The organism is Aminobacter sp. 01T433 (assembly GCF_056398585.1).
In genome coordinates, this window is sequence record NZ_JBFTPR010000012.1 from 1 (window position 1) to 174,186 (window position 174,186).

The window sequence follows — 174,186 nt, forward strand, 5'->3', positions numbered from 1 at the left end:
AAGGGCTGGGGAATTGAGCGAACGCAGCATGGACATGATGTTGGGGCGCATGGAGGGTCAGCTTGAAGCGATCCTTGATCGTATGGACCGCGCCGACGAAAGCAGGGCAGGCGTTCACCGTCGGCTCGACGAGTTCACACATCGCCTGACCCGCGTCGAGTCTGATGTGATCGCGGTAAAGCATAGCCAGACAAGCATGCAGGCGGTGACAGACGATGTGGTCAACCTTCGCACCCAAGCCCAAGGGGCGGGCACTGCGGGGCGGGTGCTGCTCAGGGCAGGGGTTGCCATCATTAGCGCGGCGGGATGGCTGCTTGGGCTCTACACTTGGCTGACAGGCCGACCGCCGCCCTGACCATTCGTAGCTTCCCCGACCCGAGCCGGCGGCCTCCGGCAATGAAAGGAGCAACCATGATCCATCTGCGACACATCCCGCCTGATACGGTCATCACTGCTCGAACCTATGTCAGGCCGTGGCCTGGCTGAACGCTCCCATATCCTCAGAACACAACCGCCCCGCTGCCGAAAGGTGGCGGGGCTTTTTCTGCGTTTATGGCCCAAGGATCTCGGTCACGGTCGCATGACGAAGCTTGTCCTCGCCGCGCAGGTGCTTGGCCATGACGCGCAAGACCGGCTGTACCGGCACGGCTCCTTTGTTGCCGGCCCCGATTGAGGCGGCCCATTTCCCTGTGTGCAGATATTCCAGCGCCTGCCAGAGTTCGTCCCGTTGCTTCCCGCCGATTGCGGGGATTGCCCGCCCGACGTAGTGCAGATCACCGTCGGCAAGCAGCAGTGACGGCGCCGCGCCTTTCTTGCGCTCGTAGCCGATCACCACGAATTCGCCTGTGGTGTAGGTTTTGATCTTCAGCCAGTCCTTGCTGTCGCCGCCGCGGTAAATGCTGGCGCGCCTCTTGGACACGATGCCTTCGAGGTTCATCCGTTCGGCCGCGGCGAATAGCTCAGCACCGGTGCCGCTGAACTCTTCGCTGAATTGGATTGAGATGTCCGGCCGGTGAGGGCCAATCAGTTCTTGCAGCCTGGCACGCCGGTCGTCGCAGTGCTCGCGGCGCAAATCCTTCCCATCAAGCCCCAGCAGGTCGAACGCATAGAAGACAAGGCTCGCGCTTTCCCATCGAATCGCGCTGGCAAGTTTCTTGAAATCGGTCCGGCCGGTCTCGTCCTGCACCACCATCTCGCCGTCTAGGATGGCATCGCGTTTGATGAGGTCGCGCGCAGCGGCCAGCACCGATGCGTATTTCGGGGACCAGTCATGGCCGTTGCGGGTGAAGGCTAACGCTTCCCCACCGGCAAGGTGGATCTGGGTTCGGTAGCCGTCGTATTTGATCTCATGCGACCACGCATCGCCCTCAGGCGGCTTGTCGACGAGCGTCGGGATGCACGGCGGGATGAAGGGGCTTGTCACCCTATTTTTGGACAGGCTGTGCGGCCATCACCCTATCGAGCCTTTGGCGCGATCGCCCGTAGATCTTAATCAAGGCCCGCGCCTGGCCGGTGGAGAGCCCATATTTCTCCGCAAGGGTCGCTATCGTGTAGCGATCATCGGCGGTCGCGTTCAAATAGTCGATTAAGTCCAACTGCCGTGAGTCATGCTGTTGGGTCATGACGTTCTCCCAGAAATCGACGCGAAGAAACGCGCGAGGGCGGGGAATCGATCCATTGAATGAACTTGGCCGGCGCCTCCCGGCTGAGTCTTCCAAAGCTGCGCCGGCCTGCGGACAGATTTCCGCCGCATCCAAGATTACCAGCCAGCTTTTGCGGGCTCAAGCGCCCCGTGCCAAGCGGATGTCGTCGTCGGTCTTATCGTTCATCCGCAGTGCTGTGAGATGGTTGTCGGTTAGTTCGTAGATGGCTGCTGCGATCTCTTCCGGCCCCCATCCTGCCGTCGCCATGTTCTCCCAGACCTCTCGGAACGCTTGGTCAGCCGCTTCCTGGCAATCGATGCTGCGGTCGGGATATTTCTCTTGGCGCCTGGGGGACTTTGCCATTCCTGCCTCGCTGACTTGATCGAGGCCATAAGCTTTTGAGCAGGCAAAGGTTGCTCATCGAGGTAGCTTCCCGGCGATATAGATGCTATTGAGTTCGCGATTGCCGCATTTCTTGCAGACCGTGAAACGGGTAGCAAAGCGCAAGAATCGCTGTTGGCAGCGTCGCTCCAGCTTGGCGCGGTCAATCGGCCCTTTATGGCTGCAGCACCCGCACCGCACCCCGAGTATCCACCATTCGGCGATGTCCTCGAAGGTGACTTCCCAATAGGCCTTGTTCCCCACAACGGCCGAGACTTCCATTTCCATAGCGTGCTCCTGAGAGAACGCCCCAATGGCGGAGGGATTTATTCCTGTTGGGTGGGCTGGTCAATTGACAGAATGGCCTTGCTGTTCTTATTCCGTTCGCATGGCGTATTGGACGGTTCAGCAATTGATCGACGAAGGCATGACGCTGCATGCGTACTGCCACAACCCGCGTTGCCATCATAACAAGCGAATCGATCTCAACGTCCTGCTCGACAAACTCGGCCCCGATGCGCCGGCAATGGCTGACGATCTCGCTCCCAAGATGCGCTGTGAGAAATGTAAGGGGAAAGCCGTTGGCTTGATCTACGCGCCGGACAAGACAACCGGGGACGTCAATCCGTTCGCGAGAAACTCGAATGGTCGCCGAGGTTGATTCTCTCGGGAACGTTCTGCGAACACCGTCCACGGATTTTCCACGGGTCGGCCTGCCATGTTCTGCGCTTGTTCGCCAGAGTGTGCCGAATGCCAGCGATGGCGCAGCCGCTATGTTGGATAAATTATCAGGGAATTTCAGATAGTTAGATGGTGGGCGATGCAGGGATTGAACCTGCGACCCCACCCGTGTGAAGGGTGTGCTCTCCCGCTGAGCTAATCGCCCGTCCGAGGCCTCAAGGGCCGAACGTTCGGGCGATATAGGGGAGGGTCGGGAGTCGTGTCAAGGCGACTTTATCGACTTGCTGCGTCAATCAGCTTTTGTGCCATGCCAAGCGTCAGTTCGTCATAGTGCGAGATGATCATCGAAGGCTCGAATTCACGCACGTGTCGCTCGGTGTAGCCGAAGTCGACGGCGACCACAGGAATTCCTGCTGCCTTGGCAGTATCGATGTCGGTTACCGAATCGCCGACCATCACCGCGCGCGACACGTCGCCGCCTGCCTTGGCGATGGTTTCAGTCAGATGCCTGGGGTCGGGCTTGCGGATGCCGAAGGTTTCGGGGCCGGTGATGGCAGCGAAGCGGTCGGACAGCCCAAGTGCCGCGATCAGGCCCATGGCGAGGTTTTCGTATTTGTTGGTGCATACGGCGAGCAGGTAGCCTGCCGAAGCGAAGCGCTCCATGGCTGCAACCACGCCAGGGTAAGGCAGCGAGCGGCCCGGAATATTGGCGGTATAGTGGTCGAGGAAAATGTCATGTAGGCGGTCGTGCTCGGCAGCGGCCAACTGCTTTTGCTGCGAGGTATAGGCGCGCTCGATCATCACCCGTCCACCTTGCCCGACAAAGCGACGGAAGGCGGTGTCGTCGACTTCGGCGAGGCCACCGGCGACAAGCGTATGGTTCAGGCTGTCGAGCAGGTCGGGAGCGGTATCGACAAGGGTTCCGTCTAGGTCGAAAACGATGATCGGTTTGGACATATGGCTCCGCTTTCACAGGTTCGTGCGTCGCACAGGCGATAGCCCCGTGCCTGCCATGGCGCAAGCGGAGGTCATAAAACCTTTGACCCAACGGGCAAAAATGCTAGGAGCCAAGCCTGATATTCGAGGATTTTGCGAACAATCATGGATGCCAAGGCTTTGAAAATCGAGGCGGCACGCGCCGCCTTGGGTTATGTCGAGAGCGGAATGCGCCTCGGCATCGGGACCGGTTCGACCGCCGAGGAGTTCGTCAGGTTGCTCGCGGTTAAGGTTGCCGCCGGCATGCAGGTCATCGGCGTGCCGACGTCGGAGCGCACAGCAGCGCTTTGCCGCGAACTGTCGGTTCCGCTGTCGACGCTCGACGAGACGCCCGAACTCGACCTGACCATCGACGGTGCCGATGAGATCGATCCGGCGCTTACTCTCGTCAAGGGCGGTGGCGGCGCGCTGCTGCGCGAAAAGATCGTGGCTGCCGCCTCGGAACGCATGGTCGTCATTGCCGACGAGACCAAGCTGGTCGACACGCTTGGCCGTTTCCCGCTGCCGATCGAGGTCAATCCGTTCGGCCTCAAGGCCACCGAAATCGCCATCGCCAAGGCGGCTGCGAAGCTTGGTCTTTCGGGGCCGCTCGTGCTGCGTAAAGTCGGGGGCGAGACCTTCGTAACCGACGGTGGACATTTCATTATCGATGCATCTTTTGGCCGCATTCCCGATACAAGAGCGCTTTCTGATGCCCTGCACGCCATTCCCGGCGTGGTGGAGCACGGTCTCTTTCTGGGTCTGGCCACCGTTGCCGTCATCGCCGGCTCGGATGGTGTCAGAACCGTCCATCCGACCCGCTAAACAGGAGTTCTATTCATCATGATTTTGACAAACCGGCTTCGCCGCTTCTCCGTCATGGTGGCGGCTTCGGCATTCGCGGCCGTCGCATTCTCGGCCCAGGCCCAGGAGATCGGCGAATCCCACATCAAGGCAGCGCACGCAGCGATTGCTGCGATCCACGCGACCGACAGCTTTGATGCGATCCTGCCGCAGGCAGCCGCTGCCCTCAAGCAGCAGCTGATCCAGCAGAACCCCGACATGCAGGAAGTGATCACCAATACCGTCGATGAAAAGACGTTGGCCATGGCCTCGCGCCGCGCCGACCTTGAGCGTGAGTCGGCGCTTGCCTATGCCAAGGCGTTTTCCGAGCAGAACCTCACCGATATTGCTGCCTTCTACAATTCCGAAGCCGGCAAGAAGCTGATCGAAAATGGCCCGATCGCCTCGCGTGAATTGGTCAAGGCCGCAGAGATCTGGCAGAACGGTATCGCGCGTGACCTGTCCGAGCAGGTTGGCGAGCAGCTGAAGGCCGTCATGGGCACCGCAGCCCCGGCTGTAACCGAAGGCGCTGCCCCTGCTGAAGGCGCTGCACCGGCCGCACCCAAGAACTGATCAGCCGCGACCAACGGTCACGATCCAGGAGCCCGGCATTTGCCGGGCTTTTCTTTTGCCGCTGCTGCCACTACCTGTGACCCAACCACACTGCATCCATGGTGATGCGCAGTTTCAAAGACTTAGAGCGACCTTTGCGCGCCATCGCACGTGCGCTGCTGCTCTAACCGCAGGAAGGATATCATGGCCCAGTACGACTACGATCTCTTCGTCATCGGCGGCGGCTCGGGCGGGGTGCGTGCAGCACGCGTTGCTGCGGCCTTGGGCAAACGCGTTGCATTGGCCGAAGAGTTCCGTTTCGGCGGCACCTGTGTCATCCGCGGTTGCGTGCCCAAGAAGCTCTATGTCTACGCCTCGCAGTTTCCCGAGCATTTCGAGGATGCTGCCGGCTATGGCTGGACCGTTGGCGAAGCCAAGTTCGACTGGGGCACGTTGGTCGCCAACAAGGAGCGCGAGATTTCGCGGCTTGAGGCGATCTACAAGCGCAATGTCGAAGGCTCTGGCGGCGAAACGATCCAGTCGCGCGCCGTTCTCGTCGACAGCCACACCATCCGGATCGAGGCCGAAAACCGCACGGTGACCGCCGACCAGATCCTGATCGCCACTGGTGGACGGGCCGCTGCGCACCCGGCACTGCCGGGGCATGAACACTGCATCTATTCCAACGAGGTCTTCGACCTTCCTGTCCTGCCCAAGGCGATCATGATCGAAGGCGGCGGCTACATCGCCGTCGAGTTCGCCAACATCTTCCACGGGCTCGGCGTCGAGACGACGCTGGTCTATCGCGGCAAGGAAATCCTAAGCCGCTTCGACATGGACCTCAGGCGCACCTTGCATGAGACGATGGAGCAGAAGGGCATCAAGATCCTGCTGCACTCGGTTTCGCAAGAAGTGGTCAAGCGCAGCGACGGTCGGCTCGATGTCAAGCTCAGCTCGGACCAGTCGTTGACTGTCGACCAGGTGCTTTTGGCCATCGGTCGTACGCCCAACACCGAAAACCTCGGCCTTGAAGCCGCCGGCGTGGCGATGGACAAGCAGGGCGCGATCGTTGTCGATCGTCTGTCGCGGACCAACGTCGAGAATATCTGGGCCGTCGGCGACGTCACCAACCGCGTTCAGCTGACCCCGGTCGCCATCCATGAGGCGATGTGCTTCGTTGAGACGGCATTCAGGAACAATCCGACCGAGCCTGATCACGATTGCGTGGCGACCGCCGTGTTTTCGCAGCCCGAGATCGGCACCGTAGGCCTGTCCGAAGACGATGCGGCCAAGCGCTTCAGGCATCTCGAAATCTACCGCACCAGCTTCCGCCCGATGCGCCACACGCTTTCGGGACGCCAGGAAAAGATGCTGATGAAGCTGGTCGTCGACGGCGACACGCGGCTTGTGCTTGGCGCCCATGTGCTTGGCCCCGACGCCGGCGAAATGGCGCAGTTGCTGGGCATCACGCTCAAGGCCGGGCTGACCAAGGACGACTTCGATCGTACCATGGCGGTGCACCCCACGGCTGCGGAAGAACTGGTGACGATGTACAAGCCCAGCTACATCGTGAGGGACGGAGTGCGCGTCGACGACTGACGTTGCCGCCGCTTGGAACCTTCCGTAGGGAAACGTTCGATCTCGGGCGTGTTCCGGGGTAGATTAGGGGCTCCTCATCGTGTAAAGAGCCGCGTTCCCGCAATGGCGGGCTATGGCGCGGGTGAGGTGCCCGTTAGCGAACTTTTTAGGTGCGAACATGACGAAATGGTCCCCGAATTCCTGGAGAAGCATGCCGATCCAGCAGGTCCCGTCTTATCCGGACTTTGCGGCGCTCGCAGAAACGGAAGCCCGTCTCGCAACCTTTCCCCCCTTGGTTTTTGCAGGTGAGGCGCGCAAGCTGAAGAAGCAGCTTGCTGCCGTTGCCAATGGCGAAGCCTTCCTGCTCCAGGGCGGCGACTGCGCTGAAAGCTTTGCCGAGCACGGCGCCGATAACATCCGCGACTTCTTCCGCGTCTTCCTGCAGATGTCGGTGGTGCTGACCTTCGCTGGCGCACAGCCGGTGGTGAAGGTCGGTCGTATCGCCGGTCAGTTCGCCAAGCCGCGTTCGTCCGACAACGAGACCAAGGGCGACATGACGCTGCCGAGCTATCGCGGCGACATCATCAACGGCCCGGCCTTCGACGAGAAGTCGCGCGTGCCTGATCCTGCACGCCAGGAGATGGCCTACCGGCAGTCGGCCGCAACGCTGAATCTTCTGCGCGCTTTCGCTCAGGGCGGCTATGCCAGCCTCGAGAACGTGCATCAGTGGATGCTCGGCTTCGTGTCGAACAGCCCGCAGGGCGAGCGCTATGAGGCTCTGGCCAATCGCATCACCGAGACGATGGATTTCATGCGCGCGGTGGGCATCACGTCCGAGACCAACTACGCGCTGCGCGAGACCGATTTCTACACCAGCCATGAGGCGCTGCTGCTCGGCTACGAGCAGGCGCTGACCCGCGTCGACTCGACCTCGGGCGACTGGTACGCGACCTCCGGCCACATGATCTGGATCGGCGACCGTACGCGCCAGCCCGATCATGCCCATGTCGAGTACTGCCGTGGCGTGAAGAACCCGCTTGGTCTCAAATGCGGCCCGTCGCTGACCCCGGACAGCCTGTTGAAGCTGATCGACCTGCTCAACCCGGAAAACGAGGCTGGCCGCCTGACCCTGATCGCGCGCTTCGGCCACGACAAGGTTGGCGATCATCTGCCGAAGCTGATCCGTGCCGTCGAGAAGGAAGGCCGCAAGGTTGTGTGGTCGTGCGACCCGATGCACGGCAACACGATCACCGCAGCCGGCTACAAGACGCGGCCCTTCGACCGCATCCTGAGTGAAGTGCAGAGCTTCTTCGACATCCACCGCTCCGAGGGCACGCACCCGGGCGGCATCCATGTCGAGATGACCGGCAACAATGTGACGGAATGCACCGGCGGCGCCCGCGCCATCTTGGCGGAAGAGCTGCAAGATCGCTATCACACCCATTGCGACCCGCGTCTCAACGCCGACCAGGCGATCGAGCTCGCTTTCCTGGTTTCGGAACTGCTCCGCAAGAGCGCGCCGACGCCGGTGAAGAAGGCCGTCAACGGCTGATACGCAAACTGGGTTCAATGAATCAGAAGGCGCCGGTATCGACCGGCGCCTTTTTCCGCTGCCAGCGCATGTGCTGAAGGCGGGGATCGGTGGCGAAGGATGTCCGGTCAAAGCCGATGCGGATTTCGGGAAACTCGCAGATGGCCTGGACGCCGGACTGGCCGAGGCGAATGCGCCAGGTCTGGCGCTCCACCGGTGCGGGTTTTGCAAAGACCCGGCAGGTGAGCAATGCGACGTTGGCACCGCCGGCGGGGTCGCGCACTGAGCGGTAGCGGATTGCCTCGCAGCCGGCCTCGCGGGCCGTATCGGCCAGTTGCTGGCAGGCGGCATAGTCGGTCGGATGCGTCCAGGCTGCCGCGTCCTGCGCAAGTGGCGGCACGGTCAGGTCGGCGGCACGAGGCGTTTTGATGGCTGCTGAAAACGCGGTGTATTCGGCGGCGTCGCTCGGCCAGGCCGTATCGGGCGACTCTGAAAAGAACAGCAGCCGGTAAAAGGCCATTTCCGAAACCGCGGTTTCTACCTTCTCTGCCGCATAATAGACGCCGAGTGTCTTGCCGGCGCGGCGGAAACGCGAACCGCTGGGATAGTTCGAGCCGTAGCGGAACGGCGTCGCCAGGAGATAATGCAGGTGCCGGCATTCGAGCGGGATGAGCGGCTTGGTCGCTTCGATCAGTTCTTCGAGCGCTGCTTGCTCATCGAGGTCATCGACAAGCTTCAAGGTGGAGACACGGTGTTGTGCCTCGACCAGCCGCCAGCAGCGGCCGTCGAGGGAGCGCGCCTCAGATGAGAGCGCGGCGGGCGTCCAGATAGGCAATGACATCGACAAGCCCGGCTATGGTCACGATTTTTTCGAGCGGCACAGCATCGAGTGCCGTATTTTCGTTGCGCAGCCATTCACGGGCTATCGGTTCGTCGCCGCCAACAATGGCGTCGAGCGAGCGGAACAGGCGGACAAACAGCACCGCGAGCTCAAACGGTTTGCTGCCGGCGTCCAGCGCAAACTCCTGCTTGCGCATGCGCGACACTGTGGCTTCGGACACGCCGATGATGGAGGAAAGCACCTTGGCGGTGATGCCGAGCAGGTCGGCGGCGCGCAAGGTCGCTTTGGTGATGACTGTGCCGGGTGCTGTGGCCGTCTCTGATCCTGGATGACTTCGCATCGAACTCTCCATTTCTCTGGCAAATATAGTCCAGAAACATTCCTATGGAAAGAGATGGGCGTGACGAGGGCGAGCCTCGCTTCAATCCTTCTTGTAAAGCATCCAGCTCTTGCCCTGGCGTTCGGCGATCGTCGAGTAGCGGGTGACGCGGTTGCGGCCGATCAGCTTGGAGCGGTAGAGCGCGCGGTCAGCCTTGGCATAGAGGTCTTCCGCACTCTCGGCGTCGGATGCCATGCACACGCCCATCGAAACCGTCACCTGGCCGCAATTCACGCCCGGCTGAATTTCTTTGAGTTGTGTCTGCGCAACCAGCAGGCGAACGCGGTCGGCGATCTCGTAGGTGGCTTCCTCGGTGGTGCCCTCGACGATCAGCGCGAACTCCTCGCCGCCGGTGCGGGCCACGAACATGTCGCGATGAACGCTGGACTGGAAGATGCTGGCGATGATGCGCAGGATCTTGTCGCCGACCGGATGGCCGTGCCGGTCGTTGATGTCCTTGAAGCGGTCGATATCTGCCAGGATCAGGGCACTGAACAGGATGCCCTTGTTGTCGTTGTAGATCTTGGCGATCCGCCGGTCGAAAGCACGGCGATTCCAGATGTGGGTGAGGGGATCGGTGTCGGCGAGCTTCTTGTACTCTTCGAGCTTCGATTTGACGCTTTCGAGTTCGCTTGACTTGTCACTGAGCGTGCTGGCGACTTGCTTGCCGTGGTCGATGGTGGACGCGGTTGCCACCGACATCACGCCAACGATCTTCTGCAGCAGTTCCTGTGACATGGCGGTGCGGCTGTTCAGCCCGCTCGATGTCTCGTCGAGCACCTTGCCATAGCGCTCCAGATGGGTGCGCTCGTTGCGTAGCAGGCTTGCCACGCCTTCGAGTTCGCGGGCAAGCACTTCACGTGCGTGCTCGACGATTCCCTGGCCGTGATTCTGAGCGAAGAACTTCTGGCCAACCAGGTCGAGCTGCTCCTGGGTGGGGCGATTTCCGAGGGCTATGACCTCGAGGCTGAGCGCCGGGTTCGTTCCGGTGAGCGCCTCGTAGAAGATCTCGTAATTGCGCGGCAACCCAATCACGCCCATCTGGCCCATGGTTGCCACGACAGTGCTCGCAATATCGTTGCCTCGGTCTGTCGGGGCGGCTGCGGAATGCATTATTGTCCCGTTTCAGTTGGCCAAACGGCCGGCGGCGCGCCGGCGTGAAGCTAGCGGGCAGCCGGTCGGGGGCGCGAGCGGCGTGAAAGAGAAAGTTTGCAATGGCGCAGGTCCCCTCTGCGCACCTCGCTTGCATTGATATCTAATTTAGGCTGGCTAAGGTTTCCTTAATTTGCAGCGCTGTGACGGTCATTTTTCTACCACAGGGTGTATTTTCGCCGTGCCAGCCGTAGCATGGCATGGGCCAGAACGCCGAATGTCGCAAATCCTCGAGCAAAATGTCTTGATATGGGCCAGCTTAAGTCCAGTCGGTCGAGGAGAGGGCTATGGACAACACACATCAGGGATCGTGTCTGTGCGGCAGCGTGCGGTTCACAACGACAGCACCGCTGCGCGGGGTGGTCTACTGCCACTGTACGCAATGCCGCAAGCAGAGCGGGCATTATTATGCGGCAACCAGCGTTGCCGATGGCCAGCTCGAGGTTCAAGGCAGCGAAAACATCACTTGGTACTCAGCGTCTGAGTTTGCCCGGCGCGGCTTTTGCAACCGCTGCGGCTCGTTGCTGTTCTGGAAGGCACATGGGCAACCCGACATCTCGATCATGGCGGGCCTGTTCGACGATCCCAGAGGGCTTGCCGGATCATGCCACATCTTCGTTGGACAGAAGGGCAGCTACTACGAGATCAACGATGGTTTGCCGCAATATGAGCGGTCGACTCCCGACATCGCCGTCGCAGACGGGTGAACGTCCTGCTTATGTCTGTTCACGATTGGTGAACGCTTCGTCGTGTGGCTGCAATCTGCACGAAACAATCAACGAGGCGTATATTCCAGGCAAGGAGAAAGAACATGAGCTCGTTGCCCACCCTTTTCATTTCGCATGGCGGCCCCGATATCGTTTTGGCCGAGACGCCGGCGCGCCACTATCTCGAAACTGTCTCGCAGCTGATGCCGAAGCCCAAGGCCATCGTCATCGTATCTGCGCATTTCGAGACCGACGGCGTTGCGGTCGTCACTGATCCCAAGCCCGGCATGATCTATGATTTCGGTGGCTTTGCTCCGGAACTGTACAAAATGGTTTATCCGGCGTCAGGAGAACCTGCGCTCGCGGCCAGGGTTTTCGGCATGCTCGAAGCTGCCGGCCTCAAGCCGCATACCTATGAAAAGCGTGGTTACGACCATGGCAGCTGGACGCCGATGAAGTTGGCGTTTCCCGATGCCGACATTCCGATCGTCCAGGTGTCGATCGACCCCAATCGCGACGCCGCATGGCATTTTGCCATCGGCAAGGCATTGGCGCCGCTGCGCGACGAAGGCGTGCTGTTGATCGGCTCAGGCCATATCACGCACAATCTGCGGGCTTATTTCAGCAGGTTGCGGCATGGAGCGGAACCTGATCCGGCGCTTGCCGGAAAGGTTCATGCGTTCACCGACTGGTTCGCCGACAAGCTTGGCTTAGGCGATACTGCAGAACTGCTGGATTGGCGGGCCAAGGCGCCGTTCCCTGGAGACAACCATCCGACCGACGAGCACCTGATGCCGATCTTCTTTGCCTATGGTGCGGCGGGCGAGGGCGCCAAGGGCCGCCGCGTGCACGATTCGGTCGATCACGGCTTCTTTGCCAACGATTCCTATCTGTTCGACTGACCGCCAAGCCGCTACATGATGCCCTTTCGAAGATTTGAAAGGGCATTCCATGGAGCGGCTGGTCAAGGCTTTCCAGAATTCGGTGCGCGCGTTCTCGCGGCTCATCCGCACCGAAGCGGCATTCCAGCAGGAGATCATGCTGCTGATCGCAGCATTGCCGATCGGCTGGTTCGTCGCCGGCACCTGGAGCGGTTATGCGCTGCTGATCGGTTCGATCCTGTTTTTGATCACCGTCGAAGTGCTCAACACCGGCATCGAGGCGGCATGCGATGCCGTCAGCCGCGAATTCAACATCGACATCCAGCTCGCCAAGGACTGCGGCTCGCTGGCGGTGCTGATCTCGATTGTCATCGTTCTCGGCTTCTGGGGCTTCGCCATTGTCGAACGCGCCCTTGGTCTTCCGATCTGACGAGTGCGTCCCCATATGTCAGTCACCAAAGGAGACCTACATGGCTGACATGGCCAACACTCATCATCTTGAAGCGCGCCACGGTCTGCCGGAAGATCTGCGCTGGCTGGTCGAGCAATATCCGCGCGAAGACTGGCGCGCCCACGATAATGTGCACGGCATGGCGTCGATGTGGCTGCAGCGCCATGACATGTTCCGAGAACTCGGCGCGACACTGACTGGTGGTATTGGCGATTATCGCGAGGGCAGGCTCGACGCGCCTGAGTTCGCGCGCTGGTTCGCGCCGCGACTCAACTTCTTCCTCGGTAATCTCGACGGCCACCACAATGTCGAGGACCAGCATTATTTCCCGGCCTTCGCCAATGCCGAGAAGCGGTTGAAACGCGGTTTCGATATCCTCGATGCCGACCATCACCTCATTCATGATGCGCTGGAGCGCAACGCTGAGACGGCAAACGCCTTTCTCCGTGCACTGCAAGTAAGCGAAGACAAGCAGCGCTTTGCCGCTGACGCCTATGCCGATGAGAACGCTCGGCTGGTCGCCATGCTGTCCCGCCACCTCGACGACGAGGAAGACCTGATCATTCCGCTCATTCTCGATCGGGGAGACCGCGCGCTCGGCGTCGGCTGATACCTATTCGCGCGGCTCTTTCTTGGCGACATGATGGGCGAGAAGCCATCCGGCGATCGCTACCGCCAGGCCGATGCCCAGACCTATCAGCAAGCGATGGTGACCCTTCAGCGTGTCGCCGATGATATGCTCGGCGCCGAGGCCGAAGACATAGCCAAGGCTCACGAACAATGCTGCCCAGACCAGCGCCGATAGCGCGTTGAGGGCGAGAAAGAGCATGACCGGAATGCCCGACAGGCCGGCGGCGATGCCACCGGCGATGCGCATGCCATAGATGTAACGGTTCGCCAGCACGAAGAGATTGGGGTGGGCCTGGACCATTCTGTAGGCATGGCTGAAGCCGGGCCGGCGCCTGAGCAGGCGCACCCATTTATGGCCGGAAAACCGCCGGCCAAGGACAAAGAACAGCGTGTCGCCCAAAAAGGCGCCGGCGGACGCAACGGTCAATACTTGCCACGGCGCGAATATCTGCTGGTGGGCGAAAAACCCGCCGAGGATCGCCACGCTTTCGCCTTCGGCCATGCAGCCGATGAATACGGCAAGAAGCCCGAAGCGCTCAACGAGGTAGTGGACAGTGTCCATCATTGGGCGCGCGCATCATCAGCGATGGGAGCCATGCGTCGCATCGGCTCGGCGCGTTCGCGAACCTTTTCGCGAAACAGGATGATCTCCTGGAAACGTATTTCGTCGCGGTTTTTGTGCAGCGCCATGATCCTGGTCTCGGCCTTGAGGTTTACCGCATCATCATGCGCACCGTCGATGCGGTCACGCCTGGCCTTCCGGTTTCGCGAAGGGACATCTTCCACTCCGCAATGAAGGCGCAAGCTTGGCAGCCGCATATCCATATACGAAGATGACGGATATCGCATCGCGACGCGGCGAGGAGGGAAGATCGATGGCGGATTTTGCGAAGATCAGGGCGCGTGCGGCCGAGCGCAAGGGCGGCGACGCCGTGCTGATGTCGCTGCTCGGCCCTGCGTCCGATAATGCAAAACTCGCCAAGGTCACCGACGACCGAATTCTCTCCACCATGGCTGAACGGGTCTTTGCGGCAGGTTTTGTCTGGCGCGTGATCGAACAGAAATGGCCGGGTTTCGAAGAAGCGTTCCTCGGCTTCGAGCCGAAGCGCCTGCTGTTCCAGCCTGACGACTTCTGGCACGACCTTGCCTCCGACAAACGCATCGTGCGCAATCCGCAAAAAATCAGGTCAGTGCGCGACAACGCGGCTTTCGTCGAGCGTGTATCAAACGAGCATGGCGGCTTCGGAAAATTCCTGGCCGCCTGGCCCGCCGACGATCAGGTCGGCCTCACAGCCTATCTTGGCAAGCACGGCAGCCGGCTTGGCGGCAATACCGGGCAATATCTGTTGCGCTGGCTCGGCTGGGATACGTTCATCATGTCGCAGGACATGATTTTGGCACTGCGCGACGCCGGGCTGGACATTGGTGCAAGCGCTACCTCCAAGAAGGATCTCGCCAAGGTACAGGGCCAGATTAACGAGTGGGCAAAGGCAACCAAGCTGCCGCGGGCGCATATCTCGCGCATCCTGTCGATGTCGATTGGTGTCAATCGCTCGGCCGACGAGCTGCGCTCCTACATGGACGAATGATGGTCCAATCGAACGGCATTGCCCGACACAGATACGCAGGCTAAATCGCTGACATGACGAAAAAAACTACTCCCGATGTCCTCCGCATCGCTGTCGCCCAGCTCAACCCGACAGTTGGCGATATCTCAGGCAACCTTGCCAAGGCGCGCGAGGCGAGGTCGGACGCGGCGCGTCAAGGTGCCGATCTGGTCTTGTTCACCGAACTCTTCCTGGCCGGCTATCCGCCGGAGGATTTGGTGCTCAAGCCGGCCTTCCTTGCGGCCTGTGAGCGTGCGGCAGACGATTTTGCCAAGGACACGGCCGACAATGGTCCCGGCGTCATCATCGGGGTGCCGCTCAAGCGCAAGAGCGGGGTGCATAACGCGATCATCGTCGCCGATGGCGGCAAGGTGATTGCCGAGCGTTTCAAGGTCGACCTGCCCAACTATGGCGAGTTCGATGAAAAGCGCGTCTTCCAGCCGGGGCCCGATTTGCCTGGACCGGTCAATTTCCGAGGTGTGCGCCTCGGCATCCCGATCTGCGAAGACATCTGGGGCGAACTTGGCGTCTGCGAAACACTGGCGGAAAGTGGCGCCGAGATCCTGCTCGTGCCCAACGGCTCGCCCTACTACCGCGCCAAGATGGATGTCCGGCACCAGGTGGCGATCCGCCAGGTCATCGAAAGCGGCCTGCCGCTGCTCTATGCCAATCAGCTCGGCGGCCAGGACGAACTGGTCTTCGACGGCGCCTCGTTCGCAATCAACGCCGACCACTCGCTGGCTTTCCAGATGAGCCAGTTCGAAGAGGCGGTGGCGGTCACGACATGGAAGAGAAACCGCGACGCCGCAGGCGCGCAAGATGGTACAGGCGAAGGCTGGACCTGTGTCGAAGGCCCGATGTCGAAGATCCCCGAGCGGGAAGAGGCCGACTACCGCGCCTGCATGCTGGGCCTGCGCGACTACGTCAACAAGAACGGCTTCAAGAATGTCGTGCTAGGCCTCTCCGGAGGCATCGATTCGGCGATTTGCGCAGCCCTTGCCGTCGATGCGCTGGGCGAAGAGCGGCTCAGGGCAATCATGATGCCTTATCGCTACACCTCGGGCGACTCGCTGAAGGACGCGGAAGACTGTGCCCGCGCGCTCGGCTGCCGCTACGATATCGTGCCGATCCATGAGCCGGTCGATGGCTTCTCGCACGCGCTGACGCAGCTGTTCGAGGGTACCGAAGAGGGCATCACCGAAGAGAACCTGCAGAGCCGCGCGCGCGGCACGATCTTGATGGCCGTGTCCAACAAGTTCGGTTCGATGGTGGTGACCACCGGCAACAAGAGCGAGATGTCGGTGGGCTATGCCACGCTTTATGGCGACATGAACGGCGGCTTCAACCCGATCAAGGATCTCTACAAGATGCAGGTCTATGCGCTGTCGCGCTGGCGCAATACGCACGTGCCACCCGGCGCGCTCGGCCCTTCGGGCATCGTGATCCCACAGAACATCATCGACAAGGCGCCGTCGGCGGAACTCAGGCCCAACCAGACCGACCAGGATTCGCTGCCGCCCTATCCGGCGCTCGACGATATCCTGGAATGCCTGGTCGAAAACGAAATGGGCGTCGACGAGATCGTGGCGCGTGGCCATGACCGTGACACTGTCCACCGCATCGAGCATCTGCTCTACATCGCCGAATACAAGCGGCGGCAGGCGGCACCGGGCGTGAAGATCACCAAGAAGAATTTCGGTCGCGACCGGCGCTATCCGATCACAAACAGATTCAGGGATCGCGGGTAAGGCTCTGAACCAACATCGTGCGGTAGAGTCCGCCGAAAGGAACGGCCTATGACTGCGGTCGAGATCAGCTTTGACTTGTCGCGTATCGATTTCGGCAAGACGTCAGAAGTTATCAAGGCGAGCTATTGGGGAGCGCAGCGGAACGACGCGCTCAACCGCCGCGCCTTTGAAAACTCGCTCTGCGTCGGCGCTTATCTTGACGGCCAACAGGTCGGTTTCGCGCGGGTCGTCACCGACTATGCCTGCTTTGCCTATGTGTGCGACGTCGTCGTCTGGCCGGAACATCGCGGGCTGGGCATTGGCAAGAAGCTGATTCAGGCACTGCTCGATCACCCCGAACTTGCGACTGTCACAGGCTGGAGCTTGCGCACCAGCGACGCGCATACCTTGTACAACAAGTTCGGCTTCGAGGTTTCGAGCGACGGCATGTACATGCGCCTGGCGCGGCAGCCCGCCACCCGCGAATAGAGCGCATGTCGTACATAGCCTTTGTCCGCGACAACCCGCGCTGGCTCGCCGGCGGGTTTTTGCTCACCTTCTTTTCGACCTTCGGCATGACATCGTTCATCGCGCTGTCGGCCGGCGACATCCGCCGCGACTACGGGCTGTCGCATGGCGAATTCGGCACGCTTTACATGTTCGCGACACTCGCCAGTGCGCTGAGCCTGCCGCGGCTTGGCCAGATCGTCGACCGCTACAGCGTGCAGAAGGTGGTGCTGTTCGTCGTTCCGATGATGGCGCTTGCAAGCGCGTCGATGGCGCTGTCCCAGCACCTCGTCCTGCTGTTTGTGACCATCTATCTCCTGCGCCTGTTTGGCCAAGGCATGATGGTGCATGCCGCCTATACCGCTACAGCGCGCTGGTTTTCGGCCCAAAGGGGGCGGGCGCTTTCAACCGTCATTCTTGGCCACAACGCTGGCGATGCGATCATCCCGATGGGCTTTGTGCTGCTCGCCACCTCCGTTGGCTGGCGCGACAGCTGGCTTCTGGCGGCCGTGGCTCTGGCGTTGATCGCGGTGCCGGCAATCGCCTTGCTGGTTGCTGCTGACAGGAAGCCGCGCTCGTCGGATCCTGTGACGCGTCGGATCGATGCGCGCGACTGGACGCGTGCCGAAGTGGTCCGCGATCCGATCTTCTACCTGTTGCTGCTCGGCGTCATGGTGCCAGGATTGATCGTGACGACCCTGTTTTTCCATCAGGTCTATCTGGTGGAACTGCGGGGCTGGTCGCTCGAAGTCTTTGCTTCGTCCTTTGTGGTGACGGCGGTGGTCAATGCCGTCTTCACGCTGATCGTCGGCCAGCTGATCGACCGATTTTCAGGCGTATCGCTGCTGCCATTCGTATTGCTGCCCTTGGGCTTCGCCTGCTTGTTGCTGGGCCTGGTCGACGAGCAGTGGGGAGCCTTCGGCTTCATGGCGCTGCTCGGCGTTTCGAATGGTCTGTCGACGACGCTGTTCGGTGTGGTCTGGCCCGAAGTCTATGGCCTCAAGCACCTTGGCTCGATCAGGGCGCTGATCGTCGCCGCCGGGGTGTTTGCCTCTGCAATCGGACCGGGCCTGACCGGGTTCCTGATCGACGGTGGAGTTAGCTATCCCGGCCAGATCGTGGCCATGGGGCTTTACTGCTTTGCCGTTTCATTTGTCCTGCTGCTGGCTTCGCGCCGGGTGCGCGCGCGAAGCCAGGTCTCGGCGGTACCGGTCGAGGCTTGATGGGAACCAGCTATTTTGCCGAAAAGCCTTCGACGGTCCTGCGGCGGTCATAGACGTGGTCGACCAGTCCCCACTCCTTGGCTTCGTTTGCGGTGAAGAAGAAATCGCGGTCGAGCACGCGTGTCACTTCCTCCTCCGTCCGCCCGCAATGCTCGGCGTAAAGGCGCGTCATTCGGCGCTTGAGCTTGATGATGTCCTCGGCATGGCGCTCGATGTCGGAAGCCTGGCCGCGAAAGCCGCCTAGTGGCTGGTGCAGGACGACGCTTGCATTGGGCAGAGCGATGCGTCTGCCCGGCTCGCCGGCTGCAAGCAGGAAGGAAGCCATGGACCCCGCCGTGCCCATGCACAGCGTGGAAACCGGGCTGCTGATGAAGCGCATGGTGTCGTAGATGGCAAAGCCGCTCGTCACCATGCCGCCGGGCGAGTTGATGTAGAACGAGATTTCGCGGTTCGGGTTTTCGGATTCCAGAAACAGAAATTGCGCGCAGATGAGCGATGCCGAGTTGTCGTCGACCTCGCCATTGAGGAAGACAATCCGCTCACGCAAAAGCCGGGAAAATATGTCGAATGAGCGTTCGCCGCGTGGCGACTGCTCCACCACCATAGGGACGAGTTGCATCGTGTCGCGCATGCGCGAAATCCTTTCCATCATTGATGTGTTTTGGGCTTAGGCGGCGCGACTCATCAGCGGTGGGCTGTTCGAATTTGCCGGAGCCATAACGGTTCGCGCCGCTTCAACACTGTGGGTCAGGCGAAACGAAGTTCCACCATCGGGGTTCGGCGACAGGTCGAAGGTGACGAAGCTTTCGGGTTCGCTCGTTGCTGCGTCGCTCCAGGCATAACGGACGCGCGAATAGGGCAGGGCCTCGACGATACGATAGGCCGGGCCATCCTCATCAAAGCCATCAATTTCGAGTGCTGGCACATCCAGCCAAGTCGCTACCAGCTCCGGCACGGTCAGCGCCCGCCAGACCTTTTCCGGAGTTGCCTCCAGCTCGCATTCGACGACGATGTCTTCGTCGCTTTTGTCCTGCCTGTGAGCGTCCATCATTGGTCCTTCTCCTTGAGCAGCGTCTTCAGCCTCTCGACTCGCTCCGGCCAGAAGGCGCGGTAGCGTGTCAGCCAGTCGAACAGCGGCCGCAATCCGTCGGGATTGACGGAGTAGTTCACATGCCTGCCGGCACGCTCCTCATTGACCAGGCCGGCGCCGCGCAGCACGGCAATGTGCTGCGAAACTGCAGGCTGGGAAATCTCCAGGCCTTCCCGCAGCTCGGTCGCATTCTTGGCGCCTGCCAGAAGACGGTCCAGAACGGCGCGGCGGGTCGGATCGGATAGGGCACGGAAAACATCGAATTCGTTCATGGCAGTGAGATAAGCATGGACTTATCTGTTGCGCAAGAGGCCTCGTTTCGCGTGTCGTTTCTGGCACAACAGGCTTCGGTCCAGAGCGGGGCTTGGCTAAGCAAAAATGCTCGGTTATAAGCAAACTCTTCGCGGCCACTAGCAGGGAGGTCTGAATGCCAGAATATGACATGTCCTCCCGACGTTCGACCCGGGGTCTCTGACCCGGCGAACAGCTTCCGGCGTTCTGTATTTCTGACGCCCCCGTACCGCGACTTCCTGGTTCAACACGAATTATTCGTCGCGCCTTTGAACATCTATTTCTAGGGACGGCGTCGGTTACGGCGCCTCAATGGCATCATGGCTCGTTTTGGTATCGATCTGCGCGGCGGTGCTTTCCGCAGCGTTTTGGGGTTCACTTTCAAGCACTGGCGGCACCAGCCGGTGCGGGTCGTCTTCATCTCGGCGACCGTGCTCATTTCGACGATGGCCGACGTCTTGACGCCGCTCTTTGCGGGCCGGCTGATTGACGCTGTGGCAAGTGGTGCGGCGACAAACGAGGTGGCCTGGAACGCCGCCCTGTCGGCGTTCGTCACGCTGCTCGCATTGGCGACCGGTTCGCTGGTGTTTCGCCACATCACCTTCATCGCCATCATCGACCTGACATTGAAGATGATGTCCGACATCGCCCAGAACGCGTTCCGTCGCGTTCAGCGCTTTTCGACCGACTGGCACGCCAACAGCTTTGCCGGATCGACGGTGCGCAAGGTGACGCGCGGCATGTGGGCGCTCGACCTGCTCAATGACACCCTTTTGCTGGCGCTGCTGCCGTCCATCGCGATGCTGGTTGGCTCGACAATCCTGCTCGGTTGGCACTGGCCGATGATGGGTCTGATCATCGCAGCCGGCTTGATCATCTTCATCGTCCAGACGGTGGTGATGTCGCTTGGTTTTGTCGCGCCGGCCGCAAGCCTCGCCAACCGTTGGGACACGCGCCTTGGCGGTTCCTTGGCCGATGCCGTCAGCTGCAATCAGGTGGTCAAGGCCTTTGGCGCCGAAGAACGCGAGGAAAGCCGGCTCGCCAAGGTGATCGCCAAGTGGCGCAACCGCACGGCGCGCACCTGGGCGCGCGGTACCATCAACGGCACAGCGCAAAACGTCACTCTGGTTCTGCTGCGGGCAGCGATCATCGGCTTTGCCTTGATGCTGTGGGCAGGCGGGAAGGCAACTGCGGGCGACATCGCCTTCGTCTTGACCTCGTTCTTCCTGCTGCAGGGCTATCTGCGCGATGTCGGCATGCACATCCGCAACCTGCAGCGCTCGGTCAACGACATGGAAGAGCTTGTCGACATTCAGGGGCAGCCGCTCGGCGTTGCCGATCGTCCTGGCGCCAAGCCGATCCAGATCCGCGATGGCGGCATCGAGTTCGACAATGTGACGTTCCACTATGGCACGCACGCGCTGCCGCTCTACCGGGACTTCTCGGTGTCGATCAAGCCGGGCGAGCGCGTCGGTCTTGTCGGGCACTCCGGTTCGGGCAAGACGACCTTCGTCAAGCTGATCGAACGGCTCTACGATGTCGGCGGCGGCCGGATTACGATCGACGGGCAGGACATCGCCAAGGCGACACAATCGTCTTTGCGTTCGCAGATCGCGATCGTCCAGCAGGAGCCCATCCTGTTCCACCGTTCGTTGGCCGAAAACATCGCCTATGCCCGGCCGGGCGCGACGCAGGCCGAGATCGAGCACGCGGCAAAGCTCGCCAGTGCGCATGATTTCATCCAGCGCCTGCCCAAGGGCTACGGCACGCTGGTCGGCGAACGCGGCGTCAAGCTGTCGGGCGGCGAGCGCCAGCGTGTTGCGATTGCCCGCGCCTTCCTGGCCGATGCGCCGATCCTGATCCTCGATGAGGCAACGTCGAGCCTTGATTCGGAATCGGAGGTGCTGATCCAGGAGGCCATGGAACGGCTGATGGTTGGGCGCACGACGCTGGTCATCGCGCATCGGCTGTCGACGGTGCGTTCGCTCGACCGGCTGCTGGTCTTCGATCGCGGCGAGATCGTCGAGGAAGGCCGCCACGAAGCGCTGGTCCGGCGCGACGGCGGCATCTACCGCCGCCTGTTCGAACGCCAGGCGCTCGAGCTTACCAAAGGGCTTGTCTGAGCAGTTATGGGCCGCGAGAAATCGCGGCCCATTCGTCATTTTCGGGCAGCTGCGGCCTCTTTGGTCGGCTCCATTCAAGCTGAGCTTGCGTTGTTTCTGAAAGGCGGGTCGGGGGGCGCCGACTTGTCAACAAACGAGCCTTCCGCTACGCCCCAATCATGACAGTTAAAGTTCGCTTCGCTCCTTCGCCCACCGGCCGCATCCACATCGGCAATGCGCGCACGGCTCTGTTCAATTGGCTGTTCGCCCTCAAGCACAAGGGGCGCTTCGTTCAGCGGTTCGATGACACCGATGCTGATCGTTCGCGTCAGGAATTCGCCGACTCGATTTTGTACGACCTGCATTGGCTTGGCATCTTCCCGGACCAGACCGAATACCAGTCGCGCCGCTTTGCCAGCTATGATGCTGCGGTCGACAAGCTCAGGGCGGCTGGCGTGCTCTATCCGTGTTACGAAACGCCGGAGGAGCTTGACCTGCGCCGCAAGGTTCGCCGCACCCGCGGCCTGCCGCCGGTCTATGGCCGCGAGGCGTTGAAGCTGACCAATGAGGAGCGTGCTGCCTATGTGCAGGACGGCCGCAAGGCGCATTGGCGGTTCCTGCTACCGAACTTCAAGTCCGACCCGTTCGAAACCGAACGTACCGAGGTCCACTGGAACGATCTGGTTCGCGGCGAAGAGACCGTCGACCTGGCGTCGCTGTCCGACCCGGTCCTGGTGCGCGAGGATGGCACCTATCTCTACACGCTGCCGTCTGTTGTGGACGACATCGAGATGGAGATCAGCCATGTCATTCGCGGTGACGATCACGTCACCAATACCGGCGTGCAGATAGCACTTTTCCGCGCCCTCGGGGCCGAGCCGCCGGTGTTCGGCCACCACAACCTGCTGACGACCGCTTCAGGCGAAGGCCTGTCCAAGCGCAGCGGCGCGTTGTCGATCGAAAGCTTGCGTGAAAGCGGCATCGAGCCGATGTCGGTCGCCTCGCTTGCCGTACTCGTCGGCACGTCCGAGAATGTCACGGCTGTCGCCAATCTTGTCGACCTCGCCGAAAAGTTCGATCCGGCGGCGACCTCCAAGTCGGCCTCCAAATTCGACCCCGACGAGCTTGTGGTGCTCAACCGCGCGCTTCTGCACCACATGCCGTTTGCCGAAGTGCGCGATCGGCTGCTGTTGCTGGGCGTCAGCGGCGAGCATGCTGAGGCGTTCTGGATGGCGGTGCGCGGCAATCTCGACCGGCTGTCGGACGCCGCATCCTGGTGGCGCATCCTGCGCGAGGGACCGCAGCCGGCGGCTGAGCTCACCGACGAGGATCGTGAATTCGTTGGCCAGGCGCTTGATCTTCTGCCGGAAGAGCCATGGGACGCCAATGTCTGGAAGGACTGGACGTCTGCGGTGAAAAAAGCGACAGGCCGCAAGGGCAAGGCGCTGTTCATGCCGCTGAGGCTTGCGCTCACCGGGCTGGAGTCGGGCCCGGAGCTCGCAGACCTGTTGCCGCTTGTGGGTCGGGAAGGAACGTTGGCCCGACGGCCCTGACCTTGCGGTCGGGATCGGGTGCGGGACGAGGCGCGATTGTCGCGGGCGCCTGCTCCACTGGCTTCGCCTGTGGGGCGCTCGGAACCGGGCGTCCTTCGCCGGCGATGACGGAAAAACTCCTGTTTTGGCTGACATTGCAGCCGCATGCCGGCACGCGCGGCAGATCGACTCGCTTGAAGCGGTAAGCCGTGGGCAGGTTTTTGTAGGGCTGGCCGGAACGGGCGGAAACCATGCTCTCCTGCGGCTGCCCCTCATTGAGGTGATAGAAAAGCTCGATCTCGGTTCCCGGGCAACTCGCTTCGCAGTTCTTCTCATCGCGCTGGAAGTCTGACAGGGCCGCAGCGTTCGACATCGGAAAGAAATAGCCGTCGCAGGTTCGCACACATAGCGTGCGGTAGTCACCAGTGGCTTGCTCCTGGCTCCTGCCGATCACGATGTGCTGCGGATAGCTCTCGGTGGGGCTCAGGTTTTGCGCGCTGCCGCCACGGATGATCGCCTCACGGATACGGTCTTCGAGCGGTTCCGTGCTGGCGGCAGCGTCCTCTTGCTCGTCGCCTTGGTCGTTGCAGCCCGCCAATTGCATCGCGTCTAGAATGCGAATGCGCTCGCGCCGCGCATTTTTGACCGGCCGCGTCGGCTGTCGGTCGAGTTTGCCGAGATTGTCCTCCATCTCGGCAATCTTGGCGTTGAGCGCGGCGCATTCGGCGATCATGTCACCCGCGATGGCGCGGCCGCAGCCGAAATCCGAGGCCTTTATGCGGGCAAGGTCGATCTCGTCTTGCTGGGTGTTGGCGGCGACCGCGAATTCGTCCGACTCCGCGAAGCTGCCAGCGGGTGAGGGCAGGCGTGCAAGTTCCGCCTCCAGCTGGAGACATTGCGGCGAGGCGGCAAGCGAGGTTGCGGTTGCGAGCAACGAAATGGCGATCGCACCCAGCCAAGCGGAGCCGAACCGCCTCACTTTGCTGCTGCCGCGCCCAAACATTTCGCCACCCTCGCAGAGTAGACTCAACCCTAGCGTCGACGAGGTTAACCGTTTCCCTGGAAGCGGCTAACCTCGGTTTGAGGATCAGTTAGTCGCGTGCGCGCGCTGCGACGCCTCGACGACCGCGAGCGCTGTCATGTTGACGATGCCGCGCGAAGTGACGGACGGCGTCAGGATGTGAGCTGGCTGGGCGGTGCCGAGCAGGATCGGGCCGACATGCAGCGCATCCATCATCGTCTTGACCGTGGTCAGCGCGATGTTGGCAGCGTCGAGATTGGGGAAGACCAGCAGATTGGCTTCGCCCTTCAGCGTCGAGTGCGGGTAGACGCGCTGGCGCAGCACCTCAGACAGTGCTGAATCGCCATGCATCTCGCCGTCACTGGCCAACTCAGGGGCAATGCGCTTCAAGATGGCAGCTGCCTCGCGCATCTTTTGGGCGCTCGAGGAATCGCGCGAGCCGAAATTCGAGTGCGACAAGAGCGCAGCCTTGGGCTCGATGCCGAAGCGGCGGATTTCGTCGGCGGCCAGCATCGTCATCTCGGCGATCTCTTCGGCCGTCGGGTCGACGGTCACGTAGGTGTCGGTGAAAAACAGCACGCCGCGCTGCGAGATCAGCATGGAAAGTGCCGAAAGGTCACGATCCTTGACGCCGTCGCGCGCGCCTACGATCAGCGTAACGTTGCGGAGGTGGCGCTCGAAACGGCCCTCCAGCCCGCAGATCATCGCGTCCGCGTCGCCGCGCTTGAGGGCGATGGCGGCGATCACCGTGTTGTTGGTGCGCACCATCGTACGTGCTGCCTCGGGCGTGATCCCCTGACGGCCGCCGAGGTCGATCAGATGGTCGACATAGTGGCGATAGCGCGGATCGTCCTCGGGATTGATGACCTCGAAATCGGTGCCGGGACGGATACGCAGGCCGTAGCGCTTGAGCCGCACCTCGATGACGTGCGGACGACCGATCAGGATCGGCTTGGCCAGCCCTTCCTCCAGCACCACCTGGGCAGCGCGCAGCACGCGCTCGTCTTCGCCGTCGGCGTAGATGACGCGCTTGGACGTCGCCTGCTTGGCGTTGGAGAAGATCGGCTTCATCACGAGGCCGGAGCGGAAGACGAAGCGGCTGAGCTTTTCGATATAGGCGGTGAAGTCGGTGATGGGGCGGGTCGCCACGCCGGTTTCGCAGGCGGCCTTGGCGACAGCCGGTGCGATCCGCAGGATCAGCCTTGGGTCGAAGGGCGAGGGAATGAGGAAATCGGGGCCGAAGGTCGGTGTTTCGCCGGAATAGGCGCGCGCGGCGACATCGGACGGTTCTTCCCGCGCCAGTGCTGCAATCGCGCGCACGGCAGCCATCTTCATTTCTTCATTGATGGCGCGCGCGCCGCAGTCGAGTGCGCCACGGAAGATGTAGGGGAAGCACAGCACGTTGTTGACCTGGTTCGGGAAATCCGAACGGCCGGTGCAGATCATCGCGTCGGGTCGGGCGGCGCGCGCCTCTTCCGGCATGATCTCGGGCTTGGGATTGGCCAGCGCCAGGATCAGCGGCTTTTCAGCCATCTGGCTGAGCAATTCCGGCTTCAAGACGCCGGCGGCGGACAGGCCGAGAAATACGTCCGTGCCACCGATGACATCGGCCAGGACACGGGCATTGGTATCCTTGACATAGGGATCCTTCCAGCGGTCCATTTCTTCGGTGCGGCCCTTGTGGGCGACGCCGAAGCGGTCGGTGACCCAGATGTTTTCCACCTTGGCGCCGAGCGATACCAGAAGGTTGAGGCAAGCAAGTGCTGCGGCACCCGCGCCCGACGTCACGATCTTGATGTCTTCGATGTTTTTGCCGGCGAGCTCCAGGCCGTTCAGCACCGCGGCTGCGACGATGATCGCCGTGCCGTGCTGATCGTCGTGGAAGACCGGTATGCGCATCTTCGCCTTGAGCTGCTCCTCGACGTCGAAGCACTCCGGTGCCTTGATGTCTTCGAGGTTGATGCCGCCAAAGGTCGGCTCCAGAGCCGAGATGGTGTTGACCATCTGGTCGATTTCGGGCGCGTCGATCTCGATGTCGAAGACGTCGATGCCGGCGAACTTCTTGAACAGGACCGCCTTGCCTTCCATCACCGGCTTGGATGCCAACGGTCCGATATTGCCAAGGCCAAGCACGGCGGTGCCATTGGAGATGACCGCGACGAGATTGGCGCGGCCCGTGTAGTCGGCGGCGGTTTCGGGATCGTCCTTGATGGCGAGGCAGGGTGCTGCCACGCCGGGAGAATAGGCCAGCGCCAGGTCGCGCTGGTTGCCAAGCGGCTTGGTCGCCTGGATTTCTAGCTTACCGGGAACCGGGTACTTGTGGAAAAAGAGCGCGGCCTGATCGAGATCGGAGGATGCTTCCTTCTTCTTGTTGTCCCCGGTCATTTTTCGCTCCTTACAGATTCCGCTTCAAAGGCCGTTATTAGCACGACCATGGCATTTTTCGAGGTGTCAACGTCCAGACGGCCGTTGAATCACTTTCAAGCTCCGGAATGGCAATCATTCCAGCTGCTTGACGCTATTGGCTGAGGTGTCGATCCAGCTCTTGTGGTGCTCAGAACGAGCTGACGTAGAGCCCGCCATCGACCGGGATGTTCTGACCGGTCATGTATCCGGCATGAACCGAGCACAAGAAGGCGCAGATCTGGCCGAATTCTTCCGGCGTGCCAAGCCGCCCAGCGGGAATTTCAGCACTCAGCCTGGCGCGTCGTGCAGCCCCTTGAGCCGGGTCCTCGATGCTGCCCGGCTCGTGCGGTCCGCGCAAACGGTCGGTGTCGAGCTTGCCCGGCAGCATATTGTTGATGGTGACGTTGCGGTCGGCGACCGTGCGGGCCACGCCGGCCAGGAAGGCAGTGAGGCCGGCACGGGCGCCCGACGACAGGTCGAGACCGGGGATCGGCGTGTAGACCGACAGCGAGGTGATGTTGACGATGCGCCCAAAACCGCGCTCAGCCATGCCGTCGATCACCGCTTTGACCAGCTCGATGGGGGTGACCATGTTGTTGGTCACGCCTTCGAGGATCTTGGCGCGGTCGAGTTCGCGGAAATCGCGATAGGGCGGGCCGCCATTGTTGTTGACCAGGATGTCGGGAGACGGGCAGGCGGCGAGCAGCGCCTTCTGTACCTCTGGATCGGACACGTCGCCGGCGATTTCCGTCACCTTCACGCCGAATCGCTGGCGGATTTCCGTTGCTGTGCGGCTGAGCGCGCCGGCGTCGCGGCCATTGAGGAAAAGCTCGCAGCCAGCTTCGGCCAGTGCGATGGCGCAACCCTTGCCGAGGCCGCGGCTCGACGCGCACACGATTGCCTTCTTCCCGCTGATGCCGAGATCCATGATGTTCGTCTCCTGTCGGTGATGACCCACCCTATGTCCAAGGGTCGACTGCCGCAACCGTCATACGCCTGTTGCAGGAATCTGGGCATAGCCACCGCGACAGCAACGGGTGGAATGCCATGTCCGGCACCAGCACACGCAGATTCCGAACGCTTTTCATCTCCGACGTCCATCTGGGCTCGAAAGCGGCGAAGGCTGAATATCTGATCGACTTCCTGCGCCACCACGAAGCCGAAAGCATCTATCTCGTCGGCGACATCGTCGATGGCTGGCGTCTGCGCCGTTCCTGGCACTGGCCGCAGGCACACAACGATGTCGTGCAGAAATTGCTGCGTCAGGCCCGCAAGGGCACTGCAATCACCTATATCGCCGGCAATCACGATGAGTTCGCCCGCATGTTCCAAGGCGTACATTTCGGCGGCATCGTCGTTGCCGACCGGGCCATCCACGAAGCCGCCGATGGCAAACGGTTCCTGGTCATCCATGGCGATCAGTTCGACGCCGTGGTGCAGAATGCGCGTTGGCTCGCCTATCTCGGTGATTTTGCCTATGACGCAGCCATGGGCCTCAACCGCCTGGTAGCGCGCTTCCGCCGCACCTTCGGCATGCCCTATTGGTCGTTTTCGTGCTGGGCCAAGGTCAAGGTCAAGAAAGCGGTCAACTTCATCGGCGCCTTCCAGGATGTGCTGACCGATGAGGCGCGGCGCTCGGAGGTCGACGGCGTCATTTGCGGCCACATCCACCACCCCGCGATCGAGAAATTCGGCGGCATCGACTATATCAACACCGGCGACTGGGTCGAAAACTGCACGGCGGTGGCCGAAAACTTCGATGGCACCTTCGTCATCCTGCGCTGGCCGCATGTCCTGGCCGGCAAGCTCGTCAACGAACCCTTCGTTCCAATGGTCATCGACCAGCGTGTCGATAAGGCCGCCTGAGCGGAAAGCAGCCATGTGTGATTCGACCGATGTCTCGCGCCATAGGCGCGAAGGGCCAGGCCATGCGGCAATCGATGCGCGCTGCGCAATGCAGCCGGTGTACAAGCGGGCGCTGCGTCTTGGCGTGCACCAGCGGCCCGCCGACGCGCCAACAACGCTTGGCAGACACAGCATCAGGCGCGTGGTCCAACCTTTGCTCCGTTCGACAGACCCGGCGGCTTTCGTGCGGCTGGCACCCATGGTAATGGGTCAGGCAAATCGGTGAGGCTTGTATGGTTCGGGTCGCGCCCGGACCCGCATATCTGCCATGAAGCTTCCCCCACTCACGCCAGAACAGCAGATCAAGCCGCAGCGCTTCGAACTGCGTATCTCACTGCTTTTCGCGGCACTTTTTGTGCCGATGGGCGTGCACCTGCCGTATTTCCCGCTGTGGCTCGAAGCCAAGGGGTTCGACCCCGAGCAGATCGCCATCGTTTTGTCGGCGCCGATGTTCCTACGCGTCATCACCACGCCGCTGATCGCCGCTATGGCCGATCGCGCCAAGGACCGTGCCAACGTCTTCATCTTCCTCGCCGCTTCGGCCTTGCTGCTGTCGCTTGGCTATTTCCTCGAGCCGACCTACCTCGTCGTGCTTGCCGTTTCGCTGGCGCTTTCGGTGGTGTGGACACCGCATTCGCCGATCGCCGATTCGCTGGCGCTCTCCGGTGTCCGCCGCTTTGGGTCGGATTATGCGGCGATGCGGATCTGGGGCTCCATCGCCTTTCTTGCCGGCAGTCTTGGTGCGGGCTTCATCCTGTCGCTGACAGGGGCTGACGCTGTGCCGGCAATCATCTCCATCGGTCTGCTTGGCTGCTTCGTGATGTCGTTTATCACGCCGCGCCTCGGTCGGCCCAGGCTTGCCTCGCCGCTTTCGGCCACCGATATGCAGCAGGCCGCACCCAAGCTTTTCAACCGCTATTTCCTGCTGATGGCCGGCGGCACCGGCGTCATCATCGGCAGCCACGGCTTTCTCTACGGTTTCGTGTCGATCTACTGGAAATCGCTCGGCATCAACGAAACCGTGGTCGGCCTGCTCTGGAGCTGGGGCGTGGTCACCGAGATCGTGATGTTCATGTTCTTCACGCGCCTGTTCGGCGCCAAATCCACGGCCTCGGTACTCATTTTGGCCGGCATCGGCGCGATCGTGCGCTGGGTCGCCTATCCGCTGATCTGGCCGCTCGGGCTCGGCGTCCCCGGCTTCTTCGCCGTGCAAAGCCTGCATTCGGTATCGACAGCGCTGGTGCTGATCGGCGTGCAGAAGCTGATTGCCGAGTCGGTGCCCGAAGAGCGCACCGGAGCGGCTCAAGGCGTCGCCTACTTCGCCAATGGCATGTCGATGGCGATCGTGACGCTGCTTTCGGGCCCGCTCTACCAGCGGTTCGGCGTCGACGGCTTTTATTTCATGGCCGTCGTTGCTGCCTGCGCGATCGTGCTTGTGGTTCTGGCGTCCCGCTCAGCCCCAAAGCTCGGGCAGGGGCGGCGACACCATTGAACCTTCGTAGATAAGCCCTGGCGAACGGTCGCGCGCCAGAAGCAGCGGGCCGTCGAGGTCGACGAACTCGGCGTCCTGGGCAAGCAGCACAGCAGGCGCCATGGCGAGCGACGTGCCCACCATGCAGCCGACCATCACCTTGAAGCCAAGGGCGCGGGCCTGATCGCGCAGTTCGAGCGCGGCCGTCAGCCCGCCCGATTTGTCGAGCTTGATGTTGACCGCATCGTAGAGGCCTTTGAGCTCGCCGAGATCGTCCGCGATATGAACACTCTCGTCGGCGCAGATCGGAACCGGATGCGGAATGCGGCCAAGGATCTGGTCGGCGCCGGCTGGCAGCGGCTGTTCGATGAGCGCGATGCCGAGTTCGGCTGCCGCGGCAAGGTTTGCGACGATATTGGCATCAGTCCAGCCTTCATTGGCGTCCAAGATGATGCGGCTGTTGGGGGCCGCTTCAGTGACGGCGCGGATACGGGCGATGTCATTGTCGCCACCGATCTTGACCTTGAGCAATGGTCGCGAGGCGTTGGCGCGTGCTTGTGCCGCCATCGCCTCCGGCTCGCCCAGCGATAGCGTATAGGCCGTCTCAAGCGGACGCGGTGATGCAAGGCCGAGCCGCGATACGACTGACATGCCGCTTGTCTTGGCCTCCAGGTCCCACAGCGCGCAGTCGACGGCGTTGCAGGCTGCACCCGCCGGCATCAGCGTCAGCAGATCGGCGCGAGTGGCACCATTTTCTATCGCGCGGCGCGCCTTTTCGATCTGCTCCCGCACGCTCTCCAAGGTTTCGCCATAGCGCTTGTAGGGTACGCATTCGCCACGCCCGATGAAATCTGATTCGGCTATCGTGCATGTGAGGACTTCGGCTTCGGTCTTGGAACCACGCGAGATGGTGAACGTTCCGGCGATGGGAAAGCGCTCATCTACGACCGAAAGGACACGCGACATGAAAATCTGCTCCGTTCAACTGCTTGGCGTGGTTGCGAAAATCGACATGCCGCAGCCGACGCGTTAAGTAGTGTGCCATGTTCACCATCGGCAAACGGGAAGCAAGCGGCGGGGCAGCCGACGGCCGAGATCACCGACCGCAGGTAGCTGTGGCGGAGCGCGAAGGCGTGCTTGCTTGCGTGTTCACCGGCATCTGGACCACCCGCACGGTTGCCTTCGTCGATGCTGAAATGCGCAAGATCGAGGCGCGCAAGGGCTTTGCGAAGCTCGCGCTCGACCTTTCCGGCATAGAGAAGATGGACACCGCCGGTGCCTGGGTCATCGACCGACTTGTCTGTGCCAATGAGAAAAAGGGTGTTGAGGTCCAGATGGAGGGCCGCAGCGATGTCGCCAAGATCCTTCTCGGTGCCGTTAGCGACGCCGTGCGGCGGGACGGCGAATCGGCCGGGGCAGGCGCACCCAATGTCGTCATCCGCTTGCTCGAGGCCATGGGTCGCCGCGTCTATGAGATGCGCGACGATTTCCTCGCCTCGATGAACATTCTTGGCGCGACCATCCGCGGCGCCCAGATGAAGCTAGGGCGCGGCCATGCCGTCAATCCGGCCGCCATCTTCAACCAGATCGATCGTATGGGCGTCGGCGCCATTCCGGTGGTCGTGCTGATGTCGGCCATCGTCGGCGGCATCGTTGCCCAGCAAGGCGCCTACCAGCTCAGCTATTTCGGCGCGGACATCTTTGTCGTCGACCTCGTCGGCGTTCTGGTGCTGCGCGAACTCGGCGTGCTGATGACGGCAATCATGATCGCAGGCCGCTCTGGCAGCGCGATCACCGCCGAGATTGGCTCGATGAAGATGCGCGAAGAAGTCGACGCGCTGACCGTGATTGGTCTCAACCCGATCGGCGTGCTTGTCTTCCCGCGATTGGTAGCCTTGGTGATCGCGTTGCCATGCCTCACCATCATCGCCAATTTCGCGGCGCTTGGCGGCGGCATGTTGGCGGCATGGCTCTATTCGGACATCCCGCCCGCCGCCTTCATCGACCGCCTGCGCCTGGCAATCGACCTCAGCACCATCTCCGCCGGTCTGATCAAGGCACCGTTCATGGCGTTGATCATCGGTACCATCGCCTCGGTCGAGGGCATGAAGGTTGGCGGTAGCGCGGAATCGCTTGGCCGCCATGTCACTGCATCGGTGGTCAAGTCCATCTTCGTCGTCATCATTCTCGATGGCCTGTTTGCCATGTTCTACGCAGCGATCAGTTTCTGACATGGCAAGCCGCGCAAAGACCATTCAGGTAGCAAGCCAAATCCCGGACGCCCCGGGCGAGGTGTTGCTTTCTGTGCGTGACCTGACGGTCGCCTTCGAGGACAAAGTCATCCTCGACAAGCTCGATCTCGATATCAAACGTGGCGAGATCCTCGGCTTCGTAGGTGCTTCAGGTTCCGGCAAGTCCGTGCTGTTGCGTACGATCCTTGGGCTGATCCGCAAAAGATCCGGCACGATCAAGCTGTTCGGGGTCGATCTTGAGACGGCAAGCGAGGAAGAGCGACTCAGGATCGACATGCGCCTCGGCATGTTGTTCCAGCACGGTGCGCTGTTTTCGGCGCTGACGGTGTTGGAAAACATTCAGGTGCCGATGCGCGAATATCTCGATCTGCCGAGAAAGCTCATGGACGAACTCGCCATGCTCAAGGTCGAGTTGGTGGGGCTGCCGCCGGATGCGGCGCGCAAATTCCCCTCCGAACTTTCCGGCGGCATGATCAAGCGCGCAGCCCTTGCGCGCGCGCTGGCTCTCGATCCCGACATCGTCTTCCTCGACGAGCCGACATCGGGTCTCGATCCGATCGGGGCGGCCGAGTTCGATGAACTGGTCGGGAAGATGCGCGATACGATGGGGCTGACCGTCTACATGGTCACGCACGACCTCGACAGCCTGTTTTCGGTCTGCGACCGGGTTGCCGTGCTCGGCAACAAGAAGGTTCTGATCGAAGGCACGATCAACGACATGCTCACGAGCGAAGAACCGTGGGTAAGATCCTATTTCCGCGGAAAGCGGGCACGGCAGCTTGATCTTGCGGCCAGGGCATAGAATGGAATGATGTGATGGAGACCAGGGCCAACTACGTCATCGTCGGCATCTTCACGCTGTTTTCGATCCTGGCTGCCTTTGCTTTCGTCTACTGGACGGCGGCAATCGGCGATCGCGGTGAAACGGTAACGTTGCGCGTGCGCATTCCTGGCTCCGCATCGGGATTGGCCAGGGGCAGCTTCGTGCTGTTCAACGGCGTCAAGGTCGGCGACGTCCGCCGCGTCTATCTCGACGTCACCAACCCCCAGGTGGCCATTGCCGACACCGAGATCGACAAGATGACGCCGATCACCCGGTCGACCCAGGCCGATATCGGCCTTGCCGGCCTGACGGGCCAGGCCAACATCGAGCTCAAGGGCGCCAACGTCAAGGAACCCAATCTGCTCGACCAGGCCGAGGCGGAAGGCAAGATCGCCGAGATCGTCGCCAATCCGTCCGCCGTCACCAACCTGCTGCAGACCGCACAAGACATCTTCAAGCGCGCCGATACCGTCCTGACCAACCTCGAAGGCTTTACCAACGACGTCCGTGGCCCACTGACTGAAACGGTCAACAATGCCCAGAAATTCTCCGAGTCGCTGGCGCGCAATGCCGATGGGGTCGACAAGTTCCTGGCGAGCGTGAGCGCGCTGTCCGAGGAGCTGTCAGGTGTTTCTGGCAAGCTCGACGGCACGATCACCGCTGCCGAAGGGCTACTCAAATCCGTCGATCCCGAGAAGGTGAAAAACATCGTTGCCAGTGTCGACACCTTCACCAGGAACCTCAGCGCCCAAAGCGACCAACTCGATGGCATCGTCAAGGGCGTCGACACTGCCGTCGCTTCGATCAACGATTTCGCCCAGAACACCCAGAAGACGCTGACCAAGGTCAACGGCGTGCTTGAAGGCGTCGACGCCGCAAGTGTGCGTGCATCGCTCGATAATATTCGACAGGCCAGTGAAAACGCCAACAAGGTCGCCGCCGACGTGGCCAAGGTCACCGGCAAGTTCGGCAACCGCTCCGAAGACATCGACCAGATGATCTCGGACGCCAAGCAACTGACTTCGCGCCTGAACCAGGCATCAGTGCGCGTCGACGGCGTGCTCGCAAAGGTCGACACGCTGCTCGGCTCGGGTGAGGCGAATGGGGTGATGTCCGATGCCAGCGCGACTTTGAAATCGTTCAAGCAGGTTGCCGATACGCTGAATTCACGGCTCTCAACGATCATGGATGGCCTGTCCCGCTTCTCCGGTCAGGGTCTCCGCGATGTCGAGTCGCTGGTGCAGGACTCCAGGCGTTCGATCAGCCGTATCGAACAGGCGGTCTCTGATCTGGAGCGCAATCCCCAACGCATCATCACAGGCGGCGAAGGCAGCGTGCGCGAGTTCGACGGACGGGTGCGTCGTTGACATCGCTGGCATGCCACAGCATGACAGTGCCTGAGGGTGGTTCGCGCAAAGCGCGGTTTGAGTCTTGTTCGGGGACAGCACGTGAAGGCTGCTAGATCAACATTGCTGCTCACCGCAGCCGCGTTTGCGCTGTCTGGCTGTGCCTCGTTGTTCGTTGCAACGCCTCCGCCGCTCGACACCTACGAACTTACCGCGCCTGCGGTGACTGGGCGCGGTGGCTCGAGCCATCGCCAGATCCTTATCGCCGAACCCTCCGCGCTCAAGTCGCTCGATGGTCAGAGCATCGTCATCACGCCTTCGCCCGGTTCCATCCAGTTCCTCAAGGGCGCGCAGTGGTCGGATCGGCTGCCACGCATCGTGCAGGCGCGGCTTGCGGAGACATTCCAGCGCGCCGGCGGCTTCATCGGCGTAGGCAAGCCCGGCGAGGGCCTTGCGATCGACTACCAGGTGATCGCCGAGTTGCGGAGCTTTGAGATCAAGGTCGACGGTGGCGAACGCGCCGAAGTCGAACTGTTTGTCAGGCTCCTCAACGATCGCAACGGCCAGGTGCGCGCCTCGCGTGTCTTCACCGCTAGTGCGCCGGTTTCAGGTGCCGGCAACGATGCCTATGTGGCTGCCCTCGACCGTGCCTTCGGCCAGGCTGCTTCCGAAATCGTCAAGTGGACTGAAGGGCTGATATAAGAAGGCAGTGGGGGAATAGGGCAGTAAGGCAGTCAGTGCCGACTCCGCTCCCATTGAACCGACCGTTGCCTGCTTGATCGCATTCCCGTTCTTGGCGGCGGCCTGGAAGACCCGCCAGTAGGGCGTGTCGCGAGACACCCCACCATTCCAAAACATGAGCAGATAGCAAAAGGGCAGCAGGTAACGAACCTACTGCCCTATTGCCGTATTGCCTTACTGCCCTGCGGGCTGATGCCTTACTTCAGGCGACCCGCCGCATGTGCCAGCATGGTGTAGACCTTGCCCGTATCCGAGGTCAGGTAGGTCTTGGTCATGATGTTGTCGCGGTCGTTGCGCGAGACGTCCTTGAGCAGCTTCTCGAAATCGTCGCAATAGCGGTCGACGGCAGTGCGGAACTCGCCATCGGACTGATACTTGCGGCGGATCTCGTCGAAGGTCTGCTGGCCCTTCAGCGTGTAGAGGCGGCGGGTGAACACATCGCGCTCGCCGCGACGGTAGCGATCCCAAAGCTCGATCGAGGCGTCATGATCGATGGCGCGGGCGATATCGACCGACAGCGAGTTGAGCGACTCGACCACATGCATGGGTGAACGCTGTGCCGGCACGGCGACAGGTTGGCCTGCTGGACGCCCCGACTGTTCCTCACGCGATGCACCGGTCAACAGGTCGCGGACCCATCCACCTTGCTGGCCGCGGCTGGCCGGTTCACGCGCCGGCTGCTGCAGCGGCTGGGCGGGAGCGGGGCGATCAATATCCAGCGTGCCACGCAGGGCCGTGCCACCGAGCGGTGCTGGCGGCTCGCGACGCTCGGGCTGCGGGGCAGGACGGCGCGCCGGCTGCGGCTGCGGGTTGCGCAGCGAGGCATCGGAGACATCGACGGTGCGGCCGGACTTGGCAACGATCGCTGACAGCTCCTTGAGCGCATTGATCTGCTCGGAAACGGCACGGCGGATGGCCGTGGTCGATTCCTTGGCCTCTGCCGGCATGTCGAGCACGCCCTTCTTGAGCTCGGCGCGCGTGCTTTCGAGCTCGCTCTTGATGGAGCCAGCGGTGCGGCGCATGTCCTCGGTGGCGTCGGCGAAGCGCTTGGTCGCGGTTTCGACCACATCGGCGATGGCAATGCGAATCTTGTCTGCCGATTCCATGGTCTTGCCTTCGGCGTTTTCCAGCGTCTGGCCGACAAGGCGCTCGAACGACTGCATGACGCGTTCAAGGTCTTCCGACTTCTTGACCAGGCCGACTGCGAGGTCTTCGAGCGACGACTGGCGCTCGAGCGTGTGCTCGAGGTTGCTCTGCGCCGAAGACAGCAGGTTGGACGCGTTCGACAGCAGGCGGCTGTGCTCGTCGAACTTGGTGGCGATAGAGGCCACTTCGCGCAGCGTGGTCGACGACAGGTCGGTCAGGCGATTGGTGTTGGTATCCACCAGTCGCGCAGCGCTGGAGAAGGTCTGTGCGGCCTTTTCCGTGGTTGCGGCGAAGTTCGAGGTGCTGCCGGTCAGACGATCGTCGACATTGGCGAGGTTCGCCGCGGCCTGATCGATCAGGTTGCCGAGCTGCGAGCTGGATGCCGTCATGCGGCCGATGAGATCGGCCACGCTATCGGCAAGCGTCGAGCGAGCGCCTTCGACAGCAGACAGGGTCTCGGCGGTGCGGTTGGCAAGCGCCTCGACAAGGACTGCGTTTTCGGCGCGCAGCTTTTCGGTGGCACGCGCGGTGACCTCTTCCATGCTGCGGTGCAGGTCGTTGCCGCTTTCGGCGAAACGATCGACCAGCGGACGGGCGGTCTCGTCGAGGATCTTGGCGATCTCGTTCGAACGCTCAACCAGCATGGCATTGAGTTCACGCGTGTTGGTGCCGATCGCGCGAGCGGCCTCGTTGGTGCTCTGGCCGATATGCTGGCCGACCGCCGTGAAGGTCTCGGCGACCACATTGGCGCGGGCGACGAGCTGTGCTTCAGCCTGGGCAACCTGCTCGTTGAGCTTCTGGCCCATTGTTTCCGCGCCGTAGGCGAGGCGGGCTTCGGCACTGGTCAGGTGCTCGCCGATGCGGGCCGCAACACCTTCGGCGCCGGATGCGAGGCGTTCATCGACATTGGCCAGCGTCTCTTCGATGGCGCGAGCGCGGGCATCGAGATCGGCTGAGGTACGATGGGCGCGGGCAACGACGCGCTGTTCGGTTTCGGTGAAGGCGTTGGCGATCAACGCCGCATGCTCGCCGATGCCCGAGGTGCTCTCGGCGATGCGGGCGGCAAGCTGCTGTCCGGCTTCGTCGAATGCCTGGCCGATCTCCGAAGCGCGTCCAAGCAGCGACTGCGACGTGTTGTCGACGCGAGCGGCAATGTTGTTGTCGGCTTCATCAAAGGCGCGGCTGATCTCGCTGGCGCGGCCGAGCAGCGAGTCCGCCGTCTTGTCGACGCGAGCGGCTATCCGGCTGTCAGCTTCCTCAAAGGCACGGCTGATCTCGCCAGCACGGTTAAGCAACGAATCGGCAGTCTGGTCGACGCGAGCGGCGATTCGGCTGTCGGCTTCCTCGAAGGTCCGGCCGATTTCGGCGGCACGGCCGGCAAGCGCGTCTGCCGTTTGCGTGGCGCGGGCGGCGAGCCGTTCGTCAGCCTGTTCGAAGTTGCGCACGATTTCTCCTGCACGGCTGCCAAGCGTTGCCGAGCTGTCGGCGACACGGGCAGCGATACGCTCGTCGGCTGCGTCGAAGATGCGGCTGAGTTCGCCGGCACGGTTGCCAAGCGAATCCGCGCCTTCTGCGATGCGCGAGGCGAGCTTTTCGTCGGCTGTGTCGAAGATGCGACCGAGTTCGGCGGCACGGGCAGTAAGCGCGTCGGCGGATTCGCCGATGCGCATGCCGAGCCGTTCGTCGGCGCTGTCGAAGTTGCGCAGGATGTCGCCGGCGCGGGCCGACAGCGCATCCGCCGTTTCGATGGCACGCGCGATCAGCGAACGGTCTGCTGAATCGAAGGTGCGGGCGATTTCGCCTGCCTTGGCCGACAGCGTGTCGGCGGTTTCTTCGGCACGTGCCAGGAGTGCGTTCGAGGTTTCATCGGCGCGCGCGGCAAGTCGGCGGTCAGCGTCTTCGAAAGTACGGGCGATGTCTTCAGTACGCGCGAGCAGGGCGGTCGAGGTCTGCTCGGCACGCTCGGCGATGCGGCGGTCGGCGTCGGTGAAGGCGCGGCCCGCTTCTTCGTTGAGCGCTGCGGTCACTTCCATGACCTTTTCGCGCAGGGCGCCAGCCACGAAGACCGCGCTCTTTTCGAGCACGCCACGGACATTGTCGACGCCAAGCGAGAGGGCGCGTTCCATGGAGCTGGTGCGCTCTTCGATCACGCCGGTCTGGCGACGGAAGGTCTCCTCGATCTTTTCGATGTCGCCAGCGATCGCATCGGAAATGTCGACGCGGCGTGCTGCGATCTGGTCGATATGGCCAGCGATGGCCAGGTCGATATCGCGGCGCGCATCGCCGAGTTTGCCGAGGTCTTCATCAAGCGCGCGGGCCATGGCGTTGCGGCCGTCTGCGAGTTTGCCGACATGGCCAGCGACGATGTCGTCGATGCTGGCACGGCTGTCGTTCAGCATGGCAAGGTCGGCTTCGAGCGCCTTGGTCAGCGTATCGCGGCCGGCGGCCAGCTTGTCGACCTGGCCGAGCATCATGCCATCGATCCTGGCGAGATCGGCTTCCAGTGCGCGGCGAAGGATGTCGCGGCCTTCCGCCAGCTTCTCGACCTGACCGGCAACGAGGCCGTCAATGCCCGAGCGGCTTTCGGCCAGCTTGGCGAGATCGTCTTCGAGTGCCATGGACAAGGTGCCACGCTCGGCGACGAGGCGCTCGGCATGGCTTGAAACCAGGCCCTTGACGCTGTCGAGATCCGCTTCGAGCGAACGGGCGAGCATCGCACGGTCTTCGGCAAGCTTCTCCGACTGCGAGGCAACTGTGTTGCGGATGGCGTTGAGGTCAGCTTCGAGCGCGCGCTTGAGAATGTCGCGGCCCTCGGCCAACTTCTCGACCTGTCCGGCAACGAGGCCGTCGATGCCCGAGCGGCTTTCGGCCAGCTTGGCAAGGTCGTCTTCGAGTGCCCTGGAGAGCGCGCCGCGTTCTGCAGCGAGCCGCTCGGCATGGCCCGACACCAGGCCCCTGACATTATCGAGGTCGGTTTCGAGCGAACGTGAAAGCATTGCGCGGTCCTCGGCGAGCTTCTCGGACTGCGAGGTGATCGTGCTGTGGATCGCGTTGAGATCTGTTTCGAGCGCGCGCTTGAGGATGTCGCGGCCTTCGGCAAGCTTTTCGACCTGGCCAGCGACCAGGCCGTCTATGCCGGAGCGGCTCTCTGCCAATTTGGCGAGATCAGACTCCAGCGTCTGGGAGAGCAGGACACGCTCGTCAGCGAGCTTGCCGGCGTGGTCCTCGATGAGGCCATGGACCGCCGCGATGTCCATCTGGAGGTTGTTGGAAAGGCCGGCGCGATCGGCTGCCATCTTCGACGAATGACCGTCGACAAGCGCCTTGATGCCGTCGAGGTCGCTCTCGAGCGCTTTGGACAGGCCAGCGCGGTCAGCGGCGATCTTGGACGAATGATCGTCGACCAGCGTCTTGATGCCGGCGAGGTCGGTCTCAAGCGCGTTGGCGAGGATGGCGCGGCCTTCGGCGATCCTTTCGACCTGACCGGCGACGAGGCCGTCGATGCTGCTGCGGCTGTCGGCGAGTTTGTTGAGGTCGGCTTCAAGTGCGCGCGAAAGAATGTTGCGGCCTTCAGCTAGCTTTCCGACATGGCCAGCGACCATTTCGTCAATATTCGTACGGGCTTGCACCAGTTTCTCGGAGTCTTCGACGAGCGCCTGTGCCAGCTGTTCGCGGCCCTGCGCCAGCTGCCTGAACTGGCTGCTGAGGGTGTCGTCGATAACCTGACGCGACTGGTCCAGCTTGCGCATGTCGTCGTCGAGGGCCTGGGTGATCAGGCTGCGGCCTTCGGCGAGCTTCTGCACCTGGAAGCCGACGGCGGCCTCGATGCTGGCGCGACCCTCGGCGAACTTGCTGAGGTCGTCCCTGAGTGCTGCGGCCATGCGGTCGCGCGCTTCGGACAGCTTGCGGGTGTGGTCTTCGACCGCCTGCTCGATACCGACACGCGCATCAGAGAGGCGCTGGATGTCGCCGTCGAAGGAACTCGACACCGAGTGCCGAGCAGCTTCCATGCGGCCGGCGAAATCGCTGGCGCGAGTTTCGAGCATGGTCGAGGTCGAGGTGATGATATCGGCGAGGTCGGTGCCGATCTGGGCCTTGCCCTGGTCGATCACCGCAGTCAGCGAGTCGCGTCCCTGGACGAAGGTCGAAGCGATCTCGCGAGCACGTTCGACCAGCGTCTCATTGATCTGGCGGGCGCGCGCTTCGAGCGCCGCATTGAGCTTGGCAGTGCCAGTGTCGAGTGCCTCGGCGCGCGTCTGGAATTCGCCGATCAGCGCCTGGCCACGCTCGGCCAATGTACGTTCGATGCCGTGCAAATTGGCTTCAAACTCGGAGTTGAGCGTCTTGGCAGCGCCACCGAGGAGGGAAACCATGCCCGAGGTACGGTCGTCGAGCAGGTCAGTCAGCGAACGGGTCGCCTCGTCAGTGCTCTGGGTAAGCTTGGCGATGCGCGTGTCGAGCAGGCTGGCGAAGGCCTCGCCCGAGGTCGACAGGCGGTCGCCGAGCGTCTCCATGCGGTTGTCGATGGCTTCAAACAGGCCCATGCCGCCTTCGTTGATGCGGTCGATGAGCGTGTCGCCGGAGTTGGTGATCGTCATCGACAGCTTGGTCGAGGCGTTCAGGATGCTATCGCGGATGATGTCGCTTGCCGAGCCGAGCTCGTCACGCAACGTCTCATGTGCGCCGGAAATCGATGCCCGGACACGTTCGGCATGCGAGACCACGGCTTCGCGTTCGTTGCCGAGACCGTCGACCAGCGAGCGGATACGCGCGGCGTTTTCCGAATAGGAACGCTCGATCTGGTTGACTTCGGAGTGAACCAGCGTTTCGAGTTCGACAGCACGGGCGAGCGTGCGCTCGATGCCTTCGCCCATGGCAGCCACTTCGCGGCGCACGGCCTGGCCGACCATCATGACGCGATCCTGCGCCATGTTCTCCGGCTCGGCGAGACGGAAGGCGACTTCGGTCATCGACTGGGCGGCAATACGCATTTCCTGGGCGCGGCGGATCATCGCAGCAAAAGCCCAGAACAGGGCGATCGGAACGATGGTGGCGACGACAAGCATCAGCAGGCCTGGGCGTGCCAGCGCGTCGTCTACCGAGCGGATGGTCCAGATGCTGGGCGTGACGATGCGGTCGGCAAGCGCGACAGCGCCCGCGACCCAGGCAACGGACACCACCCCGACCATCCAGTAGATGGTGCTGGAGGCGCGGCGGTTGAGGCCGTGCAGCAGCGACTTGTAATCCTTCTGGCGGTCGTCATTGGCCGGCTTGAAGCCTTCGGGCTGCAATGGCTTGGTCTCGACGGGGCGCAATTGGGCAGCGGGCTCGGCAACAGGGCGCGCGGCTACAGGTGCTGGCGGGGCCTTGGGCGCCGCGGGCTTCTGCTTGTCGCTTTCGCGCGCCAGTTCCTCAGCTGCCTGGGAAATCTGCGCTTCGAGATCGTCCATCGACGCAGCCATGTCGAGGCCGCCTTCGCCGCCGCTCAAATCGAAGTCGAGCGCCTCCTCGAGCTCCTTGGCTACGTCGAGATCGAAGTTTTTTGTCGGAGTGGATTTCTTCGCCATGCCTACGCTACCCTGTACTAAAGACGCGGAATCTCTGGACTTTCTGTCCTATTTTTGACCGCGTCCGAGGCTCAATATGGACCGCCCGTATCGTAGTGACACAATCGGGTAAAGAAAACATGCATTCGCCCCGATACGTAAAAGTTTAAATATAAGGTTAACACTGGCGTGATTGTCGGCCCCAACTCCGCAGGCTTTCGGGCTTTGTCGGGTTAACGGGTTATCCACATGGTCGCCCTAGGTTACCAACCCATGGGGGAGTGGCGAGGCAAGGGTGAATGGTAACGCGCGAAACCGGTTCCGTGGCTTTCGGGATGCCGGGAGGAGAATCTTCGGCCGCAGCACATGCCCGCCCGATCGACCTCGAACATCTGGCTCGGCAGACGATTGGTGATCGCGATGTCGAGCGCGAGGTGCTCGACATGTTCGTTCATCAGGCCTTTTCAGTTCGCGATGCGATCGTCACGGCGGACCTGGCAGAGCGCCTCAGGCTTTGCCACGCCCTCAAAGGGGCCGCGCGGGGCGTCGGTGCATTCCCGATTGCGGACTGTGTCGCCAAGATCGAGACGCATCCAGATGATGCCGGGTTGATAAGGCGGCTTGCCCGTTTGATCGACGAAGTGCGCGATTTCATCTCGGCGATCAGCCGCTAGATCGCAAACCCGACATCAGGCGACGCTTTCGCGCGGCAGTTGACTTGCTCGGTGGAGTGATTATCTGCCGGGTGACTTTTCTTAGGAACGAGCATGACCAAGCTGACCTACATCGCCCATGACGGCACGCGTTTCGAAGTCGAAGCCGAAAATGGTTCGACCGTGATGGAAAACGCCATCCGCAATGCGGTGCCTGGCATCGAGGCAGAGTGCGGTGGTGCCTGCGCCTGCGCGACGTGCCATGTCTATGTCGACGAAGCGTGGAGCGCGATCGTCGGCGAGCCAGAGGCGATGGAAGAAGACATGCTCGACTTCGCCTATGAGGTGCGCCCGAATTCGCGCCTGTCGTGCCAGATCAAGGTCAAGGACGAGCTCGACGGCCTCGTCGTCACCGTTCCGGAACGCCAGGGCTAAGCCTATCTGATCTGCGCCGCGCTTGGCATGGCGCACCATGTCATGCACATTCTCCATATGCATGCGTGAGCGGCGAGGCGGCTTTGAGCGACATCACCACTAGCGACGTCCTGATCATCGGTGCCGGCCCGATCGGCCTGTTTGCCGTGTTCGAACTTGGTCTGTTCGACATGCGCTGCCATCTGATCGACATTCTCGACCGGCCTGGTGGGCAGTGCGCCGAGCTTTATCCGGAAAAGCCGATCTACGACATTCCAGGCTATCCTTCGATCGGCGCGCAAGAGCTGGTCTACAAGCTTCTGCAGCAGATCGCTCCCTTCAAGCCGGATTTCACCTTCAACCGCATGGTCACGGCACTGGAGCGGCTGGAAGACGGCGGTTTCCGCGTTACCACCGATGAAAATGAGGTTTTCGAGGCCAAGGTGGTGGTGATTGCGGCTGGCGGCGGCTCGTTCCAGCCCAAGCGCCCGCCGATCCCCGGGATCGAGGCCTTTGAGAAATCAAGCGTTCGCTATGCAGTCCGGCGCATGGAAGAATTGCGCGGCCATGATGTGGTGGTGGTTGGCGGCGGGGATTCCGCTTTGGACTGGACGCTCAACCTGCAACCCATCGCGCGGCGTGTCACGCTTGTCCATCGCAGGCCGGAGTTCCGGGCAGCACCAGACAGCGTCAACAAGATGCATGCGCTTCGTGATGCCGGCGCCATCGATCTGGTGATCGGGCAAGTGTCGGCGCTTTCAGGCGAGGACGGTGAGCTTCGCGCAATCACGGTCAAGGGTGCGGAAGGCGATGTCGAGGTTTCGTGCACGCGGCTGTTGCCGTTCTTCGGGCTGACGATGAAGCTCGGACCGGTGGCCGACTGGGGCCTCAATCTTCACGAGAACCAGATTCCGGTCGATACGGAAAAATTCGAGACATCGGCGCCGGGTATCTTCGCCATCGGCGACATCAATTGGTATCCGGGCAAGCTGAAGCTGATCCTGTCGGGCTTTCACGAAGCGGCCCTGATGGCCCAGGCGGCCAAGCACATCATCAGCCCCAAGGAGCGCATCGTTTTCCAGTACACGACGTCGTCGACCAGCCTGCACAAGAAGCTCGGCGTTCCCGACTAAAGGGAGCCGCTGGTCAGCTTCTGATCTTGCCGGCGTCGATCCGCTCCAGGCGATAGCGCAGCAGCCGGATGATGCGGCTCTCAAAATTGATGCCTTCGATGCGGTCGAACTCTTCTTGCGCGCGATCATGGTCGGTGAGAATCCGGTTGCTCGTCGCTTTCGCCTTGGCAGCCGCGATGTCGCACGACTTCTGCTTGCCGATCGCCTTCAGCGCGTTTTCGAGCTCGCGGGCATGATTCTTGGCAATCACCACGTGGCTTTCCTCGTGGCGCTTGATGTCGGCCGATAGCGTGTTCCAGATCAACTTGACGTCCTGGGGCGTCTTGCCGCTCTGGCGCCAGCGCGGCAAGATCACCTTGGCCTTGACGGTGACCTGGGCCGACACGATCGCACAGCCACCTTTGACCTCGGCATAACCGATGCGGCTGGTGAACTCCATTTGCGTCGCGCCTGGATGCCGGCCGCCGGTGCTCTTGACCTCTGGGCCGCGTGTCATCAGCTGATGTTCGATCTCGTCGAGCGTCTTACCGGTGATGGTGAAATAGCTGTAGGATTTCGAAACGGTTGCCGCCTGGGCGGGCAGGCAGATGCCTCCGGCAAGCAAGGCAGCGAGGAAGAGATGCTTCATTGTGTTGCCTCTTGGCCGACCTTGCGTTAGGGGCGATGGCGGCGCATGGAAAATGCATTGTGCCGCAGAAATGACCGTGCAGCGAGTTGACGCTGCAAGCGTTGATATTTCGTGACGTGGTCTGTCCTCTGGAATTCTTTTGTGGCGACGGCATGACCGACAAACGATGGCAATTGGCGCATGGGCGCCATATCGACCTCGCCGACAGGGCGCTTGTGATGGGCATCCTCAACGTCACGCCTGACAGTTTTTCCGATGGTGGCGCGTTCATTGCGCCCGAGCTCGCGCTTGAGCAGGCCCGCCGCATGGTTGCCGAAGGTGCCGTGATCGTCGATGTCGGCGGTGAATCGACACGGCCAGGAGCCGCACCCGTTTCCGCCACTGAAGAGCAGGATCGCGTGCTGCCGATTATCGCAGCACTTGCCAAGTCGAGCGATGCTCTGATTTCGGTCGATACCTATCGCGAGGAGACGGCGCGGCTTGCCATTGGCGCCGGGGCGCATATCGTCAACGACGTCTGGGGCCTGCAACGCGAACCCGGTATCGCCAAGGTTGCCGCCGAAACCGGGGCAGGGCTCGTCATCATGCACACCGGCCGCGATCGCGATAAACTGCCCGACGTGATCGACGACCAGTTTCTTTTCCTGCGCCGCTCGCTTGAGATCGCCGCCGAAGCTGGCGTGAGCGACGCGCAGATCATGCTCGATCCGGGTTTTGGCTTCGCCAAGGATGCGGATGAAAATCTCGACCTCATGGCGCGGTTCTCTGAGCTTTCCGAGCTCGGTTATCCGCTGCTCGCTGGAACGTCGCGCAAGCGCTTCGTGGGCCACGTCACCGGGCGTGACGCTGCCGAGCGTGATGCCGGGACGGCGGCGACGAGCGTCATACTCCGCATGCAGGGCGCGCATATATTTCGCGTCCATAATGTCGCAATCAACGTGGACGCGCTGGCATTCGCCGATGCTATGCTGGCGCGCCAGACCAACCTGCCGGGACGCTGACCCAGATGTACCTTATCCGTATGAAAAACTGCGCCTTCTTTGCCCGGCACGGCGTGCTTGACGAGGAAGAAACGCTCGGCCAGCGATTTTACGTCGATGCCGAGCTGACGGTCGATCCGACGCGTCCTTTGGAGGACGACTCGATAGTTAGCACTGTCGATTACGGTGTTGCCTTCGAAGTCATCGAAAGGATCATCACCGGGGAACGGCGCTTTCTGATCGAAGCATTGGCGCAGGAATGCGGCCGGGCACTCGCGCAGCGCTTCCCACAGATCAAAAAGGCAGAGATCACCGTTCGCAAGCCCAATGCACCGGTGCGCGGGGTCCTGGATTACGTAGAGGTGACCGTTGTCTGGCCTGAGTGAGGAGCGAGCCTTTCTCAGCCTCGGCGGCAATCTTGGTGATCCGACGAAATCGATGGCTGCGGCACTGCATCTGCTCGACGCCAGCGGCAGCACGCGTGTGGTTGCGGTCTCCTCGCTTCACCGTACGCCGCCATGGGGCAAGGTCGATCAGCCCGATTTCCTGAATGTCACCGCGGAGGTCGCGACCTCGCTGGCGCCGCTCGAGCTGCTGGATTTGTGCCTTGAGGTCGAACGCAGGCTCAAGCGCGTACGCGTCGAGCGCTGGGGGCCGCGTCTCATCGACATTGACGTGCTGTTGCTCGGCAACAGCAATGTCAGCGATGTCGGGCTGGAAATCCCGCACCCGCGCATGCTCGACCGAGCGTTCGTGATGGTGCCTTTGGCCGAAATCGCACCAGATCTGATGCTTGCGGGCAAGTCGGCGACCGAATGGGCCGCAGCGCTTGATAGCGCCGGTATCGAAAGGCTCGATTCCGGCCGCGACTGGTGGCGCAACCTGGGCGAATATTAAAGCCCGAGAGCCGCGGCGATCTTCGGCGCGGCTTCCGCCCAATCATCTGCAATGACGATGCCGTCCGGCATGGGGGGCAGCAGCAGCCGCATCTCGCGATAAGACATCAGGTTGAATAGATGCGCGTCGACAACCGCATCACGCACCGAAACGAGGTTGTGCGGAATGTCGTCGACAAAGGCGACCTGACGGCCGCTTTCACCCCTCAACTGGCTGAGTGCCGGTCCCTTCGCCGCTTCCGTGGTCAAGAGCGGATAGGGGAAGCCAAGCTCGTCGAGATGCAGCCGCCTGACGTCGCGATGGCGATGCGGCATCGCCGTCAGCATCACGACCTCGGCATGGCCAGCCAGCTCGGCCACGGCCTCGGCGGCACCCATTGCCGCTGTCTGCCATTCGCGCTGGGCGTGGAAAAAGCCGTCGAGCAGGGCAGATACCGCGGCTTGTTCAAGCGGAACCTGGGTCTTTTGGTCGACGATGTTGCCGGTCAGACGGAATGACTTTGCCAGGAATACCAGTCCCTGCGCGTCGAGGAAACGCATGAAGGGAACCATGAACTCCAGCAACACCTCGTCAACGTCGAGCACCAGTAGCGGGCGTGTGTCGCGGGCAAGCTCGGCGATCTGGCGTGCGGTTTCTGGGTCCTCGCTCATGCCGAACGCTCGTGATCGTCGTCGCCAAGTGGAAGCGCGCGCGCGGCGCTGCTGACGTCGCCCGGCGCAATTCCGGTTTCTTGCGAAAACCGCAGCAGCGTCGGCTCATGGGCGAGGATGAACTGCAGGACGCCGGCGAGGAAGCCGGGTTCTTGCGCCGCACGGCGGATATGCTGGGCTTCGATGCCGGTGATGGCCAGGAAACGCGGCAGAAGCTCGGGGTCGGATGCGACGAAAGCCAGGGCCTGAATGGCCAGAGCCTGAGCGTTCTCTTGCGACTGCTGGTTCTTTTGCATCGGATTTCCGCTTTGTTCCACCTGCCTCGGGAGTAGCCGCTAGCGGCTCTCGCGGCAACGGATAAAGCAGCTGCGCAACGATCCGTGATTTGGCAGGGGCGTTTTACGTTTCGTAATGTTCTTGAGTTAACGTCGGATTCGGGGTTGGTGTGCGCGTCGGGTGCGCATGATGATTGCCGCCGAGACGCGGTGTGCAATCGAGGCGGAATGCTATGGCTAAGAAAGTGATGATCGTCGAGGACAACGAGCTCAATATGAAGCTCTTTCGCGACCTCATCGAAGCAAGCGGCTATGAGACCGTGCGCACGCGCAACGGCTTGGAGGCGCTTGACCTTGCCCGTACGCACAGGCCCGACCTCATCTTGATGGACATCCAGCTGCCGGAGGTTTCGGGTCTGGAAGTCACCAAATGGCTGAAGGAGGACGACGACCTCCACACGATCCCGGTTATCGCTGTCACCGCTTTTGCCATGAAAGGCGACGAGGAGCGGATCAGGCAGGGTGGTTGCGAAGCCTACATTTCCAAGCCGATCTCGGTGCCGCGCTTCATCGAGACGATCAAATCCTATCTGGGCGATGCCTGATGTGCTCGCCGTCTCGCTCGAGGTACTAGCATGACCGCGCGCATCCTCGTCGTTGACGACATTCCGGCCAATGTGAAGCTGCTCGAAGTCAGGCTGCTTGCCGAATATTTCGAGGTGCTGACCGCCTTCAACGGTCCCGACGCCATTGCCGCCTGCGAGGACGGCAAGGTCGATGTCGTCCTGCTCGACGTGATGATGCCCGGCATGGACGGCTTTGAGGTTTGCCGCCGCCTGAAGGCCGATCCAGCCACAGCTCACATTCCCGTCGTGATGGTCACGGCACTCGACCATGTCACCGATCGTGTGCGCGGGCTCGATGTCGGTGCGGACGATTTCCTCACCAAGCCGGTCAACGACCTGCAGCTGATCACGCGGGTGAAAAGCCTGGTCCGCCTCAAGGTTCTGACCGATGAGCTGCGCCTGCGCGCCTCGACCACCCACAGCATCGGCGTGGATGAGCTTCTGGCTCGGCGCGACCTGCTGCAAGGCGCTCTGCCGAAGGTGTTGTTGATCGACGAGATGACGTCGTCAGCGGCTCACATCTGCGCGCTGCTCGATGGTGCAGCCGAGGCGCATATCGCCGGCGATCCGCAATCCGGGATCTTTAACGCAGCCGAAGGCACCTATGAGTGCGTTATCGTGTCGACCGGGTTTTCGGAGTTCGATCCGTTGCGGCTGTGCTCGCAGCTGCGCTCGCTCGACCGCACGCGCTCGCTGCCGATCGTGCTGCTGGTCAACAAGGGCGAGGATGAGCTCATCATTCGCGGCCTCGAACTCGGCATCAACGACTATCTGGTGCGTCCGCTCGATCGGCAGGAATTGATTGCACGGCTGCGCACCCAGGTGCGCCGCAAGCGCTACAACGAAGAGCTCAGGCAGAGCGTCAGCCAGACCATCGAAATGGCGGTGACGGACGGCCTGACGGGGCTGCACAACCGGCGTTATCTCGACAGCCACCTGCCGCGCCTTGTCGAGCGCGCTGCCGCGCGTCGCAGGCCGCTGTCGCTCATGATCACCGATCTCGACCGCTTCAAGCGGATCAACGATACCTTTGGTCATGACGGCGGCGACGAGGTGCTGCGCGAATTCGCGCGGCGCCTGAAGAAAAGCGTTCGCGGCATTGATCTGGCTTGCAGATTTGGCGGCGAAGAGTTCGTCATTGTAATGCCGGACACTGAGGCAGCCCTTGCCGAAATGGTTGCCGAGCGCATCCGCGCGGAGGTCGCAAAGACGCCTTTTGGCATCGGCGGTGCCGAGATGGGGGTGTCGGTGACGGTCAGCGTCGGCGTGTCGTCGCTCTGGCCAGAAGGCGATACGGTCTCCGGGCTGATGAAGCGCGCGGACCTCGCGCTCTACGATGCCAAGACACGTGGTCGCAACCGTGTGGTTGCGCGCGCTGCCTGACCGTGAGTCGCGTTGTGCTACTCCATGAGGTTAAGCTAAATTATTTACCTTAACCCAAGTGACTGGGTAGCCGTGGTTAAGAAAGTGTTGATCTTCAAGCAATCTTGGGCGACTGTGGAGCGGAGAAGAAGGACGGGCGTCGGCACGAGGAGCACAGGCCGGAAAGCCCAATTGATACCCCATGATGCTCAGGTCCGCCGCATCTCCTGGGTCCGTGGGGTCGGCCGGCCGGCACTGGCACATAGTGGCCTCCTCGTACCGCTGCCAGACGCCGACCGGCCCCCTTATCTCTCTTTAAACCAAATCAATTTCCTGCCGTAGTTTCACCAGCTTGAGACATCCGGAGGATTCGGATTAGCTGGGTTCATGCGTCTTTTAGCGACACTTCTGTTTCTGCTGTTTTCTCCAGCCGCCTTCGCGCAGGAATGCGTTGTGTTGCTGCACGGCCTGTCCCGCAGCGACACGTCCTTTCTCCTGATGGAAGAGACATTGGGCGCCTTCGACTATGCCGTCGTCAACGACACCTATCCTTCGACCGAAGCCCCGATCGACAAGCTTATCGCTTACGTCGATGCATCTGTGGCGAAATGCGGGAAGGCCAGTAAAGTCAATTTCGTGACCCATTCGATGGGCGGCATACTGGTGCGGGCCTGGCTGATGCGGAACCGCCCCGAAAATCTTGGCCGCGTCGTCATGCTCGGGCCGCCTAATCACGGCTCCGAAGTGGTGGATACGTTCGGGAGCCTCAGGCTCTTCGAAATGGTCAACGGTCCAGCAGGGGTCCAGCTCGGTACCGGGCCCGACAGTCTTCCCAACAAGCTTGATGCTGCCGACTATGAGCTTGGCATCATCGCCGGCGACCGCTCGATCAATCCGATCCTGTCGGGCATGTTCAAAGGCCCGAATGACGGCAAGGTTTCGGTCGCAAGCACCAGGCTTGAGGGCATGCAAGACCACATCGTCCTGCCAACAACGCACACCTTCATGATGAACAATCCGCTGGTGATCGCGCAGACGCTGAACTTCCTCCGCCATGGACGGTTCGATCACGACCTGACGCTTCGTGAATTGTTGCGTCGCGTGTTTGGAAACTGAACCCGTTGGTGCTGCCCATCCGCAGCACTGAGGCCGCGTAACACGTCCGGATGGGCCTTTGTTCACGAAGGGCTCAAGGAGAAATCATGCTTCGCTATGTTGCCATCTTTGCCTTGATTGCCGCGGTGGCCACCGTTGCGATGTCGTTTTACCAGCCGCCCATGCGCCTGATGCCGGCACCGGCTGTGTTCGTTGATGGCCAGTCGAACGCCTTTTCAGCCAACTCGTCTTTGACGCCCGATCCCCGGATCGAGCTGTTTTATGCCACCAATCGGCTGCCGGTCGGTCCCCGCGACAGCCGCCTTTATGCAGTCGTGCCCGGTCGCGACCTTCATACTGGGGTGGCTACGGTGCGCATTGGTGAGGAGGGCACGACCTGGGACAAGATCTACGCGTGGTCCACCGGCGCCAGCGAGGATCGGCGGCCATTCCTGCATCTTGAAAACATGAATGAGCAAGCCACGATCGAAGATGTCGATCCGTTGTCGCCTGAAGCCAAGGCATGGTTCGCGCAGATCAACGAAGCGCTCAAGAACAGCCGCGACAAGGATATCATCGTCTACGTGCACGGTGCCAACACGACGGTCGAGCGCGCTGCCGGCCAAGCTGCACAGCTTCACCATTTCACCGGGCGCAATTCGGTGGTGGTGCTGTTTGTCTGGCCCACGGCCGAGAATTTCCTGCGCTATTCCAGGGACATGGTAACCGCCTTTGGCGCTGCACCGCATCTGGCAAAGCTGGTCGAGCTGTTGTCGCAAAATACCGACGCCAGGAATGTCAACGTCTTCACCTATAGCGCCGGTGCCACCGTGGGCAGCGATGCCCTGGCGATCGTTGGTCGCGATGCGCAGCAGCCGGGAGTGCAAGCCACGCGGCTCGGCGAAGTCTATCACGCCGCACCGGATGCCGATTTCCGCGGGTTCGTCGACGATATGCGCGACTATGCCGGCATGGCCGAGCGGGTGACGGTGGCGGTCAATCTGAATGACAGCGCGCTCAGGCTGTCGCAGGTGATCAACCGTGCCTCGCGGGCCGGTCGGCCGGATATGAGGGAACTGGATCCCGAAGCGTCGCGCTGGCTGCTGGGCGCAACCAAATCATATGGTCTCGAACTGCTGCGGGTGCGGCCCGAAAACATACCCGGCCTGTCGAACCGTTCGCATACGTTCTGGTACGACGATCCGTGGGTGAGCAGCGACGTGCTGATCACCTTGCTCTTCCACCTGCCAGCCAGCGAACGCGGATTGGGCGCCGGCGAAGCGCCTGCCGGGTCCCACTATTGGACGTTCACGCCGGACTATCCCGACCAACTGGCAAAGGTGATGGCGCGGCTGCGGCAGCAAGGTCAGGTGCCGGCAGCCACCACGGCTCCTTAAGGGCGAGTCGCAACGCGTTCGGTGCCGCCGGCCAAAAGAATCAAGGCAAACAAAAACGCCGCCCGATGGGCGGATTTGACCTAAACAAATTCAATAGTTTAGTTTCTTGAAGTAGCCAAGATCAATGAGTTAGATTGACCGTATCACCCATTCTATCCATAGTAACAACCAATGCCGTTATGAAACGGGTTATGGTAGGGATGATCTGCCACGGTTATGATAAACAAGCTTACTGACGCAAAAGTTCGGGCACTGTCCAAGGCCGGAATCTATGGCGACGGCGCCGGTCTATGGCTCCGCGTACATCCTGGAGGCACCAAGTCGTGGGTGTTCGTCTATATCAGGAATCGGGTCCGGCGAGAACTGGGCCTTGGTGGCGTTGCGGGTATCGCTCCAGTGTCCCTTGCCGCTGCGCGTCGGAAGGCAAACGATCTGCGTCAGGCTCTGGCGGACGGCCTCGACCCGTATGCTGAACGAGCGGCGCGGAAATCGCATGCAGCCACGTTCGGCGAGGTTGCTGCTCGATATCTCGATGAGGCGGGCGATTGGTCCGTGAAGACAGAGAAGGAATGGCGACTCCATTTGTTCGATCACGCCGGTAAGCTCAGCAAGGTGGCGATCGATGCGGTCAACACCGAACTAATTGAGGATGTGCTGCGGCCCATATGGGCGAAGCGGCCATCCACTGGTCAGCGCGTGCGAGGGAAGATCGAGTCGGTACTGGACTACGCCACCGCAAAGCGCCTCCGAAGCGGCGAGAACCCGGCGCGGTGGTCGGGTCACCTTGAGCACGTCCTGACCGCCGCCGGTCGCGTTACCGGCGCGAACCACGCAGCGCTGGCGTACAAGGCGGTTCCTGCCTTCCTCTCCGAGCTTGGCGATACGACTGATGAGCAATGCCTCAAGTTTATTGTTCTCACAGCTGTCCGGACGAGTGAGGCGCGGGAGGCTGTCTGGTCGGAGATCGACATCGCTGCAGCCACCTGGACAATACCAGGCGAGCGCACGAAGACAGGCAGGGAGCTTGTCGTGCCGCTCGCGCTGCAGGTGGTCAACCTTCTGAATGCGAGGGATTCCCTGTCCAAATTTGTATTCGAAGGCGCACGCAAAGACCGACCGCTCGGCAATGCTGCCATGCGAATTGCCCTTACCGCAAAAAGGCCGGGGTCGACTGTTCACGGATTCAGAAGTGCTTTTTCCGATTGGGCAGGGGAGGAGACGCAGTACCCACGGGAGATCATCGAGTGGTCGCTAGGGCATCAGGTCGGCAATGCCGTCGAACGTGCATATCGGCGAGGGGACGCGTTGCAAAAACGTAGGGAATTGATGACTGATTGGGCCAACCACTGCGGTGGTAAAAAATAACTATACGGCAACCTTGACCATACCGCCCGAGGCGCCTTTTATGTATCAGGTGCGCGAATGCACTTTTGGGCCTGAGGCCAAAGCAGCGGGTTACCCCGCCGGGTAGTTGCCCCGAGACGGCAACGGCGCTTGAGCGTCAGTCAACCCCAGCGCCCGGCTTAAATGCCGGATTCTTCACCCGACAATCAACCTATTCGAACTGCGTCCGGATTTCGTCCGGCGCCGAGGAGAACACCATGATTCCCGGCAACGACAATCAGCCACGGCTGGTTTCGCTGAACGATGCCTGTGGCATGACTAGTATGTCGCGCTCGATGCTCAACAAATACCGCGCCGAGGGACGCTTCCCTGTTGCGGTTCTGCTTGGCGACCGCCGCGTGGCGTTCGTGCGCCAAGAGGTTCAAGCGTGGATCGAGCAGCGCATTGCACGGAGGGCAGCAGCATGAGCATCACTCTCTCAATGACAATCAAAGCAACCCGCGCCGCCTAGCATCCTGCAGGTTCAGCAGGTCGACCAAGTCGTCGGCCTGCTTCTCCTCAAGCCAAACCTGGTCCATGCCGTTCACCTTTGCGGGCTTGCCGGTGAAGATATCGAACACGGTCCAGGTACCCTTGAAGGGGCCGCCGTACTCTTTGCGCAGATCGTACCGCGCCTCGCTTGCGGGCAGTGCCATGTGCCACCTCCATAGGAGTAGCAATGAACAGTCATACCACCAATTCAGCCGCCACCTACTACAATTCTCCCTCGACCCTCGTAGCGAGGGCAGCATGACATTCAAACCAACTTTCAACTTCAAAGTGTATCGCGTCTCGGCCGTCGATATTACCGAAGGCGCCGATGAACTGGTGCGGATCACTGTGTCGGCAACCCGCGTCAAGCGGCCCGGAAAGGTGGAAACCTTCGACTTTCTCAATGGGAACGAACGTCGCTCGAGTACGTCTGATCGATTTCAAAGGTTGCTAGCGGTGCTCGGCGTCCGCTTCAATATTGAGAACACTGGCGAAATGGTTGGACGCTATTTTGCCGTTAGGGACGGCGGGGGCATCCCCGACCACTTTGCTACGCTCGAATACGTTTCGGCCTGTCTGCAGGCCGACCGTGAAAGACATTTTCGCGTGCAAGAATATTTGGCCGAATGCGCGGCAGAAGAAGCTGCTGACATGGCAGCTTAGGTAGCAAAATGCACATCCTCAACATTCGGCCGGCGCCGCCTGGCGCCGGCGGGCGGACTGTTGCGTTTTTCGATGCACAAGTTTCGCAAGATATTCGCCTAACAAACCTTCGCCTGGTGCAAAGCGACCGCGGCTGGCGCGTTCATTCCCCTATGGCGTTCGGGTGCAACACGGCAACCTTCGCCCCCGAACTCGTGCGCCATCTTACAGACGCTGCCCTTTCTGCTCTCGGAGATAATCCCCGCCATGGAAGTAACAACTAAGCAGGCCGCCAGACTTTTGGGTGGTGAAATGGCCGGACGCAACCATGTCCTTTGTCCTGGCCCAGGTCACAGCCGCAAGGACCGTTCCTTGAGCGTCACCTTTACCGGCAACGGTTTCCTCGCACACAGTTTCGCCGGCGACGATTTCAGAGCATGCCGCGACCACGTCAAGGCCATGCTCGGCCTTGCCGATGAGCGGCGCCCGATACCGTTCAACGACAACCTGCCTTCTGTCGACGTTGCCGCGCTGGCAGATGAGCGCGTGCGGATCCTTCGCGGAATGCGGATCTGGTCGGAGGCCATTCCGATCGCCGGCACTCTCGCCGAGAAGTATTTGGTGTCGCGCGGCCTTGCCTATGTCGGTGAAGCTCTTCGCTTTCACCCGTCCTGTCCGTTTAGACAGGAGCGTCACCCAGCAATGGTCGCCTTAATGACAGACGCCGCAACTGGCGAGCATAGAGGTGTCCACCGGACGGCTCTGCTGCCTGATGGTAGCGGTAAGGCCGAACCCGGCAAGATGATGCTCGGTGCCGCAAAGGGTGCTGTCGTGCGCCTGACGCCGGATGAGGATGTATCCGCGGCGCTTGCGCTAGCTGAAGGCATCGAGACCGCTTTGGCCACTGGTTTTCAACCTATTTGGGCGTGCATGACAGCTGGGAACGTTCGCGATTTCCCAGTGCTGTCCGGGGTCGATCACCTATCTATCTGGGCTGATGCAGATGTGGCTGGCGTCGACGCAGCAAACGCGGCTGGCGAACGCTGGCATGCTGCCGGGCGTGAGGTCGTCATCACCACTCCCAATGCTCCGGGATTTGATTTCGCGGATCGGATAGCCGCGTAATGGCCAAGCTGAACATTACCAAAAGCGAGCCAGGTGAGCCGTTTAAGCCAGCGTCGGTTCCTTCTGCTGCGAATGACAACAAACCCGCACCATGGCCAGGAATTGTCTCAAGCGGTGACCTTATAGCCAGCTTCACGCCGCCGGATTATGCCATCGACGGCATAGTGCAGACGGGCTTCCTCTATTCGCTGACGGCCCCGACTGGGACAGGAAAAACGGCAATCCTGTTGAAGTTGGCGTCACTGGCTGCAAGGGGGAAGCCCCTTGGCGAGCGTGAGGTGAGGAAAGGTCGCGTTGTCTACTTCGCTGGCGAAAACCCCGCCGACGTGACGATGCGTTGGATCGCGGAGGCGTACCATACCGGCTTCGATGGTACGACGATCGATGTTCATTTCGTACCGGGTACGTTCGATATCTCTGGGCTGTTCAAGGAAGTTGATACTGCAGTTGAACGGCTCGGCGGCGTTGATTTGATCATTGTTGACACGTCCGCCGCCTATTTCCTTGGGGCAGACGAGAACGCCAACGCTGAGATGGGAAAGCACGCCCGAGTCCTCCGGAGCCTAACAACTCTGCCCGGGTCGCCTTGCGTGCTTGTCGCCTGTCACCCAACCAAAAATGCGGCGCAGGACAATCTTTTGCCACGCGGTGGAGGCGCGTTCATCGCTGAGGTCGACGGCAATCTCGTTGCGTTTCGGGTCGGGGACACCTCCGTCAAGCTGCATTGGCAGGGCAAACACCGCGGCCCAGATTTTGAGCCTGTGATGTTCGACCTGTCGACCGTGACCGCTCCGGCATTGCGCGACAGCAGGGGGCGGGACATCCCGACTGTAATAGCGACGGTCATTTCCTCGGGAGAGGTTGGAAAAAGGAGGGCAGCAGAAAGAAGGGATGAAGATGACCTGCTCGTTGAGATTGATCTCAATGGCAAGCGGTCGCTTTCCGATTTTGCCGACGCACTTAACTGGATGGGAGAGGACGGAAAACCCAACAAGCGTCGCGCGGCAGGCGCGAGCGAAAAGCTCAAAAGGACGAAGCTCGTCGAGTATGTGGAACGAGTCGGCTGGAAGCTGACCAGACATGGCATCGAGGCGGTATCTGAGGTCAGGGCAGACCGTCACAGGGAGCATCAGGCAGCCTCAACGGCTGCGGGATTTGTCGCAAAGAATCGGCCGTGGGGAGGTTAAATCCAGCGTCTGCGAGCCGTCCCGACCGCCGTCCCAGATGCGGGACGATAGGCTTCAGCAACGCGCTCAAAAAACCGCCCGTCCCAGAAATCGTCCCGGTCGTCCCGTGTCACCCTTCAAAAGGCAAAAATATTAACAAAATCAATGCGTACGGATGGGACGGCTTTAGTGCAAAAACAGTTTTGGTGTGGGGGGACTTTAGTCCCCACCACTGTCGTCCGTCCCGGTCATATTCCTTAGTACGGGACGGCGGGACGGTACGGATTTCCAATGGCCAGTTTAGGAGAGCGATATGAGCCTCGCCCCCCGCGCATGCGCAGCTTTGTAGCGAGTATTCAGATCTAAAGTGTCCGCCGAATGCCCGAAATCTTGTCCCTCGCGAGAGCAACGTAGGCAAGCCATTTAAGCTGGTTTGACTGTTTTTTCCTACGTCTTGACTCAATAATAGTTGCAATTACAGAGGACGGTGGAAGTAGATCTAGAGTGAGGCCTTTAAAAATTTCTATCGATAATTCTTTCAAGTTCGGAGCTGATACTGCCTTCCGCAACGAAGATTCGGTGAATTCGCGAACACGTGCTGATACATCGCGCTCTATCTCGCGAACTTCTTGATTGTCGAGTCGACTGTCCACATCGGTCAGCCATCGACGGAAGTTGATTAAAAGATCATCATTGCGAAGGTCCTCGACGACAGGATGGTATGGGCCGCGAGCACCGATTATGTCGTAGATACTAGTAACGCATATTACCTTTTCGGCTATTTCCAGCCGCCGTCTTGATTGTTTTTCTTCGGTACGGTCTGTTTCGCCGATAGGAGCTGTGAGCATGGCGTCGGTCATCCCGTTAAGGGCTATCTCTAGATCTAAATGTTCGAAGCGCTCAAGGGTAGCCAAGTCAAATGCCAAATTGTGAGGAGCCAGGCTTGCTGTAGTAGAAGCCCCAAACAGTGATTTCTCTGTACTGTGATAATCAACAGTTCCGACCCTCGGGTGGTATTCCTTAAGGCCGTCCAACCAATCTCGATCGAAAACATCTCCTAGTCCGTGACCCGTATTGTGGAATTGGTGTCCTCTGGCTTCAATAGACGCTGTTATTTCATCGTCAATCCATTCCGGATTGTCGGGGTGATTCAAGAATTTGACGTAGGGTAGTTTTCTCATCCGGCGAGGACATACGGTCGCATTTGCAAAGTATATCTCATCGTAGAATAGGAGTAGTCCCATTGATCCGTATAGGATGGGCTCGGGGGTAGTTGGGTTCCCCCTCTTGTCAGTTTTCGCCGACGAGTAATCGTATGCAATCGGACTGCTTAGTCCAACATAGGCTCTCTTCAAGATTGTCGCACTCCTCCGCTAGCGAATTGAAGTTGTATACATCAATGACAAGTACTTGCGCTACGATGTCGAGGCCTAGACATGTTGCCGAACGCGATACAGCGCGGCGAGGTTGTGAGGGCAAAAGCCAAGACGAAAAAACCGCAAAATGGCTGGACGTGCCGACAGGTCTTTTCGCCGCCGGAATGGGTGAATTCCGAGCCGGAATGAAGAGGGCCGGCTGATGTTTCCAGTTGCGAATGATTCGCAACACCGTTCCCAAGACGCTCTGGGAACGGGTTTCGTTCCCACGGGAATGGAAAACTCAACAAAAACAAAGACATAACGTTCCCGTTCCCAGCGTTCCCAAGAAGTCTGGGAACGGGGTAAGCCATTGAAATCGTTGCCGTTCCGACGTTCCCAACATTTACCCTCTTACAGAGGGGAAGGCGCTGGGAACGCCATCCCCCGAACACGTAGTACCAGATGAGGGACATCAACATGACCATATGGTCGGCCACAGAACTGCGGATCACGTACGCGCAGGCTGAATTCATGTTCATCGGCCGCGCAGCGCACTGGTCGCAACCAATGGCGCAACGCACCGAAGACAGCCTATGCCGTCGAAAGATGCTTGGCTGGCGTCTGAACGCCGGGAAATGGGGGTTGTGCCCGACGGCGAAAGGAAAGGCAGCACTCAAGCAGTGGGAGGAGAAGCGTGCCCACAACGATAATTCCAAGAAGGAAGTTGAAGAAGCGGAAGATGGCAACACTTTATTTTCGAAGGTTCCTTGTCGGAAGTAGGTCTGCCGCCTTTTATGTCATGAGCGCGGCACTGTCCGCCAATAACAAGCCGCAAAGGCAAACCATCGGCCATTGGCCGGCACCAGGTCCACGGGAACTCTGCACCCTATGACATCTGCAAAAACCGCTTCGGCGGACGGTCGCTCCGCGGCCAATGAGAACAACCCTATCCGCCTCCTACGGAAGAACATCGCCACCGGCATTCCCGAGCACCACCCACGCCTGAAACCTGGACATTCCTACAGGACGACCACCAGATTTCAGCGAGACACTGCTGGCTGCTTCCTGCGAGAAGTTAACAGACAGCAGCAGGCCGCTGCTGACGTGATGGTCGAGGTAGCACCCAACCGATTTTTGAATGAAGCAAGCACGCGAACGCTCGGCTTCATAGGTGGTCATCGGTCCCATGCGCGTGCTGCGGACGCGAAGATCGAGAGTTATCTCGTCCCGAGTCCGCACGAGAAAGACGAGCCTTTCGACAAGTCGACCACGCCAGAAGAGCGTGCGGCAGGTCGCGAGCGGGCAAGGCAGAAAGCAGAGGAAGAACGAAAGGCAATTCGACGAATGGCTAGACGTATCAAGAAACGGCAGGACATCGGCGACCCTGATTGCAGACCGAGCGAGAATGAGGATTTCCCGCTTTTAGCTGTCCTTCGCCGTGACAGGCGCGACGATCTGATTGTGGCAGTGCTGGCCTATCGTCAACTGGTCGCCCTGTGCGAGTCCGAACCGCTCAAGGGGCAGGCTTATGGGGATGGCAGTGCAAACGGCATGGCGGTTGAGCGGCGCAGCGTCCTGCGTGATGGCGTGAAAGAAGTCGACGCTGCTGCTGCCAATGGCTTCGAGGGGAAGTCGGTTCCAGGCGGCGAGATCAAATATCGGTCGGAGATCAAGAGAAGCAAAGGAACTTACGACACCCCGGCCAAGCGTGCCCTCCCGGCAAGTGTGGCAAATGATGGCGATCCTATCGTCGGGCGGACACAAAGCCTGCATACCAAGCTCAGCGCAGACACACTGGCCGACTATATCGACAAGAAGCCCGTGCTGACCAAAATCAGGGCGGCTCTTGGCGGGTTGCAGGATCCGCTGGAAGACGCTGTGCTTGGTGGCAGGACGATGCAGAGGATTGGCGAGGATGAAGGCTTTAGCGGCTCTGCTGCGGCATCAGCAGGCAAGGCACTCGTTTATCGCGGGCTCGTCATTCTCGAGGGGTTCCTTGGGTCACAAAAATACAAGCCTGCAAATGATAACTATTTGATTGAAAACAGGAAAATCGCGTGAATTGGAGTAATCCCGTCCCAAGTTCGTAAGGGTGGGAAGGACTATTCAATGACAGGCCCGCGCAAGCGGGCCTTTTTCTTGAGACCATGCGTCTCCCCGGTCTACGGCCGGGTAACTATCGCCCCTTGCGCGTCCCTCCACGCTGCGTCGGGTGATTAGCGGCGACCTCCTGGCCTCGGCTGGTTGAGGTCGCCGCATCTAGGAACTAGCGTTTGATGGCGCGAGCAATGGCTATGAGAATGCAAGCGCCAATGAAGCCGGCAATTAAGTAGCCTAGCCAGCCACCAAGGCCGATGCCTACAAGGCCGAGTAGAAAGTTGGCCAGTACCGCCCCGACGATGCCGAGAACGATATTCATGAGGAGACCCATATTGCTCTTCATGAACATCTCTGCGAGCCAACCCGCGATGCCGCCAACAATGATAGCGGCGATCCAACCTACCTGTGCGTCTTCCATTTGTACCCTCGTGTGGCGGTAATTCGCCTGGGCAGAAATGCACGCACTGCTCGATTTGTTCCTTGAGAAACCGGTACCCTTCCACGACGTTGAGCCCTGAGGCCTATGATTGCCAAAACCGAGCTCGCTTCATTCGGTAGCCAGGCTGTTCGCTGCCTCCCGTCTTTTCAACGTTCGTCGGATTGTCGCGCGGTGGGTTCTGTTTGTCCGAGTGGCTAACCTTTTCGTTAGTTTCATCGACAGGCGCTGTGTTCCGACGTTTGGCTCTATCATTCGGGTCGCGATAGTTTCGCGCCGGCTTGCGTTCGCTAATTCCATCTTCGTTCTGCATGTTGATCTCCTACCGCTACAGAGACAACACTGCGGTACAGCGTAAGGTTCCAACGACCATGGCACGTCAGCCAGACCACCGTTCAGCCGAAGCTGCCACCTACCGTAGATTATATAAGACTGCCCGCTGGCAGCGTATTCGCGAATACCAGCTTGCAATGCAGCCCCTTTGCGAGCGCTGCTTGATGATGGAGGTCGTGGAGCCGGCGACCGTGGTGCACCATGCAGAAGGCGGCCATAAGGGCGACGAGGAAAAATTCTGGTCTGGCCCGTTTGAGTCTCTGTGCAAGCCGCACCACGACAGCGATGGGAAGCGTGAGGATCTCGGTCAGACCGTGATCCGTTTCGGGGCCGACGGCTACCCCATCTAGCCACGCAACATTGTTGCGTGAAACATCAATGTTTCACAGGGGGGCTGGGTCGGATCCTTTCGATCGCCTCCATGCCCGGACCGTGAGGGCAGCATCGCGCGCGCATCCGCAATTCAAATGTTGGGGTTAAGGCGCTGCGCCGGGCCACATGATGCCCGCAACCAGGGCCAGGTTCAGCAGGACAATTAGCGATGAACAGTAGATCGCAGCTTTGCTGATGTCGGTCATGCTCGACTCCCTTGTGGGGTGAGCGAGCCAGTATCCGGCGGCAAATATAAATAAGAGATTACTAATTTAAGGATTTCCCCATGGCTAGGCCGAGAAATCCCCTCGGCAAGGCCAAGGTCGAGGGGCGAGACAAGAAGGATCCGCAGCGGTTCAAGGCAAGGAAAGAGCCCAAGGACAGCGTTCCACTGGGTTCGCCGCCGAAGTGGTTGAATGACACGGACACGAGCAAGGCCAAGTCCGCTTGGCTGCTGTTTCAGAAGGAAATTCCTTGGCTGAACAGTTCGCACCGGATGTTGGTTGCTCTAGCCGCGAACATTCAGGGCCGCCTGATGGCCAATCAGGACGTCGGTGTTCAGAGCATGAACCTCCTCCGCCAATGTCTGGGCCAGATGGGCGCCACGCCGGCTGATGCCAGCAAAATTACGGTGCCAGATGATGAGGACGACAAAGACGACCTCCTCGACGGCTGAGGTCGCGCTTGGGCGTGTCAGTGCATACGCGCAAGCGGTACTGGACGGCGTAGAAATTGCCGGACCTCATGTGCGGAACGCTTGCCGTCGGCATTTTGCCGACCTGGAGCGCGGGCTCGAGCGTGGACTGTGCTGGGACGACGACGCCGCGAACCGCGTATTTCGGTTCTTTGAGGAGCGGCTTCGCCTCAGCGAAGGTCAGTTTGACGGCAAGCCTTTCAAGCTCCATCCGTCACAGGCATTCAAGCTCGGTTCTATCTTCGGGTGGAAGAACGCGCACGGTACGCGCCGATTTCGCACGGTCTACATCGAGGAAGGCAAGGGCAACGGTAAATCGCCGTTCGCCGGCGGCGTTGGGCTTTATGGACTAATCGCAGACAAAGAATCCGGCGCGCAGATCTATGCGGCTGCAGCCAAGAAAGACCAGGCCCAGATCCTGTTTCAGGATGCCTGCAAGATGGTGCGTCAGGCTCCGGCTCTAAACGCTCGGCTGAAGTTCAGCGGCGGCTTGGGCAAGGAGTTCAACGTTGCTCACCACCGGTCGGGTTCGTTCTTTCGGCCGATCTCGAAAGAGGCCGGCAAGACCGGTTCCGGGCCGCGTCCGCACTTCGCGCTATGCGACGAGGTGCATGAGCATCCTGACCGCAGCATCATGGAAATGCTGCAGCGCGGCTTCAAGTTTCGTCAGAATCCGCTGCTTTTGATGATTACGAACAGCGGTTCGGATCGAAACAGCGTTTGCTGGGAAGAGCGGGAGCGAGCGGTCAAGGTTTTGGCCGGCACTCAGACGCCAGACGAAGAATTCACCTTCGTTGGCGAGACATGGGAGGGCAGCGACAGCGTCTTTGCCTACGTCTGCGCTCTGGACAAGGGCGACGATCCGATGACGGATCCGTCGTGCTGGGCAAAGGCAAACCCGCTGCTCGGTACGATCCTGACGCATGACTATCTTGCCGGCGTTGTTGCCGAGGCGCGCGACGTACCGGGCAAACTCAACAACGTCCTTCGCCTGCACTTTTGTGTTTGGACGGACGCCGACAAGGCGTGGATGCCACGCGCCACCGTCGACAAGGTGATGTCCGAATGGGACTTGCCCGAAGACGGGCCGCTTTATCTCGGCGTCGACCTGTCAGGCACCAAGGACATGACAGTCGTTGCCTGCGTCCAGCCTACGGGCTTCAAGACGGTTACGCGCGAGGATGGCGAAACAGCCGATCTGCCGACATATGACGCGTGGATTGAAGCATGGACGCCTGGCGACACGCTTGCAGCCCGCGTTACGGCCGACAAGCAGCCCTATGACGTGTGGGTGCGCGAAGGCCATCTAAACGCGCCTGAGGGGCCTCGCATCCGCTTCGATATCGTCGCGGCGCGGGTGGCTGAACTGGATCGCCTCTACGACATCCAGTCGATCGCCTACGACAACTATGCCTATGCCGCGTTCAAAGACGAACTCGACATCTTCGGCGTGACTGCCGAGCAGCTTCCGCACCCTCAAGGCGGCAAGGTGAGGGCGAGGCCGTCCGAAGAGAAGATCGAGGCGGCGAAGGCTGCCGGCGAGAAGCCCCCGTTGGGGCTGTGGATGCCTGGCTCAGTAACCGAGCTCGAAAACCTCATCATCGACGGCCGCATAAGGCTCCGGTCCAATCCGGCGCTGATGACTGCGCTGATGGGTTCGACGTTTAACCACCCGCCAGATCCACACGGCAATCGCTGGTTCGTCAAAACGCGAGCCTCTGTTCGCATCGACGCGGCTGTTGCCCTGGCAATGGCGATTGGTGCTGCGGCTGACAAGCCGACGCAGACGACGCCGACATCCCCATGGGACGACCCAGAATTTAGCCTGACGAAAATTGGAGCCAAGAATGTGGCCATTTAGCCGGGCTGAACCGGAGCAAACTGCCGAAAACCGAGCGGCAACGATCGAAAACCCCACGATTCCGGTGAGCGCCGAGAATTTCTTGTCGTTCTTCGGAGTCAACGGCGCGAACCTACCAAGCGTCACCATTGATAAGGCGCTGACGGTTCCCGCCGTGTGGGCGGCGGTCGCTTTCATGTCTCGGACACTGGCGGCAATCCCGCGACACGCATACCGCGACACCAAAGAGGGCGCGAAGCGGGCAGGCGGCAAGCTTGAAACCGTTGTGAACATTGCACCCAACGACGCAACGGGCTCGTTCAAATTCTGGCAGCACTTTTGGCAACAGGTCTTCACCGGTGGCCGCGGCCTGGCCTGGATCGAACGAACGCCCCAAGGCATTGACGCGCTATGGGCGCTTGACCCGAAGAAGACGTCGGTCAAGCGCACAGGCGGTCGAGTGACCTACCATTCGGAAGGCAAGACCTACCCGGCTACCGACGTGATCGACATCCCGTTCATGCTGCAGTCGGACGGATTGAGCCACTACGGCCCGATCAATATGGCGACGAAGGCTATTCAGCTTGCCCTCGCTATGAACGACTACGGCAGCAACTTCTTCGCGGGCGGTGGTGTTCCGCCGCTAGCACTGGTTGGCCCGTTGCCTGCCGGCCCTGACGCCATGAAGCGTGCGCTGGCTGACGTTACCGCGGCGATCGACAACGCCAAGGCTACCGGCAAGCCGATTACGCCGATCCCTGGTGGCTATGAGTTGAAGCCTGTCGGTTTCGACCCGTCCAAAGGCCAGATGATTGAGGCGCGGCGCTTTCAGGTCGAGGAAATCTCGCGCACCTACCAACTGCCGCCGGTGTTTCTGCAGGACTTATCGCGAGCCACGTTCAGCAACGCCGAGCAACAGGATCTGCACCTCGTAAAGCACCTCATCGGCCAATGGGCGAAGGCGCTGGAGGACGAATTGAACCTGAAGCTGTTTGGGCGGGGCGGGACGAACCGCTACATCGAGCACAATCTCGACGGTCTCATGCGGGGCGACTTCAAGAGCCGCATCGACGGTATCGCGCGCGCCATTCAGGCCGGCTTCCTGACTCCGAACGAGGGGCGAGGGCTGGAGAACCGCGGCAACCACAAGAACGCGGCGGCTGACGAACTGTTCATGCAGGGAGCTACGGTGGTGCTGGGAAGCCAGCCCACCGAGACCAAGCCCCAACCAGCGAACGACAACATTCCCGACGATGATGAGGCTGACGCCGCATGACGACTAACGTAGAAAAGCGCGCATCCGGCCTTGGTGTCGAGGTGCGCGCAGACAGCGACAAGCGAACGCTTGTTGGCTACGCCGCGAAGTTCGACCGATTGGCGGACATCGGCGGTTACTTCCAAGAGAAGATTGCTCCCGGCGCATTCGCCGATGCAATCACAGGCGACATCCGTGCCTTGGTCGACCACGACCCTGGCCGCGTGATCGGCCGCAGCAAGTCCGGCACGCTTCGCCTAGCGGAGGACGGTACCGGGCTTCGTGTCGAAATCGACGTGCCTGACACGAGCGACGGCAACGACCTGTGGGTCTTGGTCGAGCGCGGTGACATCAGCGGCATGAGCTTCGGCTTCCGCGTCACCAAGGAGACTTGGGACGAAACCGGCGAGACCCCAGTCCGAACCATTCACAAGCTTGAACTCCACGAAGTTTCGGCGGTTGCCTGGCCGGCATACGAAGACACCACGATCGGCCTGCGCTCGCTCGAGGCGGCTCGGGATGGTGCTGGCAAAGACGCCGAAAAGCGCGCCGCAGATGCTGCCGCTGCCGCAAGGCGGGTAGCCGAGAAGCGCGCCGCAATGGAACAGCGAATTCGGGGCATCCGGCAGGACGCCACGTAGTCAGCCTCAACGGCTGTAGTCACCCGGCGCTGCCGGAGGGCCGGACCCAGTCCTGCCATCACACCCCACGGCCGCCAATGCGCGGCCTTTTTCATATCCGGAGATACCATGTCCCTTAATGACCTGAACGAAAAGCGCGGCTCGCTTGTCGCGCAGGCGCGTGAAGCGCTGAATGAAATCACCAAGAACACCGATGAGGCCCGTGCCGCCGAGCTTGACGCTCGCCACGACACGATCATGGTCGAGTTCGACAAGGTCGAGAAGCTGATCGAGCGCGAGCAGCGTCTGGCGGATGCCGAAAAGCGCCTTGCCGATCGCGCTGATGAAGAGCGCAGGCGCCAGCGTCCGACCGGCGCCGACACCGATGTCCGCGGCCAGGACGAAGGCGAAAAGCTGGAATATCGCGAGGTATTCTACAAGTTCCTCGCTGGCGGCGCTGACCCCTCGTTTCTGGAGCCCGAAGAGCGCTCTATTTTGCGGGCAGGCGTAGAGAAGAAGGTCGAATTCCGCACCCAGACGACCGGCAGCCCTGCGGCCGGCGGCTATACCGTTCCAGTCGAGCTTGCCACCTTCATCGTTCGGTCGATGAAGGACTGGGGCCCGATGTACGATGAAGACATCGCCACCATCATCCCGACTGCCAGTGGCAACGTCATCAACATCCCGACGACCGATGATACGTCCAAGACTGGCGGCAAGCACACCGAAGGAGCTGCGCTCGCTGATGATGGCTCTCAGGATGCCGTCTTCGGTAACAGGGAACTGTCGGCCTATGTCTACGACACCGAGTTCGTGAAGTTCTCGATGGAGCTCGCGCAGGACAGCGTCTTCAGCATGGAGTCATTGCTTGGCAGCCTGCTCGGCGAGCGCCTTGGTCGTATTGCCAACCGCGAATTGACGATCGGCGATGGTACTGGCGACCCCAACGGTGTTGTCACGGCCTCTTCGCTCGGCAAGACGACCGTCGCGGCCGCCGCTATCACGGGCGACGAAATCATCGACCTTCTGCACTCGGTCAACGCGGCTTACCGTCGTTCGCCGAAGGCGCGGTTCATGTTTGCAGACACCACGCTCGCGGCCATCCGTAAGCTGAAGGACGGCGACGGTAACTACCTGTGGTCGATGGGCGACGTGCAAAAGAGCGAGCCCGGTACGCTGCTCGGATATCGCTATTCGATCAACGATGACATGGACACTCTCGCTGCTGCCAAGAAGGTCATGCTGTTCGGAGATTTCTCGAAGTACTTCGTCCGCAAGGTCGGCTCGCCGGTCATCGGTGTGCTTCGTGAACGTTTTTGGCCGGATCTTGGTATTGCGGGGCTGATCCGCTTCGACGGTGAGCTTGGTGACACTGCGGCCATCAAGCACCTTGTGATGGCTGCTGCCTAATCTTGGATGGCGGGCTTCGGCCCGCCTCCCTCCAAGGAGAGATCATGAATATCAAGATGTTGATTGGCCTATCGGGTAACGAATACTCGCTCGCGCCGGGCGATGAGCGCGATTTTCCGCAGGAAGAAGCTATCCGGCTAATCGACGCCGGTTATGCCGTTCCTGCAGCCGAAGAGCGAATTGAACGCGCGGTAGCCACGCCCGTCATCGAGAAGCGGAAGAAGGGCAAACCTGATGTGGTATCCACCGAAGGTGACGACAGCGCCGTCGGCGGAGCCGATTTCGCTGGTGGAGGCGAAGAGGCATCTTAACGTCTTCCATGAAGATGACGATGCCCTGATCGGTAGTTTGATTTCTGTCGCCCGAGATCATGTCGAAAAGTACTGCGGTGCGCGTTTTGCGTCGCAGGCGATCGAGGCTCAGGCGACTTGCTGGGCAGACATGTCGAAGTTGCCGATTACGCCGGTGACGGACGCCGACATCGAGTTTGTCGATACGGCGGGCGTCGCAACGGCCTTGCCGGATACCGTTTTCGAACTTCGCGGCGACGGCCTCGTACTCAAATATGGGCAGCAATGGCCGGCCATACAGCCAGGGTCGCTCATCACGGTTACGGCCATCGTAGGGTTCACAGAATGCCCGCCTGCTGTGAAGCACGCCATGCTCTTGCGCGTTGAGGATTTCTACGAGCACCGCGGTAGCGAGCCGGATAGCGAATGGTCTGGCTTTGATAGCCTGCTCTCGAATTACAGGTTTTACGCGTAATGCCCTGGCTTCGCTTCATCGCCGACCTGGACTGGAAACCTACGCCAGGCACCACGACCGCATATCTGGCTGGGATGGTTCAGAACGTCACTCGCGACTGTGCCGATAAGGCGATAGCCGCGGGGAAGGGTGTTCGGTTGCGCAAGGCGAGCAAGAATAGCGAGCTTACGGTAGTAGACGAACCTACTTCGCTTTCCGAGCCTTAGGAGCAGCCTTTGTTGGTGTGGCCGGCTTTGCTACGGCCCCACGCTTGCGCCCAAGACCAGCAGCAAGTGCTAACTGAGAGCGGGCTGCAGCGTAGGCCGGTGCAACCATGGGGTAGTCCGACGGCAAGTTCCACTTGGCGCGGTATTCGTCAGGCGTCATGTTGTAGTGGACGCCAAGGTGGCGCTTGAGCGACTTGAACTTTTTGCCGTCTTCCAGGCAGATTAGGTAGTCGTCTGTAATAGACTTCTTAATAGATACTGCTGGTGCTTTCTTTTCTTCTGGCACGGCCTGCGGAGATTTCAAACTCGTCAACGACGCATGAATGCTAGCAATCAAGTCCGGCAATTCAGTGGCCGGAACCGGGTTTTTCGAGACATATGACGAAACAACGTCTGCTGTCAGTTCGATCAACGAATGCCGATTATCATTCGCTGCAAATTCAAGTTCGGACATAAGTCTCTCCATTGTCTGGCCCTGTGCAGTTGCTATTGTACACCAACTTCTAACACAAGAGTAATTGTTGATGGCAAAAAGATCTGGCGCCGGTAGCCTGAGCGAGCGTGTGAGATTTTCCAAACGTGAAGAAGTCGACGACGGATTCGGCAACGTTCAGGGCGCCTGGGTAGATCAGTTCACCGAGCCGGCACGACTACAGCCGCGCCTTGGTTCTGAGCCGGTAATCGCCGCTAGGCTCACAGGAATCCAGCCTTTCACGCTCACGGTGCGTAGTTCGACCCGTACTCGCGAGGTGACGTCGGCCTGGCGGGTGGTGAACGCCCGTAGCGGCGCAACCTACAACATCAAGGCAATCACCAATCCCGACGAGCGGAATCAGTGGCTTGATATGCTGATTATTCAAGGTGAGCCAACGTGACGCGGATCCTTGGCTTGGCCAAGTTGCAACGCAAGCTGCAGCGCATGCCGGAAGTCGCCAAGGCGCGAATCCAAACTGCAATGGAGCAGGGCGCAAACGAAATCGTCGACATGATGAAATCGCTGGCGCCGGTAGACGACGGCGACCTTCGCGATAGCATCGGTTGGACGTGGGGAAAGAAGCCGAAATACGCGCAGGCGTTGGCTACGGTGAAGTCTAGCCTGGCCGGCGACCTGACGCTCACAATCTACGCCGGCAACAGCAAGGTCCGCTATGCCCACCTGGTTGAATTCGCCACGCGAGCGCACCAGAACGGCGGCCAGTTCGCAGGCACGATGCACCCCGGCACATCGGCGCAGCCGTTCTTCTTTGTGTCGTGGCGGGCTCTACAGCGCCGCACCAAATCCCGCATCACCCGCGCCATCAACAAGGCCGCCAAAGACGTGGCCGCCGGGAAGTAGCCTATGGATCCAGTTTTGGAGCTTCAGGGCGTCATCGTGGCGCGCCTGCGATCGTTCGCGGCTGTAACCGCGCAGGTCGGCCAGAAATCGTACGACCAGCCGCCGCTCGACCAGAACGGCAAGGTGCCGGCCACGACTTTCCCATACATCAGCATCGGCCCCTCGAACTACGAGACCGAAGATGCGGATTGCATCGACGGTGGCGAGGTCATGATTCAGATCGACGCTTGGTCGGTAGAACCTGGGCAACCTCAGGTGCGGAGGATGGCTGACGCCATTCGCCAAGCGTTTCGCGGATACGAGTTTTCGCTGACGGAAAACGCTCTGGTCACCTTCGACCACTGGCGCACCGACTACATCGTCGACGGCACGCTCAAGCATGCGTCCGTGCGCTTCACGGCAATCGTCGAGCAACCCTAATCACAACATCGGCCGGATATTGGCCAAGGAGACAACATGGTAGCTGCTACCACAATCAAGGGCGGCAAGGTCAAGGTTCTCCTTGGCAATGACGCAACCCCTATCGTCTATACCGCGCCGTGCGGCTTCACGTCGAAGTCCATCACCCTCAGCAAGGCGCTGAACGAAGTTCAGATTCCCGACTGCACGGACCCTGACAAGGTCGATTGGCTGGGCCGCGACGCGGTTTCGCTGTCGATGGGCATCAGCGGCGAGGGCGTTCTGGCGGCGGAAAGCGTCGAGACTTGGCTGGACGCCTACGAAGACGTCAACTCGGTACCCGTTAAGGTCGAGTGGGAATTCCCAGCCAAGACCATCACCTACACTGGCCGTATGCATGTCGAGACGGTCGAATCTGCTGCGCCTAACGGCCAGCGCGCGACTATCTCCGTGAGCATGCAGTCGGATGGCGAAATGGTGCGGGCGGTTACCCCGTAATGAGCCGGGACGCATCCGTTGAACTCACCTGGGCGGACGACAACTACGTTTTCCGCCTAGGTTGGGGAGAGCTCGAAAAGCTGCAGGAGGCAACGGAGAGCGGCCCGTGGGTGGTTCTCTACCGCCTCCAGAACAAGCTGTGCAACGTGGGCGAGATTGCCCACGTTTTGCGCCTTGGCTTGGTTGGCGGCGGCCTGGTGCCGGTGAAAGCGCTGACCCTCGTCCGCGAGTATGTCGAAAAGCGCCCGCCGGCTGAAAACCTGCTCCACGCGATCGGCGTTTTGCAGGTCGCGCTTCACGGTGCCCCGGAGGAGAAACTGGGGGAAAGCGACGCGGCAAATCAAAAGGAGAGCGCCTAGACCCGCTGCCCAACGGTAGGGTCAGGTTTGCCGCGGTCTACGGAAACTGTGCTGCGATGGGGTTCACGCCTCAAGAGGCGCGGGCCATGTCTGTTTGGCAATATATGGCGGCGTTGGAAGGCTTCACTGAGGCTAACTCGCCCGACGATGGCGGCCTTTCCGAGAAGGAAAAGGACGAACTCTGGGATTGGTTGGGGGAAGGCTAGCGGGCCTCTACAGGCCGCTAGGCTCTTTCCGCGCACCCGCTTCTGAGAACCCTTCAAACTCCCTCCCAACGATCATCATTGGGAGGGACGCGAGTGAAAGAAATCCTCCGACAGTCATAGCGATGATCGACGGCCATGGGTCGGAGTACAGGTATGTTCCGAACTGAATATTTCGGGCCATCGAACTGATCCAAAACCAGTATCCGACGGCGCTAACCAGCGGCCCGACAAAAAGCAGCAGGACTCCGGCCGCACCTGTAGCCGTGAAACGCTGTTCAATCTTCATTACCTGCACTCCACGGTGACAAATGGCGACAGATCTGGAACGACTTGTCGTTCAACTTTCGGCTGACTTCAAGTCTTTCGAAAAAGGGCTTGCTCGAGCACAAGGTGTTTCCAATCGCCAGTTTAACGCGATCGAAGCGCGAGCTCGGAAGCTAAACACCAATCTAGACAGCATCGGCCGGCAGGCTGCGAACAGCCTTATCGCCCCACTTTCCGGCATTGGCGCCGCTTTGGGCGTGCGCGAGATAGCTCGCTACGCTGACACTTGGACCGAAGCTGGAAACAAGATTCGTGCTGCGGCGCAGATAGCGGGTGTTTCGACGCGTTCGCTTGACGTCCTCAAGGACAGTGCGAACGCTGCCCGAGCCGATTTCTCCACTTACGTTGATCTATACGCCAAGCTCATCCGGTCGGCCTCGGGCGTCGCAAAATCCGAACTGGAAATTGCCACGGCAACGGATGTGGTCACCAGGGCCTTCAAGGCGGGCGGGGCCAGCACGCAAGAGCAAATCGCCGGCATTATGCAGCTTAGCCAGGCCCTTGGGTCCGGTGTGCTTCAGGGTGACGAATTGCGCTCGCTGCGCGAGAACGCCCCTCTGCTGGCGAAAGCGATTGCCGACGAGTTCAAGACCACTATCGCTGGTCTCAAGGATCTTGGCGCCGAAGGGAAACTCACAAGCGAGCGAGTATTCAAAGCCATTCTGGCAGCCCAGAAGCCTATCGGTGCGGCTTTCGCGGTGACCAACGCGACTATTCAGGACGCAGTAACGCGGATCAACAACGAGTTCACGGCCTATATCGGCAACGCGGATGCATCGGCGGGCGCAAGCCGCAAGCTGGTTGAGGCGCTACAGTATCTGGCAGACAACTTTGGCGCCGTCTCCGATACCGTTTTGCAGTTCGCAACAGTGCTGATTTCAGCCCTTGCAGGTCGCGCGATTCTTGGCGTGGTTGCCGGCCTTGGCAATGCTGTCGTAGCGCTTGGTGCGTTCTTGACGGCGTTGCGAGCTGGAACACTAGTCGCGACCGGGTTTACGGCCGCCCTTGGACCAATTGGCCTTCTGGCTGGTGCTGCGGCAGCGGCGATTTATCTGCTGAACGATAGCCAAGCGGAAGCCAAAGGTGCTGCCGGTTCGTTCCAGAGGGCAATTGCAGACAACGAGTCTGCGCTTCGCAATACAACTGATGCCACCTACGCGCAGGTTGACGCGTTGCGGCAACTGATCGCGATGCAGGCGCAGGCTGCTCGGGCTGCGGCAACGCAAGCGGACGCCGACTACATGGTGGCAAACGCCCGCCGCGTGGCATTCCGCAAAACGGCAGGCTTTGAGTTCGAGCCATTCAAGTATGCGACGGAGGCCGCCGACATCAAAGCGGTGCAATTGGCCGACACCGCAACGGCCCTCGAAAAGCAGCTTGCCGAAATAGAGGGGAAACTCAAAACCAAACCATCCGGCTTCGGCGGCGGCTCCGGCACCGCCCCTGACAAGGACGGCAAGTCCAGGTCGCATAAAAAGACCGCCCAAAACCGCCTCGACGAAGATATCCAGGCAATTCGCGATCGCACCGCGGCACTGTTGCAGGAACAGGAGCTCGTCGGCAAATCCTTCTATGAGCAGGAAAGGCGCCGTGTTGCGCTCGACCTCGAGCAGTCGGCTCTAAAAGAGCTTCGGGAGGAGGCGCGCAAGAAGGGCGTCACCGACCTTGAGAGCATCACGCTTTCGAATGCTCAAGTTGCGGCAATTGACGCTGCATCCGAGGCTTACGCCCGCCAGGCCGATGCCTTACGACGGGTTGAGGAGACGCAGGAGCGTATCGAGCAGGCGGCAAGCGACGCCTACGAGGCGTTCAAGTCTGGCGCAATGGATGCCATTCTTGGTGCGGACAGCCTGCAGGATGCGCTTTCGGGCGTGCTCAAGCGGCTCGCCGAAATCGCCATCAGCAATGCATTCGACGGCCTGCTCAAGCCAGCCTCTGGCGGCTCGTCGGGCGGTGCATTTGGCGGTGCGTTTAGCGCGATCGGGAAGCTTCTAGGCTTCGCTGATGGTGGCTTCACAGGCGACGGCGGCAAGTTTGAGCCCGCGGGTACGGTTCACAAAGGCGAGTACGTCCTCAGCAAGGCTGCGGTCCAAAAGGCCGGCGTTGCCAACCTGGATGCGATGCATCGAAACCTAAAGAGTGGATATGCCTCCGGCGGATACGTCGGTGCGCCGGTTCTTCCTCGCATCCAGGCGCCCGCCAACCAGAACTCGGGTCCAGCCATCACTTACGCGCCGACAAACCACTTCCAAGGCACGTCAGAAGAGCTTGCGGCGTTCCGTCAGGAAGCTGCGCGGGACAGGGCGCAGTTTTCGGCGCGGGTCGTAGCAACGGTGCGCAAGGCACAGTCCACAAGGCAGATTTGATGGCAATTACCTACCCGCTGGACCTTCTTGCCGGCTTCCCCGGCTGGTCGACTGAGTTCGACCAGTTGTCCCGCGACGAGTTCTCGCGAACCGCAAACGGCCGCACAATCCCGAAGAACCTTGGCTCGCCGCTTTGGCGGGCCTCCTATCAGTCGCGCAGTCTGAAGCCGAACGAGCTTGACGAGTGGCGGGCGCGGCTTGCCAGCTTGGAGAACGGCCAGAAGACTTTCAAAGCCTACCCGACTTCACGCTGCCGCCCGATCTTGCATCCGGGTTCGGCGGCGCTGCCGGTGGGCTCGCTGTTTTCGATCGATGCGAACCGGAAGGCCATTCGCATCACCGGTTTGACTGGTGTATCGCTGAGCGTTGGCGACATGATTCAGATCGGCACCAAAGACTTGCATCAAGTCATGGAGCCTGTGACCGGCCCTCTGACAGCCCTATTCGAGGTTCGGCCGCATATCTGGCCCGGAGTTGCCATGGGCGCGGCCGTAACGATCCACAAGCCGGCATGCCTGATGACCATCGCGCCTGGCAGCGTGAGCAGCCCGGCAGACATTGCCACGGGCCGTGGCGTCATCAGCTTTCAGGCTGTCGAGGCGCGGTAGGTCAGTTCTGCTGAACCGAAATGCCGTTTTCATTCAGCTTGATTTCGACTCCTTGGGGCTTGTTTTGTTCGCGCAGAACATAAGCGCCAAGGACGATCACTGCGACTACCAATGCGCCGATTATCAGATAAAGGCGGTTCTGCTGCATTCTGATTCCTCGTCGAAACGTTGACCCGCCTTAGCACATACCATCCGGCCAGTGCGGGGCTTTTCGAAGGTTTCCAATTCCCATGCGCAATATCTCAGCCGCCAACCTGGCGGCCCTACAGGCGCGCGCCTTGGTTGCCCGCGACTTCCTATGGATCGTTGCCCGCAACCGCGTGACGGGCGGCCCTGTGACCGACGGCATGTGGTCTGACGTCGGCAATGTGACGGCGTCGGTCATTCATCCCGATACCGGGCTTGAGGTGACGCGCGACTGGTTCGGTTCAGGCACGCTGGTAGCGATCGACGACATCCCACTCGTATCGAACCTCACCGTGCAGAACGTCAACCTCCGGCTCAGCCAGGTCGACGACCATGTCGAACGGCTTGTGCGCGACTATGATTGCAAACAGGCGAGGGTGGAGGTTTACCGCGGCCTGTTTGACCCGGATTCGCGCCAAATGGTTGCGCCGGCCGAGTGCCGGTTTGTCGGGTTCGTCGACACCATCGAAATCAAGACCCCGAGCGAAAACGAGGAAGGCAGCGTCACGCTGACGTGCGCCAGCCATACGCAGGAGATGACGCGAGCCAATCCCGATACGCGCTCGCACGAGACGCAGAAGCTCCGCAGCGCGGCGGATACGTTCTTCAAGGACAGCGCGACGGTCGATAGCTGGGAAATCTTCTGGGGTTCGGTCAAGGGCCAAGTGCCAACCCAGAAAAAGGAACGCAAGAAGTTTTTGGGTATCTTCTGATGGTGCGCCCCGCCAATGAGGGCGACCGGCTTGCCGTTGTTCGCCTGCTCAAGGAAAGCCACGCGGCTGCCTGTTTCACCTTCCCATTCCAAGCGGCCTACGCCGAGCGCCTGTTCAAGCAGCATATGGCCGACGGCCTCGTACTAGTTCTAGGCGAGCCCGCACAAGGCGTGCTCATGGCACGTGCTTTCGAGCATCCGTTCGGCGCCGGTCTCTGGGCCAAGGAAACGGTTTGGTACATCGCGCCAACGGCGCGCGGCCGCTCCGCTCTCCGCATGCTCGACGCCTACGAGGCTTGGGCGCGCGAACAGGGCTGCGTCACCATAGGCATGGCTTCGCTGGCCACCAATGACGTCTCCGGTTTGTACGAGCGGCGCGGATATGCGCCCGTCGAGACGCACTTCCTGAAAGCGCTTTAGGCGCCCGGCCTGCGGCTTCGGCCTGCGACCAAAACCAAGGCACATCATGGCAATTTTCTCGGCGATCGCTTCGGCGGTCGGCGCCGTTGCGTCGTTCATTGGCGGCCTTGGCGCAATTGGCTCGTTCGTCCTCAAGACGGCGGTCGGCATTGGCCTCAACCTTCTTGCCCAGTCGATAGCCGGCAAGCCCAAAGACCCAACCTTTTCCATCAACGGTTCATTACAGGCGGGCGGTGATCTTCCGCGCTCGTTCATTCTGGGCAGGACGGCAACGGCCGGCTCGCTCGTTTGGGCGAATACCTGGGGCAATGTCGACGACACCCCAAATGCGTTTCTGACACAGGTTATCGCGCTTGCGGATCTGCCTATCGCCAGCCTCGATGAGGTCTGGGTGAACGGCGAGCGCTGCACGCTTGGCGCCGACACTGGCTACGGCCGGAACGTCAACGAGTATCACGACAGCCTGTGGGTCAAGTTCTACGACGGCACGCAAACGACCGCCGACCCGTTCCTTGTTTCGACCGCCTCCAATGGCCAACGCCAGTGGGAAAGCACGCGGGTCGGACTTGGCGTCGCCTACGCCATCGTGACGGCGAAGGTCACGAAGAACCTCTTCTCTGGCATTCCGTCCTTCAAATTCGTCGTCAGCGGCACCCGACTTTATGACCCGTCGCGCGATTCCAGCGTTGGTGGTTCGGGCTCGCACCGTTGGAGCACCCCAAACACTTGGGGCGGCGATGGCGATCATCTGCCAGCCGTGCAGGCCTACAACCTGCTTCGCGGCCTGACCTTCGGCAATAAGTGGTTCTATGGCCTGCAGGGCCTGGCCGCGGCTCGCTTGCCGGCTGCGAACTGGATTGCCCAGATCAACAAGTGCCGCGCGACCATCGGTGGCGCGTCCGGCCCTGAGCCTACCTATCGCTCGGCCGGCGAAATCCAGATCGAAGCGCCGCTGGCGTCCGCGCTCGAGGCAATCCTGACATCGTGCCAGGGTCGCATTTCCGAGATTGGCGGCGTCTATTCGATCTATCTCGGCGCACCTGACCTGCCGACGTTCTCGTTCACCGACGGGGATATCCTGTCGACCGAAGAGCAGTCGTTCACGCCGTTCTTCGGGCTCGCCGACACCATCAACGGTATCTCGGCAACCTATCCGTCGCCGGCTGATGGCTGGGCAGCCAAGACCGCACCGCCGCTCTACCGTTCGGATTTGGAGGCGCTTCACGGCAACCGCCGGCTTATGGCCGACGTGCCGTTGGACTTCGTGCCATACGCCGAGCAGGTGCAGCGGCTCATGCTGTCAGCCCTGCAGGAAGGCCAGCGAGCTCGCCGGCACACATTGGTCCTGCCGCCTGAGTTCTGGCCGTATGCGGTGCCTGGCGGCGTCCTGTCGTGGACGTCGGAACGCAATGGCTACATCGCCAAGCTGTTCCGCATCGACGGCGTCGCCGATCGCGCCAGCCTCGACGTGATGATCGACATCACAGAAGTTGATCCATCCGACTACGACTGGGACAGCGGCGACTTCCAAGAGCCGGTCGACGGTGCGGTTGGCCCGATCCGTCCACAGCCACAGCCAATCATTGACTGGTTCGCCGAACCGTCGACCATCAAAGACGACGCCGGCCTGGACCGGCGCCCGGCAATCCTGCTGACGTGGGATAATACCGCAGGGCGGCTTGTCGACGTCGTCGGCATCGAGTTCCAAGTGCGGTTGGCGGCAGATCTGTCGACTGTCTATGGCGGTCGCACCGATCAGCCGGAGACAGGCTCGCTCAAGATCAGCCAAGGCTTGTTGCCCGACACCTTTTATGGGGTTCGCGGTCGCTACCTGCCTGGCGGGGACCGGCCAACGCTTTGGTCGGACTGGCTGCCGGTTCGAACGCCGAACATTCGCATTGCCGATGTCGAAGTCGGGCTCGCTGCCCTGCGCGACGATGTCTACAAGCGCCTGCTTCAGCTTGCGCAGGAGTCGGACGAGTTTCGCGCGCGCCTCGAGCAACTGGCGCTGGCGGCTTCCGACGCGGCTGGCGTGATCGTCGACGAGAACTCGGTCTCTGTTCGGTTCCGCAGCGCCACGGCTGGTGCGCTTACCGGCATCAGCGCCTCGATTGAAGAAATCGACGGGGCGATTGAGGCACTTGCGACAGCCTACACAGCAGTATCGGCCAGCGTTGGCAACCTTGCCGCGGATGGTCTCTGGCGCATGCAGGCCCAAGCCGGCAGCGGTGGCAACGTCCAGGCAAGCGTTGTCCTGCAGGTGCGCGCGACCACGGGCAGCGGGTGGATCACCGCCGGCACGCTCTGGGAGGTTGGCTCCGTTGGCGGCGTCCCGTTCTCACGCATCGTGCTGTTTGCCGACCAGCTTGTCCTGACCAACGGCACCGGCACGGCGCTGCCTTTTGTCTACGACGCGGGCGGCCTGCGGCTTGCCGTGGCCAACATTGGCACAGTCACAGCCGGCACGATCCGAAGCCCAGACGGCAAGTTCGTCATCACCCTTTCTACAGGTTCAATCGAGTGGTTTGACTGAATGTCGCGAGGCTTCCTCAAGGACATCGGCGGCACCAAGCGTATGCGCTTTGTGAAGCCGGGCTATGACGCCAACAACCTCAATGTGCCGCCCAATGCCGTCATCTTCGACAGCGAGGATGCCGGCGGGCTGTTCATCTATCGATCGGGCTCTTGGTCGGGCGCAATTCCGGGTGGCGGCGGGGCCTACATCGCCACCTGGCCGAGCTTGGGCTACACGCCGTTGGGGGTTGTCCAGAACGGGACGCCGGGAAGCACCAATCCGGCCTTTCTCCACGTCTACCCGAGCGCGTCCTTGCCTAGATTCACGGTCTATCCGGGTGGGCTTTGGCTGGCTAACGGACACGTAGGCACGGCGCCCGACGCCACCGTCTTCAATGTCGTCTACCAGATCTACAGGTTGCGCGTGCAATGAAGCGGGGCATCATCAGGCTATCCGGTGCCGGGCCGATCTTTCGGGTGTCGAAGCCCGGCGTCGATGTCGATTTTGCGGCCTCGAATGAGTTCGTCGCACACGAGAGCTTCATTTTCTCGCAGCCCTTCGCCTTCGGATATGTCGGCTGTCCCTATGCGGGTTTTGTCGGCACGGGCGTTCGCGATCAGACGGCATCCGTGGCGGTGCCAAACATCGGTGTCACACCAACCATCCATGTGTTCGCCGATTCCCATGAGAGCAAGATTTCGTTCCCTTACCAACTGTCCGAAGGCAGCGGGAACACGGCCAATGGATACAACACCATCCAAAACACCATCACCGCCACCTATTCGCCGGGCCTGCTTTCGGTGCGGTTCGTCAAAAACAGCAGTTCGCGTTTTTCGCTCAACGGTTGCTACTACATGCTGACGAGGAACGCCGATGCCTAGGATGCGGATAAACAAAAACGGCATCAAGATCGCGCGCCCTGGGCACGACGTCGACACTGCTGCTGAGAAGGACATGTTTTTCTCGTCGACCGGCGTAGCAGCCCGCGTGTACCAAACCAACCTTGTGACGGTGAGCGATTATTCGGGTTTGGCAAGCGACCGCTACCTGCGGGCGCGGGTGAACTTCTCAAAGGGCTTCACGCGACCTCCGGCGGTCTTTGCTGCTGGCCTACGCGTTGACGGCGGCGCCGATGTTACCCCGGTGGTCTACTTGGTTATCGGCACGTCATACGCCCGCGTCCACCCGCACTATTCCTTGGAAATCGATACGACCGGTTTCTGGATATACGTGCCGAAAAGCATACCCGAAAACATCCCCGTCAATGTCCCCACCACCTGGCGGTACTGGGTCTTGGACAACGTCCTCGACACCTAGCGGCGTCGCTATCCCCTTCAGCCTCATAAGGGCCAATCATGACATCTTCGGTTTATTTGACCGGCACGGTTTCCGTGTCGAATGGCTCGCCTATTGTGGCGGGCACAGACACGGCGTGGGACGTCGCGCTGGTTACGGGCGGCATGTTCAGCTTTGCTGGCATGTCGGTGCCGATCGCCAGCGTGGAGAGCGACACGTCGCTGACACTTGCCTACGGTTGGCCGGGCACAACGGCCGGCGGCACCTACGCCATCGCGCGCGAGACTTCAGAAGCCGTTCGTGCGGCATGGATCAACGACCGGCTGGCGCAGATACTGACCAAGCTGTCGCTCGCAGGCATCCATCCCGATGGAGCAGGCACGCTTGCCGAGCGGGATGCGTTGTCGCCGGTTCCGGCTGCCGGTTATCTCTGGCTGCGCGTCGAAATCGGCTATGGCCTCGATATCTACAGGCGCACGGCAAGCGGCTGGGATGGGCCATTTGGCCTCACTGGCCCGGAAGGTCCGGCAGGGACTTTGCGGTGGATTGAGGCGGGTTGGTCGCTTGGCGCCAATTTCGAATACAACGACGGCCTGACCCGCAACGGCACGTCGTACCGCTGCTTTGTGGCGCACACCGCAGGCGCTGCCACGGAGCCGGGCGTTGGCGCCAATTGGCAAACTGTCTGGAAGGTCACGGCGGCCAAGGGCGACAGCATCACCTTCCGTGGCGCATACAGCGGCCCGACCGCCTATATTCGAAGTGACGTTGTGCGGGATGGCGGATCAAGCTGGGTGGCGCTTCAGGCGACCACTGGCAATGCTCCGCCGACCTTACCCGCGACTGCCAACGCCTTCTGGGAGCTTATGGCCGTGAAAGGCCAGGACGGAACCGGTACAGGCGATGTGGTCGGGCCGGCTGGCGCCGTATCTGATCGCATTGCAGTCTTCAACAGCACAACGGGCAAGCTTATCAAAGATGGCGGCAAAACAGTTGCTGAAGTTCTTGCCCGCGCCAACCACACCGGCTCGCAAGCCATCTCTACCGTCACCAGCCTTCAGGCCGCACTCGACCGTACCGTCGAAGAGCATATCGGGACCGATATCATCACCTCAGCGGTCGCATCTATCGATCGGACAGGATTGAGCGCTTACCGCACGATCATTGTGAGGGGGTGGATTGCGCCATTCAACAATAATGTGAATGTCTGGCTTCGCACAAGTTCCAACAACGGCACGTCGTATGATTCTGCTGCAGGAACATACCCTTGGCAACTTGTTTATAGCGCGGGCACTGCAGCGGGCGGGTTGGGCGATGCCAATGCTTCCAAGGTTGAGATTATCAACGGCGTCGGCAACGGCGTGGCACAGAAATCGGTGTTTTCGCTAACTATCACGGATTTCAATCAAACCGACTATTTCAACCTCGTTGGCGCTTCGTCGGTTCGTCAGGAATCCAGCAATCTCGTTGCTGGTCAGCTTTTCTCGCAAGGCGGTCTATTGCTCCCACGCAATGCCATCCGACTGTTCTGCTCGGTCGGAAACATCGCCAAAGCACACATCGTTTGGACGGGGATAAGGGGGTGACCATGCAGAAGTTCGTAGACGGCGAGTTGGTAGACATGACCGCCGATGAAATAGCTGCGAGGCTGGCAGAGGAACAGGCAGAAGCGGAGCGGGGTCCGGTCGTGCCAACTAGTGTTTCGCCCGCGCAGGCCGAGATTGCGCTGTATCGCTACGACGACGGAGTGTTGCTCGGCCAGGTGAATGCTTTGATCGACGCATACCCCTATGAGCCTGTCCGCATCTGGTGGCGCAAGGCAACGCGCATCGATCGAGACCACCCATACCTGCAGGCCATCGCCCTTGAGCTTTGGCTTTCCGAAGAGACAGTGGATTCGCTGTTCGTGGTTGCTGATGCGATATAGCCGTTAAGCAGACAGATTCGCCGCACCCGCTAAGGTCGGCCAACGCATAGTGAGTGTGTAGTTGTGGCCGGCGATCAGGCGGCGATTGACGCTGACATCGGCACCGGCTGGCCAACCAGTTAGCCAACGGACAGACTAGAGCTTAGCCTGTCGCCGTTGCCTGATGCACGCAGCCTGTAGGGCCCGGAGGTCGTCCAGTGCATCTTGTCTTACAAAGTTGGGCGAGCCGCTCGGTTCCTCGCGTACGGTCTCTGCCAATATCGACAAAGTGCGGTGCAACTGGCGAACAGCTTCCGCAATTTCCTCGTTGGCCGCGGTCGAACCTGTGGCACGCAACAGCAGCCGTTTGACGTCGACGATCGGAAACGGGGCGCCAGCATGCGCGATAAGGGTCGCGATCTCACCGAACGGGTCCCGCTTCTGGTTCATGCCTTGCGTCGTCTCAATACCCAAGCTGCCAGAGAATAGCGGTCGCCGTCCCAAATGCTACGGCGACAAAAAACCAATCGGCCCAGGTCATTTAATACCTCGCTACAGGCCGACCAACCACAATATGGCGCTGGCCACGGCGACGAGCGCCACGACGAAAACAGTGTCTTCGATAGTCATCTGCTAGCCGCGGGTAGGGTGGCTTTCTCCGTAGGCCAGTGCCCGCGCCTCCTTGGCGCCCATAACTCAATAGGGCGGGCACGGGTTCCATGGACAGGTTGGCCGACAAACGACCGAAGCTGTCACTACGGCAGCAGCAGGATTGCCAACATGAAATTTGGGGGGCTAGCCAGAAGGAGCGAGATTGCAACAGCAGCCATCACGGCGGCAGCAACATAGAAATCAAAGCTGTTTTCGGATTCCTGGGGTCGGCGCGGTTCAATCGGCGTCGGCATGATTGGGCTCCTGGAGGCTACCTCTCAATCAATTCCCGAAATCAAAGACCGTTCCATTATCCGTCACCAATGAGCGCAAGCGAGGCGTGCCAGGTCACTCTCAGATCCCAAATATTAGGGTGAAGGCGATCAAGGCGACACCTACGCACGCCCCGACTACTCCGATGATGAAGACGTCTTCATAGGTCATTTCCGTTTTCGCGGCGGCTTCCAAATACGCCGAATGTCCGCGCCTCCTTGGCGGATTCAACTCAATAGGGCCGGCACCGGTTCCATCCGTTCGCACCCCTTCCAAAGAGACCCAATATGAACAAGACAACGTTCTTCGCGTATGCGAGGCGCGCGCCTTTTGGCGGCCGCCTTGATACCAAGCAGATCGCCGGCCTCGAGGCTGTACTGGCAGAGGCGGTGCGCCGCAGGACGCCTGACCAGCATCTGGCCTACATGCTGGCCACGGCGTTCCACGAGACCGGCGGCAAGATGCAGCCGCTTCGCGAAAACCTGAACTATACGAGCGCGGCCCAGATCAAAAAGACCTGGCCGACGCGCTTTCCAACCCTCAAGTCCGCACAGCCGTTTGTCCGCAACCCGCGCGCTTTGGCCAACAAGGTCTATGGCGGGCGCATGGGGAACACCGGCCCCGACGACGGGTGGACTTACCGTGGCGACGGCCTACCGCAGCTAACCGGCAAGGAGAACTTCACGAAGTTCGACGTGAAGCCGGGCATGGATCTCGCGACGGCGGTGCGTGTCATGTTCGACGGCATGACCACAGGCGGGTTCACAGGCAAGCGCCTGGCTGACTACTTCGGCAGCGGCAAGGAAGACGCTGAAGGTGCGCGCGCGATCGTCAATGGCAAGGACAAAGCCAGCCTGATCGTAATCTACTACCGGAACTTCCTCGACAGCCTGACTGCTGCGCGTGACGTCAAAACCAGTGTCGCGCCCGAAGCAGCCCAGCCCGACGACAAGCCGGTCGCCGAGAGCAAGTCGCTCTGGACCATCCTAACCGGCCTTCTGTCGGGCGGTGGTCTTGCGGCGTTCACAGGCGGGCCGTGGGGCTTCGCAGCGCTGGCGCTGGTCCTCGTCGCGGCAGGCGTCGGCATTTGGCTGGTGGCGTCGGGCAGGGTGGAGATCAAGCGTCTGAAAGAGGCGACGGCATGATTGCTCTTTGGACCGCAGCCCGCTCACGCATAGCGGGCTGGCTCGCCGCTATAGGCTTGGCCGCCATGGTTATTGGCGCCGCCTACACCAAAGGCCGGCAGGACGCGGCTACGCGCCAGACCGAAGACCGGCTCAAATCAATTCAGAAAGCTAGACATGTCGAAGATGAAGTGGGTCGCCTCGATCCTGCTGCTGTCGACGCTCGCCTTCGCAGGTGGATGCGTGACTAACTATTGCGACGTTGCGCGGCCAGTGCGCCCGAGCGTCGAGGATCGCCTGACCGAAGGCACGAAGAGCCAGATTTTGGCCGAGAACACCAAGCTGGAAACGCTGTGTGGGGTGCGACCGTGAGCGGGCGGTTGTGGCTGGCCGTGCTGTGGCTAGGAGTTGCGGCGAGGGGGCTTGTCGGATGATCATCACGGAAAGCATGGTTGGCTTTGTGCTGCTAATCATCGGCGCCATCTTCGGTGCGTTCTGGCGCATCTGGGGGCTCATTCGGGAAGCGTCGGGCAAGGGCGAGCAAGCCCAGATCGACCTTGCCGCGCACAAGCTCCACGTCGCAGAGACCTACGTCAGCAAACAGGGCCACCGCGAAGCGACCGACCAAGTGATGGAAGCCATTGGCGCGGTGAAAACCGCAGTCGAAGGCACCAACCTACGGATCGATCGTATGTGGGAGAGCCACGGCAAGCCGGCGCCAAGGGCGAGGCAGTAGTTGCTAAAATTGTAGCATCGGTCGCAACCGCCAGTTTCATTTTGCCTGCCATTTCTGGGGGCATGTCTGAATACCAAGGCAACTGGCGCGGTGCGCGGCAACACAACTTCGAAGAAGAGGTTCGCCGCAAGAGAGCCGCACAACGCACTCGCCGGTGGCGCGAGCGGGTGGCGCGTGTCAAGCGCGCGATGTGGTGGCCTGTCGTTGTCACCGCCCTGGCGGCTCTTATCGCTCTGCTTGCATGGAAGCCGCTGCAACGGGTCCGCATCGACACGGCCTCTGATGCCGTTAGGCACCTCGCTTCTTCACCGAATTGTGCAGCGGCTCGCGCAGTTGGACTCGCGCCCGCTAGGCGTGGTCAGCCAGGCTACTGGCCATCTCACGATGCGGATAACGACGGCATCGCGTGCGAGCCGTATAGGCGTTGGTAGAGCCAGCGGCTGCCGTCCTTGCGTCTGCCACTCGGTCATCATGTGCTTTTAGCGCTCGCTAACGAAACGTTGGGCAGGATACCTTACCCCGCCACCTTTAGGGTGACGGGGGTTTTTTGTTTTTGTGCGAACCCGATTTTACCGGATGGGAGACACCGCCGAAACTTCGGACGGCTTTTCATCGGGTATCAGACGCAGGCTTTTAGGGGACACCAGAAGCACCGCGATAAGTCCGATAGCGACGGCCAGGGCGATAACGTACGGAGTTTTCGTCATCCGCCTTAAATGGGTGCTGGGCGCGCGGCGGTCAATAAAACGTTGTGTAGGGACGGGAGTTCTCTGTTTAAGGGAACCCAAATGAGCACTCATCGTTAGGTCACGCGGATTCCATCATGCCGCAAATGATGGAACTAAAAGTCCGTGGGCGCCGGCCATCCCCTCAATGGCTGTCGCGCTCCAGCATGGGCCTGTCGGCCGCCCGCCGGCAGGCCTTCAAATTTGCATTCAGTGGCAATATTATTATGCGCGCGCGTATAATGGCTCCCAGCAGTATCTGAGGGCGCCGTGAGGAACGGTCTGTCGACCTTAGTTCGGCAGGCCGTTTCTGCGTCACGGAACCCGTATCTCTGTCACGGTCGCATGCCCCCGCCTGCATCCGCCGCCGACGTAGATTTACCGGCGATTAACCTTGCTGCGCGACCATGGCTTGGCGGAAATGTATCGAAGACCGCGTCCTTAAAGCCTGATCAATCAAGAGCCCCGTCACCACCCTATGAGTGGCGGGGTTTTTTGCATTCTTGGCGTGTTGCCAGCGTTCAACGGTACTGGGATAGGCAGGACATTGACACGCCCCCGCTACGGCGGGGCTTTTTGTTTCGCGCCTAGTTATTGCAAATGGCATCCAACATCATCGACATCAGCTTGTCGCGGGCCTGAAGCTGCAAAGTGTTTGGCGGCTCCATCGCAAGCAGTTCATCAATGGACAGCCGCTTGTAGGGTGGACGCCCTGTGCCGACATAGATGCACCGTCGCTCCCAATTGACGACAAGCTTCCAGATGGTCGTGTCATCCTCTGCCAGGACGGAAGTGATAGGCTTCACGTTGGACACCTCTCTGAAAAGCAGAGAATGCCCCTTCCAACCGAGAGCCGTCTATCGCCAGATTTGGCGATTGACGCGCTTTGAAAATGGAACGGCCTTAATAAAGTCTGGTTACGGTCAGTGCTCCGAGCTTCGCGGCAAGGCGCGGCGAGTGGTGCAGCAGATGGTTGGGGCGGGCTAGCCGCCCGCTAAGAGCCTCGTTGCAGCGAGAATAGCAGCCACGATGCCAAGCCCTGCCTTGAACCATTCCCGGTCCCGCAGGCATAGGCCTGCAAGGACCAGCGTTAACGGAACGGCTATTACTGTTGCGTACCAACTTGCTGTAGCTAGCATGTAGTTTTCCCGCTTCGTCTAACGGTAGGACATCGGCCTTTGACGCCGTGAATCGTGGTTCGAATCCACGGGCGGGAACCAAGCTATACCCGGTTTGCGAATTGGGTATAGCTTCATGTCACGTAAAGAACCGCAGAACATCCAGGCCGATCGCGACAAGGCTCTTCGCAATGGCGATGGCCGCAACAATGTCGATGCGGTAATACCACCGAATTCTTTTGCGGCTCTTCTGTGATTTGCGGGGAGGGGTCTTCGGCATGCGCACGTCTCCATTAAGAAATTCAGGAAACGTTTTTTCGGTGCCGATTTAGAATCATAGGCTTGAGTGTCTGAGTCGTGCAAGCCCGCGAGGCTCGGCGGTTTAAGGGTTGGTAGGGGAATGTGTGAATAACTATTAAGGCTTTTGCTCTTAAGTGATTGAAATTTCTCGATCTGCTTCGAGAAATAATTCTCAAAAAATCTTCTTCGCGGGACGGGTCTAAGGCACCAACACCTCAGTAACCGTCGCATGCCGCAGCTTGTCCTCGCCTCGCAAATGCTTGGCCATGACACGCAAGACCGRCTGGACGGGCTTCGCGCTCTTGTTGCCGGTGCCGATCGATGCAGCAAACTGGGCATCCTCGAGATAGTCCAGCGCCTCCCATAGCTCGCCGCGTTGTTTCCCGCCGATTGCCGGGATGGCTCGGCCGACATAGCGCAGTTGCCCGTCGGCCATATCGGCCAGTAGCAGGGAAGGGGCCTCGCCCCGCTTTTGTTCGTATCCAATGACGACGAATTCGCGGGTGATGTAGGCCTTCGTCTTTAGCCAGTCCTTGCTGTAGCCGCCGCGGTAGATGCTCGCCTTGCGCTTCGAGACGATGCCTTCAAGGTCCATCGCCTCCGCCGCTGCGAAGAACTCGGCCCCTGAGCCTTCGAACGCCTGGCTGAATTGAATGGCTGAGTCTGGTCGCGGGTCGCCTATGAGCTCGTGTAGCCGGGCGCGTCTGTCGTCACATCGCTGCTTGCGCAAGTCGTTGCCATCCAAGCCAACCAGGTCGAAGGCATAGAACACCAGGCTGGCGCTCTCCCATGTGATCGCGCTGGCAAGCCTGGCGAAGTCGGTTCGGCCGGTCTCGTCCTGCACCACCATCTCGCCGTCGAGGATAGCGTCGCGTTTGATCAGGGAGCGCACGGCGGCCAGCACTGAGGCATATTTCATCGACCAGTCGTGGCCGTTGCGGGTGAACGCGACAGCATGGCCCTTAGCTAGGTGGATCTGGGTCCGGTAGCCGTCGTATTTGATCTCATGCGACCAGGCATCGCCCTCAGGCGGCTTGTCGACCAGTGTCGGGATGCAAGGCGGGATGAATCGCCATTCAGCCATAGAGGCGCTGAGAAATTATTGCGTCGAGTTTGCTTCGAGAGGGTCCATAGCGCTGGATCATCGCAGCAGCCTCGCCCAGCGAGAGATGATATTTGTGCGCGAATTCGTCGACCGCGTATTCCTGGGGCGCCGTTGTCAGCTTTCTCCCTTGCCTCGTCTTCACCGCGTCTTCTGGCACATCGGCCTCCTTTGATTAGAAGAGGCTAAAACGTGCAAGTGGCCTAAATCGATCCATGGCGCCGGCTTGCCGTGCCCGGGTGCTCTATGGAACCAAATGCCGCCGCGAGCGCTTCATGGCCTGAATGACCATAGGAGATGAAAATGGCCGGCCTCGGACGAATAGCCCTCGCAGCGTTGGGTATCCTCGCTTACCAAAACCGCGACAAGCTGGGCGAAATCATCAAAAAAGTCAGTTCGCCAAACACTGACCCTAACAATCCCGGCGGGAACGAGAGCGTGTTTGATCAAGCTGTGAAAGGGGGAATGGGCGGGCTCAGTGACCTCTTAAACCGCTTGCGGACTGCTGGCTCGGGCGATGCAGTCGAGTCTTGGATTGGAAAGGGGACAAATCAGCCAATTGGTCCCGCAAATGTAGAGGCCGCAATCGATGAGGAAACGCTAGAATCTCTGGTCAGGCAAACGAGCATGTCGAGGCAGGAAATTCTTGACCGCCTAGCCGTCGACCTCCCCAAAGTCGTAGATGAAATAACACCAGACGGCACGTTGCCCGAGGAACCGACGTTGCTAGATCCGGTCCCACCCCCTCCTAAGCCTTAGTCTGATACTGGGCTTGACCCAGAGCGATCTGGGTTAGTGGGAGATCAACAACTTTCAGCATTTCGGCGGGCAGGGGGCGTTGCAGCGCTTTTGCTTCGTCCCATGGTGCAGACAGCCAGGTCTCGATCTCCTTGGCCGTGGTCAGAATGACCGGCATCGCCTTTTCGTGGATTGGTGCGACTACCGCATTGGGCGAGGTTGTCAGAAAGGCATAAACCTCCCAATCGAGCACGCCGTCGCGGATGGTTCGGGCCCCTCGCCAAGGTGTCCAGAGCCCTGCGAACACAGCCAGCGGCTTGGTTTCGTTGAGCGCGAACCAGAAATTGCGATGCTGGCCTGTGTCGGGATCTTTGTCGCCTTCCGTCGGGCTTGGCTCAGCGAAGCTTGTGAATGGGACGACGCAGCGATTTTCGACGCCTAGCCAGGGCGCCCAATGCTTGCTTTTGGTTTCCCGGATATTGGTAACCCCGCGATCGGGTTCTTTGGCAAGGAGGTCGTTGAAGTCGACCGTCTGGCCCTTCGCCTGGAGCTTCTGCGCGCGCTTCTTGGTAGCATCGAACATTACTCTCGATGAGGTCGGCATGCCCCAGTTCAACATTGCGAGCTGACGGCGCCCATCGACCTTTCTCACCACCGGGCCGTTGCGGCCGGGGTAGACGTCGAGCGATGGCTCGAGGTTGCCCGCGATATCGTCGAACAGCTTGGCCAGTCCACGAATGGCGTCTTGGGTGCTGGTGATGTTGTAGAGGTTGCACATGGGCGCGGAGCCTGTCTGAGGTCGGCGTAAGACGTCAACCGTAGCGCGGTCGGCTCATTTTCTCTTCTGCAAAAGACGTTGAACGGCTGTAGTTAGCTGTTTGTTCTCCTGCTTGAGCAGCGCGATCCGCTCAATAAGATCGCTGAGAACAAGCCGGACGGCTTGGGCGTTCTCGAGGCAGTCTTCATCGCTTTCGCCATGAAGCCCGACGCTTAGGGCTCCATGAAGCGCATTGAGGGGATTGTGCCCATCGATGAGCAAGCCCTGTGGTAAGCCTGTCTTGATCTTCTCTAGGGACTTGGAAAAGGAAATTTCCTTCTTGGCCGCCTTGAGCTCCTCCACCAGTTCCACTGCTGCGCCTACTGTCTCGCAGACCTTGATGATCTCGTCGAACAGGTCGCTTTTGTGATTCTCAACGACACGTCGATAGTAGGCAAAGGCAGCTATACCGTACCCAAGGTTCTCGCACTGCCTTCCCTTGAGAAAGAGCGTTGCGTCAGCCTGGCCAAACAGGCGGAGAAGGCGGTTAGAAACCGGGATACCAAACGCGGGGTATTCTCCGTACTTGTAGAGGTGGCCATCTCCATTTTCGCCGAAGGCAATGCGAAGCGCATACTGTTTCGTGTCTTCTTGGCAGTCACCACAGCGGTAGATCGGATGCGCGTTCACAATCTGGTTCTCCCACGAAGTAACACTGTCATTGGAGCACCGGAACGTTCGCTCACCGTTGCACTTGCCGGAGCAGTGTAGGCGTATGTCGGAGTAAGTTATCCTCCGCCTCTTGTAACCCGAACCCGTATCGGTTTCCCACAGACCATAGACCTGTTTCTCTACCGACGGATGTGTTTTTTCGAGAAAATCATTGAGGGCAAGAGACTGCTCTCGCTCTTCTTCCTTTGCCTTATCGGTACTAGCATTGCTCATACGAACGTCTCTCAAAAGGCCATAGTTCCCTTTCCAACTCTATGGAATAAATGGAAGTGAGACAACGCGAGGTTCAGCATATTATCAGCTAGATAAACGGTCGATTTGCCGCTGCCTACCCGCGATGTGAATTGACACCGCAAGGCATTTGTTCCTATTTTGTTCTCATGCAGATAGAGACGATAGGAGAGGCTTGGACGCACAGTGCATCCGTGTGGATGGCTTGCGCGTTCGGTCCGTACACAAAGGGAATGAAGCGTGGGCGGGAATGCCACTACCGCAAGGATCTCGACATGGAGACGCTGGTCGTCACGCGCGGCCGAGACTTCCCTATAGCGCGCCTCTCACAGCGGCTACGATGCCCCCGTTGTGGCTCTCGTGACGTTCGGGTGGTGTGGAAGTTTCCGCCGGTGTCGTCGGCTGATGCGGCGAGGGCGGTAGGATGACCTTCGACACCTTGGGTCAACTTCTCGATGGCGGGCACGAATTGTGGGTGTATTGCGAGCAAAGCGACATCGACGGCCAGCGTTGCAATCACAAGGGCATAGTCAATCTGGAGGCGCTCGCCGCCCAGCTTGGCCGGGACCATCGCTGCATGCACGAAGACCTGTTTGGCAAGTTTAGGTGCACCATGTGCGGGTCAACCCTGACATCCTTCAGGCATCACCCGCCGACGAACAAACAGGGCGCGAACCCGTATGCTCGAAATGCGAACGGGTGGTGACCAAAGAAAAAGCCCGCTGCGGGGAGGAGGTCGCAACGGGCTTGATAAGGAAGCGGCCTTTGGGAGGAGGATAAGGCCGCTTGGGTTGGCGCTCTGGGAGGAGAAGCGTCAACATCCCTGACATATGTATCCGCATAGGGGCTTTCAAGAGGCAATTTTGCTGTCTTGCGTGGTAGGAGCCACCCGATGACCTGGTAGGCTTGGCCGGATTTGGCCTCGAGTTCTTCAACGCGTTCGGCGTCGGTCATTTTGCATCCCTTTCAATTGCTTCCAGCCTGGCTTTGCGCCCCTGGCGGAGTTGCCGTTTTCGCTCCGGGGTCCAGTATGCAGGATCCCGGTTTTTCTCGTCGAGGTGCTCCATCTTCTTCTGCTGAGCCTTGGCGAACTTGTGTTCTCGCTTTGCGATAGCAGCCTGCCGTTTCACTTGAAGGCGGGCTTCGCGCTCTGTTGACTCTCTCTGCCGTCGCGCTTCGCGTTCGCGCGCCAATTGGTCTCGCCGCTCTTGCTGCTTTCGTTGACGCACTGCCTGCTGCTCGTCTAGCAGCGCACGCATATCCTTTAGAGCCAGGGCGCTTCGGTATGCCGCTGAATAGCGTTCCTCAACGGTGGAATCTGGCTTGTAGCGCATAGCTTCAAGCAGCTCGACTAGTTGCTGCCCTGTGAAGATCACTTTGCGGCCATAGACGGCACAAAGGCCGTAGCGCTTCCCATAAGTAATAACGGCACGCTTGGTCAGCTTGAGCCGCGCGGCGGCTTCCTCTGCAGTATAGACGGTGGGGAGGACATCGCTCATTTTCCGGTCCTCAGAAACCGATCCAGAGCACTTTCACCAGCGACTATATTGTCCTTGACCAGCCCAGACGCTTTGTCCAGCCGGTCGTCGATTGCCTTCTCGTCCCATCGCTTAGACCCGAAAACCGGCGTCGGCATGTGCCCGGCCGCAACCCATCCTGAGAATGTCGCGGTACTGCAGCCGCAATAGGCAGCTACCTCCTGGCGGGAAAGGAGTCTTGGTTCGAGGTTCGAGCCGTCAGCCGCCACTTCCATTTCCCCATGTTTCCATAGCGCGGCCTCGCGCTAGTGCTGCTGTTTTCTCCTCAGTGTGGTGATGACCGCTTGGTGGGACGGTTAGCTGAAGGATAGCGGGGGTAGGGTGGAGGTCAATGATTGCTTTGCAACCAAAGAAAAGGCCCCCCTGACAAAGCAGGAGGGCCTGATCTTTAGAACAGCCGGCTAAGTACCATCGCGATCGAAACCAGATCGACCCGAAGGTCGAGGCCAAATCGCGACTGCTTCGTCGGCTGGCTGGTCTCGAGAATTATGAGAAGGCGCAATGCGTCTCTCCATCTCTAGGGTGACGGCAGACCTTAGGTAGCCGCTATCCGTCACATCCAGCCTTGCTTTGAGGGGTTTTTTCCAAGCCTTGGGTGATCCCCTCAAACACACGCGGCTATTTCGTAAGTCTATGTGGAGATGGGAGACGCCGGAGGAATGTTCAAGCCCAAAATCGTTGCGGTACCGAAATTATTTTCACTTCGATCACGCTAGCCAAACGAAACGACCGGCTCCGCGCCCGTCCTGCCACGGGCTTCGGGGTCTTGCCATATCCGCCACTTGCGCACGGGCAATGCTGTGTCGGCCCGGCTGACACGCCCCGCACCGCCAAGGTCGGCTTCTATAGCGTCGAATTCGCTACCGCCGCGTCCCGGGGCGTCGAAACGCAAGACGGCAGCGTCAGATTGAAGAAAGAGTACCTTTCTCGTCTCTTCTAGAGCCTGGTTCTTTGGGAATGACTCAGCGGCATACTCTGGCTCGATCGCCCAGTCCGTTCCGTAGGAGTAACACACCGCGTTAGATGAGGCGTTGAACCAGATTGGGTGGTCGTTCTCATCAGATTTCAGTGCGCCGACAAGGATGCTTCCACTGTCAGTCCGAAGTATGTTGACGCAGACCGCCAGCCCGCCGCGAATATTCATTCGAAATAATTCGCCGGACGTCGTCTCGTCGATCGTCTTTTGTTCAAGATAGTCTAGAATCTGCGCCATGAAATACCCCTGCCCGCGCGACAATATCGCGGGTGGGGCGTAGGTCAATCCTTCAGCGAAACGCCAGGGCCTGCAGAAGGGTCGCCACCCTCTAGGAAAACCACCCCGACCGTTTCGAGGGCTGAGCGGATAGCGTTCAGATTGTTAGCGATAGGGGTGCGTTTACCCGATTCGAAATCCCGAAGTGTGGACGGCGACACCCCGGCCGCGTCTGCAAGCTGCGGCTGCGTCCAGTTTACCAGCGCCCGAGCAGCGCGGCATTGCGCAGGGTTCATGATGTGTGGTTCCTCATTAAAAAACAACAATGTCATTATTTTACGTTGACATTGCATCGCGGTTGGTGTTTTTTAATTACATACCGCTTTTGCAGCGACCTATCAACCAGAGGAGACCCGAATGCACCAACTGGCCCCCGCGGAGAGATTATTAAGACCGAGCGCCTTCTGCTTCGCCGTCGACCAGATCGTGAGATTAGGCGACATGCTGGGCGTTGTTACGGCCTGCGACTACACGTTCGCAGGCCGGGAAATGTACACCGTTACCTTCGACTGCGCCGAAAGGCCGGTTCGAACAGTGCTGGGGGCCTATCTTGCGCCTGACCATGCGACAGAAGCGCGTCCTCGCGGCGCAGTTGTTCGTAGTGCAGCAAGGGCGCTGCGCATACGGCCGCAAATTCGTCAGGCTGAGCTACTCGCCGCTTGACCTCGGGTGCCACGACGCCGCCGCGCTGACGGCGGCAAAGACCACCCTGATAATCTATCGCAAAGATTTCTGATACTTGCCGGCTACCAATCGGCAATCAGGGCCGATCAAAGACGAAATTTTGTCTTTGATCCACCACCGGCCCGCCACCGACCGCGGCCCGTGATCAGCCGAAGTCCGAAGACGATGTGTTGCGGCAGGTGGTTATGAGCAGCGTTAGGGTGAAGGGTGTCGATGTCAATAAAATCAACGACTTAAGAAACAAAAACGCCGCCCGATGGGCGGCGTTTTGGAATTCCTGAAGGCAACCAGATTACTTGATCTTGGTTTCCTTGAATTCGACATGCTTGCGGGCAACCGGGTCGTACTTGCGGAACGACAGCTTTTCCGTCTTCGTGCGGCTGTTCTTGCTCGTCACGTAGAAGAAACCGGTGTCGGCGGTCGACAGAAGCTTGATCTTGATGTTTGCAGCCTTGGCCATGATTCTCGTCCGTTAATTATCTGGAGTTGCACCCGCCTCAGGACGGGAAAACAACCCGGACGCGGAAAACCTGCGGGACACATAAAGAACGTACCCGGAAAGTCAAGCCTTGGAGCGTTATGACCGCGATTTCGCGGCAATTCGGCCCAGTCCGATGGCGATATATCCGCCAAAGAACACAGCGAGCGCCCAACCGAATCCGTTGGGTCCGAACACGTCCATGAATATACCGATCACCTGTGGTCCCAGAATCATCCCAAGGCCGTAGCAGAAGATGAAGGCAGCGTTGGCCGAGGCAAGGTCGCGGCCTGAGAGCTGTGCTCCCAGATGGGCGAGGCCGACGGTGTAGAGCGCAGCAACCACGCCGCCCCAGACAAACAGCATGCCCGCCATCAGGTGCCAGTTGACCGTCAGAAGCGGCATTGCGAGCGTTCCGGCCAGGCCGACAAGCGCGCATATCAGCAAAAGCTTGCGGCGATCGCCAATGCGGTCGCTCAGCATGCCGATGGGAATCTGCAGCATGAAATTGCCAAGGCCAATCATGGTGAGCAAAAGGGCGGCGTCGGCCTCGGAATAGCCAACGCGTTGGCCATAGATCGGAAACAGCGCAAAGCCGCCTGTCTCGACCGCGCCGAAGACAAGCACAGCGGCGGTCGCGGTCGGCACGATCCAGATGTAGCGGAAGAAACCACCCTTACCGCCCTCGGAGACGATCTTGGGGCTCTCGCTGCGCGCCAGAAGCACCGGAATCGCAGCGATCATGACGAAACCGAAGGTCAGCCCGAACGGCAGGAAGCCGGTGCTGCCGATCTGCGAGAAAAGCCACGGGCCTGCGGCGAAACCGAGCGACAGCACGGTGGCGTAGATGCCGAGCACCAGGCCGCGCCGATGTGGCGGGGCGCAGGTGCTGATCCAGAACTCGGAGAGGATGAACAGGACTGTCAGCGCGAAATGCAGCACGGCGCGCAAGGGAAACCACATCCAGAAGGATTGCGCGAAATAGAAGCCGACAAAGGCCACCGCACCGAGGAGAATCATGGCGAGCATCGTCCACACGACGCCAAAACGCATGGCGATCGGCGTGGCGAGCGGTGCGGCTGCAATGGATGCAACGCCGGCGATCGCCGTATTGAGGCCGATCATCGAAGGTGAATAGCCGCGCGATTCGAGGATGACGCTGAGCAGGGGTATGCCCAGTCCGATAGCGACGCCGACAACGCTGATCGAGGCGATCGCTGCTGAAATCGAGCGCCAGTGCACGCGTTCCACGCTTTCAGCCTGGTGGATGGTCTCGGTCATGCAAAGCCTAAAGGATGTCGCGGCGGAAACGTTGGTTGAACATGCGGTAGAACGGCACTTCGCCACCTGGCTTGAGGTCAGGGTCTACCGAAAGCCGCTGCCGGAGATCGCCGAGAACCGACTGGGTGATCGCCGGTATGTCAGCCTGCATGGCGTCTGCCAGCGGCAGCCAGACCAGTTCTTCCAGTTCGTTGGTCGGCCCCCCATCGGGGAGTTCGACCGCAACGTCACTGCGCCAGGCCGACAAGAAGCGCGTGTCGAAGCGGCGGACACGTCCCGGAGGGGTGACCGCACGCGCGATGAAGCGCAAGGAGGCCAAGGCCGGCGCTACGCCATGCTCGGCAAACCCCTGCCAATCGGCCTTGGTGGTCGAAAACGCAGCGCGCCGGCCGATCAACAGCCCCGCTTCCTCATAGGTCTCGCGAATCGCCGAAAGCGCTATCGCCCGGGCGCGAGCGACGCTGACGCGGCCAGTGCCGGCGCGCAGCTTCTCGGCTTCGTCGGGATGCAGCTCGTCGGCGACAGCGATGCGGCTGTCTGCCGGGTCGGTGCGGCCGCCTGGAAAGACGAATTTTCCGGGCATGAAGGCATGCTTCATGTGGCGCCGCCCCATCAGAACCAGCACGTCGTTGCCCTTGCGGTCGAGCAGGATCAACGTGGCCGCGTCGCGCGGCCGCAAGGGGGCAGGGCTCTTGGCCATCTCCTTGGCTTCGAGCCTGTCGAGTTCTGCTTTGCTAATGCCATCCATCGCGGCTGTCCTAACGGAATGTCGGAGCGGACGGAAGCGCTTGCTTGCCGCAGGTCATTGCGCCAGCGCTCGTTCAGGCCTCGGGATGCGCCTCGATCACGTCGTCTTCGCCACCAAAGCCGTGCATGTACATCGCCCATTGCATGCCGACGACCGCGCCTTTCATCGGTCGCAGCAGGGCGAGTGCGGAGAAGATCGTCAGGGGCACCCAGATCAAGAGATGTTGCCACAGCGCCAGCGTGCTGGTCGACTCGACGGCCATGAAGGCGCCGACGACGATATGTCCGACGATGACGACCACCAGATAGGCAGGCAGGTCGTCGGCGCGGTGATGGAAGATCTCTTCGTGGCAGACGTCGCACTGGTCGACGGTCTTGACGAAGGACGCAAACAGCTTGCCCTGGCCGCAGTTCGGGCATTTGCAAAACAGGCCGCGCTTGATCGCCTGCCACACCGGGCGCGCTGGCCGCGCGACCTGCTCATGGTCGCCGCCGAATACCTGTTCTTCCATCGTCATCTCCTGCCGCGCGGTCCTCGCCGCGGTTGGGAGGCACGCGCACGCGTTCTTTGCCCCTTAGTCTTGTGGAACGACCGTTTCGAACCGGGCAGGGGCTTCGGTTCGGTCAGCATTTCAAAGCGCATGGCACCGGCCAGCGGAGCGATCTCGACCAACTTGACTTCGACCCGGTCGGCAAGCTGATAGCCCTTGCCGGTGCGCTCGCCAAAGAGGGCGCGGGCGGCTTCGTCGAAGTGGTAATAGTCGTCACCCAACGATGACACGGGGATGAAACCATCGGCGCCATATTGCGGCAATTGGACAAATAGTCCCGCCTTGACCACGCCGGAGATGCGCGCATCGAAAATCTCGTCGACCCGCTCGGCCAGAAAGCCCGCGACCAGACGGTCGACGGTCTCGCGCTCGGCGGCCATGGCGCGGCGTTCGGTCTGCGAAATCAGGCCCGCGATCTCCTCCAGCCGCGCTTCTTCGGAAGCCGTCAGTCCGTCCGCCCCCAAGCCCAGCGAGCCGATCAGCGCACGATGGACGATCAGGTCGGCATAGCGGCGGATCGGGGAGGTGAAATGCGCGTAGCGGCGCAGATTGAGGCCGAAATGCCCGATATTGTCGGGGTTGTATTCGGCCTGGCTCTGCGAGCGCAGCACAACTTCGTTGACCAGCTGCTCGTGGTCTTCGCCGCGCACGCGTTCGAGAATGCCATTGAACTGGGCCGGTCGCATCTCGGCGCCACGCGCCAGCGACAGGCCGATGGTCTGGAGGAACTCGCGCAGCGATTCCTGCTTGGCAAGCGAAGGGCCGTCATGGATGCGGTAGACGAGCTTCTGCTTCTTGTTTTCCAGGGTTTCGGCTGCCGCGACATTGGCCTGGATCATGAACTCCTCGATCAGCTTGTGGGCGTCGAGGCGATCGGGAACGATGACACGATCGACAGTGCCATCCGGCTTGAGCAGGATCTTTCGCTCGGGCAGGTCGAGTTCGAGTGGCTGGCGGCTGTCGCGTCCGCGCTTGAGGACGTCATAAGCCGCCCAAAGCGGCTTGAGAATCGTCTCCAGGATAGGTCCGGTCTTGTCGTCGGGCATGCCGTCGATGGCAGCTTGTGCCTGCGGATAGGCAAGGCGGGCCAAAGAACGCATCATGATGCGGTGGAAGGAATGCCTGACCTTGCGGCCTTCCGCCGAAAACGTCATGCGCACGGCAAGTGCCGGACGGTCGACGCCCTCGCGCAGCGAGCACAGGTCGTTGGAGATGCGCTCGGGCAGCATCGGCACGACGCGGTCGGGGAAATAGACCGAATTGCCGCGCTTGAGCGCCTCGTTGTCGAGTGCCGTGCCTGACCGGACATAGGTTGCGACGTCGGCAATGGCGACAGTGACGATGAAACCGCCTGGGTTTTTCTCATCCGAATCTGCCGCAGCATAGACCGCGTCGTCATGGTCCTTGGCATCGGCCGGGTCGATGGTGACCAGCGGCAGTTCCCGCCAGTCTTCGCGCTTGCCGTCGAGCGTTGCCGGCTTGACTGCCTCGGCCTCGGCGATCACCTCGGCAGGGAAGATGTGGGGTATGTCGTGGGCATGGATGGCGATCATCGAGACCGCCTTCTCATTGGTCAGCGAACCCAGAACCGAGACTACCTTGGCACGCGGCAGGCCGTAGCGGCTGGCGCGTTCGGGAACGACTTCGACGAGGTCGCCCTCCTTGGCGCCGTTCTGAGAGTCCTTGTCGACAACAAGCTCAGGCTGGCGGCGTTCGACCGGCTCGATGCGGAAGGTGCCGTCCTTGAGGATTCGGAAGATGCCGAGCGCGGTATCGCTGCGCTTTTCGAATATCTTCATCACGCGCGCGGTGTAGGCCGGCTCGTTGTCGTCGCCGAGGTGGTCCTCAATGGGGAAGGTCTTCGCCAGCACCCGGTCGCCGACGCCGGGCGTCGGGCCGTTGCCGCCGCGCGACAGCTTGATGGCGACGATTGGGCCATCAGGCTGCTCGGAGGCGCGCGCCAGAAGCGTGCCTTCGGCGTCTCGGCCAAAGATGTCGAGCACGGCGACATGTTGCAAGGCGCCGACGCGCGACAGCCGTTTGCGGCTCTTTTCGAGCAGGCCTTCGTCCTGCAACTCACGCAGCAGGTGCTTCAGCCAGATGCGATCGTCGTTCTTGAGCGCGAAAGCCTTGGCGATGTCACGCTTGCCGCTGCGGTCTGGATTCTCCGCGATATAGCGCAGAATCTCGTCCCGCGACGGGCGATAGACGTCCTTGCCACGCACCTCGTCGCTTGCGGCGCGTCTGGTGCCGGCGTTTCGTCCGGTGATCTTTCGCGCCAAGGTGCGTCAGTCCTTCTTTTTGGTCTTGCTGGCGGCGGTTTTCTTAGCTGCGCTGCTGGCCGGTTTTTTGGCAGCGGTGCTGGCCGGTTTTTTGGCTGCTGCGCGGGCCGGCTTCTTGGCCCCGCCGCCTTTCGCTTCTTTTTCAGCGATCAATGCAAGTGCGTCTTCCACCGTAACAGTCGCCGGATCCTTGCCCTTCGGCAAGGTAGCATTGACCTTGCCGAAATTGACATAGGGACCGTATTTGCCATCGCGCACGGTGATGTTGCCGCCGCCGGCTGGATGTTCGCCGAGGTCCTTGAGTGCAGCGGGCGTTCCGCCACCACGACCACCTTTGCCCTTGGCTTGCTTTTCGGCAATCACGGTCACGGCGCGGTTCAGCCCGATCGAGAACACGTCCTCGATGCTTTCAAGATTGGCATAGGCACCGTCGTGCAGAACGAAGGGGCCATAACGTCCAAGACCAGCCGAGATCATCTTGCCGGATTCGGGGTGCTGGCCGACGTCACGTGGCAACGCCAGCAGAGCGAGCGCCTTTTCGTGGTCGATGGATGCCGGCGTCCAGCCCTTGGGAAGGCTGGAGCGCTTGGCTTCCTTGCCGTCGCCGCGCTGGATGTAAGGCCCGAATCGACCGCTGCGCAGCGTGATCTCTTCACTGGTATAGGGATCGGTGCCCAGTACCTTGGTGCCGTCTTCGAGACCGCCATTGTCGCCATTTGCGCCTGGGCCATCGAGCTGACGGGTGAAGCCGCATTCGGGATAATTCGAACAGCCAACGAAGGCGCCGTACTTGCCGAGCTTGAGCGACAGGTTGCCGGTGCCGCATTTCGGGCAGATACGCGGGTTCGACCCGTCCTCGCGTTCGGGGAAGACCAAAGGCGCGAGTTCTTCGTTCAGCGCATCGAGTACGTCGGTGACGCGCAGTTCCTTGATCTCGTCGACAGCGCCGGAAAAGTCCTTCCAGAAATCGCGCAGCACGTCGCGCCAGGCGAGCTTGCCGTCGGAGACTTCGTCGAGTTTTTCTTCGAGCGAGGCGGTGAAGTCGTATTCCACATAGTTCCGGAAAAAGCTTTCCATGAACGCGGTCACAAGCCGGCCCTTGGGCTGAGGCATGAGCTTGCGGTTTTCGATCTTCACATAGTCGCGGTCTTCAAGCGTCTTCAGCGTCGCGACATAGGTCGACGGACGGCCAATGCCGAGCTCTTCCATCTTCTTGATGAAGCTCGCTTCGGAGTAGCGGGGCGGCGGCTCGGTGGTGTGGTGCGTGGCGTTGATGGCTTCACGCTTGAGCACCTCGTCGGCGCGGATCTCGGGCAGGCGACGGGTTTCTTCGTCCTCCGAATCCTCATCCTTCTGCTCGGTATAGGCGGCGAGGAAGCCATCGAAGCGCGTGACGGAGCCCACGGCGCGCAGGCCGGCGGTCCGAGCGCCATTGCGCGCCTCGATCTCGACGGTCGTGCGCTCGATCTCGGCTGGCTGCATCTGACTGGAGATGGCGCGTTTCCAGATCATCTCGTAGAGCCGTGCCTGGTCGGCATCGAGAAACTTGCGCATCTCGCTCGGCGTCCGCGAAAAATCAGTCGGCCGGATGGCCTCGTGCGCTTCCTGGGCGTTCTTGGCCTTGGTCGTGTAATGGCGCGGCTTTTCGGGCAGGTACTTTGCGCCGAATTCCTTGCCGATCGCCTCGCGGGCGGCCTCGATCGCTTCGGGCGCCATCTGCACGCCGTCGGTACGCATATAGGTGATCAGACCGGCGGTCTCGCCACCGATCTCCATGCCTTCATAGAGCCGCTGGGCTACCTGCATGGTACGGCTTGCGGAGAAGCCAAGGCCCGAGGATGCGGCCTGTTGCAGCGTGGAGGTGGTGAAGGGCGGTCCCGGATTGCGCTTGGTCGGCTTGGCTTCGACCGACAGTGCCTTGAAGCTCGCCCCGTCGAGCATCGCTTTGATGTCGTCGGCCATTGCCTGCGAGGAGATGTCGAGCTTTTGCAGTTTCTTGCCGTCAAAGACGGTCAGCCTTGCGTCGAATTTCTCCGCACGCGGCGTGCCAAGGATGGCTGCGACCTGCCAGTATTCTTCGCGCACGAAGCGCTCGATCTCGGTCTCGCGATCGCAAACGAAACGCAGCGCCACCGACTGGACGCGGCCCGCCGAGCGGGCGCCCGGCAGCTTGCGCCACAACACAGGCGAGAGGGTGAAACCGACCAGATAGTCGAGTGCGCGGCGCGCCAGATAGGCGTCGACCAGCTGTGGGTCGATCTCGCGCGGATTGGCGATGGCTTCGAGCACGGCCTGCTTGGTGATCGAGTTGAAGGCGACGCGCTTGATCGTCTTGTCCTTGAGCACGCGCTTTTGCCTCAGCACCTCGAGCACGTGCCAGGCGATGGCTTCCCCTTCGCGATCCGGATCGGTTGCGAGGATCAGGCCGTCGGCCTCCTTGACTGCCTTGGCAATGTCGCTCAGCCGTTTCGCCGACGCAGTGTCGACCGCCCAGGACATGGCAAAATCGTCGTCTGGCTTGACCGAGCCGTCCTTCGCGGGCAGATCGCGGACATGGCCGAACGAGGCCAGAACCTTATAGTTCCGACCCAGATACTTGTTGATGCTTTTCACCTTGTTCGGTGACTCGACGACAACGACGTCCATATGTGGCTGATTTTCCAGTAAAGCGCCAAAACAACGACTACGGCGCGTGGCGAAGAATTTTCAATTCGCACGTCACATGGCCGCGCTTTTCGGTTCGGTCAAGGGGAGGGACCCAAAAACGGCAGCGGACAGCGGGAATACAACCTACGGTATATCGATAGTCTGCATTGCAATTGTTAGTAGATTTGCTACATTTTTGCCATTGCCGGTTGAGCCCGCTTTCTGTGTGTGGTTCGGCTCTGGATCGGCATTGAATCTCACGCTTCAGTACGCGGCGGCAGAGGGAAAGCCACTGATGCACAAGCTGGCGCCAACACAAAGGCGAGCCGAAACGCTGGACTACATCCAGTCGATGCTGGGGCAACTCCGTATCATGGCGGATGCCGAACGTTGCGGCATGCTCGCCTATCTGATCGAGATGGCCTATGTCGAGGCAGGCGACGTCAACCGAGGCGAGCGGCCACCATCAAGCGTCGGGCTCAACAAGCGAAACACGTCCGCCTGAGTGGCGTTCGAGCCGGCCGGCTAGATCGAGTTCCAGAAGGATCATGAAAATCTGCGCCGGATGCAGCCCGGTGTGACGGATCAGTTCGTCGACTTCGACGGGGACCGGCCCAAGCGCCTCGATGACGTGGGCGCGCTCGCTATCTGCCGGGGGCGGTGTCGCAGCAAAGTCTGGCGGCTCTTCCAGACTGGTTGGCAGCAAGGGCTTGCCTCCCACCAGCGGCACCAGCGCCTCCAGGATGTCACCGACCTCCGTAACCAGCGTAGCTCCATCCTTGAGCAATCCGTTGGTGCCGCCGGCGCGTGGGTCGAGCGGGGACCCTGGTACAGCAAAGACCAGCCGCCCCATTTCGCCGGCGAGCCGCGCGCTGATCAGCGATCCCGAACGTTTCGCCGCTTCGACCACAACCAACCCAAGCGCCATGCCGGCGACGATGCGGTTGCGGCGCGGAAAGTCCTGGGCGCGTGGCTCCCAGCCGAACGGCATTTCAGAAACTATCGCGCCACGTTCGGCGATCTCGTCGCAAAGATCGGCATTTTCGGGCGGGTAAGGGCGGTCGAGCCCACCGGCCAGGACACCGACCGTGCCGGTGCCGAGGCTGCCTTGATGAGCCGCCGTGTCGATGCCGCGGGCGAGGCCCGAAATCACGGAATAGCCGTTGCGGCCAAGTTCTGCGGCCAGCACCCGCGCCATCTTGATGCCGGCAAGGGAGGCGTTTCGCGCACCGACGATGGCCACGGGCGGCAGACCAAAGACGGCACTGGTGCCTTTGACCGCGAGCAGCGGCGGCGGATTGTCGATGCGCTTGAGCACTTGGGGATAGTCGTGCTCGCCGATGGCCACGAAGCGCGCCCCGCATTTGCGAGCCAGCTCCAGTTCCGCTTCGGCCTCGGCGACGGAGGGAGTGCGAACCAGCCTGTTCGCCCCGCCCGACATCATGACCTCGGGCAGCATTTCGATTGCGGTTTCGGCGGAGCCAAAACGATCGATCAGCCCGCGAAAACTAGCCGGGCCGACATTTGGGGTGCGGATGAGGCGCAGCCAATGAAGCCGCTGCCGGTCGCTGAGATGCGGCCCGGCGGCGGGTTGGCTCATCCCTTTGACCCGATCCGCGATTCTGTGCCGGCAAGCAGCCGTGAGATGTTGGTGCGGTGGCGGAAGAAGACGATGACGCTCATCAACGTCAGCAGGCTCGCGGCCTTGGGCATGTCGATCATATAAAGTGCGATCGGCACCGCAACAGCTGCGACCAGTGCGGCGAGCGACGAATAGCGGCTGACGAAGGCGACCAGCAGCCAGGTCACGGCGAAGACCAGCGCACCGGTCCCCGACAGGCCAAACAGCACGCCGAGATAGGTGGCGACGCCTTTGCCGCCCTTGAAGCCAAGCCAGACCGGATAGAGATGGCCGATGAAAGCGCCGAAGCCGGCGGCGATGGCGGCATCGTGGCTCCAGTATGCGCCGATAACCACGGCTACGGTGCCCTTGAGCGCGTCGAGCAGCAGAGTTGCGGCCGCCAGCTTCTTGTTGCCGGTGCGCAGCACGTTGGTTGCGCCGATATTGCCGGAGCCGATTTTGCGCACGTCGCCGAGGCCGGCTGCGCGCGTCAGCAGCAAACCAAATGGAATCGAACCCAAGAGATAGCCGAACACGGCAGCGGCAATCAGGACATGCAGCGCCGTCGGAAAAATGTCATCCGGCATCAAGATACGTCTACTCCCCCGTGGCCCGTCAGGCCGAAAACACTGTGCGTCCAGCGACCAAGGTTTTCAAGACCTTGCCTTGCAGCCTGGCGCCTTCGAAGCAGGTGTTCTTGGAACGCGAACGAATGTCGGCCTCTCGCACCACCCACGGCTCGTTGAGATCGATGAGCACCAAATCGGCAATCGCCCCAGGCTTCAGCGTGCCACCAGGCAGGCCGAACAGTTTTGCCGGGGCGGTCGAAAGCGCTTCGATGATGCGCAATAAAGGCACGTCATCATTGTGATGCAGGCGCAATGCCACAGCCAGCAGCGTCTCCAGCCCGATCGCGCCGACGGCGGCATCGGCGAAGGGCAGGCGCTTGGTGTCGACATCCTGCGGGTCATGCGAGGAGACGATCAGATCAATCGTACCGTTCTTCAGCGCCTCGACCATGGCGATGCGGTCTTCCTCGGCACGCAAAGGCGGCGCCAGGCGGAAGAAGGTGCGGTATTCGCCGACATCGTTTTCGTTGAGCGACAGGCTGTTGATCGAAACGCCCGAGGTGACCTTGGCGCCATCGGCCTTGGCACGCAAAACAGCGGCTGCCGCCATGGCGGTCGAAATCTTGGCGGCGTGGTAATTGCCGCGCGTCAGCCGAGCCAGCGCCAGATCTCGTTCCAGCGGAATGGTTTCGGCCTCGCGCGGAATGCCCGACAGCCCAAGCCAACTGGCGTAAAGCCCTTCGTTCATCACGCCCGACGAGGCAAGATCTGCATCCTGCGTCTCATGCGCGATCACCGCGTCGAAGTCGCGAGCGTAGGTCAGCGCTCGGCGCATCACCATCGAACTGGCGATCGTATGGCGGCCGTCGGTGAAAGCGACGGCACCTGCTTCGCGCAGCAGACCGAACTCGGTCATCTCGTGGCCGTCGAGCCCCTTGGTAATCGCCGCAGCCGGGAAAACATTGACCGATGCAGTTTCCTTGGCGGTCCTGAGCACAAACTCTACCAGTGCGACATTGTCGATCACCGGGTCGGTGTCGGGCATCATGACGATGGATGTGACACCACCTGACGCAGCAGCGACGCTTGCCGAGGCAATCGTTTCGCGGTGCTCGCCACCCGGTTCGCCGATGAAGACACGGCCGTCGATCAGGCCAGGCACAATAGCCTTGCCAGCGCAGTCGATAACTTCGGCGCCGCTGGGAATTCCCTGGTTGAGCGCCTCGGCACCGGCCGCGACGATCCTTTTGCCATCGACGATGACAGAGCCGATCTCATCGATGCCGCGCGAGGGGTCGACGATGCGGGCGCGCTGGAAAACCGTGATGCTCATGCGTTGTGTCCGTCGCGATTGCGGCGTGAGTCGAGCAGTGCTTCCATCACCGCCATGCGGACGGCGACGCCCATTTCCACCTGTTCCTGGATCACGCTTTGCGGACCGTCGGCGATTTCCGATGCGATCTCGACACCGCGGTTCATTGGGCCGGGGTGCATCACCAGCGCGTCGGGCTTGGCCGCCTTCAGCTTTTCAGCATCGAGGCCGTAGTAGCGGAAGTACTCGCGCACCGACGGCACGAAGGCGCCGGCCATGCGCTCGCGCTGCAAGCGCAGCATCATGACGACATCGGCGTCCTTGAGGCCATCGGCCATCGACTGCGTCACCTCGACACCCATCTGGGCGATGCCGGAGGGCAGCAGTGTCGAAGGTGCGACGACGCGGACGCGCGCTCCAAGCGCGTTGAGCAAAAGGATGTTGGAGCGTGCGACGCGCGAATGCAGGATGTCGCCGCAGATCGCCACTGTGAGGCGGGCAATGCCGCCCTTGGCGCGGCGGATGGTCAGCGCGTCGAGCAGTGCCTGCGTGGGGTGTTCATGCGCGCCGTCGCCGGCATTGACCACCGAGCAGCCGACCTTCTGCGCAAGCAGGGCTGCTGCTCCCGCCGACTGGTGGCGGATAATCAGTATGTCGGGCCGCATCGCGTTCAGCGTCATCGCCGTGTCGATCAGCGTCTCGCCCTTCTTCACCGAAGAGCTTGCCACCGACATGTTCATGACATCGGCGCCGAGGCGCTTTCCCGCAAGCTCGAACGACGACTGCGTACGCGTCGAGGCTTCGTAGAACAGATTGATCTGGGTTCTACCGCGCAGCGTCGAGGTCTTTTTCTCCGATTGGCGCGAAATCGACACGGCCGCGTCGGCGCGGTCGAGCAATATTTCGATATCCAATGGGGAAAGGTCGCGGATGCCAAGAAGATGGCGGTGCGGGTAGGGCGGCAGGGACGAAAGGTCTGTCATCTCAAGGCGGTGCTATAGGCTGTGCTTAAGTGACCCGCAAGCCGGCATTTCATTGATGAAAGTTCTCCCACGGGATTTTCGTCGCTTCCAAGCTGGGCCATAAGCTATCGATAAGCATTTCAGTTATAAAGCCGGCCATGGCTGCGGATTCGTGCCCGTCGCCCACACCGATGAAGGACAAGGCGTGACGCAGGACGTGCCGAACCAGCCCCCTCCGCTGACGGGCAGCAATGCCTGGCGCGGCGATCCACTGCTGATCCAGATTGCAGAGAGCTTTTCCGAGCCGGTCCGCCGCGACCTGGACGGGCTGGGCCGTTTCGTCTTGAACCAGGAGGCGCAGGACCTTGCGCGGCTGGCCAACAGCGAGGTTCCGAAGCTCAAGACGCACGACCGTCAGGGCCGTCGCATCGACCAGGTCGAGTTCCACCCTGCCTATCACGCGCTGATGCGGCGCTCGATAACAGGCGGGCTGCATTCTTCGGTGTGGGAAAACGGCGGGACCGAAACCGGACGCCGCCACCAGGTCCGTGCCGCGCGCTTTTATCTTACAGCACAACTCGAATGCGGGCATCTGTGCCCGATCACCATGACCAACGCTTCGCTGGCCGCACTGATGGCGAGCCCGAAGTTGTTCCGCGAATGGGCGCCGCGCGTCACCACCCGCAAATATGATCAGGCGCAAAAGCCGCCGATCGAAAAGGCTGGGCTGACGCTCGGCATGGGCATGACCGAAAAGCAGGGCGGCACTGATGTGCGTGCCAACACCACCAAGGCTGAGCGCGCCGGGGGCAGCTTTTACCGGCTCAGCGGCCACAAATGGTTCATGTCGGCACCGATGTCCGACGCTTTCTTGATGCTGGCACAGGCACCGGAAGGGCTTACCTGTTTCCTCGTTCCGCGCATCCTCAGTGATGGCACGGCCAACGGGCTGGAATTCCAGCGCCTCAAGGACAAGCTCGGCAACCGCTCGAATGCTTCCGCCGAGGTCGAGGTCCAGGGTGCCATCGGCGATCTGGTCGGCGAGCCCGGCGGCGGCATCAAGACCATCATGGATATGGTGACGCTGACGCGGCTCGATTGCGCGGTCGCCTCGTCGGCTCTCATGCGGGCGGGGCTCGCGGAGGCTGTCCACCACACGCGCCATCGCCAGGTGTTCGGCGCCAATCTCGTCGACCAGCCTTTGATGCAGCGCGTGCTCGCGGACATGGCGCTCGATGTGGCTGGCGCGACCGCGCTTGCCTTCCGGCTGGCGCGCTCCTTTGACGAAGCAGCTTCCGACCGAGGCGAGGCGGCCTTTGCGCGCGCCATGACGCCTGTCGTCAAATACTGGGTCTGCAAGATCGCGCCGGCTCTTCTCTATGAAGCGATGGAGTGCCTCGGCGGCAATGGCTATGTCGAGGAAGCGCCACTGGCGCGATACTACCGCGAGGCCCCAGTCAACGCGATCTGGGAAGGTTCGGGCAACGTCATGGCGCTCGACGTGCTGCGAGTGCTCGAGCGCGCGCCAGGCCTGTTCGAAGATGTACTTGCCGGTATCGAACGTGACCTCGGCGCGGGTGGGCGCAGCATATCAGGCGTTCTCAGGGCCGCGATGCAGGTTGCAAAGTCCGACGAGGGCTCGGCACGCATTCTCACCGAACAGCTCGCCATTTCGGCAGCAGCCGCGGAGCTGCGTCGCATGGGGGCAGGGCGCATCGCCGATGCCTTCATTGAGACCCGTCTCGCCGGCCAATGGCGCGGCACTTACGGCATGCTCGATGCCCGCCACGATTCGCGGCTGATCATCGACACGCTGTATCCACAGGTAGGCTGAGAACTGAAGCCACGTTTTCGCGGTCCAGGCGAAGTTGGCGCTAGCCTTTAGCTGTTAACCTTAATGAATGGTTTACGTTGCATGGCGTGAACGCAGGGCTCACTGTCTTTTGCAAAGAAGCAGGATTCCCAATGCGGGCCGTTGCCACCCACTTGCCGGACACTGATGTCGCGAAGTCGCGTGCGGAGGAGTGCGTCTGATGCGCTATATCTTTGCAATTTGGGCAGCACCGCTGGTGCTTTTCTGGGGCTGGTACTTCGCGTCGATCAACGACATGCATTTCGGCTACTGGATGCTCTCGCGCCAGTTCAACCTTGCCATCTTCGAACTCTACGGCGAATTGCTCGGCGTCGATCCCGCGACGATTCCATGGATGATGGGCAAGGCGTTCCTCGTTGACACGCTGATCATTCTGGCGATCTGGGCATACCGCCGCCGCAAGCTGATCGCCGAGCGGGTCAGGGTATTGCGGACGCGTTACTTTTCAGCCGAATCGGCGCCGAGCGTCTGAAGCCGGTCAAGCACTCCCTGCAGGATGAAAGCGGCTGCGGCCGAATCGATGCGCCCGTCGCGTTTCTTGCGTGACACATCCATCTCGATCAGCACGCGCTCAGCTGCCACAGTCGACAGTCGTTCGTCCCAGAAGATGAATGGCAAGTCGGTCAAATTGGCTGCGTTGCGCACGAACGAGCGCGACTTTTGCGCCCGCGGGCCTTCGGAGCCGTTCATGTTGATCGGCAAGCCGATCACGATCGCGCCGGTGTTTTCCTTGGCCAGCATGGCCAGCAGTGCTGCGACATCGAGGGTGAACTTCTTGCGGATGATGACCGGGCGCGGATGCGAGAACGACAGGCTGCGATCTGATACCGCCACACCGATCGTCTTGTCGCCAAGGTCGAGCCCGGCCAGCGTCTTGCCGCCGGCAAGCAGCGCAGGCAATTCTTCAATGGTGGCGATGGCCAAGCGGTGTTCCTTTTGACACAGAGCATGAACGGAGCCGATTTTCGGAAAAGTTCATGCTCCACCAAGAATATATAGAGCTCATTCCGATTCATTCGGAATGGAACAGGCTCCAGCCCCTTTGACAGAGGCTTGGCGCGTTCTATCCTTTAGACAACGAAATTGCGAGGAGTGCCGAAACGATGAAACTGACCTGGTACGGACATTCGGCGTTCCGCATCGAAGTGGCGGGCGCCAAGATCCTGATCGACCCGTTCCTGAGCGGCAATCCTTCGTGGGGCAAATCCTGGGAGCAAGCTGCGGAGGGCGTCACCCATGTGCTGCTGACCCACGGCCACAACGATCACATCGGCGATGCCGCTGCTATCTTGAAGATGACCGGCGCCATGCTCGTCGCCAATTTCGAGATCTGCATGTATCTCGTGGGCCAAGGCGTCAGCGACAAGCAGATCAATCCCGGCAATATCGGCGGCACCGTCGATTGCGGCAGCTTCACCACCACCTTCGTTGCCGCCCAGCATTCGTCTTCGGCCAGTGGTCCCAGCGGCACCAACACCTATCTCGGCAATCCTGGCGGCCTGGTGCTGCATTTCGCCGAAGAGCGCACGCTCTACCACATGGGCGACACCGACATTTTCTCGGACATGGCATTGATCAACGAACTGCACGAGCCGGCCATCGGTATCGTGCCGATCGGCGACCGCTTCACCATGGGCGGTGCGGTGGCAGCCCTTGCCTGCCGGCGTTTCTTCAAGTTCGAAACGGTGGTGCCGTGCCATTTTGCCAGCTTCCCGATCATCGACCAGACGGCGGAAAAATTCGTCGATGGCCTCGAAGGCTCGGGCGTCGATGTGGTGCTTCCAAAAGTAGGTGTAGCTATAGACATTTGATCGCGCGCCGCAGGCGGCGGGATGGGGGATTGGCGATGAAAAACTGGCGATCTTTCGTAGCGTTTTCAGCTTTTGTGTTCTCCCCCTCGGCGGCATCCGCCGAGGACGTCATCAAGGGCGTCTATCTGCAATCCGAGGAGCTCTGCGCCCAGGCCAAGAAAGAATCGCTGCAGGCGGTGATCGATGCCGGGAGCCTGGTGCTGTCGGCACGCGGCATCGAAAGCGTCGAATACAATTGCGAATTCATCAACGTCACCCGCGCAACGCGCTCGCCTGCATGGGCGGTGACCGCTTTGTGCCAGGAGCCTGGCCACCTGTTTCCCGACGTGCTTTCCATCCTTGAACTGAGCCCGACGCAACTGGAGCTCTCATCGGTCCGCGACGTCGATCCTGAGGGCGGCCAGACCGACAATGCCGGGACTTATTACCAATGCGCCGGCGTCACCATGCCGTGAGCATGATCATCCATGTTGCGCCGCGCGCGCAGCGCCGTTATAGCCCGACCAGACCAATTTACCGGCTTTCCGGAGTTTTCGATGTCCGTTGATCTCAAGACCGTCAAGCGCGTCGCGCATCTTGCCCGAATTGCGGTGAGCGAAGACGATGCCCAGCGCATGACCGGCGAATTGAACGCGATCCTCGGCTTTGTCGAGCAGCTCAATGAGGTCGATGTCTCCGGCGTCGAACCCATGACATCGGTCACCCCGATGGAGATGAAAAAGCGCGTCGATGCGGTGACCGATGGCAACAAGGCCGCCGATATCGTCGCCAATGCGCCGGCCACTGACGAGAACTTCTTCCTCGTGCCGAAAGTGTTGGAGTAGGCCTTGGTCACCATCGCTGTCGAAAGCCCATTGCAGGACGAAGTTCGCGAGCTTGTCGCTGAGCTGAACACCGTCCTGCATACGCTCTCGCCGCCGGAAGCCTGCTATCACCTCACCGTCGAGCAGATGGCCGATCCGTCTGTCACCGTCTGGATCGCGCGCGATCAGGGCAAGGTGGTCGGATGTGGGGCGCTAAAGCGGCATTCGGCTGGCGTCGGTGAAGTGAAACGCATGTTCACACGGCCGCAATGGCAAGGCCGGGGCGTCGGCAAGACGATCCTCGCCGAAATCATCAACGCCGCCGCGTCCGAGAAACTCGATACGCTTGTCCTTGAAACCGGTGACCGGCATCCTGCGGCCTGGGCCGTTTATGAAAAAGCGGGCTTTGCCCGCTGTGGTCCGGTGCTCGACTATCCGGATTCGCCTTATTCCGTATTCTATCAGAAGCAGCTTTCGGCTGCGTGACCCGAAGTGATTTCGCCATGACCGAACTGACCAGACTGACGATTGCCGAAGCGCGCGAGAAGCTGCGCGGCAAGGAAATTACAGCCTCCGAGCTGACCGAAGCCTATGTCTCGGCGATCGAGCAGGCCAATCCGATCTTCAACGCCTACATCGCCACCACGCCCGACAAGGCGCGCGAAATGGCCAAGGCTTCCGACACCAGGCTCGCCAGGGGCGAGGGCGGTGCGCTCGAGGGCATCCCGCTTGGCATCAAGGACCTGTTCGCCACCGAAGGCGTGCACACCCAGGCCTGCAGCCATGTGCTCGACGGCTTCAAGCCGCGCTACGAATCGACAGTGACGGCCAATCTTTGGGCCGACGGTGCGGTCATGCTGGGCAAGCTCAACATGGATGAGTTCGCCATGGGCTCGTCCAACGAGACGTCCTATTACGGCCCCGTGATCAATCCGTGGCGCGCGGGTGGTTCAAACAAGCAGCTGGTTCCAGGCGGTTCCTCCGGTGGCTCGGCCGCCGCGGTCTCGGCTTTCCTGTGTGCCGGCGCCACCGCCACCGACACCGGCGGTTCGATCCGCCAGCCGGCCGCCTTCACCGGCACAGTCGGCATCAAGCCGACCTATGGCCGCGTTTCGCGCTGGGGCACCGTGGCCTTCGCCTCGTCGCTCGACCAGGCCGGCCCGATCGCCCGTGACGTGCGCGATGCGGCGATCCTTCTCAAGTCGATGGCTTCGGTCGATGCCAAGGACACCACCTCCGTCGACCTGCCGGTTCCAGATTACGAAGCGGCAATCGGCAAGTCTCTCAAGGGCATGAAAATCGGCATTCCCAAGGAATACCGCGTCGAAGGCATGCCTGACGATATCGAGGCACTTTGGCAGAAGGGCATCGCCTGGCTTAAGGATGCCGGCGCGGAGATCGTCGACATTTCGCTGCCGCACACCAAATACGCGCTGCCGGCCTATTACATCGTGGCGCCCGCCGAAGCCTCATCGAACCTCGCCCGCTACGACGGTGTCCGTTATGGCCTGCGTATGCCGGGCAAGGACATCATCGAGATGTACGAAAACACCCGCGCCGCCGGCTTTGGCCGCGAGGTCAAGCGCCGCATCATGATCGGTACCTATGTGCTGTCGGCCGGCTACTACGACGCCTATTACCTCCAGGCCCAGAAGGTCCGCACGCTGATCAAGCGCGACTTCGAGCTGGCCTTTGCCGCTGGCGTCGATGTCATCCTGACGCCGGCCACACCGTCAGCCGCCTTCGGCGTCGCCGACGAGGACATGGCCGCCGATCCGGTCAAGATGTACCTCAACGACATCTTCACCGTGACGGTGAATATGGCCGGCCTGCCAGGCATCGCGGTTCCCGCTGGCCTCGACGGCAACGGCCTGCCGCTCGGCTTGCAGCTGATCGGCCGTCCGTTCGATGAGGAGACGCTGTTCCAGACAGCCCATGTCATCGAGCAGGCGGCAGGACGTTTCCAGCCGGAAAAGTGGTGGTAGGCGCATAGCGCCTGCCTTGAATGGATGTTCTTTTACCTTTCCAAAATCTTCTGGTTCTTCGCCCAGCCGCTCAATTTCGCGATCTTCCTGCTTGCGGCCGGGCTCGTTGCCAGCTTCTTCGGCCGCCGGCGCTTCTTTCGCACCACGGCCTTCGTGTCCTTGTTGATCCTGGCGCTTGCCACCTGGACCTCGCTCGGCTCGTTGATGCTCAACCCTCTGGAAGAGCGCTATCAGCGTCCGGTAGCGCCAACCAAGGTTGACGGCATCGTCGTGCTCGGCGGTGGTTTCGAAGGCGCGATCAATCTTGCGCGCGGCGGTTATGAGCTCAACAGCGGTGGCGACCGCATGGTCGAGACCGCGATCCTGGCGCGCCGCTATCCTGATGCCAGGATCGTCGTTTCAGGTGGCAATGGGTCGCTCACGCTGGACGGCGAGGGCGATGCCGATACCGCACCGCGCCTGCTCCAGGCTCTTGGCGTGGCTCGCGACCGGCTCATCCTCGAAAACCGATCGCGCAACACCTATGAGAACGCGATGTTCTCCAAGGAGCTCGTGACGCCCAAGCCAGGCGAAACCTGGCTGCTCGTCACCTCGGCCTTCCATATGCCGCGATCGATGGCGTTGTTTGCCAAAGCCGGATTTCCGGTCATTGCCTGGCCGGTGGATTACCGCACATCGGGTCAGGAGGGCGTTGGCCTGTTCACCGACAATCCAGCCGATTCGTTGCAGAACACCACGATGGCCATGCGCGAATGGGTCGGCCTGGTGGCCTACTGGCTGTCCGGCCGGATCGACAGGCCGTTCCCGGGCCCAGGGTCCTGAATCAGCACTGCCTGGCGGGCTTCTGAGAAGAACTGGCGCCTGATCAGCACGGCAAGCAGCACGGCTGTCGTGACGAAGAAGACGCGCGCGTCGACGAACCAGCCGAGATAGCCGATCGAAAAGAAGACGCCGCGCAAGCCAGCGTTGAAGTGCTTGCCCGCGAGTTGGTTCATGCGGGTCGCCCGCAACACCGTCGTATCGATCGCTGCATCGGGCTCACTGCGGTTGCCCAGCTGGGGCACCGCCCCAATCAGGATCGAGCAATAGTTGAACAGCCGGTAGGCCCAGCCGAATTTGAAGAACGAATAGGCAAGGATGATGATCAGGCCGATCACCTTGATTTCGAACAGCGGGCGCGCCGTGGCTCCCGCCAGCGGCACATCGCTCAATATGGCGATCACGCGGTCGGACGCACCGAGCAAGGCAAAGCAGCCGCCAACAGCAATCAGCGAGCTCGAGGCAAAAAAGGCGGTGCCTTGCTGCAGGCCGTTCATGATCGATGTGTCGACGATCCTGACCTCGCGCCGTGCCATCGTTGCCATCCAGGCAGCACGTTGGGCATTCATTGCGCGCGTCAGCGACAGGCGCTTGACGATATGCCCCTCGGCGCCAAGCGCATGAAATATCCAGCCAGCGAGGAAAAATGCCAGCGCTGCAACGTCGAGGCCGCTCAACGGGCCGGTCATGGAGAAGGAATCGTTGATCATCGGCGGGAAACTAGCACGGCTATCCGTCGGATTTCGAGTATGCCCACCTGCCGTGGTGTCGTCACAGGTGTTTAAGATCCATGAACGACCAATTTGGCATAAGTATCTGATTCAATTAAAATTGAGTTGAAGGCGGCATGGCTGCCATGCAGATTTCGCCATGCTTTCGCCATTTTTTGCAGTTGCGAAGGCGACGGCAAAGTCGTATCCAGCACTCCCACTCGGGACGAGCTGGAATAGCGGACACAGCGCCGGCTCACCGAACCACAAGGGTTTTGCGATACATCATGGATGACGGCGTTCAGAAATCCTGCTGGGGCCTTACGGCCAAGGCAGTGATTGGCTTTGCGGTTTTTCTTGTTCTTGCCTGGCTGGTAAGCAGCGGCGCTGAAAATGCAGCGGTCGTGGCAGCAGGCTGATCAATAGCCCTTCAGGATTGGATACAATAAGCGCGGTTCAGGCCGCGCTTTTTTGCATCGTGGCCTTGCGCAGATCAGCTGTTTTTTCAAATGTCGCGCGCTGAGCAACCCACGTCGGATCACGTCTAGCTCAGAACGTGAAAAGGGCGGAATGATCGTATACATATGCGATACAAGCCGCCGTCGCAGGGAGTGAGATTTGTTTCTTTCGGTATTCGACCTGTTCAAGATCGGCATTGGTCCGTCGAGTTCGCACACGATGGGGCCGATGACGGCGGCCGCGCGTTTTCTCGACGAGATCCTCGGTGGCGACTGGCCGCGTCCCGCAGGCGCAAAGGTCGACCGGGTCGGCGCAAGCCTGCACGGTTCGCTCGCCTATACCGGTGTCGGCCATGGCACTGACCGCGCCGTCATGCTCGGCCTCAATGGCCTGACGCCTGTGACGGTCGACCCTGACCAGACCGATGGGCTCGTCGCGCAGATCTCGCGTGACAAAAGCGTGTCGCCGCCCGGCCATCCATCCTATCGCTTCGATCCCGCCATCGATCTGGTGCTCGACAAGAAGACGCCGCTGCTCGGCCACGCCAACGGCATGGCGTTCTACGCCTATGATTCCGGCGACCGGCTGCTGCTCAAGCGCATCTACTATTCGATCGGCGGCGGCTTCGTCGTTTCCGAAGAAGAGCTGCAGCGCATGAAGGCCAAGACTGCGGCACCCGCCGCGGGCAAGCGCGTGCCATACCCCTTTGCCAATGCCGTCGAGATGCTCGCCATGGCTTCGCGCGGCGGACTGTCCATCGCCGAGATGAAGCGGGCCAACGAAGAAACCCATATGCCGCGCGCCGAGCTCGATGCCGGTCTCGACGCGGTCTGGGACGCGATGAGCCGCTGCATCGATCGTGGCCTGTCGCAGGAGGGCATCATGCCGGGCGGCCTGAAAGTGCGCCGCAGGGCGCGCCAGCTGCATGACAAGTTGCAGGAGCAGTGGAGCCAGAACCGACCCAACCCGCTGCTCGCCAATGACTGGCTGTCGATCTACGCCATGGCCGTCAACGAGGAGAACGCCGCCGGTGGCCGCGTCGTGACCGCACCGACCAATGGTGCAGCCGGCACCCTGCCTGCCGTGCTGCGCTATTGGCTGCATTTCCACGTCGAGGCCGACAAGGACAGCATTCGCGACTTCTTGCTCACGGCCGCCGCCATCGGTGGCATCATCAAGACCAATGCATCGATCTCGGGTGCCGAAGTCGGATGCCAGGGCGAGGTCGGCTCAGCGTCGGCCATGGCCGCTGCGGGCCTCTGCGCTGTCATGGGCGGCTCGCCCGAGCAGGTCGAGAACGCCGCCGAGATCGCGCTCGAACACCATCTCGGCATGACCTGCGATCCCATCGGTGGGCTGGTGCAGGTGCCGTGCATCGAGCGCAACGCGCTTGGCGCGGTCAAGGCGGTGACTGCCGCCTCACTCGCCATCAAGGGCGACGGCAAGCATTTCGTGCCTCTCGACGCCGCAATCGAGACCATGCGCCAGACCGGCATGGACATGAGCGAGAAATATAAGGAAACCAGCTTAGGCGGCCTGGCCGTCAACGTCGTCGAGTGCTGAGCCTGGTCCAACAGGCGAGCCTGTGCAAAACCGCTGCCGGCGTTGAATGCGTCGGCTGGAGGCGTTAGTTTTCAGACCATGTCACTGAACATGATCAAGCTCTGCGTCGGTTGCGACAGCGTCGAGGATCTCGAGGAATGGATCGCCTTCCGGCTGGACGAGCGTCGCCGCGCCGGCGATCCGGTCGAGCAGTTGCATACCACCCGCATGGTACCGACCCGTGGCCCTGAACTGACCGCAGGCGGTTCGCTCTACTGGGTGATCAAGGGCAACGTTCAGTGCCGCCAGCGCCTGCTCGAAATCCGTCCGTTCGTCGATGGGGAGGGCATTTCGCGCTGCCATCTCATATTGGATCCCACAGTCGTGCGCACCGACTGGCAGCCGCGCCGCGCCTTTCAGGGCTGGCGTTACCTCAAGATTGCCGACGCGCCGGCGGATCTCGGCCAAGGCAACGCAGCACTTGCTGAAATGCCGCCAAAACTGCGTCTGGAATTGGCCGAACTCGGACTGCTCTAAAGCAGTGACAGCAGCACGCAATGTCGGGCTTGCAAGCGGACGCGCGCCGCCACATCTTGATTGTCGATGAGCGACGAAAACAAACCTCCGGTTACTTCAGCAAATCGTCCGCCGGCCGAGCGCCGATCGGACTCCGCTGCCATAGATGCCTTCGTGCGCCAGGCCCGGGCGCTTGCCACCGGCAAGGCCAATGGTCGCCTGGTTCTGGCGCTTGATGCCACCATGAGCCGCCAGCCGACCTGGGATCTCGCCTGCGAGGTCCAGGGCCAGATGTTCGACGCTGTGGGCAAGACCGGCAGGTTGAATGTGCAACTTGTCTATTTCCGTGGGCTCGGCGAATGCCGCGCGTCGAAATTCGTCGCCGAGACAGCTTCCCTCAAGCAGCTGATGACGTCGATCCAGTGCCGCAGCGGCCAGACGCAGGTCGGCAAGGTTCTGGCGCACACGCTCAAGGAAACGGCGAACGCCAAGGTCGACGCGCTGGTCTATATCGGCGATGCGATGGAAGAAAACATCGACGAACTGGCTGAGAAAGCTGGCAAGCTCGGTTTGCTCGGCGTTCCGGCTTTCATTTTCCAGGAGGGCCACGACGCCGGGGCCGAGCGCGCCTTCAAGGAGATCGCGCGCCTGTCCAAGGGCGCCTGGTTCCGCTTTGACCGCAAGGCAGCTTCGACCTTGTCCAAGCTCCTGTCGGCGGTTGCCGTGTTCGCCACCGGCGGCATCAAGGCGCTGGAGGCAAGGGGCCGTCCGGAAGATATATTGATGATCGAGCATCTGAGGAGTGGCAAGGCGCCATGACAGTTTTTGCCGCCATCGCAGCGGCCCTGCTTTTTTCGGCGTTGGCTGTTACCGCTTTCCTGCGGGCCGACGCCACCCAGCTTGCCAATGCCCTGAAGGTCGCAGGTCCGATGACGCTAGGGCTTGTCGGCCTGATACTGCTGCTGTTGGGCCGCGCGGCTGTCGGTGGCGGCCTGATCTCGGCCGCCTTGGCCTGGTACGCGGCAAGCAAAAGGGGCGGCTCGGCCAGCAAGACGCCAGGCAGGCGCTCCACGGTTCGCACCGCGGCTCTTGAAATGGAGCTGGATCACGACAGCGGTGGCCTGCAGGGATTTGTCCTGGCTGGCCGCCAGGAAGGCAAGTCTTTGGCCTCGCTCGGGCTCACCGAGTTGAAGGCTCTTTATCAGGAGCTTTCCAGTGACCCGGAAAGCCGTCAGTTACTTGAGACCTATCTTGACGGCCGTTTTCCCGTCTGGCGAGAAGACGCGCAGCCTGACCGTGACGACGGGCAGCGTGTTGCGCCAGGTTCTGGCGCCATGACTAAGGAGGAGGCCTACAAGGTCCTTGGTCTTGAAGCGGGGGCCGCCGCGGCGGACGTCCGCAAGGCGCATAGACGACTGATTCAGCGCCTGCATCCCGACCTCGGAGGCTCGTCTTTCCTCGCGGCGAGGATCAACGAAGCCAAGGACGTCCTTCTCTCCGATCATCATTAAACTCTCCTTCGACACAGAACTTTTCCAGGAGGTGGCAGGCGCCTACTGCGCGATGGCGTAGCAGGCGATCTTCTTCTTCTTGAGCGCGTTGCAGGCATTCCAGGCGGAGTCCTTGGAATCAAAGCCGGCAAAGCGGGCGCGGAAGTAGGTGACTCCGCCCTTTTCGAAGGGCACCGTGAAGCCGGAAGCATCGGCGAGAACCGTCGGCACCTGCTTGGCGGTCTTGTCGAGCAGCGCACGGGCTTCGCCTTCGCTCGGCGAAGAAGCGACCTGGATGGCCCAGCCCGAGGGCAGCGAGGCGGTCTTCATCTGGTCGAGTGCAGCAACAGCGGGAGCAGGGGCAGCATAGGCCTGTTCAGTGCCAGCAGGTTCAGCTGGGGCGCGATCGTTGGCCTTGCGGATCTGGAAGGGGATCTTGCCGCCAAAACGCTCGGTCGAGGCCATGGCAATCTTCGGCTGAGCAGCGAGGCCAATGACCGGCTTCGGCGCAGGGACTGCTGCCACGACTTCCGCGTCGGACGTCACGACTTCGTCATCGGAGGCATCGGCGACTTCGATTGCTTTCGCCACGGGCCGGTTGTCAGGCGTCGGAGCATTGCTCTTGGGCAGCTTTGCCATCAACGCAGGGGTATCGGTCTTGGCGATCAGGTCGCCACCGCCGCCGCGCTTGGAAGCCTGCGGAATGTAGGTGTTGAGCAGCTGGGCCATCTGGTTGTCGCGGCTCGGGCCGCTGGTGCCGCCCAGGACCACGGCGACGAGCCGGCGATTGCCGTCCTGCACCGAGGAAACGAGGTTGAAGCCCGAAGCGCGGGTGTAGCCGGTCTTTATGCCGTCGACGCCTTTGATGCGGCCGAGCAGACGGTTGTGGTTGGCGATCCGCTGGCGACCAAACGCAAAGCTGCGGGTCGAGAAGTAGCTGTAATATTGCGGGAAATGTTCGCGCAGGGCGATGCCGAGCTTGGCCATGTCGCGCGCGGTGGTGAACTGTCCGGTGTTGGGCAGGCCGTTGGCGTTGCGAAAGACGGTGCCGTTCATGCCGAGGCTGCGCGCCTTGGACGTCATCATGCGGGCGAAGTCCGCTTCCGAGCCGCCGAGCATTTCGCCGAGCGCGGTCGCCGAATCATTGGCCGAACGCGTGATCAGCGACAAGATGGCGGCTTCAACGGTGATCGAACCACCGGCCTTCACGCCAATCTTGGTCGGCGGCTCCGCCGCGGCGTTCTTGGAGAAGACAACCTTGGAGTCCTTCTGGATCCGGCCCTTGGCCAGCGCCTCGAAGGTCAAATAGAGGGTCATCATCTTGGTCAGCGACGCCGGATAGCGGCGAGAATCTGCATTCGACGAGTGCAAGGTCTCGCCGGTGTTGGCATCGATGACGATTGCTGCGTATCTGCTGTCTTTCGCCGCCGAAGTGGGGGCTGCGGACGCCAGGCCGATGGCTGCGGCGAGAGTGAAAACCATGAAAGATTTGATGGAGATAGCCGACTTGAGGACTTTGCCCGGCAACGCTTGACGCACTGTTACACCCTTGAATTATTGTTGATGAGGGCGGCAAAGGTTCCTGCCCCGTGTCGTTGCACAGTAGGGTCACAGCGTTACCAATAAGTTTATGGTAACCGGCTCGTTCACACTTTTGCTCGGGCTTTAGTCTAACTTTATCGATGAGGGCGGTTGCCTCGGGCAACGCGGAATGACGCTGGGTCAGTTGACATCTTGTGCGCTGCACAATATCTAGGCTGCATCGCACAATCGCATAGCGCAGCGCTCCCAACCCGAAAAGGATGTAGCGATGACCCAGACCTATGAAGATTTCAGCAAATACGGCAAGGAATTCGTCGACAACGGCCTGAAGAGCTACGCATCGCTCTCCAAGGGTGCGCAGGCGATCGCCACCGAGACGACCGACTACACCAAGAAGACCTTCGAGACCGGTGCTGCCACCTTCGAGAAGTTGCTCGGCGTCAAGTCGCTCGAAAAGGCCGTCGAAATTCAGACCGACTACGCCAAGCAGGCCTATGAAGGTTTTGTCGCCGAAGCGACCAAGCTTGGCGAGCTTTATGCGGAATTGGCCAAGGACGCCTACAAGCCTTTTGAGTCGCTCGTCGCCAAGGCGAAGTGACAGGCTGATCCCCGATTTCGCGGGGCAGGGTCGAAAGACCCGCCAGATAAGACCCGCCAGACATGACCCGGTTGCGCCAGCGCAGCCGGGTTTTTTGTTTTTCTTTGCATAAGCGCTTCACGTTTATGGCAAATCAGGCCCTGCTAACCTGCTCACCGTATTGTCAGCACGACAGAAGGGCTTAAAATCCGTCGGATGACACCTACATGACGAAGTGTGTCGGAAACGATGAAGGGCAGGACCAGATTGACGACCGGCTTGGATGCCACGAGACTTGATGTGGCGCGGATGCAGAACGGTGACGAGGGAGGCAACGGTCCAGGCCGTGGCACCGCCGTCATCACCCGTACAAAGACCAAAACCAAGCGGCCGAGCCTCTACCGGGTGCTCATCCTCAATGACGACTACACCCCGATGGAATTCGTCGTGCATGTGCTCGAACGCTTCTTCCAGAAGGACAGGGAGGCCGCTACCCGCATCATGTTGCATGTCCATAATCATGGCGTCGGCGAATGCGGGATCTACACCTTCGAAGTGGCCGAGACTAAGGTGTCTCAGGTCATGGATTTTGCCAGACAGAACCAGCATCCGCTGCAATGCGTGATGGAGAAGAAGTGAGGTATTGAATGCCGGCTTTCTCCCAAGGCCTCGAAAAGGCGCTGCATCAGGCGCTGACGCTCGCCAATGAGCGTCACCATGAATATGCAACGCTCGAACACCTGCTGCTCGCCCTCATCGACGACAATGAGGCAGCGGCTGTCATGCGCGCCTGCAACGTCGATCTCGACGACCTGAAGCAGACCGTGCTCACCTATATCGATACCGAGCTCGATAACCTCGTCACCGGCTACGACGAGGATTCCAAGCCAACGGCGGGCTTCCAGCGCGTTATCCAGCGCGCCGTGATCCATGTGCAGTCGTCCGGACGCGAGGAAGTGTCCGGTGCCAACGTGCTTGTCGCCATCTTCGCCGAGCGCGAGAGCCATGCTGCTTATTTCCTGCAGGAACAGCAGATGACCCGCTATGACGCGGTCAACTACATCTCGCACGGCATCGCCAAGCGTCCCGGCGCCACCGAAAGCCGGGCCCCCCGCGGTGCGGACGAGGAGCAGCATGGGCCGAACGGCGAGGCAAGCGAAGACAGCGGCAAGAACAAGAAGCAGCAGGACGCGCTCACGGCCTACTGCGTCAACCTCAACGTCAAGGCCCGCGCCGGCAAGATCGATCCGCTGATCGGCCGCGAGCTTGAGATCAACCGTACCATCCAGGTGCTGTGCCGCCGTTCCAAGAACAATCCGCTTTATGTCGGCGATCCCGGCGTGGGCAAGACGGCGATTGCCGAGGGTCTCGCCAAGCGCATTGTCGAAGGCGATGTGCCCGAGGTGCTTCTCGATGCCACCATCTTCGCGCTCGACATGGGCACGCTGCTGGCCGGCACGCGTTACCGTGGCGATTTCGAAGAGCGGCTGAAGCAGGTCGTCAAGGAGCTCGAGGAGTATCCTGGTGCGGTGCTGTTCATCGACGAGATCCATACGGTGATCGGTGCTGGCGCCACTTCGGGCGGCGCGATGGACGCGTCCAACCTGCTCAAGCCTGCACTGTCGTCGGGTGCCATCCGTTGCATCGGCTCGACCACTTACAAGGAGTTCCGTCAGTTCTTCGAAAAGGACAGGGCGCTTGTGCGTCGTTTCCAGAAGATCGACGTCAATGAGCCGACGGTCGACGACGCCATCGAGATCATGAAGGGCCTCAAGCCCTATTATGAGGAATTCCACAAGGTCAAATTCACCAACGAGGCGATCAAGGCCGCCGTCGAGCTTTCGGCGCGCTACATCAACGACCGCAAGCTGCCCGACAAGGCGATCGACGTGATCGACGAGACGGGTGCCTCGCAGATGTTGCTGCCGGAAAACAAGCGCAAGAAGACCATCGGCATCAAGGAGATCGAAGCGACGATCGCCACCATGGCGCGCATCCCGCCGAAGACCGTCTCCGCCGACGACGAAAAGGTGCTGGCCGGCCTCGAGGTCGAACTGCAGCGTGTCGTCTATGGTCAGGATACCGCGATCACGGCCCTTACGTCGGCGATCAAGCTGGCACGTGCGGGTCTGCGCGAACCGGAAAAGCCGATCGGCTCTTACCTGTTCTCCGGCCCGACCGGCGTCGGCAAGACCGAAGTGGCAAAGCAGCTGGCCTTGTCGCTGGGCGTCGAGCTGATCCGCTTCGACATGTCGGAGTATATGGAACGCCACACCGTTTCGCGGTTGATTGGTGCGCCTCCCGGTTATGTCGGCTTCGACCAGGGTGGTCTTCTGACCGACGGCGTCGACCAGCATCCGCATTGCGTGCTGCTGCTCGATGAGGTGGAAAAGGCCCATCCCGACCTGTTCAACATCCTGTTGCAGGTCATGGACCACGGCAAGCTGACTGACCACAACGGCAAGCAGATCGACTTCCGCAATGTCATCCTGATCATGACGACGAATGCGGGCGCGTCGGACGCGCAGCGCGCGGCGATCGGCTTCGGGTCGACAAAACGCGAAGGCGACGATGTCGAGGCGATCAACCGGCTGTTCACGCCGGAGTTCCGCAACCGCCTCGATGCCATCATCCCGTTTGGCTCGCTGCCGGTGCCGGTCGTGCATCAGGTTGTGCAGAAGTTCGTCATGCAGCTGGAAGCGCAGCTTTCCGAGCGTGGCGTGACCTTCGACCTGTCGCCGGATGCCATCGCCTGGCTCGCCGAAAAGGGTTACGACGAACGCATGGGCGCGCGTCCGCTTGGCCGCGTCATCCAGGAGCACATCAAGAAGCCCCTGGCCGATGAGGTGCTGTTTGGAAAACTCAGGAAGGGCGGCACGGTACGTGTCACCGTCGAGAAGAAGGAAACCGGCGAGACCGGCCTGAAGCTCGAGACACTTGCCGACGAAGTGCCGGTGAAACCGAAGAAGGAAGACCCGGCCGACCGTCCGAAGCTCAAGAAGGCTTCGGCCAAGAAGCCGGTCGCCAAAAAGGCGGTGGCGTCGTTGAAGCCCAAACCCGATCCCAAGGGCAAGGATGGCGGCAAGCGCAGCCTGGTTCCGCAACTTCCCCGCAAGGGTTGATCTCAAAACGAAGAAGCCCCGGAAACGGGGCTTCTTTTTTTGCTGTCAGGGTTCAGGGGCTCAGGCGACAACCGGACTCTCGACACGATTTCGGCCGAGTCTCTTCGCCCGATAAAGCCATGTGTCAGCTTCCCTGATCATCTGCTCGGCCGATATCGGTCCGCTGTCTACCGTCGCCACACCAATGCTGACGGTGGCGCGCAAGCCGGGCTCGGCGAAGGCTGTGGCTTCGACCGCGGCGCGCAGGCGCTCGGCGAGGATCGCAGCGTCGCCAGCGTTCAGGTCCTGGCAGACGGCTACAAACTCCTCGCCACCGTAGCGGAACAGACGGTCGCCGCTGCGCAGAGAACTGGTCAACGAACGCGCGACATCCTTGAGCACCTTGTCTCCCGCCACATGTCCGTGCTGGTCGTTGATGCTCTTGAAGTGATCGATGTCGATCATCAACAGGCTCACCGGTTTGCGATCCGTCAGCGCCCGATCGATCAGCGATTGCGCAACCGTCTCGAACTGGCCGCGGTCGCTTGTGCCTGTCAGCGTGTCCTTGCCGGTTTTCTGCAGCAGGTCCTCGTAGCGGTGGCGGAATGTCAGCCGGTCGAACACCTTCAGCAGAGGCTCGGGGCCCGCTAGTGCCGGGCTGGTTTCGATGTAGCGGAGATAGATGACAAGCAGCGCGCTATAAAGTGCCGCTGCCGCCATCTTGGCGATCCAGCCGCCGTAGAGCGCGCTGAAAGGCACGCCTGACACGAGATGAAGCCCGAAAAAGAACATGAGTTGGTCAAACGAGAGCACAAGCGCTGCGCTGAGAAAAATGCGTTTGAACAGCGTGTTGGCGATGCGCTGCCCAAGTTTTTCATAGATCAGGATCAGCGCGATGGTGTCTAGGAAGAGGAGCGCTGTGCCCCAGATCATCAGGACGCCCATGTCGTCCAGAAAGGTCAGGTCCGGCTGGTGTCCGGGCATTTGCGCGACATCGCCATAGAGGCGCAGGACCAAGGCAAGCGCCACCATCAGGCAATTGCCGATCAACAGCCCGTAGATCGGTTGGCGCACCGTTTCGGCGTCCTCTTTGATGTAGAGCAGCAGAAAAATCATCAGCTTGCCTGAAAACATCACCGTCGAACCAGGCGAGATCAGGCCGAAGGGCAGTTGCACGAAGAAAACTGCCGCCAGATAGGTCTCGAGGAAGTGCATCACCCCAAGCACGCAAACGAAGATCCCGATGCCATATCTGTGGCGGGAATGGAACACCGCGGCCATGGTCACGAAGTATATGAGCGCCTGCAAAACGAGCAGAAATGCACCTGTCATGATGTGGCTGTTCCTCGCGTCCCATAGAACGCGTACCTGCACAATGACCGTGCGTAAACCGTTAAAATCCACCTTTCTCCGGTCGTTGCCGTGACATCGCGATGGCTGCCTTTGCGGTCACAAGCCGCAAGTCATTGCGCCAAAAAGACTAAACGCTGACTTGGCCGATTGCTCATGCTATGCGCCTCGGCAATGCTTGCTGACGACGCATCTTCATCGCCTGGTATTTCGACACGCCGCCTGTGGTATCTGCGCGGTGCTCGCGCAGCTTTCTCCGTCCCGGGCCTGATCCTTGCCAGCGCCTTCATCGGCTTCGCAGGGCTTGCCAAGGAGGCCGGGCTGACGCTCGCTCAGACCGTCTTCATGGTAGGCATGGTCTGGGCGCTGCCGGCCAAGGTCGTGCTGATCGGCGCGATACTGTCGGGCGCCTCGCTGCCCGCGGCAGCCTTTGCCGTCGCGCTGTCGTCGATCCGGCTGACACCCATGGTGGTGGCGCTCGTGCCCGAGCTTCGCGGGCCGAAAACACCGCGCTGGGTGCTTTACTTCCTGTCGCATTTCGTTGCCGTCACCTCCTGGGTGCTGGCCATGGAGCGGCTGCGCGGTATCCCGCGCGAGCTGCGCACCAGCTATTATGCCGGTCTAGGCTCGACGCTTGTGTTGTTCAACATGTTTGTCGCGGCCGTCGTCTATCTTCTCGCTGACAAACTGCCGCCGGCAGTCTCCGCAGCACTCTTCCTGCTCACGCCGATGTATTTCCTGACTTCGCTGTGGGGTTCGGCGCGTGAGCGGGCAGGGCATGTGGCGATGGTCCTGGGGCTCATCCTTGGCCCGCTGCTCCACCTTGTCGTGCCTGGCTTCGACCTGCTTGGCGCCGGGCTCATCGGCGGGGGCTTGGCCTTTGTCTTCCACCGCCTGTCGCGTCGGAGAGCGCCGGCATGACCTTCGATTCGATCGACACCTGGTGGTGGCCGTTCCTGTTCATCCTTGTTGGCGGGTGGCTCGCCACCGATGCCTGGCGTTTCCTCGGCGTCTATCTTGGCGACCGTATCTCCGAGGACTCGGATCTTCTGGTGCTGGTACGCGCGCTCGCCACAGCACTTGTTGCCGCCGTCATTGGCAATCTGATCGTATTCCCCAGTGGAGCGCTTGCCGACACAGCACTGGCACTACGCATAGGCGCCGCCGCCTGCGGCTTTCTTGCCTACCTTTTTCTCGGGCGAAAGATATTGGTCGGCATTATCGCAGCCGAAGTGATCTTGCTGGCGGGGATGTGGCTCTCACGTTGACGCTGGTGCGACGCCAGGTTGCATATTCCAATACGGTACGTCCGATTCACGTCAACTTAACAGCTATTTCCTAATCTGCTCGCCGGGTTTGGGGGCAAGGCATGGCTGAAGTTCATTCGACGTCGACGCGCTTGCCGTCATTGGCCACCGTCATCGGTGTTCAACTTGTGATGAAACTTGCCATCATCGTTGCGATCGTCGTCATCGACACCGTGTGGATAGCCGGAACCGACTTTGAATTTGATATAGCCAGCCTTTTCAAGGTTGCCGCCGTCAGCAGCCTGCTTGTCGCGACCGCTTGGTTCTATAGAGTGAAGCGTCCGATGAAGCGCTTTGAGGTTCTTTGCGCTGAAACGGCAGCCTTGCTAGCGTTTACAGCAGCCGCAGCTGTACTCAGCATTTTGATGACATCAGTCAACCTGCCATTGATTGATGACAAACTGGCTGCTTTCGATGCTGCCATTGGCTTCGATTGGCTGTCATATGTCGGATTTGTGAATGAGCGGCCCTGGCTTGGGACGCTATCGTCGCTCGTCTATGTCACGACATTGACTCAGGTGGCGCTGACGGTTGTCGCTCTGGGGCTGATTGGGCAGGTTGAACGCGTTCAGCGGTTTGTTTTCGCCGTGATGCTCGGCGCGCTGATCTGTATCGTAATTTCGGCGCTCCTTCCGGCTGCCGGAGCGCTGGCGACCATTCGTCCGTCGACCGAATTCATGATGTTGAACAATCCGATCGTGGACCTGGAATACAAACAGGCATTTTTCGATCTCCGTAGCGGCCTGGCACGATTTATTTCACTTGACGAGCCGCGTGGCCTAATCGCTTTCCCGTCCTATCACTGCACGCTTTCAGTGCTGATCGTTCTGGCATTTGTTCGAGTACGGTTTTGGTTTTGGCCTGTGCTCGCTCTCAACGTCGCGGTGATTCTGTCAACCCCGGTTGATGGCGGCCATCACTTCGCCGATGCGGTCGGTGGGATTGTTGTGGCGATAATAGCTTGGGTCGTCGCGGGCAGGTTCCTGGATCGCTGCCGTTTTCAGCGTCATCCTGTGGTGACGTTCGAATGATGAAGGAATGGAGCGCACAAGATGCGACGGCTGAATTCAGCGCTCCTGGATTTCGACTGGTTCGCGTTCTGGCAAATTGTCTCGGTCAGACGCTTGCCGCTTTGAAGCTAAACTGCCGGGTCCAAGGCATGTTGCTTGCGGCATCGGCATTGGTCGTAGCTGCGCGCCTTGTGATGCTGCCGGACGCGGTGACAATGATCTCAGAGACTTGGTTGCAAAGCTTGCAGCCTCTGGTCGCGTCATCGGCTATCGCTATATGCGCCTATCTTGTAATAAAGACCATTCGGACCAGATCCTTGTCCAATAGCTTTCGTTATCTTTGGTCGGATATTTTCACATTTAGAACTGCAATTATTGCTGTACCTGCTGCCTTGTCGGTAGCGATGGTGATGAATTCTTTCAGTCATTTCAAGTCGAATATCGATGAATTTAACCCGTATTCCCTGGATGTTAGTTTTGCCAATATTGATCGATCCATTCATTTTGGCTTTGATCCATGGAAAATTTCCAAGTACTTTTTCGAATACGGTGCCGGTACATATTTATTGGACAAGGTTTACTACCTGTGGTTCTTCGCGGTTTACATGCCCACTGCCGTTCTCATCGGCATGCCGGATCGGTTTGGCATTCGCCACCAATTCTTGCTCACTTATGTCTTTGTGTGGGGCGTTTTGGGCATTGCCTGCGCGACTGCTTTTTCTTCTGTCGGTCCGATCTTCTATGATCGGGTCTATGGTGGCCCGTCGTCCTTCACTGATTTGGTGCAAAACCTCGCGCTAGTCGATGGAGCCTGGGGCTTGACCACAATGCATGTTCGCGAGGTGCTGTGGGGCTCCTACGTCAATGACACCGCAACCGTTATTTCCGGTATTTCAGCGATGCCCTCCATTCACAACGCAATGTGTGTCTTGCTTTTTTTGGCCGCGCGCCACGTCAACCGTTGGCTGGCTGTCGCCGCCGCGATTTTCGCATTGACCATCTTTGTCGGGTCAGTCCACTTGGGTTGGCACTATGCCATCGACGCTTACGCCTCCGCCATCGGCGTAGTGCTGCTGTGGAAACTTGCAGGATATTTGACTGGACGCACTGCAATTCAGCGCGCACTTCGTTCTGAAGATGTGAGGCCATCGGCAGCGGCAGAGGTTAACCTCCAATCGCTGCCTTGATCTTCTCCGCGTTTGCCGCAAGCACCTCTGGCTTTTCCATGTCCCCTGTATGCGGCTTGAGCGGCACGCCCTCGAAGCGCGGAATGACGTGGATGTGCAGGTGGTAGACCGTCTGTCCGGATGCAGGTTCGTTGAACTGCATGACCGTCACACCGTCGGCCGCAAAGGCAGCCTTGACCGCCTTGGCCAGCTTCTGGACGGCCATGGTGAGTTGGCCCAGCGTCGCTGGGTCAGCGTCGAGCAAGTTGCGCGATGGTGCCTTGGGCACCACGAGCGTGTGGCCGGTGCCTTGCGGCATCACGTCCATGAAGGCCACCACCGCGTCGTCTTCATAAACCCGGTGCGAGGGGATTTCGCCGCGCAGGATCTTGGCAAAGATGTTGGTTGGATCGTACGCGGTGCTCGACATGGCCTATCCCGTTTGCTGCAGTTTCGTGGTCGATGTTTCGGCGCTGGTGCTGCGGACGTCAAGCCGCGAGAGGCCGAGAGGAGCAGAGTTGACCTATATCTATCTGATCATTGCGGTGGCCTTTGAGGTCGTCGCCACTTCGGCGCTCAAGGAAACACAAGGCTTTACCAGGCTTTTGCCATCGCTTGTCACGGTCGCAGGCTACGCAGCCGCCTTCTATTTCCTGTCGCTGGTCCTGAAGGTGATGCCGGTTGGCATTGTCTACGCGATGTGGTCGGGCGCCGGCATCGTTTTCATCACGGCAATTGCCTGGGTCTGGTTCCGCCAGTCGCTCGACCTGCCGGCGCTGATTGGCATTGCCCTGATCATGGCCGGCGTCATCGTCATCAACCTGTTTTCGAAATCAGTCGCGCACTGAGTGGCGATCAGTCGCGGCGAAACGGGCCGTGATATTCGAGATATTCGCTTATCTCAGCGACTTCCCGCCGCTCGCGTTCCAGATATTCGGCGATCGCGCGACGAAGCCCGGGATGGACGATGTAGTGCGCTGATTGGGTGGTGACCGGCCTGTAGCCGCGTGCAAGCTTGTGCTCGCCCTGCGCGCCGGCCTCGACCACCTTCAGCTTGCGTTCGATGGCGAAGTCGATGGCCTGATGGTAGCACACTTCGAAATGCAGGAAGGGATGGTCCTCGATGCAGCCCCAGTTGCGGCCGTAGAGCGTGTCGGAGCCGATGAAGTTGATGGCGCCGGCGATGTATCGCCCGCCGCGCTTGGCCATAACCAGCAGCACATCGTCGGCCATGCGTTCGCCGATCAGCGAGAAGAACTTGCGGTTCAGGTAGGGGCGGCCCCATTTGCGGCCCCCGGTGTCCACATAGAAGGCGAAGAAGGCGTCCCAATGCGCCTCGGTGATGTCCTTGCCGGTCAAGCGCTCGATCGAAATGTCGTCTGCCAGCGCCTCGCGCCGCTCTTTCTTCAGCGCCTTGCGCTTGCGCGAGGCCAAGGTGGCGAGAAAGTCATCATAGTTGCCAAAGCCTTCGTTGAAGAAGTGAAACTGCTGGTCGGTACGGCGCAGGAAGCCTGTGGCCTCGAGAGTGTCGACCTCGTCTGCCTCGGCGAAGGTCACATGCGCCGACGATACGCCGACGCCCTCGGCCACGCTGCGCAGCGCCGTCGCGAGCGCTGCCTTGGTCCTAGCGGCGTCACTGCCGGGGATGGCCAGCAGGCGAGGGCCGGTGGCCGGGGTGAACGGTACCGAGGCCTGCAGCTTGGGATAATAGCGACCGCCGGCGCGTTCGAATGCGTCGGCCCAGCCATGGTCGAAGACATATTCGCCTTGGCTGTGCGACTTGGCGTAGCAGGGAAGCGCGCCGAGGAATGTGCCGTCCGCCGACTCAAGTCTGAGGTGATGCCCTTGCCAGCCGGTCTTGCGTACGGCGCAGCCGGACTCCTCAAGAATGCTCAGAAAATCGAATGAAAGGAATGGATTATAAAGACTTCCTGACAAACTTCGTGAAGTGCCGGAAAGTCTGTTCCATTCGTTGCGATCGAACTCGCTGATGCTTGAGACAACGCGGACGGCGTAACCGCCATCCGCACTCTTCGCCCCGACTTCGCTCGCAGTGCTCATAAATTGTTACTTACGCTCGAAAAGCGGCGTTGCAAGGTCTCACGCCACCGGCGTCGCATCCGGGTCAAACCCCTCGAACGTCATCTGGTCGCCATGGGCGAACGTCCGCTTCACGGCGTCCTGGTCGCGCACTGTCCAGGTGATGACCGGCATGGCGAGTTTTTCGCGCACGAAGCTGATGAAGCGGTTCGGCAGATGCGTCACGCTATAGGAAACGAAGGAAATGCCGTGCGCCAGCATGGAGAAATGCGCCTCCAGCTCATGGTCCTGGTCGCCCCACGCGGTCAAACCGGCAGGGATTCCAGGCGCATGCTTGGCAAAATCGCGGATCAGCCAGTGGTCGAAGGACATGATCGCCACCTTGCCCTTGTAGCCGCGCAAGGCTTCGCCAACCTTGGCGACGAGGCCGGAATCGTGCCCCGGAATCCCCTTGAGTTCGATCACCAGCGGCACGCGGCCATCGACGAGCTTGAGCAATTCGGCAAGCGTCGGCACATGATCGGCGGTGCCGCCAATGCGAAGGGCCGCGAGTTCGCCTGCCGTCCGCTGCCAGATATAGCCGTCCGTGCCAGTCAGCCGCTTCAGCACATCATCGTGAAAGACGACGACATCGCCATCGGCACTCAAATGCACGTCGCATTCGATGGCGTAGCCGCGCTGAGCGGCCCTTTCAAAGGCCGAAAGCGTATTTTCCCAGCAGGTCTTGTTGAGGTCGTGCAGGCCGCGATGGGCGATGGGGCGGGCGGTCAGCCAAGAAAGATCGGTCATGGACTGAGGCTCACTCGGTTTCGATGATGGCTTCGATCTCGACAGCGGCATTCAGCGGCAGCGAGGCGACGCCGACGGCTGAGCGCGCATGCTTGCCACGTTCGCCAATAGCGGCAACCAGGAAGTCCGATGCACCATTGGCAACGAGATGCTGTTCGGTGAAGTCGGAGGACGAGGCGACGAAGACGGTGATCTTGACCAGACGCTTGATCTTTTCGAGGTCGCCAAGGGCTGCCTTCGCCTGGGCGAGGATGTTGACGGCGCACTGCTTGGCCGCTTCCTTGCCGGCTGTAACGTCGACATCGCGGCCGAGAAGGCCGGTGGCGATGAGCTTGCCGTCCTTGAGCGGCAGCTGTCCGGCGGTGAAGACGAGATTGCCGCTTGCCATGAACGGCACGTAGTTGGCGGCGGGGGCTGCGGCTGCCGGCAAGGTGACGCCAAGGTCGCTTAGCCGCTTTTCGATTGTTTCGCCCATCGTCTTTCCTTATCTCTGAGTCTCGGGTGGTAGGTGAGGTGGCACCGAAAGTGCTATGTTTGCCTCGCTTCCGCCACGACTTTTTTTAAGGTGGACCATCATTCAAAGCGGCCTGTCATGGCCGCGCCGATCGGAGCCAGTGTATGCGCGCAACGCGCCTTGTCCTTCTTGCTACCTTGTCCACCTCGGTGCTGCCCTTGGTGCCGGCATTTGCTGCACCGGTGCTTGCACCTCACCGCGCTGTCTACGATCTGGTGCTCGACCAGGCTTCGGACCGGTCGGGAATCACCGGACTTTCCGGTCGCATGGTCTATGAATTCAACGGTTCGGCCTGCGAGGGCTATACAGTCAAATTCCGTTTCGTGACCCAGATCGCAACGACCGAGAACACGCGGCTGACAGACCAGCAAACGACCACATTCGAGGATGGCGAAGGCAAGACCTTCTCCTTCGTGACAAAATCCTTTGTCGACCAAAATCTCGATCGCGAGGTCAAGGGCACGGCGACGCGCGAGGCCAACGGGCTCAAGGTGGCGCTGGAAAAGCCGGAGGCAGGTTCCGTCGACCTCGCCAAAACCCAGTTTCCAACCCAGCATCTTGTCGAGCTGATCGACAAGGCGGAAAAGGGCGAGACCTTTTATGAGACCAGCCTGTTCGACGGCTCGGAGGATGCCGACAAGGTGATGACGACGACCGTTATCGTCGGCAAGAAAAGCGAAGCGCCCAAGACCGATCCTGAGTTGCCGGCGCTCGCCGGGCTTGCCAAGGACAAATACTGGCCCGTCGACATTGCCTATTTTGACGAGAGCAAGGGCGGCGGCGAGGAAGTGCCGGAGTACCGGATCAGCTTCAAGCTGCACGAAAACGGCCTGACGCGCGATCTGGTCATGGACTATGGCGACTTCTCGATGACCGGCAAGCTGGTCAATCTCGCGCTGTTTCCCACGCCGCCGCAAGGCAATTGCAAGCCATAGGCGGGCATTGTGGCCGTCTATGTCGACGCGGCAATCTGGAAGTGGGTGGGTCATCGCTGGTGCCACCTGCTTGCCGATGACACGGATCAGCTGCACCGCTTTGCTGCCCAGCTCGGCCTGAAGCGGTCATCCTATCAGGGGCCGCCAAAGACCTCGGCGCCGCATTACGACATCACCGGCTTCGAGCGCGACCGAGCCGTGCGCCTGGGCGCGATCGAATGCAGCCGCGATGAAATCGTGGCGGTGTTTCGCCGTGTGCGCGTGCGCAACTTCAAGCGCCGCGATCCCAGGCCGGTGGAAGAAGAGGTGGCGCAGGAGGAGCCCGGCATGTCGCGTTGGGCGGCCGGCAGCTGACAGGTGTCGGTCCTGAGAATCGGGGGCCGGATTCCCAAGAGCCCGCACCCGCGTCCAGGCTGCTCAACCGCTCCATGTCGTGGAGCTGAGGCGCAGAAAGCCGCGGTTTTGGCCGATGTCAGCCCGTTCCTGGGGTTGCACTCGCCCGGCAATACGTCTATATGCCGCCGCATTCCACACACGGACTTTGGTTTCTGACCGGGAGAAATCCGGCTGAGACCATCCCGGTGGCGTTTCGAGCAATCTCGCAAAAAGCGTCATGGTCCGTGGAGGCTAACCGGAAAAGGAAATAAAGAATGGCACTGCCTGATTTCAGCATGCGCCAGCTTCTCGAAGCTGGTTCTCACTTCGGCCACCAGACCCACCGCTGGAACCCGAAGATGGCGCCTTACATCTATGGCGCCCGCAACAACATCCACATCATCGACCTCAGCCAGACCGTGCCGCTGCTGCACCAGGCGCTGAAGCAGGTCTCGGACACCGTTGCGCGCGGCGGCCGTGTTCTCTTCGTCGGCACCAAGCGTCAGGCTTCGGACATCGTTGCTGACGCTGCCCAGCGTTCGGCTCAGTATTACGTCAACTCGCGTTGGCTCGGCGGTATGCTGACCAACTGGAAGACGATCTCGAACTCGATCCAGCGCCTGCGCAAGCTCGACGAGCTGCTCGCTGGTGAAGCCCAGGGCTTCACCAAGAAGGAGCGCCTGAACCTTGAGCGCGAACGCGAGAAGCTGAACAAGGCTCTCGGCGGCATCAAGGACATGGGCTCGACGCCGGACCTGATGTTCGTCATCGACACCAACAAGGAAGCCATCGCCATCCTGGAAGCCAAGCGTCTTGGCATTCCGGTCGTTGCGATCATCGATTCCAACTGCGACCCAGACAAGATCGACTTCCCGATCCCCGGCAATGACGACGCTGCCCGCGCCATCCAGCTCTATTGCGATCTGGTTGCCAAGGCTGCGATCGACGGCATCGCTCGCCAGCAGGGCGCGCTCGGCATGGACATCGGCGCGTCGGCCGAAGCTCCGGTTGAGCCTGCGCTCGAGCAGGCTCCGGCGACCGAAACGCCCCAGGCGTAATCGCGAAGGCCGGGCAACCGGCCTTCCTTTTCAAGATTGGGCGCAGCTAGCGCCGGCGTTCGGCGCATCATCGATCCCTCGGTGGTGCGTCGCGCATTTCGAAGCAAAGAGGCCACAATGAGCATTTCGGCAGCACAGGTTAAAGAACTCCGCGAACTGACGGGCGCGGGCATGATGGATTGCAAGACGGCTCTCAACGAGACCGGCGGCAACATGGAAGAGGCGGTCGACTGGCTGCGCAAGAAGGGCATCTCCAAGGCTGACAAGAAGGCCAGCCGCACGGCTGCCGAGGGCCTGGTCGGCGTCGATACCGGCGTGCGCGAAGCCGTCGTCGTCGAAGTCAACTCGGAGACCGACTTCGTTGCCCGCAACGCGGCTTTCCAGGAAATCGTGTCCAACGTCGCCAAGGTTGCTCTTGCGTATGGCGGTACCGATGCGGTTGCTGCTGCGAAGTATCCGGGCTCGGACAAGACCGTAGCCGACACCATCAAGGATGCCGTCGGCACCATCGGCGAGAACATGAGCTTCCGCCGTTCGGCCAAGCTTTCGGTTTCTGAAGGCGTCGTCGCCAGCTACGTCCACAACGCGGTTGCCGACAATCTTGGCAAGCTCGGCGTTCTGGTCGCCATCGAAACGACCGGCAACCAGGATGCGGCCCGCGCTTTCGCACGTCAGGTCGCCATGCACGTTGCTGCGACCAATCCGCTGGCACTGACGCCCGACGAAGTCGACGCCTCGGCCGTCGAGCGCGAGAAGGCGATCTTCGCTGACCAGGCACGCCAGTCGGGCAAGCCGGAAAACATCATCGAAAAGATGGTCGAAGGCCGCATGCGCAAGTTCTACGAGGAAGTCGTGCTGCTGAAGCAGGCTTTCGTGCTCAACCCCGACCTCACCGTCGAGGCAGCGCTGAAGGAAGCCGAAAAGCAGATCGGCGCTCCGGCCAAGATTTCCGGCTATGTGCGCTTCGCGCTCGGTGAAGGCATCGAGAAGGAAGAAAGCGACTTTGCCGCCGAAGTCGCTGCCGCGGTCAAGGGCTAAAAAATAGCGCTGCATCAAGCGCTTCCTGAGGATAGCCGAAGGGCGCCGCGTGACATCGCGGCGCCCTTCGTGTATCGGAACTCCCGATCTTTCAACAGCCGTGAGGAATTCATGACCGCCAAGCCGCTCTACCGGCGTGTTCTGCTCAAGGCGTCGGGTGAAGCCCTGATGGGCGAGCAGCATTTTGGCATCGACGTGTCGGTGGTCGATCGCATCGCTTCGGACATCGCCGAGGCGAGGGCGCTTGGCGTCGAGGTGGGCGTTGTCATCGGCGGCGGCAACATCTTCCGCGGCGTGGCTGTTGCCTCCAAGGGCGGCGACCGGGTCACGGGCGACCACATGGGCATGCTTGCCACTGTCATCAATTCGCTGGCGCTGCGCACCTCGCTGGTCAAGCTTGGTGTCGATGCCGTGGTGCTTTCGGCGATCGCGATGCCTGAGCTTTGCGAAAGCTTCTCGCAGCGCCAGGCCACCGCCTACATGGATGCGGGCAAGGTGGTGATCTTCGCCGGCGGCACAGGCAACCCGTTCTTCACCACCGATTCGGCTGCGGCACTTCGTGCTGCCGAAATTGGCGCCGATGCGCTGTTCAAGGGCACGCAGGTCGACGGCGTCTACTCGGCCGATCCGAAGAAGGATCCCGATGCGACCCGCTTTGAGCGCATTACGCATGCGGAAGTCATTGCAAAAGGCCTGTCGATCATGGACACGGCAGCGATTGCTCTTGCGCGCGAAAACAACATTCCGATAATCGTCTATTCGATCCATGAAAAAGGCGGTTTCGGCGAAATATTGAGAGGTGGCGGTCGCTGCACGGTTGTTGCGGACGCCTGACAATTGGAACGACGGCCCCGGGGTTTCGGGGCCAAGGAGGCTTTGATGAGCTCGAACTACAACGATCTTCAGCGGCGCATGGAAGGCGCCATCACCGCGTTCAAGAGCGATCTCGCCTCGCTCCGCACGGGCCGCGCCTCGAGCAACCTTCTCGACCCGATCCATGTTCAGGCTTATGGTTCGGCCATGCCGCTCAACCAGGTCGCGACCGTGTCGGTGCCCGAGCCGCGCATGATCTCGGTTTCGGTCTGGGACAAGTCGATGGTGGGTGCCGTCGATCGCGCCATTCGCGAATCCAATCTCGGCTTCAACCCGATCGTCGACGGCACCAATCTGCGCATTCCGCTGCCGGAGCTGAACGAACAGCGCCGCAAGGAGCTGGTCAAGATCGCGCACACCTATGCCGAAAATGCCAAGGTGGCGGCGCGCCACGTGCGCCGCGACGGCATGGACGTGCTCAAGAAGGAAGAAAAGGACGGCGACATCAGTCAGGACGATCATCGCGTCCAGTCCGAGAAGGTGCAGAAGCTGACCGACGACACGATCAGCCAGATCGACAGCCTGCTTGCGGGCAAAGAAGCAGAGATCATGCAAGTCTAAGGCGGCCGGAGACAGGCCCGAAAGCGAACGGATGACTACGCCCGCGCATGTCGCGATCATCATGGACGGCAACGGTCGCTGGGCAAAGGCCCGCGGCCTGCCGCGCGTTGCCGGACATCGTGCCGGCGTCGAAGCGCTGCGCCGCACAGTTCGCGCGGCAGCCGACCTCGGTATTTCCTGGTTGACGGTCTATGCGTTTTCTTCGGAAAACTGGTCGCGGCCGAAATCCGAGGTCACCGACCTCATGGGGCTGCTCAAGATCTTCATTCGCCGCGATCTGGCCGAACTCCACAATAGCGGCGTGCGTGTCCGCATCATCGGTGATCGCGCGACCTTGCAGCCCGACATCCGCTCCCTGCTGGAGGAAGCCGAAACGCTGACCGCCGGCAACAAGTCGCTGACCTTGGTCATCGCTTTCAACTATGGCGGACGCGACGAGATCGCACGTGCGGCGCGCAAGCTCGCCGAGGCGGTCAAGCGCGGTGACATTTCGAGTGACGAGATCACGCCGGAGAGGTTTGCCGAAGAGCTCGACACATCGGGCATTCCCGATCCCGATCTGGTCATCCGCACCAGCGGCGAAGTTCGGCTGTCCAATTTCCTGCCATGGCAAGCGGCCTACAGCGAACTGGTTTTCCAGCCCTGCTACTGGCCGGATTTTACCCGCGAGCATCTGAGCGAGGCCGTGCGCGAGTATACCGGCCGCGAACGCCGCTTTGGCGGGCTCGCTGCGCGCGACGTCGCTTTGTGACCACTGATATGAGCAATCTCCAGCTCCGTACAATCTCGGCGATCGTGCTCGCGGCAGCCGTGCTGCTGCTGACCTGGCTGGGCGGCGTGCCATTTAGGCTGCTGTCGGCGGCTATCGCCCTTGCCATATTCTACGAGTGGTCGCGCATGTCGCGACCCACGAGCGACGCAGGCTGGCCCGTGGGCGGCCTTGCCATGCTGCCTGAAGTGGCGATCCTGCTGTTTGCCGGGGCACTCGTTGCGGGCGTGCCCGCACTGGCGCTGATCGGCCTGGCAGGTGCCTCCACGTTGATTCTGTGGGGCGTGGGCCGCCTGCGCGGCGAAATGGCCTGGGAAGCAGCCGGATTCGGCTATGCCGCGCTCTCCGGGCTGTCTCTGGCGCTGCTGCGCGGCAATGACGCAGCCGGCCTTATCGCCATCCTGTTTTTGTTTGCGGTTGTCTGGGCGACCGACATCTTCGCCTATTTCGTCGGCCGCAAGGTCGGCGGACCGAAGCTTGCGCCTGCCATCTCGCCTGGCAAGACCCGCAGCGGCGCGCTTGGCGGTGCCGTAGGCGGCGTTGTGGCTGGGCTTTTGCTTGCCAGCGTTGCCGGCGCCGGCAATCTCTTTGCCTTGGCAATCGTCGCTTTGCTGCTCTCGGTGATCTCGCAAGCGGGTGACCTGTTTGAATCCTGGGTCAAGCGCCGGCACGGCTACAAGGATTCGGGCTCGCTGATTCCCGGCCATGGCGGCGTGATGGACCGGGTCGACGGGCTTGTCGCGGCGGCATTTGCCCTATACGTCATCGGTTGGATGTCAGGCTCGGCCGATCATCCGGCGCAGGGACTGTTTCCAGCCTGAGCGACCGAAGCGCGGGGCGCAAGCCTCGGGCAAGGCACGACGCCTCATTTGGGGCTCGATGGTATCTGGTTGAGGGCTTGATTTGAACGAGTATCTACCTGCCTTCCTGAGCACAGACGGATTGTTGATCGGCACCATCGTGCCGTTCCTGTTCGTGCTCACCGTCGTCGTATTCGTGCATGAGATGGGCCATTACCTCGTCGGACGCTGGTGCGGGATCGGCGTGAAGGCCTTTTCGATCGGCTTTGGACCGGAATTGTTGGGTTTCAACGACCGTCGCGGCACGCGCTGGAAGCTTTGCGCAATTCCCCTTGGTGGCTACGTCAAATTCGTTGGCGACATGAACGTTACCTCGACGCCAGGCAGCGAGGATGCAAATCTCACGCCCGAGGAGCGCAATATCGCGTTCCACACCCAGCCGGTCTGGAAGCGTGCCGCAACGGTCGTTGCTGGCCCTGTGTTCAACTTCCTTTTGACGATTGCCGTCTTCACCGTGCTGTTTTCGGCCTATGGCCGCTATGTCATGGAGCCGACGGTCGCTGAAGTGCGTGCGGCAAGCCCGGCGGCAAACGCCGGCATCCAGCCGGGCGACCGATTCGTCAGTGTCGACGGCAGCCCTGTTGAAACCTTCTCCGACGTGCAGCGCCTGGTTTCAGGCCGTGGCGGCGATCCGATCACCTTCGTGATGATGCGCGACGGCAAGGACATCACCGTGACGGCAACGCCCGAGATGGTGGAGCAGAAGGATGCGCTTGGCAATTCGGTCAAGGTCGCCGTCATCGGCGTGGTCAACAACGAGGAGTTGGGGCAGCCGCGGCTGATCAACTACAGCCCAGGCGGCGCCTTTGTTCAGGCTGTATCGGAGACCGGGCACATCATCGAGCGCACTGGCCAGTTCCTGACACGGTTCGTCGTCGGGCGCGAGGACAAGTGCCAGCTCGGCGGACCGGTGAAGATCGCCGACATGGCCGGCAAGGCGGCTCAGCTGGGCTTTGTATGGCTGGTGCAACTGGTCGCGCTTTTGTCGGTCGGCATCGGTTTTCTTAACCTTCTGCCGATTCCTCCGCTGGACGGCGGCCACCTCGCATTCTATGCCGTGGAGGCGGTGATCCGCCGCCCCGTTTCCGAACGGGCGATGGAAGCGGTATACCGTGTGGGGATGATTCTGGTTCTTGCTTTTATGGGCTTCGTTTTTTGGAACGACCTGTTTGGATGCTGAAATCATGAAGAAATTTTAGACGGCCAGGGGTCCCGTTATGGGAGCGTTTACCATCTGGGGTGATATGCGTGACGCGAAAGTCACGCTCGCAAGGTAAGTAAATACAAATTAACTAGAAGCCTTGCGTGTAGGGAAAATCCGGTTAATACGGTACGAGAAATTTACCGCGACGTCCGGTTTTCTCGCCGTGGGGACTTCGAGAAAAAGGTTACAGAGGCCAATGAAGGCAGCACTTAAGTTTGCGAGCGCCGCGTCCGCGGTAGCTCTTTCCGCCGCATTGGCCGTTCCGGCAGCAGTGACGGTTCAGTTTGTTGCCGTGTCGGCCGCTGAGGCGGCTGTGGTCAACCGAGTCGAAGTGCGCGGCAATCAGCGCGTCGATGCGGATACCGTCCGCAACTACATCACCATCAAGCCAGGCAAGTCGTTCTCCAACACCGACATCGATGATGCGGTGAAGGCGCTGTTCGGCAGCGGCCTGTTCTCCGACGTCCGGATCAATCAGGTCGGTTCGACCCTGGTGGTTCAGGTGTCCGAGTACCAGGTGGTCAACCAGGTGCTGTTCCAGGGCAACAAGAAGCTCAAGGATGCGCAGCTCACCGGTGCAGTGCAGCTCAAGCCGCGCGGCGCGTTCTCGCAAGCCGCGCTCGATGCTGATGCAGCGACGATCAAGGAAGCCTACAAGCGCGTTGGTCGCGACGACGTCACCGTCGGCACCAAGGTCATGGATCTCGGCGAAAACCGCGTGAACGTGGTGTTCGAGATCAATGAAGGCGGTCGCACCAAGATCGCTGCGGTCAATTTCGTCGGCAACAGCGCTTTTGGCGATCGTCGTCTGTCGGACGTCATCTCGACCAAGCGCTCGTCGTTCCTCTCCTTCATGTTGCGCGACGATATCTATGACGAAGATCGTCTGCGCGCTGACGAGGAGGCGCTGCGCCGCTTCTACTTCAATCGCGGCTATGCCGATTTCCAGGTCGTTTCGGCCTTTGGCGAGCTCGACGAAGCAACCAACCAGTACACCATCACGATCACTGTCGACGAAGGTCAGCGTTATACGTTTGGCGACGTGTCGGTTGAGAGCACGATCCCCGAGATCGATGGCGCCCAGCTGCAGTCGCTGGTCGAAACCCGCAAGGGCGACGTCTACAATGCCAAGAACGTCGAAGATTCGATCATCGGCATCACCGAGAATGTCGCTGGCAAGGGCTATGCCTTCGCCAAGGTGACGCCGCGCGGTGACCGCAACTTCGAGACGCGCACCATCAACGTCGTCTATACGGTTGACCAAGGCGCCAAGGCCTATGTCGAGCGCATCGAAATCCGCGGCAACGAACGCACCCGCGACTTCGTGATCCGTCGCGAATTCGACGTCAGCGAGGGCGATGCCTTCAACCAGGTGCTGATCCAGCGCGCGAAGAAGCGCCTCGAAGCGCTTAACTTCTTTGAGAAGGTCGAGATTTCGACCGCTCCCGGTTCGCAGCCCGATCAGGTTGTGCTGGTTGTCGACCTGGTCGAGAAGTCGACCGGCGAATTCTCGATCGGCGCTGGTTACTCGACCGGTGGCGACAATGCAGGCCCGTCGATCGAGGGTTCGATCACCGAGCGCAACTTCCTCGGCCGTGGCCAGTTCATCAAGTTCTCGGCCGGTGGCGGCAAGAACTCGCGTGACTACAGCTTCTCGTTCACCGAGCCGTACTTCCTCGGTCGTCGTATCGCTGCTGGCTTCGACATCTACCGCCAGACGCGCAAGTACGATCACTACGACAGCGACATCACCGGTGGCACGATCCGCTTTGGTCTGCCGATCACTGACAACGTCTCGACGCAGGTCGCCTACAACCTGTCGCAGGAGGAGTATAACCTCTCCGACGATTGTGTGGACGTCAATGGCGCGTACGACCCGTCCAGGTGTAACGTTTCTGTCGCTATCCTTGATGGCATTGCAGACAGCCCCTGGATCAAGTCGTCGGTGAGCGGCACGCTCGTCTACAACACCATCGACGACATGAAGAGCCCGCATGCCGGTATCTATGCCAACTTCACGACTGAAGTGGCGGGTCTCGGCGGCGACGCCAAGTTCGTGAAGGTTTCCGGTCGCGGCACCTACTATCAGACGCTCTCGGAAGAGATGGATATCGTTGCGCTTCTGTCCGCTGGCGGTGGTCACGTTCAGGGCTTTGGCGACGACGGCTTGCGCGTGTTCGATCAGTTCAAGAGCAACGATCGCATGATCCGCGGCTTCGAGTACAATGGTATCGGCCCGGTTGATACGAGCACCGGCGAGCATCTTGGCGGCACGACCTACTTCAATGCCACTGCAGAAGCGCAGTTCCCGATCCCGGTTGTGCCCGAGAGCTTCGGCTTGCGCGGTGCTGTGTTCGCGGATGCGGCGACGCTCTACGGAAGCAAGATCGAAACCACTCCGCCGGTCAATTTCGGCACCTCGACCGACATGCAGTGGCGTGCGTCCGTTGGTATTGGTCTGCTCTGGGCCTCGCCGTTTGGTCCGCTGCGCATCGACTATGCGATGCCGATTGCCAAGCAGGACACCGACAATACGCAGGAATTCAACTTCGGCATTTCGACCCGCTTCTAATCGCGCGGAACGATCCTTCCGGGCCATCGTGGCCCGGAAGACGGTTACCCGGCTTGGCTGGAACAACATTTTATGACGGATCCGGTATTTTTTGTGCCGTCACGCCGCTTCACGGTGGGCGAGGTGGCCGGCCTCACCGGTGCGACACTTGTCGACCCCAAGCACTCTCATATCGCCATTTCGACCATCGCTGCCGCAAGCAGTGGTGGCGATGGCGCGCTTGTGTTTGTCGACGGCAAGCGCAACGCAAAGCCCTTGGCGACACTGTCAGCCGCCGCCGTGCTCTGCACGCCTGACGTTGCTGGCATGGTTCCTGACGGTATCGCCGTTCTGGTGACACCTCGTCCACAGCAGGCCTTCGCCCGCATCGGGCGACTGCTTTATCCCGAGGCTGAACGCCCGGTTGGCGTGACGGGTATCTCAGGCGTTTCACCCTTCGCTCACATCGATCCAACCGCTCAAATCGAAGCCGGCGCGGTCATCGAGGCAGGTGCGGTCATCGGCGCCAATGCCGCTGTCGGCAGCGGCACGGTGATAGCGGCCAATGCGGTGATCGGGCGTTCGTCGCAAGTGGGACGCGATTGCTACATCGGCCCGCACTGCTCGATCCAATATACGCTGATCGGCAATGGCGTCATCATCCATGCGGGAGCTCGCATCGGTCAGGATGGTTTTGGTTTCGCCGGCGGTGCGCGTGGACCCGAACGCGTTCCTCAGATTGGCCGTGTCATTATCCAGGACAATGTCGAGATCGGCGCCAATTCCACTGTCGATCGCGGCGCGCTGGCCGACACGATCATTGGCGAGAACACAAAGATCGACAATCTGGTCCAGATCGCCCACAACGTGCGCATTGGCCGCAATTGCGTTATCGCGGGCCTTTCAGGTATTTCGGGCTCGGTCGTTGTCGGCGACAACGTGATGATGGGCGGTGGCGTCGGCCTCGCAGATCATCTGACCATCGGCGCAGGCTCCCAGTTGGCTGCGCGTAGCGGTTTCATGCATGACGTGCCTGCGGGCGAGGTTTGGGCCGGTTATCCGGCCAAGCCGATGAAAGAGGCAATGCGCGAATTCGCACTGCTGAAGAAGCTGGCCAAGGGAAAACCAAAGGAGGGTGGGAGCAATGACTGACCAGGCAACCAAGACGCTCGAAGCCGTCGATATCCAAGGCCTTTTCAAGATCCTACCGCATCGCTACCCGTTCCTGCTGATCGACAGGATCGTCGAGATCGATGGCGACGACTCGGCGGTTGGCATCAAGAACGTCACCGTCAACGAGCCGCATTTCCAGGGGCATTTCCCCAGCCATCCGGTCATGCCGGGTGTGCTGATCATCGAGGCGATGGCCCAGACCGCCGGTGCCATCTGCCTGCGCCTGGTGATCGACGAAACGCCTTCGCTGGTCTATCTGATGACCGTTGACGGCGCCAAATTCCGTAAGCCGGTCGTTCCTGGCGACCAGCTGCGAATTCACGTCAAGAAGATCAAGAAGCGCGGCAACATCCTGAAATTCGCCTGTCATGCGCGTGTCGATGGCGTCGTCGTAGCCGAAGCCGAGGTCGCGGCGATGATGGTACCCAAGGAATAAGCAAGAACGTCTATGAGCGAAACTTTCATTCATCCCGCCGCCGTCGTTGAAGCCGGTGCAAAGCTGGGCGCGGGCGTCCGCATCGGACCATTTTGCCATGTCAGTGCCGAAGCCGTCATTGGCGATCGCGTTGAGTTGATCAGCCACGTCTCGGTCATGGCCGCCACGACCTTGGGCGAAGGCTGCAAGGTGTTCCCGATGGCGACCCTTGGCGCAGCACCGCAAAACAACAAGCACAAGGGCGGCCGTACGACGCTGGTGATTGGCAAGAACTGCACGATCCGCGAAGGCGTGACCATGCATGTCGGCACCGACACCAGCCGTGGCGAGACCACTGTGGGTGATAACGGGCTGTTCTTGGCCTACGCGCACATCGCTCATGACTGCGTGCTTGGCAGTAACGTCACCATGGCCAATCTGGCGACCCTGGGTGGCCATGTCGAGATCGGCAACAATGTGACGCTCGGCGGGCTCTCTGCCGTCCACCAGATGACACGTATCGGTCATCATGCATTTGTCGGTGGCGCAGCGATCGTCGATGGCGACATCATCCCTTACGGCATGGTGATGGGCAACCGCGCCAAACTGCGTGGCCTCAACGTCATCGGCATGAAGCGTTCCGGCGTGCCGCGCGCGGAGATCTTTGCCCTGCGCAAGGCCTACAAGATGATTTTCGATCCCGCTCGTTCCGTGGCCGAGAACATCCCGGCTGTCGAACGCGAGTTCGCCGGATCGGCCATCGTTCGCGATGTTCTCGATTTCATCCAGGCACGCGGCAAACGCCACTTCACGGTTCCGCCGCTCCGCAACGCCGTCTCCGACGACGCCGCCGATGACGAAAGCTGAGGGCGGAAAGAAGATAGACCTTTCCGCGACCGACAAGGTTGCTGTCGTCGCCGGCAGCGGCCGGCTTCCGGTCAATGTCGCCGATAGCCTTGCTCAGGGTGGCCATCCGCCCTTTGTCGTCCGTCTCCAAGGCGAGACCGATCCGGGAACCAGCTTGGCCGGCTATGAGGGCGACACGCTTGCGATCGAACAGTTCCCCTCGCTGCTGCCGCTTCTGAAGCAAAAGGGCATCACGCATGTCGTGCTCGCCGGCGGGGTCAGCCGGCGCCCAAGGTTGCGTTCTATCCGTCCAAGCCTGATGCTGTTCCGCCTGCTGCCACGTGCGCTGACGGCTTTGGCGCGCGGGGACGATGGATTGCTGCGCATTCTCGTCAACACGTTCGAAGACTATGGCATCAAGGTCGTCGGCGCCCATCAGATCGTGCCGGAGCTTTTGGCGGTCGAAGGGCCAATGGGCGCCCATGCGCCCCAGAAGGGCGATTGGGCCGACCTGAATGCCGGGCTTGAAGCCGCGCGTGTCATCGGCGCACTCGACGTCGGGCAGGCGGCGGTTGCCATCGGCGGACGCGCGATTGCCCTTGAAGGCATCGAAGGTACCGACCTGTTGCTCGAACGCGTGCGCGAGCTGCGTAACAATGGGCGCATCGCCGGGCGCAAACGCGGCGTTCTGGTCAAATGCGCCAAGCCGAAACAGGAACTGCGCGCCGATCTGCCGACAATCGGTCCCTCGACGGTCGACGCAGCACATGCCGCGGGACTGTCTGGCATCGGCGTCGAAGCCGGGCGCTCGCTTGTGCTTGATTTTGGTGAGCTGATCGACCGTGCGGATACGCTGGGCCTGTTTGTCGTCGGCCTCGCTGGCAAGGGAAGCAACACATGAGCTTGCCGCCACTCAAGATTGCCATTGTCGCCGGCGAAGAGTCCGGCGATCTGTTGGGTGCTGATCTAGTGCAGGCGCTGCAGCGCATGAGCGGGCGTGAGGTCAAGCTGGTCGGCACCGGCGGCCGCCACCTGCAGGAACTTGGCCTTTCGCCTTTGTTCGACGCCGGCGAGATCGCGCTGATGGGCCTGACGGCGGTCATTCGCGACCTGCCGCGCCTGATCAGGCGGATTGGTGAGACAGCTCGCTTTGTCGCCAAGGAGAAGCCGGATTGTCTGATCACCATCGACAGCCCTGATTTTTCATTGCGGGTGGCCAAGAAGGTTCGCTCCCTCGATCCAAAAATCCCGATCGTCCACTACATCTGCCCAAGCGTCTGGGCCTGGCGGCCTGGGCGCGCCAAGGCGATGAAGCCCCATGTCGACGAGATCTTGTGCATCTTGCCATTCGAGCCGGCTGAGCTTGCCCGCCTTGGCGGTCCGCACGGCACCTTCGTTGGTCATCGCCTGGCGACAGACCCCGGCATCGCCATTGCCGCGGCAATGCAGGACGGCAAGGGTGCGCTTGCGCCTGATCGTGAAAAGACGCTTCTGCTTTTGCCTGGCTCGCGGCGCGGCGAAGTGCGCAGCCTGATCGGGCCGTTCGGGGAGACCGTGTCGATCCTGCGTGCCCGCGGCCACCAGTTGCGCCTGCTTTTGCCGACCGTGCCGCATGTTGCCGGCCTTGTCGAAGAGGCCGTCGCCGGCTGGCCGCAAAAACCCGAGATCATCCTTGATCCGCAGCACAAGTGGCGGGCGTTCGGCGAAGCCGACGCGGCCTTGATCGCATCGGGAACCGTGTCGCTGGAACTCGCGCTTGCCCGCGTGCCGATGCTGTCGTCCTACAAGCTCGACACGTTCATGCGCGCGGTTCAAAGCCTGATTACAGTGTGGAGTGCCGCACTGCCCAATCTGATCGCGGACCGTCCCGTCATCCAGGAAAACTACAACCAGTATGTGCGGCCGCAATGGATGGCGCGTTACGTCGAGGGCCTGTTCGAAGACAGCGGCCTTCGGCGCTGGCAAAAGGAAGGCTTCGCCGAAATCGCCCGCCGCCTGGCGACCGAGCGGCCTTCGGGCGAGCTTGCCGCCGAAGCGGTCCTCAAACACATCGTAAAATGAAAAACGCCCGCCAAGCAGGAACTTGGCGGGCGTTTCTCAAGTCAGTTCGCAGCGCTTAGCGCTTGGCGATCGGCACGTAGTCGCGTTCGGGAGCGCCGGTGTAGAGCTGGCGCGGACGGCCGATCTTCTGGCGCGGATCCTCGATCATTTCCTTCCACTGGGCGATCCAGCCGACGGTGCGCGCGAGCGCAAACAGCACCGTGAACATGGTGGTGGGGAAGCCCAGGGCCTTCAGCGTGATGCCCGAATAAAAGTCGATGTTCGGATAGAGCTTCTTTTCGATGAAGTATTCGTCCGTCAGAGCGATGCGCTCGAGCTCCATCGCCACGTCCAGCATCGGATCGTCCTTGATGCCGAGTTCGCCCAGAACCTCATGCGTGGTCTTCTGCATGATCTTGGCGCGCGGATCGTAGTTCTTGTAGACGCGGTGGCCGAAGCCCATCAGGCGGAACGGGTCGTTCTTGTCCTTGGCGCGGGCGACGAATTCCGGAATGCGGTCGACATGACCGATTTCGGACAGCATGTTGAGGGCCGCTTCATTGGCGCCGCCATGTGCCGGGCCCCAAAGGCAGGCGATGCCGGCCGCAATGCATGCAAACGGGTTGGCGCCCGAAGAGCCGGCGAGACGCACCGTCGAGGTCGAGGCATTCTGCTCGTGGTCGGCGTGCAGGATGAAGATGCGCTCCATGGCGCGCGCCAGCACCGGATTGACCTTGTATTCCTCGCACGGCACCGCAAAGCACATGTGCAGGAAGTTGGCGGCGAAGTTCAGCTCGTTCTTCGGGTAAACGAAGGGCTGGCCGATATGGTACTTGTAGGCCATCGCAGCGATCGTCGGCATCTTGGCGATCAGGCGGATCGAGGCGACCATGCGCTGATGCGGGTCGGAGATGTCGGTCGAGTCGTGATAGAAAGCCGAAAGCGCACCGACCACGCCGCACATCACCGCCATCGGGTGCGCATCGCGGCGGAAGCCGGTGAAGAAGCGCGACATCTGCTCATGCACCATGGTGTGGCGCGTGACGCGATAGTCGAAGTCGTCCTTCTGGGCCTTGGTCGGCAGTTCGCCGTAGAGCAACAGGTAGCAGACCTCAAGGAAGTCGCCATGCTCGGCGAGCTGGTCGATCGGGTAGCCGCGATGGAGCAGGATGCCTGCATCGCCGTCGATGAAGGTGATTTCCGATTCGCAGCTCGCCGTCGACGTGAAGCCGGGATCGTAGGTGAAGGCACCCGTCGTGGCGTAGAGCGATGCGATGTCGATCACATCTGGTCCGACCGTGCCGCTGCGAACCTTAAACTCATGGGTTTGGCCGCGGAACTCTAGTTTGGCGGTCGAATCAGTCATCGCATACTCCTTAGTGCTGAGTTGCCGCCTCACGCGGCGCAATCGTCATAACAAGGCAACCATTTAGGCCCGGAACGCTCGAACACGCTTCCCAGCTTCCCCGCTGCTTTCAAATTGACCTGTTGCCACAATGTTGCACCGCAACAGCCTCATTTCAATGCAAAACTAGGAAAGCACTGCTGACCTAATCGATTTGATCGGAAATGCGTCCCAGACTTTCGTCGCGCCCCAGAACAGCCAATACATCGAACACCCCGGGAGAGGTGCTTTTGCCTGTCAAAGCGGCACGCAAAGGCTGGGCGACCCCACCCAGTTTCACATTTTCGCGACCTGCGAACTCGCGGATCGCGGCCTCGGCGGAGGCGGCGTTCCAGTCTGCTTCGGCAACCGTCGAAAGGGCCGCATGGGCGCCCTTCAGAATGTCCTTGGCCGGACCAGCCAGTAGCCCCGCTGCCTTTTCGTCGACGGCGAGCGGACGTTCGGCAAACAGGAAGCCCGCGCCATCCGCCAACTCGATCAATGTCTTGGCACGCTCCTTGAGGCCAGGCATGGCCGCAAGCAGCTGTGCCGTGCGCTTGTCGTCGAGCTTGGCGAGGATCGCATCGCCGCCTGGCAGATAGGGCAGGGTCGTCACGAAGATGTCGAACAGCTTGCTGTCGTCCATCTGGCGCATGTGGACGCCGTTCAGCGCCTCGAGCTTGGCGAAGTCGAAACGGGCAGCGCCCTTGTTGACGTCCTCGATCTCGAACCAGCGGATCATGTCTTCGATGCTCATCACTTCGTCGTCGCCATGGCTCCAGCCGAGGCGGGCGAGGTAGTTGAGCAGCGCCTCGGGCAGGTAGCCCATGGCGCGATAGGCGTCGACGCCAAGCGCGCCGTGGCGCTTGGAGAGCTTGGCACCGTCCGCACCATGGATCAGCGGGATATGCGCCATGACAGGCACGTCCCAGCCCATCGCAACGTAGATGACCGTCTGGCGCGCCGCGTTGGTCAGGTGATCGTCGCCCCGGATGATGTGGGTGACGCCCATGTCATGATCGTCGACGACGACCGCATGCATGTAGGTCGGCACGCCATCTGAGCGCAGGATGATGAAATCGTCGAGGTCCTTGTTGGGAAAGCGCACGTCGCCCTGCACGCGGTCGCGCACCAGCGTCTCGCCTTCGGTCGGCGCCTTGATGCGGATCACCGGCTTTACGCCTGCAGGTGCCTCGGACGGGTCGCGATCGCGCCAGCGGCCGTCATAGCGCGGCGGCCGGCCCTCGGCGCGTGCCTTCTCGCGCATTTCGGTGAGCTCTTCCTGCGAGGCGTAGCAGTAGTAGGCCTTGCCCATGCGCACGAGTTCTTCGGCGACTTCGCGGTGGCGCGGGGCGCGCTCGAACTGCGAAATCGGCTCGCCTTCCCAGGTCAGGCCAAGCCAGGTGAGGCCTTCGAGGATCGCTGCGGTAGCGGCATCGGTCGAGCGCTCGCGGTCGGTGTCTTCGATGCGCAGCAGCATGGTGCCGCCGGTGTGACGGGAATAGAGCCAGTTGAACAGCGCGGTGCGCGCGCCACCGATATGCAGGTAGCCAGTGGGCGAGGGGGCGAAGCGGGTCACGACGGACATAGCAAATTCCAAGGGAGGCATGGCGTCGCCCGGCCGGAGACCGGCGGCGCATGGCGTTTCGGTGGCGTTGATGTAGCATAGAAGGTCTGGGGCGCAAGGGGCAGGCCCGATGGGCGAGCGCGTGCGGGAAGGGCAAACCGGTAACAATCCGGTGGTCGAGACCAGCGAGCGCGGCTTGCTGGCAGGCTCGCCAACGCTTCCTGTCGCGTGGACGCATCCAAAGCCGCCCGGGGCCGACGGCTCATTTTCCGACGCGTCGTCGCCAAATCACACAGCCTCCCCGCGTCTGTCTTGGCAGCAGCAAGGATCACTGCTTTTAGCCGACCGCCGGATCAGCGCCCGATCGGCACTTGTCGCAATGCAAACAGAACTCGACCGCGGTGCTGCCTTCCTGCTGGCCCCGGTCTTTCTGTCTTTCGGCGCGCTCTGCTATTTCGCTCTGCCTGCCGAACCTGCGATTGCGCCGCTGGCTATCGCGTTCGTGCTGTTGGCGTCGCTCGCATTCTTTGTAAGTTCCCAAAGAGTGGTCCACTACGCGCTCGCTGCAGGCGCGATCTGCCTGCTCGGCATGACCGTGGCGAAGCTTGAAACAGCGCGCATGGCGACGAAGATGCTTGGCGCCGAAATTTCGAGTGAAGTAACCGGGCGCGTCGTCAGGCTCGATCGTCTCGACAATGGCCGCGTGCGGCTGACCCTTGATGTCCTCGCAACCGCGAGTCCGGTTCTGCGCTACGCCCCGGAGCGTGTTCGGATAACGGCACGCAAGATTCCGGACGGCGTGCAGGCTGGGGCGCAGGTGACCGGCTATGTCCGCCTCATGCCGCCCTCGGGGCCAGTGCGGCCAGGAAGTTATGATTTTTCCTTCGAAAGCTATTTCGACGGCATCGGCGCCAGCGGTTTTTTTATGAAAGGACCGGACCTTGTCGCATCTGCCGAGCCATTGCCGGCAACGGCCAAGGCTTTTGCCACAGTCGAAAACATCCGCGAAAAGATTGCCCAGCGCATTCGCGACCGGATCGGCGGTGCTGAAGGTGAGATTGCAGCGGCATTGGTGGTCGGTGTGCGCGGCGGCATCCCCGAAAATGTCAACGAGGCGCTGCGGCGTACCGGCCTCTACCACATCATTTCCATCTCTGGCCTGCATATGGCAATGGTCGCGGGCACCGTCATGCTGCTGATGCGGCTCGGCTTCGCGGCCTTTCCCAGCTTCACCTCACGTTGGCCAGTCAAGAAATACGCGGCAAGTGCTGCCCTGGTCTCGACAGGTGGCTATCTGTTCATCTCGGGCGCCGAAGTCGCAGCACAACGCAGCTTCATCATGCTCGCGGTGATGCTGACCGCCGTCCTGTTCGACCGTGCCGCACTCACCATGCGCAACCTGGCGATCTCGGCGATCGTCGTCATCCTGATCTCACCGCACGAGGTGGTTGGCCCGAGCTTCCAGATGTCATTTGCGGCTACGGCCGCGCTTGTTGGTGCTTATGCCTGGTGGTCGGACAGGCGGGAGGCGCAAGCACGACCACTTGTGCAGCGGTCATTGCCATCGAAGCTATGGCGCTGGCTTGCCACGGTTGCCATCGGTCTTGTCGCGACATCGCTGATCGCCGGCATTGCCACAAGTGTCTTCGGTGCCTGGCATTTCCAGCGCGTCTCGCCGCTCAGCCTCATTGCCAACCTGGCGGTCATGCCGATCGTCTCGGTGCTGGTGATGCCGTTTGCGGTCCTAGCCGGCATCTTCATGCCGCTTGGTCTCGAAGGGCTATTTCTCGATGTAATGGGCATCGGCCTGAAGGCCATGATCGCCCTTGCAAAGTGGTTCTCCGAGCGTTCGCCCATCGATGCGGTCGGTCTGGTGTCGACCCATGCCGTTGTCTTCGTGACCGCCGCACTGGTCATCGCATCGATCGCCACAACCTGGTTGCGGGTCGCCGCCATGCCATTTGCCGCTCTCGGCGTTCTGTCGCTGGTGGAAACCGAAACGCCTGTCGTCCTCGTCTCCGAAGATGGCCGCCTGGTGGGGGTGCCGATCGGAGACCAAAAGCTCGCGGTCAATCGCGCTCGACCAAACGAGTTCACAGTCGACAATTGGAAACGGACTTTAAAAACCGAGGCGTTTGTCGGCCCCATCCGTATCAACTCCGACGGTTCGACAAATCCGAAGGACTCGGGCAACTCCAGCGATCCAAGCAGCACCGACGAGCCTACTGAATTTGTCTGCAGCGATGGCCTTTGCCTGGTTCAGCATCCATCTGCGGGCTTGATCGCGCATGCTGAACACGCGGCCGCCGCCAGGCGCGTTTGCGCAAAGACTGATCTCATCGTTTTGAAAGACGCCACGACGAAGGACATCTGCCCAGGCTCAACCGTGGCAGTGCTCACCAGCCGCGAACTCGCCCGTCTGGGCAGCGCCGAGATATTCGTGAAGCCGGAATCGGGCAAGAAAAGTCGGCAACTAGAAATCCGCCACGCTGTATCAGAGCCATATCGCCCGTGGCACACGCAGCGCGAATTCTCTCGCGAGGCGAGGGGCCTGCCGCCCTATCAGCGCGCAGTCAAACGCCCGAAATCGCCGGAGACCGCAAAGCCGGCCAAATAGCCGGACCAAACTGAGCAACATCGAACAGGCCGAGACGCGCCGAATCGGCCGTTCAGGAATAGCGGCGGATCAACCCGACAAGCTTGCCCTGGACCTTGACCCTGTCTGGCCCGAAGATGCGGGTCTCGTAGGCCGGGTTGGCAGCCTCGAGAGCAATCGAGGCGCCCTTGCGGCGGAAGCGCTTGAGGGTCGCTTCCTCGTCGTCGACTAGTGCAACAATGATCTCGCCGGGGTTGGCGGTGGTCGAACTGCGAATGACGACTGTATCGCCGTCGAAGATGCCAGCCTCGATCATCGAGTCGCCCTTGACCTCGAGCGCGTAATGCTCGCCGCCCATGATCATATCCGGCGGCACTGCTATCGAATGGGTCTTGTGCTGGATGGCGTCGATCGGCACGCCGGCAGCGATACGTCCCATCACAGGAATGGTCACGGCCGCGCCAGCATCATCGTCATTGCCGGCGGACATGGAGCGCGACGGTTCAGGCCTGCGTCCAAGGCTGCCCTCAATGACGCTCGGCGAGAATTTCCGCGCCGCGTTGAGGCCTGGTGCGATGGAATCGGGCATGCGCAGCACTTCAAGCGCACGTGCCCGATTGGGCAGGCGTCGGATGAAGCCACGTTCTTCGAGTGCCGTGATCAGGCGATGGATGCCAGATTTGGAGGCGAGGTCGAGCGCTTCCTTCATTTCGTCGAAGGATGGCGGGATGCCTGTCTCCTTCAATCGCGAGTGGATGAACAGCAAAAGCTCATGTTGTTTGCGCGTCAGCATCGCCACCCCCGAGGAATCAGAAGAAAAACAAACCCAGAACAAAACACTATCTGTTCCAGTTGTGTTCTGCAACCGTTTATATCTGATGAAGGGAGGAGGCGGTTTCGTTCAGCGCAGCATCATCACGCGGCACGCACTGCCAGATTCGGCGGCTGGTGCGAAGGGTTCACGCATGATGGCGCAATTGGCGTCGGCGAGCGTGCGCAGCATCGACGAATCCTGGACCAGATATGGCGTAACTATGAGGCCGTCAGGCGTCTCGCGTGCAATGGCGCGAACGAAATCCTGGCGCAAATCGTTTGGTGCCATCGCCGTATCGAGCACGGCGTTGCGAATGTCGGGCGCATAGGGCCGCCCGCCAAGCTTCGCCAGCAAAGGCTTCAGGAAGATATGCGCGCAGATCAGGCTGGCGACCGGATTGCCGGGCAGGCCGACGCAACGTGTCTTGACAAGGCGGCCGAACATCAGCGGCTTGCCGGGACGCATGGCGATCTTCCAGAAATCGAGATCCATGCCGAGCCCGGTCAGAACGCCGTGGACCAGGTCGTGGTCTCCGACCGAGGCCCCGCCGAGCGTGACGATGACGTCGGCCTCGGCTTCGAGCGCCTGGGCGATGAGGGCTGAGATGGCATCCTTGCGGTCGGCTGCGATACCGAGGTCAAGCACGCGCGCGCCGACTGACCGGGCGATTGCTCCGACACCATAGGAGTTGGATGCGATGATCTGGTCAGGGCCAGGGTTGCTGCCGGGTGGGAGCAGTTCGTCGCCCGTGGCGATGATGGCGACCAGTGGCGCGCGAACCACTGCCATTGCAGGGTGGTTGGCGGCGGCGATCAGCGACAGGGCCGCAGGATCGAGCACGCGGCCGGCGTCGAGAATCAGATCGCCATGTTTGAAATCGAGACCCTTGGCGCGGATATTGCGTCCAAGAATCGCCGGTTCCAGCACGTCGATCTCGCCATTGCCGATATCGCTGACATTTTCCTGGATGACGACAGTGTCCGCGCCGCTGGGCACAGGTGCGCCGGTGAAAATGCGCACGCTCTCGCCTTGCGCCACAGCGCCTGTGAACTGCTTGCCGGCAGGAGCCTCGCCGATGACCTTCAGCCGTGCCGGCAGGGATGCGATGTCGGCGGCGCGGACAGCGTACCCATCCATGGCCGAGGCATCGAAAGGAGGCTGGGTGCGCAAGGCAAACAACGGGCTTGCCAGCACGCGTCCTGAAGCTTCACTGAGACCGACCGTCTCCCAGCCGCTGGGTTCAGCGCCGTCGAGCAGGCGTTCCAGCGCCTCGGTGACGGGCAGAAGCGCCATCTATTCGACCGCCTTGTAGTCGCCCGACTTGCCGCCGGTCTTTTCGACCAGCCTGATGCCGGAAATCACCATGCCCCGGTCGGCGGCCTTGGCCATGTCGTAGATGGTGAGACAGGCGACCGACGCGGCCGTCAGCGCCTCCATCTCGACGCCAGTCTTCCCGGTGACACGCGCAAGTGCCGTCACGCGAAGACCGGGCAGGGCCTCGTCCGGCTCGATCTCGACCGAAACCTTGGTCAGCAGGATCGGGTGGCAGAGCGGCACGAGTTCGTGCGTGCGCTTGGCGGCCATGATTCCGGCTATGCGGGCGGTGCCGAGCACATCGCCCTTCTTGGCGTTGCCCGAAAGAATCAACGCCAGGGTTTCGGCACGCATGATGACAGCGCCTTCGGCAATCGCCGTGCGGGTGGTCTCGGCCTTGTCGCCGACATCAACCATGTTGGCTTCGCCCGTGGCACCGATATGAGTGAGGGTTGTCGCCATATCAGACGCTTGCAGCCTGGGGCGTGCCGTCGAGAAGCGCGCGCGTGGCGGATGCCACATCGGCCTGCCGCATCAGGCTTTCGCCGACAAGGAAGCTGCCAATGCCGGATTTTTCCAGACGCAGGCAATCGGCATGGGTGAAGATGCCGCTTTCGCCAACCAGAAGCCGGTCGGTCGGGACCATGGGCGCAAGACGCTCCGAGGTGTCGAGGCTGACCTCGAAGCTGCGCAGATTGCGGTTGTTGATGCCGAGCAGGCGCGAGGACAGTTTCAGCGCGCGCTCGGTTTCTTCCTCGTCATGAACCTCGACAAGCACGTCCATGCCATGCTCGAAGGCCGTGTCCTCGAGCCGCTTGGCGTCGTCGTCACTGAGGCTTGCCATGATGATCAGGATGGCATCCGCACCCCAGGCGCGTGCTTCGTGCACCTGGTAGGGCTCGAACATGAAATCCTTGCGCAAAGCGGGCAGGGCGCAGGCGTCGCGCGCGGCAGTCAAGAATTCCGGGGCACCCTGGAAGGATGGCGTGTCGGTCAGCACCGACAGGCAGGCCGCTCCACCTTCAGCATAGGCCCGGGCAAGTGCCGGCGGGTCGAAATCGGGACGGATCAGGCCCTTGGACGGACTCGCCTTCTTGATCTCTGCGATGAGACCAAAACGGTTGTCACGACGTTTGGCTTCAAGCGCCGCAAGAAAGCCGCGCGGTTTTGCGGCGTCGCGCGCCATGGCCTTGATCTCAGCGAGTGGCAGCAGTGCCTTGGCGGCTGCGATCTCGTCGCGCTTGTAGGCTTCGATTTGGCGCAGGATGTCGGCCATGTCTTTATCCGTTCGAAACGACGACCAGGCGGTCGAGCACGGCAAGCGCGCGCCCGCTGTCGATTGCCTCGGCGGCAAGGGTCACGCTTTCGCCGATGGTCGCGACCTTGTCGGCAACGACGAGACCAGCACCGGCGTTCATCAGCACCGTGTCACGATAGGCACCCTTGGCGCCTTCGAGTACGCCGCGCAGGGCTGCTGCATTGTATGCCGAATCGCCGCCGCGCAACTCTTCGCGCGTATGCCGTGGGAGGCCAACCTGTTCCGGCGTCAGCGTGAAGCTGCTGACGCTGCCATTGGCGAGGGCCGCGACATGCGTCTCACCCGTGGTGGTGATCTCGTCATAGCCGTCGCCGTGAACGACCCAGACATGCTTGGCGCCAAGTTCCTTCAGCGTCTCAGCCACCGGCTCGACCCATTCGGGCGAGAACACGCCGACCAGCTGGCGGTTGACGCCGGCTGGATTGGAGAGCGGCCCGAGCAGGTTGAAGATGGTGCGGGTGCCAAGTTCGACGCGCGTTGCGCCAACATGTTTCATCGCCGGATGATGCGCTGGCGCGAACATGAAGCCGATGCCGGCCTGGTGAATGCAGCGTCCGATCGCTTCGGGCGACAGGTCGATGTTGACGCCAAGTGCCGTAAGAACGTCGGCGGCACCTGTCAGCGAAGACAGGCCGCGATTGCCATGCTTGGCCACGGGCACGCCTGCGCCCGCAATGACGAAGGCTGAAGCGGTCGAGATGTTGACACTGTGCGAACCGTCGCCGCCGGTGCCAACGATGTCGATGGCATCCGCAGGCGCTTCGACACGAAGCATCTTGTCGCGCATGGTGGCGACTGCACCCGAGATCTCGCTGACGGTCTCGCCGCGCACGCGCAGCGCCATCAAGAAACCGCCGATCTGGCCGGGCGTCGCTTCGCCCGACATGATGATGTCGAAAGCCTCGCGCGCCTCGTCGAAGGTGAGGGGCGTGCCCGAAGCAATCTTGGCGATATGCGGCTTGAGTGCGCTCATGGCGTTCCCACCGCAAGTGCCCGGGTGATCGCATCGCGGTTGATCGTGACTTGGTACTCACCTTGCAGCTGGGCCACGATCTGGTCGAGCAGGTCGTCCGACATGCCCGAGGCAAATGTCTTCTGCGCGTCCTCAGGCACAGCACTCTTGTCCACACCGGCCGGCTCGAACACTTCAGCGACTTTGAACAGGATCTGCGCATCGCCGGTGGGGGCCGGAACGATACCGGTGCCGCCCTGGCCCATGGCAAACATCGCAGCCGCACCCTCACGGCCGAAATCGGCGTCGTCGGTTTCGCGCTTGAGCCCGCGCTTGGTCTGCTTCTCAAGCTTCAGTTCGCCAGCGATGACGTCAAGCGCGGTGCCGTCCTTGAGGCGCTTTTCAAGCTCGTTGGCCTTGTCCATCAGGCGCTTCGTCGCTTCCGCCGCGGTCCAGTCGGCCACGACCTTTTCGCGCACTTCATCGAGCGTGCGGTCGCGGGCTGGTGTGATGTCGTCGACCTCATAGAACACGAAGCCGTTTGTACCGACATTGAGCGGCGGGTTTTCGATGCCGGCCTCGGCTTCAAAGGCCGCCTGGATCAGGTTGCGCGAATCCGGCAGCGTGTTGATGACGGTGCCGTCAGCGCCCTGGCCGGCGCGGTCGATCGCGTCGATCGTCACCACCTTGAGCTTCAGCTTTTCGGCAGCCGCCTGCATCGAGTCACCGCCAGCGCGCGCGTCCTCATAGGAGTCATGCGCGTCGAGCAGGATGCGGTTGGCTTCAGCAAGGGCGAGCTCCTTGCGGATCTGGTCCTTGACCTCATCGAAGGTCTTCACCGTCTCAGGCGTGATTTCGCTGACGCGGACGAGCACGGGGCCGAAAGCGCCCTGGACGACATCGCTGACCTGGTTTGCCTGTAACGCGAAAGCCGCTTCGGCCACAGCCTTGTCGGCGATCTGTTCTTTGGTCAGCGTGCCGAGCGTCACGTCGGCTGCGGTCTTGCCCTGATCGGCGACGACCTTGTCGAAGGTCGCGCCGCCCTTGATCGCGTCGGAAGCCGCCTTGGCTGCATCGGCGTTGCCGAGAACCAGCTGGTCGATCTTGCGCGTTTCGGCGGTGGTGAAGTGCGACTTGTTCTTGTCATAGTCCTGGCGAACCTGCTCGTCGGTGATCGACGCGAGGTCCATGATGTCTTCCGGCTCGAGCTTGACGTAGCTCAGCTTGCGGAATTCCGGCGCGGCATAGTTCTTCTTGTTTTCCTCGAACCATGCCTTGAGCACCTCGTCGCTTGGAGCGGCGATAGGCTCGACCAGCGATTTGGGCAGCTGCAGATAGTCGATGGTGCGGTCTTCGCCGCGATAAAGTGCTACCGCGCGCAAGAAGGTATCGGGAGCCTCAAGCCCATCGGAAACGGCTTCGACGATCTGCTGGCGGACAGCCACCTGGGCGCGGTTCTTGAGGTAATCCTCGGGACGCATGCCGATCTGGCGCAGGATATATTCGAACGCCTGGCGGTCGAACTGGCCGTCGGGACCGCGGAATGTCGGATCGTCCCAGGTCAGCTGTGCCAAGCGGTCCTTCGACAGGCCAAGGCCGAGCTTGCGCGCCTGTTCGTCGAGCACCGCACCGGCGACAAGCTGGGACAGGACCTGGTTGTCGATACCGAGCGCGTTTGCCTGGTCGCGGGTCAGGCGCTGGCCGAACTGCTGCGACATGACGTTCAGCTGACGGTCATAGGCGAGGCGGTATTCGACCCCCGAAACGGACGTGCCGCCGGCGGTGACCACCTTGTCGCCACTGAACTGGTTCAGCATACGTCCTGAGATGCCCCAGATCGCGAAGCTGACGACGAGTAGCAGAAGCAGCAGCTTAGCAACCCAGGTTCCCGCAGCACTGCGCATCGATTCGAGCATGTGTCAGATCCCGTATACGCGCATTTTCGCATGCGCCTGCATGAACGAAGCGCAATAGCGCCCTTCAAGGCCAGTGTCGATTGCTTTGTGGTTTGTTTTTGGTAGTGAGGTTGCCCTAGCGAATATCGATTTCGAGGGAAAAGCACATGACACCAGGAATCCGCCCGCTTGTTGCCGGCAACTGGAAAATGAACGGCACAAGCACCTCGCTCAATGAATTGCGCAACATCGCCGGTGGTTTCATGGGCGGCCTCGATACCGAGACCGAAGCGCTTTTGTGTGTACCGGCAACGCTGCTTTCGCGTGCCGCTGAAATCCTTCACCGCACGCCGGTCAAGGCGGGCGGACAGGATTGCCATGCCAAGGAGAGTGGCGCCCACACCGGCGACGTCTCGGCAGAGATGCTGAAGGACGCCGGCGCCAGCCACGTCATTGTCGGGCATTCCGAACGCCGCACCGATCATGGCGAAACCGATGCCATGGTGCGCGCCAAGGCTGAAGGAGCATGGCGGGCAGGGCTGGTGGCAGTGATCTGTATCGGCGAAACACCTGCCGAACGCGAGAGCGGGGCGACGCTTTCGGTCCTGTCGCGTCAGATCGACGGCTCGGTGCCTGCCAGTGCGACACCTGCCAACGCGGTCATCGCTTATGAGCCTGTATGGGCAATCGGTACCGGCTTGACGCCGACCGTGGCCGACATCGCCGAAGCGCATGCGCATATCCGTGCGCGCTTGGCAGAGAAGCTGGGTGCATCGGCAGGCAAGATGCGCATTCTTTACGGTGGGTCGGTCAAGCCATCGAACGCCAACGAATTGCTGGCCATCGCCAATGTCGACGGCGCGCTTGTCGGCGGCGCAAGTCTCAAGGCTGCCGATTTTCTTGGCATTGCCGAGGCCTACCGCAAGCTCTGATTTCACCGCACGTGACCGTTGCAAAGGCAGCGTGTCATCCCATATTCGGCGGGCGGGCTTGGAAATGCCTAGAAAGCATTGTATTGAGCCGCCTCCGGAAGGCCGGGCGCTTCGGCGCGCGGCAAGTCCCCGTCAGGAAAGATCCCAGGAAGCGCAATGGAAACCGTCCTTATCGTCATTCACTTGATGGTCGTGCTCGCCCTTGTTGGCGTTGTGCTCCTGCAGCGCTCTGAAGGCGGTGGCCTCGGCATCGGTGGCGGTTCGGGCTTCATGACTGCGCGCGGCGCCGCCAACGCGCTGACCCGTGCGACCGCGATCCTTGCGACTGTGTTTTTCGTGACGTCGCTGACGCTGTCGATCGTCGCTCGCTATAGCCCGAAGGAAATCGACATCCTCAATCGTGCGCCGACCACTCAAGGTGGCACGACCGGCAAGGGCGTTCTCGATCAGCTCGGTGGCTCGACCGCGCCGGCACCCGGTACCGCCGCTCCTGCTGCGCCCGCATCTGGCGCCACGGCTCCTGCGGCACCGGCGACTCAACCCGCTGCGCCAGCCGCTTCGGGTACCGAGCAGCCCGCTCCGGCGACGCCGGCAGCCCCCGCAGCACCGCAAGTTCCTAACTAAGTATTAAGCTCTTGCCGCAACCTGTTGTTGTTTGAACACAGTTGCGGCAAATGCTGCACGGATAAGTAAAATTCGATCATTTCGCCGGTGGTGCCTCCCTTGAGGCATCTCCGGCTAATCGATAATAGCAGCCTTGCGGCATATCGGCGGGGGGAGCCTTGGGGGCACCGCGTTGTCGCGCGAAAATTTGCGTTGAACATTCGGGATCCCTACGCCATGCAGCTCCGCCGCATCCTTCTAGCTGGTCTTTGTGCCTCTCTGATGAGCTCGACAGCCTTTGCCGCCACTTCGGCCGGCATGGTTGCTGCGCCGCAGTCTGAGGTTGCAAGCAACATCGTCTTGATCGCCGCCAAGAGCGACGCTGCCGAACTCAAGATTCTCAAGAAAAAGAAGAAGCCGACTGACGAAGATCTGTCGCGAATCAAGGTCCTCGAAGCCAAGATCGCAGCCGACAAGGAACTCGCCCGGCTCAAGATGCTCGAAGCCAAGAAGATGGCGATGCGGGCAGCGGCCAAGGAAAAGGCCGACCAGGCGCGTGAACTCGCCCGCCTGAAGAAAACGGAAAAGGCAGCCGCCCAGGTGGCCGAAATTGCGCCTGCGGTACGCAAGCCCGTACAGCCGATCGAGTTGTTGCAGCCAGTAGCTCCCCTGATGCCCGACGCGGTCGCGGTGGCCTCGACCGGCAACAATGGCGAGCTGCGCAGCGAGGTCCAGGCGCGGCCACAGAAAGCCGGTCTGCTCGCCGGCATCTTCGGTGGCACCAGCATTGCGCCGCAGCAGTCGATGCTGCCGCAGACGCGTGCGCTCGACGCCGTGCTGCAGGCCAAGCAGGCCAACAAGCAGTTCAAGGTGAAGTCCGACTACGAGCCGCAGGAAGTGGCGTTTTCGGGCTATGAGCGTGGCCAGATCGTCGTCGATACCGGCAAGCGCTATCTCTATCTGGTTGAATCATCCTCGACCGCGCGCCGCTATGCGATCGCGGTCGGCCGCGAGGGCCTGGAGTTCAAGGGCAAGGCGACCATCGGCGACAAGCAGGAATGGCCGCGTTGGATTCCGACCAAGGATATGCAGGAGCGCGAGCCCAAGAAATACGGCCGCTACAAGGACGGAATGAACGGCGGACCGGAAAATCCGCTCGGCGCGCGCGCCATCTACCTTTACCAGGGCAACAAGGATACCCATATCCGTATCCACGGTACCAATCAGCCGCAGACGATCGGCACGAATTCTTCGAACGGCTGCTTCCGAATGGTCAATGATCATGTCATGGACCTCTACAATCGCGTGAAGATGGGCTCTGAAGTCATCGTCATGTAAGGCGTCTTTCCGACGTTGAGAGTTGGCCGGCGGTCACGCCGGCCTTTTTGTTTGCACGGCCTACCCGGCAGCAAAAATGAACAGCCACATAGGGAAAAGTCCGACGCGGCGGATTTTTCTCTGGCGGAATCGATTTGGCCGCGTTAAGCGATGAATCCCATGGCGCGATATGTTTTTATTACCGGCGGCGTGGTCTCTTCCCTTGGAAAAGGCATAGCCGCAGCGGCCCTTGGGGCTCTCCTGCAAGCACGCGGATATCGCGTGCGGATCCGTAAACTCGATCCGTATCTGAACGTCGATCCCGGAACGATGTCGCCTTACCAGCATGGTGAGGTGTTCGTGACCGATGACGGCGCGGAAACCGATCTCGATCTCGGTCACTACGAACGCTTCACTGGGCGTTCGGCGAACCAGAGCGACAACATCACCACCGGCCGCATCTACAAGAACATCATCGAACGCGAGCGGCGCGGCGATTATCTCGGTGCGACCGTGCAGGTCATTCCGCATGTCACCGACGAGATCAAGAACTTCATCCTCGACGGCAATGACGAGTTCGACTTCGTGCTGTGCGAAATCGGCGGCACGGTGGGCGACATCGAAGCGATGCCGTTCCTCGAAGCAATCCGCCAGCTTGGCAACGACCTGCCGCGCAACAATGCGGTCTACGTCCACCTGACGCTGATGCCCTACATTCCAACGGCTGGCGAACTGAAGACCAAGCCGACTCAGCATTCGGTCAAGGAACTGCGCTCGATCGGCATCGCACCGGATATCCTTCTGGTCCGCGCCGACCGCAACATCCCCAAGGAAGAGCGCCGCAAGCTGTCGCTGTTCTGCAACGTGCGTGAATCGGCCGTCATCCAGGCGCTCGACGTCGGTCACATCTACGACGTGCCGCTGGCCTACCATAAGGAAGGCCTCGATTCGGAAGTGCTCGCAGCGTTCGGCATCGACCCGGCGCCCAAGCCGCGCCTCGATGCCTGGCAGAATGTGTCGCAGCTCATCCACAATCCGGAAGGCGAAGTCACCATCGCCGTGGTCGGCAAATACACCGGCCTCAAGGATGCCTATAAGTCGCTGATCGAAGCACTGTCGCATGGCGGCCTGGCCAACAACGTCAAGGTCAAGCTCGACTGGATCGAAAGCGAGGTCTTCGAGAAGGAAGACCCGGCACCGTTCCTCGAAAAGGTCCACGGCATCCTGGTGCCGGGCGGTTTCGGCGAGCGCGGCTCGGAAGGCAAGATCCTGGCGGCCAAGTTCGCACGCGAACGCAAGGTGCCGTATTTCGGCATCTGCTTTGGCATGCAGATGGCCTGCATCGAAGCCGCGCGTTCGCTCGCCGGCATCGAGAATGCCTCGTCGACCGAATTCGGTGCCACCAAGGAGCCGGTCGTTGGCCTGATGACCGAGTGGCTCAAGGGCAACATGCTGGAGAAGCGCCGGGCAGCGGGTGATCTCGGCGGCACAATGCGCTTGGGCGCTTTTGAAGCCAAGCTTTCGGAAGGCTCGAAAATCGCCGAAATCTATGGCGACACCGATATCTCCGAGCGTCACCGCCACCGCTACGAGGTCAATATCGACTACAAGGACCGGCTCGAAGCGTGCGGTCTGGTCTTCGCCGGCATGTCGCCTGACGGCGTGCTGCCCGAGACGGTCGAATACCCCGACCATCCCTGGTTCATCGGCGTGCAGTACCATCCGGAACTGAAGAGCCGTCCGCTCGACCCGCATCCGCTTTTCGCCAGCTTCATCGAAGCTGCCGTCGAACAGAGCCGGCTCGTCTGATTGTCATGCGCGCCGGCGTGAAACCGTTGGCGCGCAAACCTGTCGAGGTCATGAGGCACTCATGACCATCTACGTGGCACTTCTCTACAGCATCATACTGGGTGAAGGGCGTCGGGTCGTGATGTCAGACCTGCGCGACATGACCGAAGCCGCGGGCTTTCAAAAGCCACGCACTTTGGTCGCCACAGGCAATCTGGTTTTCGAAGCCGATCAAAAGTCGGTCTCCATGATCGAGACCCGTCTGGAGAAGGCGTTCCAGCAAAAATTCGGCAAACATGTCGATATCATCGTGCGCCGTGCCGACGACTGGCTGACGCTGGTCGCGGCCAATCCGTTTCCTGGGGAAGCAGCTCTATACCCCGACCAGGTGGCGGTGCGTGTCATGCGCGCACCAGTAGCGCCAGAGGTTTTGGCAAAGCTGACACCCTATGTGGCGGCCGACGAGAAGCTTGCCGCGGTCAATGGCGACATCTGGCTCCATTTCTCCCGCAGCGCCGGCACGTCGCGGCTGCTTGGCGCGCTCACACCCAAGCGGGCCGGCGGTGTCGGCACGTCGCGCAACTGGAACACTGTGCGCCGATTGGGCGAGATGGTGGCCGGGTGAGGGCGATGCCCTTGCGGCAGCCTTGCACAGAATGAGGAATTGAGGCACAGCGCAGGCATATGACTGACAACGCACGCACGCTCGACCACATCGTGTTGCCGACCGCCGACCTTGCGATTGCGCGGCAGCGGCTCATGGCACTTGGCTTCGCTGTTTCGCCTGTCGGCGTCCATCCCTTCGGCACGATCAATTGCTGCGTCTATCTCAGCGACGGCACCTTCATGGAGCCGCTGGCCGTCGGCGATCGTGTCGCCGCTGACCGCGCCGTGGCCGAAGGCAACGTCTTTGTCGCCCGCGACCGAGCGTTCCGCGATGTCCATGGCGATGAAGGCTTCTCGGCAGTGGTGTTCGGGACCGATGATGCCGATGTCGATCATGCGGAGTTCATTGTTGCCGGCGTTTCGGCCGGTCCTCGGCTCGATTTTTCCCGCCCCTTCGTCGATGCATCGGGCAAGTCGGATCAGGCATCGTTCCGGTTGGCCTTTGCCGCCGAGCCGGACACGGCGACAGATGCGTTTTTCTTCACCTGCGAGCGCGTCAACGCACCCAATGTCGACCGTACTGCGCTTCAGGCACATGCCAATGGCGTGAAGCGTGTTCTGGCGGTCGAGGCGACGGCGGGAAGTGCTGAGGCGGCGCGCACATTGCTGGCAACCATCGCCCGCAGCAGCGTTGACGGGGCCGACGTACCGCTCGCCAACGCGCGAATTTGCCTTCGCTCCGCGCCAAATTCCGGCGGCATTCGCCTGGAAGCGATGGTTTTTGCCGTCGACGACCTCGCCGCGACAAGGGCACTCCTTGTCGAAAACGCCATCGAACACGATCTCAATGGCCAACGCCTGGTGGTGCCTTCGGCACCTGGGCAAGGTGCGACCTTCATTTTCGAGGAATTGAAATGACCAAGCCGAATGCAAATGTGACGGTCGGCAAGACCCTTTTCTCAAACAATGCGCCGCTGTCGCTGATCGCCGGACCGTGCCAGTTCGAATCGCGCCAGCATGCCTTCGACATGGCCGGCAAGCTCAAGGAGCTGACCCAAAAACTCGGCATCGGGTTCGTCTACAAGTCGAGCTTCGACAAGGCCAACCGCAGCTCGCTGTCGAGCACGCGCGGCGCCGGCCTTGATGCTGCGCTGCCCGTCTTCGCCGATCTGCGCAAGGAACTCGGCGTCACAGTCATCACCGACGTCCACACCGAAGAGCAGTGCGTCATCGTCGGTGAAGTTGTCGACGTGCTGCAGATCCCCGCCTTCCTCAGCCGCCAGACCGACCTGCTGGTCGCCGCGGCCAAGACCGGCAAGGTCGTCAATGTGAAGAAGGGTCAGTTCCTTGCGCCCTGGGACATGAAGAACGTCGTTGCCAAGGTCACTGACTCGGGCAACCCGAACGTTCTGGTCACCGAGCGTGGCGCGTCCTTCGGCTACAACACGCTGGTATCAGACATGCGCGCGCTGCCGATCATGGCCGACATCGGCGCTCCGGTGATCTTCGACGCCACCCATTCGGTGCAGCAGCCAGGCGGGCAGGGCACTACTTCTGGCGGCGAGCGTCGTTTCGTCGAGACACTGGCGCGCGCGGCCGTCGCTGTCGGCGTCGCCGGCGTGTTCATCGAAACGCACGAGGATCCCGACAATTCGACCTCGTCGGACGGCCCCAACATGGTGCCGTTCAAGGATTTGCCGGCACTGCTCGAGCGCTTGATGGCGTTCGACCGCATCGCCAAGGGCTGACGCTGCCCTGCCAGGCACCGGTGCGCCCTTCGGCGCACCACACTCCTGCTTGAGCCCCGCAGATACCCGGCGTAGGCTTTCCCCCGTGACTGAGCGTTTCAGCTGGAGGAATCCCATGTCTGTTGCCCGCGTTACGGAAATCACCTCATCGTCTACCAAGAGCTTCAAGGAAGCCATTGAAGACGGCATCGCCCGCGCGTCCAAGACGCTGAAGAATGTTGAAGGCGCCTGGATCCAGGATCAGAAAGTCGTCATCGAAAACGGCAAGATCGTCGCCTACCGCGTTAACATGAAGGTGACCTTCATCCTCACCGACTGACCGGTCGACGCAATCCATCATCGGGAAAACTTTGGAACCTCCGCTTTGGGGGATCGTTACCCCTTGCATCCACCAACCAACGAGGAGCAAGTCATGACGACCCACACAGGTCATACCGAAGCTATTCCCGCATCGCGGGTCATCGGCACCAAAGTCTACAATTCCGCAGGCGAGACCATCGGCGCGATCGAAGACGTCATGCTCGACAAGATGTCCAACGGCATCATGTTTGCCGTCATCGGGTTCGGCGGCTTTCTCGGCATCGGCGAAAAATATCACGCCATTCCGTGGTCGACGCTGGACTACGACAAGGGTCTCGGCGGCTATGTCGTTCCCTTCTCCAAGGATCAGCTGAAGACTGCGCCGTCCTATTCGATCGATGATCTGACCGAAGATGACGGCCGCGTTGCACGCGACGCGTCCTTCCAGCATTACCAGGTCAAGCCGTACTGGCATTGATCCAACAAAAAAGCCCCGGATTGCTCTGGGGCTTTTTCGTTGTGCCTGCAACTACCTTGGCGTCGGTATGATCCGCACCTGCGACGTGCCCTGTGGGGGGGGTTGACTGTCGCATGAGGTCAGGAAGGCTGCGGCGATGAAGAACAAACTCAGGATACCACTCAACTCGGACATGGCGAAACTCCCTCTGTTTCGCCCCGCGCAGGCATAGTTTACCCGAAAGTGTGGCGAATGCCTGCCCAACGGGATGAATTATGGTGACAGCGTTTTGCCGAAAGTGAATCTGATGCCTGACGTTGCGTGATATTTGCCCTGCCGCGATTGCGTTTTCTTCTGCTTTGGCTAAGACGAGCGCGGAAATCCAACCGATCCTATTTGCGATCAGCTCCCGGGGATGCCTCACATGACAGCAATCATCGATATCGTCGGCCGCGAGATTCTCGACAGCCGCGGCAATCCTACCGTCGAAGTGGACGTGGTCCTCGAAGACGGCTCGATGGGCCGCGCTGCCGTTCCCTCGGGTGCGTCGACCGGCGCCCATGAGGCGATGGAACTGCGCGATGGCGGCACGCGCTATCTCGGCAAGGGTGTCGAACGCGCCGTCGAGGCCGTCAATGGCGAGCTGTTCGAGGCGATCGGCGGCATGGAAGCCGAAAACCAGATCCATATCGACCAGACGATGATCGAGCTCGACGGCACGCCCAACAAGGGCCGCCTCGGCGCCAACGCCATCCTCGGCGTCTCGCTCGCCGTTGCCAAGGCTGCTGCCGAGGCTTCCGGCCTGCCGCTCTACCGCTATGTCGGCGGACCCAACGCTCGCGTGCTGCCGGTGCCGATGATGAACATCATCAATGGCGGCGCGCATGCCGACAATCCGATCGATTTCCAGGAATTCATGATCATGCCGATCGGCGCGCCCTCGCTGCGCGATGCGGTTCGCTGGGGCTCGGAAATCTTCCACACCTTGAAGAAGGGTCTGAAGGACGCCGGCCACAACACCAATGTCGGCGACGAAGGCGGTTTCGCCCCGAATCTCAAGAGCGCCCAGGCCGCGCTCGACTTCGTCATGGCCTCGATCGAGAAGGCCGGCTTCAAGCCCGGCGAAGACGTCGCACTCGCGCTCGATTGCGCTGCGACCGAATTCTTCAAGGACGGCAACTACGTCTACGAAGGCGAAAAGAAGACCCGCGACCCCAAGGCGCAGGCCAAGTACCTGGCAAAGCTCGCCGCCGACTATCCGATCATCTCCATCGAGGACGGCATGTCCGAGGACGACTGGGAAGGCTGGAAGTACCTGACCGATCTGTGCGGCGACAAGGTCCAGCTGGTTGGCGACGATCTGTTCGTCACCAACTCGGCCCGCCTGCGCGACGGCATCAAGATGGGCGTCGCCAACTCGATCCTGGTCAAGGTCAACCAGATCGGCACGCTCAGCGAAACGCTTGACGCTGTCGAGACCGCGCACAAGGCAAGCTACACCGCCGTCATGTCGCACCGTTCGGGTGAAACCGAGGATTCGACCATCGCTGATCTCGCAGTCGCCACCAACTGCGGTCAGATCAAGACCGGCTCGCTGGCCCGTTCGGACCGCACTGCCAAGTACAATCAGCTGATCCGCATCGAAGAAGAACTCGGCAGGCAGGCGCGCTTCGCCGGCCGCTCGATCTTGCGCGGCTGATCTTTCACCCATTGACGACCTGGAAAAGGCGGGATGTTTCCCGCCTTTTTTGTTTTCACGGGACCGCAGACCGGCCAACTGTAACCGTCCATTAAGCACAATGGGGCGACAAGAACCTGAAAGAGGTTCTGACCATGTGGACACGCCAGCACAAGCAGACAAACACGGGCCGCTTCATCGTCCCTGCCTTGGCAGTGATGTTCTTGTCCTATTTCGGCTTTCATGCCTATCATGGCGAATTCGGCATCTATTCGAAGTACCGGCTCGAGGCGCGCGCGGTCGAGCTTCAGGCCAGGCTCGATACGGTCAGGGCACATCGCATGTCCGTCGAGCGGCGGGTGCAGATGCTGCATGACGGCTCGCTGGAGAAGGACATGCTTGACGAGCAGGCGCGAAACGCCCTCAATATGTCCCATGCAGATGAGCTGACCATAATGCGGCCGTCTGAGCGCCGCATTAACTGACTTCAAGTTAATCGACAAGAAATCCAACGTTTTTAGGCGCTTAACCGCATGCCTGCTATGCATTTTTCCGCATGGCGCGCCGTCATTCTACATGCTAGCGTTTTGGGCATGGAGAGGAGAGATTATGCATGATCTCCTCATTGTCCGCAAAGAGACGCCACTAGGGAGTGATGCATGGCCACCGCCGCCAAAAAAGCGCCTGCCAAAACCAAATCTGACACAAAATCTCAATCTGCTCCGGTAACGCCCAAACCGGTCGATTTCACCAAGGACCAGGATGTCGCGGCCTACCGCGAGATGCTGCTCATCCGCCGCTTCGAAGAAAAGGCCGGCCAGCTCTACGGCATGGGCTTCATCGGCGGCTTTTGCCATCTTTACATCGGTCAGGAGGCTGTCGTCACCGGCCTGCAGATGTCGCTGATCGAAGGCGATCAGATGATCACTGCCTATCGTGACCACGGCCACATGCTGGCCATGGGGCTGTCGGCGCGAGGCGTCATGGCCGAATTGACCGGGCGTCGGGGCGGCTTGTCGAAAGGCAAGGGCGGTTCCATGCACATGTTCTCCAAGGAAAAGCATTTCTACGGCGGCCACGGCATCGTCGGCGCCCAGGTGTCGCTCGGCACCGGTCTGGCCTTTGCCAACCGCTACCGCGAGAACCCGAATGTGTCGGTGACCTATTTCGGCGACGGCGCTGCCAACCAGGGCCAGGTCTACGAGAGCTTCAACATGGCCGCGCTTTGGAAGCTGCCAGTGATCTACGTCATCGAAAACAATCGCTACGCCATGGGCACCGCCGTTACGCGTGCTTCGGCCGAGACGGATTTTTCGCAGCGCGGCGTCTCCTTCAAGATTCCGGGCATCAAGGTCGACGGCATGGACGTGCGCGCCGTCAAGGCCGCTGGCGATCTCGCCACCGAATGGTGCCGTTCGGGCAACGGCCCGATCATCCTCGAGATGGAGACTTACCGCTATCGCGGCCACTCGATGTCCGATCCGGCAAAATATCGCTCCAAGGACGAAGTGCAGAAGATGCGCTCCGAGCACGACCCGATCGAGCAGGTCAAGGCGCGCCTCATCGCCAAGAAGTGGGCGAGCGAGGACGATCTCAAGGCGATCGACAAGGATGTTCGCGACATTGTGGCTGACGCCGCAGACTTTGCTCAGACCGATCCCGAGCCGGATGCTTCCGAGCTCTGGACCGATATCTTGATCTAAGGGAGGGCGCGAACATGCCGATCGAAATTCTCATGCCTGCGCTCTCGCCGACGATGGAAGAGGGCAATCTGTCGAAGTGGTTGAAGAACGAAGGCGACAAGATCGTCGCTGGCGACGTCATCGCCGAAATCGAAACCGACAAGGCGACCATGGAAGTGGAAGCCGTTGATGAAGGCGTTCTGGGCAAGTTGCTAATCGCGGCTGGCACCGAAGGTGTTAAGGTCAACACGCCGATTGCCGTGCTGCTGCAGGACGGTGAAAGCGCTGCCGACATTGGCAAGAGTGCTGCTCCGGCCAAGGCCGAAGTGCCTGCTGCCGCACCCGCCGCCACCGCTCCGGCTGCAGCACCTGTTGCCGCCGCGCCCAAAACCGAAGTCGCCGCCGATCCGGACATTCCGGCTGGCACCGAGATGGTCACCACGACCGTCCGCGAAGCGCTGCGCGACGCCATGGCCGAAGAGATGCGCCGCGATAGCGACGTCTTCATCATGGGCGAAGAGGTTGCCGAGTACCAAGGCGCCTACAAGATCACCCAAGGCCTGCTGCAGGAGTTCGGTCCGCGTCGCGTCGTCGATACGCCGATTACCGAACACGGCTTTGCTGGCGTCGGCGTCGGTGCCGCGATGGCCGGGCTGCGCCCGATCGTCGAGTTCATGACCTTCAATTTCGCCATGCAGGCGATCGACCAGATCGTCAATTCCGCCGCCAAGACGCTCTACATGTCCGGCGGCCAGATGGGCGCGCCGATCGTCTTCCGTGGACCAAGCGGTGCGGCTGCACGCGTCGCTGCCCAGCACTCGCAGTGCTATGCCGCGTGGTACAGCCACATTCCGGGCCTCAAGGTGGTGATGCCGTACTCGGCAGCCGACGCCAAGGGCCTGCTCAAGGCTGCGATCCGCGACCCGAACCCGGTCATCTTCCTCGAAAACGAAATCCTCTACGGCCACTCCTTCGAAGTGCCGAAGCTTGACGATTTCGTGCTGCCGATCGGCAAGGCGCGCATCCACAAGCAGGGCAAGGACGTCACCATCGTCTCCTTCGGCATCGGCATGACCTACGCGATCAAGGCCGAGGCCGAGCTGCGTGCGATGGGCATCGACGTCGAGATCATCGATCTCAGGACCATTCGTCCGCTCGACTTCGACACCATCATCGCCTCGGTCAAGAAGACCAACCGTCTGGTCGTGGTCGAAGAAGGCTACCCGCAATCCTCGGTCGGCGATTTCATCGCCAACCAGGTGTCGCAGCGCGCCTTCGATCATCTCGATGCGCCTGTCATCACCATAGCCGGCAAGGACGTGCCGATGCCTTACGCCGCCAATCTCGAAAAGCTTGCTCTGCCGAATGTCGGCGAAGTGATCGAGGCGGTCAAAGCAGTCACGTATCGCTGACAGGGCGGGAGGACATCATGCCGATCAATATCACCATGCCTGCCCTTTCGCCGACGATGGAAGAGGGCAATCTGGCCAAGTGGCTGGTCAAGGAAGGCGACAAGGTTTCGCCCGGCGACGTGATCGCCGAGATCGAAACCGACAAGGCGACGATGGAAGTCGAAGCCGTCGATGAAGGCACTGTCGCCAAGCTGCTAGTCCCGGCCGGCACCGAAGGCGTCAAGGTCAACGCCCTTATCGCCATCCTTGCCGGCGAAGGCGAAGATGTCGCTGCCGCAGCCAAGGGCGGTGATGCCGCCCCGGCCAAGGCGGAGGCTGCCAAGCCCGAAGCTCCTGCTGCGGCCGCCGCACCTGCGGCTCCCGCTGCTGCACCAGTTGCGGCCGCTCCTGCAGCAAAGCCTGTGGCCGCTGCCGCCAACGGTTCTGCCGCATCGACGGCGGACGGCCGTAGCTTTGCATCGCCGCTCGCCCGTCGCATCGCCAAGGATTCCGGTGTCGACCTTTCGGCCGTGACCGGCACCGGCCCGCATGGCCGTGTCGTCAAGGCCGACGTCGAGGCGGCCATTGCAGGTGGCGGTGCCAAGGCAGCCCCTTCTGCCAAGGCTCCTGCCGCAGGTGCTGCTGCTCCCGCGCCAAAGGGCATGTCGGACGATCAGGTTCTCAAGCTCTTCGAAGAAGGCAGCTACGAGCTCATCCCGCATGACAACATGCGCAAGACGATCGCGCGTCGCCTGGTCGAGGCCAAGAGCACGATCCCGCATTTCTACCTGACGCTCGATTGCGAGATCGACGCGCTGCTGGCGCTCAGGGCTCAGCTCAATGCCGCGGCTCCGATGCGCAAGACCGAAAAGGGCGACGTGCCGGCCTACAAGCTGTCGGTCAACGACATGATCATCAAGGCGCTTGCGCTTGCGCTGACGGCGGTTCCCGACGCCAATGTGTCGTGGACCGATCAAGCGATGGTCAAGCACAAGCACGCCGATGTCGGTGTCGCCGTCTCGATCCCAGGCGGCCTGATCACTCCGATCATCCGCAAGGCCGACATCAAGACGCTGTCGGTCATCTCCAACGAGATGAAGGACATGGCTGGGCGGGCACGCAACCGCAAGCTCAAGCCTGAGGAGTATCAGGGCGGCTCCAGTGCCGTGTCCAACCTCGGCATGTTCGGCATCAAGGACTTCTCGGCCGTCATCAACCCGCCGCACGCGACCATCCTGGCCGTTGGCGCCGGGGAAGAGCGGCCGGTGGTCAAGAACGGCGAGATCAAGATCGCCAATGTGATGTCGGTGACGCTGTCGACCGACCATCGTGCCGTCGACGGCGCGCTCGGTGCCGAGCTTTTGTCGGCCTTCAAGCGCTTTATCGAAAATCCGATGGGCATGCTGGTGTAGTTCCCCCATTTCCCCTCCCTGCCAGGGAGGGGATTCGAGGACTTCAATCATGAAGACTGTGCTTTGCTACGGCGACTCGCTGACCTGGGGCTACGATGCCGCCGGTCCGGACCGGCATGCGTTCGAAGACCGTTGGCCGAGCGTGCTGCAAAAGGAACTCGGTGGTGGCGTTAACGTCATCGCCGAAGGCCTCAATGGCCGCACCACCGCCTTTGACGACCGTCTCGCAGCCGCCGACCGCAACGGCGCGCGGGCCTTGCCGACGATCCTCGGCACGCATACGCCGCTCGATCTCGTCATCATCATGCTCGGCGCCAACGACATGAAGCCGTGGATCCACGGTAATCCACTGGCCGCCAAGCAAGGCATGGCGCGGCTTGTGTCGATCATCCGCGCCTACGATCACGGCATGGAATATGCGGCACCTGAAATCCTGCTGGTCTCGCCGCCAGTGGTCAGCCGGACGGCCAACGCCGAGTTCAAGGATATGTTCGCCGGTGGCGACAAGGCCTCAAAGCAGCTCGCGCCGCTCTATGCCGCGCTCGCCGATGAGGTCGGATGCGGTTTCTTCGATGCCGGCTCGGTGGCGGAGACGACGCCGCTCGATGGCGTCCATCTCGATGCCGAAAACACGCGGCTGATCGGCCATGCCATTGCGCCCATCGTGCGCGTGATGCTGGAGCTTTAGCTTGGCCGGCGTTGTCACCATCCGCAGGGCCGAACGACGCGATGCTGCCGAGCTGGCCGTTCTCGTTGACCTGTCATCGCACGGCCTGGCCTCATGGCTCTGGTATGGTGCTGTGCTCGACGGCACCACGCAGACAGCGCTGGAAAATGGCCGCAATCTGATGCGCGACGACGATGAGCGTGCTGGCTGGAAGGACGCGAGCCTCGCCCAGGTCGATGATGAAATCGCAGGCGTGGTTATCGGCCACGCAGTCGAGCCTTCATTCGCCGACGAAGAGGCACCGCATCCGGTGTTCGAGCCGATCCTGATCCTTCAAAAACAGGCCATCGGCCACTGGTTCATCGACAGCGTCGGCGTGTATTCGCACCATCGCGGACGCGGCATAGGCCGACAGCTGGTCGACCACGAACTCGCACGCGCCGGCGCGCGGCCCGTCAGCCTGATCACCGAAAGCGACAACGACGTGGCGCTTGGCCTCTACAAATCCCGCGGATTTGAAGAGATCGCGCGCCATCCATCAGTACCGCTCGACGAAAACAGCAAGAAACACGACTGGGTGCTGCTCACGCGCAGCGCGACTTGATCAAGAGGCAAGACACTCATGGCTGAGAATTACGACGTCATCATCATCGGCTCCGGTCCCGGCGGCTACATCGCGGCGATCCGCGCCGCCCAGCTTGGCCTCAAGACCGCGATCGTCGAGCGCGAGCATCTGGCAGGCATCTGTTCCAACTGGGGCTGCATCCCGACCAAGGCGCTGCTGCGTTCTGCCGAGGTTCTGCACTTGGCCGAGCACGCCAAGAATTACGGCCTGAAGCTTGAAGGCACAATCACCGCCGACCTCAAGGCCGTTGTCGACCGCTCGCGCGGCATTGCCCAGCGCATGAATGGCGGCGTCGGCTTCCTGATGAAGAAGAACAAGGTCGACGTCATCTGGGGCGAGGCCAAGCTCACCAAGCCCGGCCAGATCGTCGTGTCGAAATCGACGAAGAAGCCGATGGAGCCGCAGGCGCCGCTGCCCAAGAACACACTGGGTGAGGGCACCTACAGCGCCAAGCACATCATCATCGCCACCGGCGCGCGTCCGCGCGCGCTGCCCGGCATCGAGCCCGATGGCAAGCTGATCTGGACCTATTTCGAGGCTATGGTGCCGCCGGAAATGCCCAAGTCGCTGCTGGTCATGGGGTCGGGTGCGATCGGCATCGAATTCGCTTCCTTCTACCGCACGATGGGCGTCGATGTGACGGTCGTCGAGGTGATGCCTGCGGTCATGCCGGTGGAAGATGCCGAAATCTCCGCCTTCGCCAAGAAGCAGTTCGAAAAGCAGGGCATGAAGATCCACCTCGAAGCCAAGGTCACCAAGGTCGAGAAGGGCGCGGACTCCGTCACGGCTCATGTCGAGATGAAGGACGGCAAGGTCGAGAAGATCACCGCCGACAGGATGATCTCGGCCGTCGGCGTGCAGGGCAATATCGAAAACATCGGCCTTGAGGCACTTGGCATCAAGACCGATCGCGGCTGCATCGTCATAGACGGCTACGGCAAGACCAATGTGCCGGGCATCTACGCCATTGGTGACGTCGCAGGTCCCCCGATGCTGGCCCACAAGGCCGAGCACGAGGCCGTCATCTGCGTCGAAAAGATCGCCGGCCTGCCCAACGTGCACCCGATGGACAAGCTCAAAATCCCGGGCTGCACCTATTGCAACCCGCAGGTCGCTTCCGTCGGCCTGACCGAAGCCAGGGCCAAGGCCGAGGGCAAGGACATCCGCGTCGGCCGTTTCCCCTTCGTTGCCAATGGCAAGGCCATTGCGCTCGGCGAAGACCAGGGCAT

At 61.0% G+C, this 174,186-nt stretch carries 186 protein-coding genes, 2 tRNA genes and 1 pseudogene; 125 read left to right on the forward strand and 64 right to left on the reverse strand.

What is annotated here, in order from left to right; genetic code table 11:
* On the forward strand, positions 1-355 hold a 355-nt coding region (locus AC1DLV_RS19960), incomplete at its 5' end, for a DUF1515 family protein (protein WP_476801666.1).
* Positions 356-550: 195 nt separating this feature from the next.
* Here the strand turns inward: AC1DLV_RS19960 and AC1DLV_RS19965 are convergent.
* From AC1DLV_RS19965 to AC1DLV_RS19980, 4 genes are all read right to left on the reverse strand, one after another.
* Positions 551-1,423, reverse strand: coding sequence for an ATP-dependent DNA ligase (locus AC1DLV_RS19965; protein ID WP_476801667.1), 873 nt, complete (start codon positions 1,421-1,423; stop codon positions 551-553).
* 1 nt (position 1,424) lies between these two features.
* Positions 1,425-1,622: a hypothetical protein gene (locus AC1DLV_RS19970; RefSeq protein WP_476801668.1), complete on the reverse strand. Its 198-nt coding sequence runs from the start codon at positions 1,620-1,622 to the stop codon at positions 1,425-1,427.
* A 159-nt stretch (positions 1,623-1,781) separates the two neighbouring features.
* Entirely contained in the window at positions 1,782-2,006 is a 225-nt protein-coding gene (locus AC1DLV_RS19975) for a hypothetical protein (RefSeq protein WP_476801669.1), read from the reverse strand.
* Between the two features lie 54 nt (positions 2,007-2,060).
* Positions 2,061-2,312: a hypothetical protein gene (locus AC1DLV_RS19980; protein WP_476801670.1), complete on the reverse strand. Its 252-nt coding sequence runs from the start codon at positions 2,310-2,312 to the stop codon at positions 2,061-2,063.
* Between the two features lie 25 nt (positions 2,313-2,337).
* Between AC1DLV_RS19980 and AC1DLV_RS19985 the strand changes: the two genes are divergently transcribed.
* Positions 2,338-2,685 carry a hypothetical protein gene (locus tag AC1DLV_RS19985; protein WP_476801671.1) on the forward strand — a complete coding sequence of 116 codons (348 nt, stop codon included), beginning with the start codon at positions 2,338-2,340 and terminating at the stop codon, positions 2,683-2,685.
* Between the two features lie 150 nt (positions 2,686-2,835).
* On the opposite strand, the gene AC1DLV_RS19990 is transcribed toward AC1DLV_RS19985, so the two are convergent.
* Positions 2,836-2,910 (reverse strand) — tRNA-Val (locus tag AC1DLV_RS19990).
* Between the two features lie 68 nt (positions 2,911-2,978).
* Positions 2,979-3,662, reverse strand: a complete 684-nt coding sequence (locus tag AC1DLV_RS19995; protein ID WP_476801672.1) for a phosphoglycolate phosphatase — start codon at positions 3,660-3,662, stop codon at positions 2,979-2,981.
* A 144-nt stretch (positions 3,663-3,806) separates the two neighbouring features.
* Here AC1DLV_RS19995 and rpiA point away from each other — a divergent pair, with 144 nt between their 5' ends.
* From rpiA to AC1DLV_RS20015, 4 genes are all read left to right on the forward strand, one after another.
* Entirely contained in the window at positions 3,807-4,505 is a 699-nt protein-coding gene (gene rpiA, locus AC1DLV_RS20000) for a ribose-5-phosphate isomerase RpiA (protein ID WP_476801673.1), read from the forward strand.
* 18 nt (positions 4,506-4,523) lie between these two features.
* Positions 4,524-5,096, forward strand: coding sequence for a DUF2059 domain-containing protein (locus tag AC1DLV_RS20005; RefSeq protein ID WP_476801674.1), 573 nt, complete (start codon positions 4,524-4,526; stop codon positions 5,094-5,096).
* 183 nt (positions 5,097-5,279) lie between these two features.
* Positions 5,280-6,674 carry a glutathione-disulfide reductase gene (gene gor / locus AC1DLV_RS20010; protein WP_476801675.1) on the forward strand — a complete coding sequence of 465 codons (1,395 nt, stop codon included), beginning with the start codon at positions 5,280-5,282 and terminating at the stop codon, positions 6,672-6,674.
* A gap of 157 nt (positions 6,675-6,831) precedes the next feature.
* Positions 6,832-8,205: a class II 3-deoxy-7-phosphoheptulonate synthase gene (locus AC1DLV_RS20015; protein WP_476801676.1), complete on the forward strand. Its 1,374-nt coding sequence runs from the start codon at positions 6,832-6,834 to the stop codon at positions 8,203-8,205.
* A gap of 22 nt (positions 8,206-8,227) precedes the next feature.
* On the opposite strand, the gene AC1DLV_RS20020 is transcribed toward AC1DLV_RS20015, so the two are convergent.
* The 3 genes from AC1DLV_RS20020 to AC1DLV_RS20030 all read right to left on the reverse strand — a co-directional run bounded on the left by AC1DLV_RS20020 (position 8,228) and on the right by AC1DLV_RS20030 (position 10,517).
* Positions 8,228-9,025, reverse strand: a complete 798-nt coding sequence (locus tag AC1DLV_RS20020) for an RES family NAD+ phosphorylase (protein ID WP_476801677.1) — start codon at positions 9,023-9,025, stop codon at positions 8,228-8,230.
* Entirely contained in the window at positions 8,985-9,365 is a 381-nt protein-coding gene (locus tag AC1DLV_RS20025; RefSeq protein WP_476801678.1) for an antitoxin Xre/MbcA/ParS toxin-binding domain-containing protein, read from the reverse strand. Before AC1DLV_RS20025 ends, AC1DLV_RS20020 begins: the two co-directional genes overlap by 41 nt.
* A gap of 81 nt (positions 9,366-9,446) precedes the next feature.
* Positions 9,447-10,517 carry a GGDEF domain-containing protein gene (locus tag AC1DLV_RS20030; RefSeq protein ID WP_476801679.1) on the reverse strand — a complete coding sequence of 357 codons (1,071 nt, stop codon included), beginning with the start codon at positions 10,515-10,517 and terminating at the stop codon, positions 9,447-9,449.
* 326 nt (positions 10,518-10,843) lie between these two features.
* Here AC1DLV_RS20030 and AC1DLV_RS20035 point away from each other — a divergent pair, with 326 nt between their 5' ends.
* The 4 genes from AC1DLV_RS20035 (at position 10,844) to AC1DLV_RS20050 (ending at position 13,205) form a co-directional block, all read left to right on the forward strand.
* A complete protein-coding gene (locus AC1DLV_RS20035) occupies positions 10,844-11,263 on the forward strand; it encodes a GFA family protein (protein ID WP_476801680.1) in 420 nt (139 codons plus the stop codon).
* A 104-nt stretch (positions 11,264-11,367) separates the two neighbouring features.
* Complete coding sequence (locus AC1DLV_RS20040) at positions 11,368-12,165, forward strand: DODA-type extradiol aromatic ring-opening family dioxygenase (protein WP_476801681.1); 798 nt, start codon at positions 11,368-11,370, stop codon at positions 12,163-12,165.
* Between the two features lie 49 nt (positions 12,166-12,214).
* Positions 12,215-12,574, forward strand: coding sequence for a diacylglycerol kinase (locus AC1DLV_RS20045; protein WP_476801682.1), 360 nt, complete (start codon positions 12,215-12,217; stop codon positions 12,572-12,574).
* Between the two features lie 40 nt (positions 12,575-12,614).
* On the forward strand, positions 12,615-13,205 hold the full coding sequence (locus AC1DLV_RS20050) for a hemerythrin domain-containing protein (protein WP_476801683.1): 591 nt from the start codon (positions 12,615-12,617) through the stop codon (positions 13,203-13,205).
* 3 nt (positions 13,206-13,208) lie between these two features.
* Here AC1DLV_RS20050 and AC1DLV_RS20055 read toward each other — a convergent pair whose 3' ends face one another.
* Positions 13,209-13,790 carry a DedA family protein gene (locus AC1DLV_RS20055; protein ID WP_476801684.1) on the reverse strand — a complete coding sequence of 194 codons (582 nt, stop codon included), beginning with the start codon at positions 13,788-13,790 and terminating at the stop codon, positions 13,209-13,211.
* On the opposite strand from AC1DLV_RS20055, the gene AC1DLV_RS20060 reads away from it, so the two are divergent.
* The 5 genes from AC1DLV_RS20060 to AC1DLV_RS20080 are packed head-to-tail and all read left to right on the forward strand — an operon-like array spanning position 13,790 to position 18,289.
* Positions 13,790-14,062, forward strand: a complete 273-nt coding sequence (locus AC1DLV_RS20060) for a hypothetical protein (RefSeq protein WP_476801685.1) — start codon at positions 13,790-13,792, stop codon at positions 14,060-14,062. The two genes, AC1DLV_RS20055 and AC1DLV_RS20060, sit on opposite strands and share 1 nt — an antisense overlap.
* 38 nt (positions 14,063-14,100) lie before the next feature.
* A complete protein-coding gene (locus AC1DLV_RS20065) occupies positions 14,101-14,814 on the forward strand; it encodes a DNA-3-methyladenine glycosylase I (protein ID WP_476801686.1) in 714 nt (237 codons plus the stop codon).
* Between the two features lie 53 nt (positions 14,815-14,867).
* On the forward strand, positions 14,868-16,580 hold the full coding sequence (locus AC1DLV_RS20070; RefSeq protein WP_476801687.1) for an NAD+ synthase: 1,713 nt from the start codon (positions 14,868-14,870) through the stop codon (positions 16,578-16,580).
* A gap of 48 nt (positions 16,581-16,628) precedes the next feature.
* Positions 16,629-17,048, forward strand: coding sequence for a GNAT family N-acetyltransferase (locus AC1DLV_RS20075; protein WP_476801688.1), 420 nt, complete (start codon positions 16,629-16,631; stop codon positions 17,046-17,048).
* Between the two features lie 5 nt (positions 17,049-17,053).
* Positions 17,054-18,289, forward strand: coding sequence for an MFS transporter (locus AC1DLV_RS20080; protein WP_476801689.1), 1,236 nt, complete (start codon positions 17,054-17,056; stop codon positions 18,287-18,289).
* 10 nt (positions 18,290-18,299) lie between these two features.
* Here the strand turns inward: AC1DLV_RS20080 and AC1DLV_RS20085 are convergent, their stop codons facing one another.
* Genes AC1DLV_RS20085 through AC1DLV_RS20095 form a run of 3 tightly spaced genes read right to left on the reverse strand, consistent with a single transcriptional unit; the run spans position 18,300 to position 19,651 of the window.
* Positions 18,300-18,920, reverse strand: a complete 621-nt coding sequence (locus tag AC1DLV_RS20085) for an ATP-dependent Clp protease proteolytic subunit (RefSeq protein WP_476801690.1) — start codon at positions 18,918-18,920, stop codon at positions 18,300-18,302.
* A 36-nt stretch (positions 18,921-18,956) separates the two neighbouring features.
* Positions 18,957-19,340 (reverse strand): SRPBCC family protein, encoded by a 384-nt coding sequence (locus AC1DLV_RS20090; protein WP_476801691.1) that lies wholly within the window; start codon positions 19,338-19,340, stop codon positions 18,957-18,959.
* Positions 19,337-19,651: an ArsR/SmtB family transcription factor gene (locus AC1DLV_RS20095; RefSeq protein ID WP_476836217.1), complete on the reverse strand. Its 315-nt coding sequence runs from the start codon at positions 19,649-19,651 to the stop codon at positions 19,337-19,339. Before AC1DLV_RS20095 ends, AC1DLV_RS20090 begins: the two co-directional genes overlap by 4 nt.
* 339 nt (positions 19,652-19,990) lie before the next feature.
* On the opposite strand from AC1DLV_RS20095, the gene AC1DLV_RS20100 reads away from it, so the two are divergent.
* Entirely contained in the window at positions 19,991-21,793 is a 1,803-nt protein-coding gene (locus AC1DLV_RS20100) for an ABC transporter ATP-binding protein (protein ID WP_476801693.1), read from the forward strand.
* A 158-nt stretch (positions 21,794-21,951) separates the two neighbouring features.
* Entirely contained in the window at positions 21,952-23,325 is a 1,374-nt protein-coding gene (gene gltX / locus AC1DLV_RS20105) for a glutamate--tRNA ligase (RefSeq protein ID WP_476836218.1), read from the forward strand.
* On the opposite strand, the gene AC1DLV_RS20110 is transcribed toward gltX (AC1DLV_RS20105), so the two are convergent.
* The 3 genes from AC1DLV_RS20110 to AC1DLV_RS20120 form a co-directional block, all read right to left on the reverse strand.
* Positions 23,243-24,283: a DUF2865 domain-containing protein gene (locus tag AC1DLV_RS20110; protein WP_476801695.1), complete on the reverse strand. Its 1,041-nt coding sequence runs from the start codon at positions 24,281-24,283 to the stop codon at positions 23,243-23,245. The two genes, gltX (AC1DLV_RS20105) and AC1DLV_RS20110, sit on opposite strands and share 83 nt — an antisense overlap.
* Positions 24,284-24,391: 108 nt before the next feature.
* Entirely contained in the window at positions 24,392-26,710 is a 2,319-nt protein-coding gene (locus tag AC1DLV_RS20115; RefSeq protein ID WP_476801696.1) for an NADP-dependent malic enzyme, read from the reverse strand.
* Positions 26,711-26,879: 169 nt separating this feature from the next.
* Positions 26,880-27,659, reverse strand: a complete 780-nt coding sequence (locus AC1DLV_RS20120) for an SDR family oxidoreductase (RefSeq protein ID WP_476801697.1) — start codon at positions 27,657-27,659, stop codon at positions 26,880-26,882.
* A 119-nt stretch (positions 27,660-27,778) separates the two neighbouring features.
* On the opposite strand from AC1DLV_RS20120, the gene AC1DLV_RS20125 reads away from it, so the two are divergent.
* Both AC1DLV_RS20125 and AC1DLV_RS20130 read left to right on the forward strand, forming a co-directional pair.
* Positions 27,779-28,597: a UDP-2,3-diacylglucosamine diphosphatase gene (locus tag AC1DLV_RS20125; RefSeq protein WP_476801698.1), complete on the forward strand. Its 819-nt coding sequence runs from the start codon at positions 27,779-27,781 to the stop codon at positions 28,595-28,597.
* A 307-nt stretch (positions 28,598-28,904) separates the two neighbouring features.
* On the forward strand, positions 28,905-30,128 hold the full coding sequence (locus AC1DLV_RS20130) for an MFS transporter (RefSeq protein WP_476801699.1): 1,224 nt from the start codon (positions 28,905-28,907) through the stop codon (positions 30,126-30,128).
* On the opposite strand, the gene dgcA is transcribed toward AC1DLV_RS20130, so the two are convergent.
* On the reverse strand, positions 30,090-31,073 hold the full coding sequence (gene dgcA, locus AC1DLV_RS20135; protein WP_476801700.1) for an N-acetyl-D-Glu racemase DgcA: 984 nt from the start codon (positions 31,071-31,073) through the stop codon (positions 30,090-30,092). The two genes, AC1DLV_RS20130 and dgcA, sit on opposite strands and share 39 nt — an antisense overlap.
* 77 nt (positions 31,074-31,150) lie before the next feature.
* Here dgcA and AC1DLV_RS20140 point away from each other — a divergent pair, with 77 nt between their 5' ends.
* From AC1DLV_RS20140 to AC1DLV_RS20155, 4 genes are all read left to right on the forward strand, one after another.
* Positions 31,151-32,338, forward strand: a complete 1,188-nt coding sequence (locus tag AC1DLV_RS20140; protein ID WP_476801701.1) for an MlaE family ABC transporter permease — start codon at positions 31,151-31,153, stop codon at positions 32,336-32,338.
* A 1-nt stretch (position 32,339) separates the two neighbouring features.
* Positions 32,340-33,161 (forward strand): ABC transporter ATP-binding protein, encoded by an 822-nt coding sequence (locus AC1DLV_RS20145; protein WP_476801702.1) that lies wholly within the window; start codon positions 32,340-32,342, stop codon positions 33,159-33,161.
* Positions 33,162-33,175: 14 nt separating this feature from the next.
* The gene (locus AC1DLV_RS20150; RefSeq protein ID WP_476801703.1) at positions 33,176-34,549 is read left to right on the forward strand and encodes an MlaD family protein; all 1,374 of its coding nucleotides are present in this window, start codon (positions 33,176-33,178) and stop codon (positions 34,547-34,549) included.
* 81 nt (positions 34,550-34,630) lie between these two features.
* Positions 34,631-35,230: an ABC-type transport auxiliary lipoprotein family protein gene (locus AC1DLV_RS20155; RefSeq protein WP_476801704.1), complete on the forward strand. Its 600-nt coding sequence runs from the start codon at positions 34,631-34,633 to the stop codon at positions 35,228-35,230.
* Positions 35,231-35,466: 236 nt separating this feature from the next.
* Here AC1DLV_RS20155 and AC1DLV_RS20160 read toward each other — a convergent pair whose 3' ends face one another.
* Positions 35,467-41,982 (reverse strand): coiled-coil domain-containing protein, encoded by a 6,516-nt coding sequence (locus AC1DLV_RS20160; RefSeq protein WP_476801705.1) that lies wholly within the window; start codon positions 41,980-41,982, stop codon positions 35,467-35,469.
* A gap of 278 nt (positions 41,983-42,260) precedes the next feature.
* Between AC1DLV_RS20160 and AC1DLV_RS20165 the strand changes: the two genes are divergently transcribed.
* The 3 genes from AC1DLV_RS20165 (at position 42,261) to AC1DLV_RS20175 (ending at position 44,161) form a co-directional block, all read left to right on the forward strand.
* Positions 42,261-42,635, forward strand: a complete 375-nt coding sequence (locus AC1DLV_RS20165) for an Hpt domain-containing protein (RefSeq protein ID WP_476801706.1) — start codon at positions 42,261-42,263, stop codon at positions 42,633-42,635.
* Positions 42,636-42,728: 93 nt separating this feature from the next.
* Positions 42,729-43,049: a 2Fe-2S iron-sulfur cluster-binding protein gene (locus tag AC1DLV_RS20170; RefSeq protein ID WP_476801707.1), complete on the forward strand. Its 321-nt coding sequence runs from the start codon at positions 42,729-42,731 to the stop codon at positions 43,047-43,049.
* A gap of 83 nt (positions 43,050-43,132) precedes the next feature.
* Positions 43,133-44,161, forward strand: a complete 1,029-nt coding sequence (locus tag AC1DLV_RS20175) for an NAD(P)/FAD-dependent oxidoreductase (protein ID WP_476801708.1) — start codon at positions 43,133-43,135, stop codon at positions 44,159-44,161.
* A 13-nt stretch (positions 44,162-44,174) separates the two neighbouring features.
* Here AC1DLV_RS20175 and AC1DLV_RS20180 read toward each other — a convergent pair whose 3' ends face one another.
* Positions 44,175-44,789: a DUF922 domain-containing Zn-dependent protease gene (locus AC1DLV_RS20180; protein ID WP_476801709.1), complete on the reverse strand. Its 615-nt coding sequence runs from the start codon at positions 44,787-44,789 to the stop codon at positions 44,175-44,177.
* A gap of 152 nt (positions 44,790-44,941) precedes the next feature.
* Between AC1DLV_RS20180 and folP the strand changes: the two genes are divergently transcribed.
* From folP to folK, 3 genes are read left to right on the forward strand one after another with little or no spacing between them, the layout of a single operon-like run.
* The gene (gene folP / locus AC1DLV_RS20185; protein ID WP_476801710.1) at positions 44,942-45,790 is read left to right on the forward strand and encodes a dihydropteroate synthase; all 849 of its coding nucleotides are present in this window, start codon (positions 44,942-44,944) and stop codon (positions 45,788-45,790) included.
* A 5-nt stretch (positions 45,791-45,795) separates the two neighbouring features.
* Positions 45,796-46,155: a dihydroneopterin aldolase gene (gene folB, locus AC1DLV_RS20190; protein ID WP_476801711.1), complete on the forward strand. Its 360-nt coding sequence runs from the start codon at positions 45,796-45,798 to the stop codon at positions 46,153-46,155.
* Positions 46,139-46,666 carry a 2-amino-4-hydroxy-6-hydroxymethyldihydropteridine diphosphokinase gene (gene folK, locus AC1DLV_RS20195; protein WP_476801712.1) on the forward strand — a complete coding sequence of 176 codons (528 nt, stop codon included), beginning with the start codon at positions 46,139-46,141 and terminating at the stop codon, positions 46,664-46,666. Before folB ends, folK begins: the two co-directional genes overlap by 17 nt.
* On the opposite strand, the gene AC1DLV_RS20200 is transcribed toward folK, so the two are convergent.
* A complete protein-coding gene (locus AC1DLV_RS20200) occupies positions 46,663-47,316 on the reverse strand; it encodes a hypothetical protein (RefSeq protein ID WP_476801713.1) in 654 nt (217 codons plus the stop codon). The two genes, folK and AC1DLV_RS20200, sit on opposite strands and share 4 nt — an antisense overlap.
* A complete protein-coding gene (locus AC1DLV_RS20205) occupies positions 47,313-47,612 on the reverse strand; it encodes a DUF3572 domain-containing protein (protein ID WP_476801714.1) in 300 nt (99 codons plus the stop codon). Before AC1DLV_RS20205 ends, AC1DLV_RS20200 begins: the two co-directional genes overlap by 4 nt.
* Positions 47,613-47,824: 212 nt before the next feature.
* Between AC1DLV_RS20205 and AC1DLV_RS20210 the strand changes: the two genes are divergently transcribed.
* The 6 genes from AC1DLV_RS20210 to AC1DLV_RS20235 all read left to right on the forward strand — a co-directional run bounded on the left by AC1DLV_RS20210 (position 47,825) and on the right by AC1DLV_RS20235 (position 53,882).
* Positions 47,825-48,196 (forward strand): response regulator, encoded by a 372-nt coding sequence (locus tag AC1DLV_RS20210; protein WP_476785764.1) that lies wholly within the window; start codon positions 47,825-47,827, stop codon positions 48,194-48,196.
* Positions 48,197-48,226: 30 nt separating this feature from the next.
* Positions 48,227-49,600 carry a PleD family two-component system response regulator gene (locus AC1DLV_RS20215; RefSeq protein ID WP_476801715.1) on the forward strand — a complete coding sequence of 458 codons (1,374 nt, stop codon included), beginning with the start codon at positions 48,227-48,229 and terminating at the stop codon, positions 49,598-49,600.
* A gap of 366 nt (positions 49,601-49,966) precedes the next feature.
* Entirely contained in the window at positions 49,967-50,695 is a 729-nt protein-coding gene (locus AC1DLV_RS20220; RefSeq protein WP_476801716.1) for an esterase/lipase family protein, read from the forward strand.
* Between the two features lie 86 nt (positions 50,696-50,781).
* A complete protein-coding gene (locus tag AC1DLV_RS20225; protein ID WP_476801717.1) occupies positions 50,782-52,071 on the forward strand; it encodes an alpha/beta hydrolase in 1,290 nt (429 codons plus the stop codon).
* A 216-nt stretch (positions 52,072-52,287) separates the two neighbouring features.
* Positions 52,288-53,436: a tyrosine-type recombinase/integrase gene (locus AC1DLV_RS20230; RefSeq protein ID WP_476801718.1), complete on the forward strand. Its 1,149-nt coding sequence runs from the start codon at positions 52,288-52,290 to the stop codon at positions 53,434-53,436.
* 236 nt (positions 53,437-53,672) lie between these two features.
* Positions 53,673-53,882: a helix-turn-helix transcriptional regulator gene (locus AC1DLV_RS20235; protein WP_476801719.1), complete on the forward strand. Its 210-nt coding sequence runs from the start codon at positions 53,673-53,675 to the stop codon at positions 53,880-53,882.
* 21 nt (positions 53,883-53,903) lie between these two features.
* Here AC1DLV_RS20235 and AC1DLV_RS20240 read toward each other — a convergent pair whose 3' ends face one another.
* A complete protein-coding gene (locus AC1DLV_RS20240) occupies positions 53,904-54,110 on the reverse strand; it encodes a hypothetical protein (RefSeq protein WP_476801720.1) in 207 nt (68 codons plus the stop codon).
* A gap of 94 nt (positions 54,111-54,204) precedes the next feature.
* On the opposite strand from AC1DLV_RS20240, the gene AC1DLV_RS20245 reads away from it, so the two are divergent.
* From AC1DLV_RS20245 to AC1DLV_RS20255, 3 genes are all read left to right on the forward strand, one after another.
* Positions 54,205-54,609: a hypothetical protein gene (locus tag AC1DLV_RS20245; RefSeq protein WP_476801721.1), complete on the forward strand. Its 405-nt coding sequence runs from the start codon at positions 54,205-54,207 to the stop codon at positions 54,607-54,609.
* Between the two features lie 351 nt (positions 54,610-54,960).
* On the forward strand, positions 54,961-55,713 hold the full coding sequence (locus tag AC1DLV_RS20250; protein WP_476801722.1) for a DUF7146 domain-containing protein: 753 nt from the start codon (positions 54,961-54,963) through the stop codon (positions 55,711-55,713).
* On the forward strand, positions 55,713-56,900 hold the full coding sequence (locus AC1DLV_RS20255; protein ID WP_476836219.1) for an AAA family ATPase: 1,188 nt from the start codon (positions 55,713-55,715) through the stop codon (positions 56,898-56,900). Before AC1DLV_RS20250 ends, AC1DLV_RS20255 begins: the two co-directional genes overlap by 1 nt.
* Before the next feature lie 341 nt (positions 56,901-57,241).
* On the opposite strand, the gene AC1DLV_RS20260 is transcribed toward AC1DLV_RS20255, so the two are convergent.
* Complete coding sequence (locus tag AC1DLV_RS20260; protein ID WP_476801724.1) at positions 57,242-58,234, reverse strand: hypothetical protein; 993 nt, start codon at positions 58,232-58,234, stop codon at positions 57,242-57,244.
* A gap of 480 nt (positions 58,235-58,714) precedes the next feature.
* Between AC1DLV_RS20260 and AC1DLV_RS20265 the strand changes: the two genes are divergently transcribed.
* Together AC1DLV_RS20265 and AC1DLV_RS20270 are read left to right on the forward strand one after the other, a co-directional pair.
* Positions 58,715-59,017 (forward strand): hypothetical protein, encoded by a 303-nt coding sequence (locus AC1DLV_RS20265; protein ID WP_476801725.1) that lies wholly within the window; start codon positions 58,715-58,717, stop codon positions 59,015-59,017.
* Positions 59,018-59,125: 108 nt separating this feature from the next.
* Positions 59,126-60,298 carry a hypothetical protein gene (locus tag AC1DLV_RS20270; RefSeq protein ID WP_476801726.1) on the forward strand — a complete coding sequence of 391 codons (1,173 nt, stop codon included), beginning with the start codon at positions 59,126-59,128 and terminating at the stop codon, positions 60,296-60,298.
* A gap of 205 nt (positions 60,299-60,503) precedes the next feature.
* On the opposite strand, the gene AC1DLV_RS20275 is transcribed toward AC1DLV_RS20270, so the two are convergent.
* Positions 60,504-60,755 (reverse strand): GlsB/YeaQ/YmgE family stress response membrane protein, encoded by a 252-nt coding sequence (locus AC1DLV_RS20275; protein WP_476801727.1) that lies wholly within the window; start codon positions 60,753-60,755, stop codon positions 60,504-60,506.
* A gap of 515 nt (positions 60,756-61,270) precedes the next feature.
* Here AC1DLV_RS20275 and AC1DLV_RS20280 point away from each other — a divergent pair.
* From AC1DLV_RS20280 to AC1DLV_RS20315, 8 genes are all read left to right on the forward strand, one after another.
* Positions 61,271-61,456, forward strand: coding sequence for a hypothetical protein (locus tag AC1DLV_RS20280; protein ID WP_476836220.1), 186 nt, complete (start codon positions 61,271-61,273; stop codon positions 61,454-61,456).
* Between the two features lie 308 nt (positions 61,457-61,764).
* On the forward strand, positions 61,765-62,154 hold the full coding sequence (locus AC1DLV_RS20285) for a hypothetical protein (protein WP_476801729.1): 390 nt from the start codon (positions 61,765-61,767) through the stop codon (positions 62,152-62,154).
* Positions 62,120-64,033: a terminase large subunit gene (locus AC1DLV_RS20290; protein WP_476801730.1), complete on the forward strand. Its 1,914-nt coding sequence runs from the start codon at positions 62,120-62,122 to the stop codon at positions 64,031-64,033. Before AC1DLV_RS20285 ends, AC1DLV_RS20290 begins: the two co-directional genes overlap by 35 nt.
* Positions 64,020-65,288, forward strand: coding sequence for a phage portal protein (locus tag AC1DLV_RS20295; RefSeq protein WP_476801731.1), 1,269 nt, complete (start codon positions 64,020-64,022; stop codon positions 65,286-65,288). The genes AC1DLV_RS20290 and AC1DLV_RS20295 overlap by 14 nt, the downstream gene beginning before the upstream one ends.
* Positions 65,285-65,908 carry an HK97 family phage prohead protease gene (locus tag AC1DLV_RS20300; RefSeq protein WP_476801732.1) on the forward strand — a complete coding sequence of 208 codons (624 nt, stop codon included), beginning with the start codon at positions 65,285-65,287 and terminating at the stop codon, positions 65,906-65,908. The genes AC1DLV_RS20295 and AC1DLV_RS20300 overlap by 4 nt, the downstream gene beginning before the upstream one ends.
* A gap of 108 nt (positions 65,909-66,016) precedes the next feature.
* The gene (locus tag AC1DLV_RS20305; protein ID WP_476801733.1) at positions 66,017-67,297 is read left to right on the forward strand and encodes a phage major capsid protein; all 1,281 of its coding nucleotides are present in this window, start codon (positions 66,017-66,019) and stop codon (positions 67,295-67,297) included.
* 44 nt (positions 67,298-67,341) lie between these two features.
* Entirely contained in the window at positions 67,342-67,608 is a 267-nt protein-coding gene (locus tag AC1DLV_RS20310) for a hypothetical protein (protein WP_476801734.1), read from the forward strand.
* Entirely contained in the window at positions 67,586-68,062 is a 477-nt protein-coding gene (locus AC1DLV_RS20315; RefSeq protein ID WP_476801735.1) for a head-tail connector protein, read from the forward strand. Before AC1DLV_RS20310 ends, AC1DLV_RS20315 begins: the two co-directional genes overlap by 23 nt.
* Before the next feature lie 183 nt (positions 68,063-68,245).
* Here the strand turns inward: AC1DLV_RS20315 and AC1DLV_RS20320 are convergent, their stop codons facing one another.
* Complete coding sequence (locus AC1DLV_RS20320; RefSeq protein ID WP_476801736.1) at positions 68,246-68,722, reverse strand: Ros/MucR family transcriptional regulator; 477 nt, start codon at positions 68,720-68,722, stop codon at positions 68,246-68,248.
* Positions 68,723-68,792: 70 nt separating this feature from the next.
* Here AC1DLV_RS20320 and AC1DLV_RS20325 point away from each other — a divergent pair, with 70 nt between their 5' ends.
* From AC1DLV_RS20325 to AC1DLV_RS20345, 5 genes are read left to right on the forward strand one after another with little or no spacing between them, the layout of a single operon-like run.
* Positions 68,793-69,143: a head-tail adaptor protein gene (locus AC1DLV_RS20325; protein ID WP_476801737.1), complete on the forward strand. Its 351-nt coding sequence runs from the start codon at positions 68,793-68,795 to the stop codon at positions 69,141-69,143.
* 23 nt (positions 69,144-69,166) lie between these two features.
* The gene (locus tag AC1DLV_RS20330; RefSeq protein ID WP_476801738.1) at positions 69,167-69,604 is read left to right on the forward strand and encodes an HK97 gp10 family phage protein; all 438 of its coding nucleotides are present in this window, start codon (positions 69,167-69,169) and stop codon (positions 69,602-69,604) included.
* A gap of 3 nt (positions 69,605-69,607) precedes the next feature.
* A complete protein-coding gene (locus tag AC1DLV_RS20335) occupies positions 69,608-70,024 on the forward strand; it encodes a DUF3168 domain-containing protein (protein WP_476801739.1) in 417 nt (138 codons plus the stop codon).
* A 36-nt stretch (positions 70,025-70,060) separates the two neighbouring features.
* Positions 70,061-70,501, forward strand: coding sequence for a phage tail tube protein (locus tag AC1DLV_RS20340; protein ID WP_476801740.1), 441 nt, complete (start codon positions 70,061-70,063; stop codon positions 70,499-70,501).
* The gene (locus AC1DLV_RS20345; RefSeq protein ID WP_476801741.1) at positions 70,501-70,860 is read left to right on the forward strand and encodes a GTA-gp10 family protein; all 360 of its coding nucleotides are present in this window, start codon (positions 70,501-70,503) and stop codon (positions 70,858-70,860) included. Before AC1DLV_RS20340 ends, AC1DLV_RS20345 begins: the two co-directional genes overlap by 1 nt.
* A 213-nt stretch (positions 70,861-71,073) precedes the next feature.
* Here the strand turns inward: AC1DLV_RS20345 and AC1DLV_RS20350 are convergent, their stop codons facing one another.
* Positions 71,074-71,352 (reverse strand): hypothetical protein, encoded by a 279-nt coding sequence (locus tag AC1DLV_RS20350; protein WP_476801742.1) that lies wholly within the window; start codon positions 71,350-71,352, stop codon positions 71,074-71,076.
* A gap of 22 nt (positions 71,353-71,374) precedes the next feature.
* On the opposite strand from AC1DLV_RS20350, the gene AC1DLV_RS20355 reads away from it, so the two are divergent.
* Both AC1DLV_RS20355 and AC1DLV_RS20360 read left to right on the forward strand, forming a co-directional pair.
* A complete protein-coding gene (locus AC1DLV_RS20355; protein ID WP_476801743.1) occupies positions 71,375-73,756 on the forward strand; it encodes a tape measure protein in 2,382 nt (793 codons plus the stop codon).
* Positions 73,756-74,364, forward strand: coding sequence for a hypothetical protein (locus AC1DLV_RS20360; protein WP_476801744.1), 609 nt, complete (start codon positions 73,756-73,758; stop codon positions 74,362-74,364). Before AC1DLV_RS20355 ends, AC1DLV_RS20360 begins: the two co-directional genes overlap by 1 nt.
* 1 nt (position 74,365) lies before the next feature.
* Here AC1DLV_RS20360 and AC1DLV_RS20365 read toward each other — a convergent pair whose 3' ends face one another.
* Positions 74,366-74,512: a hypothetical protein gene (locus AC1DLV_RS20365; RefSeq protein WP_476801745.1), complete on the reverse strand. Its 147-nt coding sequence runs from the start codon at positions 74,510-74,512 to the stop codon at positions 74,366-74,368.
* An 82-nt stretch (positions 74,513-74,594) separates the two neighbouring features.
* Between AC1DLV_RS20365 and AC1DLV_RS20370 the strand changes: the two genes are divergently transcribed.
* From AC1DLV_RS20370 to AC1DLV_RS20405, 8 genes are read left to right on the forward strand one after another with little or no spacing between them, the layout of a single operon-like run.
* On the forward strand, positions 74,595-75,263 hold the full coding sequence (locus AC1DLV_RS20370) for a hypothetical protein (protein WP_476801746.1): 669 nt from the start codon (positions 74,595-74,597) through the stop codon (positions 75,261-75,263).
* Positions 75,263-75,682 carry an N-acetyltransferase family protein gene (locus tag AC1DLV_RS20375; protein WP_476801747.1) on the forward strand — a complete coding sequence of 140 codons (420 nt, stop codon included), beginning with the start codon at positions 75,263-75,265 and terminating at the stop codon, positions 75,680-75,682. Before AC1DLV_RS20370 ends, AC1DLV_RS20375 begins: the two co-directional genes overlap by 1 nt.
* Before the next feature lie 46 nt (positions 75,683-75,728).
* Positions 75,729-78,215, forward strand: a complete 2,487-nt coding sequence (locus AC1DLV_RS20380) for a phage tail protein (RefSeq protein ID WP_476801748.1) — start codon at positions 75,729-75,731, stop codon at positions 78,213-78,215.
* On the forward strand, positions 78,216-78,629 hold the full coding sequence (locus AC1DLV_RS20385; protein ID WP_476801749.1) for a hypothetical protein: 414 nt from the start codon (positions 78,216-78,218) through the stop codon (positions 78,627-78,629).
* Positions 78,626-79,078, forward strand: coding sequence for a hypothetical protein (locus tag AC1DLV_RS20390; protein WP_476801750.1), 453 nt, complete (start codon positions 78,626-78,628; stop codon positions 79,076-79,078). Before AC1DLV_RS20385 ends, AC1DLV_RS20390 begins: the two co-directional genes overlap by 4 nt.
* A gap of 1 nt (position 79,079) precedes the next feature.
* A complete protein-coding gene (locus tag AC1DLV_RS20395) occupies positions 79,080-79,514 on the forward strand; it encodes a hypothetical protein (RefSeq protein ID WP_476801751.1) in 435 nt (144 codons plus the stop codon).
* A 56-nt stretch (positions 79,515-79,570) separates the two neighbouring features.
* Positions 79,571-81,079 carry a hypothetical protein gene (locus tag AC1DLV_RS20400; RefSeq protein ID WP_476801752.1) on the forward strand — a complete coding sequence of 503 codons (1,509 nt, stop codon included), beginning with the start codon at positions 79,571-79,573 and terminating at the stop codon, positions 81,077-81,079.
* A 2-nt stretch (positions 81,080-81,081) separates the two neighbouring features.
* Complete coding sequence (locus AC1DLV_RS20405; protein ID WP_476801753.1) at positions 81,082-81,420, forward strand: hypothetical protein; 339 nt, start codon at positions 81,082-81,084, stop codon at positions 81,418-81,420.
* Between the two features lie 135 nt (positions 81,421-81,555).
* Here AC1DLV_RS20405 and AC1DLV_RS20410 read toward each other — a convergent pair whose 3' ends face one another.
* Positions 81,556-81,849 (reverse strand): hypothetical protein, encoded by a 294-nt coding sequence (locus AC1DLV_RS20410; RefSeq protein WP_476801754.1) that lies wholly within the window; start codon positions 81,847-81,849, stop codon positions 81,556-81,558.
* A 305-nt stretch (positions 81,850-82,154) separates the two neighbouring features.
* On the reverse strand, positions 82,155-82,304 hold the full coding sequence (locus tag AC1DLV_RS20415) for a hypothetical protein (RefSeq protein ID WP_476801755.1): 150 nt from the start codon (positions 82,302-82,304) through the stop codon (positions 82,155-82,157).
* Between the two features lie 306 nt (positions 82,305-82,610).
* Here AC1DLV_RS20415 and AC1DLV_RS20420 point away from each other — a divergent pair, with 306 nt between their 5' ends.
* The 4 genes from AC1DLV_RS20420 to AC1DLV_RS20435 all read left to right on the forward strand — a co-directional run bounded on the left by AC1DLV_RS20420 (position 82,611) and on the right by AC1DLV_RS20435 (position 84,614).
* Positions 82,611-83,468, forward strand: coding sequence for a chitinase (locus AC1DLV_RS20420; protein WP_476801756.1), 858 nt, complete (start codon positions 82,611-82,613; stop codon positions 83,466-83,468).
* A gap of 156 nt (positions 83,469-83,624) precedes the next feature.
* A complete protein-coding gene (locus AC1DLV_RS20425) occupies positions 83,625-83,819 on the forward strand; it encodes a hypothetical protein (RefSeq protein WP_476801757.1) in 195 nt (64 codons plus the stop codon).
* 58 nt (positions 83,820-83,877) lie between these two features.
* Entirely contained in the window at positions 83,878-84,183 is a 306-nt protein-coding gene (locus tag AC1DLV_RS20430; RefSeq protein WP_476801758.1) for a hypothetical protein, read from the forward strand.
* A 188-nt stretch (positions 84,184-84,371) separates the two neighbouring features.
* Entirely contained in the window at positions 84,372-84,614 is a 243-nt protein-coding gene (locus tag AC1DLV_RS20435; protein ID WP_476801842.1) for an excalibur calcium-binding domain-containing protein, read from the forward strand.
* 881 nt (positions 84,615-85,495) lie between these two features.
* On the opposite strand, the gene AC1DLV_RS20440 is transcribed toward AC1DLV_RS20435, so the two are convergent.
* Positions 85,496-85,714: a hypothetical protein gene (locus tag AC1DLV_RS20440; protein ID WP_476801759.1), complete on the reverse strand. Its 219-nt coding sequence runs from the start codon at positions 85,712-85,714 to the stop codon at positions 85,496-85,498.
* A gap of 340 nt (positions 85,715-86,054) precedes the next feature.
* Here AC1DLV_RS20440 and AC1DLV_RS20445 point away from each other — a divergent pair.
* Positions 86,055-86,128 (forward strand) — tRNA-Gln (locus AC1DLV_RS20445).
* A gap of 37 nt (positions 86,129-86,165) precedes the next feature.
* Here the strand turns inward: AC1DLV_RS20445 and AC1DLV_RS20450 are convergent.
* The 3 genes from AC1DLV_RS20450 to AC1DLV_RS20460 form a co-directional block, all read right to left on the reverse strand.
* The gene (locus AC1DLV_RS20450; RefSeq protein WP_476801760.1) at positions 86,166-86,306 is read right to left on the reverse strand and encodes a hypothetical protein; all 141 of its coding nucleotides are present in this window, start codon (positions 86,304-86,306) and stop codon (positions 86,166-86,168) included.
* A gap of 219 nt (positions 86,307-86,525) precedes the next feature.
* Positions 86,526-87,410: an ATP-dependent DNA ligase gene (locus AC1DLV_RS20455; protein WP_476836221.1), complete on the reverse strand. Its 885-nt coding sequence runs from the start codon at positions 87,408-87,410 to the stop codon at positions 86,526-86,528.
* On the reverse strand, positions 87,403-87,588 hold the full coding sequence (locus tag AC1DLV_RS20460) for a DUF3606 domain-containing protein (RefSeq protein WP_476801762.1): 186 nt from the start codon (positions 87,586-87,588) through the stop codon (positions 87,403-87,405). The genes AC1DLV_RS20455 and AC1DLV_RS20460 overlap by 8 nt, the downstream gene beginning before the upstream one ends.
* A gap of 143 nt (positions 87,589-87,731) precedes the next feature.
* Here AC1DLV_RS20460 and AC1DLV_RS20465 point away from each other — a divergent pair, with 143 nt between their 5' ends.
* Positions 87,732-88,187, forward strand: a complete 456-nt coding sequence (locus AC1DLV_RS20465; protein WP_476801763.1) for a YidB family protein — start codon at positions 87,732-87,734, stop codon at positions 88,185-88,187.
* On the opposite strand, the gene AC1DLV_RS20470 is transcribed toward AC1DLV_RS20465, so the two are convergent.
* Positions 88,177-88,944, reverse strand: coding sequence for an SOS response-associated peptidase (locus AC1DLV_RS20470; protein ID WP_476801764.1), 768 nt, complete (start codon positions 88,942-88,944; stop codon positions 88,177-88,179). The genes AC1DLV_RS20465 and AC1DLV_RS20470 overlap by 11 nt on opposite strands.
* A 54-nt stretch (positions 88,945-88,998) precedes the next feature.
* Positions 88,999-89,868 (reverse strand): hypothetical protein, encoded by an 870-nt coding sequence (locus AC1DLV_RS20475; protein ID WP_476801765.1) that lies wholly within the window; start codon positions 89,866-89,868, stop codon positions 88,999-89,001.
* 442 nt (positions 89,869-90,310) lie between these two features.
* Between AC1DLV_RS20475 and AC1DLV_RS20480 the strand changes: the two genes are divergently transcribed.
* Positions 90,311-90,592: a hypothetical protein gene (locus AC1DLV_RS20480; protein ID WP_476801766.1), complete on the forward strand. Its 282-nt coding sequence runs from the start codon at positions 90,311-90,313 to the stop codon at positions 90,590-90,592.
* 244 nt (positions 90,593-90,836) lie between these two features.
* Here the strand turns inward: AC1DLV_RS20480 and AC1DLV_RS20485 are convergent, their stop codons facing one another.
* From AC1DLV_RS20485 to AC1DLV_RS20495, 3 genes are all read right to left on the reverse strand, one after another.
* Positions 90,837-91,385: a hypothetical protein gene (locus AC1DLV_RS20485; protein WP_476801767.1), complete on the reverse strand. Its 549-nt coding sequence runs from the start codon at positions 91,383-91,385 to the stop codon at positions 90,837-90,839.
* A gap of 751 nt (positions 91,386-92,136) precedes the next feature.
* Complete coding sequence (locus AC1DLV_RS20490) at positions 92,137-92,637, reverse strand: hypothetical protein (RefSeq protein WP_476801845.1); 501 nt, start codon at positions 92,635-92,637, stop codon at positions 92,137-92,139.
* A 44-nt stretch (positions 92,638-92,681) separates the two neighbouring features.
* Positions 92,682-92,969, reverse strand: a complete 288-nt coding sequence (locus AC1DLV_RS20495) for a helix-turn-helix domain-containing protein (protein WP_476801768.1) — start codon at positions 92,967-92,969, stop codon at positions 92,682-92,684.
* 257 nt (positions 92,970-93,226) lie between these two features.
* On the opposite strand from AC1DLV_RS20495, the gene AC1DLV_RS20500 reads away from it, so the two are divergent.
* Complete coding sequence (locus AC1DLV_RS20500) at positions 93,227-93,412, forward strand: hypothetical protein (RefSeq protein ID WP_476801769.1); 186 nt, start codon at positions 93,227-93,229, stop codon at positions 93,410-93,412.
* A gap of 240 nt (positions 93,413-93,652) precedes the next feature.
* On the opposite strand, the gene rpmG is transcribed toward AC1DLV_RS20500, so the two are convergent.
* From rpmG to topA, 6 genes are all read right to left on the reverse strand, one after another.
* Entirely contained in the window at positions 93,653-93,820 is a 168-nt protein-coding gene (gene rpmG / locus AC1DLV_RS20505) for a 50S ribosomal protein L33 (protein WP_250018653.1), read from the reverse strand.
* Positions 93,821-93,937: 117 nt separating this feature from the next.
* Positions 93,938-95,119: an MFS transporter gene (locus AC1DLV_RS20510; protein ID WP_476801770.1), complete on the reverse strand. Its 1,182-nt coding sequence runs from the start codon at positions 95,117-95,119 to the stop codon at positions 93,938-93,940.
* Positions 95,120-95,126: 7 nt separating this feature from the next.
* Positions 95,127-95,867 (reverse strand): NUDIX hydrolase, encoded by a 741-nt coding sequence (locus AC1DLV_RS20515; protein WP_476801771.1) that lies wholly within the window; start codon positions 95,865-95,867, stop codon positions 95,127-95,129.
* 73 nt (positions 95,868-95,940) lie between these two features.
* Positions 95,941-96,378: a DUF983 domain-containing protein gene (locus tag AC1DLV_RS20520; RefSeq protein WP_476836222.1), complete on the reverse strand. Its 438-nt coding sequence runs from the start codon at positions 96,376-96,378 to the stop codon at positions 95,941-95,943.
* A gap of 2 nt (positions 96,379-96,380) precedes the next feature.
* The gene (gene rnr / locus AC1DLV_RS20525) at positions 96,381-98,699 is read right to left on the reverse strand and encodes a ribonuclease R (protein WP_476801773.1); all 2,319 of its coding nucleotides are present in this window, start codon (positions 98,697-98,699) and stop codon (positions 96,381-96,383) included.
* A 6-nt stretch (positions 98,700-98,705) separates the two neighbouring features.
* Complete coding sequence (gene topA / locus AC1DLV_RS20530) at positions 98,706-101,345, reverse strand: type I DNA topoisomerase (protein WP_476801774.1); 2,640 nt, start codon at positions 101,343-101,345, stop codon at positions 98,706-98,708.
* 295 nt (positions 101,346-101,640) lie between these two features.
* Between topA and AC1DLV_RS20535 the strand changes: the two genes are divergently transcribed.
* Positions 101,641-101,850, forward strand: a complete 210-nt coding sequence (locus tag AC1DLV_RS20535; RefSeq protein WP_476801775.1) for a hypothetical protein — start codon at positions 101,641-101,643, stop codon at positions 101,848-101,850.
* On the opposite strand, the gene dprA is transcribed toward AC1DLV_RS20535, so the two are convergent.
* Genes dprA through AC1DLV_RS20555 form a run of 4 tightly spaced genes read right to left on the reverse strand, consistent with a single transcriptional unit; the run spans position 101,812 to position 105,830 of the window.
* Positions 101,812-102,945 (reverse strand): DNA-processing protein DprA, encoded by a 1,134-nt coding sequence (gene dprA / locus AC1DLV_RS20540; RefSeq protein ID WP_476801776.1) that lies wholly within the window; start codon positions 102,943-102,945, stop codon positions 101,812-101,814. The two genes, AC1DLV_RS20535 and dprA, sit on opposite strands and share 39 nt — an antisense overlap.
* Positions 102,942-103,553: a glycerol-3-phosphate 1-O-acyltransferase PlsY gene (plsY, locus tag AC1DLV_RS20545; RefSeq protein WP_476801777.1), complete on the reverse strand. Its 612-nt coding sequence runs from the start codon at positions 103,551-103,553 to the stop codon at positions 102,942-102,944. Before plsY ends, dprA begins: the two co-directional genes overlap by 4 nt.
* Before the next feature lie 28 nt (positions 103,554-103,581).
* Positions 103,582-104,868, reverse strand: coding sequence for a dihydroorotase (locus AC1DLV_RS20550; RefSeq protein ID WP_476801778.1), 1,287 nt, complete (start codon positions 104,866-104,868; stop codon positions 103,582-103,584).
* A complete protein-coding gene (locus AC1DLV_RS20555; RefSeq protein ID WP_476801779.1) occupies positions 104,865-105,830 on the reverse strand; it encodes an aspartate carbamoyltransferase catalytic subunit in 966 nt (321 codons plus the stop codon). Before AC1DLV_RS20555 ends, AC1DLV_RS20550 begins: the two co-directional genes overlap by 4 nt.
* 184 nt (positions 105,831-106,014) lie before the next feature.
* Here AC1DLV_RS20555 and AC1DLV_RS20560 point away from each other — a divergent pair, with 184 nt between their 5' ends.
* On the forward strand, positions 106,015-107,643 hold the full coding sequence (locus tag AC1DLV_RS20560) for an acyl-CoA dehydrogenase family protein (RefSeq protein WP_476801780.1): 1,629 nt from the start codon (positions 106,015-106,017) through the stop codon (positions 107,641-107,643).
* A 199-nt stretch (positions 107,644-107,842) separates the two neighbouring features.
* Entirely contained in the window at positions 107,843-108,154 is a 312-nt protein-coding gene (locus AC1DLV_RS20565) for a DUF6105 family protein (RefSeq protein ID WP_476801781.1), read from the forward strand.
* Here AC1DLV_RS20565 and ruvX read toward each other — a convergent pair.
* Positions 108,121-108,606 (reverse strand): Holliday junction resolvase RuvX, encoded by a 486-nt coding sequence (gene ruvX / locus AC1DLV_RS20570; protein ID WP_476801782.1) that lies wholly within the window; start codon positions 108,604-108,606, stop codon positions 108,121-108,123. The two genes, AC1DLV_RS20565 and ruvX, sit on opposite strands and share 34 nt — an antisense overlap.
* Positions 108,607-108,785: 179 nt before the next feature.
* Here ruvX and AC1DLV_RS20575 point away from each other — a divergent pair, with 179 nt between their 5' ends.
* The 6 genes from AC1DLV_RS20575 to AC1DLV_RS20600 all read left to right on the forward strand — a co-directional run bounded on the left by AC1DLV_RS20575 (position 108,786) and on the right by AC1DLV_RS20600 (position 113,103).
* On the forward strand, positions 108,786-109,493 hold the full coding sequence (locus AC1DLV_RS20575; RefSeq protein ID WP_476801783.1) for a metal-dependent hydrolase: 708 nt from the start codon (positions 108,786-108,788) through the stop codon (positions 109,491-109,493).
* A 35-nt stretch (positions 109,494-109,528) separates the two neighbouring features.
* The gene (locus tag AC1DLV_RS20580; protein ID WP_476801784.1) at positions 109,529-109,948 is read left to right on the forward strand and encodes a hypothetical protein; all 420 of its coding nucleotides are present in this window, start codon (positions 109,529-109,531) and stop codon (positions 109,946-109,948) included.
* Positions 109,949-110,029: 81 nt separating this feature from the next.
* Positions 110,030-110,317 carry an Asp-tRNA(Asn)/Glu-tRNA(Gln) amidotransferase subunit GatC gene (gene gatC / locus AC1DLV_RS20585; RefSeq protein WP_476801843.1) on the forward strand — a complete coding sequence of 96 codons (288 nt, stop codon included), beginning with the start codon at positions 110,030-110,032 and terminating at the stop codon, positions 110,315-110,317.
* 3 nt (positions 110,318-110,320) lie between these two features.
* Positions 110,321-110,782 (forward strand): GNAT family N-acetyltransferase, encoded by a 462-nt coding sequence (locus tag AC1DLV_RS20590; protein ID WP_476801785.1) that lies wholly within the window; start codon positions 110,321-110,323, stop codon positions 110,780-110,782.
* 17 nt (positions 110,783-110,799) lie between these two features.
* Entirely contained in the window at positions 110,800-112,281 is a 1,482-nt protein-coding gene (gene gatA, locus AC1DLV_RS20595) for an Asp-tRNA(Asn)/Glu-tRNA(Gln) amidotransferase subunit GatA (RefSeq protein WP_476801786.1), read from the forward strand.
* Between the two features lie 24 nt (positions 112,282-112,305).
* The gene (locus AC1DLV_RS20600; RefSeq protein ID WP_476801787.1) at positions 112,306-113,103 is read left to right on the forward strand and encodes a YdcF family protein; all 798 of its coding nucleotides are present in this window, start codon (positions 112,306-112,308) and stop codon (positions 113,101-113,103) included.
* On the opposite strand, the gene AC1DLV_RS20605 is transcribed toward AC1DLV_RS20600, so the two are convergent.
* The gene (locus AC1DLV_RS20605; RefSeq protein WP_476836225.1) at positions 113,052-113,807 is read right to left on the reverse strand and encodes a DUF599 domain-containing protein; all 756 of its coding nucleotides are present in this window, start codon (positions 113,805-113,807) and stop codon (positions 113,052-113,054) included. The genes AC1DLV_RS20600 and AC1DLV_RS20605 overlap by 52 nt on opposite strands.
* 621 nt (positions 113,808-114,428) lie before the next feature.
* On the opposite strand from AC1DLV_RS20605, the gene AC1DLV_RS20610 reads away from it, so the two are divergent.
* From AC1DLV_RS20610 to AC1DLV_RS20625, 4 genes are all read left to right on the forward strand, one after another.
* Complete coding sequence (locus AC1DLV_RS20610) at positions 114,429-115,832, forward strand: L-serine ammonia-lyase (protein ID WP_476801789.1); 1,404 nt, start codon at positions 114,429-114,431, stop codon at positions 115,830-115,832.
* Between the two features lie 78 nt (positions 115,833-115,910).
* Complete coding sequence (locus AC1DLV_RS20615; protein ID WP_476801790.1) at positions 115,911-116,348, forward strand: DUF1489 family protein; 438 nt, start codon at positions 115,911-115,913, stop codon at positions 116,346-116,348.
* Between the two features lie 153 nt (positions 116,349-116,501).
* Positions 116,502-117,146, forward strand: a complete 645-nt coding sequence (locus AC1DLV_RS20620) for a VWA domain-containing protein (RefSeq protein WP_476801791.1) — start codon at positions 116,502-116,504, stop codon at positions 117,144-117,146.
* Positions 117,143-117,838, forward strand: coding sequence for a DnaJ domain-containing protein (locus AC1DLV_RS20625; RefSeq protein ID WP_476801792.1), 696 nt, complete (start codon positions 117,143-117,145; stop codon positions 117,836-117,838). Before AC1DLV_RS20620 ends, AC1DLV_RS20625 begins: the two co-directional genes overlap by 4 nt.
* 42 nt (positions 117,839-117,880) lie before the next feature.
* Here the strand turns inward: AC1DLV_RS20625 and AC1DLV_RS20630 are convergent, their stop codons facing one another.
* Positions 117,881-119,356, reverse strand: coding sequence for a D-alanyl-D-alanine carboxypeptidase (locus AC1DLV_RS20630; RefSeq protein WP_476801793.1), 1,476 nt, complete (start codon positions 119,354-119,356; stop codon positions 117,881-117,883).
* 271 nt (positions 119,357-119,627) lie between these two features.
* On the opposite strand from AC1DLV_RS20630, the gene AC1DLV_RS20635 reads away from it, so the two are divergent.
* The 3 genes from AC1DLV_RS20635 to clpA all read left to right on the forward strand — a co-directional run bounded on the left by AC1DLV_RS20635 (position 119,628) and on the right by clpA (position 123,058).
* On the forward strand, positions 119,628-119,957 hold the full coding sequence (locus AC1DLV_RS20635; protein WP_476784902.1) for a phasin family protein: 330 nt from the start codon (positions 119,628-119,630) through the stop codon (positions 119,955-119,957).
* 288 nt (positions 119,958-120,245) lie between these two features.
* Positions 120,246-120,575: an ATP-dependent Clp protease adapter ClpS gene (gene clpS / locus AC1DLV_RS20640; RefSeq protein WP_055977693.1), complete on the forward strand. Its 330-nt coding sequence runs from the start codon at positions 120,246-120,248 to the stop codon at positions 120,573-120,575.
* Between the two features lie 8 nt (positions 120,576-120,583).
* Positions 120,584-123,058 carry an ATP-dependent Clp protease ATP-binding subunit ClpA gene (clpA, locus tag AC1DLV_RS20645; protein ID WP_476801794.1) on the forward strand — a complete coding sequence of 825 codons (2,475 nt, stop codon included), beginning with the start codon at positions 120,584-120,586 and terminating at the stop codon, positions 123,056-123,058.
* 60 nt (positions 123,059-123,118) lie between these two features.
* Here the strand turns inward: clpA and AC1DLV_RS20650 are convergent, their stop codons facing one another.
* Positions 123,119-124,369 carry a GGDEF domain-containing protein gene (locus AC1DLV_RS20650; protein ID WP_476801795.1) on the reverse strand — a complete coding sequence of 417 codons (1,251 nt, stop codon included), beginning with the start codon at positions 124,367-124,369 and terminating at the stop codon, positions 123,119-123,121.
* Positions 124,370-124,561: 192 nt separating this feature from the next.
* Between AC1DLV_RS20650 and AC1DLV_RS20655 the strand changes: the two genes are divergently transcribed.
* From AC1DLV_RS20655 to AC1DLV_RS20670, 4 genes are all read left to right on the forward strand, one after another.
* Entirely contained in the window at positions 124,562-125,308 is a 747-nt protein-coding gene (locus AC1DLV_RS20655) for an AzlC family ABC transporter permease (protein ID WP_476801796.1), read from the forward strand.
* Complete coding sequence (locus tag AC1DLV_RS20660) at positions 125,305-125,655, forward strand: AzlD domain-containing protein (protein WP_476801797.1); 351 nt, start codon at positions 125,305-125,307, stop codon at positions 125,653-125,655. The genes AC1DLV_RS20655 and AC1DLV_RS20660 overlap by 4 nt, the downstream gene beginning before the upstream one ends.
* A gap of 101 nt (positions 125,656-125,756) precedes the next feature.
* A complete protein-coding gene (locus tag AC1DLV_RS20665; RefSeq protein ID WP_476801798.1) occupies positions 125,757-126,725 on the forward strand; it encodes a phosphatase PAP2 family protein in 969 nt (322 codons plus the stop codon).
* Positions 126,722-127,891 (forward strand): phosphatase PAP2 family protein, encoded by a 1,170-nt coding sequence (locus tag AC1DLV_RS20670; RefSeq protein WP_476836223.1) that lies wholly within the window; start codon positions 126,722-126,724, stop codon positions 127,889-127,891. Before AC1DLV_RS20665 ends, AC1DLV_RS20670 begins: the two co-directional genes overlap by 4 nt.
* On the opposite strand, the gene AC1DLV_RS20675 is transcribed toward AC1DLV_RS20670, so the two are convergent.
* The gene (locus tag AC1DLV_RS20675; protein ID WP_476801800.1) at positions 127,869-128,300 is read right to left on the reverse strand and encodes an HIT family protein; all 432 of its coding nucleotides are present in this window, start codon (positions 128,298-128,300) and stop codon (positions 127,869-127,871) included. The genes AC1DLV_RS20670 and AC1DLV_RS20675 overlap by 23 nt on opposite strands.
* An 88-nt stretch (positions 128,301-128,388) precedes the next feature.
* On the opposite strand from AC1DLV_RS20675, the gene AC1DLV_RS20680 reads away from it, so the two are divergent.
* On the forward strand, positions 128,389-128,718 hold the full coding sequence (locus AC1DLV_RS20680) for a DMT family transporter (protein ID WP_476801844.1): 330 nt from the start codon (positions 128,389-128,391) through the stop codon (positions 128,716-128,718).
* A gap of 7 nt (positions 128,719-128,725) precedes the next feature.
* Here AC1DLV_RS20680 and AC1DLV_RS20685 read toward each other — a convergent pair whose 3' ends face one another.
* The 3 genes from AC1DLV_RS20685 to AC1DLV_RS20695 are packed head-to-tail and all read right to left on the reverse strand — an operon-like array spanning position 128,726 to position 131,174.
* Positions 128,726-129,931, reverse strand: coding sequence for a GNAT family N-acetyltransferase (locus AC1DLV_RS20685; RefSeq protein ID WP_476801801.1), 1,206 nt, complete (start codon positions 129,929-129,931; stop codon positions 128,726-128,728).
* A gap of 39 nt (positions 129,932-129,970) precedes the next feature.
* The gene (locus tag AC1DLV_RS20690; protein ID WP_476801802.1) at positions 129,971-130,699 is read right to left on the reverse strand and encodes a glycerophosphodiester phosphodiesterase; all 729 of its coding nucleotides are present in this window, start codon (positions 130,697-130,699) and stop codon (positions 129,971-129,973) included.
* Positions 130,700-130,709: 10 nt separating this feature from the next.
* Positions 130,710-131,174: a RidA family protein gene (locus AC1DLV_RS20695; RefSeq protein WP_476801803.1), complete on the reverse strand. Its 465-nt coding sequence runs from the start codon at positions 131,172-131,174 to the stop codon at positions 130,710-130,712.
* Between the two features lie 143 nt (positions 131,175-131,317).
* Between AC1DLV_RS20695 and AC1DLV_RS20700 the strand changes: the two genes are divergently transcribed.
* The 15 genes and pseudogenes from AC1DLV_RS20700 (at position 131,318) to lpxB (ending at position 145,932) form a co-directional block, all read left to right on the forward strand.
* A complete protein-coding gene (locus tag AC1DLV_RS20700; protein ID WP_476801804.1) occupies positions 131,318-132,148 on the forward strand; it encodes a cell envelope integrity EipB family protein in 831 nt (276 codons plus the stop codon).
* 9 nt (positions 132,149-132,157) lie between these two features.
* Positions 132,158-132,430 (forward strand): annotated as a pseudogene (locus AC1DLV_RS20705) (DUF4031 domain-containing protein); the annotation flags it as partial.
* Between the two features lie 368 nt (positions 132,431-132,798).
* A complete protein-coding gene (gene rpsB, locus AC1DLV_RS20710; protein ID WP_476801805.1) occupies positions 132,799-133,581 on the forward strand; it encodes a 30S ribosomal protein S2 in 783 nt (260 codons plus the stop codon).
* A gap of 117 nt (positions 133,582-133,698) precedes the next feature.
* Positions 133,699-134,619: a translation elongation factor Ts gene (gene tsf, locus AC1DLV_RS20715; protein ID WP_476801806.1), complete on the forward strand. Its 921-nt coding sequence runs from the start codon at positions 133,699-133,701 to the stop codon at positions 134,617-134,619.
* Between the two features lie 111 nt (positions 134,620-134,730).
* Entirely contained in the window at positions 134,731-135,453 is a 723-nt protein-coding gene (gene pyrH, locus AC1DLV_RS20720; RefSeq protein ID WP_476787577.1) for a UMP kinase, read from the forward strand.
* Positions 135,454-135,498: 45 nt separating this feature from the next.
* Positions 135,499-136,053 carry a ribosome recycling factor gene (gene frr / locus AC1DLV_RS20725; protein ID WP_476801807.1) on the forward strand — a complete coding sequence of 185 codons (555 nt, stop codon included), beginning with the start codon at positions 135,499-135,501 and terminating at the stop codon, positions 136,051-136,053.
* Positions 136,019-136,804: an isoprenyl transferase gene (locus AC1DLV_RS20730; RefSeq protein WP_476801808.1), complete on the forward strand. Its 786-nt coding sequence runs from the start codon at positions 136,019-136,021 to the stop codon at positions 136,802-136,804. The genes frr and AC1DLV_RS20730 overlap by 35 nt, the downstream gene beginning before the upstream one ends.
* An 8-nt stretch (positions 136,805-136,812) precedes the next feature.
* Positions 136,813-137,643 (forward strand): phosphatidate cytidylyltransferase, encoded by an 831-nt coding sequence (locus AC1DLV_RS20735; protein ID WP_476801809.1) that lies wholly within the window; start codon positions 136,813-136,815, stop codon positions 137,641-137,643.
* Between the two features lie 82 nt (positions 137,644-137,725).
* The gene (gene rseP, locus AC1DLV_RS20740) at positions 137,726-138,862 is read left to right on the forward strand and encodes an RIP metalloprotease RseP (protein ID WP_476836224.1); all 1,137 of its coding nucleotides are present in this window, start codon (positions 137,726-137,728) and stop codon (positions 138,860-138,862) included.
* Positions 138,863-139,082: 220 nt separating this feature from the next.
* Positions 139,083-141,458 (forward strand): outer membrane protein assembly factor BamA, encoded by a 2,376-nt coding sequence (gene bamA / locus AC1DLV_RS20745; protein ID WP_476801811.1) that lies wholly within the window; start codon positions 139,083-139,085, stop codon positions 141,456-141,458.
* A 72-nt stretch (positions 141,459-141,530) separates the two neighbouring features.
* Positions 141,531-142,589: a UDP-3-O-(3-hydroxymyristoyl)glucosamine N-acyltransferase gene (lpxD, locus tag AC1DLV_RS20750; protein WP_476801812.1), complete on the forward strand. Its 1,059-nt coding sequence runs from the start codon at positions 141,531-141,533 to the stop codon at positions 142,587-142,589.
* Positions 142,582-143,046 (forward strand): 3-hydroxyacyl-ACP dehydratase FabZ, encoded by a 465-nt coding sequence (fabZ, locus tag AC1DLV_RS20755; RefSeq protein WP_476787573.1) that lies wholly within the window; start codon positions 142,582-142,584, stop codon positions 143,044-143,046. The genes lpxD and fabZ overlap by 8 nt, the downstream gene beginning before the upstream one ends.
* Before the next feature lie 12 nt (positions 143,047-143,058).
* Positions 143,059-143,892 (forward strand): acyl-ACP--UDP-N-acetylglucosamine O-acyltransferase, encoded by an 834-nt coding sequence (gene lpxA, locus AC1DLV_RS20760; protein ID WP_476801813.1) that lies wholly within the window; start codon positions 143,059-143,061, stop codon positions 143,890-143,892.
* On the forward strand, positions 143,879-144,772 hold the full coding sequence (locus tag AC1DLV_RS20765; RefSeq protein ID WP_476801814.1) for an LpxI family protein: 894 nt from the start codon (positions 143,879-143,881) through the stop codon (positions 144,770-144,772). The genes lpxA and AC1DLV_RS20765 overlap by 14 nt, the downstream gene beginning before the upstream one ends.
* Positions 144,769-145,932: a lipid-A-disaccharide synthase gene (lpxB, locus tag AC1DLV_RS20770; protein ID WP_476801815.1), complete on the forward strand. Its 1,164-nt coding sequence runs from the start codon at positions 144,769-144,771 to the stop codon at positions 145,930-145,932. The genes AC1DLV_RS20765 and lpxB overlap by 4 nt, the downstream gene beginning before the upstream one ends.
* 55 nt (positions 145,933-145,987) lie before the next feature.
* On the opposite strand, the gene gltA is transcribed toward lpxB, so the two are convergent.
* Together gltA and gltX (AC1DLV_RS20780) are read right to left on the reverse strand one after the other, a co-directional pair.
* Positions 145,988-147,277, reverse strand: coding sequence for a citrate synthase (gltA, locus tag AC1DLV_RS20775; RefSeq protein ID WP_476801816.1), 1,290 nt, complete (start codon positions 147,275-147,277; stop codon positions 145,988-145,990).
* Between the two features lie 184 nt (positions 147,278-147,461).
* On the reverse strand, positions 147,462-148,883 hold the full coding sequence (gltX, locus tag AC1DLV_RS20780) for a glutamate--tRNA ligase (protein WP_476801817.1): 1,422 nt from the start codon (positions 148,881-148,883) through the stop codon (positions 147,462-147,464).
* 358 nt (positions 148,884-149,241) lie between these two features.
* On the opposite strand from gltX (AC1DLV_RS20780), the gene AC1DLV_RS20785 reads away from it, so the two are divergent.
* Complete coding sequence (locus AC1DLV_RS20785) at positions 149,242-151,479, forward strand: ComEC/Rec2 family competence protein (RefSeq protein WP_476801818.1); 2,238 nt, start codon at positions 149,242-149,244, stop codon at positions 151,477-151,479.
* A 52-nt stretch (positions 151,480-151,531) separates the two neighbouring features.
* Here the strand turns inward: AC1DLV_RS20785 and lexA are convergent, their stop codons facing one another.
* From lexA to AC1DLV_RS20815, 6 genes are all read right to left on the reverse strand, one after another.
* Positions 151,532-152,251 (reverse strand): transcriptional repressor LexA, encoded by a 720-nt coding sequence (lexA, locus tag AC1DLV_RS20790; protein ID WP_476801819.1) that lies wholly within the window; start codon positions 152,249-152,251, stop codon positions 151,532-151,534.
* Between the two features lie 108 nt (positions 152,252-152,359).
* Positions 152,360-153,565: a molybdopterin molybdotransferase MoeA gene (locus tag AC1DLV_RS20795; RefSeq protein WP_476801820.1), complete on the reverse strand. Its 1,206-nt coding sequence runs from the start codon at positions 153,563-153,565 to the stop codon at positions 152,360-152,362.
* Positions 153,566-154,048 (reverse strand): cyclic pyranopterin monophosphate synthase MoaC, encoded by a 483-nt coding sequence (gene moaC, locus AC1DLV_RS20800; RefSeq protein WP_476801821.1) that lies wholly within the window; start codon positions 154,046-154,048, stop codon positions 153,566-153,568.
* 1 nt (position 154,049) lies between these two features.
* The gene (trpC, locus tag AC1DLV_RS20805; protein WP_476801822.1) at positions 154,050-154,862 is read right to left on the reverse strand and encodes an indole-3-glycerol phosphate synthase TrpC; all 813 of its coding nucleotides are present in this window, start codon (positions 154,860-154,862) and stop codon (positions 154,050-154,052) included.
* A gap of 4 nt (positions 154,863-154,866) precedes the next feature.
* Positions 154,867-155,877, reverse strand: coding sequence for an anthranilate phosphoribosyltransferase (trpD, locus tag AC1DLV_RS20810; RefSeq protein WP_476801823.1), 1,011 nt, complete (start codon positions 155,875-155,877; stop codon positions 154,867-154,869).
* The gene (locus AC1DLV_RS20815; RefSeq protein WP_476801824.1) at positions 155,874-157,772 is read right to left on the reverse strand and encodes a SurA N-terminal domain-containing protein; all 1,899 of its coding nucleotides are present in this window, start codon (positions 157,770-157,772) and stop codon (positions 155,874-155,876) included. The genes trpD and AC1DLV_RS20815 overlap by 4 nt, the downstream gene beginning before the upstream one ends.
* A 146-nt stretch (positions 157,773-157,918) precedes the next feature.
* On the opposite strand from AC1DLV_RS20815, the gene tpiA reads away from it, so the two are divergent.
* From tpiA to lpdA, 17 genes are all read left to right on the forward strand, one after another.
* The gene (gene tpiA, locus AC1DLV_RS20820) at positions 157,919-158,683 is read left to right on the forward strand and encodes a triose-phosphate isomerase (protein WP_476801825.1); all 765 of its coding nucleotides are present in this window, start codon (positions 157,919-157,921) and stop codon (positions 158,681-158,683) included.
* Positions 158,684-158,839: 156 nt separating this feature from the next.
* Positions 158,840-159,307, forward strand: a complete 468-nt coding sequence (gene secG / locus AC1DLV_RS20825) for a preprotein translocase subunit SecG (RefSeq protein WP_476801826.1) — start codon at positions 158,840-158,842, stop codon at positions 159,305-159,307.
* A gap of 216 nt (positions 159,308-159,523) precedes the next feature.
* Complete coding sequence (locus tag AC1DLV_RS20830; protein ID WP_476801827.1) at positions 159,524-160,624, forward strand: L,D-transpeptidase; 1,101 nt, start codon at positions 159,524-159,526, stop codon at positions 160,622-160,624.
* 150 nt (positions 160,625-160,774) lie between these two features.
* Positions 160,775-162,412 carry a CTP synthase gene (locus tag AC1DLV_RS20835; protein ID WP_476801828.1) on the forward strand — a complete coding sequence of 546 codons (1,638 nt, stop codon included), beginning with the start codon at positions 160,775-160,777 and terminating at the stop codon, positions 162,410-162,412.
* 61 nt (positions 162,413-162,473) lie between these two features.
* Positions 162,474-163,016 (forward strand): DUF1697 domain-containing protein, encoded by a 543-nt coding sequence (locus tag AC1DLV_RS20840; protein WP_476801829.1) that lies wholly within the window; start codon positions 162,474-162,476, stop codon positions 163,014-163,016.
* A gap of 59 nt (positions 163,017-163,075) precedes the next feature.
* Complete coding sequence (locus AC1DLV_RS20845; protein WP_476801830.1) at positions 163,076-163,915, forward strand: VOC family protein; 840 nt, start codon at positions 163,076-163,078, stop codon at positions 163,913-163,915.
* Positions 163,912-164,745, forward strand: a complete 834-nt coding sequence (kdsA, locus tag AC1DLV_RS20850) for a 3-deoxy-8-phosphooctulonate synthase (protein ID WP_476801831.1) — start codon at positions 163,912-163,914, stop codon at positions 164,743-164,745. The genes AC1DLV_RS20845 and kdsA overlap by 4 nt, the downstream gene beginning before the upstream one ends.
* A gap of 115 nt (positions 164,746-164,860) precedes the next feature.
* Positions 164,861-165,064: a dodecin family protein gene (locus tag AC1DLV_RS20855; RefSeq protein WP_476801832.1), complete on the forward strand. Its 204-nt coding sequence runs from the start codon at positions 164,861-164,863 to the stop codon at positions 165,062-165,064.
* 93 nt (positions 165,065-165,157) lie between these two features.
* A complete protein-coding gene (locus AC1DLV_RS20860; RefSeq protein WP_476801833.1) occupies positions 165,158-165,523 on the forward strand; it encodes a PRC-barrel domain-containing protein in 366 nt (121 codons plus the stop codon).
* 403 nt (positions 165,524-165,926) lie between these two features.
* Positions 165,927-167,201 (forward strand): phosphopyruvate hydratase, encoded by a 1,275-nt coding sequence (gene eno, locus AC1DLV_RS20865; protein ID WP_476801834.1) that lies wholly within the window; start codon positions 165,927-165,929, stop codon positions 167,199-167,201.
* Between the two features lie 134 nt (positions 167,202-167,335).
* Positions 167,336-167,665, forward strand: a complete 330-nt coding sequence (locus AC1DLV_RS20870) for an FtsB family cell division protein (protein ID WP_476801835.1) — start codon at positions 167,336-167,338, stop codon at positions 167,663-167,665.
* A 174-nt stretch (positions 167,666-167,839) separates the two neighbouring features.
* Positions 167,840-168,883, forward strand: a complete 1,044-nt coding sequence (pdhA, locus tag AC1DLV_RS20875) for a pyruvate dehydrogenase (acetyl-transferring) E1 component subunit alpha (RefSeq protein ID WP_476801836.1) — start codon at positions 167,840-167,842, stop codon at positions 168,881-168,883.
* 14 nt (positions 168,884-168,897) lie between these two features.
* The gene (locus AC1DLV_RS20880) at positions 168,898-170,274 is read left to right on the forward strand and encodes a pyruvate dehydrogenase complex E1 component subunit beta (RefSeq protein WP_476801837.1); all 1,377 of its coding nucleotides are present in this window, start codon (positions 168,898-168,900) and stop codon (positions 170,272-170,274) included.
* A 17-nt stretch (positions 170,275-170,291) separates the two neighbouring features.
* Complete coding sequence (locus AC1DLV_RS20885) at positions 170,292-171,665, forward strand: pyruvate dehydrogenase complex dihydrolipoamide acetyltransferase (RefSeq protein ID WP_476801838.1); 1,374 nt, start codon at positions 170,292-170,294, stop codon at positions 171,663-171,665.
* A 49-nt stretch (positions 171,666-171,714) separates the two neighbouring features.
* Complete coding sequence (locus tag AC1DLV_RS20890; protein WP_476801839.1) at positions 171,715-172,353, forward strand: SGNH/GDSL hydrolase family protein; 639 nt, start codon at positions 171,715-171,717, stop codon at positions 172,351-172,353.
* 1 nt (position 172,354) lies between these two features.
* Positions 172,355-172,936 carry a GNAT family N-acetyltransferase gene (locus AC1DLV_RS20895; RefSeq protein ID WP_476801840.1) on the forward strand — a complete coding sequence of 194 codons (582 nt, stop codon included), beginning with the start codon at positions 172,355-172,357 and terminating at the stop codon, positions 172,934-172,936.
* Between the two features lie 18 nt (positions 172,937-172,954).
* Positions 172,955-174,186, forward strand: a 1,232-nt coding sequence (gene lpdA, locus AC1DLV_RS20900) for a dihydrolipoyl dehydrogenase (protein WP_476801841.1), incomplete at its 3' end; no start/stop codon positions are given.

Coding starts and splice junctions, on each gene's coding strand:
- AC1DLV_RS19970 (WP_476801668.1), bottom strand. CDS start 1,622: ATGACCCAACAGCATGACTCACGGCAGTTGGACTTAATCGACTATTTG.
- AC1DLV_RS19975 (WP_476801669.1), bottom strand. CDS start 2,006: ATGGCAAAGTCCCCCAGGCGCCAAGAGAAATATCCCGACCGCAGCATC.
- AC1DLV_RS19980 (WP_476801670.1), bottom strand. CDS start 2,312: ATGGAAATGGAAGTCTCGGCCGTTGTGGGGAACAAGGCCTATTGGGAA.
- AC1DLV_RS19985 (WP_476801671.1), top strand. CDS start 2,338: ATGGCGGAGGGATTTATTCCTGTTGGGTGGGCTGGTCAATTGACAGAA.
- AC1DLV_RS19995 (WP_476801672.1), bottom strand. CDS start 3,662: ATGTCCAAACCGATCATCGTTTTCGACCTAGACGGAACCCTTGTCGAT.
- rpiA (WP_476801673.1), top strand. CDS start 3,807: ATGGATGCCAAGGCTTTGAAAATCGAGGCGGCACGCGCCGCCTTGGGT.
- AC1DLV_RS20005 (WP_476801674.1), top strand. CDS start 4,524: ATGATTTTGACAAACCGGCTTCGCCGCTTCTCCGTCATGGTGGCGGCT.
- gor (WP_476801675.1), top strand. CDS start 5,280: ATGGCCCAGTACGACTACGATCTCTTCGTCATCGGCGGCGGCTCGGGC.
- AC1DLV_RS20015 (WP_476801676.1), top strand. CDS start 6,832: ATGACGAAATGGTCCCCGAATTCCTGGAGAAGCATGCCGATCCAGCAG.
- AC1DLV_RS20020 (WP_476801677.1), bottom strand. CDS start 9,025: ATGTCATTGCCTATCTGGACGCCCGCCGCGCTCTCATCTGAGGCGCGC.
- AC1DLV_RS20025 (WP_476801678.1), bottom strand. CDS start 9,365: ATGCGAAGTCATCCAGGATCAGAGACGGCCACAGCACCCGGCACAGTC.
- AC1DLV_RS20030 (WP_476801679.1), bottom strand. CDS start 10,517: ATGCATTCCGCAGCCGCCCCGACAGACCGAGGCAACGATATTGCGAGC.
- AC1DLV_RS20035 (WP_476801680.1), top strand. CDS start 10,844: ATGGACAACACACATCAGGGATCGTGTCTGTGCGGCAGCGTGCGGTTC.
- AC1DLV_RS20040 (WP_476801681.1), top strand. CDS start 11,368: ATGAGCTCGTTGCCCACCCTTTTCATTTCGCATGGCGGCCCCGATATC.
- AC1DLV_RS20045 (WP_476801682.1), top strand. CDS start 12,215: ATGGAGCGGCTGGTCAAGGCTTTCCAGAATTCGGTGCGCGCGTTCTCG.
- AC1DLV_RS20050 (WP_476801683.1), top strand. CDS start 12,615: ATGGCTGACATGGCCAACACTCATCATCTTGAAGCGCGCCACGGTCTG.
- AC1DLV_RS20055 (WP_476801684.1), bottom strand. CDS start 13,790: ATGATGGACACTGTCCACTACCTCGTTGAGCGCTTCGGGCTTCTTGCC.
- AC1DLV_RS20065 (WP_476801686.1), top strand. CDS start 14,101: ATGGCGGATTTTGCGAAGATCAGGGCGCGTGCGGCCGAGCGCAAGGGC.
- AC1DLV_RS20070 (WP_476801687.1), top strand. CDS start 14,868: ATGACGAAAAAAACTACTCCCGATGTCCTCCGCATCGCTGTCGCCCAG.
- AC1DLV_RS20075 (WP_476801688.1), top strand. CDS start 16,629: ATGACTGCGGTCGAGATCAGCTTTGACTTGTCGCGTATCGATTTCGGC.
- AC1DLV_RS20080 (WP_476801689.1), top strand. CDS start 17,054: ATGTCGTACATAGCCTTTGTCCGCGACAACCCGCGCTGGCTCGCCGGC.
- AC1DLV_RS20085 (WP_476801690.1), bottom strand. CDS start 18,920: ATGCGCGACACGATGCAACTCGTCCCTATGGTGGTGGAGCAGTCGCCA.
- AC1DLV_RS20090 (WP_476801691.1), bottom strand. CDS start 19,340: ATGATGGACGCTCACAGGCAGGACAAAAGCGACGAAGACATCGTCGTC.
- AC1DLV_RS20095 (WP_476836217.1), bottom strand. CDS start 19,651: ATGAACGAATTCGATGTTTTCCGTGCCCTATCCGATCCGACCCGCCGC.
- AC1DLV_RS20100 (WP_476801693.1), top strand. CDS start 19,991: ATGGCTCGTTTTGGTATCGATCTGCGCGGCGGTGCTTTCCGCAGCGTT.
- gltX (WP_476836218.1), top strand. CDS start 21,952: ATGACAGTTAAAGTTCGCTTCGCTCCTTCGCCCACCGGCCGCATCCAC.
- AC1DLV_RS20115 (WP_476801696.1), bottom strand. CDS start 26,710: ATGACCGGGGACAACAAGAAGAAGGAAGCATCCTCCGATCTCGATCAG.
- AC1DLV_RS20120 (WP_476801697.1), bottom strand. CDS start 27,659: ATGGATCTCGGCATCAGCGGGAAGAAGGCAATCGTGTGCGCGTCGAGC.
- AC1DLV_RS20125 (WP_476801698.1), top strand. CDS start 27,779: ATGTCCGGCACCAGCACACGCAGATTCCGAACGCTTTTCATCTCCGAC.
- AC1DLV_RS20130 (WP_476801699.1), top strand. CDS start 28,905: ATGAAGCTTCCCCCACTCACGCCAGAACAGCAGATCAAGCCGCAGCGC.
- dgcA (WP_476801700.1), bottom strand. CDS start 31,073: ATGTCGCGTGTCCTTTCGGTCGTAGATGAGCGCTTTCCCATCGCCGGA.
- AC1DLV_RS20140 (WP_476801701.1), top strand. CDS start 31,151: ATGTTCACCATCGGCAAACGGGAAGCAAGCGGCGGGGCAGCCGACGGC.
- AC1DLV_RS20145 (WP_476801702.1), top strand. CDS start 32,340: ATGGCAAGCCGCGCAAAGACCATTCAGGTAGCAAGCCAAATCCCGGAC.
- AC1DLV_RS20150 (WP_476801703.1), top strand. CDS start 33,176: ATGGAGACCAGGGCCAACTACGTCATCGTCGGCATCTTCACGCTGTTT.
- AC1DLV_RS20160 (WP_476801705.1), bottom strand. CDS start 41,982: ATGGCGAAGAAATCCACTCCGACAAAAAACTTCGATCTCGACGTAGCC.
- AC1DLV_RS20165 (WP_476801706.1), top strand. CDS start 42,261: ATGGTAACGCGCGAAACCGGTTCCGTGGCTTTCGGGATGCCGGGAGGA.
- AC1DLV_RS20170 (WP_476801707.1), top strand. CDS start 42,729: ATGACCAAGCTGACCTACATCGCCCATGACGGCACGCGTTTCGAAGTC.
- AC1DLV_RS20180 (WP_476801709.1), bottom strand. CDS start 44,789: ATGAAGCATCTCTTCCTCGCTGCCTTGCTTGCCGGAGGCATCTGCCTG.
- folP (WP_476801710.1), top strand. CDS start 44,942: ATGACCGACAAACGATGGCAATTGGCGCATGGGCGCCATATCGACCTC.
- folB (WP_476801711.1), top strand. CDS start 45,796: ATGTACCTTATCCGTATGAAAAACTGCGCCTTCTTTGCCCGGCACGGC.
- AC1DLV_RS20200 (WP_476801713.1), bottom strand. CDS start 47,316: ATGAGCGAGGACCCAGAAACCGCACGCCAGATCGCCGAGCTTGCCCGC.
- AC1DLV_RS20205 (WP_476801714.1), bottom strand. CDS start 47,612: ATGCAAAAGAACCAGCAGTCGCAAGAGAACGCTCAGGCTCTGGCCATT.
- AC1DLV_RS20210 (WP_476785764.1), top strand. CDS start 47,825: ATGGCTAAGAAAGTGATGATCGTCGAGGACAACGAGCTCAATATGAAG.
- AC1DLV_RS20215 (WP_476801715.1), top strand. CDS start 48,227: ATGACCGCGCGCATCCTCGTCGTTGACGACATTCCGGCCAATGTGAAG.
- AC1DLV_RS20220 (WP_476801716.1), top strand. CDS start 49,967: ATGCGTCTTTTAGCGACACTTCTGTTTCTGCTGTTTTCTCCAGCCGCC.
- AC1DLV_RS20225 (WP_476801717.1), top strand. CDS start 50,782: ATGCTTCGCTATGTTGCCATCTTTGCCTTGATTGCCGCGGTGGCCACC.
- AC1DLV_RS20230 (WP_476801718.1), top strand. CDS start 52,288: ATGATAAACAAGCTTACTGACGCAAAAGTTCGGGCACTGTCCAAGGCC.
- AC1DLV_RS20235 (WP_476801719.1), top strand. CDS start 53,673: ATGATTCCCGGCAACGACAATCAGCCACGGCTGGTTTCGCTGAACGAT.
- AC1DLV_RS20240 (WP_476801720.1), bottom strand. CDS start 54,110: ATGGCACTGCCCGCAAGCGAGGCGCGGTACGATCTGCGCAAAGAGTAC.
- AC1DLV_RS20245 (WP_476801721.1), top strand. CDS start 54,205: ATGACATTCAAACCAACTTTCAACTTCAAAGTGTATCGCGTCTCGGCC.
- AC1DLV_RS20255 (WP_476836219.1), top strand. CDS start 55,713: ATGGCCAAGCTGAACATTACCAAAAGCGAGCCAGGTGAGCCGTTTAAG.
- AC1DLV_RS20265 (WP_476801725.1), top strand. CDS start 58,715: ATGACCATATGGTCGGCCACAGAACTGCGGATCACGTACGCGCAGGCT.
- AC1DLV_RS20270 (WP_476801726.1), top strand. CDS start 59,126: ATGACATCTGCAAAAACCGCTTCGGCGGACGGTCGCTCCGCGGCCAAT.
- AC1DLV_RS20275 (WP_476801727.1), bottom strand. CDS start 60,755: ATGGAAGACGCACAGGTAGGTTGGATCGCCGCTATCATTGTTGGCGGC.
- AC1DLV_RS20280 (WP_476836220.1), top strand. CDS start 61,271: ATGATGGAGGTCGTGGAGCCGGCGACCGTGGTGCACCATGCAGAAGGC.
- AC1DLV_RS20285 (WP_476801729.1), top strand. CDS start 61,765: ATGGCTAGGCCGAGAAATCCCCTCGGCAAGGCCAAGGTCGAGGGGCGA.
- AC1DLV_RS20290 (WP_476801730.1), top strand. CDS start 62,120: ATGAGGACGACAAAGACGACCTCCTCGACGGCTGAGGTCGCGCTTGGG.
- AC1DLV_RS20295 (WP_476801731.1), top strand. CDS start 64,020: ATGTGGCCATTTAGCCGGGCTGAACCGGAGCAAACTGCCGAAAACCGA.
- AC1DLV_RS20300 (WP_476801732.1), top strand. CDS start 65,285: ATGACGACTAACGTAGAAAAGCGCGCATCCGGCCTTGGTGTCGAGGTG.
- AC1DLV_RS20305 (WP_476801733.1), top strand. CDS start 66,017: ATGTCCCTTAATGACCTGAACGAAAAGCGCGGCTCGCTTGTCGCGCAG.
- AC1DLV_RS20310 (WP_476801734.1), top strand. CDS start 67,342: ATGAATATCAAGATGTTGATTGGCCTATCGGGTAACGAATACTCGCTC.
- AC1DLV_RS20320 (WP_476801736.1), bottom strand. CDS start 68,722: ATGTCCGAACTTGAATTTGCAGCGAATGATAATCGGCATTCGTTGATC.
- AC1DLV_RS20325 (WP_476801737.1), top strand. CDS start 68,793: ATGGCAAAAAGATCTGGCGCCGGTAGCCTGAGCGAGCGTGTGAGATTT.
- AC1DLV_RS20335 (WP_476801739.1), top strand. CDS start 69,608: ATGGATCCAGTTTTGGAGCTTCAGGGCGTCATCGTGGCGCGCCTGCGA.
- AC1DLV_RS20340 (WP_476801740.1), top strand. CDS start 70,061: ATGGTAGCTGCTACCACAATCAAGGGCGGCAAGGTCAAGGTTCTCCTT.
- AC1DLV_RS20345 (WP_476801741.1), top strand. CDS start 70,501: ATGAGCCGGGACGCATCCGTTGAACTCACCTGGGCGGACGACAACTAC.
- AC1DLV_RS20350 (WP_476801742.1), bottom strand. CDS start 71,352: ATGAAGATTGAACAGCGTTTCACGGCTACAGGTGCGGCCGGAGTCCTG.
- AC1DLV_RS20355 (WP_476801743.1), top strand. CDS start 71,375: ATGGCGACAGATCTGGAACGACTTGTCGTTCAACTTTCGGCTGACTTC.
- AC1DLV_RS20360 (WP_476801744.1), top strand. CDS start 73,756: ATGGCAATTACCTACCCGCTGGACCTTCTTGCCGGCTTCCCCGGCTGG.
- AC1DLV_RS20365 (WP_476801745.1), bottom strand. CDS start 74,512: ATGCAGCAGAACCGCCTTTATCTGATAATCGGCGCATTGGTAGTCGCA.
- AC1DLV_RS20370 (WP_476801746.1), top strand. CDS start 74,595: ATGCGCAATATCTCAGCCGCCAACCTGGCGGCCCTACAGGCGCGCGCC.
- AC1DLV_RS20375 (WP_476801747.1), top strand. CDS start 75,263: ATGGTGCGCCCCGCCAATGAGGGCGACCGGCTTGCCGTTGTTCGCCTG.
- AC1DLV_RS20380 (WP_476801748.1), top strand. CDS start 75,729: ATGGCAATTTTCTCGGCGATCGCTTCGGCGGTCGGCGCCGTTGCGTCG.
- AC1DLV_RS20385 (WP_476801749.1), top strand. CDS start 78,216: ATGTCGCGAGGCTTCCTCAAGGACATCGGCGGCACCAAGCGTATGCGC.
- AC1DLV_RS20390 (WP_476801750.1), top strand. CDS start 78,626: ATGAAGCGGGGCATCATCAGGCTATCCGGTGCCGGGCCGATCTTTCGG.
- AC1DLV_RS20395 (WP_476801751.1), top strand. CDS start 79,080: ATGCGGATAAACAAAAACGGCATCAAGATCGCGCGCCCTGGGCACGAC.
- AC1DLV_RS20405 (WP_476801753.1), top strand. CDS start 81,082: ATGCAGAAGTTCGTAGACGGCGAGTTGGTAGACATGACCGCCGATGAA.
- AC1DLV_RS20410 (WP_476801754.1), bottom strand. CDS start 81,849: ATGAACCAGAAGCGGGACCCGTTCGGTGAGATCGCGACCCTTATCGCG.
- AC1DLV_RS20415 (WP_476801755.1), bottom strand. CDS start 82,304: ATGCCGACGCCGATTGAACCGCGCCGACCCCAGGAATCCGAAAACAGC.
- AC1DLV_RS20420 (WP_476801756.1), top strand. CDS start 82,611: ATGAACAAGACAACGTTCTTCGCGTATGCGAGGCGCGCGCCTTTTGGC.
- AC1DLV_RS20425 (WP_476801757.1), top strand. CDS start 83,625: ATGTCGAAGATGAAGTGGGTCGCCTCGATCCTGCTGCTGTCGACGCTC.
- AC1DLV_RS20430 (WP_476801758.1), top strand. CDS start 83,878: ATGATCATCACGGAAAGCATGGTTGGCTTTGTGCTGCTAATCATCGGC.
- AC1DLV_RS20435 (WP_476801842.1), top strand. CDS start 84,372: ATGTGGTGGCCTGTCGTTGTCACCGCCCTGGCGGCTCTTATCGCTCTG.
- AC1DLV_RS20450 (WP_476801760.1), bottom strand. CDS start 86,306: ATGCCGAAGACCCCTCCCCGCAAATCACAGAAGAGCCGCAAAAGAATT.
- AC1DLV_RS20465 (WP_476801763.1), top strand. CDS start 87,732: ATGGCCGGCCTCGGACGAATAGCCCTCGCAGCGTTGGGTATCCTCGCT.
- AC1DLV_RS20470 (WP_476801764.1), bottom strand. CDS start 88,944: ATGTGCAACCTCTACAACATCACCAGCACCCAAGACGCCATTCGTGGA.
- AC1DLV_RS20475 (WP_476801765.1), bottom strand. CDS start 89,868: ATGAGCAATGCTAGTACCGATAAGGCAAAGGAAGAAGAGCGAGAGCAG.
- AC1DLV_RS20480 (WP_476801766.1), top strand. CDS start 90,311: ATGACCTTCGACACCTTGGGTCAACTTCTCGATGGCGGGCACGAATTG.
- AC1DLV_RS20485 (WP_476801767.1), bottom strand. CDS start 91,385: ATGAGCGATGTCCTCCCCACCGTCTATACTGCAGAGGAAGCCGCCGCG.
- AC1DLV_RS20490 (WP_476801845.1), bottom strand. CDS start 92,637: ATGGCGCAGATTCTAGACTATCTTGAACAAAAGACGATCGACGAGACG.
- AC1DLV_RS20495 (WP_476801768.1), bottom strand. CDS start 92,969: ATGCAATGTCAACGTAAAATAATGACATTGTTGTTTTTTAATGAGGAA.
- rpmG (WP_250018653.1), bottom strand. CDS start 93,820: ATGGCCAAGGCTGCAAACATCAAGATCAAGCTTCTGTCGACCGCCGAC.
- AC1DLV_RS20510 (WP_476801770.1), bottom strand. CDS start 95,119: ATGACCGAGACCATCCACCAGGCTGAAAGCGTGGAACGCGTGCACTGG.
- AC1DLV_RS20515 (WP_476801771.1), bottom strand. CDS start 95,867: ATGGATGGCATTAGCAAAGCAGAACTCGACAGGCTCGAAGCCAAGGAG.
- AC1DLV_RS20520 (WP_476836222.1), bottom strand. CDS start 96,378: ATGGAAGAACAGGTATTCGGCGGCGACCATGAGCAGGTCGCGCGGCCA.
- topA (WP_476801774.1), bottom strand. CDS start 101,345: ATGGACGTCGTTGTCGTCGAGTCACCGAACAAGGTGAAAAGCATCAAC.
- AC1DLV_RS20535 (WP_476801775.1), top strand. CDS start 101,641: ATGCACAAGCTGGCGCCAACACAAAGGCGAGCCGAAACGCTGGACTAC.
- dprA (WP_476801776.1), bottom strand. CDS start 102,945: ATGAGCCAACCCGCCGCCGGGCCGCATCTCAGCGACCGGCAGCGGCTT.
- plsY (WP_476801777.1), bottom strand. CDS start 103,553: ATGCCGGATGACATTTTTCCGACGGCGCTGCATGTCCTGATTGCCGCT.
- AC1DLV_RS20550 (WP_476801778.1), bottom strand. CDS start 104,868: ATGAGCATCACGGTTTTCCAGCGCGCCCGCATCGTCGACCCCTCGCGC.
- AC1DLV_RS20555 (WP_476801779.1), bottom strand. CDS start 105,830: ATGACAGACCTTTCGTCCCTGCCGCCCTACCCGCACCGCCATCTTCTT.
- AC1DLV_RS20565 (WP_476801781.1), top strand. CDS start 107,843: ATGCGCTATATCTTTGCAATTTGGGCAGCACCGCTGGTGCTTTTCTGG.
- AC1DLV_RS20575 (WP_476801783.1), top strand. CDS start 108,786: ATGAAACTGACCTGGTACGGACATTCGGCGTTCCGCATCGAAGTGGCG.
- AC1DLV_RS20580 (WP_476801784.1), top strand. CDS start 109,529: ATGAAAAACTGGCGATCTTTCGTAGCGTTTTCAGCTTTTGTGTTCTCC.
- gatC (WP_476801843.1), top strand. CDS start 110,030: ATGTCCGTTGATCTCAAGACCGTCAAGCGCGTCGCGCATCTTGCCCGA.
- gatA (WP_476801786.1), top strand. CDS start 110,800: ATGACCGAACTGACCAGACTGACGATTGCCGAAGCGCGCGAGAAGCTG.
- AC1DLV_RS20600 (WP_476801787.1), top strand. CDS start 112,306: ATGTTCTTTTACCTTTCCAAAATCTTCTGGTTCTTCGCCCAGCCGCTC.
- AC1DLV_RS20615 (WP_476801790.1), top strand. CDS start 115,911: ATGTCACTGAACATGATCAAGCTCTGCGTCGGTTGCGACAGCGTCGAG.
- AC1DLV_RS20625 (WP_476801792.1), top strand. CDS start 117,143: ATGACAGTTTTTGCCGCCATCGCAGCGGCCCTGCTTTTTTCGGCGTTG.
- AC1DLV_RS20635 (WP_476784902.1), top strand. CDS start 119,628: ATGACCCAGACCTATGAAGATTTCAGCAAATACGGCAAGGAATTCGTC.
- clpS (WP_055977693.1), top strand. CDS start 120,246: ATGCAGAACGGTGACGAGGGAGGCAACGGTCCAGGCCGTGGCACCGCC.
- clpA (WP_476801794.1), top strand. CDS start 120,584: ATGCCGGCTTTCTCCCAAGGCCTCGAAAAGGCGCTGCATCAGGCGCTG.
- AC1DLV_RS20650 (WP_476801795.1), bottom strand. CDS start 124,369: ATGACAGGTGCATTTCTGCTCGTTTTGCAGGCGCTCATATACTTCGTG.
- AC1DLV_RS20655 (WP_476801796.1), top strand. CDS start 124,562: ATGCTTGCTGACGACGCATCTTCATCGCCTGGTATTTCGACACGCCGC.
- AC1DLV_RS20660 (WP_476801797.1), top strand. CDS start 125,305: ATGACCTTCGATTCGATCGACACCTGGTGGTGGCCGTTCCTGTTCATC.
- AC1DLV_RS20665 (WP_476801798.1), top strand. CDS start 125,757: ATGGCTGAAGTTCATTCGACGTCGACGCGCTTGCCGTCATTGGCCACC.
- AC1DLV_RS20670 (WP_476836223.1), top strand. CDS start 126,722: ATGATGAAGGAATGGAGCGCACAAGATGCGACGGCTGAATTCAGCGCT.
- AC1DLV_RS20675 (WP_476801800.1), bottom strand. CDS start 128,300: ATGTCGAGCACCGCGTACGATCCAACCAACATCTTTGCCAAGATCCTG.
- AC1DLV_RS20685 (WP_476801801.1), bottom strand. CDS start 129,931: ATGAGCACTGCGAGCGAAGTCGGGGCGAAGAGTGCGGATGGCGGTTAC.
- AC1DLV_RS20690 (WP_476801802.1), bottom strand. CDS start 130,699: ATGACCGATCTTTCTTGGCTGACCGCCCGCCCCATCGCCCATCGCGGC.
- AC1DLV_RS20695 (WP_476801803.1), bottom strand. CDS start 131,174: ATGGGCGAAACAATCGAAAAGCGGCTAAGCGACCTTGGCGTCACCTTG.
- AC1DLV_RS20700 (WP_476801804.1), top strand. CDS start 131,318: ATGCGCGCAACGCGCCTTGTCCTTCTTGCTACCTTGTCCACCTCGGTG.
- rpsB (WP_476801805.1), top strand. CDS start 132,799: ATGGCACTGCCTGATTTCAGCATGCGCCAGCTTCTCGAAGCTGGTTCT.
- tsf (WP_476801806.1), top strand. CDS start 133,699: ATGAGCATTTCGGCAGCACAGGTTAAAGAACTCCGCGAACTGACGGGC.
- pyrH (WP_476787577.1), top strand. CDS start 134,731: ATGACCGCCAAGCCGCTCTACCGGCGTGTTCTGCTCAAGGCGTCGGGT.
- frr (WP_476801807.1), top strand. CDS start 135,499: ATGAGCTCGAACTACAACGATCTTCAGCGGCGCATGGAAGGCGCCATC.
- AC1DLV_RS20735 (WP_476801809.1), top strand. CDS start 136,813: ATGAGCAATCTCCAGCTCCGTACAATCTCGGCGATCGTGCTCGCGGCA.
- bamA (WP_476801811.1), top strand. CDS start 139,083: ATGAAGGCAGCACTTAAGTTTGCGAGCGCCGCGTCCGCGGTAGCTCTT.
- lpxD (WP_476801812.1), top strand. CDS start 141,531: ATGACGGATCCGGTATTTTTTGTGCCGTCACGCCGCTTCACGGTGGGC.
- fabZ (WP_476787573.1), top strand. CDS start 142,582: ATGACTGACCAGGCAACCAAGACGCTCGAAGCCGTCGATATCCAAGGC.
- lpxA (WP_476801813.1), top strand. CDS start 143,059: ATGAGCGAAACTTTCATTCATCCCGCCGCCGTCGTTGAAGCCGGTGCA.
- AC1DLV_RS20765 (WP_476801814.1), top strand. CDS start 143,879: ATGACGAAAGCTGAGGGCGGAAAGAAGATAGACCTTTCCGCGACCGAC.
- lpxB (WP_476801815.1), top strand. CDS start 144,769: ATGAGCTTGCCGCCACTCAAGATTGCCATTGTCGCCGGCGAAGAGTCC.
- gltA (WP_476801816.1), bottom strand. CDS start 147,277: ATGACTGATTCGACCGCCAAACTAGAGTTCCGCGGCCAAACCCATGAG.
- gltX (WP_476801817.1), bottom strand. CDS start 148,883: ATGTCCGTCGTGACCCGCTTCGCCCCCTCGCCCACTGGCTACCTGCAT.
- AC1DLV_RS20785 (WP_476801818.1), top strand. CDS start 149,242: ATGCAAACAGAACTCGACCGCGGTGCTGCCTTCCTGCTGGCCCCGGTC.
- lexA (WP_476801819.1), bottom strand. CDS start 152,251: ATGCTGACGCGCAAACAACATGAGCTTTTGCTGTTCATCCACTCGCGA.
- AC1DLV_RS20795 (WP_476801820.1), bottom strand. CDS start 153,565: ATGGCGCTTCTGCCCGTCACCGAGGCGCTGGAACGCCTGCTCGACGGC.
- moaC (WP_476801821.1), bottom strand. CDS start 154,048: ATGGCGACAACCCTCACTCATATCGGTGCCACGGGCGAAGCCAACATG.
- trpC (WP_476801822.1), bottom strand. CDS start 154,862: ATGGCCGACATCCTGCGCCAAATCGAAGCCTACAAGCGCGACGAGATC.
- trpD (WP_476801823.1), bottom strand. CDS start 155,877: ATGAGCGCACTCAAGCCGCATATCGCCAAGATTGCTTCGGGCACGCCC.
- AC1DLV_RS20815 (WP_476801824.1), bottom strand. CDS start 157,772: ATGCTCGAATCGATGCGCAGTGCTGCGGGAACCTGGGTTGCTAAGCTG.
- tpiA (WP_476801825.1), top strand. CDS start 157,919: ATGACACCAGGAATCCGCCCGCTTGTTGCCGGCAACTGGAAAATGAAC.
- secG (WP_476801826.1), top strand. CDS start 158,840: ATGGAAACCGTCCTTATCGTCATTCACTTGATGGTCGTGCTCGCCCTT.
- AC1DLV_RS20830 (WP_476801827.1), top strand. CDS start 159,524: ATGCAGCTCCGCCGCATCCTTCTAGCTGGTCTTTGTGCCTCTCTGATG.
- AC1DLV_RS20835 (WP_476801828.1), top strand. CDS start 160,775: ATGAATCCCATGGCGCGATATGTTTTTATTACCGGCGGCGTGGTCTCT.
- AC1DLV_RS20840 (WP_476801829.1), top strand. CDS start 162,474: ATGACCATCTACGTGGCACTTCTCTACAGCATCATACTGGGTGAAGGG.
- AC1DLV_RS20845 (WP_476801830.1), top strand. CDS start 163,076: ATGACTGACAACGCACGCACGCTCGACCACATCGTGTTGCCGACCGCC.
- kdsA (WP_476801831.1), top strand. CDS start 163,912: ATGACCAAGCCGAATGCAAATGTGACGGTCGGCAAGACCCTTTTCTCA.
- AC1DLV_RS20855 (WP_476801832.1), top strand. CDS start 164,861: ATGTCTGTTGCCCGCGTTACGGAAATCACCTCATCGTCTACCAAGAGC.
- AC1DLV_RS20860 (WP_476801833.1), top strand. CDS start 165,158: ATGACGACCCACACAGGTCATACCGAAGCTATTCCCGCATCGCGGGTC.
- eno (WP_476801834.1), top strand. CDS start 165,927: ATGACAGCAATCATCGATATCGTCGGCCGCGAGATTCTCGACAGCCGC.
- AC1DLV_RS20870 (WP_476801835.1), top strand. CDS start 167,336: ATGTGGACACGCCAGCACAAGCAGACAAACACGGGCCGCTTCATCGTC.
- pdhA (WP_476801836.1), top strand. CDS start 167,840: ATGGCCACCGCCGCCAAAAAAGCGCCTGCCAAAACCAAATCTGACACA.
- AC1DLV_RS20880 (WP_476801837.1), top strand. CDS start 168,898: ATGCCGATCGAAATTCTCATGCCTGCGCTCTCGCCGACGATGGAAGAG.
- AC1DLV_RS20885 (WP_476801838.1), top strand. CDS start 170,292: ATGCCGATCAATATCACCATGCCTGCCCTTTCGCCGACGATGGAAGAG.
- AC1DLV_RS20890 (WP_476801839.1), top strand. CDS start 171,715: ATGAAGACTGTGCTTTGCTACGGCGACTCGCTGACCTGGGGCTACGAT.